At 68.3% G+C, this 226,617-nt stretch carries 209 protein-coding genes, 1 tRNA gene, 3 pseudogenes and 1 riboswitch (2 of these 214 only partly in view); of the genes and pseudogenes, 131 read left to right on the top strand and 82 right to left on the bottom strand.

What is annotated here, in order from left to right; all coding sequences use genetic code 11:
* On the bottom strand, positions 1-468 hold the 5' portion of the coding sequence (locus ACSU1G_RS06635; protein ID WP_439279127.1) for an SDR family oxidoreductase. It extends 354 nt beyond the left edge of the window; 468 of the gene's 822 nt are visible here — the first part of the coding sequence; it begins with the start codon at positions 466-468; the stop codon falls past the left edge of the window.
* Between the two features lie 92 nt (positions 469-560).
* Here ACSU1G_RS06635 and ACSU1G_RS06630 point away from each other — a divergent pair, with 92 nt between their 5' ends.
* A complete protein-coding gene (locus ACSU1G_RS06630) occupies positions 561-1,358 on the top strand; it encodes an IclR family transcriptional regulator (RefSeq protein WP_439279126.1) in 798 nt (265 codons plus the stop codon).
* A gap of 7 nt (positions 1,359-1,365) precedes the next feature.
* On the opposite strand, the gene ACSU1G_RS06625 is transcribed toward ACSU1G_RS06630, so the two are convergent.
* Positions 1,366-1,941 (bottom strand): sugar O-acetyltransferase, encoded by a 576-nt coding sequence (locus ACSU1G_RS06625; protein ID WP_439279125.1) that lies wholly within the window; start codon positions 1,939-1,941, stop codon positions 1,366-1,368.
* 225 nt (positions 1,942-2,166) lie between these two features.
* On the opposite strand from ACSU1G_RS06625, the pseudogene ACSU1G_RS06620 reads away from it, so the two are divergent.
* Positions 2,167-2,313 (top strand): annotated as a pseudogene (locus ACSU1G_RS06620) (transcriptional regulator); the annotation flags it as partial.
* Between the two features lie 34 nt (positions 2,314-2,347).
* On the top strand, positions 2,348-3,298 hold the full coding sequence (locus ACSU1G_RS06615) for an aldo/keto reductase (RefSeq protein ID WP_439279124.1): 951 nt from the start codon (positions 2,348-2,350) through the stop codon (positions 3,296-3,298).
* Between the two features lie 32 nt (positions 3,299-3,330).
* Here ACSU1G_RS06615 and ACSU1G_RS06610 read toward each other — a convergent pair whose 3' ends face one another.
* Together ACSU1G_RS06610 and ACSU1G_RS06605 are read right to left on the bottom strand one after the other, a co-directional pair.
* Entirely contained in the window at positions 3,331-4,377 is a 1,047-nt protein-coding gene (locus ACSU1G_RS06610) for an NAD(P)-dependent alcohol dehydrogenase (RefSeq protein WP_439279123.1), read from the bottom strand.
* Between the two features lie 147 nt (positions 4,378-4,524).
* Entirely contained in the window at positions 4,525-5,457 is a 933-nt protein-coding gene (locus tag ACSU1G_RS06605; RefSeq protein ID WP_439279122.1) for a LysR family transcriptional regulator, read from the bottom strand.
* Positions 5,458-5,626: 169 nt separating this feature from the next.
* Here ACSU1G_RS06605 and ACSU1G_RS06600 point away from each other — a divergent pair, with 169 nt between their 5' ends.
* From ACSU1G_RS06600 to fdhA, 4 genes are all read left to right on the top strand, one after another.
* Complete coding sequence (locus tag ACSU1G_RS06600) at positions 5,627-6,916, top strand: aromatic ring-hydroxylating oxygenase subunit alpha (RefSeq protein ID WP_439279410.1); 1,290 nt, start codon at positions 5,627-5,629, stop codon at positions 6,914-6,916.
* Positions 6,913-8,358, top strand: coding sequence for a flavin reductase family protein (locus ACSU1G_RS06595; protein ID WP_439279121.1), 1,446 nt, complete (start codon positions 6,913-6,915; stop codon positions 8,356-8,358). Before ACSU1G_RS06600 ends, ACSU1G_RS06595 begins: the two co-directional genes overlap by 4 nt.
* A 111-nt stretch (positions 8,359-8,469) precedes the next feature.
* Positions 8,470-10,968 carry a GcvT family protein gene (locus tag ACSU1G_RS06590; RefSeq protein ID WP_439279120.1) on the top strand — a complete coding sequence of 833 codons (2,499 nt, stop codon included), beginning with the start codon at positions 8,470-8,472 and terminating at the stop codon, positions 10,966-10,968.
* Positions 10,969-11,057: 89 nt separating this feature from the next.
* A complete protein-coding gene (fdhA, locus tag ACSU1G_RS06585) occupies positions 11,058-12,275 on the top strand; it encodes a formaldehyde dehydrogenase, glutathione-independent (protein ID WP_439279119.1) in 1,218 nt (405 codons plus the stop codon).
* A 107-nt stretch (positions 12,276-12,382) separates the two neighbouring features.
* Here the strand turns inward: fdhA and ACSU1G_RS06580 are convergent, their stop codons facing one another.
* The gene (locus tag ACSU1G_RS06580; protein WP_439279118.1) at positions 12,383-13,372 is read right to left on the bottom strand and encodes a LacI family DNA-binding transcriptional regulator; all 990 of its coding nucleotides are present in this window, start codon (positions 13,370-13,372) and stop codon (positions 12,383-12,385) included.
* Between the two features lie 111 nt (positions 13,373-13,483).
* Here ACSU1G_RS06580 and ACSU1G_RS06575 point away from each other — a divergent pair, with 111 nt between their 5' ends.
* From ACSU1G_RS06575 to ACSU1G_RS06550, 6 genes are all read left to right on the top strand, one after another.
* Positions 13,484-15,607 (top strand): cadherin-like beta sandwich domain-containing protein, encoded by a 2,124-nt coding sequence (locus ACSU1G_RS06575; RefSeq protein WP_439279117.1) that lies wholly within the window; start codon positions 13,484-13,486, stop codon positions 15,605-15,607.
* Between the two features lie 139 nt (positions 15,608-15,746).
* On the top strand, positions 15,747-17,480 hold the full coding sequence (locus ACSU1G_RS06570; RefSeq protein ID WP_439279116.1) for an FAD-dependent oxidoreductase: 1,734 nt from the start codon (positions 15,747-15,749) through the stop codon (positions 17,478-17,480).
* The gene (locus tag ACSU1G_RS06565; RefSeq protein WP_439279115.1) at positions 17,477-17,818 is read left to right on the top strand and encodes a Dabb family protein; all 342 of its coding nucleotides are present in this window, start codon (positions 17,477-17,479) and stop codon (positions 17,816-17,818) included. Before ACSU1G_RS06570 ends, ACSU1G_RS06565 begins: the two co-directional genes overlap by 4 nt.
* Positions 17,815-19,176: an MFS transporter gene (locus ACSU1G_RS06560; RefSeq protein WP_439279114.1), complete on the top strand. Its 1,362-nt coding sequence runs from the start codon at positions 17,815-17,817 to the stop codon at positions 19,174-19,176. Before ACSU1G_RS06565 ends, ACSU1G_RS06560 begins: the two co-directional genes overlap by 4 nt.
* Before the next feature lie 50 nt (positions 19,177-19,226).
* Positions 19,227-20,999, top strand: a complete 1,773-nt coding sequence (locus ACSU1G_RS06555; protein ID WP_439279113.1) for an FAD-dependent oxidoreductase — start codon at positions 19,227-19,229, stop codon at positions 20,997-20,999.
* Positions 20,996-21,802 (top strand): SDR family NAD(P)-dependent oxidoreductase, encoded by an 807-nt coding sequence (locus ACSU1G_RS06550; protein ID WP_439279112.1) that lies wholly within the window; start codon positions 20,996-20,998, stop codon positions 21,800-21,802. Before ACSU1G_RS06555 ends, ACSU1G_RS06550 begins: the two co-directional genes overlap by 4 nt.
* A gap of 90 nt (positions 21,803-21,892) precedes the next feature.
* Here the strand turns inward: ACSU1G_RS06550 and ACSU1G_RS06545 are convergent, their stop codons facing one another.
* Positions 21,893-23,269 carry an ATP-binding protein gene (locus ACSU1G_RS06545; protein ID WP_439279111.1) on the bottom strand — a complete coding sequence of 459 codons (1,377 nt, stop codon included), beginning with the start codon at positions 23,267-23,269 and terminating at the stop codon, positions 21,893-21,895.
* Between the two features lie 243 nt (positions 23,270-23,512).
* Between ACSU1G_RS06545 and ACSU1G_RS06540 the strand changes: the two genes are divergently transcribed.
* The 5 genes from ACSU1G_RS06540 to ACSU1G_RS06520 all read left to right on the top strand — a co-directional run bounded on the left by ACSU1G_RS06540 (position 23,513) and on the right by ACSU1G_RS06520 (position 29,248).
* Positions 23,513-24,445, top strand: a complete 933-nt coding sequence (locus ACSU1G_RS06540; RefSeq protein ID WP_439279110.1) for an HNH endonuclease — start codon at positions 23,513-23,515, stop codon at positions 24,443-24,445.
* 85 nt (positions 24,446-24,530) lie between these two features.
* Positions 24,531-24,624: riboswitch (TPP riboswitch) on the top strand.
* 136 nt (positions 24,625-24,760) lie between these two features.
* A complete protein-coding gene (locus ACSU1G_RS06535; RefSeq protein ID WP_439279109.1) occupies positions 24,761-26,314 on the top strand; it encodes a bifunctional hydroxymethylpyrimidine kinase/phosphomethylpyrimidine kinase in 1,554 nt (517 codons plus the stop codon).
* Entirely contained in the window at positions 26,311-27,789 is a 1,479-nt protein-coding gene (locus ACSU1G_RS06530) for an MFS transporter (protein WP_439279108.1), read from the top strand. Before ACSU1G_RS06535 ends, ACSU1G_RS06530 begins: the two co-directional genes overlap by 4 nt.
* Positions 27,786-28,583 carry a hydroxyethylthiazole kinase gene (gene thiM / locus ACSU1G_RS06525; protein ID WP_439279107.1) on the top strand — a complete coding sequence of 266 codons (798 nt, stop codon included), beginning with the start codon at positions 27,786-27,788 and terminating at the stop codon, positions 28,581-28,583. Before ACSU1G_RS06530 ends, thiM begins: the two co-directional genes overlap by 4 nt.
* Positions 28,580-29,248: a thiamine phosphate synthase gene (locus ACSU1G_RS06520; RefSeq protein WP_439279106.1), complete on the top strand. Its 669-nt coding sequence runs from the start codon at positions 28,580-28,582 to the stop codon at positions 29,246-29,248. Before thiM ends, ACSU1G_RS06520 begins: the two co-directional genes overlap by 4 nt.
* A gap of 101 nt (positions 29,249-29,349) precedes the next feature.
* Here ACSU1G_RS06520 and ACSU1G_RS06515 read toward each other — a convergent pair whose 3' ends face one another.
* Complete coding sequence (locus ACSU1G_RS06515) at positions 29,350-30,204, bottom strand: DUF5067 domain-containing protein (RefSeq protein ID WP_439279105.1); 855 nt, start codon at positions 30,202-30,204, stop codon at positions 29,350-29,352.
* A 247-nt stretch (positions 30,205-30,451) separates the two neighbouring features.
* Between ACSU1G_RS06515 and ACSU1G_RS06510 the strand changes: the two genes are divergently transcribed.
* Together ACSU1G_RS06510 and ACSU1G_RS06505 are read left to right on the top strand one after the other, a co-directional pair.
* Entirely contained in the window at positions 30,452-30,919 is a 468-nt protein-coding gene (locus tag ACSU1G_RS06510) for a hypothetical protein (RefSeq protein WP_439279104.1), read from the top strand.
* A gap of 29 nt (positions 30,920-30,948) precedes the next feature.
* Positions 30,949-31,407: a GNAT family N-acetyltransferase gene (locus ACSU1G_RS06505; protein WP_439279103.1), complete on the top strand. Its 459-nt coding sequence runs from the start codon at positions 30,949-30,951 to the stop codon at positions 31,405-31,407.
* A 34-nt stretch (positions 31,408-31,441) separates the two neighbouring features.
* Here the strand turns inward: ACSU1G_RS06505 and ACSU1G_RS06500 are convergent, their stop codons facing one another.
* Complete coding sequence (locus ACSU1G_RS06500) at positions 31,442-32,332, bottom strand: sulfite exporter TauE/SafE family protein (protein WP_439279102.1); 891 nt, start codon at positions 32,330-32,332, stop codon at positions 31,442-31,444.
* Complete coding sequence (locus ACSU1G_RS06495; RefSeq protein ID WP_439279101.1) at positions 32,329-32,910, bottom strand: rhodanese-like domain-containing protein; 582 nt, start codon at positions 32,908-32,910, stop codon at positions 32,329-32,331. The genes ACSU1G_RS06500 and ACSU1G_RS06495 overlap by 4 nt, the downstream gene beginning before the upstream one ends.
* Positions 32,911-33,039: 129 nt before the next feature.
* On the opposite strand from ACSU1G_RS06495, the gene ACSU1G_RS06490 reads away from it, so the two are divergent.
* Positions 33,040-33,297 (top strand): metal-sensitive transcriptional regulator, encoded by a 258-nt coding sequence (locus ACSU1G_RS06490; RefSeq protein ID WP_439279100.1) that lies wholly within the window; start codon positions 33,040-33,042, stop codon positions 33,295-33,297.
* A gap of 100 nt (positions 33,298-33,397) precedes the next feature.
* On the opposite strand, the gene ACSU1G_RS06485 is transcribed toward ACSU1G_RS06490, so the two are convergent.
* Both ACSU1G_RS06485 and ACSU1G_RS06480 read right to left on the bottom strand, forming a co-directional pair.
* Positions 33,398-34,837: an MBL fold metallo-hydrolase gene (locus tag ACSU1G_RS06485; protein ID WP_439279099.1), complete on the bottom strand. Its 1,440-nt coding sequence runs from the start codon at positions 34,835-34,837 to the stop codon at positions 33,398-33,400.
* Between the two features lie 406 nt (positions 34,838-35,243).
* Positions 35,244-35,384, bottom strand: a complete 141-nt coding sequence (locus ACSU1G_RS06480; protein ID WP_439279098.1) for a hypothetical protein — start codon at positions 35,382-35,384, stop codon at positions 35,244-35,246.
* Positions 35,385-35,809: 425 nt separating this feature from the next.
* Between ACSU1G_RS06480 and ACSU1G_RS06475 the strand changes: the two genes are divergently transcribed.
* Positions 35,810-37,174 (top strand): aminomethyl transferase family protein, encoded by a 1,365-nt coding sequence (locus ACSU1G_RS06475; RefSeq protein ID WP_439279097.1) that lies wholly within the window; start codon positions 35,810-35,812, stop codon positions 37,172-37,174.
* A gap of 164 nt (positions 37,175-37,338) precedes the next feature.
* A complete protein-coding gene (locus ACSU1G_RS06470; RefSeq protein WP_439279096.1) occupies positions 37,339-37,695 on the top strand; it encodes an iron chaperone in 357 nt (118 codons plus the stop codon).
* A gap of 63 nt (positions 37,696-37,758) precedes the next feature.
* Here ACSU1G_RS06470 and ACSU1G_RS06465 read toward each other — a convergent pair whose 3' ends face one another.
* Complete coding sequence (locus tag ACSU1G_RS06465) at positions 37,759-38,556, bottom strand: DNA alkylation repair protein (RefSeq protein WP_439279095.1); 798 nt, start codon at positions 38,554-38,556, stop codon at positions 37,759-37,761.
* A gap of 296 nt (positions 38,557-38,852) precedes the next feature.
* A complete protein-coding gene (locus ACSU1G_RS06460) occupies positions 38,853-39,143 on the bottom strand; it encodes a MerR family transcriptional regulator (protein ID WP_439279094.1) in 291 nt (96 codons plus the stop codon).
* A gap of 148 nt (positions 39,144-39,291) precedes the next feature.
* Between ACSU1G_RS06460 and ACSU1G_RS06455 the strand changes: the two genes are divergently transcribed.
* From ACSU1G_RS06455 to ACSU1G_RS06440, 4 genes are all read left to right on the top strand, one after another.
* Entirely contained in the window at positions 39,292-39,723 is a 432-nt protein-coding gene (locus ACSU1G_RS06455) for an Hsp20/alpha crystallin family protein (RefSeq protein WP_439279093.1), read from the top strand.
* A gap of 251 nt (positions 39,724-39,974) precedes the next feature.
* The gene (locus tag ACSU1G_RS06450) at positions 39,975-40,814 is read left to right on the top strand and encodes a mycofactocin-coupled SDR family oxidoreductase (protein WP_439279092.1); all 840 of its coding nucleotides are present in this window, start codon (positions 39,975-39,977) and stop codon (positions 40,812-40,814) included.
* 45 nt (positions 40,815-40,859) lie between these two features.
* Entirely contained in the window at positions 40,860-42,611 is a 1,752-nt protein-coding gene (locus ACSU1G_RS06445) for a flavin-containing monooxygenase (RefSeq protein ID WP_439279091.1), read from the top strand.
* A 52-nt stretch (positions 42,612-42,663) separates the two neighbouring features.
* A complete protein-coding gene (locus tag ACSU1G_RS06440) occupies positions 42,664-43,143 on the top strand; it encodes a hypothetical protein (RefSeq protein ID WP_439279090.1) in 480 nt (159 codons plus the stop codon).
* A gap of 46 nt (positions 43,144-43,189) precedes the next feature.
* Here ACSU1G_RS06440 and ACSU1G_RS06435 read toward each other — a convergent pair whose 3' ends face one another.
* Together ACSU1G_RS06435 and ACSU1G_RS06430 are read right to left on the bottom strand one after the other, a co-directional pair.
* On the bottom strand, positions 43,190-43,639 hold the full coding sequence (locus tag ACSU1G_RS06435) for a DUF421 domain-containing protein (protein WP_439279089.1): 450 nt from the start codon (positions 43,637-43,639) through the stop codon (positions 43,190-43,192).
* Positions 43,640-43,657: 18 nt separating this feature from the next.
* Complete coding sequence (locus tag ACSU1G_RS06430) at positions 43,658-44,182, bottom strand: hypothetical protein (protein WP_439279088.1); 525 nt, start codon at positions 44,180-44,182, stop codon at positions 43,658-43,660.
* Between the two features lie 113 nt (positions 44,183-44,295).
* Here ACSU1G_RS06430 and ACSU1G_RS06425 point away from each other — a divergent pair, with 113 nt between their 5' ends.
* The 6 genes and pseudogenes from ACSU1G_RS06425 to ACSU1G_RS06400 all read left to right on the top strand — a co-directional run.
* Positions 44,296-44,754, top strand: a complete 459-nt coding sequence (locus ACSU1G_RS06425; RefSeq protein WP_439279087.1) for a GNAT family N-acetyltransferase — start codon at positions 44,296-44,298, stop codon at positions 44,752-44,754.
* 157 nt (positions 44,755-44,911) lie between these two features.
* Entirely contained in the window at positions 44,912-45,316 is a 405-nt protein-coding gene (locus tag ACSU1G_RS06420; RefSeq protein ID WP_439279086.1) for a hypothetical protein, read from the top strand.
* Positions 45,313-45,648, top strand: coding sequence for a hypothetical protein (locus tag ACSU1G_RS06415; protein WP_439279085.1), 336 nt, complete (start codon positions 45,313-45,315; stop codon positions 45,646-45,648). The genes ACSU1G_RS06420 and ACSU1G_RS06415 overlap by 4 nt, the downstream gene beginning before the upstream one ends.
* A 50-nt stretch (positions 45,649-45,698) precedes the next feature.
* Positions 45,699-45,953, top strand: a complete 255-nt coding sequence (locus tag ACSU1G_RS06410; protein ID WP_439279084.1) for a hypothetical protein — start codon at positions 45,699-45,701, stop codon at positions 45,951-45,953.
* Positions 45,954-45,955: 2 nt separating this feature from the next.
* Entirely contained in the window at positions 45,956-46,297 is a 342-nt protein-coding gene (locus tag ACSU1G_RS06405) for a hypothetical protein (protein WP_439279083.1), read from the top strand.
* Positions 46,294-46,914 (top strand): annotated as a pseudogene (locus ACSU1G_RS06400) (PEP/pyruvate-binding domain-containing protein); the annotation flags it as partial. The gene ACSU1G_RS06405 and the pseudogene ACSU1G_RS06400, both read left to right, overlap by 4 nt.
* A 117-nt stretch (positions 46,915-47,031) precedes the next feature.
* On the opposite strand, the pseudogene ACSU1G_RS06395 reads toward ACSU1G_RS06400, so the two are convergent.
* Both ACSU1G_RS06395 and ACSU1G_RS06390 read right to left on the bottom strand, forming a co-directional pair.
* A pseudogene (locus tag ACSU1G_RS06395) lies at positions 47,032-47,682 on the bottom strand (YhgE/Pip domain-containing protein); the annotation flags it as partial.
* Positions 47,682-48,212 (bottom strand): hypothetical protein, encoded by a 531-nt coding sequence (locus ACSU1G_RS06390; protein ID WP_439279082.1) that lies wholly within the window; start codon positions 48,210-48,212, stop codon positions 47,682-47,684. The gene ACSU1G_RS06390 and the pseudogene ACSU1G_RS06395, both read right to left, overlap by 1 nt.
* A 268-nt stretch (positions 48,213-48,480) precedes the next feature.
* On the opposite strand from ACSU1G_RS06390, the gene ACSU1G_RS06385 reads away from it, so the two are divergent.
* Positions 48,481-50,328: an S-layer homology domain-containing protein gene (locus tag ACSU1G_RS06385; protein WP_439279081.1), complete on the top strand. Its 1,848-nt coding sequence runs from the start codon at positions 48,481-48,483 to the stop codon at positions 50,326-50,328.
* A 117-nt stretch (positions 50,329-50,445) separates the two neighbouring features.
* Here ACSU1G_RS06385 and ACSU1G_RS06380 read toward each other — a convergent pair whose 3' ends face one another.
* The 5 genes from ACSU1G_RS06380 to ACSU1G_RS06360 form a co-directional block, all read right to left on the bottom strand.
* A complete protein-coding gene (locus ACSU1G_RS06380; RefSeq protein ID WP_439279080.1) occupies positions 50,446-51,114 on the bottom strand; it encodes a methionine ABC transporter permease in 669 nt (222 codons plus the stop codon).
* Positions 51,111-52,142, bottom strand: coding sequence for a methionine ABC transporter ATP-binding protein (locus ACSU1G_RS06375; protein ID WP_439279079.1), 1,032 nt, complete (start codon positions 52,140-52,142; stop codon positions 51,111-51,113). Before ACSU1G_RS06375 ends, ACSU1G_RS06380 begins: the two co-directional genes overlap by 4 nt.
* Positions 52,143-52,157: 15 nt before the next feature.
* Positions 52,158-53,072 (bottom strand): MetQ/NlpA family ABC transporter substrate-binding protein, encoded by a 915-nt coding sequence (locus ACSU1G_RS06370; RefSeq protein ID WP_439279078.1) that lies wholly within the window; start codon positions 53,070-53,072, stop codon positions 52,158-52,160.
* Positions 53,073-53,265: 193 nt separating this feature from the next.
* Entirely contained in the window at positions 53,266-55,524 is a 2,259-nt protein-coding gene (locus ACSU1G_RS06365; RefSeq protein ID WP_439279077.1) for a tannase/feruloyl esterase family alpha/beta hydrolase, read from the bottom strand.
* A gap of 199 nt (positions 55,525-55,723) precedes the next feature.
* Positions 55,724-57,349 (bottom strand): MFS transporter, encoded by a 1,626-nt coding sequence (locus ACSU1G_RS06360; protein ID WP_439279076.1) that lies wholly within the window; start codon positions 57,347-57,349, stop codon positions 55,724-55,726.
* Between the two features lie 60 nt (positions 57,350-57,409).
* On the opposite strand from ACSU1G_RS06360, the gene ACSU1G_RS06355 reads away from it, so the two are divergent.
* On the top strand, positions 57,410-58,573 hold the full coding sequence (locus ACSU1G_RS06355; protein ID WP_439279075.1) for an epoxide hydrolase family protein: 1,164 nt from the start codon (positions 57,410-57,412) through the stop codon (positions 58,571-58,573).
* 64 nt (positions 58,574-58,637) lie between these two features.
* On the opposite strand, the gene ACSU1G_RS06350 is transcribed toward ACSU1G_RS06355, so the two are convergent.
* Together ACSU1G_RS06350 and ACSU1G_RS06345 are read right to left on the bottom strand one after the other, a co-directional pair.
* Positions 58,638-59,636: an MDR family oxidoreductase gene (locus tag ACSU1G_RS06350; protein WP_439279074.1), complete on the bottom strand. Its 999-nt coding sequence runs from the start codon at positions 59,634-59,636 to the stop codon at positions 58,638-58,640.
* A 58-nt stretch (positions 59,637-59,694) separates the two neighbouring features.
* Positions 59,695-60,636, bottom strand: coding sequence for a LysR substrate-binding domain-containing protein (locus tag ACSU1G_RS06345; RefSeq protein ID WP_439279073.1), 942 nt, complete (start codon positions 60,634-60,636; stop codon positions 59,695-59,697).
* A 71-nt stretch (positions 60,637-60,707) separates the two neighbouring features.
* On the opposite strand from ACSU1G_RS06345, the gene ACSU1G_RS06340 reads away from it, so the two are divergent.
* Positions 60,708-61,814 (top strand): YeiH family protein, encoded by a 1,107-nt coding sequence (locus ACSU1G_RS06340; protein ID WP_439279072.1) that lies wholly within the window; start codon positions 60,708-60,710, stop codon positions 61,812-61,814.
* A 20-nt stretch (positions 61,815-61,834) separates the two neighbouring features.
* On the opposite strand, the gene ACSU1G_RS06335 is transcribed toward ACSU1G_RS06340, so the two are convergent.
* The gene (locus ACSU1G_RS06335) at positions 61,835-62,038 is read right to left on the bottom strand and encodes a hypothetical protein (RefSeq protein ID WP_439279071.1); all 204 of its coding nucleotides are present in this window, start codon (positions 62,036-62,038) and stop codon (positions 61,835-61,837) included.
* Between the two features lie 191 nt (positions 62,039-62,229).
* On the bottom strand, positions 62,230-62,715 hold the full coding sequence (locus ACSU1G_RS06330; RefSeq protein ID WP_439279070.1) for an acyl-CoA thioesterase: 486 nt from the start codon (positions 62,713-62,715) through the stop codon (positions 62,230-62,232).
* 193 nt (positions 62,716-62,908) lie between these two features.
* Here ACSU1G_RS06330 and ligM point away from each other — a divergent pair, with 193 nt between their 5' ends.
* Positions 62,909-64,333: a vanillate/3-O-methylgallate O-demethylase gene (ligM, locus tag ACSU1G_RS06325; RefSeq protein ID WP_439279069.1), complete on the top strand. Its 1,425-nt coding sequence runs from the start codon at positions 62,909-62,911 to the stop codon at positions 64,331-64,333.
* A gap of 344 nt (positions 64,334-64,677) precedes the next feature.
* The gene (locus ACSU1G_RS06320) at positions 64,678-65,907 is read left to right on the top strand and encodes a hypothetical protein (RefSeq protein ID WP_439279068.1); all 1,230 of its coding nucleotides are present in this window, start codon (positions 64,678-64,680) and stop codon (positions 65,905-65,907) included.
* A gap of 167 nt (positions 65,908-66,074) precedes the next feature.
* On the opposite strand, the gene ACSU1G_RS06315 is transcribed toward ACSU1G_RS06320, so the two are convergent.
* The 3 genes from ACSU1G_RS06315 to ACSU1G_RS06305 are packed head-to-tail and all read right to left on the bottom strand — an operon-like array spanning position 66,075 to position 66,988.
* The gene (locus ACSU1G_RS06315) at positions 66,075-66,539 is read right to left on the bottom strand and encodes a DUF6318 family protein (protein ID WP_439279409.1); all 465 of its coding nucleotides are present in this window, start codon (positions 66,537-66,539) and stop codon (positions 66,075-66,077) included.
* A gap of 1 nt (position 66,540) precedes the next feature.
* The gene (locus ACSU1G_RS06310) at positions 66,541-66,714 is read right to left on the bottom strand and encodes a hypothetical protein (RefSeq protein ID WP_439279423.1); all 174 of its coding nucleotides are present in this window, start codon (positions 66,712-66,714) and stop codon (positions 66,541-66,543) included.
* A 46-nt stretch (positions 66,715-66,760) separates the two neighbouring features.
* Positions 66,761-66,988: a hypothetical protein gene (locus tag ACSU1G_RS06305; RefSeq protein WP_439279067.1), complete on the bottom strand. Its 228-nt coding sequence runs from the start codon at positions 66,986-66,988 to the stop codon at positions 66,761-66,763.
* A gap of 60 nt (positions 66,989-67,048) precedes the next feature.
* On the opposite strand from ACSU1G_RS06305, the gene ACSU1G_RS06300 reads away from it, so the two are divergent.
* Complete coding sequence (locus tag ACSU1G_RS06300) at positions 67,049-67,237, top strand: hypothetical protein (RefSeq protein ID WP_439279066.1); 189 nt, start codon at positions 67,049-67,051, stop codon at positions 67,235-67,237.
* A gap of 281 nt (positions 67,238-67,518) precedes the next feature.
* On the opposite strand, the gene ACSU1G_RS06295 is transcribed toward ACSU1G_RS06300, so the two are convergent.
* The 4 genes from ACSU1G_RS06295 to purB form a co-directional block, all read right to left on the bottom strand.
* Complete coding sequence (locus ACSU1G_RS06295) at positions 67,519-68,085, bottom strand: septum formation family protein (protein WP_439279065.1); 567 nt, start codon at positions 68,083-68,085, stop codon at positions 67,519-67,521.
* A gap of 134 nt (positions 68,086-68,219) precedes the next feature.
* Positions 68,220-69,083: a methylenetetrahydrofolate reductase gene (locus tag ACSU1G_RS06290; RefSeq protein ID WP_439279064.1), complete on the bottom strand. Its 864-nt coding sequence runs from the start codon at positions 69,081-69,083 to the stop codon at positions 68,220-68,222.
* Positions 69,084-69,368: 285 nt separating this feature from the next.
* Positions 69,369-70,022 (bottom strand): trimeric intracellular cation channel family protein, encoded by a 654-nt coding sequence (locus tag ACSU1G_RS06285; RefSeq protein ID WP_439279063.1) that lies wholly within the window; start codon positions 70,020-70,022, stop codon positions 69,369-69,371.
* A gap of 102 nt (positions 70,023-70,124) precedes the next feature.
* Positions 70,125-71,600: an adenylosuccinate lyase gene (gene purB, locus ACSU1G_RS06280; RefSeq protein WP_439279062.1), complete on the bottom strand. Its 1,476-nt coding sequence runs from the start codon at positions 71,598-71,600 to the stop codon at positions 70,125-70,127.
* Positions 71,601-71,764: 164 nt separating this feature from the next.
* Between purB and ACSU1G_RS06275 the strand changes: the two genes are divergently transcribed.
* Together ACSU1G_RS06275 and ACSU1G_RS06270 are read left to right on the top strand one after the other, a co-directional pair.
* On the top strand, positions 71,765-71,890 hold the full coding sequence (locus tag ACSU1G_RS06275) for a hypothetical protein (protein WP_439279061.1): 126 nt from the start codon (positions 71,765-71,767) through the stop codon (positions 71,888-71,890).
* 87 nt (positions 71,891-71,977) lie between these two features.
* A complete protein-coding gene (locus ACSU1G_RS06270; protein ID WP_439279060.1) occupies positions 71,978-73,414 on the top strand; it encodes an aldehyde dehydrogenase family protein in 1,437 nt (478 codons plus the stop codon).
* Between the two features lie 104 nt (positions 73,415-73,518).
* On the opposite strand, the gene ACSU1G_RS06265 is transcribed toward ACSU1G_RS06270, so the two are convergent.
* Together ACSU1G_RS06265 and ACSU1G_RS06260 are read right to left on the bottom strand one after the other, a co-directional pair.
* Entirely contained in the window at positions 73,519-75,087 is a 1,569-nt protein-coding gene (locus tag ACSU1G_RS06265) for a DUF1846 domain-containing protein (RefSeq protein WP_439279059.1), read from the bottom strand.
* 57 nt (positions 75,088-75,144) lie between these two features.
* A complete protein-coding gene (locus tag ACSU1G_RS06260; RefSeq protein WP_439279058.1) occupies positions 75,145-75,777 on the bottom strand; it encodes a flavin reductase family protein in 633 nt (210 codons plus the stop codon).
* 186 nt (positions 75,778-75,963) lie between these two features.
* On the opposite strand from ACSU1G_RS06260, the gene ACSU1G_RS06255 reads away from it, so the two are divergent.
* Positions 75,964-76,329, top strand: coding sequence for a hypothetical protein (locus tag ACSU1G_RS06255; protein WP_439279057.1), 366 nt, complete (start codon positions 75,964-75,966; stop codon positions 76,327-76,329).
* Position 76,330: 1 nt separating this feature from the next.
* A complete protein-coding gene (locus ACSU1G_RS06250) occupies positions 76,331-77,929 on the top strand; it encodes a hypothetical protein (protein WP_439279056.1) in 1,599 nt (532 codons plus the stop codon).
* Positions 77,930-77,961: 32 nt separating this feature from the next.
* Here the strand turns inward: ACSU1G_RS06250 and ACSU1G_RS06245 are convergent, their stop codons facing one another.
* Positions 77,962-78,378, bottom strand: a complete 417-nt coding sequence (locus ACSU1G_RS06245) for a phage holin family protein (protein WP_439279055.1) — start codon at positions 78,376-78,378, stop codon at positions 77,962-77,964.
* A gap of 80 nt (positions 78,379-78,458) precedes the next feature.
* On the opposite strand from ACSU1G_RS06245, the gene hisC reads away from it, so the two are divergent.
* The 4 genes from hisC to ACSU1G_RS06225 all read left to right on the top strand — a co-directional run bounded on the left by hisC (position 78,459) and on the right by ACSU1G_RS06225 (position 83,668).
* Positions 78,459-79,556 carry a histidinol-phosphate transaminase gene (gene hisC, locus ACSU1G_RS06240; RefSeq protein ID WP_439279054.1) on the top strand — a complete coding sequence of 366 codons (1,098 nt, stop codon included), beginning with the start codon at positions 78,459-78,461 and terminating at the stop codon, positions 79,554-79,556.
* A 137-nt stretch (positions 79,557-79,693) separates the two neighbouring features.
* Positions 79,694-80,914 carry a thiamine pyrophosphate-dependent enzyme gene (locus ACSU1G_RS06235; RefSeq protein WP_439279053.1) on the top strand — a complete coding sequence of 407 codons (1,221 nt, stop codon included), beginning with the start codon at positions 79,694-79,696 and terminating at the stop codon, positions 80,912-80,914.
* Complete coding sequence (locus tag ACSU1G_RS06230; RefSeq protein WP_439279052.1) at positions 80,911-81,900, top strand: alpha-ketoacid dehydrogenase subunit beta; 990 nt, start codon at positions 80,911-80,913, stop codon at positions 81,898-81,900. Before ACSU1G_RS06235 ends, ACSU1G_RS06230 begins: the two co-directional genes overlap by 4 nt.
* 73 nt (positions 81,901-81,973) lie before the next feature.
* Complete coding sequence (locus ACSU1G_RS06225; protein WP_439279051.1) at positions 81,974-83,668, top strand: dihydrolipoamide acetyltransferase family protein; 1,695 nt, start codon at positions 81,974-81,976, stop codon at positions 83,666-83,668.
* Between the two features lie 2 nt (positions 83,669-83,670).
* Here the strand turns inward: ACSU1G_RS06225 and ACSU1G_RS06220 are convergent, their stop codons facing one another.
* From ACSU1G_RS06220 to ACSU1G_RS06205, 4 genes are all read right to left on the bottom strand, one after another.
* Complete coding sequence (locus ACSU1G_RS06220) at positions 83,671-84,702, bottom strand: ABC transporter substrate-binding protein (RefSeq protein ID WP_439279050.1); 1,032 nt, start codon at positions 84,700-84,702, stop codon at positions 83,671-83,673.
* A 60-nt stretch (positions 84,703-84,762) separates the two neighbouring features.
* Positions 84,763-86,520 (bottom strand): thiamine pyrophosphate-binding protein, encoded by a 1,758-nt coding sequence (locus tag ACSU1G_RS06215; RefSeq protein ID WP_439279049.1) that lies wholly within the window; start codon positions 86,518-86,520, stop codon positions 84,763-84,765.
* The gene (locus ACSU1G_RS06210; RefSeq protein WP_439279048.1) at positions 86,517-87,572 is read right to left on the bottom strand and encodes an ABC transporter substrate-binding protein; all 1,056 of its coding nucleotides are present in this window, start codon (positions 87,570-87,572) and stop codon (positions 86,517-86,519) included. The genes ACSU1G_RS06215 and ACSU1G_RS06210 overlap by 4 nt, the downstream gene beginning before the upstream one ends.
* Positions 87,573-87,640: 68 nt before the next feature.
* Complete coding sequence (locus ACSU1G_RS06205) at positions 87,641-88,513, bottom strand: LysR family transcriptional regulator (protein ID WP_439279047.1); 873 nt, start codon at positions 88,511-88,513, stop codon at positions 87,641-87,643.
* A gap of 532 nt (positions 88,514-89,045) precedes the next feature.
* Between ACSU1G_RS06205 and ACSU1G_RS06200 the strand changes: the two genes are divergently transcribed.
* From ACSU1G_RS06200 to ACSU1G_RS06190, 3 genes are all read left to right on the top strand, one after another.
* Positions 89,046-89,798, top strand: a complete 753-nt coding sequence (locus ACSU1G_RS06200; protein WP_439279408.1) for an ABC transporter permease — start codon at positions 89,046-89,048, stop codon at positions 89,796-89,798.
* A gap of 65 nt (positions 89,799-89,863) precedes the next feature.
* Positions 89,864-90,631, top strand: coding sequence for an ABC transporter permease (locus ACSU1G_RS06195; RefSeq protein WP_439279407.1), 768 nt, complete (start codon positions 89,864-89,866; stop codon positions 90,629-90,631).
* A gap of 157 nt (positions 90,632-90,788) precedes the next feature.
* Entirely contained in the window at positions 90,789-91,601 is an 813-nt protein-coding gene (locus ACSU1G_RS06190; RefSeq protein WP_439279406.1) for an ABC transporter ATP-binding protein, read from the top strand.
* A gap of 60 nt (positions 91,602-91,661) precedes the next feature.
* On the opposite strand, the gene ACSU1G_RS06185 is transcribed toward ACSU1G_RS06190, so the two are convergent.
* The gene (locus tag ACSU1G_RS06185) at positions 91,662-92,420 is read right to left on the bottom strand and encodes a L,D-transpeptidase family protein (protein ID WP_439279046.1); all 759 of its coding nucleotides are present in this window, start codon (positions 92,418-92,420) and stop codon (positions 91,662-91,664) included.
* 761 nt (positions 92,421-93,181) lie between these two features.
* On the opposite strand from ACSU1G_RS06185, the gene ACSU1G_RS06180 reads away from it, so the two are divergent.
* The 15 genes from ACSU1G_RS06180 (at position 93,182) to ACSU1G_RS06110 (ending at position 111,426) form a co-directional block, all read left to right on the top strand.
* Complete coding sequence (locus tag ACSU1G_RS06180) at positions 93,182-97,150, top strand: Pls/PosA family non-ribosomal peptide synthetase (RefSeq protein ID WP_439279045.1); 3,969 nt, start codon at positions 93,182-93,184, stop codon at positions 97,148-97,150.
* Entirely contained in the window at positions 97,147-98,214 is a 1,068-nt protein-coding gene (gene dapA, locus ACSU1G_RS06175) for a 4-hydroxy-tetrahydrodipicolinate synthase (RefSeq protein ID WP_439279044.1), read from the top strand. Before ACSU1G_RS06180 ends, dapA begins: the two co-directional genes overlap by 4 nt.
* Before the next feature lie 26 nt (positions 98,215-98,240).
* Positions 98,241-99,446, top strand: a complete 1,206-nt coding sequence (locus ACSU1G_RS06170; RefSeq protein ID WP_439279043.1) for a heparan-alpha-glucosaminide N-acetyltransferase domain-containing protein — start codon at positions 98,241-98,243, stop codon at positions 99,444-99,446.
* Between the two features lie 94 nt (positions 99,447-99,540).
* Entirely contained in the window at positions 99,541-99,843 is a 303-nt protein-coding gene (locus ACSU1G_RS06165; RefSeq protein ID WP_439279042.1) for a hypothetical protein, read from the top strand.
* 22 nt (positions 99,844-99,865) lie between these two features.
* Positions 99,866-100,759: an IclR family transcriptional regulator gene (locus tag ACSU1G_RS06160; protein WP_439279041.1), complete on the top strand. Its 894-nt coding sequence runs from the start codon at positions 99,866-99,868 to the stop codon at positions 100,757-100,759.
* A gap of 215 nt (positions 100,760-100,974) precedes the next feature.
* The gene (locus ACSU1G_RS06155; protein ID WP_439279040.1) at positions 100,975-102,198 is read left to right on the top strand and encodes a 4-hydroxybenzoate 3-monooxygenase; all 1,224 of its coding nucleotides are present in this window, start codon (positions 100,975-100,977) and stop codon (positions 102,196-102,198) included.
* Positions 102,199-102,400: 202 nt separating this feature from the next.
* Entirely contained in the window at positions 102,401-103,114 is a 714-nt protein-coding gene (gene pcaH, locus ACSU1G_RS06150) for a protocatechuate 3,4-dioxygenase subunit beta (protein WP_439279405.1), read from the top strand.
* Positions 103,104-103,745 carry a protocatechuate 3,4-dioxygenase subunit alpha gene (pcaG, locus tag ACSU1G_RS06145; RefSeq protein ID WP_439279039.1) on the top strand — a complete coding sequence of 214 codons (642 nt, stop codon included), beginning with the start codon at positions 103,104-103,106 and terminating at the stop codon, positions 103,743-103,745. The genes pcaH and pcaG overlap by 11 nt, the downstream gene beginning before the upstream one ends.
* Before the next feature lie 139 nt (positions 103,746-103,884).
* The gene (locus tag ACSU1G_RS06140; RefSeq protein ID WP_439279038.1) at positions 103,885-105,468 is read left to right on the top strand and encodes a lyase family protein; all 1,584 of its coding nucleotides are present in this window, start codon (positions 103,885-103,887) and stop codon (positions 105,466-105,468) included.
* A 64-nt stretch (positions 105,469-105,532) separates the two neighbouring features.
* Entirely contained in the window at positions 105,533-106,339 is an 807-nt protein-coding gene (locus ACSU1G_RS06135; protein ID WP_439279037.1) for an alpha/beta fold hydrolase, read from the top strand.
* Positions 106,336-106,797, top strand: coding sequence for a 4-carboxymuconolactone decarboxylase (pcaC, locus tag ACSU1G_RS06130; protein ID WP_439279036.1), 462 nt, complete (start codon positions 106,336-106,338; stop codon positions 106,795-106,797). The genes ACSU1G_RS06135 and pcaC overlap by 4 nt, the downstream gene beginning before the upstream one ends.
* A gap of 86 nt (positions 106,798-106,883) precedes the next feature.
* Positions 106,884-108,101: a thiolase family protein gene (locus tag ACSU1G_RS06125; protein ID WP_439279035.1), complete on the top strand. Its 1,218-nt coding sequence runs from the start codon at positions 106,884-106,886 to the stop codon at positions 108,099-108,101.
* Positions 108,102-108,209: 108 nt separating this feature from the next.
* Positions 108,210-108,971, top strand: a complete 762-nt coding sequence (locus ACSU1G_RS06120; protein WP_439279034.1) for a 3-oxoacid CoA-transferase subunit A — start codon at positions 108,210-108,212, stop codon at positions 108,969-108,971.
* Between the two features lie 11 nt (positions 108,972-108,982).
* Positions 108,983-109,678 carry a 3-oxoacid CoA-transferase subunit B gene (locus ACSU1G_RS06115; protein ID WP_439279033.1) on the top strand — a complete coding sequence of 232 codons (696 nt, stop codon included), beginning with the start codon at positions 108,983-108,985 and terminating at the stop codon, positions 109,676-109,678.
* A 335-nt stretch (positions 109,679-110,013) separates the two neighbouring features.
* Complete coding sequence (locus ACSU1G_RS06110) at positions 110,014-111,426, top strand: flavin-containing monooxygenase (protein ID WP_439279032.1); 1,413 nt, start codon at positions 110,014-110,016, stop codon at positions 111,424-111,426.
* Between the two features lie 118 nt (positions 111,427-111,544).
* Here the strand turns inward: ACSU1G_RS06110 and ACSU1G_RS06105 are convergent, their stop codons facing one another.
* A complete protein-coding gene (locus ACSU1G_RS06105; RefSeq protein WP_439279031.1) occupies positions 111,545-112,939 on the bottom strand; it encodes an MFS transporter in 1,395 nt (464 codons plus the stop codon).
* Positions 112,940-113,212: 273 nt separating this feature from the next.
* Entirely contained in the window at positions 113,213-113,722 is a 510-nt protein-coding gene (locus tag ACSU1G_RS06100; RefSeq protein ID WP_439279030.1) for a MarR family winged helix-turn-helix transcriptional regulator, read from the bottom strand.
* Between the two features lie 217 nt (positions 113,723-113,939).
* Here ACSU1G_RS06100 and ACSU1G_RS06095 point away from each other — a divergent pair, with 217 nt between their 5' ends.
* The 5 genes from ACSU1G_RS06095 (at position 113,940) to ACSU1G_RS06075 (ending at position 118,667) form a co-directional block, all read left to right on the top strand.
* Positions 113,940-114,869 carry an SDR family NAD(P)-dependent oxidoreductase gene (locus tag ACSU1G_RS06095; protein WP_439279029.1) on the top strand — a complete coding sequence of 310 codons (930 nt, stop codon included), beginning with the start codon at positions 113,940-113,942 and terminating at the stop codon, positions 114,867-114,869.
* 86 nt (positions 114,870-114,955) lie between these two features.
* Positions 114,956-115,795, top strand: a complete 840-nt coding sequence (locus ACSU1G_RS06090; RefSeq protein WP_439279404.1) for an amidohydrolase family protein — start codon at positions 114,956-114,958, stop codon at positions 115,793-115,795.
* Positions 115,792-116,997 carry an acyl-CoA dehydrogenase family protein gene (locus ACSU1G_RS06085; RefSeq protein ID WP_439279028.1) on the top strand — a complete coding sequence of 402 codons (1,206 nt, stop codon included), beginning with the start codon at positions 115,792-115,794 and terminating at the stop codon, positions 116,995-116,997. Before ACSU1G_RS06090 ends, ACSU1G_RS06085 begins: the two co-directional genes overlap by 4 nt.
* 116 nt (positions 116,998-117,113) lie before the next feature.
* Entirely contained in the window at positions 117,114-117,584 is a 471-nt protein-coding gene (locus ACSU1G_RS06080) for a MaoC family dehydratase (protein ID WP_439279027.1), read from the top strand.
* 66 nt (positions 117,585-117,650) lie between these two features.
* Complete coding sequence (locus ACSU1G_RS06075) at positions 117,651-118,667, top strand: ABC transporter substrate-binding protein (protein ID WP_439279026.1); 1,017 nt, start codon at positions 117,651-117,653, stop codon at positions 118,665-118,667.
* Positions 118,668-118,701: 34 nt separating this feature from the next.
* Here the strand turns inward: ACSU1G_RS06075 and ACSU1G_RS06070 are convergent, their stop codons facing one another.
* Positions 118,702-119,178: a MarR family winged helix-turn-helix transcriptional regulator gene (locus ACSU1G_RS06070; RefSeq protein WP_439279025.1), complete on the bottom strand. Its 477-nt coding sequence runs from the start codon at positions 119,176-119,178 to the stop codon at positions 118,702-118,704.
* A gap of 166 nt (positions 119,179-119,344) precedes the next feature.
* Here ACSU1G_RS06070 and ACSU1G_RS06065 point away from each other — a divergent pair, with 166 nt between their 5' ends.
* From ACSU1G_RS06065 to ACSU1G_RS06055, 3 genes are all read left to right on the top strand, one after another.
* Complete coding sequence (locus tag ACSU1G_RS06065) at positions 119,345-120,349, top strand: ABC transporter substrate-binding protein (RefSeq protein WP_439279024.1); 1,005 nt, start codon at positions 119,345-119,347, stop codon at positions 120,347-120,349.
* Between the two features lie 116 nt (positions 120,350-120,465).
* Positions 120,466-121,473 (top strand): ABC transporter substrate-binding protein, encoded by a 1,008-nt coding sequence (locus ACSU1G_RS06060; RefSeq protein ID WP_439279023.1) that lies wholly within the window; start codon positions 120,466-120,468, stop codon positions 121,471-121,473.
* Positions 121,474-121,634: 161 nt separating this feature from the next.
* Positions 121,635-123,191 (top strand): acyl-CoA synthetase, encoded by a 1,557-nt coding sequence (locus tag ACSU1G_RS06055; protein WP_439279022.1) that lies wholly within the window; start codon positions 121,635-121,637, stop codon positions 123,189-123,191.
* 74 nt (positions 123,192-123,265) lie between these two features.
* Here ACSU1G_RS06055 and ACSU1G_RS06050 read toward each other — a convergent pair whose 3' ends face one another.
* Positions 123,266-124,303: an ABC transporter substrate-binding protein gene (locus ACSU1G_RS06050; protein ID WP_439279021.1), complete on the bottom strand. Its 1,038-nt coding sequence runs from the start codon at positions 124,301-124,303 to the stop codon at positions 123,266-123,268.
* Positions 124,304-124,535: 232 nt separating this feature from the next.
* On the opposite strand from ACSU1G_RS06050, the gene ACSU1G_RS06045 reads away from it, so the two are divergent.
* Positions 124,536-125,960 (top strand): aminomethyl transferase family protein, encoded by a 1,425-nt coding sequence (locus tag ACSU1G_RS06045; protein WP_439279020.1) that lies wholly within the window; start codon positions 124,536-124,538, stop codon positions 125,958-125,960.
* 4 nt (positions 125,961-125,964) lie between these two features.
* Here the strand turns inward: ACSU1G_RS06045 and ACSU1G_RS06040 are convergent, their stop codons facing one another.
* The 4 genes from ACSU1G_RS06040 to ACSU1G_RS06025 form a co-directional block, all read right to left on the bottom strand.
* Positions 125,965-126,618, bottom strand: a complete 654-nt coding sequence (locus tag ACSU1G_RS06040; RefSeq protein WP_439279019.1) for a PadR family transcriptional regulator — start codon at positions 126,616-126,618, stop codon at positions 125,965-125,967.
* 179 nt (positions 126,619-126,797) lie between these two features.
* Positions 126,798-128,009: a PLP-dependent aminotransferase family protein gene (locus tag ACSU1G_RS06035; protein WP_439279018.1), complete on the bottom strand. Its 1,212-nt coding sequence runs from the start codon at positions 128,007-128,009 to the stop codon at positions 126,798-126,800.
* Between the two features lie 124 nt (positions 128,010-128,133).
* On the bottom strand, positions 128,134-128,877 hold the full coding sequence (locus tag ACSU1G_RS06030) for a hypothetical protein (RefSeq protein WP_439279017.1): 744 nt from the start codon (positions 128,875-128,877) through the stop codon (positions 128,134-128,136).
* 43 nt (positions 128,878-128,920) lie between these two features.
* The gene (locus tag ACSU1G_RS06025; protein ID WP_439279016.1) at positions 128,921-129,433 is read right to left on the bottom strand and encodes a helix-turn-helix domain-containing protein; all 513 of its coding nucleotides are present in this window, start codon (positions 129,431-129,433) and stop codon (positions 128,921-128,923) included.
* Positions 129,434-129,490: 57 nt separating this feature from the next.
* Here ACSU1G_RS06025 and ACSU1G_RS06020 point away from each other — a divergent pair, with 57 nt between their 5' ends.
* The 3 genes from ACSU1G_RS06020 (at position 129,491) to pdxT (ending at position 132,142) form a co-directional block, all read left to right on the top strand.
* A complete protein-coding gene (locus ACSU1G_RS06020) occupies positions 129,491-130,336 on the top strand; it encodes an HpcH/HpaI aldolase/citrate lyase family protein (RefSeq protein ID WP_439279015.1) in 846 nt (281 codons plus the stop codon).
* Between the two features lie 100 nt (positions 130,337-130,436).
* Positions 130,437-131,417 carry a pyridoxal 5'-phosphate synthase lyase subunit PdxS gene (gene pdxS / locus ACSU1G_RS06015; protein ID WP_439279014.1) on the top strand — a complete coding sequence of 327 codons (981 nt, stop codon included), beginning with the start codon at positions 130,437-130,439 and terminating at the stop codon, positions 131,415-131,417.
* Positions 131,414-132,142: a pyridoxal 5'-phosphate synthase glutaminase subunit PdxT gene (gene pdxT / locus ACSU1G_RS06010; protein ID WP_439279013.1), complete on the top strand. Its 729-nt coding sequence runs from the start codon at positions 131,414-131,416 to the stop codon at positions 132,140-132,142. Before pdxS ends, pdxT begins: the two co-directional genes overlap by 4 nt.
* Positions 132,143-132,222: 80 nt before the next feature.
* On the opposite strand, the gene ACSU1G_RS06005 is transcribed toward pdxT, so the two are convergent.
* Positions 132,223-132,936, bottom strand: a complete 714-nt coding sequence (locus ACSU1G_RS06005) for a GerMN domain-containing protein (protein ID WP_439279012.1) — start codon at positions 132,934-132,936, stop codon at positions 132,223-132,225.
* Positions 132,937-133,019: 83 nt separating this feature from the next.
* Here ACSU1G_RS06005 and ACSU1G_RS06000 point away from each other — a divergent pair, with 83 nt between their 5' ends.
* Positions 133,020-133,628 carry a DedA family protein gene (locus ACSU1G_RS06000; protein ID WP_439279011.1) on the top strand — a complete coding sequence of 203 codons (609 nt, stop codon included), beginning with the start codon at positions 133,020-133,022 and terminating at the stop codon, positions 133,626-133,628.
* Here the strand turns inward: ACSU1G_RS06000 and ald are convergent.
* Positions 133,595-134,734: an alanine dehydrogenase gene (gene ald, locus ACSU1G_RS05995; protein ID WP_439279010.1), complete on the bottom strand. Its 1,140-nt coding sequence runs from the start codon at positions 134,732-134,734 to the stop codon at positions 133,595-133,597. The two genes, ACSU1G_RS06000 and ald, sit on opposite strands and share 34 nt — an antisense overlap.
* 111 nt (positions 134,735-134,845) lie before the next feature.
* On the opposite strand from ald, the gene ACSU1G_RS05990 reads away from it, so the two are divergent.
* Positions 134,846-135,346 carry a DUF456 domain-containing protein gene (locus ACSU1G_RS05990; protein ID WP_439279009.1) on the top strand — a complete coding sequence of 167 codons (501 nt, stop codon included), beginning with the start codon at positions 134,846-134,848 and terminating at the stop codon, positions 135,344-135,346.
* A 154-nt stretch (positions 135,347-135,500) separates the two neighbouring features.
* Here the strand turns inward: ACSU1G_RS05990 and ACSU1G_RS05985 are convergent, their stop codons facing one another.
* Positions 135,501-135,629, bottom strand: a complete 129-nt coding sequence (locus ACSU1G_RS05985) for a putative transporter small subunit (RefSeq protein ID WP_439279008.1) — start codon at positions 135,627-135,629, stop codon at positions 135,501-135,503.
* Between the two features lie 42 nt (positions 135,630-135,671).
* Entirely contained in the window at positions 135,672-137,381 is a 1,710-nt protein-coding gene (locus ACSU1G_RS05980) for a sodium:solute symporter family protein (RefSeq protein WP_439279007.1), read from the bottom strand.
* A gap of 408 nt (positions 137,382-137,789) precedes the next feature.
* Between ACSU1G_RS05980 and ACSU1G_RS05975 the strand changes: the two genes are divergently transcribed.
* Positions 137,790-137,862 (top strand) — tRNA-Ala (locus ACSU1G_RS05975).
* Positions 137,863-137,943: 81 nt separating this feature from the next.
* On the opposite strand, the gene ACSU1G_RS05970 is transcribed toward ACSU1G_RS05975, so the two are convergent.
* Positions 137,944-138,999, bottom strand: a complete 1,056-nt coding sequence (locus ACSU1G_RS05970; RefSeq protein ID WP_439279006.1) for an isopenicillin N synthase family dioxygenase — start codon at positions 138,997-138,999, stop codon at positions 137,944-137,946.
* Positions 139,000-139,073: 74 nt separating this feature from the next.
* Positions 139,074-140,003 carry a haloacid dehalogenase gene (locus ACSU1G_RS05965; protein ID WP_439279005.1) on the bottom strand — a complete coding sequence of 310 codons (930 nt, stop codon included), beginning with the start codon at positions 140,001-140,003 and terminating at the stop codon, positions 139,074-139,076.
* A 91-nt stretch (positions 140,004-140,094) separates the two neighbouring features.
* Between ACSU1G_RS05965 and ACSU1G_RS05960 the strand changes: the two genes are divergently transcribed.
* On the top strand, positions 140,095-140,742 hold the full coding sequence (locus ACSU1G_RS05960) for a LytR C-terminal domain-containing protein (RefSeq protein WP_439279004.1): 648 nt from the start codon (positions 140,095-140,097) through the stop codon (positions 140,740-140,742).
* A gap of 23 nt (positions 140,743-140,765) precedes the next feature.
* On the opposite strand, the gene ACSU1G_RS05955 is transcribed toward ACSU1G_RS05960, so the two are convergent.
* Complete coding sequence (locus ACSU1G_RS05955; protein ID WP_439279003.1) at positions 140,766-142,340, bottom strand: SLC13 family permease; 1,575 nt, start codon at positions 142,338-142,340, stop codon at positions 140,766-140,768.
* A 209-nt stretch (positions 142,341-142,549) separates the two neighbouring features.
* Here ACSU1G_RS05955 and ACSU1G_RS05950 point away from each other — a divergent pair, with 209 nt between their 5' ends.
* Positions 142,550-143,587, top strand: a complete 1,038-nt coding sequence (locus tag ACSU1G_RS05950; RefSeq protein ID WP_439279002.1) for a LysR family transcriptional regulator — start codon at positions 142,550-142,552, stop codon at positions 143,585-143,587.
* The gene (locus ACSU1G_RS05945) at positions 143,584-144,687 is read left to right on the top strand and encodes a mandelate racemase/muconate lactonizing enzyme family protein (RefSeq protein WP_439279001.1); all 1,104 of its coding nucleotides are present in this window, start codon (positions 143,584-143,586) and stop codon (positions 144,685-144,687) included. Before ACSU1G_RS05950 ends, ACSU1G_RS05945 begins: the two co-directional genes overlap by 4 nt.
* Before the next feature lie 126 nt (positions 144,688-144,813).
* Here ACSU1G_RS05945 and ACSU1G_RS05940 read toward each other — a convergent pair whose 3' ends face one another.
* The 3 genes from ACSU1G_RS05940 to ACSU1G_RS05930 form a co-directional block, all read right to left on the bottom strand.
* Positions 144,814-145,845: a hypothetical protein gene (locus ACSU1G_RS05940; RefSeq protein ID WP_439279000.1), complete on the bottom strand. Its 1,032-nt coding sequence runs from the start codon at positions 145,843-145,845 to the stop codon at positions 144,814-144,816.
* Positions 145,846-145,987: 142 nt separating this feature from the next.
* Positions 145,988-146,617, bottom strand: coding sequence for a uracil-DNA glycosylase (locus tag ACSU1G_RS05935; RefSeq protein ID WP_439278999.1), 630 nt, complete (start codon positions 146,615-146,617; stop codon positions 145,988-145,990).
* Between the two features lie 75 nt (positions 146,618-146,692).
* Positions 146,693-147,103, bottom strand: coding sequence for a DUF3052 family protein (locus tag ACSU1G_RS05930; protein WP_439278998.1), 411 nt, complete (start codon positions 147,101-147,103; stop codon positions 146,693-146,695).
* Between the two features lie 268 nt (positions 147,104-147,371).
* Between ACSU1G_RS05930 and ACSU1G_RS05925 the strand changes: the two genes are divergently transcribed.
* Positions 147,372-148,547, top strand: coding sequence for a thermonuclease family protein (locus ACSU1G_RS05925; RefSeq protein WP_439278997.1), 1,176 nt, complete (start codon positions 147,372-147,374; stop codon positions 148,545-148,547).
* Positions 148,548-148,735: 188 nt separating this feature from the next.
* Here ACSU1G_RS05925 and ACSU1G_RS05920 read toward each other — a convergent pair whose 3' ends face one another.
* Positions 148,736-149,515 (bottom strand): SDR family oxidoreductase, encoded by a 780-nt coding sequence (locus ACSU1G_RS05920; protein WP_439278996.1) that lies wholly within the window; start codon positions 149,513-149,515, stop codon positions 148,736-148,738.
* 141 nt (positions 149,516-149,656) lie between these two features.
* Positions 149,657-150,769 carry a YihY/virulence factor BrkB family protein gene (locus ACSU1G_RS05915; protein WP_439278995.1) on the bottom strand — a complete coding sequence of 371 codons (1,113 nt, stop codon included), beginning with the start codon at positions 150,767-150,769 and terminating at the stop codon, positions 149,657-149,659.
* A 235-nt stretch (positions 150,770-151,004) separates the two neighbouring features.
* On the opposite strand from ACSU1G_RS05915, the gene ACSU1G_RS05910 reads away from it, so the two are divergent.
* The 4 genes from ACSU1G_RS05910 (at position 151,005) to ACSU1G_RS05895 (ending at position 153,993) form a co-directional block, all read left to right on the top strand.
* Positions 151,005-151,694, top strand: coding sequence for a YoaK family protein (locus ACSU1G_RS05910; protein ID WP_439278994.1), 690 nt, complete (start codon positions 151,005-151,007; stop codon positions 151,692-151,694).
* Between the two features lie 47 nt (positions 151,695-151,741).
* Positions 151,742-152,839 (top strand): DNA adenine methylase, encoded by a 1,098-nt coding sequence (locus tag ACSU1G_RS05905; RefSeq protein ID WP_439278993.1) that lies wholly within the window; start codon positions 151,742-151,744, stop codon positions 152,837-152,839.
* Positions 152,823-153,224 (top strand): acyl-CoA thioesterase, encoded by a 402-nt coding sequence (locus ACSU1G_RS05900; RefSeq protein WP_439278992.1) that lies wholly within the window; start codon positions 152,823-152,825, stop codon positions 153,222-153,224. Before ACSU1G_RS05905 ends, ACSU1G_RS05900 begins: the two co-directional genes overlap by 17 nt.
* 142 nt (positions 153,225-153,366) lie before the next feature.
* Positions 153,367-153,993: a malonic semialdehyde reductase gene (locus ACSU1G_RS05895; RefSeq protein ID WP_439278991.1), complete on the top strand. Its 627-nt coding sequence runs from the start codon at positions 153,367-153,369 to the stop codon at positions 153,991-153,993.
* 3 nt (positions 153,994-153,996) lie between these two features.
* Here the strand turns inward: ACSU1G_RS05895 and ACSU1G_RS05890 are convergent, their stop codons facing one another.
* Together ACSU1G_RS05890 and ACSU1G_RS05885 are read right to left on the bottom strand one after the other, a co-directional pair.
* The gene (locus tag ACSU1G_RS05890) at positions 153,997-154,158 is read right to left on the bottom strand and encodes a hypothetical protein (RefSeq protein WP_439278990.1); all 162 of its coding nucleotides are present in this window, start codon (positions 154,156-154,158) and stop codon (positions 153,997-153,999) included.
* A 59-nt stretch (positions 154,159-154,217) separates the two neighbouring features.
* Positions 154,218-155,501 (bottom strand): benzoate/H(+) symporter BenE family transporter, encoded by a 1,284-nt coding sequence (locus ACSU1G_RS05885; RefSeq protein WP_439278989.1) that lies wholly within the window; start codon positions 155,499-155,501, stop codon positions 154,218-154,220.
* A 225-nt stretch (positions 155,502-155,726) separates the two neighbouring features.
* Here ACSU1G_RS05885 and benA point away from each other — a divergent pair, with 225 nt between their 5' ends.
* From benA to ACSU1G_RS05860, 5 genes are all read left to right on the top strand, one after another.
* On the top strand, positions 155,727-157,109 hold the full coding sequence (gene benA, locus ACSU1G_RS05880; RefSeq protein WP_439278988.1) for a benzoate 1,2-dioxygenase large subunit: 1,383 nt from the start codon (positions 155,727-155,729) through the stop codon (positions 157,107-157,109).
* Positions 157,110-157,145: 36 nt separating this feature from the next.
* A complete protein-coding gene (gene benB, locus ACSU1G_RS05875) occupies positions 157,146-157,682 on the top strand; it encodes a benzoate 1,2-dioxygenase small subunit (protein WP_439278987.1) in 537 nt (178 codons plus the stop codon).
* A gap of 79 nt (positions 157,683-157,761) precedes the next feature.
* A complete protein-coding gene (benC, locus tag ACSU1G_RS05870; RefSeq protein WP_439278986.1) occupies positions 157,762-159,420 on the top strand; it encodes a benzoate 1,2-dioxygenase electron transfer component BenC in 1,659 nt (552 codons plus the stop codon).
* Positions 159,420-160,247 (top strand): 1,6-dihydroxycyclohexa-2,4-diene-1-carboxylate dehydrogenase, encoded by an 828-nt coding sequence (locus ACSU1G_RS05865; RefSeq protein ID WP_439278985.1) that lies wholly within the window; start codon positions 159,420-159,422, stop codon positions 160,245-160,247. The genes benC and ACSU1G_RS05865 overlap by 1 nt, the downstream gene beginning before the upstream one ends.
* 81 nt (positions 160,248-160,328) lie before the next feature.
* Complete coding sequence (locus ACSU1G_RS05860) at positions 160,329-163,151, top strand: AAA family ATPase (protein ID WP_439278984.1); 2,823 nt, start codon at positions 160,329-160,331, stop codon at positions 163,149-163,151.
* Here the strand turns inward: ACSU1G_RS05860 and ACSU1G_RS05855 are convergent.
* Complete coding sequence (locus ACSU1G_RS05855) at positions 163,133-164,683, bottom strand: MFS transporter (protein ID WP_439278983.1); 1,551 nt, start codon at positions 164,681-164,683, stop codon at positions 163,133-163,135. The genes ACSU1G_RS05860 and ACSU1G_RS05855 overlap by 19 nt on opposite strands.
* Positions 164,684-164,920: 237 nt before the next feature.
* Between ACSU1G_RS05855 and ACSU1G_RS05850 the strand changes: the two genes are divergently transcribed.
* The 5 genes from ACSU1G_RS05850 (at position 164,921) to cofD (ending at position 169,695) form a co-directional block, all read left to right on the top strand.
* Positions 164,921-165,619: a maleylpyruvate isomerase family mycothiol-dependent enzyme gene (locus ACSU1G_RS05850; protein ID WP_439278982.1), complete on the top strand. Its 699-nt coding sequence runs from the start codon at positions 164,921-164,923 to the stop codon at positions 165,617-165,619.
* A gap of 314 nt (positions 165,620-165,933) precedes the next feature.
* On the top strand, positions 165,934-167,055 hold the full coding sequence (locus ACSU1G_RS05845; RefSeq protein ID WP_439278981.1) for an NDMA-dependent alcohol dehydrogenase: 1,122 nt from the start codon (positions 165,934-165,936) through the stop codon (positions 167,053-167,055).
* Positions 167,056-167,060: 5 nt separating this feature from the next.
* Positions 167,061-167,507, top strand: a complete 447-nt coding sequence (locus ACSU1G_RS05840; protein WP_439278980.1) for a nuclear transport factor 2 family protein — start codon at positions 167,061-167,063, stop codon at positions 167,505-167,507.
* 186 nt (positions 167,508-167,693) lie between these two features.
* Complete coding sequence (locus ACSU1G_RS05835; RefSeq protein ID WP_439278979.1) at positions 167,694-168,695, top strand: TIGR03557 family F420-dependent LLM class oxidoreductase; 1,002 nt, start codon at positions 167,694-167,696, stop codon at positions 168,693-168,695.
* Positions 168,696-168,753: 58 nt separating this feature from the next.
* A complete protein-coding gene (gene cofD / locus ACSU1G_RS05830; protein ID WP_439278978.1) occupies positions 168,754-169,695 on the top strand; it encodes a 2-phospho-L-lactate transferase in 942 nt (313 codons plus the stop codon).
* An 18-nt stretch (positions 169,696-169,713) separates the two neighbouring features.
* Here the strand turns inward: cofD and ACSU1G_RS05825 are convergent, their stop codons facing one another.
* The 8 genes from ACSU1G_RS05825 to ACSU1G_RS05790 all read right to left on the bottom strand — a co-directional run bounded on the left by ACSU1G_RS05825 (position 169,714) and on the right by ACSU1G_RS05790 (position 181,657).
* Positions 169,714-170,361: a 2-phospho-L-lactate guanylyltransferase gene (locus ACSU1G_RS05825; RefSeq protein WP_439278977.1), complete on the bottom strand. Its 648-nt coding sequence runs from the start codon at positions 170,359-170,361 to the stop codon at positions 169,714-169,716.
* Positions 170,354-171,847, bottom strand: coding sequence for a flavin-containing monooxygenase (locus tag ACSU1G_RS05820; RefSeq protein ID WP_439278976.1), 1,494 nt, complete (start codon positions 171,845-171,847; stop codon positions 170,354-170,356). The genes ACSU1G_RS05825 and ACSU1G_RS05820 overlap by 8 nt, the downstream gene beginning before the upstream one ends.
* The gene (gene cofG / locus ACSU1G_RS05815) at positions 171,844-174,129 is read right to left on the bottom strand and encodes a 7,8-didemethyl-8-hydroxy-5-deazariboflavin synthase CofG (protein WP_439278975.1); all 2,286 of its coding nucleotides are present in this window, start codon (positions 174,127-174,129) and stop codon (positions 171,844-171,846) included. Before cofG ends, ACSU1G_RS05820 begins: the two co-directional genes overlap by 4 nt.
* A 224-nt stretch (positions 174,130-174,353) precedes the next feature.
* Positions 174,354-175,538, bottom strand: coding sequence for a thiolase family protein (locus ACSU1G_RS05810; RefSeq protein ID WP_439278974.1), 1,185 nt, complete (start codon positions 175,536-175,538; stop codon positions 174,354-174,356).
* 39 nt (positions 175,539-175,577) lie between these two features.
* Positions 175,578-176,348 carry an SDR family NAD(P)-dependent oxidoreductase gene (locus ACSU1G_RS05805; protein WP_439278973.1) on the bottom strand — a complete coding sequence of 257 codons (771 nt, stop codon included), beginning with the start codon at positions 176,346-176,348 and terminating at the stop codon, positions 175,578-175,580.
* Positions 176,345-177,394: an LLM class flavin-dependent oxidoreductase gene (locus ACSU1G_RS05800; RefSeq protein ID WP_439278972.1), complete on the bottom strand. Its 1,050-nt coding sequence runs from the start codon at positions 177,392-177,394 to the stop codon at positions 176,345-176,347. The genes ACSU1G_RS05805 and ACSU1G_RS05800 overlap by 4 nt, the downstream gene beginning before the upstream one ends.
* A 4-nt stretch (positions 177,395-177,398) precedes the next feature.
* The gene (locus ACSU1G_RS05795; protein WP_439278971.1) at positions 177,399-179,612 is read right to left on the bottom strand and encodes an acetate--CoA ligase family protein; all 2,214 of its coding nucleotides are present in this window, start codon (positions 179,610-179,612) and stop codon (positions 177,399-177,401) included.
* A complete protein-coding gene (locus tag ACSU1G_RS05790) occupies positions 179,609-181,657 on the bottom strand; it encodes an FAD-dependent oxidoreductase (protein WP_439278970.1) in 2,049 nt (682 codons plus the stop codon). Before ACSU1G_RS05790 ends, ACSU1G_RS05795 begins: the two co-directional genes overlap by 4 nt.
* Positions 181,658-181,838: 181 nt before the next feature.
* Between ACSU1G_RS05790 and ACSU1G_RS05785 the strand changes: the two genes are divergently transcribed.
* The 22 genes from ACSU1G_RS05785 (at position 181,839) to ACSU1G_RS05680 (ending at position 205,351) form a co-directional block, all read left to right on the top strand.
* On the top strand, positions 181,839-182,642 hold the full coding sequence (locus ACSU1G_RS05785) for an enoyl-CoA hydratase/isomerase family protein (protein ID WP_439278969.1): 804 nt from the start codon (positions 181,839-181,841) through the stop codon (positions 182,640-182,642).
* A 202-nt stretch (positions 182,643-182,844) separates the two neighbouring features.
* The gene (locus tag ACSU1G_RS05780; RefSeq protein WP_439278968.1) at positions 182,845-184,005 is read left to right on the top strand and encodes an acyl-CoA dehydrogenase family protein; all 1,161 of its coding nucleotides are present in this window, start codon (positions 182,845-182,847) and stop codon (positions 184,003-184,005) included.
* Between the two features lie 114 nt (positions 184,006-184,119).
* On the top strand, positions 184,120-185,295 hold the full coding sequence (locus ACSU1G_RS05775) for an acyl-CoA dehydrogenase family protein (RefSeq protein WP_439278967.1): 1,176 nt from the start codon (positions 184,120-184,122) through the stop codon (positions 185,293-185,295).
* Positions 185,292-186,098, top strand: a complete 807-nt coding sequence (locus tag ACSU1G_RS05770; RefSeq protein ID WP_439278966.1) for an amidohydrolase family protein — start codon at positions 185,292-185,294, stop codon at positions 186,096-186,098. Before ACSU1G_RS05775 ends, ACSU1G_RS05770 begins: the two co-directional genes overlap by 4 nt.
* 11 nt (positions 186,099-186,109) lie before the next feature.
* Entirely contained in the window at positions 186,110-186,616 is a 507-nt protein-coding gene (locus ACSU1G_RS05765; RefSeq protein ID WP_439278965.1) for a pyridoxamine 5'-phosphate oxidase family protein, read from the top strand.
* A gap of 113 nt (positions 186,617-186,729) precedes the next feature.
* Positions 186,730-188,445 (top strand): FAD-dependent oxidoreductase, encoded by a 1,716-nt coding sequence (locus ACSU1G_RS05760; RefSeq protein WP_439278964.1) that lies wholly within the window; start codon positions 186,730-186,732, stop codon positions 188,443-188,445.
* A gap of 88 nt (positions 188,446-188,533) precedes the next feature.
* Complete coding sequence (locus tag ACSU1G_RS05755; RefSeq protein ID WP_439278963.1) at positions 188,534-189,718, top strand: ABC transporter substrate-binding protein; 1,185 nt, start codon at positions 188,534-188,536, stop codon at positions 189,716-189,718.
* Positions 189,719-189,800: 82 nt separating this feature from the next.
* Positions 189,801-190,688 carry a branched-chain amino acid ABC transporter permease gene (locus tag ACSU1G_RS05750; RefSeq protein WP_439278962.1) on the top strand — a complete coding sequence of 296 codons (888 nt, stop codon included), beginning with the start codon at positions 189,801-189,803 and terminating at the stop codon, positions 190,686-190,688.
* A gap of 11 nt (positions 190,689-190,699) precedes the next feature.
* Positions 190,700-191,641 (top strand): branched-chain amino acid ABC transporter permease, encoded by a 942-nt coding sequence (locus tag ACSU1G_RS05745; protein WP_439278961.1) that lies wholly within the window; start codon positions 190,700-190,702, stop codon positions 191,639-191,641.
* On the top strand, positions 191,638-192,459 hold the full coding sequence (locus ACSU1G_RS05740; RefSeq protein WP_439278960.1) for an ABC transporter ATP-binding protein: 822 nt from the start codon (positions 191,638-191,640) through the stop codon (positions 192,457-192,459). The genes ACSU1G_RS05745 and ACSU1G_RS05740 overlap by 4 nt, the downstream gene beginning before the upstream one ends.
* On the top strand, positions 192,452-193,168 hold the full coding sequence (locus ACSU1G_RS05735) for an ABC transporter ATP-binding protein (RefSeq protein WP_439278959.1): 717 nt from the start codon (positions 192,452-192,454) through the stop codon (positions 193,166-193,168). The genes ACSU1G_RS05740 and ACSU1G_RS05735 overlap by 8 nt, the downstream gene beginning before the upstream one ends.
* A 79-nt stretch (positions 193,169-193,247) precedes the next feature.
* The gene (locus ACSU1G_RS05730) at positions 193,248-194,423 is read left to right on the top strand and encodes an ABC transporter substrate-binding protein (protein ID WP_439278958.1); all 1,176 of its coding nucleotides are present in this window, start codon (positions 193,248-193,250) and stop codon (positions 194,421-194,423) included.
* 123 nt (positions 194,424-194,546) lie between these two features.
* Complete coding sequence (locus ACSU1G_RS05725) at positions 194,547-195,035, top strand: nuclear transport factor 2 family protein (protein ID WP_439278957.1); 489 nt, start codon at positions 194,547-194,549, stop codon at positions 195,033-195,035.
* Between the two features lies 1 nt (position 195,036).
* Positions 195,037-196,629, top strand: coding sequence for an AMP-binding protein (locus ACSU1G_RS05720; protein WP_439278956.1), 1,593 nt, complete (start codon positions 195,037-195,039; stop codon positions 196,627-196,629).
* Entirely contained in the window at positions 196,626-197,405 is a 780-nt protein-coding gene (locus tag ACSU1G_RS05715) for an enoyl-CoA hydratase/isomerase family protein (RefSeq protein WP_439278955.1), read from the top strand. The genes ACSU1G_RS05720 and ACSU1G_RS05715 overlap by 4 nt, the downstream gene beginning before the upstream one ends.
* A 153-nt stretch (positions 197,406-197,558) precedes the next feature.
* The gene (locus ACSU1G_RS05710) at positions 197,559-198,320 is read left to right on the top strand and encodes an SDR family NAD(P)-dependent oxidoreductase (RefSeq protein WP_439278954.1); all 762 of its coding nucleotides are present in this window, start codon (positions 197,559-197,561) and stop codon (positions 198,318-198,320) included.
* A 41-nt stretch (positions 198,321-198,361) separates the two neighbouring features.
* The gene (locus ACSU1G_RS05705) at positions 198,362-199,414 is read left to right on the top strand and encodes an LLM class flavin-dependent oxidoreductase (protein ID WP_439278953.1); all 1,053 of its coding nucleotides are present in this window, start codon (positions 198,362-198,364) and stop codon (positions 199,412-199,414) included.
* 220 nt (positions 199,415-199,634) lie between these two features.
* On the top strand, positions 199,635-201,290 hold the full coding sequence (locus ACSU1G_RS05700; RefSeq protein ID WP_439278952.1) for an AMP-binding protein: 1,656 nt from the start codon (positions 199,635-199,637) through the stop codon (positions 201,288-201,290).
* Between the two features lie 32 nt (positions 201,291-201,322).
* Complete coding sequence (locus tag ACSU1G_RS05695) at positions 201,323-202,507, top strand: acyl-CoA dehydrogenase family protein (RefSeq protein WP_439278951.1); 1,185 nt, start codon at positions 201,323-201,325, stop codon at positions 202,505-202,507.
* Positions 202,507-203,397: an HpcH/HpaI aldolase/citrate lyase family protein gene (locus tag ACSU1G_RS05690; protein WP_439278950.1), complete on the top strand. Its 891-nt coding sequence runs from the start codon at positions 202,507-202,509 to the stop codon at positions 203,395-203,397. Before ACSU1G_RS05695 ends, ACSU1G_RS05690 begins: the two co-directional genes overlap by 1 nt.
* Positions 203,394-203,867: a MaoC family dehydratase gene (locus ACSU1G_RS05685; protein ID WP_439278949.1), complete on the top strand. Its 474-nt coding sequence runs from the start codon at positions 203,394-203,396 to the stop codon at positions 203,865-203,867. Before ACSU1G_RS05690 ends, ACSU1G_RS05685 begins: the two co-directional genes overlap by 4 nt.
* Entirely contained in the window at positions 203,864-205,351 is a 1,488-nt protein-coding gene (locus ACSU1G_RS05680) for an aldehyde dehydrogenase family protein (protein WP_439278948.1), read from the top strand. The genes ACSU1G_RS05685 and ACSU1G_RS05680 overlap by 4 nt, the downstream gene beginning before the upstream one ends.
* Positions 205,352-205,490: 139 nt before the next feature.
* Here ACSU1G_RS05680 and ACSU1G_RS05675 read toward each other — a convergent pair whose 3' ends face one another.
* From ACSU1G_RS05675 to ACSU1G_RS05660, 4 genes are all read right to left on the bottom strand, one after another.
* A complete protein-coding gene (locus ACSU1G_RS05675) occupies positions 205,491-205,907 on the bottom strand; it encodes a hypothetical protein (protein ID WP_439279403.1) in 417 nt (138 codons plus the stop codon).
* On the bottom strand, positions 205,871-206,389 hold the full coding sequence (locus ACSU1G_RS05670; RefSeq protein ID WP_439278947.1) for an acyl-CoA thioesterase: 519 nt from the start codon (positions 206,387-206,389) through the stop codon (positions 205,871-205,873). Before ACSU1G_RS05670 ends, ACSU1G_RS05675 begins: the two co-directional genes overlap by 37 nt.
* A 415-nt stretch (positions 206,390-206,804) precedes the next feature.
* Complete coding sequence (locus tag ACSU1G_RS05665; RefSeq protein WP_439278946.1) at positions 206,805-208,412, bottom strand: flavin-containing monooxygenase; 1,608 nt, start codon at positions 208,410-208,412, stop codon at positions 206,805-206,807.
* Positions 208,413-209,366, bottom strand: a complete 954-nt coding sequence (locus ACSU1G_RS05660) for an alpha/beta hydrolase (protein ID WP_439278945.1) — start codon at positions 209,364-209,366, stop codon at positions 208,413-208,415.
* Between the two features lie 826 nt (positions 209,367-210,192).
* On the opposite strand from ACSU1G_RS05660, the gene ACSU1G_RS05655 reads away from it, so the two are divergent.
* From ACSU1G_RS05655 to ACSU1G_RS05640, 4 genes are all read left to right on the top strand, one after another.
* Entirely contained in the window at positions 210,193-210,627 is a 435-nt protein-coding gene (locus ACSU1G_RS05655; RefSeq protein WP_439278944.1) for a nuclear transport factor 2 family protein, read from the top strand.
* A 125-nt stretch (positions 210,628-210,752) separates the two neighbouring features.
* A complete protein-coding gene (locus ACSU1G_RS05650) occupies positions 210,753-212,336 on the top strand; it encodes a GMC family oxidoreductase (RefSeq protein WP_439278943.1) in 1,584 nt (527 codons plus the stop codon).
* A 9-nt stretch (positions 212,337-212,345) separates the two neighbouring features.
* On the top strand, positions 212,346-212,819 hold the full coding sequence (locus ACSU1G_RS05645; RefSeq protein WP_439278942.1) for a nuclear transport factor 2 family protein: 474 nt from the start codon (positions 212,346-212,348) through the stop codon (positions 212,817-212,819).
* Positions 212,820-212,898: 79 nt separating this feature from the next.
* Positions 212,899-214,374 (top strand): aldehyde dehydrogenase, encoded by a 1,476-nt coding sequence (locus ACSU1G_RS05640; RefSeq protein WP_439278941.1) that lies wholly within the window; start codon positions 212,899-212,901, stop codon positions 214,372-214,374.
* A gap of 245 nt (positions 214,375-214,619) precedes the next feature.
* On the opposite strand, the gene ACSU1G_RS05635 is transcribed toward ACSU1G_RS05640, so the two are convergent.
* Positions 214,620-214,820 (bottom strand): ferredoxin, encoded by a 201-nt coding sequence (locus ACSU1G_RS05635; protein WP_439278940.1) that lies wholly within the window; start codon positions 214,818-214,820, stop codon positions 214,620-214,622.
* Positions 214,821-215,035: 215 nt separating this feature from the next.
* On the opposite strand from ACSU1G_RS05635, the gene ACSU1G_RS05630 reads away from it, so the two are divergent.
* The 6 genes from ACSU1G_RS05630 to ACSU1G_RS05605 all read left to right on the top strand — a co-directional run bounded on the left by ACSU1G_RS05630 (position 215,036) and on the right by ACSU1G_RS05605 (position 221,291).
* The gene (locus ACSU1G_RS05630) at positions 215,036-216,301 is read left to right on the top strand and encodes a cytochrome P450 (RefSeq protein WP_439278939.1); all 1,266 of its coding nucleotides are present in this window, start codon (positions 215,036-215,038) and stop codon (positions 216,299-216,301) included.
* Between the two features lie 123 nt (positions 216,302-216,424).
* Positions 216,425-216,943 (top strand): HtaA domain-containing protein, encoded by a 519-nt coding sequence (locus tag ACSU1G_RS05625; RefSeq protein WP_439278938.1) that lies wholly within the window; start codon positions 216,425-216,427, stop codon positions 216,941-216,943.
* 113 nt (positions 216,944-217,056) lie between these two features.
* Complete coding sequence (locus ACSU1G_RS05620) at positions 217,057-217,377, top strand: 2Fe-2S iron-sulfur cluster-binding protein (RefSeq protein ID WP_439278937.1); 321 nt, start codon at positions 217,057-217,059, stop codon at positions 217,375-217,377.
* Between the two features lie 5 nt (positions 217,378-217,382).
* Positions 217,383-218,651 carry an NAD(P)/FAD-dependent oxidoreductase gene (locus ACSU1G_RS05615; protein ID WP_439278936.1) on the top strand — a complete coding sequence of 423 codons (1,269 nt, stop codon included), beginning with the start codon at positions 217,383-217,385 and terminating at the stop codon, positions 218,649-218,651.
* A 117-nt stretch (positions 218,652-218,768) separates the two neighbouring features.
* Positions 218,769-219,500 (top strand): FadR/GntR family transcriptional regulator, encoded by a 732-nt coding sequence (locus ACSU1G_RS05610; protein WP_439278935.1) that lies wholly within the window; start codon positions 218,769-218,771, stop codon positions 219,498-219,500.
* A gap of 147 nt (positions 219,501-219,647) precedes the next feature.
* A complete protein-coding gene (locus ACSU1G_RS05605; protein ID WP_439278934.1) occupies positions 219,648-221,291 on the top strand; it encodes an FAD-dependent oxidoreductase in 1,644 nt (547 codons plus the stop codon).
* A gap of 19 nt (positions 221,292-221,310) precedes the next feature.
* Here ACSU1G_RS05605 and ACSU1G_RS05600 read toward each other — a convergent pair whose 3' ends face one another.
* Genes ACSU1G_RS05600 through ACSU1G_RS05580 form a run of 5 tightly spaced genes read right to left on the bottom strand, consistent with a single transcriptional unit; the run spans position 221,311 to position 226,107 of the window.
* Positions 221,311-222,603 (bottom strand): MFS transporter, encoded by a 1,293-nt coding sequence (locus tag ACSU1G_RS05600; RefSeq protein ID WP_439278933.1) that lies wholly within the window; start codon positions 222,601-222,603, stop codon positions 221,311-221,313.
* A gap of 10 nt (positions 222,604-222,613) precedes the next feature.
* Entirely contained in the window at positions 222,614-223,387 is a 774-nt protein-coding gene (locus ACSU1G_RS05595; RefSeq protein WP_439278932.1) for a crotonase/enoyl-CoA hydratase family protein, read from the bottom strand.
* Positions 223,384-224,076 (bottom strand): NADPH-dependent F420 reductase, encoded by a 693-nt coding sequence (npdG, locus tag ACSU1G_RS05590; RefSeq protein WP_439278931.1) that lies wholly within the window; start codon positions 224,074-224,076, stop codon positions 223,384-223,386. The genes ACSU1G_RS05595 and npdG overlap by 4 nt, the downstream gene beginning before the upstream one ends.
* A 49-nt stretch (positions 224,077-224,125) precedes the next feature.
* Positions 224,126-224,884 (bottom strand): SDR family NAD(P)-dependent oxidoreductase, encoded by a 759-nt coding sequence (locus tag ACSU1G_RS05585; RefSeq protein ID WP_439278930.1) that lies wholly within the window; start codon positions 224,882-224,884, stop codon positions 224,126-224,128.
* 44 nt (positions 224,885-224,928) lie between these two features.
* Positions 224,929-226,107, bottom strand: a complete 1,179-nt coding sequence (locus ACSU1G_RS05580) for a thiolase family protein (protein WP_439278929.1) — start codon at positions 226,105-226,107, stop codon at positions 224,929-224,931.
* A gap of 226 nt (positions 226,108-226,333) precedes the next feature.
* On the opposite strand from ACSU1G_RS05580, the gene ACSU1G_RS05575 reads away from it, so the two are divergent.
* Positions 226,334-226,617 carry the 5' portion of a nuclear transport factor 2 family protein gene (locus ACSU1G_RS05575; protein ID WP_439278928.1) on the top strand. It continues 289 nt past the right edge of the window, so only the first 284 of its 573 coding nucleotides appear in the window; the start codon lies at positions 226,334-226,336; the stop codon falls past the right edge of the window.

The raw sequence follows: 226,617 nt of genomic DNA, 5'->3' as shown, positions 1-226,617 counted from the left end.
CGGCTGCTTCCGTAGCTCCGGCACGGCGGCCTTCATCCCCAGGAACGTGCCGGTCAGGTCGATGTCCAGGGTCCGCGCCCAGTCCGCCACGGACGCCTCCTCCACGGTGCCGGGCGTGTAGATCCCCGCGTTGTTGACCAGCACGTCGAGCTTTCCGAACTGGCGGACACACTGCCCGACGGCGGCCGTCCAGTCCTCCAGCCTCGTCACGTCCAGCGCGGTGAAGGCGGCGGCCGTGCGGCCTTCGGCGGCGTTGATCTCCTCGGCCAGGGCGGTGCCGGTGTCCTCCTGCAGGTCGCCGATCAGGACGGACGCCCCGGCGGCGGCCAGCATCCTGGCGTGGGAGGCGCCCATGCCCTGGGCGGCCCCGGAGATCAGGGCGACCTTGCCGGCGGCCCGGCCGGAGCCGGCGTCGTGGGTGGCGCCGTGGAGGGCGGGCGTGGCCGGGGTGGTGGGGGAAGTACTCATGGGCTCACCCTAGGAAGGCGAGCCCGGGGGATCGCGAGGGTGTTCCGTTGATCGGTATAATCGAGGCCACTTCTCCGACGAAAGGCACGTACGTGGCCAACTCGCCCTCCGGGGAATCCGTCATCCACCGGGTGGTGCGCATCCTGGCGGCCTTCACCGACGACTCGCCGGCGCTGCACCTGCGGGAGCTCGCGCGGACGGTCGGGCTGCCGGTCTCCACCGTCCACCGCCTCGTGGCCGAGCTGGAGGTGGAGGGGCTGCTGGTCCGGGACGACTCGGGCCGGCTGCGCCACGGGCACCGGATGTGGGAGATGGCCTCGCGCGGATCCCGGGCCTCCTCCCTGCGGGAAGCGGCCCTGCCGCCGATGGAGGACCTGCTCAACCACACCGGCAACCACGTCTCCCTCGGCGTCCTGGAGGGCACGGACGTGCTCTACCTGGAGCGGCTCGCCGCCGATGACGCCACCATCAACATCACCCGGATCGCCGGCCGGCTACCGGTCCACGGCTGTTCGGCCGGGCTGGTGTTCATGGCCTATGCGCCGGAGGAGGAACAGGAGCGCTTCCTGAACCGGCGGCTGGAGAAACTCACCCCGGACACCGTCACGGATCCGGAGCGCCTGCGGGGGATCCTCGCGGACATCCGCCGCAACGGCTATGTCTCGATGGCGGGGATCATCGTGGAGGAATCCAGTGGGATCTCCGTGCCGATCTTCGTGGAGGACCAGCGGGCCGTGGGGGCCATCACCGTGATCGTGCCCCGCGGCGAGGAACAGCTGGCGGTCACCATCCCGCAGCTGCAGTTCGCCGCCCGGGCCATCACCCGCCGCCTCGGCTACGAGCCCACCGCCCGCGGCATGCAGCGCCGCAGCGAACCTCGCCCCCGCTGACCCCGGGTCACAGGGTCCGCACCACGCGGGCCGGGGAGCCGACCGCCACGGTGTTCGCCGGGACGTCCTTCGTGACCACGGAGCCGGCACCCACCACGGAGTTCTCCCCGATGGTGACCCCCGGCAGCACGGTGACGTTCGCGCCGAGCCACACGTTCGATCCCAGCCGGATCGGCGCCGGGACCATGTCCGCGCGGTGCGCCGGATCGATGTCATGGTTCAGGGTGGCGAACACCGCGTTGTGCCCGATCAGGCAGTCGTCCCCGATGCTCACCCCGCCCTGGTCCTGGAAGCGGCAGCCGGAGTTGATGAACACGCGCTTGCCGATCCGCAAGTTCTTGCCGAAGTCCGAGGTCAACGGCGGGAACAGGGTCACCGTCTCGTCCACCTCCCGGCCGGTCAGCGCGCTCAGCAGCTCCCGGACCCGCGCGGGCTCGTGGTAGCCGCCGTTGAGCTCGCCGGTGATCCGCTGCGCCTCCTGGCTGGTGGCATGCATGACCGCGTGCAGGGGCGAATCGCCCGTGATCCTCTCGCCGGCGTCCATCGCCGCCAGCAGGTCGTTCAGTTCGCTGTCCAAGTCCATGGGGGCTCCTCTCGGGGGCTCTGCGTCCCTCGTTTTCAGTTGAGTTCGGGTGGGTGTTTGTGCCCAGCACCCACCCGAACTCGACTCAAAGCGGCAGGACGGGGCCGGCGTCGGGCATGACGTCTGGTTCCAGAGAACCATGTCAGGCGCCGGCCCGGGTAGCCCTGCTTGTGGGGGTACCGGTAGGGACTCCTCCGCCAGGACCGGCCTGACTAGGCTCGGGCCATGGACAACCAGGCGGAAGTGCGCGCGTTCCTGATGTCCCGCCGCGCCAAGATCACCCCGGAGCTGGCGGGCCTGCCGGTGGGGACGAACCGCCGGGTGCCCGGACTGCGTCGCAGTGAGGTGGCCACCCTGGCCGGGGTCAGCGTGGTCTGGCTGCGCTACACCGTGCGATCCTGAACCCATGAAAACCGTCCCGTTCGGCACCACCGAGACCACTGCACCCGCCGTCATCGCCGGCATGATGCGGATCGCGGAGAAGTCCGATGAGCAGATCCGCGACCTCTACACCGCCGCCCGCGAGGCGGGTATCAACTTCTTCGATCACGCCGACCTCTACGGCTTCAACCACCCCGGCGGCTATCACCACTGCGAGCGACGCTTCGCCGAGGCGCTCGGGCTCAGCGGTGCCGAACGCGGGCAGATCACCCTGCAGACGAAGACCGGGATCGTGGACGGGGAGACGTGGCACTACGACTCCTCCTACGAGCACATCGTGGCCTCGGTGGAGGAGTCACTGCGGGCACTGGGGACCGACTACCTCGATGTGCTGTTGCTCCACCGCCCCGATGCCCTGGTGGAGCCGGAGGAGGTGGCGCGCGCCTTCGACGAGTTGGAGTCCGCCGGGAAGGTCCGGGCCTTCGGCATCTCCAACCACACCCCGCGGCAGATCGAGTTGCTCCAGGCCTCCGTGCGCCAGCCGCTGGTGGCCCATCAGGTCCAGCTCTCGCTCACCCACTCGACGATCGTGGCCCAAGGGCTCGCCTCGAACATGGCCGGTCAGCCGGACTCCGTGGTGCGGGACGGGGGCGGGCTGGTGGACTACTGCCGCCTGCACGGCATCACGCTCCAGGCCTACTCGACGATCCAGTCCGGTGACGGTTCCGGGGTGTTCCTGGGCTCCCCGGACCACCCCGAGCTGAACGCGGCGCTGGACCGGTTGGCTGAGAAGTACGGGGTCACCCCCATCGCGATCGCCACCGCCTGGATCACCCGTCACCCGGCGAACCTGCAGGTGGTACTCGGCACCACGACCCCGCAGCGGGTCACGGACGCGGCCGCCGGCTCGGACCTCCGGCTGACCCGGGCCGAGTGGTACGGGCTGATCCAGGCCGCCGGACATCACGTGCCGTAGCCCGGATCCCAGCTCTTGCCGGACCCAGAGGGTCAGGCCGTGAACGTGGAGGCGTCGATCACGAAGCGGTAGCGCACGTCCGAGGCCAGGACCCGCTCCCAGGCCTCATTGATCTGGTCGGCGCTGATGACCTCGACCTCCGCGCCGATGCCGTGCTCGGCGCAGAAGTCGAGCATCTCCTGGGTCTCGGCGATCCCGCCGATCATGGACCCGGCGTAGGTGCGGCGCCCGCCCAGTAGCGAGCCGACGTTCAGGCTCATCGGCTCGGCTGGTGCGCCCACATTCACCAGGGCGCCGTTGACGGCCAGCAGGCTCAGGAAGGCGTCCACGTCCACCGGGGCGCTGACCGTGTTGATGATCAGGTCCAGGCTCTTGGCCAGGGTGGTGAAGGTCTCCGGGTCGCTCGTGGCGTAGTAGTGGTCCGCGCCCAGGCGCTCGCCGTCCTCCTGCTTGCGTAATGACTGTGAGAGCACGGTGACCTCGGCGCCCATGGCGTGGGCGATCTGCACGGCCATGTGCCCGAGTCCGCCGAAGCCCACCACCCCCACGCGCTTTCCCGGCCCGGCGCCCCAGTGCTTGAGCGGCGAGTACGTGGTGATCCCCGCGCACAGCAGCGGGGCCGAGGCCTCGAAGGGGATGGACTCGGGGATGCGCAGGACGAAGTCGGCGTCGACCACGATCTCGGTGGCGTAGCCGCCCTGGGTGATGGTGCCGTCCCGGTCCCTGGCGCCGTAGGTGCCCACGGAGCCGTTCAGGCAGTACTGCTCGTCCCCGTTGGCGCAGTTGGTGCAGTCGCCGCAGGCGTTCACCAGACAGCCGACGCCGGCCCGGTCGCCGACCTGATGTGAGGTCACCTCGGAGCCCACCTCCGCCACGATCCCGGCGATCTCATGCCCGACGGTCAGCGGGTACGGCTGGGGTCCCCACTCGCCCCGGACGGTGTGGATGTCCGAGTGACAGACACCGGACCAGTGGATGTCGATCCGGACGTCGTGGGGGCCGACCGGGCGCCGTTCGATGGTGCCGAGGGTCATCGGGTCGGTGGCGTTCGCGGCGATGTAGGCGGGAACAACAGTCATCAGAGTCCTTTGTGCGGTGTGTGCGGTCTACGCGGTGGCCGTGGCAGTTCTCCGGCGTCACGGCCACCGCCCACCTGACAGTCAATCACCCGGCACGCAACCGGCGGGAGTCCCCGGCAGTGCCCCTGGGGAAGAAGGGATTCGAGGTTAGACATTCTCCGTCAGGCGCTCCGTGAGCAGGCGCCGGGCGGCATCTTTCAGGTGGTCCAGGGAGGCGGCGATGGTGGGTGCGGTCGCTGTGCCCCGGCGCACGGCGGCGATGATCCGCCGTGTCGGCCGCGCTGGACCCGAGATGGGAACACGCCGCACATTCTCGGCTCCGGCCGGACTCGCCAGGCGCGGCACCAGGCCGAGGCCCAACCCGGCCCCGACGAGAGCAGTCGTCGTCTCCCATTCGGTGACCTCGTGCTGGACGTTCGGGGTCACCCCGGCGGCGGTGAACGCGGCGGAGAAGAGCGCGCGGTAGGCGGTGCCGGGCGCGTCCGTGATCCAGACCTCCCCCATGAGCTCATGCAGCGAGACGGATGAGCTGTCGGCCAACCGGTGATCCGCCGGCAGCATGACGTCCAGCGGATCGTCAAGAAGCCGTGTCTCCTCGACGCGGGAATCCGCACCGACGCCGGCCTCGGCCTCAGTGGCCACCACCACGGCGAGGTCGATCCGCTCGGCGAGGAGCAGGTCGAGACACCGCGTCGGGCTCGCCTCGACCACCCGCACGGTGACCTCTGGTCGCGAGGCACGCAGATGCGCCGCGAGCGGGACCAGCAGGTTGGACGCCGCAGTCGAGAATCCTCCCAGGCCGAACTCGAGGGGTGCGGCCCCGGCGACCGACGCCATGGAGGACTTGATGCGGTCGCACTCCTCGATCAGGCCGTCCGTCTGCGCGACGAGATAGCGCCCGGAGGCCGTGAGGTGTAGCCCGCGGCCCTCCTTCAGCAGCAGGCGGATGCCGAGTGACTGCTGGAGTTCCCGCAGCTGCGCCGAGACGGCAGACCGGGAGAAGCCGGTGAGCTCCGCGGTCGCCGTGATGCTGCCACAGGAGGCGAACGTCCGGAGGGTCAGGATGCGGCGATCGATCATGCACTTATTGTGCACGGTTCATGACGGATATCCGAGCTTTTTATTGCACCGTCCGCACCATTACGCTCTACGTGACGCCGATCACAGAGCTGCAACCTGCCCTGCCTCTTCTTGGCCCGTAGCCCCCACGCCCCCGCAGACTCGAGGACTCAGAACCGTGACTCTCGCCATGAACCCCACCTCCACCCACCGCGGTCGCCTCGCCTCCACCCCCACCGGGGAACAGGCGGCGCAGCTGCGCCTTCTGCTCGACGAGCGCCGCGTCGGCTACTCGTTGGAGGCACCGTTCTACACCGATCCCGAGATCTTCGCCGCGGACATGCGAGGAATCTTCGGCCGGCACTGGCTCTTCGCCGCGAGCCTCGCCGAGATCCCCGAGGCGGGTGACTACGTCACCGTCGACTACGGTCCGTATTCTCTGATCGTCCTCCGCACCGACGAAGGCGTGAATGTCCTGCACAACGTGTGCCGTCACCGCGGGGCCCGGGTCCTCCCGGAGAAGACGGGCACCACCGGCAACCTGGTGTGCGGGTACCACTCGTGGACCTACTCGGCGGCCGGCGACCTGATCCATGCCTCATCGCCCGGCGAGACGTCCTTCGACAAGGCGTGCTTCGCGTTGAAGAAGGCGCACGGACGGGTGGTCGCCGGGTTGGTGTTCGTCTGTCTGGCGGACGAGCCGCCCGCTGATTTCGATGAGGTCGCGGGGATCTTCGAGCCGTACCTGGCCCCGCATGACATCGCCAATACCCGGGTGGCCTACCAGCAGGAGATCCTCGAGGAGGGCAACTGGAAGCTCGTGGTGGAGAACAACCGCGAGTGCTACCACTGCGACGGCCACCCCGAGCTGGCCTGCTCGCTCTTCCCGACGTGGGGCCTCACCGAGGAGATCGTCCCGCCGCATCTGGAGGACGTCTGGAACCGCAACATCGAGGCTGAGGACGCCCTGCGGGGACGCTGCACCCGCTACGGGCTGCCCTTTGCGGTCGTCGAGGAACTCGACACCCGCCTCACCGGAATCCGCATCTCCCGTGAGCCGCTCGACGGTGCGGGCGAATCCTTCTCGGCCTCCGGCCGCCGGCTGTCCAAGAAGCTGTTGGGGGACCTCCGCGACTTCCGGCTGGGCCGCTGCTCCATGCACCTGCAGCCGAACTCCTGGTTCCACCTGATGTCCGACCACGTGATCACGTTCGCCGCGTTCCCGATCAACGAGCACCAGACGCTGGTGCGCACCACCTGGCTCGTGGCCGACGATGCCGTCGAGGGGGTGGACTACGACCTCGACACGCTCACCCACACGTGGAAGCAGACGAACCTGCAGGACAAGAACTTCGTGGAGATGTGCCAACAGGGCACCTACAGCCCGGCCTACGAGCCCGGACCGTATATGAAGAGCGAGTACCAGGTCGAGGCGTTCATCAACTGGTACACCCAGCGCATGCGTGAGCACGTGGTATGACCGTCAGCAGCACCCTCACGATGCTCCCGGAGGTCCGACGCGTCCGGGGCCTGGAGATGCCGTGGAACCGGGTGGTCCAGGCCTCCACCGACCTGCCCTTCGCGGCGGCGGCCAAGGCGCTCGACCCCTGGTACCCGCAGGAGTTCCTGGCCGAGTGCGTCCAGACCATCCCCGAAGCCGGGGGCATGCTCACCCTGGTCATGCGCCGGACCGACGGCGCCCCGCTCGCCTTCCGCTCCGGGCAGTACCTCAATATCGCCTTCCCGGTGAACGGCCCGGATGCAGAGCCGGTCAACCGCAGCTATTCGCTGTCGAGTGCTCCGACGGAGCCGTGGACCTTCGCCATCACGGTCAAGCGCGAGGAAGGCGGCTTGGTCTCGCCGTGGATCCACGAGCACATCCGGCCCGGTGCGGTGCTGGAGGTACTCGGCCCCGTGGGGGCGTTCCACCTGCCCGACTATGACCGCCGCGCCCGATACCTGTTCCTGGCGGCCGGCTCCGGGGTCACCCCGATGATGTCGATGATCCGGACGATCCACTCCCTCCCGGGCAACGCCGACGTCGTCATGCTGTATCACGGGGCTGCCCCCGGCACCTTCGCGTTCTCCCGCGAACTCGAGCATCTGGCCGCGGTCGACTCGCGGATCACCGTGTACTACTCGCTGGGGGACCGCAGTGTCCCCGGCCTCTGGGAGGGCATGGTCGGGCGGCTCACCGCCGAGATGATCGAGACCGTGGTCCCTGATGCCAACGGGCGCAAGGTGTTCGCCTGCGGTCCGGAGGGGTACATCGACGTCGCCGCCGACCTGCTGGCGAAGGTGGGCGTGGACGACACCTCGATCTTCATCGAGTCGTTCTCCGGCACCCACGAGACCGCGCTGGAGTACAAGGAGGAAGTGGCCCTCGCCGGCGAATTCGCCGAGGAGTACGCCGCGGCCCAGGACGCTGTCCGCGAGGCTGTCCGGGAGGCCCCGGCCGACGTCGTTGATCCGCCCACCGGCGCGCTGGATCTCTACCGGATCGCCGAACTCAACGACCCCGAGATTCGCGGTGACGCAGCGGCCGAGCCGAGCCCGGCCACATCGAACCCGGCCGAGTCGGGCCCGATCACGTCGAGTCCGGCCACATCGAGCGCGACCGGTCCGGTCGACCCGTCCACCTTCGAGGTGGTCGGCCAAGGAAGCCTGACGATGTCGTTCCTGCGCACCCGCCTCAACGTCCGCATCGACCCCCAGGCGAACGTCCTGGATGCCGCCCGGGGGGCTGGCGTACGCATCGGGGCGAACTGCCGGGAAGGCATGTGCGGCTCCTGCAAGGTCGTCAAGATCAGCGGCGAGGTGGACATGAATCATCAGGGCGGTATCCGTGCCCGCGAGATCGACGCCGGCAAGTTCCTGCCGTGCTGCTCGACGGCGCAGACGGACCTGGTCGTGGACGCCTAGACCAGAACCGGACGCCGGAGATCGGCGGGCGGGACATCCCCTCCACGGAACATCGCCGGCGGCGCACGTCGCCGGGAGCACCACAGACGTCAGCACAGTAAGGAGTGATCCATGAGGCCTACAACCTCTCCCCGGATCGTGATCATCGGGGCCGGCATCGTCGGCGCGAACCTCGCGGACGAGCTCGCGCAGCTCGGACACACGAACACCCTCGTCCTCGAACAGGGACCGCTGGGGATTCCCGGCGGCTCAACCTCGCATGCGCCGGGCCTCGTCTTCTCCTCCAACGGCTCGAAGTCGATGACGGCGTTCGCGCAATACACGATTGAGAAGCTGACGTCCCTGATCGGCGCCGACGGCCGCAGCTCGTTCCTTCCCGTGGGCGGTCTCGAGATCGCGACCACGGAAGAGCGCCTGCAGGACCTCCACCGCCGCGCGGGCTGGAACCGCTCTTACGGGGTTCAGGCGGACATCATCGATGCTGACGAGTGCCTCCGGCTCATCCCCATGCTCAACCCGGATATGCCGCTCGGCGGGCTCTTCACCCCGGGCGACGGGCTGGCGCTGGCCGCCCAGGGAACCCAGCTGGTCATGGAGCGGGCCCGGGCCGCCGGGGTCGAGTTCCGCGACCGGACCACCGTCACCGACATCGAGCAGTCCGGAGGCCGGGTCACGGCTGTGGTGGCGGGCGAGGAGCGGTTCCCGGCGGACATCGTCGTCTCGTGCGCCGGCTTCTGGGGCCCGAACCTCGGCAAGATGGTCGGCACCGAGATCCCGCTGCTGCCGCTGGCCCACCAGTTCGCCTGGACCACGCCGGTGCCATCCCTGGCTGGCGTCAACGAGCTGCCCAGCGGCGCGAGCCGCCCGATCCTGCGCTACCAGGACCGGGACCTGTACTACCGCGAGTGGGGCGACACCGTGGGCATCGGCTCCTACGCGCACCGCCCGATGCCGGTCGACCTCGACACCCTGCCGGCGTACCGGCCAGAGGACATCACGGGCGAACGCATGCCCTCGTCCCTGCCCTTCACCCCTGAGGACTTCGCCGCGGAGTGGGAGGCCAGCCAGGAGTTACTCCCGGACTTGGAGAACACCGAGATCAAACGCGGGTTCAACGGCATCTTCTCCTTCACGCCGGACGGTGGCTCCCTCGTGGGCGAATCCCGCCATGTCGACGGCTTCTTCGTGGCCGAGGCCGTGTGGGTCACCCATGGTCCGGGCATCGCCAGGGCCGTCGCCGAACTGATCGCGACCGGCAGCTCCCGGCTCGACCTGTCCGACTGCGACCTGAACCGGTTCGAGGAGGTACAGACCACGCCGGAGTACGTCTCGGAGACCTCGCAGCAGAACTTTGTCGAGATCTATGACGTACGCCATCCCCTGGAGCCGCGGCTGTCCCCGCGCAACGTGCGTGTCAGCCCCTTCCACGAGCAGCAGAAGGCACTTGGCGCGTTCTACCTGGAGGCTGCCGGTTGGGAGCGCCCACACTGGTTCGAGGCGAACGCCGCCCTGCTGGACGAGATGCCCTCCGAGTGGGCTGCTCCCGAACGCGACTCCTGGTCCGACAAGTTCCACTCCCCGATTGCCGCTGCAGAGGTCTGGAAGACCCGGACCGCCGTGGCCATGTTCGACATGACCCAGCTCAAACGCCTGGAGATCACAGGACCCGGTGCCGGTCCCCTGCTGCATGGCCTGACGACGTCGAGCATGATGCGAGCGCCCGGAGCCGTCAGCTACACACTTCTCCTGGACGAGGCCGGCGGCATCACCAGCGACATCACGGTCGCACGCCTGTCCGAGCAGTCGTACCAGGCCGGTGTGAACTCCAATGTGGACCTGGCCTACATCTCCCGCAAAGCGCGCCACCAGAGCGAGGAGAATCCGGCCCAATGGGTCCACGTCAAGGACATCACCGCCGGCACCTGCTGCATCGGCCTCTGGGGCCCGTTGGCCGCCGCTGTCATGGAGAAGATCAGCCGCGACGATCTGAGCAATGACGGGTTGAAGTACTTCCGCACCAAGGAGATCTCCATCGGTGGCATCCCGGTGACCGCCATGCGCCTGTCCTATGTGGGCGAGTTCGGCTGGGAGCTCTATGCCTCCGCCGACGTCGGGCACAGGCTGTGGGATGTGATCTGGGAGGCGGGCCAGGAGCACGGGATCATCGCCGGCGGCCGCGAGTCCTTCAACTCCATGCGTCTGGAGAAGGGTTTCCGTTCCTTCGGTACGGACATGACCAGCGACCACGAGCCGGAGCAAGCCGGACTCGGTTTCGCCGTCAAAGCCTCGAAGACGGACGATTTCGTCGGCAAGGGCGCGCTCGTCGAGCGGGCCGCTGCGGCCACCACGCGACTGCGCTGCTTGACGGTCGACGACGGGGTCTCGGTGGTCCTCGGCAAGGAACCGGTGTACGTGGGCGGCGAGGCCTCGGGCTACGTCACCAGTGCGGCTTACGGATACACCGTCCGTCGGCCGATCGCCTACGCGTGGCTGCCGAACCGGGTGGAGACCGGAGACGCGGTGGAGATCGAGTACCTCGGGCGCCGCATCGCGGCCACTGTGGTGGACGATCCGCTGTATGACCCGGAGATGACGAGACTGCGCGGATGAGCCCTCCGCAGGGCAGCACCAGAGATCCGCCGCGCCCACAGCCCACTAGTGACCTACCGCTGCACCCCGTTGAGAAGTGAGGAACCGCTATGACAGGAAATCGTGCCGTCGCCTACAAGGAACCGGGCGTCGTCGAGGTCATCGATACTGAATACCCCACCTTCGAGTTGAAGGACGGCCCGGGGGTCAACCCCGCCAACGTGGGGCGCAAGGTACCCCACGGGGTCATTCTCAGGACCGTTGCCACCAACATCTGCGGCTCGGACCAGCACATGGTGCGCGGCCGGACCACGGCCCCGGCGAATCTGGTCCTGGGACACGAGATCACCGGAGAGGTGGTGGAGGTCGGGTCCGACGTCGAGTTCATCAAGGTCGGTGACATCGTCTCCGTCCCGTTCAACATCTCCTGCGGCCGTTGCCGCAATTGCAAGGAGCGTAAGACCGGCATCTGCCTGAACGTGAACCCGGACCGTCCGGGTAGCGCCTACGGCTACGTGGACATGGGCGGCTGGGTCGGCGGACAGGCCGAGTTCGTCCTCGTCCCCTACGCCGACTGGAACCTGCTGAAGTTCCCGGACCGGGATCAGGCGCTGGAGAAGATCATGGACCTCACGATGCTCTCCGACATCTTCCCCACCGGCTTCCACGGTGCCGTCACGGCCGGGGTGGGCGTCGGCTCCACCGTCTACGTCGCCGGTGCGGGCCCCGTCGGCCTGGCAGCGGCCATGGGCGCGCAGCTGCTCGGGGCCGCCGTCGTGATCGTGGGCGACCTGAACGAGGACCGCCTGGCGCAGGCGCGGACCTTCGGCTGCGAGACCGTCAACGTCGGCGAAGGCCCGCTCCAGGACCAGATCGAGCAGATCCTCGGTGTCCCCTCAGTGGACAGCGGTATCGACGCCGTCGGTTTCGAGGCCCGCGGGCACGGCAAGGAGGCCAGTCAGGAGGCTCCGGCGACGGTCCTGAACTCCCTCATGGACATCACCGCCGCCGGCGGATCCCTGGGCATTCCGGGCCTGTACGTCATGGGTGATCCGGGGGCCGCGGATGAGGCTGCCCAGAAGGGCTCGCTGTCCCTCTCGCTGGGCACGGGGTGGGCCAAGTCCCTGTCCTTCACCACGGGACAGTGCCCGGTGATGAAGTACAACCACCAGTTGATGATGGCGATCCTGCATGACAAGGCGCCGATCGCGAAGGCTGTCAATGCGAAGGCGATCTCCCTTGAGGACGCCCCGCGCGGCTATGCCGAGTTCGATGCCGGAGCGGCGACGAAGTTCGTGCTCAACCCCAACGGGTACCTCACGGACTGAGCCTCGCTCAGGGCAACCGGGTGCGCCACCAGTGCTGGCGTGCCCGGTTGCCGCAGCCCCACCCCGGGACTCATCGACGTGACGAAGGCCAGCAGGGATAGGCGGCATCACCACCTCGGGGCGGGTGCCGGTCCGGTGGAGTCACGGATGGCCAGGCTGGATGGAAGGACCATGAGTTGGTTCCGCCGCCCCTCGACCAGCATCTCGACCCCGTGGTGGGCGGCGGCCTCGTACTGGCCTCCGAGGGTGGTCAATGGGGGAGTACAGAACCGGGAGACGAACATGTCGTCATACCCCACCACGCTGAGGTCTGCGGGGACGGCGAGATCGTTGCCCTGAAGGTGCTGGATGATCCCGATGGCGAGGAGGTCGTTGTGGGCGACCACGGCGGTGGCACCGGCGCGCAGGACCTCCTCGGCTGCGGTGGGCCCGTCCTCCATGGAGGGGCGGAAGGGGCCGAGCTGGCGGATCTCCACCCCGTTGGCCTGAGCGTGATCGGACAGGGCGGCCCACCGCTGGTGGCGGGCCCAGCTGCTGGAGGGGCCGCCCGCGTAGGCCACCCGGGTGTGGCCCAAGGCCGTCAGGTGCGCGATGATGTGCCGTGAACCCTGGTCCTGGTCCACCAGGGCGCAGGAGATCCCCGGGATATGACGGTTGAGCAGCACCACCCGGGTCCTGGTGGAGAGCGACCTGATCGCCTCATCCGGCAGGCGGCTCGAGGTCAGCACGAAACCGTCCACCCGTCCGATCAGGCGCTCGATGTTGGCCTGTTCCCTGACCGGATCCTCTTCGGTGTTGACGAGGAGCAGGCCGACGCCCGCCGACTGGGTCCGTTTCTCGGCCCCACGGATCGCCTCCGAGTAGTAGGGGTTGGCGATGTCCGGTACCACCATGGCAATCGTTCCGGAATGCCGCGCCCCGGCGGACCTGGCAGAGGCGCCCCGGCGGTATCCGAGCCGTTCGACGACCCCCAGGACGTGCTCCAGTGTCTGGGGGTGGACCTTGTCCGGCTGGCTCAGTGACCGGCTGACGGTGGCCGGGGACACCCGGCTGAGCCGGGCCACGTCATAGATGGTCACCCGGTGCGGGGTGGGCACTGCTGCCTCCTGATGAAACTGGATGAAACTGCTCGCCACCACAGGGCCGCAACCCTAGGGTTCATTTCATCATCACTGCAATTCCCTTTGACAGGGCCCCATAGAAGCGAGATGACCATGGACGAATCGTGCTCCTGCACACATGATTCCAAGCTGCCGACTCTAGACGAGCTCACGCGGTCCCGGGTCTCTCGCCGGCAGTTCGGCGTGCTCGCCGTCGCGGCAGCGGCAACGGTAGGGGTCTCCGCCACCTCGGCCGCACCGGCAGCGGCCCGTGGCGGCCCGAAGCACCTGACGCGCGGGGAGTTCGTGACCATGATCTCGAACCACTTCGACTGGGTGCACTCGTCCCTGTACATCGACCCGTACAAGCTGCCCCAGCCGACCTTCAAGGACGTCAAACTCGGCAAGACCCCGAACTCCTACCAGATCGAGACCGCCCTTGAAGAGGGGGTCATCTCCAACGCCCGGCAGACGTTCAACCCCAACAAACCGCTGACCCGCGAGGATGCCGCGGACATGCTGGTCAGGGCCTTCCACGTCCCCGCCTCGAAGAAGGACATCCTGGGCCTGCTCCCCAGCGCCAACGGGCCGGTCCCGGCCGGCGCGGCCCGGGAGGCCTTCGAGCAGCTGACGGAATCCCTCGTGTCACCGCCGCAGGTCATGTGCAAGCCCGGGACCACGGCCCCCCGCAGGTACATCGACATCACCACGCCCACGGAGGGCGCCTCCATCCACTACACCTACACCGATGACGGCAGCGAACCGGCGGATCCGACCACCGACTCCCCGACGTTCGACCTGCGTCAGAACGGCGTGCTGCAGTTCGTGAACCCCCTGTCCTCCACCACGGACTCCAAGGAATACCGGCTCAAGGCCATGGCCCATCGCCAGGGGATGCGGCAGAGCGCCGTCCGGGAGTTCTCCTGGACCATCGTCCGTCCGCAGCAGGGCGAGTTCGTGGCCCGCAAGATCAAGGACGCCGGCCGAGCCCAGCCTGCCATCTGGAAGATCAGCAACCCGGCCGAGTACTACCAGGCCAACCTCTACTACATCGAGGGCTCCCGGAGGGGCATCGTCTTCGACGCGGGCGAGTACAGCGCGGAGAAGGCCGACCTCAAGGCCTTCATCGACACCATCGCCTCCCGGCCCTACGACTTGGTGCTCGGGCACAACCATCCAGACCACGCCGAGCAGATCCACAACTTCACCTCGGCGGGCATCACGCTGTTCACCACCGTGCGGGAGAAGGCAGCCCTGAGCGCCGCCCGGCGGGAGGACCACCGCGCAGCCGGCCAGGCCGCCGTCGCCGTGGGGGACGGCTTCGAGATCGACTTGGGCAACGTCCAGGTGAGTCTGTTCCATGCCCCCGGCCACACCGACGGCCTCCTGACGGCCCTGATCAACCAGACCGGGTGGGTCTACTGTTCGGACCACTACGGCTGCAACCGCCCCTACACGGCGGACACCACGCAGTTCAACGGCATCAAGGCGGACCTGTTCCTGTCCCTGCAGCTGCAGCTGCTGGCCGACTACCGGCGGCGGAGCACCACGGGTCACGTGGTGGAAGTGACCAACGCCCACCAGGACGTGGCGGTCGGCATGGAATGCATCGAGAACTTCCTGGAGTGCTTCCAGAACATGATCGACGACGGCGATGAGGCCATCGAGCCCTCCATCCGGGGCGGCATCAGCGGCAATCCGACGGGGCCGGTGCGCAATTCCCGGATGTCCAAGGTGGGGGACATGTGGCGGGACAAGAACTGGATCGCCGTGGGCAACTCCATCGGCGCCGGCCTGGACCAGCCGCGGGACTACCTGAGCGCACCAACGAACGCGTACCCGTCCGGGGTGACGGTGGACTACAACGCCCCCGGCGGCCACCACCGCTACTCGGTGCTGGGCAACGTGGAGTTCAGCGGCGCCGAGCTCGTGGGGACGGATCTGCACTGGGCCGCCCCCTCGAACGGGGTGGAGAACAAGCTGACGGACAAGTTCAACCCGTGGGTCTTCGACTATGAGGTGACGGTCCCCCGGAGGGCCAGGGACCTGACGATCACCCCCACAGCACTGTCCAACAACGTCCGCAGGCTGACCGTCAACGGACGCCGGGTGGAACAGTCCTCCTCCGTCCGGATCCCGGCCAGGGACGGCTCCACCATCACGGTGGGCGTGGTGGCACCGGATGGACAGACTGCCAGTGAGTACACCTTCACGGTGCGGGCGGCGCGCTAGGAGTCCCCCGGCGCGGGCGCGCCCTGTCCCGTTGAACGGGTCGGATGGTTCGGTTCAATGGAACCCCCTCTCTCACCCGGAGTGTGACCCCTGACACGATCCTGGTCTAGACATTTGCTCTTGACCGAAGGATCCACTCATGCGCCTGCTCCACGCAGATCCCGCCGACGCCGGACGCCCGGCTTCCGATGACGGCCTCGCCTACGACGTCGCCGTGGTCGGCTCCGGCGTCGCCGCCCTGACCGCCGCCGCCACGGCCGCCCGCGCCGGGCAGCGGGTCATCGTGCTGGAGAAGTCCGAGTTGCTCGGGGGTACCTCCGCGGTCTCCGGCGGCATGCTCTGGGTGGTGGACAACCACTACGCCCGCGAGGCCGGGATCGCCGACTCCAAGGCCGCCGGCCGCGAGTACGTGGAGGCGGTGGCCCGGGGCCGCGGCCGCGCCGAGCTGCTGGACGCCGCCCTGGACCACGGGGACACCATGCTCCGCTTCGCCGAGGACGAGCTCGGGGTACGGTTCATCTTCCTGGACAACTTCCCGGACTACCGCCAGGATCTGCCCGGCGCGGTCAAGGGCGGCCGCACGGTGGAACCCGAGCTGTTCAACGCCCGCGAGGCCCTCGGCGAGCTGGCCGAGCACGTCCGCACGGATGGCCGCCACCCGTACACCATGCAGGAGTACGAGGACTGGGGTGCCTTCACCACCTTCCCGTGGGACGAGCTCAACGAGCGGCAGGCCCAGGGCTACGCGGCCAAGGGCCACGCCCTGGTCGCCATGCTGCTCAAGGCCTGCCTCGAGCACGGCGTCCACTTCGCGACCGACGCCCGAGCGGAACGGTTGGTCGAAAGCGGCGGGCGCGTGGCCGGCGTCGTGCTGGCGGACGGCACCGAGATCCAGGCGAACGCCGGCGTGATGCTGGCCGCGGGAGGGTTCGAGTGGGACCGGCAGCTCGCCGATTCCATGCTCGCCACCCGCCTGTACACCATGTGCTCCCCGCCCTCGAACACGGGGGACGCCCTGAAGATGGCCCAGCGGATCGGCGCCATGACGCGCGGCACCCGCGAGGCCTGGTGGGCCCCCATGTCCATCACGGGCACCCTGCGGGACGGCGAGCCGGTCGGCTCCCTGCTGCGCTTCGAGCGCCAGGGCCCCGGCTCCATCATGGTCAACCGCCACGGCGAGCGCTTCGCCAACGAGGCGCAGAACTACAACGACCTGGCCCGCGTGCTGCAGTCCTGGGACTCGGCCAACAACCAGACGCTGAACACCCCGGCGCACGTGGTCTTCGACCAGTCCTACCTCCAGCGCTACGGCATCCTGGACCACCGCGCGGGGGACCCCACCCCGGACTGGCTCATCGAGGCCCCCACCCTGGCTGAACTCGCCGCGAGGCTCGGTCTGCCGGCCGAGAACCTCGAGGCGACGGTTCAGCGTTTCAACGCCCACGCCGAGCAGGGCGAGGACCCGGACTTCGGCCGCGGCTCCTCCGAGTACGACCGCTACTGGGGGGACGCGGACAACGCCTGGCCCAACCCCTCCCTCGGGCCACTGCAGTACGGCCCGTACTACGCCCTTGAAGTGGTCAACGGCGCCTTCGGAACCTGCGGCGGCGTGGCCACGGACGGCAACGGCCAGGTGATGGACGTGGACGGCGCCCCGATCGCCGGCCTGTTCGCCGCGGGCAACACCACCGAGAGCCCCTACGCCGCCGGCTACCCGGGTGCCGGGGCCACCCTCGGCCCGCTGATGACCATGGCCTACCTGGCCGGCCGCCGCCTGGCGGGCCAGCCCGCCGAATACACCGGGAACGACGCCGGCCGCGCATCGGGCGCTGCCTGGTCCGGTTCCGCACAGCTCGAGGAGGTCTCAGCATGATCCGGCACATCGTGATGTTCCGCTGGAAGGACAGCTTCACCAAGGACATCCGCGCCCAGTGGATCACCGGCCTGGACGGGCTCCAGGGCACCATCCCCGGACTGCTGGCCCTGCAGCACGGACCGGATGTCCTGAAGACGGAGAAGTCCTGGGACCACGTCATCATCGCCGACTTCGAGGACCGCGAGGCCCTCGCCGTCTACAACACCCACCCCGCCCACGAGGCCATCAAGCCCTTCTCCCTGCCGAACGTGCAGGACCTGGCCTACGTGGACCTCGAGATCTCCTCTGATTCCACCACCCACGCCACTTCCCACACCTCCAAGGACCCCTCATGAGCATCACCACCCCGCACACCGTGCAACAGCACCCGGAGGACTCACTCACGGCCAAAGGGACGCCGAAGAAGGCCGCCCTGGCCTCCTTCCTGGGCTCCACCATGGAGTACTACGACTTCTTCATCTACGGCACCGCCGCGGCGCTGGTGTTCCCGCAGCTGTTCTTCCCGGGCGGCGACCCGGCCATCGCGGCCATCGCCTCCTTCGCCACCTTCGGCGTGGCGTACATCGCCCGTCCGCTGGGCGGCCTGGTGATGGGCCACTTCGGGGACCGGCTGGGGCGGAAGAACGTGCTGCTGGTGACGCTGCTGATCATGGGCCTGGCCTCGCTGGCAATCGGCCTGCTGCCGACCTTCGACTCGATCGGCATCTGGGCCACCGTGCTGCTGGTGGTGGCCCGCCTGGCGCAGGGCTTCTCCGCCGGCGCCGAGTCCGCGGGGGCCTCCTCGCTGACGATCGAGCACTCCCCGGAGGGCCGCCGCGGCTTCTTCACCTCCTTCGTGATGATGGGCTACGCGGCCGGCATGGTGCTCTCCACGATCGTGTTCATCCCCATCGCGGCCCTGCCGGAGGAGGACCTGATGAGCTGGGGCTGGCGGATCCCGTTCCTGCTCTCCATCTTCGTGCTGGCCATCGCCTTCTGGGTGCGGACCAAGCTGGATGAGACCCCCGTCTTCGAGGAGGAGGTGGCCCAGGCGGGCGAGAAGAAGAAGCTGCCCGCCGGCGAGGTGCTGAAGTACCAGGGCGGGGACGTGTTCCGCGTGTTGCTGATGTCCGCCTTCTCCCTGATGCAGACCATCTTCACCGTGTTCGGCCTGTCCTACGCCGTGGACCACGGCGGCTTCGAGCGCACGGACATCCTCACCGTCAATGCGGTGGCCATCGGCCTGTCCATGACCGTCATGCCGTTCGCCGGGAAGCTCTCGGACCGGATCGGCCGCAAGCCGCTGATGCTGACGGCCATGATCGGCTGCTCGGTGGCGATCTTCCTGTACTTCCTGGCCCTGGGCACCGGCAACATCTGGCTGGTGTTCGCGGCCTCCGTGCTGTTCATGACCGTGCTGTACTCCGGCTTCAACGGCGTGTGGACCTCCTTCTTCGGAGAGCTGTTCGCGGCCCCCGTCCGCTACACCGGCATGGCCATGGGCAACCAGCTGGGCCTGATGGTGGCCGGCTTCGGCCCGATGATCGGCGGCCTGCTGCTCGGTGCCGGCGCCTTCGGCTGGGTCCCGGTGGCGATCTTCGGCTGCGTGGTGGCCCTCATCGCCGCGGTGGCCTGCTTCACCGCCCGGGAGACCGCCCACACCCCCATCGCCGAGCTCGGCGAGCCCTACCTGCGCGGCACTGGCCGGATCTGACGATGACGACGCCCTCTGCCTCGAAGACTTCCCCGACCTCTGGAGAACACATGACTGAGAACACCCCCGCCGCAGACCGCACCGAAACCGTCCACCACTGCGACGTGCTGGTGGTCGGCTCCGGCGCCGCCGGGATGGCCACCGCCCTGCGGGCGGCCCATGACGGGCTGAGCGTGATCGTGACGGAGAAGTCTCCGCACTTCGGCGGCACCACGGCCCTGTCCGCGGGCTGGTCCTGGGTGCCGGGCAATCCGAAGGGGGCCGCGGCCACGGGGGATACCCGGGCCGAGGCGGAGGAGTACCTGCAGGCGCTGTCCGGCGAGTACTACAACGAGGAGGGTGTGGCCGGGTTCCTGGACACCGTCCCCGAAGCCATCGACTTCTTCGAGGACAACACCTCCGTGGTGTTCTCCTACCCGGAGAAGGCCCCCGACTACCAGATGGACCTGCCCGGGGCTCGGTTGGGCGGGCGTGCGATCCTGCCGTCCGACGCTGACATCCGGATGCTCGGGTCCCGCCGCAAGGAGCTGCAGCCCTACTTGAGCTCCTACACGGTGTTCGGGTACATGCCCCAGGTGGGCCCGGACATGGCGACCATCCTCAAGGCCAATCAGTCCGTGAAGGCCTTCACCTACACCGCGTCCAAGCTGCTGCGCACCTGGGTGGACACCGCCCTGTTCGGCCAGCCGCTCAAGCGCACCAACGGCTCGGCGCTGATGACCCGCATGGTGGCCTCCGCGCTGGATGCCGGGGTGCGGGTGTGGACGAGCACTCCCGTTCAGGAACTGGTGAAGAACGACGACGGCGCCGTCACCGGTGCGGTCCTGTCCGGTCCGCGGGCCGGCACCGTGCAGGCCCGGCTGGGCGTGGTGCTGGCCGGCGGCGGGTTCTCCGGGGACGCGGAGCTGCGGAAGCAGTACTTCCCGCACGATGCGAACGGCGGGGAGCACTTCACGCCCACCCAGGGTCATGACGGGTCCTCGGCCCGGATGGCGATGGCCGCCGGCGGGCGGATCAACGCCGACGTCTCCTCCCCGGGGTCCTGGGCGCCGGTGACGGTGTTCAAGGACCTGGTCACCCGCAAGCAGCGGCTCTTCCCGCACCTGCGCCAGATCGGGCTGCCCGGCATGATCACGGTGGACAAGCACGGCAAGCGCTTCGGCAATGAGGCCCTGAGCTACCACGACTTCGGCCGGCAGATGCTGGACCACATGAAGGATGAGGAGTCGGTCTACGCGTGGATCATCGGTGATGAGAAGCTGATGGACAAGTATGGGATCGGCTTCGCCAAGCCCACACCCATTCCCCGTCAGCTGTTCTACGCCGCGGACTACCTGGTCAAGGGGGAGACCGTGGCCGAGCTGGCCGGGAAGATCGGGGTGGACGCCGCCGGACTGGAGGCCACCCTGGAGCGGTTCAACCGGGACGCTGTGGCCGGGGAGGACACGGAGTTCGGCCGCGGCTCCACCGCCTACAACCACTTCCGCGGGGACATGGACCATAAGCCGAATCCGAACCTGGCCACGATCGACCAGGGCCCGTTCTACGCCGCGAAGGTGCAGATGGGGGACTTGGGGTCCTTCGCCGGGATCGACGTCGATGAGCGGCACGCGGTGATCCGTGAGGACGGTTCCCGGATCCCGGGGCTGTATTCCGTGGGTGCCGCGGCGGTCTCCGTGTTCGGTGGCGGGTACCCGGGTTACGGCTCGCACATCGGCCCGGCCCTGGTGTTCGGCTATCGCATGGGTCGGGACATCGCCGAGCTGGCCGCAGAGTCCGGTCAGCCCGAGGCGCTCAAGCGGGCCATGGAGGTCGGTGCGTGAGCCTGAGCGGTTCTCTGGGCGTCGACCCGATGCCGTTCGCCGGCCGCACCGCTGTCATCACCGGTGCGGCCGGCGGGATCGGGGCGGCGACCGCCCGGATGCTGGCCGCCCGCGGCGCCACCGTGGTGATCGGAGACGTGGATGAGCGGGCCGCTGACGTGGTGGCGGAGATCGAGGCTGCGGGTGGGCGTGCGCTGTTCGTGCGCTGCGATGTGACCGACGAGGACTCCGTGGCGGGGTTGATGGATGCTGCTGCGGGGCTCGGTGGTGATGCCGGTGGGTCTGGGAACGTGGACGTGCTGGTGGCCAACGCCGGGATCGCCGAGCGGAAGGGCCCGCTGCACGAGCTGGACCTGGATCACTGGCGCACCGTGCTGGACATCGACCTGACCGGGGTGGCGCTGTCCATGAAGCACGCGCTGCGGCACATGGCGGCTGCTGATGCTGGCCGGCGGAGCGGGGCGGTGGTCGCGCTCTCCTCGCTCTTGGGGCTGGTCGGTCAGGCCGGCTCTGCACCGTATTCGGCAGCCAAAGCAGGGGTGGCCAACCTGGTCCGCTCCGCCGGACTGGGCTACGCGCCGACGGGGATCCGCGTCAACGCGGTGGCTCCCGGCTACGTGGAGACCCCGCTGACCGCCGGCCTGGACGAGTCGGTGCGGTCTCAGATGACCGTCCGACAGCCGATCGGCCGTCTCGGCACCCCCGAAGAGGTCGCCGAGGTCATCTGCTTCCTGGCCTCAGACGCCGCATCGTTCGTGACGGGTGCCGTGTGGTCCGTGGATGGCGGGTACGTGGCGCAGTAGGTTGTCGACTCTTCCAACCTGGGTTGGACGTAGAAAAGAGATAATCAGGCCGCACAGGTAACCACTTGCAGCAGAGAAGCCTACGACCGATCAGCCCTGTACACGCCGGTACGCTGAAAGATTCCCCTTCTTCTCCGGAACTCTCTCAATCTGGCCACTTCTCATCAATCGATTGAATATATTCTTGACCTTATTCTCAGACCCAATCCCTGAGAGTTCACGAACGATACGATTGGTTATCTCGGCGTGTGTTTCCAGATACTCCATAATCATTTGCTCTGGTGACGCCAGCTTCTCATGCTTGATGTTCACTAGGACCGAATGATCTAATTCAGTGATCTCAGGGTTCTTTAACTGAAGTTTCTTCATGGCGTCAAAAGCAGTATTTAGGCCTTCTCCAACGTCTTTGTTTGGTGCGTCAGGAAACTTGTTTATGAGTCGAACAATATTTCCGTTTCGGGCAAATCGTTCGTCCAGAATATTCTGAGGCGAAACGTGTCCGGCTAGTCGACCAGGACTTTCGATTTCGATTCGATTATCGAACACGCGAATGTGAACGTCGTCAGCCAGGCCATAATCTCGATGTATGAGGGCGTTGGTTATGATCTCATGAAGTGTTTCTGGTGGGTAAGAGATCGGAGTGATCCCCGTGTCTCCGAGTTTTCCAACAGATTCGACAAGCTTCGTGGTCAAATACAGCGCATCCTTAATTTGGTTGTAAAGTGGGCCTTCAATTGTGAATGGTTGCCCGTCAAGCGTTTCTCGGCGCCCTTCGGCGTCGGCTGTCTTGTACCGGTACAGCTTTACTGACGACCTCTTGGGGAGATCGGCTTGAGGTAAGTCCGAGTAAAGTAGTAGCCCTGCCACGGTTGGCTTGTCTGAAACGATCACGCGTTGCATCCGCATCCACCGTTCGGGCTCGTTTAATGGGAATGCATCTAGCATAAAAGTAAGGCTGATTTCCGAATTCGTAATGGTATCTAGTGGGGAGTTGACGGTCTCACCTTCAAAAGTCGTAATTCCCTTGTCTCGCTCCAATCTGCGAATTTGATCTTCGGATCTCAGCGGCAAAGACTGCGCGCTTCGCCTGAGGTAGACAACGCCATCACTGGCCTTTCGGATCGATGCGGAACGCAGTACGATCACGTGAAGAACTAGCCCAGCATTTCGTTCGTTAGCCAGGAATTCGTACCTGAAGCCCTCTCCGAGAGGAAAGAGCTCTTCAAAAATCTGGAGGTGACCGTTCGCTGCTTCTTCATCGACGAAGCCGTTCCAAGTGAACTGGCCATCCTTCTCGTCGATGCCGACGTAAAGTTCACCGCCGTCTCCGTTTGCGAAGCCGCTGAGGGTTTTTGTTAATTTTCCAGGCGCTACTTCCCTGGCCTTCATGTCTTGGAAGTGTCCTTCGCGCACCGTGAGAATGCGTGCAACTTGGTCGTCGTCAACTTCGATGGTCTCGATCGGCATGAGCACATCTTTCCAGCGACTGGCGTTTATGTTGACGAGGCACACCGGCGTTCGTCGAGGCGATTGAACTGCGTGAGAAAAACTGGCGATCGATCACTTGGACGCCAAGTACGTGCTACGGACGAGCTACAGGATTCGCACGTTCCCAGATCGCCGAGTTTCTAGTAGCTTTCCCGTACTCTGAATATTGACGATGCAAATGCACACGTGTTTGCGTGATGGCTCTATGTAGGAGGCCGCGCTATGGCGGAGCCAGTGGGACTTCGCGGATCCGCTATCGAGTGGCTCAAAGAGCGAACAAGTGACGGCTTGGAACCTCTTACGCGCGATGACATCTTGGACTTCGCATTTCAAGGAGCCCCTTTCGCGCTCCAGTCTACGCAGCAAGGAATTCGCAAGCCACGCGGATTCGAGGCCGCGTTATCGTTCCAAACTGTTTACAGATCACCGGGACAGAAGCGACCCTACGAGGACGACATTGGTGCGGACGGGCTCATCCGGTATGCATGGCGTGGAGATGACCCGAACCAACCGGAGAACCTCGGACTCCGCCGGGCCATGGAGTTGCGGCTTCCTCTCATTTGGTTCGTGGGCGTTGCCATGAAGCCGGCGCGATTCCAGGTGATCGCGCCTGTGTACATTGTCCGTGAAGAGATCGAACACAAGCGCTTCGCCATGGCTCCGGTAGAAGAAATTGACATGCTTCCGGAAATGATGGCCGGATCTGTCATGGAAGAGTCTCTGCGACGCTACCTCCGGCGAGAGACAAAGGTGAGACTTCACCAGCCAGTTTTCAGATCAACGGTCTTGACCGCGTACGAGAACCGCTGTGCCGTCTGTAGTCTCGCTCATCCTCAGCTCCTGGACGCGGCCCACATCGTGCCTGACCGTGAAGAGCTGGGAATTGCCTCTGTGGTCAACGGCATGGCGCTGTGCAAAATTCATCACGCAGCCTTCGATAGCTACTTCCTAGGAATTCGTCCCGATCATGTTGTGCAGATTCGGAAGGATCTGCTCGACGAGGTCGATGGACCGATGCTCCGCTATGGACTTCAGGAACTCCACGGCAAGAAGCTCATGGCACTTCCGAAGCGTTACACAGAACGCCCTCGACCTGACCTTCTCGAGAGCGCCTTTGATCGTTTCAGGAGTGCGACTGTAAGCGACGTCGCATAGTTCCCTATTGCAGCCGCAGTTGCTCTGCGTCTGCAATAGGGAACTGGGTGCAGACCGCCAACAGTTCCTGGTCTGCTTATACTGGCTCGTGGACACGGGGTGCACCGTCCGGTGCTGAGATCAAACCCGTGGAACCTGATCTAGTTCGAACTAGCGAAGGGATGTCCGCGTGACTTCTTCTTGCCATACCCAATTCCCGCCCAGCTCCGCCCTGCCCGCAGTGCCCCGCGTGCTCTCCATCGCCGGGACCGATCCGACCGGGGGGCGGGGGCCGCCGCAGACCTCAAGTCGATCACCGCCGCCGGCGGCTACGGCATGAGCGTGGTGACCGCCCTGGTCGCTCAGAACACCCATGGCGTGCGGGATCTCCACGTCCCGCCCACTGATTTCCTCGCAGCCCAGCTGCGCGCCGTCAGCGACGACGTCACCCTCGACGCCGTCAAGACCGGCATGCTCGGCACCGCGGAGATCATCGCCACGGTCACCGCCTGGCTGGGCGACGTCCAACCCACGTTCCTCGTGGTCGACCCGGTCATGATCGCCACCAGCGGGGACCGCCTCCTGCAGCCTGAAGCCGAGCAGGCCATGGTCGCCTTCTGCCGCCGCGCCACCCTGGTCACCCCCAATATCGACGAGCTCGCCGTCCTCACGGGCCAGCCCCGTGCGACCACCGAGACCGAGGCCCTCGACCAGGCCGCGGCGTGGTCCGCGCAGTCGGGCGTGGCCGTCGTCGTGAAGACCGGGCACCTGGACGGCACCCGGGTCACCAACACCTGGGTCAGCCCGGACGGCACCCGCCACCCGGTGCCCTCCACCCGCGTGGACACCACCAGCACCCACGGCACCGGTTGCTCCCTCTCGGCCGCCCTGGCCACCCGCCTCGGCCGGGGGGACACCCCGCACGCCGCCCTGACCTGGGCCACCGGCTGGCTGCACGAGGCCATCCTCCACGGCGCCGCCCTGCAGGTCGGCTCCGGCCACGGCCCCGTGGACCACGGCCACCGGTCCCGACGGCTGCAGGCCGCCGGCGCGGCAAACCCCTGGTTGAGGCACGACGCCGTCCCCTGGGCTCTCGAGACACCGCGGGACCTGGGTGCCCCTGGGGTTTCTACCCTGGCTGCCGCCGTGCCGCCGGCCGGCCCCTGGACCGCCGCCCTCTGGGAGGCCGGAGCGGAGACCACCGCGGCCATCGGGGCCTCGGACTTCGTGCAGGCGCTGGTCGACGGCAGCCTGTCCGAGGCCGACTTCACGTTCTACCTGGCCCAGGACGCGCTCTACCTGAACCGCTACGCCCGTTCCCTGGCCGCCCTCGCCGCACGATCCTCCAGCACCGCGTCCCAGCAGTTCTGGTCCGAGGCCTCCACCGGCGCCATCACCGAGGAAGCCGACCTGCACCGCACCTGGATGGCCACCCGCCCCGAGGCCGCCCGCACCACCGCGAGCCCCGTCACCAGCGCCTACACGGACTTCCTGCTCGCCACCGCCCTCGGCGAGGACCGTGCCGTGGGGGCCGCCGCCGTGCTGCCCTGCTTCTGGCTCTACGCCCAGGTCGGCGCCGGGCTGCCGGAGGTGCCCGAGGACCACCCCTACGCCCTGTGGCTGGACACCTACCGGGACCTCGGCTTCGTCACTGCCGTGCAGGGTGCCCTGGACCAGGTGGAGCACGAACTCGCCGGCGCCTCCCCGGCCGTGCGCGCCGCCGCGGCCCGCGCCTACCTGACCGCCTGCCGGCATGAGCTCGAGTTCTTCGAGCAGGCCCTGCGGCTCGAACCGGAAGCCACTGGCCCCTCCACTCTCGCTGCACCCTCCACCCCCGCAGCCCCCTCTGTCCCCGCCACTCAGCATGAGCTGGCCGGAGCCGCCCGATGACGGCGGCCGCCCCCGGACACACACCCGCGCAGGCACCCGGCCTCACACCCAGAAACGCACCGACGCTCCCCGCGGCACCGGCCGGCGTCGCGGCCATGCCGCCCGAGGGGAGGGCCGCCCTGCGCGCCGGGGTGGTGGGCAACTGGATCGACAATATCCACGTCTTCCTGCCGGTGACCGCCCTGGCCCCGGCCATGCTCGTGCTCGCCGGCCCGTCGGCCACCGCCACGTCATCGATCGGGGCGCTCATCATCGTGGCGATGCTCTTTGGCCGCCCCGTCGGCGGGATCGTCTTCGGCCGGATCTCCGACCGGCTCGGGCGCACCCGCACCACCCGCATCGCGATCGCCGGGACCGCCGTGTGCGCGCTGGCCATCGCCGCCATGCCCACGCACGAGCTGCTCGGCGCCGGGACCGTGGCTCTGATCTTGGCGCTGCGGTTCCTCGGCGGGATCTTCGTGGCCGGGGAGTACTCCGCGGCCATCCCGCTGGCCATGGAATGGTCCACCGGGAAACGCCGCGGCCTCATGAGCGGGCTGATCCTCTCGATGGCACCCTGGGCGCAGGCCACCATCGCGTTCTCGGTGGCCGGGCTGCTCGCCCTGATCGGCCCGGAGCACTACGCCGCCTGGGGCTGGCGGCTGCTGTTCGTGCTCGGTGCCGCCCTCTCCCTCGGCATGTTCGTCTACTACCGCCGCCAGGTGGCCGACGCCCCCGTGTTCCACCGCTCCCGGGACGCCGCAGCCAACTCCTCCGCCGCCCCCAACGCGACCAGCACCTCCGGCGAGCCGGCAGCGGCAGGCGAGCGGCCGGCGTCGGGCCTGGGATCCCTGCTCGCCGGGCGCTGGGCGAAAGCCTTCTGGCAGGTCTTCCTGCTCATGACCGGGCTCTGGCTGCTGACCTACAGCACGGTGCTGCTGCTGACCGAACGCCTGACCACGGACTCCGCGCTGGACCCGGCGGCCGTGCCCGTGGTCATCGGGCTGGCCTCGGTGGCCCAGGCGGTCGTGATGGCCGTGGCCGGTCACCTCTCCACGTTCACCGGCCGGCGACGACTCTTCATACTGTGGGGTCTGGTGGCCGCCCTGGCCGGGCCGGTGGTGTGGTGGCTCGCCGTCACCACCTCCACCTTCCTGCTGGCCGCCGTGTTCGCCGCGGTGCTGCAGGTCATCACCGTCTCCGCCTACGGGCCGGTCTCCGCCTACCTCTCCGAGCGCTTCCCCACCCGGATCCGCTCCACCGGCTACGGCATGGGCTACAGCCTGTCCCTGGTGGTGCCGGCGCTCTACCCGTTCTACCTGCCCTTGATCGAACCGCTGCTGGGCCGCCACGGCTCGGTCATGGTGCTCGTCGGCCTCGGGGGACTGCTGCTCGCCCTCGGCGCCGCGCTCGGACCCCGGCTCGCCCCGAAGGACCTGGTGGACGACCTGGATGCGGTGGCCGCGGGGACTGTTCCGACGGGGGTGTCCCGTTGATCCGCGACCCGGACCTGGCCGCCGTCGCGCCAGTGATCCGTGCGGTGCGCGAGCGTGCGCCGTTGGTGCACTGCCTCACCGCCACCGTGTCCATGGGGATCGTGGCCGACGGGCTGCTGGCCGCCGGCGCCCGCCCCATGATGACCGAGACCCTGGCCGAGGCACCCGTGGTGACCACCGTGGCCGACGCGCTCGCGGTCAACCTCGGCACCCTGAGCACCGACGCGATGGACGGCATCCCCGCCACCGTCGCCGCGGCCGTGCGGGACGGCCGCCCCTGGGTGCTGGACCCCACCGCGATCGGGCTGGCCCCCGTGCGCACCCCGCTGGCCCGGCGGCTGCTGGATTCGCAGCCAGAGGTGGTGCGGGGCAATGCCTCGGAAGTGCTCGCGCTCGTGGGAGCCGGCGCGGGCGGGCGCGGGGCGGACTCGGTGGCGGCCCCGGAGGCCGCCGAGGACGCGGCCCGGGAGGTGGTGCGCAGGACCGGGGGCGCCGTCGCCGTCTCCGGTGCAACGGACCTGGTGCTCGACGCCGGCCGGCAGGCTTTGCTCACGCGCGGCACCTCGCTCTTGACCCGGGTCACCGGCACGGGGTGCCTGCTCGGGGCGCTGACCGCGGCGTGCTGCGCCGTGGAGGTGGACCCGTTCCGTGCGGCGCTGGCCGCGACCACGTGGCTGGACCTGGCCGGGGAGCTCGCCGCAGAGCGGGCCGCCGGGCCGGGGAGCTTCCGGGTGGAGCTCCTGGACGCGCTGGATGCCGTAGGACTGGTCGTGGAGAACGGGGTGGGGCAGTGAACGGTGCTTTGTCGCGGCGGGATCCCCTGGACCTGCGCTGCTATCTAGTGACCTCGGGGACCGGGCGGCGCACCGTGGAGGTGGCGGCCGCAGCGGCGGGTGCCGGGGCCGGCGTCGTACAGGTGCGGGCCAAGGACGCGACCGCGGCCGAGCTGCTCGAGCTGACGTGTGCCGTGGCCGAGGCCGTCCGCGCGGCGAACCCGGCCACCCGGGTGCTGGTGGACGACCGGGCCGACGTGGCATTCGCCGCCCGGGCCCGGGGCGCTGCGGTCCACGGCGTGCATCTCGGGCAGGACGACCTGCCGGTCCAGGCGGCGCGGGAGCTGCTGGGACCGGACGCGATCATCGGGCTGACCACCGGCACCCTGGAGTTGGTCCGCGCGGCGGAGGGACTGCGCGGGCTGCTCGACTACATCGGGGCCGGGCCGTTCCGGCTGACGCCGACCAAGGACTCCGGACGGGAGCCGTTGGGGGTGTCCGGTTACGGTCCGCTGGTGGCGGCGACGAGGCTGCCGATCGTGGCGATCGGGGACGTCACCGCCGCGGATGCCGCCGCGCTCGCGGGGACGGGCGTGGCCGGCGTCGCGCTGGTGCGGGCCCTGATGGAGGCGGCGGATCCGGGGGCTGTGGTGCGGGAGGTCCTGACGGGGTTCTCGGGTCCTTGAGTTCAGAGTCGCCATCATGATTCGACGGCCAGCATCCAACCCCGCGTTTTGAGGGCAGAAGTTGCTGGTAGTTCTGCTCCAGCGCAGGCTGACGCCCCGGATTACTGCGTGACGTCGAACTTCTGGGTGTCGAGGAGGCCGCCGTCCAGGCTGAACATCTCGCCGACCTCGACCGTCACGGGCGATTCGTCGCGGAGCGTGAACGGCACCTGGACGTCGATCGAGGCGCCGGGCTTGAGATCGGTCATGGAGTTGTTGGAGTCGAGACCCTCTACTCCGATGGAGTAGGCGTCCAGCTCGATGCCGCCCTGGAAGGCCTGTGTGGTGGTGGACATCATGAAGCTGGTGGTCTCCTCCGAGCCGTTGGTGAACTCGAAGTCCACGACGATGACCGGGGCGCCCTCATAGTCCTCGGAGAACGACGCGCCCCCGATGGTCACGCCGAGATCACTGGTGGACTTTTCCTCAGCAGCCGGTGCGACGGCCGGCGTCTCGCTGGTCTGCTGGAGATCCACGGTCCAGGTCTCGCCCAGGGCACTGACCTCATAGCTGAGGGTCTCGTCCTCGAATGTGAAGGTCTTCGTGTCGTCGCTGGAGGCGAGCAGCGCCGTGCCGGTCCGGTCGGTGTCGTTCTCTGAGTCGAAGGTGAACGAATCGCCTGCGTCCTCGGGGAAGCCTGCGGTGCCGGCCCAGTAGAGCGCCTTCTCGCCATCGTTGAGCCAATAGACGGAAATGGTGTCGTCGACGATCGTCGCGGATTGGATGCTGGCGTTGTCCTCATCGGCTTCGCCGGACTGTTCCCACTCGCCGGTCAGATCGATCGGCGCGGCCTCTTGCGAAGCGGCCACCTGCTCTGCGGCGGGGGACCCGGTGTCCTCGGTGCCGGCGGTGCAGCCGGTGATGCCGAGGGCGAGGAGTGATGTGAAGGCGATAGTGACGACTGAGCGGGTGCGCATGGGGAAATGCCTCTCCCTGGTGGGTGACGGTGGTACTGGTGCTATGCCCCGTCCGGGGACCCGGGGGGAAGGTTCCGTGGGCACCCAGGGGGCCGGGGCCGTCGTCGTGCGTCTTCTGAGAGGCGATCGCCTGAGCGACTGACTCGGCCACCGGTTATCACGTCCCCGGGCGGAGCTACCTTCGGGGGACCGCGTCCGGATCGGACCGACCGGACCGTCGCCGAGCCACACCGAAGGAAGGCCCTCCATGACCGTCCCACCAGAACTCCCGGACTTCGCCACCCTGATGGGGATGCGGCGGGACGGAAGAACACTGCGGGAGATCGCCGACGCCCTCGACGTGATCCCCTCCGAGGTCTGGCGCCAACTGACCGACGGTGCGCAGGGCGCGCAGCAGGACACGCAGGCCTCCGCCGGGAGCGCTGCCGGAGATCCTCGCTCCGTCGAGGAGATGACCGGGTGGGACATCGACGCCCGTCACCGGAACACCGGGGCCATGCGGAGGTTGATGACGTTCAACCGGATGCAGCAATGCCTTGAGGTGAAGGAGTCGCACCGCCGGGATCTGCTGGACTGGGTCCAGGAGATGAGCGGTGTCGGCGTGGTCCTCGACTACCACCCCGAGGCCTCGCCGAACGATGCCTGCCGGACCGGTGGGTTCTACTTCCGCAGGAGGGAGACGGCGGACGAGTACTTCTTCCGCCGGCATGGTTAGGCGCCTTGCGGTCTCGATACACTCCACCCATGTCTTCGCAGACCTTCATCCCTGCCGACTTCGATCCGCCGGTCCTGCTGGTCACCGACCGGTTCCGCCTGGAACCGCTGGGCCCGCAGCATAATGAGGCAGACCTGGCGGCGTGGATGTCCAGCGTGGAGCACATCCGGTCCACGCCCGGATACCCGGACGGCAACTGGCCGCCACCGGAGGGGTATCCGCTGGAGCGGAACCTCGAGGACCTGACCCGGCACGCCGCCGACTTCGAGGCCCGCAGGGGATTCACCTTCACGGTGCTGAGCCCCGGCGAAGGGGACGTGATCGGCTGCGTCTACCTCTACCCGCCCGAGAAGGAGGGGTACGACGTCACCGTCCAGTCCTGGGTGCGGGCCAGCCACGCAGGCCTGGACGGTCCCCTGGCCGACGCGCTCGTGGAGTGGATCGCCGAGGACTGGCCCTGGGAGCGGCTGGACCGCTGCGGGCGGTGAGGACGGCCGCAGCGGCCCTCCGCAACTGCTGGAGCTACGCCGGCTGGGATGCCTCCACGCTGGTCCGGCGGCGATACAGGGGGCAGGCCGGGATGGTGTAGCGGCACAGCAGCGCGCCGACCACGGCGGCGGAGCCCACCACGCCCACGATCGGCCCGGCCGGCGACGGCAGTTCCTGGACGAGCACGAAGACGCCCATCGCCAGGACGAAGAACCCGAAGCCCTCACGCAGCGCGTTCTCGGGGATGATCCCGGTGAGCTTCGCGCCGATCAGCGAACCGGCGATCGCGGCGGCGGTCACCCCGGCCACGAGGCCCCAGTCCAACTGGACGCTCGTCAGGTAGCCACCCAGCCCGGCGAAGGACTTCATGGAGATGACCACCAGGGAGGTCCCGACGGCGGCCGGCATGGACAGTCCGCCCAGCAGCACCAGCGCGGGCACCACCAGGAACCCACCGCCGGCACCGACGAGACCGGTCACCAGGCCCACGACGAGCCCCTCGATGACGACCTTGACGACGGGCAGCCGCGTGGCCTCATCCGCACCGGCGGCGACCGAGTTCTTGCGGCCGCGGATCATGGCTGCCGCGGTGGCGACCATCATCAGCGCGAAGGCGATCATCAGGAGGGTGCCCGGGATGTGCCCGCCGAGCAGGCCGCCGCCGAAGGCGCCGGCCATGCTGGCACCACCGAAGACCAGGCCGGTGCGCCACTTCACCCGGGCATTGCGGGCGTGGGAGACGACACTGACGATCGAGGTGGTGCCCACCACGAACAGCGAGGCGGCGATCGCCTCCCGGGCCGGCAGGCCTGCCACGTAGGTCAGGATCGGGACGGTGAGGATGGACCCCCCGCCGCCCAGTAGGCCGAGGGAGACCCCGATCAGCACCGAGAGCGCGAGGGTGACGATGAGCGTGGCGGTCACGGCAGCTGTTGGATCGCGGACCGGGAGGTGGGCTCGGAGGCGGCCTTGTTCCACGGCATCCTCGACAGGACATTGCCCATGGCACACGTGTTGGTGGCGGCGGAGAACGTCAGTCCGGCACCGATGGCGCCGGCCACCATGCTCACCTTGGGGGAGATGAGCCTGCCGCCCAGCATCCCCGCCAGTACGAGGGAACCGGCGGCCATGCGGACCTGGCGCTCCAGGGACCAGCGCCGGGCGCCGCGGACGACGTCACCGCCGGCCGCATCGAAGGCCGGAACGCCGCCGGTGAGGACCGTCGCGTTCTCCAGGCCGGCGGTGTTCAGCCGCGTGCGGGCCTGTCCTGCGCGGACACCGGACTGGCAGACCAGCACCACGTGGCGGTCCAGGCGCTCGGCCACCTCATCGGCGTGCTCGGACAGCAGCGGCAACGGGACGTTGTAGGAGCCTTTGATGTGCATGCCCTCGAACTCCGCGGCGGAGCGGACGTCCAGCACGATCAGATCCTCGTGGAGCTCCATCCGCTCGCGCAGGGTGTGGGGGTCGATGTCGGTCAGGGCGGGGTCTGTGAGGGTCAAGGGGATTCCCTTCCGTTCGGTGGATATGTCTCCACGAGTCTGACAGATACCCCCACGGGTATGCAACACACCCCTGGGGGTATAGGATGGCGGCTGACGCCCCGCTTCCCCGACCCCTAAGGAACGCCCATGGAACTCAATCCCACCGAACTCAAGCCAGCCATCAACCGACTCAAGCGCGCCCAGGGGCAGCTGGCCGCGGTGACGCGGATGCTGGAGGAGGGTCGGGACTGCAAGGACGTGGTCACCCAGCTCGCCGCCGTCTCCAAGGCGCTGGATCGGGCCGGCTTCGCCATCATTGCCACCGGCCTGGAGCAGTGCCTGGCCAAGGAGGACGGCTCTATGGACAAGGCTGACATGGAGAAGCTCTTCCTCTCCCTGGCCTGACCTTCCGAGTCCCCGGATCGACGCCAAGGGCGCCCCGCGACAGCGGGGCGCCCTTTCTCTGTCTTGTCACCGTCTGGTCATCGCGCTGACCCGCGAGGGGTCAGGCGGTCGCCGGCTCCTGAGTCTCCGCGGAGGTCTCCGGCTGGACGCCGTTGCGTCCGGCCCACGCCGACCAGACGTTGTAGCTGCCGTCGAGCTCCACGACGTCGTGCCCGGCCCGGCGTAGGGTGCTGGCGGCCACCGAGTTGCGCATCCCGGACTGGCAGTAGGTCACGATGGTTCCCTCGGCAGGCAGCTGGTCCTGGTGCCACAGGACGCGGCCGGCGCTCAACTGGCGCGAGCCGGGGATGTGGCCGTCGGTGTGCTCGGTCCTGTTGCGCACGTCCAGGATCAGTGCGGCGTCGAAGTCCTCGAGCTGCTCCGGCTGGATGAGCCGTGGTCTGCTGGTCGGCAGGCCCTCGAGGCCTGTGACGTAGCCCTTGACCTGGTCGATGCCCACGCGCACCAGGTGGTCCCAGAACTCCTGGGCCTGCTCCTGATCCTGCGCCAGCAGCACCAGCGGGCGGTCATCCGCCTCCGGATCGTAGGCCCAGCCGCCGTAGGTGGCCATCTTGTCCTGGTTGGGGATGCTGATCGACCCGGCCACGGTCCCGGCATGGACCTCGTCCACCGGGCGGGTATCCACGAAGGTGATCCGATCCTGCTCCAGGTCGCGGGCGACGTCCTCGAGGGACAGCTCCTGAAGTGGCGCGCGATCACCCATCACGGCCGGGCCATCGCGGTTCTCGCGCTTCATGCGGCCGAAATAGGCGTGGGCGTCCGGCTGGCCCTCCAGCAGTTCATCGATGAACCCCTGTTCGTCGTCCTCGGCGAGGTACTTGCCCCACCAGGAGGACAGGCGCTCGTAGCCGACGGTGGAGGACGGGATGGCACCCAGGGCCTTGCCGCAGGCCGAGCCCGCGCCGTGTGCCGGATGGACCTGGACGTAGTCCGGCAGGGTCAGGAACCTCTCCTTCAAGCTGCGGAACAGGTCCTTGGCACCGTCGAAGCGGGTGTCCACCCCGCCGGCGGCCTCGTCCAGCAGGTCCGGCCGGCCCAGATCTCCGGAGAAGACGAAGTCGCCGGTGAGCATGTACCCCGGCGCGTCGCTGAAGGCCCCGTCGGTGATCAGGAAGGACAGGTGCTCGGGCGTGTGGCCTGGGGTGTGCACCGCCTGGACGGTGATGTTGCCGACCGTGATGGACTCGCCGTCATGCAGGAGGTTGGCCTTGAACCCGTAGGACCAGTCCGGTCCGCCCTCGCCGGAGACGTAGATCTCGGCGCCGGTCTTCGCTGCCAGCTCGCGAGTGCCGGAGAGGTAGTCGGCGTGGATGTGGGTCTCGGTGACCGCCACGATGGTCATGCCGTGCTTGGCGGCCAGCTCCAGGTAGGGGGTCAGGTCCCGGCGGGCGTCCACCACGACAGCCGTCCCCTCGGCCTGGCAGCCAATGAAGTAGCTGGCCTGGGAGAGGTCCTCGTCATAGATCCGTTCAAGCAGCATAGGGTCTCCTTCATGCGGTTCCAGATACCCCCTTGGGTATCTATTGCTGGCTCGACCATAATACGGCGGGGGGTATCACGCAAGGTCTTGTACGATGGTCGGCGGATACCCCCATGGGTATGCAACAATTGAGTCGGAGGGCCGATGTCGGCCACGAGACCGAACCATCAAGGAGTGCAAAATGTGCCAGGCGGCAACGTGCAGGAAATGCGGCAAGACCACCTGGGCCGGCTGCGGCAACCATGTGGACCAGGTGATGCGGAACGTCCCGGTGGCCAATCGGTGCTCGTGCGATCAGAAGGCCTCTGCCGGAGTGGGTGGCGGCGCATCGTCGGACACCGGCTCCGGCTGGCTGGGCCGACTCTTCGGACGCTGAGTCTCCCGCACCGGACGCCAGACCTCCTGCCTATGCCTGTTCCCTGAGGCGCTCCACCTGCCGTTGCAACGTCCGGTTGCGGGCCTCGAGCTCCAGGACCAGGCGGATGCCGGCCAGGTTCAGACCCTCGGACAGCAGTTCGCCGATGCGGCGCATCCCGGTCGAGTCCACCGGCGACCAGAAGCAGCTCGTGGAGTCCGCCGCCTAGGGCCATCGAACCGGGCCCCGGAGACAGTTCCGGGGCCCACCCCGGGCCCCAGCCCCGAATGCCCCACGCGCAGTGGGTCAACGCCGATACCGGTGCTGCCGTGGCGGTGGTGCCGATGTGGGCGGACGACTCCGAGCACCGGTCCTTCGGGGTGTTCTACCTGCCCCCGGACGGGGACATCTGGATTCTGCATCCCGGGGTGACGCATCGATCGCGGCCGTGCGGGGGGCGACCGGGCCGGCGTCGTAGGGGTGGTGCACTGCGCAGATGCCCGACCATGGCCTCGACGCCAGGTGCCGGTGAACAATGGAACCGTGCCCGCGCAGGAGGGGCCGGGCCGAATGGCCGGGCAACAACGGGCCGTACATTCTGAGCCAAGGAACCTCCCATGTCACCGTCGCTGCAGGACTTTCTGGACACCTTCCCCACACCCCTCGAGGCCTTGAGTCAGCCTGTCCGTCCCGGGCCCGTGTTCCCCTATCCGCAGGAGCACACCAACTGGCGTGACGAACAACGTGCCTGGGCGCAGACCGCCACCCTGTTCAACCAGTCGTGGCATATGGATGACCTCTACCTCTCCGGTCCAGATGCCAAGAAGCTGCTCTCCGAGACCTCGGTCAACGGGTACGACACGTTCTCCGGCGGCCGAGCCAAGCAGTACCTCGCCGTCAACGAGGACGGCATGGTCATCGGGGACTCCATCCTCTTCGGGCTCTCGGACGAGCTCTACGCCGTGGTCGGGGCACCGGCCACCATGAACTGGCTGATGTTCCAGGCCGAGCAGAGGGGATACGACGCCCACCTGGAGCTCCAACCGGGGCGGCTCTTCGCCGGGGAGGGGCCCGTATCGAAGCGGCTCTTCCGCTACGAACTCGAGGGGCCCCATGCGCAGAAGATCCTGGAGAAAGCCGTGGGTCGTTCCTTCGACCCGATCAAGTTCTTCCGGATGGGAGAGTTCGAGATCGCAGGGGTCCCCGTCCAGGCCCTGAGCCACACGATGGCCGCCGCGCCCGGTGCGGAGAACACCGGGCTGGAGATGTTCGGACCGGAGGAGCACCGCGAGGAGTTCCTGCAGGCGATCCTGACCGCCGGCGGGGAGTTCGGGATGGTGCGGGGCGGCTCCATCGCCTACGGATCCACCCTGGCGGAGAGCGGCTGGATCCCCCTGCCCGTCCCGGCGATCTACTCCGGCGAGGCCATGCGCCCCTACCGCGAATGGCTGCCCGATCCGGGCTTCGAGAGCCGCGGCGTGGTGCTGACCGGCAGCTATCGACCCGAGACCGTCGGCGGTTACTACCGCACGCCGTGGGACCTGGGCTACGGACACATGGTGAAGTTCGACCACGACTTCATCGGCCGTGAGGCACTGGAGCGGATGAAGGACGAACCCCACGGCCGGAAGGCCTGGCTGGTGTGGGATCCGCAGGACGCGCAGCGGATCACGGCCGGATCAGAGCTGGGCCGTCCCGAGCAGTACCGGCCGCTGGACCCGTACAAGATGTCTGCGTTGCACCACGATGAGGTCCGTGTGGGGGATCGGTGGGTGGGCACCACCCACGTGCACGCCTTCACGGTCAACGTCGGTTGGGTGTCCCTGGCTGCCGTCAGTGAGGCGGAGGTCTCCGAAGGGGACGCCGTGGAGATCCGATGGGGCGACCACGACGGCGGGGCCTCCAATCCCTATCTCCCCGACCATGTGACGACCACCATCCGTGCTACCGTCCGCTGGACGTCTCCGGGGCCGCGGTCCTGACGGCCGTGGGGATCGAGGGGTCTCGCCCCGCGGTTACCGCAACGGGCGCTGGGACCAGGGCGGCCGGCGTCGTGATCGTCCAGATGCCCCAGACCATGGAAGGGTATGAGGGAACAGGGAACGAGAATCGTGACACTCAGGGGAATCAGAGGCGAACCACAGCCATGACGACAATCGCCGACCACGACGCCTACATCGCCGCGGCAGCCGAGCCTTTCCGGCCCGAACTGCACCGGTTGCGCTCGATTCTGGCCCGCACCCTGCCAGAGGCGGAGGAGATCGTGGCGTATGACATGCCCGGGTTCAGGATCGGTGGCTCAATCGTTGCGGGCTATGCGGCGTTCAGCAAGCAGTGCGGGCTGTATCTCCAGCCGGGTGCCATCTCCGAGCATGCCGAGGACATCGCGGCCGCCGGCCTCAAAGCGACCAAGACCGGCATCACCTTCTCCCCGCGCCATCCGATCCCGGAGGAGCTCGTCGAAAGGCTGGCTCGGGCGTCGCGTGAGGACGCGGCGGCCTGACGGCCCACGCTGTTCCAGTCCGGGTCTTGTCCGGGCGGGGTGGTGGGCCAGGTGCTGACCGGGTCAGGCGCCGGGCGCGGCGGCCGCGGGCAATAGCTCAAAGGGCGCCGGGGGTGTGGCGATCCCGTTGACCTGGAGCGCGATCGCATGGCCGCCGGGGTGGTAGCGGCGGGTGGTGATGGCCCGGAAGGAGTGTGCCCGGCTGATGACCATCTCGTCTCCGGCGCCGAGATCGGCGGTGGTGAGCTTGAAGACCTTGGTGCTGAGGGTGCCGTTCGACTTGCGGTGGTGGATGATGTAGTCGATGGCGAGGCGGGCGGGCTCTGGGCCGCTGTTGCGCAGCACCGCGCTGAAGCGGACCTCGCCGCCCCAGGGCACCTGCGTCTCGGTGAGGTGCGGGCCCTCCACGTCCACCGACGCGGGCGCGAACCCGAGCAGGGCGAGGGCCCCGGGGTGGCCGTTCTTGAGGAGGGTGCGCAGGCTGTGGCGAACGAGCGCGGGAGTCGTCGGCTCGGGCAGGTCCAGCCACCGTTGTGCGGTCTCGACCACCAGATCCGGGGCATCCCGGCTGAGGTCATTGAGGTGGTTGGCCACCGAGCGCCGTACGTAGTCGCTGGGATCCCGGTACAGCGCGTCAAGGAGGTGCACGGTCAGGCCGGGATGCGTGGTGATGCCCGGGACGCGCACCGCCCACGGCAGGTAGGGGCGGGTGCCCTCGCTGGCCAGGCGTCTGACGTGCGCGTCCGAGGAATCCGTCCAGCCGGCGATGATCTCCAGGCCCCGGGGGAGGTCGTGACGCAGGAGGATGCGCAGGGAGAACTCAGAGATGAGCCGGCCCGTGAGTTCGGCCAGGAGCGCCATGGCATCCGTGAACGCGGCATCGGTGTCCTCCCGGACGGCCCGGACGGCGACCGCGCCGGTGACCGGCCAGATGAGCCAACCGGAGAAGTCCGAGCTACCGTCCCGCGCCTGACATATGACGTGGGCGAGTGCCTGGTAGTCGCCAGGAGCTCGTCGGCGGAAGGCATGCCCTCAGTATCTCCGAGCCGGGATCCTGCCACATCCTCCACACCTCTCGCGTCCCTACCCGGCCTGACAGCGGGGCCGGAACCGGCCGACGTCGAGCCGGTGCTGGTGGAGGTGCTGTCTCGTCCGGGTCAGTCCTGGTCCTTGAGGCGGTCCAGCTCTCGTCTCAGCTGCCGGTTGCTGGCCTCGAGCTGAAGGACCATGCGGATGCCAGCCAGGTTCAGGCCCTCGGACAGCAGTTCCCCGATGCGGCGGAGCACGGCGACATCCCGGACGCTGTAGATGCGGGTGCCGCCGGCCGTCCGCTCCGGTTCCAGCAGTCCGCGGTTCTCATACTGGCGGAGGTTCTGCTGCCCCATGCCCACCATCTTGGCCGTCACCGAGATGCTGTAGACGCCTTCGCTGTCCTTCTGTGTTGCCACTCCGGCTCCCTTCCGTCGCTCCGAAAATCCACTGATTCCACTCTTGCACGATCTGAGTTCACGAGGTATAAAAATATGCGTCAGCCAGTTTAGATTTTCCTAACTGGCCAGCGTAGGGAAACCGAACATCTGTTGGGAGTGAGCAATCATGCTGATGCGTACCGATCCATTCCGCGACCTTGACCGACTCGCCGAGCAGGTGCTGGGCACCCGGTCCCGGCCGGCGGCCATGCCCCTGGAGGCCTGGCGGGAAGGAGACCAGTTCATCATCTCGTTCGACCTGCCCGGTGTCGAGGCGGACTCGATCGACCTCGGGATCGAGGGCAATGCCCTGACCGTCCGGGCCGAACGGAAGCAGCGGGCCCCCGAAGGGGCCGAGATGCTGGCGTCCGAGCAGCCGCGGGGACTCTTCAGTCGTCAGGTCATCCTGGGTGAACGGCTCGATACCAGTGCGATCAAGGCAGGTTACGAGGCGGGCGTCCTGACCGTGCGGATCCCCGTGGCGGAGCATGCCAAGCCGCGGCGCATCACGGTGGAGGCGACCGGCGACCAGAAGCAGCTCGTGGAGTCCGCCGTCTAGGGCCCACCGAGCAGGGGCCCCGGAGACCGTTCCGGGGCCCATTTCCTCGATCCCGAGGTGCTGGAGCCGCCGATGAAACCGGCCACTGACCACTGACTTCTCTCCATGATCCGTGATGTAATGTCGCTCACAATCATTCGCACGGATCAGTTGGCAGCAGTCCGGGGTCGGCTTCGCTCCCATGCCGTTGTACTGCCTTCCGTGCCCCATGAACCGGATGTTCGATCAAGGACGACGAAGGGAATCTCACGATGAGTGGACGCATGGAGGGCAAGGTCGCCTTCATCACCGGAGCGGCGCGGGGGCAGGGTCGCAACCACGCGGTCCGGCTGGCCAAGGAGGGCGCGGACATCATCGGTGTCGATATCTGTGCCGACATCGACACCGTCACGCCGTTCTATCCCCTGGCCACGCGGGAAGACCTGGACGAGACGGCCCGGCTGGTCGAGGCCACCGGCCGGCGGATGGTGGCGAAGGTCGCGGACGTCCGCGACCTCGAGGCTCTGCAGAAGGCCTTCGACGACGGTGTCGCGGAACTGGGCCGTATTGACACGGTCGTGGCGAACGCGGGAATTGCCACCTACGGCCGCGCCTGGGAGATCACCAGCCAGATGTGGCAGGACATGATCGATGTGAACCTGACCGGCGTCTTCCACGCCGCCAAGGTGGCGATTCCCCGCCTGATCGAGCAGGGCGACGGTGGCTCGATGGTGTTCACCAGCTCGATCGGTGGCCTCAAGGGAGTCCAGCACGTGGCGCACTACGTGTCCGCGAAACACGGCATCGTCGGGCTCATGCGGAACCTGTCCAACGAACTGGCTCAGTATCGCATCCGGGTCAATACGATCCATCCGACCAATGTGGACACCATGATGATCCAGAACCCGGGAACGTATTCGATGTTCGTCCCGGAGGACCCGAACCCGACGGCCGAGAAGGCCATGCCCGGGATGATGTCCTTGAACTCCCTGCCCGTGCCCTGGGTCGAGAGCGACGACATCTCCAATGCCCTGCTGTACCTGGCCAGCGACGAGGGTCGCTACGTCACGGGCATCACCCTGCCCGTCGACGCCGGCGCTTACGCGAAGTAACGGCACCATCCAATGGCGGTAATGGTCGAGCACTAAGGGGAACCCATGACATTGACAGCATCGGTTGATCGACAGGCGGCTGACGTCGCCGAGGACTGGCTCAAGGCCTTCGAGGGACTGGTAGCGGAGGGCGGGAGCACGTCCTTCGGCGAGGTCTTTACCGACGATGGCTGGTGGCGTGACGTCCTCACCTTCACCTGGGACTTCCGTTCATGCCACGCTGCCGAGGCAGTGGGCGAGCTCATCGCCGCGGCGAGAGAGCAGGGGGCGGGCGGCTTCGAGCTCGCGCCGAGTGCGGAGCCAGCCTATGGCGAAGACGGGTCCACGATGATGGTGCTGTTCGCCCTGCGAACCCGGCATGGCCGTGGCACCGGAGTGGCGCACCTGGCCTCGACACCTGCGGGTTGGCGGGCCGCGACCATCTTCACCCAGCTCGACGAGCTGACGGGATTAGAGGAGACGACCGGCCGGCGTCGTCCCCATGGTGGGGCCCACGGTGCCGGGCGGGCGGCCCGGAACTGGCTGGAGGAGCGCACCCGGACCCGGGACTTCACGGATACTGATCCCGAGGTCATGGTCATCGGCGGTGGGCACGCGGGTCTCTCGCTGGCCGCTCGTTTGGGCCGGCTTGACGTTCCCACCCTCGTCATCGAGCGTGCCGAACGCATCGGCGACAGCTGGCGTCATCGGTATCGCTCCCTGGTGCTCCACGACCCGGTGGGTTCGAACCACCTTCCCTATCTGCCCTTCCCCAGCAGCTGGCCGGTCTTCACCCCCAAGGACAAGATGGGGGACTGGCTGGAAACCTACGCCAGCGCCCTGGAGCTCAATGTCTGGACGAACGCGGAGGTTGGGGAGGCCAGCTACGACAAGGCCCAGGCGCGCTGGACGGTGACCGTGCGGCGCGACGACGGTTCGGAGCGAAGCCTTCACCCTCGGCACGTCGTGATGGCGACGGGACTGAGCGGCAACCTGCCGCATGTGCCAGAAATCTCAGGACAGGACACCTTCGGCGGGTCGGTCATCCACAGCCGGTTCTATGATTCGGGCGCGGAGTACGCCGACAAGCGGGTGCTCGTGGTGGGCGCGGGCAACAGTGCCCATGACATCTGCCAAGACCTCGCCGAGCACGGTGCCCAGGTGACCATGCTGCAGCGTTCGGAGACCTACGTCATCCGAGCCGAGACGGTCGTCGACCTCATGCTGGGCCTCTACTCCGAGGACGGGCCGCCCACTGAGATCGCGGACCTGATCGCGTGGTCCACCCCCAACCTGGCGGCCGGCGACGGTCTGCGAGCGGCGACGGCCGCGGCGGTCGAGCGGGACCGGGAGGTCCACGAGGGACTGAAGGCCGCCGGCTTCAAGCTCACCCTGGGGCCCGACGACACCGGAACCATGATGCTGTTCCTGGAACGCAACGGTGGCTACTACATCGACGTGGGTTGTTCCCAGCTGATCGTCGACGGCACGATCGCGGTCAAGCAGGGCGTCGAGATCGACAGGCTGGAGCCCGGTGCCGTGGTCTTCAACGATGGTGAGCGTCAGGACATGGATGCCGTGGTGCTGGCCACCGGGTACACGGGGATCCTCGATACCGCACGGGACATCCTCGGCGAGGAGGCCGTGCGTGACTGCGGTCCCGTCTGGGGACTGGACGAGGAGGGGGAGCTGCGCTCCGTCTGGCGCAGGTCCGGTCAGCCCGGCCTGTGGTTCATGGGTGGCAACCTGTCCTTCGTCAGGCCGGGATCCAAGTATCTGGCCCTCCAGCTCAAGGCCGACCTCGAAGGTCTGGTCTGACCGGTCCGCGAACAGCAAGCCATCCCGAGGAACAGAAGAACAGAGGGACACTGTGTACAAGAACATCTTCCAGCAGGCTTGGGTCACCACCGACCTCGATCGTGCGGTGGAGGTCTTCCGCGAAGAGCAGGGCATCGGCTCCATCGCGGTCTTCAAGGACTTCGGACTCCCCGTCGCCGATAGCGAACCGCTGGTCATCGACGTCGGCCTCTGCTACGTGGGCGACCTGCAGTTCGAGATCATCCAGCCGGTCTCCGGCCCGGCCGACCTCTATCGCCGCCATCTTCCGGACAGCGGCGATTTCGCGCTGAAGTACCACCACATGTGCAGCGTCCTGGACTCGGCCGAGGAATACGGCCGAGTGCTGGAGGACTACCGCAGACGCGGTGTCACCATCGAGGTGGAGGGTGGCTTCGGGGATGGGGGTCGGTTCTTCTACGCCGACACCCGTGACGCGGTGGACCACTATCAGGAGTATGTCCTGCTGGACGAGGCGACCAACGAGTTCATGGCGTCGCTGCCACGAAACTGACGGAGGGTCGAGCGCTGACGCCAGGTGAAGCGGCGGTCCCGGCACCTCAGGTGACGGGGCCGCCGCTCTTGGGGACGATGCTGATGGCGCCGGAGGGTTCCAGGACGGCCCACTTGATTTGGTCCATCCGTTCGAGCCCCTGGCTCTGGCGCGCCGCGCCCAGGATGTCGTCCTCGCTCAGATGCTCCTTGGCCAAGGCATTGTCCAGGGCGCGGCCATCATGGACGAGGACCAACGGCACGCTCTCCGTGACGCGGTTGAAGAACGGCAAGCGCCAGCCGAGGAAATCGGAGGCCCGGTCCAGGCCGAAGAGGGTGGCGATCACGAGGGCGGCGTTCACGATCGAGAAGTCCTCGCCCAGCAGGGCCTGCTGCGTCGCCTCGCCGACGAGCAACAGCAGGACGAAGTCGAACGTGGTCACCTGGGCCATCGACCGCTTGCCCGTCATACGGAAGAGCAGCATCAGGATCAGGTAGATGACGAGTGCGCGCAGCACGGCGTCCCTGGGGTCTCCTTAGGGCAGAACGAATTGGGTGAAGCCGACCGAATCCCCGCCTGCGGCCACCCGGCCATCGAGAGATCCGTACCCGGTGGCGCGGAACGAGATGGTCGCCGTGAGGTCGCCCGGCTCCAGCACGTCGAACTCGTACGCGACGCCACCGGGGATGGCGTACTCCGTACTGGGCTGGGGCGCGATCCCGGAGACGTCGATGTCCTCGACCCAGGAGCCGGTCACCCTGAGGGTGATCTGGTCGTCCTGGACGGTCTCCTCGGAGAGCCGCAGGACCAGGGTGTCGTCCGCCAGGTTGCGCGCGATCCTCTGATGATCGATGCTCACGTGGCCGGAGTCGCTGGTGGTCGAGTTGTCACTCAGGGGGCCGTTCCCGAAAAGCCCCAATAGGCCCGCGACGATGAAGAGCGCCAGGACAGCCCACCCGACGCGGACGAAACGCCACTCACGCCGTTGGAACCGGGCGTGATCCTTGCTCTCCAACTGTTTGCCATCGCCTGAACGGTCGGGCTCCCACTGGTCAGCCATGGCCTCAAGCTAGCACCGGGTTACTGTGCGGACCGATAGGTGGATCATCGTCATCGTGAGCAGTCCCTCGGTGGGCGTGGTGAGGCGCCGGGTGGTCCCGCTACACTGCGCCCATGGTCACTCAGGCGTTCATCCCTGCCGACTTCGATCCGCCAGTCCTGCTGGTCACTGACCGGTTCCGCCTCGAGCCGCTGGGCCCACAGCACAATGAGGCCGACCTTGCAGCGTGGGCGTCCAGCATGGAGCACATCCGGTCCACGCCCGGATACCCGGACGGCAGCTGGCCGCCGCCGGAGGGGTATCCGCTGGAGCGGAACCTCAGGGACCTGACCCGGCATGCCGCCGACTTCGAGGCCCGCCAGGGGTTCACCTTCACGGTGCTGAGCCCCGGTGAAGGTGACGTGATCGGCTGCGTCTACCTCTACCCGCCCGAGAAGGAGGGCTGCGACGTCACCGTCCAGTCCTGGGTTCGGGCCAGCCACGCCGGTCTGGACGGTCCCTTGGCAGACGCGCTCGTGGATTGGATCGCCGAGGACTGGCCGTGGGAGCGGCTGGACCGCTGCGGGAGGTGACGGCCGAGCGGTGGGGTCTACCCAGCCGGCTTTGACGGCGAGCCACGCTGATCCTGCCGAGCCCCAGTGATAATCACTGTGACTGAGCTGTGTGCTCCTGGTTGGAGTTATCAACAGAAGATTGACAACAAAGTGTTGATTCTGACAGGCTGACCGCATGACCCCAGCTGTCCCTGATGAGTCCCACGAACTCCATGAAGTCGCCGCCGCACGTGACCGACTGCTCGGCGCCGGTGCCGACGGCCTGCCGCGTTTCCCGTGGCAACGGGCCGGAAGCCCGCCCGATGACCTGACCCTGCTGCGGTTCACCCTGGATCGGGCCAACTCCGCCGTGGGGCACGCCGATCATGACGACCTACGCGCCGCTCTGCGGCTCGTGGAGTCGGCGCGGGAGGACATGGCCGCGCTCGAGGCCGGACTGCTGCTCGTGGCCCGAGCGGAGGGACTGACCTGGCCCGACATCGCCGGACAGCTCGGGGTGAAGTCACCCCAGGCCGCGCAACAGCGGTTCCAGCGGGTCTCCTACCGCACCCAGGCCGGCACCGCGGAGGACCAGCCGTGACCGAGCACCACGTCGCCACCGTCTGGCGATCCCACCCCGAACTGCTCGTGCTCAACGCCGTCCGCCTGGGCGGCTTCGCCGAGACCGCGGCTGCCGCGGAACGGGCCGATCTGGACGCCGACACCACGGAGGGCGTCCTCCTCGACCTCGGCCGAGTACGCCTCGTCGAGCGCACGGACTTCGCCGACGCCACGGGCTGGATCCTCACGGACGCCGGACGAGACCGCCTCACCGCCCTGCTCGCCGAGGAGCGTGGGGACTCCGGGGCCGAGCCCACCCTGACCGACGCGGCGGACCGATTCGAGGAGCTCAACGCTTCGTCACCCTGCTGACGCGCTGGCAGCTCGGGCCACCCGCCGAGCAGTCCGCCCGGCGCGCCGACGTGCTCCGCGAGTTGAACGAGCAGGGCGAGTCGCTCGGGCATCTCCTCGAAGACCTGACGCACCGCCTGCCCCGCTTCACCCGCTACCCGCGCCAGTTCGCTGCCGCCGTGCAGAAGGCGCGCGCGAGCGAGGACCGGTGGGTGGCCGGCGTCGGGATCCTGTCCTGCCACACCGTCTGGGCCGAACTCCACCAAGACCTGCTCGCCAGCCTGGGGCGCGCTCGCGGCGCGGAACCGGGACCGAGCGGGGCGTGACCGTGGCGGCCCGCACCCTCTACCTCGTACGCTACGGGGAGGCGGACGCGGGACGCCGCTCGGCGGACGCCCTGGTGAGGCGGTTCGGTCGGTCGAACGCGCCGGGCCAGCGCGCCACGCACGAGGTGCTCGTCACCCACGCCTACCCCATCGCATGGCTGATCCGTCAGGCCCTCGCCTTCCCGCCCGCATGCTGGATGTCCCTGGCCGGGATCGCCAACGACTCGCTGACGATGCTCGAGGTCCGCGAGGGCGAACCGCCGGGCATCGTGATGGTCAACGACCAATCCCACCTGCCCGAACCGCTGCGCTGGACCGGCTTCCCCGGCGGGACGCGGCCGTGACCGCGGCGACGAGGAGGGTGGCCCTCCGGGACGCCGGTGATCCGGCGGAGTGCGGTGGCAAGGCGGCGCCCCTGGCCCGGCTGCTCCGTGCCGGATTCGCCGTGCCGGACGGCTTCGCGATCCCGGTGGGCGTCTACCGAGAGGTGGCGAGCGCACTGGGCCTGGAGCGGCTGGCCGCCGGCCACCACCCTGAGGCACGACGCCGGCTCCTCGCCTCCAGTCTGCCCGCGGCGGTCGCGGACGGGGTGCGGGAGGGGCTGAGATCTCTGGGCGGCCCGGTGGGTGGGGCCGGTGCCGTGACCGCTCCCGTGGCCGTGGCGGTGCGGTCCTCCGCACTAGGAGAGGACGGGGCGCTGGCCTCGGGGGCCGGCCAGCATGAGAGCGTCCTGAACGTCCGAGGTGCGGAGGAAACCGGCCCGGCGGTCCTGCGGTGCTGGGCGTCGCTGTGGGGAGAGCGTGCGGTGGCGTACCGAGCGCGGCACCACGCCAGGCCGGTTGGAGCGGCGGGTACGGGGGACGAAGGGGGTGCGGGCGGGATGGCCGTGCTGGTCCAGCGGTACGTGGGCGCCGAGGTCTCCGGGGTGATGTTCACCGGAGCACAGGCCGATGCGCAGAGCGGGATCGAGGCCGCGGGGGGCGCGGGGGAGCCGGTGGTCTCCGGCCGGATCACCCCGGCCGTCCGTGGCCTCGACCATGCCGTCATGGACCTCCGTGAAACCCAGCAGCACGTTCTGCACGTACTCCTCGCCGATCCCCTCGGCCACCGTGGCCGCGGCCGTGGTGCCGATCGTGGAGGCGATGTTGCCCATGATGATGTTGGCGCCGTCATTGGACTGGACCTGCAGCCGCGAGGACTGCGCGTCCGCGGCCTCGCCCGTGGACAGCCCCGCCGCGTTGGACGAGAAGTGCTCCGGGATGGTCAGCACCGCCAGAACGTCCCCGGACTGCAGGGCGGACTGCGCGGCCTCCGCGTCCATCGGCCGCCAGTCCAGGTTGGAGCTGGCCTCGTCCGGGTGCTCGAGCTCCTCCGCCAGGTCATCGCCCAGGTGGATCGTCTCGCCCTGGGATTCGGCCGGCTCGTCCAGGTTCACGACGGCGGCCGGCACCGCATCGAGATGACCCGTCGGGTCCTTGACGGAGCTGGTGAGCAGGCCCGAGTAGATCGAGGGGATGATCGCCAGGGCCAGCAGGATCACTCCGAACCAGGCCAGCGGACCGTACTTCCTCAGGGCCGAGGTGTCGGGTGACGACTCGAGGGCGGCCGGTGGTGCGGGCGGGGTGCGGCCTACCGACCGGGCAGGGAAGGCGCGCCGGTGGGCGGAAACCGGCCGGCCGGCGTCGTGCCTCAGGTGGTAGGTGGGCTTGGCCTTGCGGTGCTGGGCCATCAGCCGGCCCCTTCCGGGTCGGTGGCTGCGCGGACGGCGGCGATCTCGGCGGCCGTGGCGCCGGAGCTGGCCAGCAGCAGGGCGGAGAGCCGGCCGACCATGTCCTCGATCTCGGTGAGCGGGTCGGGGGAGGCGGCGAGCCACTGCTGGACGAGCCAGACGGTGCCGGCGGCCAGCAACTCGGCGCGCTGGGTGGCGGTGTCCGGGCCGGGGCGGCGGTGGATGATGGGGCCGAGCGGGGAGTGGTCCAGGAGGCGGTGGGAGATGTAGCGGACGAAGTCGCCGGCCACCTCGGTGGGGTTGAGCGTGATCGCCGAGAGGTGGAAGCGGCGGCGCTCGGCGAGGTCCGTCAGCAGGGTCAGGAAGGTGTCCTGCGCGAAGACCGTCCAGGTGTCCCCGAGCTCCACCGGTGGCACCCGCTCGAACGTGGCCTCCAACCGCTGCAGCGCGGCGGCGTTGACCAGGGGCGCCAGGGAGCGGCCGGTCTGGGGGTGTGGCTGCTGGTTCTGGGGTGGCGACTGATCGCTCATGGGTCGTCCTGCTGATGCTGCTGGCAGGACGAGGTATTACACTTGTCAATTTTTGAGGGCCAATCGAGCGGATCGTTATAAGTCAGACCGATGACAGGGCGGCCACTGGATGCTCCGGATTCTTACGCGTGTCAGGGGATTTCAGGCGTGGCTGGCAATGCTGGTCTCCTGTGGCGGCACTTGCTACGCTCCTGCCCATCGCAGGTCGGTGCACGTCTCATGGAAGCCCGGGCCGGCGGTCATCCCTCCGCATCCCCCAGGAGAACAAGTGAATAGGCCAGAGGTCCCAGACCTTCCCCTGCCGCGCCCACATCGACCCCCGCAGACGTTCACCACTCGGTTCATAGCGCTCCTTGTCACTCTTCTTGCCGCCGTCCTGACGGCGCTGTTCCTCACCGGCCCCGTCCACGCGGCCGACCTGACAGAGACCGAGCCGAACAACACCCTGGCCACCGCCGACTCGCTCCCGCTGGGGGACACGATGACCGGCTCCATGGACTCGACGGTCTGGTATGAGTACGACTTCTTCGGTGTCACGCTCCCGCAAGCCGGGCTGACGAGGATCGACTTCCAGTTCCCTGCCGGGCTGACCAGCGCTCAGGTCTACGGGCTGACCGTCTATGACTCCGGAGGGGGAGTGATCCACAGCTATGACGTCGTCGCCTCGGATTCCAATGGAGCCCGGCTCAAGGCGCTGGACATGTACCTGCCCGCCGGCCGGTTCTCCATCCGGATCAGCGGGCAGAACACGTGGGACTCGTGGGGCAAGGACTACTCGCTCACCGTCACCCACACCCCCGGGGCCGTGGAGACGGAGTCCAACGACACGAGGGCTCTGGCCGACGCGCTGCCCTTGGGCGCCACGTACTCCGGGTCCATGCTCTCGAACTCCTGGTACGAGTACGACTTCTATGGCGTCAACCTGCCCAGCGACGGCCGGATGGTGGTGGATGTGGGGTTCCCGGCGGGGCTCTTCAGTGCCACGGCGTACGAGGCGCACCTCATGGACGCGAGCGGGCGGACGCTGCACGCCTTCACCCTGCGGTCCGCCGACGCCGACGGTTCGCGCCTGCGGTCCACGGCCCTGTACTTCCCCGCGGGCCAGTACTACCTCCGTCTGACCGGCCAGAACACCTGGGACTCGTGGGGCAAGACCTACACGGTCAGGGTGACGCACACCCCCGGCGTGGTGGAGACCGAGCCGAACGACACCCGGACGGCAGCCGACTCCCTGCCCCTGGGGGTGGCCTACACCGGGTCGAGCTCCGGAACCTCGTGGTACGACGACGACTACTACGCCGTGGACCTGGACGCAGCAGCCCGGGTGAGCCTGTCACTGACCTTCCCGGCGGGGCTGACCGGAGCCAGCTCCTACGTGGTGGGCGTGTATGACGCGGACGGTCGGCGGACCCACGAGTTCCCCCTGGGGCCGGCCGCGGCCAACGGGGTCGCGTTGGCCGCGCAGGCCGTCCAATTGCCGGCCGGCCGGTCCTACATCGCGATCCGGGGGCAGGACACCTGGGCCACCTGGGGCAAGCCCTACACCCTCAAGGTCTCCCCTTATGCGGCGCCACCGGTGCGGTTCTCAGATGTCGGTTCGGGCGACTGGTTCTATGCCCCCGTGAACTGGATGGTTGGGCGCGAGATCACCACCGGGTACAGCGATGGGACGTTCAGGCCGCACCGCCCCGTCAGCCGTGGCGAGGCCGTGGCCTTCCTCTACCGCTATGTGGATGAGGACTTCACGGTTCCGGGCAGTTCGGGTCTGAAGGATGTCCCGCCCGGTCACAACTTCTTCGAACCCATCAGCTGGGCCACGCAGAACGGTGTGGTCACCGGCTACTCCGACCACACCTTCCGGTCCGGGACCAACATGACCCGCGGTCAGGTGGCGGCCGTGCTCTACCGCCAGGCCGACCCGGACTACACCGCCCCGGCCACGTCACAGCTGAAGGACGTGGTCAAGGGCCAGACGAACTTCTACGAGGCGATCTCCTGGATGGTCCATGAGGAGATCACCACGGGCCGTGCCAACGGCACCTTCGACCCGGGGGCCAACGTCACCCGGGCCGAGTTCGCCACCTTCCTCCAGCGCTACGACGGCGTGGTGAACTGACGTTGAGGGCAGAACGAACCGGTTCGTTCTGCCCTCATAACGAGCGACGGCAGCCGGGCACCTGAGGTGCCCGGCCGCCGTCGTGATTCCCCGCCGTTGATGTTGCCTGCCGGCGGCCTACCGCCGCAGGATCTTGCGGGCCAGCAGGTTGCCCAAGGCCTGGATCACCTGGACCACGATCACGATGATCACCAGCGCACTCCAGGTGACGACCGGGTCGAACTGGCGGTAGCCGTAGGCCACGGCGTAGTTGCCCAGGCCCTCGCCGCCGATGATGCCGGCCACGGCGGACATGTCGATCAGGGCGATGACCGCGAAGGTGTAGCCCAGGATCAGCGGACCGAAGGCCTCCGGCAGGATGACCGTGCGGATGATGCGCCACGGTCCGGCACCCATGGCGCGGGCGGCCTCGATCACGCCGGGGTCCACGGCCATCAGGTTCTGCTCCACCAGCCGCGCGATGAAGAAGGTGGCGGCGATCGAGATGCCGAACACCACGGCGTCGGAGCCGATGCCGGTGCCCACCACCTGCCGCGCCAAGGGCTGGATGGCCGCGATGAAGATGATGAACGGGACGGGGCGGAACGTGTTGACGATGACGTTGAGGACCCAGAAGATGATGGGCTGCTGCATGATCCCGCCCTTGCGGGTCACATACAGCGCGGTGCCCACGATGGTCCCGGCGATCCCGCCGAAGACCAGCGAGAGCGCCACGATCCACATCATGATGCCGGTCTGCTCCAGCAGCGTCGGCATCAGGTCCACGACCTGCTCGCTGATGCTCATGCGGCCACCTCCTGCACGGTGACACCCTCGCCGATGGAGGCCAGCGCCGCCTGGACGGCCGCATCCTCACCGCGTACGGCGATGGTCAGCAGCCCGTAGACGCGGCCCTGGATCGAGTCCACGCCGCCGTACACCAGGTTGAAGTCGACGCCAGCCCGGGCCAGCGCGCCGAACACGCGCGCCTCGGACGCCCCGGCGTCCGTGAACGAGATCGTGAAGAAGCGCCCCTCGTGCTGGGCGCGCAGCTCCGTGAGCTCGTCCCCGGAGGGCAGGTTCCGCACCACGGTGCGCACGAAGCGCCTGGCGGTGGAGGTCTGCGGGGTGGTGAAGACGTCATAGGTGGCGCCGGACTCGACCACACGGCCGCGCTCCATCACGGCCACCTTGGTGGCGATCCGGGCGATCACCTCCATCTCGTGGGTGATGACCACGATCGTCACGCCGAGCTCCCGGTTGACCCGGGCCAGCAGGTCCAGGACCTCGTCCGTGGTCTCGGGGTCCAAGGCGGAGGTCGCCTCGTCCGCCAGCAGGATCTCCGGGTCCGCAGCCAGCGCGCGGGCGATCCCCACGCGCTGCTGCTGCCCGCCGGAGAGCTGCTCCGGGTAGTTCTCCGCCTTGTCCGTCAGCCCCACGAAGTCCAGCAGCTCCAGGGCGCGGGCCTTGCGCCTGGCCTTGTCCCAACCGGCCACCTCGAGCGGGTACTCCACGTTGCGGCGGACCGAGCGCGAGTTCAGCAGGTTGAACCGCTGGAAGATCATCCCGATGCCGGTGCGCATCTCACGCTGCTTGGCGGCGGAGAGCCGGGTGATATCCGTACCGTCGATCTCGATGGTCCCGGACGTGGCCGGCTCCAGGGCGTTCACGAGCCGCACCAGGGTGGACTTGCCGGCACCGGAGTACCCGATGATGCCGAACACGTCGCCCCGTTCGATCTCGAGGGAGACGCGATCGACGGCGACCACAGGGTCCCCGCCGCGCTGGGCGGGCGGGTACTGCTTGGTGACGTCTCGCAGGGCGATGTGGGGCATGCGGGGCGGCTGTCCTTACTGTCCGGCGCTGCGGATGGCTTCTTCGGTGTCCACCAGGGAGGTCTGCAGCTCCTCGACGGTGGTGTCCACGAACACGGCCGTGCCGCCGGCGGACTCCTGGACGCCGGCCTGGACGTCCTCGTTGCTCTGGTAGATCTCCACCATCTGCGCCAGCACCTCGTTGTCCGCGTTCTCCTCGGTGGTGGCGAAGATGTTGATGTAGGGGAAGGACGCCGGATCGGCCGGGTCGTCCTCGAACAGGACGTCCTCACCGGTCAGGCCGGCGTTGTTGAGGAAGTCGTTGTTGATGATCGCGCCGTCCACGTCCGGCAGGGAGTTCGGGATGGCCGCGGCGTCCAGGGCGGAGACGGTCACCTTTGACTCCTCCTCGATGACATCCTCGAGGTTCGAGGCAGCATTGCCGCCGTCCTGCAGGGTGATGAGGCCGGCCGCCTGCAGCACCAGCAGGCCGCGGGCCTGGTTCACGGTGTCGTTCGGGACGATGACCTGGCCGCCGTCCGGGATCTGCTCCAGGGAGTCGTGCTTCGTGGAGTACAGGCCCAGCGGGTAGATGACCGTGGCGCCGATGACCTGCAGGGTGTCATCGGAGGCCACGTTGTAGTCCGCGAGGTACTGGATGTGCTGGAACTGGTTGATGTCCAGCTCGCCCTCGGACAGGGCCGGGTTCGGCTGCGAGTATTCGGTGAAGTCCACGATGTCCAGGGAGATGCCCTCGGCCTCCACGGCGTCCTCGTAGGTGGTCCAGTACGCCTCGGAGGCGCCCACCACGCCGAGCTGGACCGGGTTCTCCTCGGTGCCCAGCTCGGCGGTGGCGTTGTCGCCACCGCCACCGCCGCACGCGGACAGGGCCAATGCGCCGGTGAGGGCCAGGGCGGAGAGGGACAGCACGCGGGTGCGGTTGCGAATCATGGGGGATGCTCCTGTTGTCAAGGGGGTGGTGACTGGTTAAGCGTAGTTTTACGCGCGCTCGCCCCGTCATACGCCGACATACAGGATAGTTCACGCGGCCGGGAATCCTGCGTCACAACGATCCTGCCCAGCCACAGTGATCATCGCTGTGGCTGGGTCGGATCACTGTGGCTGGGCGACTGGCCGGTGGGCGTCAACCCTGATCGACCACCAGCTCCTGGTAGCGGTAGAGCAGCGTGGCGGTCTCGGCCCGGGAGATGTGCTGTCCCGGCCGGTAGGAGCCGTCACGGTAGCCCTCGGAGATCCCCTCCGAGGCCAGCCAGGTGATGGCCTGGTAGTGGGAGTCGGTGGTCTCCACGTCCGAGAACTCGGTGTCCTCCGGCCCCTGGTGCTCCGGGTCCACGGCGCGGTAGAGGAAGGTGGCGAACTCCCCACGCGTCACGGGCCGGTACGGCTTGAAGTCGCCGTCGGTGTAGCCCTGGGCGACCCCGGCCCCGGCGGCCCAGCTGATGGGCTCGAAGAACGTGGACCCTTCGGCCACGTCCCGGAACGGGACCTCGCCGGGCTCCGCGTCCGGGTCCAGATAGCGGTAGAGGAAGGCCAGCGACTCCCCGCGGGAGATGTCCTTGACCTTGCCGAAGGAGCCGTCCGCGTAACCGCGGCTGATCTCCTGCAGCTGCAGCCAACGGACCGGCGCGTAGTACTGCGAGCCCGGGGCGTTGTCCGTGAAGTCCGCCGGCGGTTGCCCGGTCCGGCTCGTCACGCACTCGTAGGAGGCCGCGGCATCCTCGGAGCCGGTGCCCTGGTACTCGGGCCAGGCCGGGAACCGGCACATCGGCCGGGTCCGGTCGGTTCCCGCGTTGGCGTCGAAGGCCGTCAGGGTACCCGGGGCCTCGCCGCGCTCAGTCCAGTCGGTGAGCACCCCGAGCCCGTCCCAAGTGGCGTTGAACGGACCGAAACCGTGGCCCAGGCCGGGGACCTTGTAGTACCGGGCGTGCTCCGCCAGCGACTCGCCGAACTGTTCGGTCAGCTGTTCCCAGTAGGCATCCGAGTTGTGCGGGCTGATGAAGTCGTCCGCGGTGCCGTGCGTCATCAGCAGCTTGCCGCCACGGTCGAAGAAGGGCTCCAGGCTGACATCGGAGACGTCCGTGATGGCGGCCAGCTCCTGGATCCGGTCCTCCCACTCGGTGGGGTCGAACTCCATGGCGTCATAGGCCGGATCCTGCGTGATGAGGTACTTCACGTTGGTGGCGCCCACGCTGTAGAGCAGGCCCTCGGAACCGGAGAGGGGGTTGGAGGGCTGGGGCTCGGCCCCGAAGGTGGAGCGTTCCCAGAGGGCGCCCTCCAGGATCGGCCAGGGCCCGAACTCGCTCTGCCCGGCGATCTCGACGCCGGGGGAGTAGGAGGAGGCGATGGTGTCGATGGCGGTGAGCTGTTCCGGGCTCAGGCAGGCATCCTCCCCGGTGTTGCCGGCCTCGCAGCCCAGCAGCTCGGTGACCTTCTCGAGGGTCAGCACGTCGTTGCAGCCGGAGACATTGGAGATGACCCCGTCCACCACCCCGTCCAGTTCCACGGTGTCGCACATCTCGTAGACGGTGTTCGTCAGCAGCTTTGTGTCCGCCGGGCTGAGCCAGGCGGCGCCGTCCTCGGCGTACACGGCCTGGCCGGCGTTGAGGGAGGCCAGGTGCAGCATCATGACGTTGTAGGCCGGGTAGTTGGCCACGACACCCTCGTAGTCGTCCGGGTATCGGGCCGCGGCGTCCAGGGCCTCGTGCCCGCCCTGCGAGCCACCGATGAAGTAGGCGTGCTCCGGAACCTCGCCGTAGTAGGCCTCGGTGAGCACCTCGGAGACGTCATGGGCCTTCTTGATGGACCACAGGCCATAGTCCTTCAGCGATTCCTCGTTGAGGGCGAAGGTTGCGTCGAAACCGGCACTGGACTCGTGGCCGCCATCCGAGCCCAGGGTCACGTACCCCTGGGCCAGCGGCGTCTCGAGGTCGTGCGGCTGCAGGTTGTGGCGGCCGGTGCCGGTGATCAGGGTCCCGTTGAACGCGCCGCCGCCATACTGCAGCGAGTCGCCGTTCCACTCGGCCGGGAGGTTCACCTGGAACGTCACCCCCGGCGCCTCCGAGTCCACCGGCAGGGTCTTGCCGACCACCTTGCAGTAGGAGCCGTCCGTCTCGTCCGTGACCTGCTCGGCGGTGTTGACCACGGCACCCGAGGTCGGCACGTCGATCTCTCCGGCGCTGATCTGAAGCCCGGCCAGGTCGGTGCAGTCCATCTCCGCGGTGTCGCTGACCGCTGCCGTGAGGACGGAGGGCCCGACGCCGGCCGCACCGGTCGTCTGCCCCGGCCCGGCTGCCTGGGCCGGTCCCGTGAGCCCCGCGGCCAGCAGGGCTGCTGCCGCGAGGGTGCCGGCCCAGCGAAGGGCCGGCGTGGTGAATCCTGACATGGTGAATCCCCTTGGTGCGTGCTCCAGGGAATGCATCAGGCGGGGCTGACCATGACGTCAGTCGTCGGGTGCCAGGCCGCGGTAGAGCCGAGGAGCTGGTGGATGAGTGGAGTACGGGCCGGATGTGACGCCGGCCACATGAACTGTTATCCCACTCGCCCCGGGGAACTTCAAGACCCCTGCTGCCCGGTGGAAGGTGTCAGGTGGAGACCTGGTCCCGGCCCGCCACCCGATGTCCCGTCCGCCCCGTGGTCCGCACCGGGATCACCGCGGAGATCCCGGCCGCCACCAGCGCCGCTCCGGCCCCGCACAGCAGGGCGACCAGGAAGCCGGTGTGGGTGGGCACCAGCGCGCCGCCGACCTGGTGGGACATGGCTCCGAGTAGGGCACCGATGACTGCGGCGGAGGTGGTGGTGCCGAGGGAGCGCATCAGGGCGTTGAGTCCGTTCGCGGAGGCCTTCTCCGTCGCCGGGACGGCGCTCATGATCAGGGCGGGCATGGCGCCGTAGGCGAAGCCGATCCCGCAGCCGACCACCGCCCCGGCCAGGCACAGCAGCACGAGCGTCCACAGCAGGGTGGCGCCGTCCGCCGCCCCCGTGGTGCGGTTCCCGAGGGTGGCCAGGACCAGTGCGGTGGCCCCGTAGCCGGCGGCGATGACCACGCCGGCCAGTGTCAGGGTGGTCTTCGGGCCCCGGCGGTAGCTGATCCTGGCACCGAGTCCGGAGACGGCCATCATGCCCAGCCCCATGGGGGCCATCCACAGTCCCATCTGGATCATGGTCTGGCCGAGTCCGTAGCCCAGCTCGACCGGCAGCTGCATCATCTGCGGGATGATGAGGTTCATCGCATACATGGTGAAACCGAAGAGGATCGTGGCCACGTTCGTCAGCAGCACCACGGGGCGGATGCTGGTCCGCAGGTCCACCAGCGGACCCGGACGGCGCCACTCGTAGGCGCCCCAGACCACCAGCACTGCGGCTGCCGCCCCCAGGCAGCCCAGGGTCAGGACGCTGACCCAGCCCCATTCGGCGCCCTTGGAGATGCCCAGCAGCAGGGCCGTCAGTCCGACGGCCAGGCCGACGGTGCCGACCACGTCGAAGCGGACCGGCTTCCCGGACTTGCCGAGCACGGCGGGACGGGCCGCCGGGCGGATCGCGGGGATGACCACCACGATGGTGACGGCCGTGGCCAGGGCGATGGCCGCCGTCGCCCAGAAGAGCACGCGCCAACTGGCGAACTGGGCCACGGCCGCAGCCATCGGGATGCCCAGGGCGCCGCCGATGCCCATGGAGGAGCTCATCAGGGCGATGGCCGAGCCGGCCTTCTTCGGGGGCAGCACGTCATGGATCAGTGAGATGCCCAGGGGGATCATGCCGGTGCCCAGCCCTTGGAGGCCGCGGCCGAGGATCATGATGATCACGTCCGTGGCGAGCGCGGAGACCACGGAGCCGATGATGAAGGGGACCACCGCCACCAGCATCATGCGCTTCTTGCCGTACAGATCGGCCAGCTTGCCCATGACCGGCGTGCTGACGGCACCCACGAGCAGCGTCACCGTGATGACCCAGGAGGCGGTGGCCACATCCGTGTCGAAGATGGCGGGCAGCTCCCCGAGGATCGGGACCACCAACGTCTGCGCGAGGGACACCACGATTCCGGTGGCGGCGAGCACGGCCACGAGCAGTCGGGGGTTCGCGGCGGGCACGGCGGCGGCTGGGCCGGCGGGCTGCGGGTCGGCCGGCGCCGTCACCGTGGTGCCGGGCGTGCGGGTCTGGCGGGGCTGTTCTGCGGAGGGGTCTTCGGAGGGGTCTTCGGAGGAGGGCACTGCTGCAGGCTACAGCGGCGCTCGCCCACCCGCGCTGGCGGTTCACGTACCCTGTGGCCCATGACACCAGATGCCCGCTGGCCCGTGCCCTTCGAACTCCACGTCCCCGATGCCGAGCTGGAGGACCTGGGCCGTCGGCTCGCCCACGCCCGGCTGCCGGACCAGGCGCCGGGCAGGCCATGGGCGCACGGGACCGACGTCGGTTGGCTGGGCGAGCTGCTCGGGTACTGGCGGGAGGGGTTCGACTGGCGCGGCCAGGAGGCGGCGCTGAACGCCTTCCCCCAGTTCCGCAGCGAGATCCGGGGGATCCCCGTGCACTACCTGCACGTGCCCGGAAGAGGTCCCGACCCGATGCCGCTGCTGCTCAGCCACGGGTGGCCGGGCTCGGTGTTCGAGTTCCTGGACCTCATCCCGCGGCTGACCGACCCCGCGCGGTTCGGCGGGGATCCGGCGGACTCCTTCACCGTGGTGGCCCCATCGCTGCCCGGCTACGGGCTGTCCTTCCGCCCCGGCCAGGACCGGCTGGCCGTCCCGGAGATCGCGGACGTCTTCGCCGAGTTGATGACCGAGGTGCTGGGCTACGAGCGGTTCGCGGCACAGGGGGGAGACTGGGGTGCCCACATCAGCACGAGCCTCGGGGTGCGGCACCCGGAGAAGCTGGCCGGCGTGCACGTGAACTTCATGGCGATCTCCCCGGGGGCCGTTCCCGTGGAGGGCGCCACCGCCGAGGAGCTGGACTACCGGGAGAAGTCCATCGCCTGGCGCTCCCTCGAGGGTGCCTACGGTCAGATCCAGGGCACCAAGCCGCAGACCCTCGCGGCCGCGCTGATGGACAGCCCGTCGGGTCTCGCGGCGTGGATCGGGGAGAAGTTCCACGCCTGGACGGACCACGGCGGGGACGTCTTCGAGGCCGTGGACCGGGACCGGATGCTCGCGAACATCTGCCTGTACTGGTTCACGGGGGCCATCGCCTCCTCCTTCCGGCCCTACTACGACCAGGTGCACGGCAACGGGCCGCTGGACGGCGGGGCCACCGTGGACGTGCCCACCGGCTACGCCGCCTTCCCCCGTGAGATCCGCCTGCCACCGCGCTCGCTGGTGGAACGCTTCTACCCGGACATCCGCCGCTGGAGTCAGATGCCGCGAGGCGGGCACTTCGCGGCCCTCGAGCAGCCCGAGGCGTTGGCCCGGGAGATCGCCGAATTCCTCCGCGAGCTCCGCTGACAGGTCCCCCCTCCGTCACTTTCAGGGCAGAACGAACCGGTTCGTTCTGCCCTGAAAGTGAAGGTCAGGCGTTGACGTCGACGACGGTGCGCCCGCGGGTGCGCCCTGCCAGGATCTCGTGGGCGTAGGGGATGGTCTCCGCCAGGCCGATCGTGGTGGTCATGGCGTCGAGCTGCTCCAGGTTGAGCTCCTCCGCGAGTGCCGTCCAGGCCCGTTCGCGCAGGGACCGGGGGGCGTAGACCGAGTTCGCCCCGGTCAGGGTGACCCCGCGCAGGATGAACGGGGTCACGGTGGTGGGCAGGTCCATGCCCTGGGCCAGGCCGCAGGCGGAGACGGTGCCGCCGTACTGCGTCTGCGCCAGGACGTTGGCCAGGGTGGTGCTGCCGGCCACGTCGATGGCCCCGGCCCACCGCTGGTTCTGCAGTGGCCCGCCAAGCTCCTCGGAGAGTTCGTGGCGGTCGAGCAGCTCTGCGGCACCCAGCTCGCGCAGGTAGTCGCCCTCCTCCTCGACGCGACCGGTGGAGCCCACCACCCGGTAGCCGCGGCCGGCCAGCAGGGACACCGCCACGGAGCCCACTCCGCCGGCCGCACCGGTCACCAGCACGTCACCGGAGTCCGGGGTCACGCCGGCGTCGGCGAGGTGCAGCACGGAGATCATGGCCGTGAACCCCGCGGTGCCGATGGCGGCGGCCCGCTCCGGGCTCAGGGACTCGGGCAGCCTGACCAGGGCCGCGGGACTGACCTTCGCCCGGGTGGCGAAGCCGCCGTTCAGGGATTCGCCGATGCCGTCCCCGTTCAGCACCACCGTGTCCCCGGCAGCCCAGTCCGGGTCTTCGGAGGCGGTGACGGTGCCGACGATGTCGATGCCCGGGATGATGGGCCAGGATTGCAGGATGCCCCGACCTCCACCGGTGATGGCCATACCGTCCTTGTAGTTGTAGCTGGAGTACAGCACGTCCAGCTCCACGGTGCCGCTCTGGCCCACGCCCACCAGGATCTCATCCTCCGCCATCTCCTTGACCTGGGCCTCAGCACCCTGGGCCTCCACGATCACTGCGCGCATGCGTCCTCCTCTGTCGAATGAGTGGTGTCTCCACGGCCCACGTTACGGACGGGCTGGGTCAGTGGCCAGCGTCCGGAAGACTCCCCGCACCGCGGGCGACCTCCACGAACGCGGCCGCGGCGCCAGCGGGCGGCAGCCGGTCCCGCCAGACCGCCTGGAGGGTCCGGCCGAGTTGCCGCCCGCGCGTCGGGATCTCGGTCAACTGGCCGGAGCGCAGGTAGCCGGCCACCGCGAGCCGGGACAGTACCGCCGGTCCGATCCCCTCGATCACCGCCTGGCAGATGGCGGAATTGCTGTTGAGCTCGACCAGTGGCGCGGGGCGGTGGTCGTCCACGAGCCGGTCCAGGAACGCGCGCGTGCCGGAGCCCTCCTCCCGCTCCACCAGCGCCGTGACCGCGAGCTCGGCCGGCTCCAGCGGCCCGTCCAGCTGCGCCCACGGGTGCCCCGGCCTCGCCACCACCACCAGCTGGTCCGTGAACACCGTGAGATGCTGCAGCCCCGCGGGCAGGTCGGGCGTCTCCACGAAGCCCAGCGCCACGTCCCCGCCGGCCACCGCCTGGATCACCTGAGCCGAGTTCATCACCGTCAGCCGCGTGGCCACGCCGGGCCGTTGCGCACGGAACGCCCAGATCCATCCCGGCAGCAGGTGCTCGGCGATCGTCATGCTCGAGCCGATCGTCAGCTCCTCCTGCCCGCGGTGCGCCAACGCCTCCGCCCCGGCCGCCAGACGGTCCACCGCCTCCAGTACCTCGCGCGCCCACTCCACGGTCAGCACGCCTTCTGCTGTCAGGGTGGACCCGCGCGTGGAGCGGTGTAGCAGCGTGTAGCCGAGCCGCCGCTCGAGCGTGCGCAGGGACCGCGAGGCATTCGACTGCGCGATCCCCGCCGCCCGCGCCGAGGCACTCAGGCTCCCGTGGTCCGCGGTGCCGACGAGCAGCCGCAGCATGCTCAGGTTCAGCCAGGAGTCGATCGGGGGGTGGGGAGGGGCTGCAGCGGGCATATCAGCATCATATGACCGCGATGGTCGCCCGGGGGCTACTGCCGGCCGGCGGGGACTGGAATCGTCGAGGGATGACTTTTCCCCAGGCCACCGGCGGCGCCCGGCCTCACGCCCTCCCGCCCGGAGACGCGCCGGGTCACCGCACGCCGCGGGGTGGCTTCCGATTCCCGTCCTTCCCGACGGCGGCCCTGCCCGGTCTGGCGGTCTGCCTCGGCGCCGCGGTGCTCGCCTGGGGGTCGGGCCAGCTGCTGCCGGGTGTGAGCCCGTTGCTCGTGGCGATCCTCGGCGGTGTGGCCTGGAGGAACCTGGCCCCCGTGCCGGCGCGGCTGGACCCGGGGGTGGCGGTCTCCGGCAGGAGGCTGCTGCGCGCGGGGATCGTGCTGCTGGGCCTGCAGGTCTCCCTGGGTTCGGTCCTGGACCTCGGCGCCGGGGTGCTGGCCGTGGTGGTGCTCTCGGTGACGGTGACCTTTCTCGCGACCCTGTGGATCGGGCACCTGCTCAAGGTCTCGATGGCCCAGCGGATGCTGATCGCCGCCGGGTTCTCCATCTGCGGCGCGTCCGCGGTGGCCGGTGCTGACGGTGTGGTGAAGGCCAGACAGCAGGAGGTGGCCACGGCCATCACCCTGGTGGTGCTGTTCGGCACGCTGATGATCCCGCTGGTGCCCTTCCTCGGCGGGGTGTTGGGGCTGCCGGAGGAGACGTTGGGGATCTGGATCGGGGCCTCCACGCACGAGGTGGCCCAAGTGGTCGCCGCCGGTGGGACCGTGGGCGGCGGGGCGCTCGCGGTGGCCGTCACCGTCAAGCTGGCCCGGGTGCTCACGCTGGCGCCGATCATGGCCGGGCTCTCCATCTACGTACGCCGGAGCGAGGACCGGCGAGAGGACCGGCATGGGGGTGCTGCGACGCAGGGCAGGCGTCCGCCCCTGATCCCCCTGTTCGTGCTGGGGTTCATCGCGACGATGCTGCTGCGCACCACGGGCCTGCTGCCCGAGCCGGTGCTGGCGGGCACCCAGATCCTGCAGACACTGCTGCTCTCGGCCGCCATGTTCGCCCTCGGGCTCGGGGTGCACCTGAGGAGTCTGCTGCGGGTGGGTTTCCGCCCGGTGGTGCTCGGGGCCCTGTCCACCGCCGTCATCCTGGGGACCTCGCTGGGCGGGATCGCGGTGCTGCGCCTGTAGGGGCCGCTGGGGTGAGGCCCTCAGTAGTTCTGCGGGGGATCGGAGGCGGGGAAGGAGGCCTCACCCCAGTCGTCCGCTCGGGCGTCGTCCTGTTCGTGCTTGACCTGCGCCTGGGTGGCATCGGCGACCAGCCGTTCGGCTAGTTCGGCGTCGCTCGTGGTCACCGTCTTCGTGACCGTGATGGTCTCCGAGGTGGTTCCCGGGGTGTTCTTCTGTTCGCTCATGGCATCTCCTCTCGACTGCTTCCATACTGCTTCCATCATCGGCCTGCCGGCGCCGTCATGCACGGGTTGGTCCCCGCTTGGATGCCGAGCACCCGGTGCTGAGTGCCCGGTGCCGAGCACCCGGTCCTGAGTGCCCGGTGCGGGGCACCGCGGTGCCGGGGGCCGGGAACCCGGGCACCGGCGTCGGGAATCTAGTCCCGGTGCTGCACCGGAAGCCGGTCCCGGTGGTAGGTGATGTCCGTGTAGCCGTGCGGGGCGGGGTGGCCGTCCTCACCGAGGGAGACGAAGACGATCCGCTCGATGGTCAGGATGACCTGACGGGTGATCATGTTGCGGACCTCGGCGCGCATGGTCAGCGAGGTGCGCCCGAAGTGGGTGGCCTTCAGGCCCATCTCGATCATGTCCCCCTGACGGGCCGAGGAGACGAAGTTGATCTCGGAGATCAGCTTGGTCACGCTGCGGTGGTTGCCGAGCTGGATGATGGCGTAGATGGCGGCCTGCTCGTCGATCCAGCGCAGCAGCGAACCGCCGAACAGGGTGCCGTTGGCGTTGAGGTCCTCGGGCTTGACCCACTTGCGGGTGTGGAAGCTGACGCCGTCACCGGCCGGGTCGAGGGTCCCGTCCGGGCCCACGGTGGGCAGGGCGGCGGTGCGGTTCGAGGGCTGTTCGGTGGTCATGATCTGAAGACTAGTCCCGAGTATGACGACGGCGTCTCGACATACCTATGGACATAGGTATATGGTGGTGATCGAACCACTTGTGGTGCGGATCACCCTTCGGCCGTGGTGCCGGAGCGCCGTCCACCCCTCAACTCTCGGTCAGCTTCTCTTCAATATCCCGGCAGTACACCCCCAAGAAAGGACCGGTTCGATGTCTGAATCCGTTGCAAAGAAGTCCCTGCAGGACGTGCTGGATGCATCCGGCAACGTGGTCGACCACCTGCGTAACTCCCAGATCGGCGCCTACATCTACCCCGTTGTGGCCCCGGAGTTCTCCAACTGGCGCTCGGAGCAGCGCGCCTGGCGTGAGTCCGCCGTGCTGTTCGACCAGTCGCACCACATGGACAACCTGATCCTGCGCGGCCCGGATGCCATCAAGCTGATCTCGGACACCGCCATCAACTCCGTGGCCAAGTTCCCCGTGAACAAGGCCAAGCAGTACGTCCCGGTCACCCCGGCCGGCCACGTCATCGGCGACGGCATCCTGTTCCGCCAGGAAGAGGAGGAGTTCGTGTACGTGGGCCGCGCCCCCGTCACCAACTGGATGCTCTTCCAGGCCGAGCGCGGTGGCTACAAGAACCTCGAGATCGTCGAGGATCGCCGCTCCCCCTCACGCCCCATGGGCAAGCCGGTGCACCGCGAGTACTACCGCTTCCAGATCCAGGGCCCGCGCGCCTGGGAGATCATCGAGAAGCTGCACGGCGAGAAGCTGGAGCAGCTGGGCTTCTTCAACATGTCCTGGATGAACATCGACGGCACCCAGGTCCGCACCCTGCGCCACGGCATGTCCGGCGCTCCGGGCCTGGAGATCTGGGGCCCCTACGCCGACTACGACCGCATCCGCGAGGCCATCCTGGCCGCCGGTGCCGAGTTCGGCATGGTGCCCGTGGGCTCCCGCGCCTACCCGTCCAACACCCTGGAGTCCGGCTGGATCCCGTCCCCGCTGCCCGCCATCTACACCGGTGACGGCATGATGGCCGAGTACCGCGCGTGGCTGGGTGCTGATTCCTACGAGGCCAACAACGCCGTGGCCGGGTCCTTCGTCTCGGACAACATCGAGGACTACTACCTCAACCCGTGGGAGCTCGGCTACGGCAACTTCGTGAAGTTCGACCACGAGTTCATCGGCCGTGAGGCACTGGAGAAGCTCGATCCGGCTGCCCAGCGCAAGAAGGTCACCCTGGCCTGGGATCCGGAGGACATCAAGCGCATCCAGTCCTCGCTGTACGACACGGAGGGCACCCCCTTCAAGTACTTCGACCTGCCGCTGGCCAACTACGGCTCCTCCAACTACGACGCCGTGGTGGACGCCGACGGCAACGTGGTGGGCATGTCCATGTTCACCGGCTACTCCGCCAACGAGAAGCGCGCGCTGTCCCTGGCCACCATCAACGCCGACGTCCCCGAGGGCGCCGAGCTGAAGGTCGTCTGGGGCGAGCCGGACGGTGGCACGAAGAAGACCACCGTGGAGCCGCACGTCCAGACCGAGGTCTCGGCCACGGTCTCCCCGGTGCCGTTCTCCGCGGTCGCCCGCGAGTCCTACCAGGGCGGCTGGCGCACCGGCTACAAGGCCTGATCACCCGGTAGTCCCGTTCCGCGGCCACGGCCGGGGAACATCCTGAAGCACGACGTCGGCGCCCCACCTCCTCGAGGTGGGGCGCCGACGTCGTTGTGTTGGGTGAGGGTCTGTGGGCAGAGGGTGAGGGGCTGTGGGCAGAGGGTGAGGGGCGCAGGTGCATGCCTCTCAGGACTTTCACAGCCGTTTGGTCAATTCACAGCGGTGTTCCGGCATGAATAGACCGATCCGCGGTGAGAGTTGGTGGGCCCTCGGCCTTGGACTCGGTTCCGAGCCCGGGCGAGTTGTCCACAGTCGCGGCCAGCGTGGCTGATCGTCACCCGGGAGCCTGCTGAGATGTCCCCATGCCTCTTGACTCACATCCGACCCAGAGCCGTCCCACCACCTCGTCTCACGCTCGATCCGCCCTGCCCTTCACAGTGGACGAGCGGCAATCTGCTGCGGAGCTCTTGGCCTCGCCCGTGGGGGTGGGTGAGTTCCAGGGGCATCCGGTGGTCCGTGGGGCGGAGGGGACCTTGGAGGCCTGGTCCATCCACCTGATCCTGGCCGACCAGGAGGGTGGTCCGGGGACGTCGCCTCGGACCCTGGCCCGTGCGGCGAAACAGGGACGGCTCTTCCGCATTCGCGCGGGTGTCTATGCCGATCCGGCGAGTTGGAACGCGGCCTTCCCCCGGCAGCGACACCTGGCGTCGGCCTTCGCCTCAGCCGCAGCCCGCCGCGGGAATCCACCGGTATTCTGCCGTGAGACGGCGCTGCTGTTCCACGGGCTTGGGTTCTGGTCTGTGCCGAAGTCTCTCAGTTTCCGGGCCCGGAGTCTGGGTGACTCCGGCCACCGGGCGCCATTGAAGCCGAAGGGGATGAACTATGCGCCGTTCCAGGAAACCCGCCACCTCAAACCTCGGCCGTGGAACAGGCTGTCTCGACCGGTCGGCCCTGGCGCGCCGGCACTCCCGTGGGGCGCCGAGAAGCTCGTCCTCGCCGGGGTGTCCCTCTACGTGGAGCGCCTGGCTCTGGTCCTGGCCGATGTCATTCCCCGGATGGATCCGGTGGAGGCGGCGGTCATCCTGGACGCCGTCCTGAGCGGACGGCGCGCCGGGGCCGGTGTCCGCGAGAAGAATATGGCCGCGGCGTGGTCGAGGGAATCGATGGATGCTCTGCGGGGGCTGAGTGTCTCCGTCGCGTCGGCGGATCGTCTCCGAGTCAAGACGGGGTTCGCGAGACCCGAGACCGAGTCCGCCGGGGAATCGGCCAGCCGCGTGGTCATCCGGGATCTGGGCTTCGAGCTGCCAGAGCTCCAACACAGCGTCTACGACCAGCAGGGCCGGCGCATCGGGATCACAGACTTCTGGTGGAAGGAGCAACGTCTGACCGGGGAGTTCGACGGGCTGACGAAGTACCTGGGGCGGGCCAGCTACTCCGGCAAGTCAGCGGAGGAGGTCGTGACGGCCGAGAAGATCCGCGAGGACGCCATCCGAGCCCAGGGCAACGGCATGGTCCGGTGGCTGGCAAGCGATGTGCGCAATCCCGCGTCCCTGGAGGCCAAGCTGCGTCAGCATGGGGTGCCTTACGCATAGCGGACCTCCGGTGTCGGAGGCCCGGCCGACGTCAGCGGCCTCCGACTGACGCCTCTGGATCATCACAGCCGATTGGTCATTTCACCGTGGAACTTCACAGTGAAATGACCATTCCACTGTGAATCCTCCGGCGCAGGTCACGTGATGACCACGAGACCCTCCCTGGATCAGGTTTCCCCGTCCTCTTCTCCGTCTGCGTCCTCGCGGCCGTCGTAGTACATCCAGATGTCGTACACGATCCAGTGGCCGTCCTCCGTGTACCGGGCTCGGGCGCCCCATTGCTTCGTATCCGCGAAATGACGGTGCATGTCGTTGAGCACGAGACCGGCAGGCGTCCAGACGTGGTACTCCTCCTGGTCCACCGCAAAGGCGAACCGTGCGTCCGACTTCTGGCCGGACAGCGACACCTCAACCTCGGTGGGTTCACGGCCCGATCCACTGGACCAGTTTCCCTCCGTGTACACGTCTTGCCAGAACTCCGAGGTGTGGACGCACGAGCCGCAGCCGGAACCGGACATCTCCTCGAGCGGTGAGGCATCTCCTGTGAGCTCCAGGTAGCGGTGCGTCGTCCACCAGTGGTCCAGGGCTGCCCGAGCGCCCCTCTCGGACTTCTCCGTCACCGCCGCGGGGATCTCAGGCTCCGGGACGTTCCGCGCGGGTTCCTCCTGCGTGGCGGCGATGAATGTCGTTCCCGACGAGGAGGGGGAGGACGAAGCCGTCGGTGAGGACGTGACCGCTGACGTTGCCGGCGTGGATTCCGGAGACGAAGCAGAGCACGAGGCCGCTGCCAGGGTCAGAAGAAGACAAGTCAGGCCTTGCCCGAATGAACGGAAGGGTGCTCTGCGCGTCGCGTTCACTGCTTCTCCTTGACGGTGAACCCCTCGAGGGCGTGGACGTGGTCGCCGTACCAGTACTTGCCGTCGTAGACGACCCAGTGGCCGAGCTCCTCCTCGAAGTAGGTGAAGCCCAACTCGTAGCGGTCGATGCGCCAATCCGGCCCCTCTCCGGTGACATCCTCCACGACCTCTTCCAGTTCCTTGCGGGCCTCCTGCGTCCCGGGCGCATCCAGGTCGGCGCGCACTCCGTATTGCTCCTGGCCGACTCTCAGATCGACCCTGACAGCAGGGCTGTCCTCGAGGTGGTGGGTGCTGGGTTCCGACAGATCGAACGACGTGCCGAGGGTCCAGCCGCCGGCCTCATAGAGAGCGACCGTACCGGCCTCGAGGCCTCGGCAAGCGTCGCAGTCCGGGGCGATCTCCTGAGCCGGTCCATCATCTCCGGTGAGGGCGAGAGCTGTGATGAGACCAACAGCGGCTACGAGCGGGTGTGATCGGCCAGACGGCCAGACGGCCAGACGGCCTGATGCCCTGATCCATATCCCCTCCAGTCACCGGGGATCCCGGCGGTCCCCACTCTGACCCTAGAGAGGATCGGACAACGGCGACTTCGGTTATCCACAGGCAGTGTCCGAAGCCCCGTCCAAGCTCGGTCAGCGGTGCGCGGCCCCTTCTGCTGCCAGACGCCTCTGGATCTTCACAGCCGATCGGTCATTTCACCGCGGGATCCCACGGTGAAATGACCGATCGGCTGTGAACTCGTCAGGCCCCAGGCTCACCCCGTCGGGGCAGCACCCATCTGCGAGCCGATCATCCGGCCACCGCTGTTGAGCTGCAGGGCGCACTGCACCTGACGGTCGCCCTCGGACCAGGACCCCTCGGACGGCGTGTACATGGTGTAACCGAGCTCGGACTCCTCCGGCTCGGTTCCAGTGAAGGCGGCGAACTGCTCCCGGCACCCCGTATCCGCCAGTCCGTGGACCGCGTCCTCTCCCGGCCAGGACGGCTCGTCCAGCTGGAACAGCGCGTACATCTGGAGATCGTGGGCCACCTCGCACGGCACCACGGCCACCTCGTAGAGCCCGTCCTCGGCGGGACGGTCGAAGCACTGGCCGGGGGAGAGCTGGAAGATGCTCGTCGCGGAGGCACTCACCGCCGGGGTCGGCGAGGAGGTGCCCACCACTTCCTCATCCCCTCCCGGACCACCGCATCCGGTGAGGGCCAGGAGGAGGCCGAGGGCCGCCGTCGTGCCCCGGAGGACAGGGCCGGAGGGCGCGACGCCGACCGGCTGCGTGGTGCGCCGAGGCGGGCGGGGTGCGGGGCCGGGGTGGGGCAGGGGCATGCCCCTCACTCTAGGACTGGCCTGCACGTGCTTCTGCGCCGACGCTTCCGGTCCACCGGGATCCCAGACGCGCCACGCAGCAGTGAGGGCAGGACGCACCGCGGCGTCCTGCCCTCACTGAGATCAACCGGTGATCAGTGCTTGGCCTTGAACTGCTGGATCCACTCGGCCGTGGTCTTCATGCCACCGAAGGTGTAGAAGTGCAGCTTGACGTCGCCGTGGGCCTCGGTCAGGCCGGCGTCGAGGGCGTTGATCATCTTGTCCGGGCCGGCGGTGCCGAGCAGGTTGGTGATCGAGAAGCCGTACTTCTTGGCGATGCCGGCCGAGGTCGAGACGCCGAAGCGGGAGGCGAAGGTCAGCAGGCGCTTGATGCCGGCCGGGCCGGGGACACCGATGCGGATCGGCAGGTCGATGCCGCGGCGGCGGACCTCCTCGATCCAGGTGAAGACCGGGTCCACGTCGAAGCCGAACTGCGTCAGGATGGTGCCGTTCAGGCCCTGCTCCTTGAGCGAGGCGGCCTTGCCCTCGAGGGCCTCCCACAGCTGGGCCTCGGTGATGTCCGGGTGTCCCTCGGGGTAGCCGGCGATCGAGACGTCGGTGATGCCGTAGTCCTTGAGCAGGCCGGTGCGGATCATGTCCAGCGAGGAGCCGTAGGGGCCCATCGGCTCGGAGGGGTCGCCGCCCACGGCGAAGGCGTGCGTGGTGCCCACGGTGTCCCGCAGCGCGGTCAGGTACTCCTCGAGCTCGGCCTGCGAGGAGATGCGGCGGGCCGAGATGTGCGGCACCGGCGTGTATCCGAGTTCCTTGGCGGCGGTGGAGGCCTTGATGCGCATCCCGAGGTCCTCGTTGCCCAGGAACGTGACGTTGATGCGGGTGCCGGCCGGGATGAACGGGGCGGCCTCGCGCAGGTCGTTGATGTCCTTGTCCTTGCCGGTCATCTCCAGCGAGGGCTCGGTGATGACGGAGGGGCGTCCGGAAGCGGCGGGGGTCGTGTTCACAGTGGTCCTTCGGAAGGCGGGTGCCGGCGGGGTCCAGGGGCCCGACGCCGGCCGGGCTGGCTTGGCCGCTGCATGACCGGGCGCGGTGGTCCAGGTCACGCAGCGTTGAGCCGAGCCTAATATAACTATGGCCATAGGTATAGAGCCCCTGGGCGCAGAGTGACCGCGCCCCCACCGTTGTGACGTGGTTTCGTCATTCTGCGCCCGCCGGGATCGGGTGAGACGCGCGCGGAGCGCCGGGCGAGGCCGGTGCGGCGGGCCCCGGTCGGCGTCGTGCCCCTCGGTTCAGGAGCCGGGGCTGCGCGCGGCGTTGGGGGCCACCCACCCCATCCGGAACGAGATGAGCCGGAAGGCGAAGACGGCCAGCATCACCAGGGCCGCGGTCAACCAGTTGAAGGCGTCCAGTGTCCACAGCAGCGAGCTCAACCCCGCGCCGAACAGGGCGGGCACGGCGTAGAGGCCGTGTCGGTTGAAGATCTCCGGGACCTCGTTGGCCACCACATCCCGTAGTAGCCCGCCGACCACACCGGTGACCATGCCCAGCAGGATGGCCATGATGGGCTCGATCCCGGCCGCCAGCGCGGTGCGCGTGCCGGTGACGCAGAACAGGGCCAGCCCGGCGGCGTCGAAGACGAGCAGCGTGCGGCGCAGCCGGCCCTGCGTGACGAGCCGGAAGTACACCAGACCCGCGGCCAAGGCCGGCGGGATGAGGTACAGCGGGTTGGAAAAGGCGTAGGGGACGCCCTCGTCGATGATGAGGTCCCGCACCACGCCGCCGCCGAGCCCGGCCAGGAACGCCAGGAAGAGGGAGCCTATCAGGTCGAATTGCCGCCGGGCGGCCAGCAAAGACCCCGAGACCGCGAAGAAGAAGACGCCGAGCAGGTCCAGCACCAACAGCAGCGTCTCCAGGTACGCCGGTGTCTCACTGGCCTCGATCATCAGTGCTCCTTCTACGGTGGCTGCCGGGCCGCGGGGCACATAGTGACGCAGAGCCGTCACCACGGTGGGGGCGGCGTCACGGTGTGCCCGGTGGGTTGGGGGTCAGTACAGGCGCGCCAGCTCCTCGGCCAGGCCGATGTAGGAGGCGGGGGTGAGCGCCAGGAGGCGCGCCTCGGCGTCGGGCTCCAGGCCCAGGCCCAACACGAACTCGCGCATCCGCTCCCCGTCCACGCGGCGGCCGCGGGTGAGCTCCTTCAGACGCTCGTAGGGGTTGTCCATCCCCTCCACGCCGGCGATGGCCTGCTGGCGCATCACGGTCTGCACGGCCTCGCCCAGCACCTCCCAGTTGTGGTCCAGGTCCTCGGCCAGCATGGGCTCGGCGACCTTGAGCTGGGCCATGCCCTTCGTGACGTTGGACAGCGCGAGCACCGAGTGGCCCAGGGCGTTGCCGATATTCCGCTGGGAGGTGGAATCGGTGAGGTCGCGCTGCCAGCGGGACTCCACAAGGGTGGCTCCGAGCGAGTCCAACAGGGCGTTGGACAGTTCCAGGTTGGACTCGGCGTTCTCGAAGCGGATCGGGTTGACCTTGTGCGGCATGGTGGAGGAGCCGGTGGCGCCGGCCACCGGGATCTGCGCGAAGTAGCCGATCGAGATGTAGCTCCACACGTCCACGCAGAAACCGTGCAGGATGCGGTTGAACCGCGCGATATCCGCGTACAGCTCCGCCTGCCAGTCGTGGGACTCGATCTGGGTGGTCAGCGGATTCCAGCTCAGCCCCAGGTGCTCCACGAACGTGCGGGAGACATCCGGCCAGCTGGCGCTGGGGACGGCGGCCAGGTGCGCGGCGTAGGTGCCCGTGGCGCCGTTGATCTTGCCCAGGTACTCCTGCTGCTCCACGCGGCGTAGTTGGCGTTCGAGGCGGTACACGAACACCGCCATCTCCTTGCCCAGCGTGGTGGGGGTGGCCGGCTGGCCGTGGGTGCGGGAGAGCATGGGGGTGCCCGCCGCGGCGGTGGCCATCTCCCGGATGGTCCCGACGGCGGCCCGCCCGGCCGGCAGCCACACCTCAGCGATCGCGTCCCGCACGCCCACGGCGTAGCTCAGGTTGTTGATGTCCTCGGAGGTGCAGGCGAAGTGCACCAGCGGGGTGAGGTGTTCCAGGCCCAGCGCCGGCAGCCGGCGGCCGATGTAGTACTCCACGGCCTTGACATCGTGGACGGTCTCCTTCTCGATCGCACCCAGCTCGGCGACGCCCTCGGAGCCGAAGTCGGTGACGATGGCACGCAGCCCCGCCTCCTGCTCGGCCGTCAGCGGGGACAGTCCCGGCAGGACCTCGTGGTGGGCCAGGTGGATGAACCACTCGACCTCCACGTGCAGGCGGTTGCGGTTCAGCGCCGCCTCCGAGAGGTGATCCGTCAGCGGTGCCACCGCCGAGCGGTACCTGCCGTCGAGTGGGCCCAAGGGGATGCCGGCGTCGGCCAGGGACTGGCGGGCCGGCGTCGTGCCCCGGGTGGTGGGGGCACCGGATGGCTGGGAGCTGACGGGGGAGGCGGACTGCGGCGCGGAGGACTCAGGCATACCGCTCATTCTTCCACCACCGGGCTGTTCGCCGGGTTCTGTATCGGGAGCCGGTCATCAGTTGCGGGATCCGGTGGGGGTAGGGGTAGGGGTCCCACGTACCCCTACTGGATCCAGCGACTGATGGGGCGCGCCCTGCGTTTCGGGGCCGGGAGCCTCGGGTCGTGCAGGACCGACTGTTCGCCGCGGGCATCGGCGCCCGCCTGGTTGGCACCGCCTGGTCGTGGTGGCTGCAGAGCCGGCGGCCGCAGACCTACCGCGGCATCGGCGCCGGTGGTGAACTGGACTGAGATCCCGCGGCCGATCCGGCAGCTGGCCGCCTACGGCACCCGACAACACCCGAGACTCCCCGAAGACCTCCCGACGAAAGGAACACCATGACCACCGAGACCACCACCACCGACCTGACCACCGTGAAGGGCCTGATGGCCGCCATCGAGGCACCGGAGGGGCAGGGGGTGGAGATGATGGACCCGGCCACCGGCAAGCTCGTCGGTCGGGCCCCGCAGCGCGCGGAGGCGGACCTGGACGAGGCGGTGGCCACCGCGCGGGAGGCACAGCGCAGCTGGGCCGCACGGTCCCACGCCGAGCGCTCCGAGCTGTTGAACCGGGCCGCCGATGCGGTGGAGGACTCGGCGGAGGGGTTGGCCGCGGTGCTCTCCCGGGAGCAGGGCAAGCCGCTCAATGGCCCGAACGCGCGCTTCGAGGTCGGGGCCTGTGCGGGATGGCTGCGCGCCAACGCCGCGTTCGAGATCGAGCCGGAGGTCCTGGTGGACGATGAGTCCGGCAAGGCGGTCCTCGAGTACGTGCCCGTGGGCGTGGTCGGGGCGATCGGGCCGTGGAACTGGCCGATGATGATCTCGATCTGGCAGGTCGCCCCCTCCTTGCGGATGGGCAACACCGTGGTGCTCAAGCCCAGCGAGTACACCCCGTTGTCCGTGCTGGCCCTGGGCGCGGTGCTGAACCAGGTGCTCCCCGAGGGGGTGCTCCAGGTGCTGGCCGGCCCGGGTGAGCTCGGGGCGGCGCTGACCGCGCACCCGGGCGTGGACAAGCTGATGTTCACCGGCTCCACGAAGACCGGCCAGGCCATCATGCGCTCGGCGGCGGACACCCTGAAGCGCCTCACCCTGGAGCTCGGCGGCAACGACGCCGGGATCGTGCTGCCGGACGCGGATCCGGAGGCGATCGCCGAGGACCTGTTCTGGGGCGCGTTCATCAACACCGGCCAGACCTGTGCGGCGCTGAAGCGGCTCTATGTCCACGAGTCTCAGTACGAGGCGATGTGCCAGGCCCTGGTGAAGGTGGCGCAGCGGATGCCGATGGGCGTGGGACTGGAGGAGGAGAACGTGCTCGGCCCCCTGCAGAACCGGCAGCAGTATGACATCGTCGCCGGACTGGTGGAGGACGCCCGCAACGGCGGGGCGCGGATCCTGATGGGCGGGGATCCGGTGCAGGACCAGCCGGGCTACTTCTATCCCACGACCCTCGTGGCGGATATCGACAACGACAACCGGCTGGTGTCCCAGGAGCAGTTCGGGCCGGTGCTGCCGATCGTGAGGTACACCGACCTGGAGCAGGCCATCGCCTGGGCCAACGGCCTGGACGTCGGCTTGGGGTCCTCGGTATGGGGCACCGACCTGGAGGCGGCCCGCGCGGTGGCCGCGCGGCTGCAGGCCGGCACCACGTGGATCAACAAGCACGGTGCCGTGGACCCGCGGGTGCCGTTCGGCGGGGTGAAGAAGTCCGGCTACGGGCTGGAGTTCGGCGTCGAAGGCCTGAAGTCCGTGGCGTTGCCCAAGGTCACCAGCTGGTGAGGCGGCGGCCGGGCACCCGGCGTGCCCGGCCGCCGTCGGGCACAGGGTGACCTAAACCCGTCACCACGGTGGGGGCTGGGTCACTTTGCGCCTAGGAGGGGTGCCTACCGTTTGCGGTACAGGGCCTTGCGCTGGAAGCGGGGTTCCGAGGTGACCAGCGCGCCGAGGGACCGAAAGATGCCCTCGTCCACGGTGCCCAGGATCGTGGTGGTGTGCACGTCGCAGCCGTTCAGGTTCTGCAGCTCGTCCAGCGCCCGCCGTGCGTTCTCGTCCGAGGCCGCGGAGACCGAGAGGGCGATCAACACCTCGTCGGTGTGCAGCCGTGGGTTCTTCGAGCCCAGGTGCTGGGTCTTCAGGGTCTGGATCGGCTCGATCGCGGCGGGGGAGAGCAGGTGCGTCTCGTCCTCGATGCCGGCCAGGACCTTGAGCGCGTTGAGCAGCATCGCGGCGGAGCAACCCAGCAGATCGGAGGTCTTGCCGGTGACGATGCTTCCGTCCGCCAGCTCGATCGCAGAGCCCGGCTCCCCGGTGCGCTCCTCCACGGCCAGGGCGGGGGCGACGACGGCCCGGTCACCCGGGGTGCAGCCGGCTCGGGACATGATCATCGCCACGCGCTCGGAGACATCCGCCTCGGCGTCGTTGATCCGCTCGTCCACGAGGGCCTTGTAGTAGCGGCGCACGATCTCCTGGCGGGCGGCCTGACGGCAGATGCCGTCATCCACCATGCAGCTGCCGGCCAGGTTGACGCCCATGTCCGTGGGGGAGCGGTAGGGGGAGGACCCGGTGAGCTGCTCCAGCAGGGCCGTGAGCAGGGGGAAGACCTCCACGTCCCGGTTGTAGCTGGTGACCTGCTCGCCGTAGGCGGCCAGGTGGAACGGGTCGATCAGGTTGATGTCATCCAGGTCCGCGGTCGCCGCCTCGTAGGCGAGGTTCACGGGGTGGTCCAGGGGCAGGTTCCAGAGGGGGAACGTCTCGAACTTGGCGTAGCCGGACGCGATGCCGCGGGCGTGATCGTGGTACACCTGCGAGAGGCAGGTGGCCAGCTTGCCGGAGCCCGGCCCCGGGGCGGTGACGACCACGACGTCCCGGGTGGTCTCGGCATACTCGTTCAGCCCGAAACCCTCCTCCGAGACGATCCTGCGGGTGTCCTGCGGGTAACCGGGGATCACGCGGTGGCGGGCCACCGTCAGGCCCAGACGCTCCAGGCGCTCGGCGAAGGCCAGCGCCACCTGGTTGGAGTCCTCGAGTTGGGTCAGCACCACGTGCTGCACCAGGAAACCGCGCTCGCGGAACACATCCACGAGGCGCAGTACGTCCTCCTCGTAGGGGATGCCGAGGTCCGCGCGGACCTTCTGCCGTTCCAGGTCCTTGGCGTTGAGGCAGATCAGGATCTCAAGCTCGTCCTTGATCTGCTCGAGCATGGCGATCTTGTTGTCCGGCGTGAACCCCGGCAGCACGCGGGAGGCGTGGTGGTCGTCGAAGAGCTTGCCGCCCATCTCCAGGTACAGCTTGCCGCCGATCTGCTGGCGGCGCTCCTCGATGTGGCGTGACTGCAGCTCGACGTAGCGGTCGCGGTCGAATCCCACGGGACGGTGCGGGCCGTCCCGGTGACCGGCCGGCCCGGAAGCCGGTGAGGTGGGGGGCGGCGCAGGGCTGGAAGACGAGACGGTCACGCCGCCACGCTAGCACCGGCAGGCTCGGCCGCGCCGCCGTCCCGCGGTATCCGGTGGCTATCCCGCCCGCGGCCGGTCGATGGCCAGCACCTCACCCAGGGTGCCCCACTCGTTCCGCCCCAGACGGGTCAGAGGGTCCAGTTTCTCCGCCAGCGGCAGGGTCCGGCCACGGGCATCCGTGCTCAGCGTGTCCGTGTCCACCGCCACGTGGACCACCCGCCCGAGCACCATGAAGTTCCCGCCGACGGGCAGGATGCTCTCCAGCACGCATTCCATCACTGCGGGGGAGCCGGCCACCCGGGGAGGGGCGACGGCGGCCGAGGGCTCGCCCTCGATCCCGGCGGCTCCGAACTCGCTCACCTCGGAGTCATAGGGCGCCGAGGTCTGGTTGGCCGCCTCGAACTGTGGCCGCGAGACCAGCGAGACCGTGAACTGGCCGGTGGCCTCGACGTTGCGGAGGGTGTCCTTGCGCGTGGTCGAGGAGAACATCACGATCGGTGGCTCCTCGGAGACCATCGTGAAGAACGAGTGCGGAGCCAGGTTCGCGGTGCCGTCGGCGTCCACCGTCCCGACCCAGGCGATCGGCCGTGGGATGAGGATCGACTTCACGAGCAGGGTGGTCTCCCGGTCGCCGAGGGCGGCGGGATCGAACTCGGTGCGCTGAGGGCTCGGGGTGCTCGGGGTGCTCATGGGCACAGTCTTCCAGCGCCGCGGCCGTTCCTCCACAGCGAACCGAATGCTCTGGGCTTATCCCCACTAGCCCCTGACGTCCGCCCACGGGGGACACGGCGTTCCCTAGCGTGGTTTCGGACGGAGCGTGGCTGCACGGGGAGGACGGGAATGACGATACCGATCAGTGGGTTGCAGGTGTGTGCGGTGGCTGAGACCGCTGCGCACCTGATGGCCGGGGATGAACAGCTGCTCCGCGTGCTGGAGGCGGCCGTGGTGCAACTCCACCAGGTGGTCGAGGAACTGCGGCTGGTGGGTTCCGGGACCCGGGGCGTGGCCGAGTCGGTCCATTCACTGACGGCCATGGACTGGCGCTCGCCGGCGGGTGAGGCCTTGGTGGAGCGGAGCCAACGCCTGCGGGTGCGGGCGGCAGACCTGGCGGAGGTGGCCGAGGAGTCCGCCGCCCTGGCCCGGGTCTCGATCGGCGAGTTGCACCAGCAGATCGCCCGTCTCCGGGAGACGCTCCAGGCGGTCAAGGCGGTGGCCACCGCCGCCACGCTGGGGGTGTGCTGAGATGGCCGGAACCGTACCCGTGCCTGCCGGCGTGGGGCGTCCCGGGCTGCTGGACGGCCTCGAGGTCCCGGGCCGGTACGCATCGCCCGGGGAGCCGCCGTCGTTCTCGGTCCGCGGCGGGCCGGGGTCCATCCATGCCAACCTGGACGAGCTTGAGCGGGGCAGCCTGCTCCTGGTGGGTGCCACGGACGAGGCCTCGGCCCTGTCCCTCCGCGCCGCCGGCTGGGGATCCCTGATGTCTGTCGCTGCGGCCCACACCGGCCCGGGGCGGGTTCTCACCGGCCGGACTGCCGAGCTGTCCGCCGGATTGATGGCCATCAGCGCCGAGGCCGCCATGCTCGCCGTGGCGGTGCGGACCGCGGCCCGAACGTACCGAGAGGCGGAGGCAGCGGCCCAGCGGCGCATGGAAGAGCTGCTGGGCGGCGTGGCTTTCGTCGGCGCCCTGGGGCTGGGTCTGAGCGGCCAGCCGCTGCCACTCCCCCTCACGGAGCTGGCCATCCAGGCCGCCCCGGAGGTGCTGGCCGGGGTCCTCGGGATGATGGTCCCAGGCCTCGGACGGGGGTTCCTGATTGCCTCGGAGGTGACCGGCCGGGTTGCCCGGGACGAGGGTGCCACGGGCGCCCTGTCCGGACCGGAACAGCTCTATCCCCTGGTCACGGTGCTGGGCAGGGCTGCCGGCTTGGTGCAGATCGGTCCAGTGCGTCTCAAGGGGACGCTGCCGCCTGCCGACCAGTGGGAGGAGACGTGGACGCCCGAGGGCGAGGGGAGTATCTCCAACGTCATGTCCCACCTGGACCTGGCCCGTGGAGCCGCCCCCGGGTCCATCCAGATCACGAAGTTCACTCCGGACGGTCCGGGGACACCCGAGACGGTGTGGCTCGTCTCCCTCCCGGGGACCCAGACCGGGGACTACCGTGACGCGAGCGGCTGGTCGACCAACCCCTGGGACGTAGGAGGCAACGCTGAGGCGATGGCACTGGACTCCCAGCACGTGTCCGCCGCCGTGGGTGCGGCCCTCCGGGCGGCGGGGGCGGGACAGGACGATGCCCTGGTGCTGACCGGATACAGCCAGGGGGGCCTCCACGCCGCGCGGATCGCCGCCGATGAACGGATCGCCGCGACCTACGACGTGCAAGGCCTGTTCACCATCGGCTCACCGACCGGTGGGATCAGGGTGCCGGCCAGCGTCGAGGCGGCACATCTGGAGCATGACGAGGACTTTCCCGCCGCCCTGGACGGACGGGCCAATCCGCAGGCTGCGAACCGGGCCACCATCACCGTGAGCGGCTACGACGAATCCCTGTACCCCGAGGGGAAGGACCTGATGTCCGGTCATGCCTTCGAGAACTACGGGTTCCACGCGGCCCTGCTGGACCAGGACCCGGACGTGGCACGGCAGGCCCCGGCCCTCGAGCACATCGCGGCGCTGACGGCCGGCGGCGGGGTGACCCGGAGTGTGCAGTTCGAGCGGATCCGCCCCGGCAACCCCCGTCACCCGCTCGGTGCTGGATCGAGTAGTTCCTTTCTCACGCACCCGAACGGACGTCGTACCGAGACCGGGGTGCGGCCCGGGGTGATGCACGGTGCCAAGACCCCATGAGGTCCGCCGTGCATCCGGCGACCTCCTGGGGCTCAGTCCCTGCTGGCGCGGTTCAGGCCGAACACGCCGTTGGCGAGCATCGAGACCACCGAGACGATGACGGCCGCGAAGACCGCCGTCCACCAGAAGGCATTCACGGTCAGCTGCATCGGCAGGTAGGAGGTCAGCCACACGGTCAGCATGAGCATGCCGGCGTTGATGATGACGGTGAACAGGCCCAGCGTCAGGCAGGTCAGCGGCAGGGCCAGCAGCGAGATGATCGGCTTGACCACCGCGTTGACCGCGCCGAACACGAGCCCGATGACCAGGAAGGCGATCACGGCGTTCAGCGTGGGGTCGCCCGTGTCCGCGACCGTGCCGGAGGGGATGACGTCCATGCCGGGCAGGATCAGGGTGGCCACCCAGAGGGCCAGCCCGTTGACGATGACGCGGAGCAGGAATTTGACCATGGTCCATGCTCCCACGCTGGCCCCGTTCCGGCTGCCGGGCCTGACCCGAGCAGGGACCAGCGGGGTTAGGCTGGTGAGTCATGAACGAGCCGCACCCCATCCGTCCCCGTCCGGTCCTCGCCCAGCTCCCGGCCTACGCCGCGGGCCAGCCTGCGGCGGCGGTGGAAGGCCTCGTCTCCTACAAGCTCTCCTCCAACGAGAACCCCTACGGGCCGGTCCCCGCGGTGCGTGCAGCCCTCGCCGAGTTCACGGACTTCTGCCGCTACCCGGACCCGCTGTCCACCGCCCTACGGGAACGGCTCGGACAGCATCTGGACGTCTCGCCGCAGGACATCGTCACCGGGGCCGGCTCGCTCGGGGCGCTGACCCAGATCATCACCACCTTCGCCGGCACCGGCCCGGACGGCACTGCCGACGAGGTCATCTACGCGTGGCGCTCCTTCGAGGCCTACCCGATCATCGTGCGCGCGTCCGGGGCCCGGGACATCCAGGTCCCCCTCACCGCGGACTTCCGCCACGACCTGGACGCCATGGCCGCGGCCATCACCGAACGCACCCGCGTGATCATCCTCTGCACGCCCAACAACCCGACCGGCCCGGCCCTGACCGGGGCGCAGGTGGAGGCCTTCCTGACCCGGGTCCCGCAGGACGTCCTGGTGGTCCTGGACGAGGCCTACACGGAGTTCATCACCCAGCCGGACGCCGTCGACGCCCTGACGGTGTACCGCCGGCATGACAACGTGGTGGTGCTACGCACCTTCTCCAAGGCCCACGGCCTGGCCAACCTGCGCGTGGGCTACTCCGTCTCGCATCCTCACATCACCCAGTACCTGCGCGTGCTGGCCACCCCGTTCGCCGTGTCCTCCGTGGCCGAGCAGGCCGCAATCGCCTCCCTGGACCACCTGGACGAGGTCACCGAGCGGGTGGGGCGGATCGTGGCCGAGCGCGAACGGGTCATGGCCGGACTGCGGCAACTGGGCTGGGACGTGCCGGACTCGCAGGGCAACCTCGTCTGGCTGCCCCTCGGGGAGCGCACGCCCGAGTTCGTGGAAGCCGCCTCCCGTCAGGCACTCGCCGTGCGCGGCTTCGGCACGGAGGGCGTCCGCGTGACCATCGGCGAGGTGGAGGCCAACACCCGCTTCCTGCAGCTCTGCGCCGACTTCCCGCCGAGCCCCTGACCGTCCGGTGTCCACAAGAGTCCGTCGGCGATCGGCCGGGTGACCGGGCCGACGTCGTGAAACGCCCGAGGAGGGGCCGTCGCGACTAGTCTGGATCCGGACCGTCGCCAGATGCGCCGGGAGAGAAGGAGTTCCACGTGAGTGAACCGCAGCCGCCGAGCCAGGCGACCATGCTGCCGGCCGGAGCCGTCCAACTGCTGGATGCCGAGGGCACCCTGCACCAGGACGCACGGTTCACGCCCTATCTGGCTGGCCTCGACCAGGCCGCCCTGCAGCGGATGTACCGGCTGATGGCCACCGAGCGCCGCCTCGACGCCGAGGGCACCTCCCTCCAGCGCCAGGGACAGCTCGCGCTGTGGGTCCCCGCGATCGGGCAGGAGGCCGCTCAGGCCGGTGCCCTGGCCGCCCTGCGGGAGGACGACTGGATCTTCCCGACCTACCGCGAACACCTCTTCGCCCTCGGCCGCGGTGTCAGCCCCCGCCAGCTGTTCGAGCTGTTCCGCGGTGTCTCCCACGCCGGTTGGACCGCTGAGGACCACCGCGTCCAGCCCTACACGCTCGTGCTCGCTGCCCAGACCCTGCACGCCACCGGTTATGCCTGGGGCATCCAGCGGGACCAGGCCGGCTGGGACGCGGAGCGCGTGCGCCGCGAGGGCCAGATCGCGCTGGCCTGCTACGGGGACGGCGCCTCCTCTGAGGGCGACGTCCACGAGTCCATGGTGTTCGCGGCCAGCTACGACCTGCCCGTGGTGTTCTTCTGCCAGAACAACCAGTGGGCCATCTCGGTGCCCGCCACCACCCAGACACGCGTCCCCCTCGCCCAGCGCGCCGCGGGCTACGGCTTCCAGGGCGTCACCGCGGATGGCAACGATCCCCTGGCCATGTACGCCGTGACCGCCTGGGCCGCCGAACAGGCGCGCACCGGGGCCGGGCCGGTCCTGGTGGAGGCCCACACCTTCCGGGTGGGGGCGCACACCACCGCCGATGATCCCACCAAGTACCGGACGCGGGAGGTGGAGACGGACTGGGCCCGGGTGGACCCCCTGGTGCGTCTGGAGGCGTACCTGCGTTCCAGCGGCGCCGCCGGTGAGGACCCGGACGCATTCTTCGCGGCGGTGGCCGCCGAGGGCGAGGAACTGGCCGCCGCCTCCCGTGAGGACGTCCTGTCCATGACGGCGGAGAACGGCATGAGCCTGGACGAGGTCTTCGACACCGTCTACGCCGAGCCGCACCCGCTGGTGGCCGAGGAGAAGGCCTGGCATCACGCCTGGCAGGCCGGCTTCGCCGATGTCCCCGACGCCGGCCCGGCCGGTACCGCAGACCGGTCCGGTTCCGCTGACCAGGGAGGCCGCGCGTGAGCACCGAGACCCTGACCATCGCCAAGGCCGTCAACCGGGCCCTGGCGGACGAGCTCGCGCAGGACGAGAAGGTCCTGCTGATGGGTGAGGACATCGGCTCGCTCGGTGGTGTCTACCGCGTGACCGAGGGACTCAAGGCCACCTACGGCGCCGGCCGCGTGGTGGACTCCCCGCTGGCCGAGTCCGGCATCATCGGCACCTCGATCGGCCTGGCGCTGCGCGGCTACCGCCCCGTGGCCGAGATCCAGTTCGACGGCTTCGTCTTCCCCGGCTTCAACCAGATCACCACGCAGCTGGCCAAGCTGCGCGCCCGTACCCGCGGAACCGCCACCGTCCCCGTGACCATCCGCATCCCCTACGGCGGCGGCATCGGCTCGATCGAGCACCACTCGGAGTCCCCCGAGGCACTGTTCGCGCACACCCCGGGGCTGCGGATCATCACGCCGTCCAACGCCCAGGACGCGTACTGGATGACGCGTCAGGGCATCCAGTCGGCGGATCCGGTCATCATCTTCGAGCCCAAACGCCGCTATTGGCTCAAGGGTGAGGTGCAGACGGGCGAGGGCGGCCACGGCGGGCTCGGCGCCTTCCAGGCCCAGGTGGTGCGCGCCGGCACGGACGCCACCGTGGTGGCCTACGGCCCGCTCGTCCCGGTGGCACTGGCCGCCGCGAACGCCGCCGCCGAGGACGGCCGCTCGATCGAGGTCGTGGACCTGCGCTCGCTCTCGCCCATCGACTTCGACACCCTGCAGGGATCGCTGGAGAAGACCGGGCGCATGGTCATCGCCCATGAGGCACCGACCTTCGGCGGGCTCGGCGGGGAGGTCGCGGCCCGACTATCGGAGCGGTCCTTCCTGCATCTCGAGGCCCCCATCATCCGGGTGGGCGGCTTCCACCTGCCCTATCCTCCGTCCCAGGTGGAGGAGCAGTACCTGCCGGACCTGGACCGGATCCTGGACGCCGTGGACCGCACTTTCGCGTACTGACGGCCTACTGAACCGCGTATCAACCGCCTACTGAACGCCTACTGAACGCCTACTGACTGCCGGGAGGCACGCCATGGAGATCTTCACCCTGCCGGACGTCGGCGAGGGCCTGACCGAGGCCGAAATCACCGAATGGAAGGTGGCGGTCGGGGACACGGTGGCCGTCAACGATGTCCTCTGCGAGATCGAGACCGCCAAGTCCCTCGTCGAGCTGCCCAGCCCCTACGCCGGCACCGTCGCCGAGCTGATGGCCCCCACCGGGGAGACCATCGAGGTGGGTGCCCCCATCATCGGCATCGCCACGGCCGCCTCACCGGGATCCTCAAGCGTCCCGCACCACAGCGATCCTGCCGAACCATCCTCATTATCGGCAGGACGCGGCACGATGGGTGTGGCGGGAGCTGCCGTGGACGCCGGATACACCCTGCCGGAGGCGGCCGGGGACACCGCCGAGCACGGAGTCGGCGAGGAAGCACCCGTCCCGGCGGACGGAGGGGACCCCGCTGGCGGCTCCGCTGAGGCGGCAGGCTCCGACAACTCCGGTGCCGCACTGACCGGTTCCGGGCCGAAGGCCGATGCGGCCACGCGCCGCCCCCGCAAGCCCTCGTCCGCACCAGCTGGCCAGGCTGGACCGGCGGCCTCGAAGCCGCCGGCGCCCTCCGGCCAGGCCGCAGTGGCGCCCTCGTGGAGCCCGCGACTGCGGGAAGAGTCTGCCGCTCTGCCCGCCGCCACCCTCCCCGCCGCCAGCCTGCCCGCCTCCGCTCAGCCCCCCGCCCCGGCCGCAGCCCAGCCCACCGCCGCGGCGACGCGCGGGCTGAAGCTGCCGGCCGCCGTCGGGCAGCTGATGGCCGCCGGACGCGAACGCCAGACCGAGGTGGCGGGACTGTTCGAGCGCGTCCTGGCCAAACCGCCGGTGCGGCGGATCGCCAAGGAGCTCGGCGTGGACCTGACCCAGGTGCGCGCCACCGGCCAGTTCGGCGAGGTGACGCGGACGGACGTGGAGAACTACCTGGCCGAACGCGAGACGAACATCGACACCTCGGCCTCGTTCTGGATGCCGGACGGCGGGGACAACGAGTCGCGGACCGAACGGATCCGGGTCAAGGGCGTGCGCAAGGCGACGGCCGCCGCGGTCTCCGATTCCTACCGGGACGCCCCGCACGTCTCGATCTTCGTGGACGTGGATGCCAGCCGGACCATGGAGTTCGTGAAGCGGCTGAAGACCTCACGCGAGTTCGAGGGCGTCAAGGTCACACCGTTGCTCATCCTGGCCAAGGCCGTCATCTGGGCGGCGGCGCGCAACCCGCATGTCAACGCCACCTGGACGGACGATGAGATCCTGGTCAAGCACTACATGAACCTCGGGATCGCGGCCGCCACCCCGCGCGGGCTGCTGGTGCCGAACGTCAAGAACGCCAACGAGCTCTCCCTGCGGCAGCTGGCCGAAGCCCTCGGCACCCTGGCGAGGCGGGCGAAGGACGGCAAGACGCAGCCGTCGGAGATGGCGGACGGCACCATCTCCATCACGAACATCGGGGCCCTCGGGATCGACACGGGCACGCCGATCATCAACCGAGGGGAGGTGGCGATCGTGGCCTTCGGGACCATCCGGCAGAAGCCGTGGGTGGTCTCCGGGGAGGTCATCCCGCGCTGGATCACCACCCTGGGCGGCTCCTTCGACCACCGCGTGGTGGACGGGGACCTCTCCGCCCGCTTCATGGCGGACGTCGCGGCGATCATGGAGGAGCCGGCGCTGCTGCTCGAGTAGCGTCAGAGCTCGGCGAACATGTCCGGCACGGACAGCTCCCCGGTGATGGTGCCGTACTTCCGGGCGCTGGCGGCCAGCTCCTCCTGGGCCTCCAGGTTGAAGTCCGCACGGAACCGCGGCAACTTGATCTGCTCCAGGACCTCCGGCGGGGTCTGGGTGTAGGTTCCGGTGATCCGCCGGACCTCGTCCGGGTTCTGCTGGGCGTACTCCAGACCGCGGACGAGCGCCTCGCGGAAGGACCGGACCAGGTCGGGATCCTTCGCGAGGGTGTCCTCGCTGGCGAAGTAGCCGCCCGTGTCCAGCTCCGGATTGGCCTCGGCGTACGGCCACGCCACGGCCACCATCCCGGAGGCGAGGGCGGGGGTGACGAAAGGTTCCACCACCACGCCGGCGTCCAGCTGCCCGTTCTCCAGGGCCGCCTGGACGTCCGGGAAGCCCATCTCCATGAACTCCAGGGTGCTCCCGTCGCCGCCGGCCTTGTCCAGGGCCTGTCGGCAGGCGGTGTCGCCGATGTTGGCCAGCTGGTTCGAGGAGAGCAGCTTGCCCTCCAGGTCCGTGATGGTCTTGAATCCTGAACCGGGGGCGGCGATCAACGCGACGTTGTCATGGCCCGGTTCACCGGTGGTGGTGGAGCCGGAGCAGAAGAACTTCAGTCCGATGCCCTGGGACCGCGCGACCATCATCGAGACCACGTTGCCGAAGGCAAAGTCGAACTGGCCCGAGGAGACGCCGGGGAAGGAGATCGCCCCGCCCGAGGTGTTCTCGATGGTGACGTCCAGGCCAGCCTCCTCGAAGAACCCCTGCTCCTTCGCCAGATGCAGGGGAGCGACGTCGACGATCGGGATCGCACCGACCGTCACCGCCCGCAGGTCTCCGGACCCGCCGGCTGAGTCGCCCGTCCCGGGGGATGCCCCGGCCCCCCCGCCGCCGGAGGGGTCACCCGATCCGCAGGCGGCGGCGGTGGTGGCCACCAGGGCGGCCGTGCCGACGGTCAACAGCCGCCGGCGGGACAGAGAGGTGTTTCGCGTGTTCATGGGTGTCCCTCGCTACTCGCTACTCGCTACTCGCTACTCGATGGCCGGTGACCCGGCTCGTTACTCGCCGTCCGCGAAGCTGTGCGCCAACACCCAGGAGGGGAAGTCGGCGATCTTCGCATCGATGAGGATGGGGCGGTCCCGCGGGCCGTCCAGCCACTGCTGCACGGGGGACAGGTCCGACTCCTGCCGCACGGTCACGGCGGCGCAGCCGAAGCCGGCGGCGATCGCCGCGATGTCCGTGGGCGGGAACTGCACGGTGCCCAGCCGGTCCGTCTCGTGGACGAAGTGGTGCACCTCGGCCCCGTAGGCGGCGTCGTTGTAGACCACCACCATCAGCGGCATCTTCAGCCGCACGGCGGTCTCCAACTCGACGAGGGACATCAGCAGCCCGCCGTCGCCCACTCCGGCGATGGCGATCCTCTCCGGAGAGGCCAGCTGGGAGCCGATCGCACTGGACAGTCCCAGCCCGATCGACTGGAATGCCAGCGGCACGCAGTACCCGGTGTTGTCCGGCACCCGGAAGTGCATGGCCGGGTAGGCGTTGAAGTTGCCGCCGTCCGGCACCACCACGCGCTCCATCGGTACCATCTCGTCCAGCCGGTTGGTCAGCAGCCGGGGGTCGATCCGTCCGCTGTCCGGTTCGCCGGCCACCACAGGCTCCGAGACATCCTCGTAGGGCTGGTCGCGCCAGTTCAGCGACTCGGCCACCCGAGCGCGGGTCTCATCGGTCCGGTAACCGGTGCGCGAGGTCTCGGAGCCCAGCCGCGAGGCCAGGGCGAGGTCCACCGCGGCGGCGGTCAGGCCGGCGTCGCCCAGGATGGTCAGGTCCACCGGGTAGTGGAGGCCGAACGCACGCGGGGTGTCATCCACCTGGATGACGGTCTTGCCGCGCAGCAGCGTGCCGTCCCGGGTGGTCCACCGGTTCAGGGCGGCGCCGAAGACCAGCAGGACATCGGCCTGGGCCACCAGCTCGGCGGCACCGTCCGTGGAGAAGCCACCCATCACATCGAGGTGCCACGGGTCCTGGTGGAACAGGCCGCGGCCCACCGCCGAGGTGGTCAGCAGCGCGCCGGCCCGTTCGGCCAGGGCACGGAGGGGCCCGACGCCGGCCGCGGCGCCTCGGCCGCCCACGATCACCGGGCGCTCGGCGCCGGCCAACAGCCCGGCGATGCGCTCCACGGCCTCCGGGGAGGCACCGGCCGGGGTGGGTGCCACGGGCGGGGCCACCTGCTCCACGAGGGCCAGCTGGTCCTCGGGGATGGTCCCCTCCTGCACGTCCAGCGGCATGGACAGCACCACGGTGCGCCGGTCGTTGACGGCGCGGGTCACGGCGCGGATGGTGTCCTGGACCGCGGAGGCGGGGGAGTGCAGCCGCTCGGCCACCGCCCCCATGCCCTCCACGACCTGGTCCTGGTCGATGTAGAAGTTGGAGCCGTACTGCCCGCCCGGGGTGTCTCCGGAGATCACGAGCACGGGGGTGCGGGACTTGGCGGCCTCCCCGATCCCGGTCAGGGCGTTGGAGAGCCCGCAGCCCTGATGGACGGTGACCACGGAGAGCCGGCCGGTGGAGCGGGAGTAGGCGTCCGCCATGCAGGCGGCGCCCATCTCATGCCGGGACGCGGTGAAGGGGATCCCGTCCGGCCGCTCTGCGCTGGGGGCGATCAGCGCATTCGTGGCCCGGAAGTTCCCGGAACCGACCACGCCGAACACGTGGGCGGCGCCCATGCGGGCGATGATGCGGCCGACGGCCTCGCTGACCTTCAGGGGTGCGGCGGTTGCGGTGTCGGCGGTCTGGGTGCTGGTCACAGCGGTCACGGGGTCTCCTCCGGCAGCAGGGCGTCCAGGTCTGGGGCGTCGTCGATCACGCCGTACTTCACGGCGGCCTCGCCCAGGGCCGCCATGGCCTCCCGGGAGAAGTCGGCGTTGAAGCGCGGCAGGGTGATGCGGTCGAGGATCTCGGGGTCCATCTCGGTGTACTCACCGATGACCTCGCGGACCACCTCCGGGTTCTCCTGGCTGAACTCCATGGACTTGCGCATGGCGCGGGTGAAGGCCGCCACGTCCTCCGGACGCTGTTCGATGGTCTCCTCCGAGGTGAAGTAGCCGCCGATGTCCAGGTCCGGGTGCGCCTCGGCGTACGGCCAGGAGACCGCCTTGAGGCCGGCATCGAGGGACTGGGTCAGGTAGGGCTCGAGGACCAGGGCGGCCTCGACCTGACCGTTCTGCACGGCTGCTGCGGCGTCACCGAAGGCCAGCTCGATGAAGTCCACCTCCGAGCCGTCCGCCCCGGCGTTGTCCACGGCCAGGCGGATGGCGGTGTCGCCGATGTTGAGCAGGTTGTTCGAGGAGGCGGTGTGCCCCTGCAGGTCGGCCGAGGTCTCGAGATCGGAGTCCTCGAGCGCGACCACGGCGGCGAAGTCCTTGCCCTCCTCGCCGGTGGTGGTGGTCCCGTTGGCCACGTACTGCAGAGGAAGTCCCTTGTCACGGGCCACCATGAGGGAGACGGTGTTGCCGAAGGCGAAGTCGTAGTCGCCGGCCACCACGCCCGGCACCGCGATGGCGCCGCCCGAGGTGTTGACGATCTCGACGTCCAGGCCCTCGTCCTCGAAGAAGCCCTCCTTCACGCCCACGTGGATGGGGGCCACGTCCCCGATGGGGATGGCGCCGACGGTGATGGGGGTCAGCTCACCGGAGGCCGCTTCGGAACCGGTGCCGGCCGATGCGGTGTCCCCTGCGCCGCCCGAGGGCGAACCGGAGCCGCAGGCTGCCAGGCCCAGGACGAGGGTGAGGATGCCGGCTCCCGCAGTGAGACGGCGGACCGGGCCGAGGCGGATGGGGGGTGCGGTGTTCCATGAGGGGATGATCATGATGGCACCGTATGAGGAAAATCACGGTTGGTCCAATGATCATTCCGTCCATCACCCATAGGCCTTGTCTATAGGTCGCGGAGCAGGTCCACCACCCACGGGACGAACCACGCCGTAGCGGCGGTGAGCGCGTAGGGGGCGGTGTAGGCATGGACGGTGACATCCGTGTCCTCGAAGGGCAGGGGCCATTCGCTGAGGTCCCACGTGCGGAGCCATTCGGGCAGCAGGATCTGCGGGACGAAGGCCAGCAGGTCGGTTCCCGCCACCAGCGCCGGGATGGTGGAGAACGTGGAGACCGCCACGGAGCCCGCGGCCGGGGTCGGCATCCGGGATTCGACGAGGGTGTGGCCCGTGGAGCCGCGGATCACCACCCGGGCGGCGCCGGAGAGCTCAGCGGCGGTCGGCGCCTCGGGCCCCAACCGGCCGGTCCGTGCCACGCAGACGTACCGGTCGCGCCTCAGGGGCAGGGCTCGAACGTTGCCAGCCGGTGGGGTGGAAGCGATGGCGAGGTCGAGGGCGCCGGAGACCAGGTCCTCGGCCGCGGAGTTGGTGTCCAGGGGCACGACGTCCAGGCTGCACCGTGGCGCGGTGGCCGCCAGGGCGGGGACGAGGCGCGGCAGGAAGACCAGCTGGCCGAGGTCGGTGAGGGCGATCCTGAAGGTGGTGGTGGCCCGGGCCGGTGTGAAGTCGGTGAGCCCGGCCACGGCGGCGTCGGCCGCCGCCGGCAGGGAGGCCACCTCGGCGTAGAGCTGCCGGGCGGCGCGGGTGGGGCGGACGCCGCGGCCGGAGCGGGCGAAGAGTTCGTCCCCCGTGGCCCGGCGCAGGCGGTTCACCGCGTGAGTGATGGACGGCTGGGTGAGGCTGAGTTTCTCGGCGGCTGCCGTGAGCGTGCCCTCTTCCATCACGGCCACGAACACCCGGATGAGGTTCAGGTCCAGCATGACGCCTCCTTCCGGCCATCGTCCGTCCATCGTCCGGCCATCGATGACGTGCATGGGACCCATCAATCAATTGAGGGATATAATCGTTGATGTCTTGAACTAAACCGAATCCCTGACTAGGCTGGCCATAGCCTGTGGGTCGGGTCACAATATTGTTGACGAAACTGTCAGCATAGCCGTCCCTTACCGACCATCCCCTGTCGCGAGCGGAGCACCTCGATCGATGACTGAATCTGTACCGTCCACCGGCGCGCCGGGCCCTAGTGGCCCGGGCGGGTCCGGAGACCCCCACCGCGAGACGGAGATCGAGCGCCTGCACCGGCTCGAGGCCTCCAGCGGTTCCGATCGTCGCCGCGGAGATGTCCGGCGCCATACCGATGCCTCGACGGTGGCGGGTCTGGATATCGGCACCCGTCCGGATCCAGCGGCACCACCGACCTCGTATGCGCAGACCGGGGTGACCGGGCGACCGACGTCGTCCGGTCCGTCCCGGGCCAAGCGCAAGCCGCGCCGGAACTGGGGCACCAAGTCCCTGGGCCTGATCGGCCTGCTGGGATTCCTGGTGATCTGGGAGTTGTTGCCGCGCACCGGGATCGTGAACGGGACGTTCCTGCCGCCGGCCTCGGCCGCGATCGCGGACCTGTTCCGCAACTTCGGGCTGACCGCGTTCTGGCAGGCGGTCGGTGACACCATGTGGCAGTGGCTGCTGGGCATGCTGATCGCCTGCATCGCCGCCGCCGTGCTGGGGTTCATCATCGGTTCCTCCACGTTCCTGCGCCGGTTCACGAACTCGACCATCGAGTTCATGCGCCCGGTGCCCTCCGTGGCGTTGATCCCGCTGGCGGTGCTGCTGTTCGGCGTGGAGATCGAGTCGGCCCTGCTGCTGATCGTCTACGCGTCCTTCTGGCAGGTGCTGATCCAGGTGCTGTACGGGGTGGCGGATGTGGACAACGTGGCCATGAACACGGCCCGGTCCTACGGTCTGGGCCCGATGGCGCGGTTGCGTTACGTCATCTTCCCCACGGCGCTGCCGTACCTGATGACCGGTGTGCGCCTGGCCTCGGCCGTGGCGCTGATCCTGGCCATCACCGCCCAGCTGATCATCGGCAACCCGGGTCTGGGTGCTGAGATCGCCAAGGCCCAGTCCGGTGGTTCCTATGTGGCCATGTACGCCCTGATCCTGGCCACCGGCCTGCTGGGCGTCATCATCAACCTGGTCATGCGCATGATCGAGCGCCGGGTGCTGTCCTGGCATTCCTCGGTCCGAACGGAGGTCGCCAAGTGAGCGCCACAGCTACTGTTTCCGCCCCGAAGCGTCCGAGCCCGGGTGCCAAGCGCGCCACCGGGGCGTTGAAGGGATTGTTCTTCATCGCCGCGTTGCCGGTGATCCTGGTGCTGATCTGGTATTTCTCCACCGCGTTCGGTGAGAAGAACTTCTTCGTGCCCACCCCGGCACTGCTGTTCGAGACCTTCTTCGAGACCTGGACCGAGGACCGGATCACCACGGACATGATCCCGTCCCTGATCCGGCTGCTCTGGGGCGTGGCCGGCTCGATCATCATCGGGATCGTGGGGGGCCTGCTGATCGGCTCCGTGCGCTGGCTGCGGGCGTTGACCGAGCCCACGCTGGAGTTCTTCCGGGCGATCCCGCCGACCGTGTTGATCCCCGTGCTGATGCTGCTGATCGGCATCGGCGACGACATGAAGATCGCGGTGATCATCTCCGGTGCGGTCTGGCCGATCCTGCTGAACACCATCGAGGGGGTGCGGTCCATGGACGAGGTCCTGGCCGACACCACGCACACCTACGGGATCAAGGGCTTCAACCGGGTCCGTTACCTGATCCTGCCCTCGGCGATGCCGCAGATCATGGCGGGCATCCGCCAGTCCCTGTCGATTGCGCTGATCCTGATGGTGATCTCCGAGATGTTCGCGGCCTCCTCGGGGCTGGGCTTCACGATCGTGCAGTTCCAGCGGTCCTTCGCGATCCCGGAGATGTGGTCCGGCATCGTGTTGCTGGGCATCATCGGCGTGATCATGTCCTTCATCTTCCAGCTGATCGAGCGCAGCGTGCTGCGTTGGTACCACGGCCTGAGGGAGATCGAGAATGCAGCCTGAGCCCGTGCACCCCGAGACCCCCCACGCAACCCCCACTGAAAAGGGAGCCACCATGACTTCTGAGCAGAACTCCATCAACGCGGCGCCCGAAGGCCTGGTCGTCTCCCAGGGCGGCGTGGCCGATACCCCGGACGGGCGTATCACCGTGGGCAAGACCATGCCGGACGGTGAGGCCATGCTGGCCGTGCGGAACATGAAGAAGGTGTACCACACCGACGGCGGTGACATCGAGGCCGTCCGCAACCTCACCTTCGACCTGCCCCAGGGCCAGCTGGCCTGCCTGGTCGGGCCCTCCGGCTCGGGCAAGACCACCCTGCTCAAGTGCATCGCCGGCCTGCTGGACCCGACCTCCGGTGAGGTCACCCTGCATGGCAAGAAGGTCACCGGCCCGCCGAAGTCCATGGCCGTGGTCTTCCAGGAGTACGGCCGGTCCCTGTTCCCGTGGATGCGGGTGCGGGACAACGTGGAGCTGCCGTTGAAGAACGCCGGCATGGACAAGGCCAAGCGGGACGAGCTCGTGGACAACGCGCTGGAGGCCGTGGGCCTGGCCCACGTGCCCAAGTCCTACCCCTGGCAACTCTCCGGCGGCATGCAGCAGCGCGTGGCCATCGCCCGCGCCGTGGCCTACCAGCCGCAGGTGCTGCTCATGGATGAGCCCTTCGCCGCGGTGGACGCCCAGACCCGCGCCGACCTCGAGGACCTCGTCCGGGATGTCTGGAAGAAGCTCGGGGTCTCCATCCTGTTCGTCACCCACGACATCGACGAGTCGGTCTACCTGGGCGAGCGCGTCATCATCCTGTCTTCCTCACCCACCGTGATCCAGGAGGACCTGCTGATCGACCTGCCCGCCGAACGCGACCAGCTCGAGACCCGCTCCTCCAAGCGGTTCGCCGAACTGCGCCACCACGTCTACGAACAGATCCAGCTCGCCAAGAAGGGCTTCCGCCCCGAAGACTCCATCGCCAAATAGCGGACCGGTTACCCCATGATCTGCGGGCAGAAGGGACTGGTCCCTTCTGCCCGCAGGGCGTTAAGGGGTATCCGGATCGCCGAAGACGTCGTCTTCCGCTCCCATCACGATCCGATCCCCGGGCGTGGCATTCTGGAGGACCCGGGTGACCGTGTCGAGGTCGGTGGACACGCATCCCCAGGACTCGGTGAGTCCGGCATGCAGGAAGATCGCGAAGGACCGCCCGGGTTGGGCCACCGCATCCGGCGGCCGGTTGAAGTTGATGACGACGGCCTGCTCGTAGAGACCGGACTGCATGAGCCGCCAGAGGTCCTCATCGGGCCATTCGCCCGGCCCCTCGAAATACTGGTTGAAGTGGTTCGAGTCCTCCCGCCCACCCCATCGGCTCTCCGGGGTCAGCGTGTGGTACTCCAGCTCCGTCCCGGGATCGCTGCGGCCGAATCCCTCGGTCATGGTGTAGGAACCGGTCGGGGTCTGCAGCGTGTTGACCTCGGTGGCGTCCTCAGGCCCGAACCCGCCTGAGCCGACGTAGCCGGCTGTGGCCCATTCCTCGACATAGCTTCCATTCGTGCTCAGGCAGCTGGTGAGGACCACCTCGGTGTCGTCACGCTCGTGGGCCACTGCGAACAACACGCGCACGGCGTCGTCGGTCACGAACTGCACCCGGCCCTCGTTGAGTTCGTGACAGGGCCCCTCGGTGGTGGCCGCGGATCCCCCGGTGCGTGCTTCGGGGTCTCCTGCACTCCAGGAGGAGGGCGAGGTCGCTAGAGACGCCGAGGCCTCCGGTTCGATGATGGTGCAGCCAGCCAACAGGACCATCAGCACGGCGCCCACAACCGCCGACGTACCCTGGGCCGCCGAACGGGCAGGGGGCTGTCGGGACAACGGGGGGTCGCTCGGTGCGGGGCGCGGAGAGCGCCCTCGAAACCCGGTGGGTGCCATATTCACACCTTCTATTGTGTCCCAATTGTCCGGGCAATCAGGGGGTGGTGCCGATGCCAATTTCTGATGCAGTATTCCGGTGCTGCTCCGTGGCGTATGGGGACGTGTCGCTGAGTGAACTCGCCGAGGCCCTACTGATTCGTCATGATTCGTAAACCAACAATTCTTCGCATTGCACAGTGTTCCGGATCTGTCAATACTCTATTTCGAGTTATACCTTCGTGACATGGGCGGGGATCGAAATAGGGGTATCGAACCGGCCCGGATTTGGCACGGCCGAGTAGGGGTACGGGCCAGCATCCACGTGTATCCGGGCAATTAACGAGTATGCCGATGGCTATGGCTGCGTAGGTCCGGGTCTTAGGCTCGAATGTCGAGGCATGGTCGCGAAGCGAGCCGAATCCCAGAATCTCCGGCGCTGCGTTGACGATGTCCACACCGAACTGCCCGCCATTTCGCCTTCACCCGAACGCGAGATGTCCGGACAGCTGCCGTCTTCACTGAACCAACGGGGTAGGAATTTGACACTGCAGGATCAATCGAAGCCGGCTGAGCGCTTTTCCGGAGACGCCGGGAACAGCCTCGCGGACACAGTCCCCAAGGCCAGTCATCGGAATCCGACGCCGGGACCTGGCGGCTTGGCCCTGTATTCCGGCGGCCAGGCCGCCGAGAAGCGCACCCTGGTGGACATCCTCCGCTCCACCATCGCCGCCTACCCGGGCGCCTCCGCCATCGACGACGGGTCCACCTGCCTGAGCTACGCGGAACTCGGCGAACGCATCGACGAGATGGCCCGTCGTTTCTGGTCCATGGACATCGGTGCCGGCGACCGCGTCGGCGTCCGGGTCCCCTCCGGCTCGGTGGACCTGTACATCGCCATCCTCGGGACCCTCTTCGCCGGAGCGGCTTACGTCCCGGTGGATGCGGACGAACCCGACGAGCGCGCGGCCACCGTGTGGGCCGAGGCGTCCGTGTGCGCCGTCATCACAGAGGGCCTGACGATTACGGCCCGGACTGGTGTGCCCACCACCGGAGGCAGCCCGGAACCACACCCCAGCGATGACGCCTGGATCATCTTCACCTCCGGCTCGACCGGTAAGCCCAAAGGCGTCGCCATCAGCCACCGGTCTGCCGCCGCATGGGCCGACGCCGAGGCCGAGATGTTCCTTCCGGAGGCCCCCCTGACGCGGGGTGACCGCGTGCTGGCCGGACTGTCCGTGGCCTTCGATGCCTCCTGCGAGGAAATGTGGCTGGCCTGGCGCAGTGGTGCCTGCCTGGTTCCCGCCCCGCGGTCGCTCGTCCGGTCCGGCGCCGACTTGGGCGACTGGCTCGCCGAACGCGACGTCACGGCCGTTTCCACGGTGCCCACACTGGCCGCCATGTGGCCGCAGGAGGCCTTGGACAACATCCGCCTGCTGATCTTCGGCGGGGAGGCCCTCCCCGCCGAGTTGATCACCCGGTTGGCCAGCCCTACCCGTGAGGTCTGGAACACCTACGGCCCGACCGAGGCCACCGTCATTGCCTGCGGCGCCGCCCTGGACGGCACCGGCCCCGTGAGCATCGGCCTGCCGCTGCGCGGCTGGGACCTCGCCGTCGTGAACGCCGACGGCGAACCCGTCGCCTGGGGCGAGACTGGCGAACTGATCATCGGCGGAGTCGGCCTCGGACGGTACCTGGATGCCGAGAAGGATGCCGAGAAGTACGCCCCGATGCCCACCCTCGGCTGGGACCGGGCCTATCGGTCCGGTGACCTCGTCGTGGCCGACCCGGAAGGCCTGCTCTTCGTGGGCCGGTCCGACGAGCAGGTCAAGCTCGGTGGACGCCGCGTTGAACTCGGCGAGATCGACGAGGCCCTCGGCGGCCTCGACGGGGTGGCCGCCGGTGCCGTCGCCGTACAGCACACCCCCAGCGGCAACAAGGTCCTGGCCGGTTATCTCCTGCCCAAGCCGGGCATCACCCTGGACATCGGCGAACTGCGGAAACGGCTCGCGGAGCAGTTGCCGGCACAACTCGTACCGGCCCTGGTCATCATGGACGAGCTGCCCAAGAAGACCTCCGGAAAAGTCGACCGCAAGGCCCTGCCGTGGCCCGTGGCAACGGGTGATGGTTCCGGACACCAGCTGACCGGCACCGAGGGCTGGATCGCCGAGCTGTGGACCGAGCTGCTCGGACCCGTCCCGTTGGACGGTGAGAGTGACTTCTTCCAGTTGGGCGGCGCCAGCCTGGCCGCTGCGCAACTCGTCGGCAAGTTGCGGACGCAGTACTCCGATGTCTCGATTGCCGACATCTACGACCACCCCACCTTGGGTAACCTTGCGGCGCGTCTTGAAAGACTGGAGTCCGAGGACACGGAAGTCCAAGACACCCGCCCCACGCCATGGTGGACGGGGCTGTTCCAGGCACCCGTCATCATCGGCCTCTACGCCATCACCGGCCTGCGCTATGTCACCGGCATGGCCATCGTCAGCTGGATGCTGTCCAACCTCACAACCGTGGCGACCTGGATGCCCGATCCGCCACTCATCCCGCTCCTGCTGGCGTGGTTGGTCTTGTTCAGCCTGCCCTCGCGGATCCTCTTCGCCGCCGGCGCCGCGCGGACCCTGACCCTGGGCATCGGCCCCGGAACGTATGGGCGAGGGGGGTGGGTCCACCTCCGGCTGTGGGCGGCCGAGCGGATCGTGACCTTCGGGAAGCTCGAACCGATCATGGGGACACCGCTGGGCACCTGGTACGCGCGACTGCTGGGATGCAGGATCGGCTACGGCGTGCACCTGGACTCCCTGCCCCCGGTGACGGGCCTGCTGACGGTCGGTGACGTGGCCTCGATCGAATACGAAGTGGACCTGGCCGGCCATTGGCTCGATGGTGACAGCGTGCACGTCGGTGAGCTCCACGTCGGCGAAGCCGCCCGCGTGGGCACCCGTTCGTTCCTCATGGACGGAGCCCGAATCGGTGACTCCGCCGAGGTGGAACCGGGCACCGTGGTGTCCGGGACCGTCCCCGACGGCGAACGCTGGGCCGGTTCCCAGATGGAATACGTCGGCGAGGCCGGCGAGGAATGGTCCGAGACCCTGCGCAGCCGCAATGCCAAGCCTGCGGTCGCCATGCTCTATCCCCTCTCCCTGTTCGGCATGGCCCTGATGCCGATGGTCTCCGCGGTGCCCGGCGCCCTGGTGGTGATCCCCGTGGTGCAGGACATCACTGCGATGTCCGAGATGCTCCTGGCCCTGGCGGCCTGGGTGCCGGTGTTCCTGGTCCTGACCGTCCTCACCTTCCTGTCCATGACGGCCGGCACCGTCCGGCTTCTGGCCCGCCTGCTCGTCCCGGGGATGCACCAGCTGCATTCGGTGACTGGATGGGCCGCCTGGCTGAGCAACCAGCTCCTGGCCAAGACCCTCGTCTCCGTCTATCCCCTCTACGCCAGCGTCCTCACCCCGCTGTGGATGCGGATCCTTGGCGCCACGGTCGGCAGGCATGTCGAGATCTCCACCATGGAGACCATTCCGCACCTGACCACCCTGCAGGACCGCTCCTTCATGGCCGACCACTCCATGGCCACATCCGTACGGGTCCGGGGCGGCTGGCTGCACCTGGGGCCAGCCTCAGTCGGCCGGAAATCCTTCGCGGGCAACTCCAGCATCATCGGTGCGGACCGGTACATTCCGGACAACTCGCTGGTCGCCGTCCTGTCCTCCGCCCCGCAGGACATGCCGGAGAGCTCCAACTTCTTCGGCCGCCCGGCCAAGGAGCTGCCCCGCCCGGTGGACAATGCTGCATCCGACCTGACCTATGACCCGCCCCGGAACCTGGTGGCGGCCCGCGCCGCCGTCGAGGTCTTCCGGTTCCTGCCCCTGGTCATCACGGCTTGGATGGCACTGGCCTGCGTGGGGGTGCTGGCACAGGTCTACATCTCCAGCGGCATGGGGGCCATGCTCCTGGTGGCCGGACCGGTGATGATGGCCAGCGCCACGGTGGCGTGCGGCATCGCACTGGTGGCCAAGTGGGCCCTGGTCGGCCGGTTCAAGGCTGAACAGCACCCGCTGTGGACGTCCTTCATCTGGCGCAACGAGCTGGCCGATGTCTTCTCCGAATCCCTGGCCGTCCCCGGACTCGTGCGGATGAGCCTGGGCACACCGATGCTCAACATCTGGCTGCGGCTCATGGGTGCCCACGTCGGCCGGCGGGTGTGGTGCGAGACCTGGTGGCTTCCGGAGTTCGACCTGATCCACATTGGCGACGGCGTCAGCATCAACCGCGGCACCGTGCTACAGACGCACCTGTTCCATGACCGGATCATGCGCTTGGACCACGTGCGGATGGAGGACTACTCCACCCTCGGCCCCAACAGCATCCTGCTGCCTGGCAGCGCCGTGGAGGACCACGCCACCGTTGGCCCCGGCTCCCTGGTCATGGCCCAGGAGTCCGTTCCGGCGAACGGCCGTTGGGCGGGCAACCCGATCAGCCGCTGGGACCGCAAGTGGACACCCGGCTCGGGACCCTCCGTGGCCGGCCCGGTCCCGGAACCCGCCATCAGCCAACCCAGCCCACGCAGTACCACCGAAGATTCCGCCGTTGAGGCCCGGATCGAACAGGGGACCCAGTCATGATGAATCACCACGCCAGCCACCGAGAGATTCCATCAACAGCTGGGCCCGACGCCGGCTCGGCCTTTCCGCTGGACGCCGAGAATTCCTTCGGCCGGGTCATCACCGCCATGGTGACCCCTTTCGAAGCCGCCGGAGGCGTGGACGACGTCGCGGCCGAGCGGTTGGCCACGTTGCTGACCCGGCCGGGCTGGAACGATGCGGTGGCCGTCAACGGGACCACGGGCGAGTCGATCTCCACGGATGATGCCGAGAAATCTCGGATGATCGCCGCGGCGAAGCGGGCCACGGCGGGCACCGGCCGCAAGGTGATCGCCGGGGTCGGCTCGGGCAGCACGCGGCACAGCGTCGAGCTTGCCGAGAAGGCAGTCGAGGCCGGTGCGGATGGACTGCTGGTGGTGGCTCCCTACTACTCACGGCCGACCCAGGCCGGACTGCTCGAACACTTCCGCGCCATCGCCCAGGCCACGCCGCTACCGGTGATGCTCTACGACATCCCGAAGCGCACCGGGGTCGCGATCGAACCGCACACGCTCCGGGCCGCGGCCGAACACCCCCGGATCATTGCCGTCAAGGACGCGAAGGGTGACTTCGAAGCGGCCACGGAAGTCATGTCCACCACGGGACTGGCCTTCTACTCCGGTGACGACTCCCTGAACCTGCCCTGGCTGTCGGTGGGAGCCACGGGCTTCGTCTCCGTGGTGGGCCATGTGGTGGGTGATCGCCTGTCCACCCTGGTGCGCCTGTTCGACGAGGGCCGGAACGCCGAGGCGCTGGCCCTCCACCGGGACCTCCTGCCGATCTGCATGGGGATGTTCCGCGCCCCCGGAGCCGCGTCCGCCAAGGCGGCACTGGAAATGCTCGGCGTTCAGGCAGGCTCCGTCCGGCTACCGCTGGTGGGACTCACCGTAGACCAGCAGCGCGCCATCCATGCCGACCTGGCCGCCACCGTCACCGCCGGGTTCTTCGCCCCGATGGACGAGCCGGGTGCCCCTTCCGAGCTCGGGCTCGTCCCCGAACGTGGACTCCTCCCCGCCCTGGCCGCCGCGAAGGTGCCAGCGGAGTGAGCCCATCCCAGAGAATGGAACCCGCTGTGCCCGAGAAAGTCACACCGGCCACGAAAGACCGCACGCGTACCCGGAAGGTGCGCATCGTCGGCGTGGACGCCGCCCGGGGGCTGGCCCTCGTCGGCATGATGGCCGTCCATGTCCTGCCCGCGGTCAGCGACGACGGGGACCCGACCCTGGTGTGGCTCCTGGGCTCGGGCGTTGCGGCGGCACTGTTCGCCTTCCTGGCCGGTGTCTCGCTGTCCCTGTCCACCGGCGGCAGCACGCCGCACCGGGGAAGGGTGCTGAACGGTTCGAGGATCGCCACGGCCGTGCGAGCCGGGATCCTGATCGCGCTCGGCCTGCTGCTGGCGGTCGCGGACCCGCCGGCCGGGATCATCCTGGCCTACTACGGGGCGATGTTCCTGATGGCCTTGCCGCTGCTGGGTGCCGCGACGGGGACGCTGATCGGACTGGCCGGGGTGTTTGCCGTCATCGGCTCGATCTTCGTCCTCGCCACATCCGGGAGGATGCCGTCCCTCGGCGGATTCGACCCCTCGCTGACCACGCTGCTGACGGAACCGGACGCCACCTTCAGCGCCGTGTTCGTCACCGGGACCTACCCGGCCCTGGCTTGGATGACGTTCATCTGCGCCGGGATGGCCGTCGGACGGCTCAACCTGAGCGTGCGGGACACCCAGCTCCGGCTCGTCGTGGGCGGGCTGGTCACGGCGCTGGTCAGCTGGGCCGTCTCGACCGTCGCACTGGAGACGATGGGTGGCTTCCGCCGCATCCTGGAGACCACGCCGGGACTGTCCGAGGGGACGCTGACCCAGATCATGATCTGGGGCTCGGACTACGAATCCACACCAACCTCCTCTGGCTGGTGGCTGTTCGCCCTGTCCCCGTATTCCGAGACCCCGCTGGAAATGCTCAACGTGCTGGGCTGGGCCGTCGCCGCCTTTGGCGCCATGCTGCTCGTGGGCTCCAGGGCGGCCTGGCTGGTGAGGCCTCTGGCCCTGCTGGGCACGATGACGCTGACGCTGTATTCACTGCACCTGCTCTTCATCTCCACCCACCTGCTGGAGTCCCTCCCGTACCTGTCCTTCTGGCTGCAGGTGGCGGCAGGCCTACTCTTCGTGGTCCTGTGGCGGAACATCTCAGAGTGGTCCCAGGGGCCGCTGGAATGGGTCCTGGCCACATGCTCCACCCGGGCCCGCGATCGGTTCCTGAGGCCCGCACCCCTGAAGTGATCCGCACCGCGCGGTGGGGCCAGTGTCCTACGTTACGGTGTCCAGGAGTGTGCCATGCTTCCCGGGGAGGCCAGCCTTCATCCATACTTAAGGTGTGACAAATGATTCTGAGGCCCGGGACCGTGCAGGGCGAGCCCTCTATGAGCAGGGCCAGGCCATGCTGCCCGGATTGGGCCAGCCCCCGGCCCCGGGGTGGGAGGAGCTGGACGAGTCCGTCCGGGAGCGCTGGCGGCGCAATGCCGCCGGCCAGGCCGTCGTCACCGGGCCGACAGCCCCCCAGGCCATCCCCAGCCCCACTCATGGGGCCGAACATGGCACACCCCCTGACTCCGTCCCCGCCCAGCAGGAGTCCGACGCCGATCCCCTGTCCGCCCAGTCGCCACGCACCCGGCACTGACTGAGACACCGCTGACCCCCAGATGGAGCCGAGACCGGCGAGCCCCGGCGCTCCGGGGGACACCACCCTGGACCGTTTGATCCGGATCCTGGGTGCCTTTGACGCGGACCGGCAGACGCTCTCGGTCTCCGCCCTGGCCCGCCGTGCGGCCATCCCCCTGCCCTCCGCCTACCGCTGGGTGGACCGGCTTGCGGCAGCCGGGCTGCTGGAGCGGACGGAGGGCGGTGCCGTCGGTCTGGGGATGAAGCTCTGGGAGCTGGCCTCCCGCTCCAGCCCCGGCACCTCCCTGCGCCGGGCCGCCATGCCCTACATGGATGATGTGCAGGCCGTGCTGCGCCAGCACACCCAGATCGCCGTGCTGGATGATGCCGGGGTGCTCGTCCTCGAGCGGCTCTCCGCCCGCGGGGCGGTGCCCAACCAGGCGACCATCGCCGGCCGGATGCCCACCTTCACCACCTCACTCGGCCTCGTGCTGCTGGCCTTCGCGCACCGCCACGTCACGGAGTCGTTCCTGGCCGCGCACGCCGCGGAGCTCGGCGCCCCGATCCCCTCTCCGGGGCACGAGGGCAGCGCCCGCGGCGTGGTGAACCCGACGGAGGCGGAACTGCGGCAGCAGTTGGCGGAGATCCGCCGCCAGGGCTGGTCCGCCGTGGACGGCCAGGTGGACTCTGAGGCCACCGGAGTGGCCGTTCCGGTGTTCTCGCCGGACGGCCAGGCGATCGCGGCCCTCGGCGTCGTGGTGCCGAGATCCTCGGAATTCCGGCCCGGGCTGGCGCCGATGCTCCTCGCCGCAGCCCGTGGCATCAGCCGTGTCCTGAGCCCGCGGGATGCCATGCCGGCTGCCGACGCGGTCTTCCCTCAGCACCCGCCGATCACCCTGCCGGGATCTCGGAGGTTGCCCGAGGCCCGGGCATGACCCGAGCTCCGGGCTGGTCCCGATCGTGACCTGAGTCGCGGCCATGATTCTCACTGAGTGAGAATGACCTCCGTGTTCGGCTGTACGCTCCATCACACTGGTGGTGAGACGGAACCCCGCGCGGCGCGGACCGCAGTGCTGGCGACTGCCAGCCCGAGTGCCGGCCCTGACGCAGGTGTTCCCGGAATGCACCCCGGCGCAACGAAGGAGTTGGAATGGCAGATCGCGTAGACACGCCACTGGTCACCCGCACGAAGGTCGGCATCGTCGGAGGCGGCCCCGCCGGGCTGTTGCTCTCCCACCTGCTGTCCCAGCAGGGCATCGAGAACGTGGTGGTGGAACTCCGCGATTACGAGACCATCAAGCACACCCACCGTGCCGGCATCCTCGAGCAGCAGGCCGTGAAGATGCTGACCGAGTCCGGGGTGGACGGCCGCGTCCTCACCACCGGTGATGAGCACGAGGGCATCGACCTGCGGTTCAAGGGCGAATCGCACCCGCTGAACTTCCCCGACCTCGTGGACGCCACCGTCACCCTGTATGCCCAGAACGAGGTCTTCGTGGACCTCGCCGCGGCCCGGAAACGGGACGGTGGCGATGTCCGCTACGAGTCCGAGGTCATCGGGGTGGCAGACCTGAAGTCGGACCTGCCGGTCATCCGCTACAAGGACGTCTCCGCCGGCGCCGACCCGGACACCGTGTACGAGATCCAGTGCGACTACCTCATCGGCACCGACGGATCCCGGTCCTTCTGCCGCCGGGCCGTCGGCACGGAGGAGGGCCACCAGGACTTCAAGATCGAGTACCCCTTCGCCTGGTTCGGCATCCTGACCGAGGCCCCCAAGTCCTCCCCGGAGCTGATCTACGCGAACTCCCCGCATGGCTTCGCGCTGATCTCCCAGCGCTCCGAGACGGTCCAGCGCATGTACTTCCAGTGCGATCCGGCCGAGAAGGTCGAGGACTGGTCGGATGACCGCATCTGGTCCGAGCTGCAGAAGCGCGTGGACGGCCCGGACGGCTTCCAGCTCAAGACCGGCCCGATCTTCGACCGGACCGTGTTGGGCTTCCGCTCCTTCGTGCGGGAGCCCATGAGCCACGGCAACATGTTCCTGGCCGGAGACGCCGCCCACACCGTCCCACCGACCGGGGCCAAGGGGCTGAACCTGGCCTTCTCGGACGTCAAGGTGCTCTTCGAGGCCCTCGACTCCTTCTACTCCACCGGCTCCCGCGAGCTGTTGGACGGCTATGCCGAGACCGCCCTGAAGCGCGTCTGGAAGGCCCAGAACTTCTCCTACTGGATGACGTCCATGCTGCACACCCGTGCGGACGCCAACCCGTTCGAGACCAAGCGCGCCCTCGGCGAGCTCGAGACCGTCACCTCTTCCCGGTTCGGCCAGCAGTACCTGGCCGAGTCCTACACCGGCTGGCCGCACGCCTGATCCGGTTCCACCCCACGCTGTACCGCACGCTGTACCGCAACACCGCCGTCCCACCCACCACCCACTGCAACACCGTAGAAAGGAGTAGCCCGTGAGCAACCAGAACACCGGTCCCGTCGTCGAGGACGACGAGACGTTCGACAACAGCCACGTGCTCGACCCCGCCGCGACGCAGGACTCCCAGGAGACCATCAGCGCGGAGATGAAGGCGATCCACGATTCGGCCTCCGGGGAGACCCAGCCGCGCGTGAACTTCCCCCCGTACCGCAGCTCACTGCTGCGCCACCCCACCAAGGACATGCACCACGCCGACCCGGAGACCATCGAACTGTGGTCCCCGGCCTTCGGTCACCGTGACGTGCACACCTTGGAGTCCGACCTGACCATCCAGGGCAACGCCGAGCCGATCGGTGAGCGCATCAAGGTGCGCGGCCGCGTGCTGGACGGCGAGGGCCGTGCGGTCCGCAACCAGCTCGTGGAGGTCTGGCAGGCCAACGCCGCCGGCCGCTACGTGCACAAGCGCGATCAGCACCCGGCTCCGCTGGACCCGAACTTCACCGGGGTCGGCCGCACGATCACCGATGACCAGGGATTCTACGAGTTCACCACCATCAAGCCGGCGCCGTACCCGTGGAAGAACCACCACAACGCCTGGCGCCCGGCCCACATCCACTTCTCGCTGTTCGGGACGGACTTCACGCAGCGCATGATCACCCAGATGTACTTCCCGGGCGATCCGCTGTTCAGCCTGGACCCGATCTACCAGTCGATCACGGACCAGAAGGCCCGCGACCTGCTGGTGGCGACGTACGACCACAGCGTGTCAGAGCACGAGTGGAACACGGGTTATTACTGGGACATCGTCCTGACCGGCAGCAACCGTACCTGGATGGAGGACGAGCACGATGCGCATTGAGAAGACCCAGCTTGAATCGGCACGGACGGGCGGCGAGAAGCTCGCGCCCACCCCGGGCCAGACCATCGGCCCGTTCTTCGGCTATGCCTCCGGGTACGAGAACGTGCACATCCCCTTCCGGGACGGCCAGCACCTGGTGAGCCCCGCCAGCCCGAGGGCTGTGCGCCTGACCGGCACCGTCTACGACGGCTCCGGGGCCCCGATCCCGGACGCCATGGTGGAGATCTGGCAGGCGGACGAGAACGGAAAGATCGTCCAGGAGACCGGTTCGCTGGTCCGTGACGGGTGGACGTTCACCGGATGGGGCCGCGCCTGTGCGGACAACGTGGGCACCTACACGTTCTCCACCGTGAACCCCGGTCCCACGGAGGAGGGCAAGGCGCCGTTCATCCACGTGGTGGTCTTCGCCCGTGGCCTGATGAACAAGCTCCACACGCGGGCCTACCTGCCGGAGGACACCGCCGCCCTCGAGAAGGACACCCTGCTGTCCTCCCTGGACGCGGACCGCCGTCAGACCCTGATCGGCGAGCGGGAGGCGGACGGCACCCTGCGGTTCGACATCCGTCTGCAGGGCGAGGGCGAGACCGTGTTCCTCGAGTTCCCCGGCATCGAGTACCCGCAGCACGGCTGAGTCCCGGCTCTGAGAAGCACCCCAGGTGGCCCGGTCAGCCCCCCGCTCCGTGACGGAATACGGACGCACGGGGGCTGCCGGGCCATCGGTGCGGATAGCCTAGATGCCAACCACCTCAACCCCAGGAGCGCGCCCCCCGATGCCCACGTCCGAGCCAGAGTCCGAGTCGACCTCTCAGAGTTCCGCGGCCGGGCCGGCCGCGCAGGCATCGCTGGCCGAGGAGTCCGACGTCGGCCTGTTGGATCCCCTGCCCGCCGGCACCCGGGCGGCCCTGCAGTGCTCGGACGGCGCCTACCTGCGCCACCTGCTGAGGATCGAGGCGCAGTGGACCTCCGTGCTGGCGGACCACGGCATCACCACCCGGGAGCACGCCGAGGCAGCCGCCGCGGCGGCCGATCCGCACGCCTACGACCTGCTGTCCCTGGCCCACGCCGGCCAGGACGGCGGCAACCCCCTCATCCCGGTCCTCAAGGCGATGCGCGCCCGCGTCACCGCGCTCGTGGGGGCTGAGCAGCCCGGCACCCCCGGCACGGGCGGGTCCGCATCGGCCGCGCTGCACGTGGGCGCCACGAGCCAGGACATCATGGACACCGCCATGATGATGATGGCCGCCCGGGTCTCGGCGACCGTCCTGGCCGACCTGCGCGCCGCCGTCGGGTCCCTGGCCCAGCTGTCCACCGAGCACCGCGAGACGCCCATGGTGGCCCGGTCCCTCGCCCAACACTCCCTGCCCTCCACGTTCGGGCTGCGCGCCGCCGGATGGATGTCCGGGCTGGCCCAGGCCGGACGCCGGCTCGAGGCGGCCACCACGGCGCTGCCCCTCCAGTGGGGCGGTGCCGCCGGCACCATGGCCGCGCTGGCCGGCCGGCTGGAGCGCGAGCGGCGCCGGGGCACGCTGGCCCCCGGCGTGGACGCCTTCACCCTCGTGCAGGACCTGGCCGCCCAGCTCGGCCTGGCCGCCCCCGCCGGCCCCTGGCACACCAACCGGATGCCGATCACCGGGGTGGCCGCGGCCCTGGCGGACGTGGTGGCGGCCTGCGGCAAGATCGCCAATGACGTCCTGATCTCCGCCCGCATCGAGAACGGCGAGCTCGGGGAGCCCCTGGCCGCCGGCCGGGGCGGATCCTCGGCCATGCCCCACAAGCAGAACCCCGTACTCTCCGTGATGATCCACGCCGGAGCCCTCTCCACCCCCAGCTCCCTCGCCCAGGTGCTGACGGCCGCCGGGGCCGCCAACGAGGAACGGCCGGACGGCGCCTGGCACGCCGAGTGGCCCGCCCTGCGCCAGCTGATGCGCACCGCCGGGGGCGCCGCCGCCCGGACCGCCGAACTGGTGGGCGGGCTGCGGGTCAACACGGACCGGATGGCGGAGAACCTCAACCTGGTGGGGCCGCTGCTGGTCTCCGAGCGGTTGATGGCCGAGCTGGCACCCCTCCTCGAGGAGCAGGCCGGCGGTGAACCCGGCTCCGGCAAGGCCCGGCTGCAGGACATCGTGGACCGGTCGCTCGCGGCCGGCCGTCAGTCGGGCGGCCAGGGCGGCGGCAATGCCGGCGGCGAGGACAGCGGCGCACCCGATGTCCGCACCCTGCTCCGAGCCGAGCTGCCCGCCTCCGTCACGGACGACGAGCTGGACGGACTGCTCGATCCGGCGAACTACACCGGGGAGGCCACCACATTGGTGGACCGCCTGGTGGCCGAGTACCGCGGGTTCGCCGACTCCTGACCTCCCCACAGACCACGCAGACCACGCAGACCACGCAGATCGACCACGCAGAATGGAGCACCACGTGAGCACACCCGAGATCACCGCGATCCGGCTCTCCGGCCAAGGCGAGGCCGGCCCGGACAAGGACATCCTGTTCGTCGGCGCCGGCCTCGGCACGGGCGTCCAGGCCTTGTGGGCGGACGCCGCCGACGAGCTGGCCGACCGCTTCCACGTCATCGGCTGGGACCTTCCCGGTCACGGCCAGTCCCCGGCCCACAACGAGCCGACGTCCATCGCGGACCTGGCCAACGCCGTCGCGGATCTGGTCCGGGCCCAGCACGCCGCCGGGACCATCCCGGCCGGTGCCAAGGTCTACTACGCCGGGGTCTCCGTCAACGGTGAGGTCGCCCTGCAGCTCGGCCTGGACCACGGGGAGCTGTTCGACGGCATCGCCGTGATCTGCTCCGCCGCCACCATCGGCGACCCCACCGCCTGGCACGAGCGGGCGGCCTACGTGGAGCAGGCGGGGACCCCCACCATGGTGGCCGGCTCCGCCGAGAAATGGTTCGCGAAGGGCTTCATCGAGAAGTACCCCGAGCGCTCCACCCGCGTGCTGCACACCCTGCAGGAGGCCGACCGCTTCTCCTACGCCCGGCTGTGCGAGGCCCTCGCCGGCTTCGACGTGCGTGAGCGTCTGGGGGAGATCACCACCCCGATCCTCGCCCTGCACGGTGCGGAGGACGCCGTCTGCCCGCCCGCCGACGGCGAGGCCATCGCGGCCGGCGTGGTCAACGGCACGGCCCGGGTGCTGCAGGGCGTGGCCCACCAGGCCCCCCTCGAGAAGCCGGAAGAGACAGCCACGATCCTCAAGGAGGCCTTCAGCGCATGAGCGAGCAGCAGAACGACCAGCAGGACCAGCAGCCGGTGGGTCACCAGATGGACCGCACCTCCCAGGAGGTCTACGACGCCGGCATGGCCGTGCGCCGCGAGGTCCTCGGCGCCGCCCACGTGGACCGCGCCGAATCGAACAAGGACGAGACCACCGAGGACTTCCAGAACCTCATCACCCGCTACGCCTGGGGCACCATCTGGACCCGCCCGGGCCTGGACCGCCGGATGCGTTCGGCCGTCACGATCTCCGCGATGGTGGCCGGGGGATACTGGGAGGAGGCCGCCATGCACATCCGCGCGGCCCTGCGCAACGGCCTGAGCCGGGATGAGATCAAGGAGATCCTGCTCCAGACCGCCATCTATGCCTCCGTCCCCGCCGCCAACATCGCCTTCAAGCTGGCCCAGGACGTCTTCGCCCAGGTGGACGAGGACCTGGCCGCCGGCAAGGACCTCTAGACACCGCCCCGCCCACACCAGCTCAGCAGAGCAGTCCACCAGAACACCACATCACCAGATCCCCGTTCCCCCAAAGGAGACCGGCCATGACCGCCCAGAACGTTCAGGACGCCTACATCTACGACGCCGTCCGCACCCCCTTCGGCAAGGTCGGCGGCGCCCTCGCCAAGACCCGCCCGGATGACCTCGCCGCCCTGGTGGTGAAGGAGTCCGTGAACCGGGCACCGGGGCTGGCGAAGGCCGGCGCCGAGAGGATCGACGAGGTCGTCTTCGGCAACGCCAACGGCGCCGGTGAGGAGAACCGCAACGTGGCCCGCATGGCCACCCTGCTGGCCGGGCTGCCGACCTCCATCCCCGGCACCACCGTGAACCGCCTGTGCGGCTCCTCCCTGGACGCCGCGCTCATCGCCTCCCGCCAGATCAACGTCGGCGAGGCCGATGTCATGCTGATCGGCGGCGCCGAGTCCATGTCCCGCGCCCCCTGGGTCCTGCCCAAGACCGAGCGCGCCTTCCCCATGCACAACCTCGAGCTGGCCAACTCCACCCTCGGCTGGCGCCTGATCAACCGCAACATGCCGAAGGAGTGGACCGTCTCCCTGGGCGAGGCCACCGAGCAGCTGCGGGAGAAGTACGGCATCAACCGGGAGCGTATGGACGAGTTCGCCGCGAACTCCCACCAGCTCGCCGCCAAGGCCTGGGACGAGGGCAAGTATGACAACCTGACGGTCCAGGTCCCGGACGTGGACCTGAGCCGGGACGAGACCATCCGCCCGGACTCCACCGCTGAGTCCCTGGGCGGGCTGCGCACCGTGTTCCGCAAGGAGAACGGCATGGTCACCGCCGGCAACTCCTCGCCCATGAACGACGGAGCCTCCGCAGCCTGGCTCGGCTCCGAGAAGGCCTCGGACATCCTGGGCCTGCAGCCGCTGGCCCGCATCGCCGGCCGCGCCACGGCCGCCAACGAACCGCAGTACTTCGGCTATGCCCCGGTCGAGGCCGTCAACCGCGCCATCGAGCGCGCCGGCATCACCTGGGATGACATCTCCGCCGTGGAACTCAACGAGGCCTTCGCCGCCCAGTCGCTGGCCTGCACCGACGCCTGGGGCGTGGACCTGTCCATCGTCAACACCTGGGGCGGGGCCATCTCCATCGGCCACCCGCTCGGCGCCTCCGGCACCCGGGTGCTCGGCACCCTGGCCCGCCGCCTCGAGGAGTCCGGCGACCGCTGGGGTGTGGCCGCGCTCTGCATCGGCGTGGGCCAGGGCATCGCCGTGGTCCTCGAGAACGTCAACGCCCGCGCCTGACCCCCCACTTTCAGTCGACTTGGGGTGGGTCTGGGAGTCCAGCACCCACCCCAAGTCGACTGAAAACCACCCGAACGACCCTTCACACCCCGTACACGAGGAGGAACGATGCTTGAGTTCGTGGACTCGGCCGCCCAGGCCGTCTCCCGGATCACCGACGGCGCCACGGTGCTGATCGGTGGATTCGGCAACGCCGGCCAACCGATGGAACTGATCGACGCCCTGATGGATTCCGGTGCCACCGGCCTGACCGTGGTGAACAACAACGCCGGGCAGGCCGACGCCGGCCTGGCCCTGCTGATCAAGGAACGGCGGGTGGCCAAGATCATCTGCTCGTTCCCGCGCCAGTCCGACTCCTGGCACTTCGACGAGGCCTACCGCGCCGGCGAGCTCGAGCTGGAGCTCGTCCCGCAGGGCAACCTGGCCGAGCGCATGCGCGCGGCCGGGGCCGGCATCGGCGGCTTCTTCAGCCCCACCGGCTACGGCACCGAACTGGCCGAGGGCAAGGAGGTCCGCGAGATCGACGGCAAGCACTACGTGCTCGAATCCCCGATCCGCGGCGACTTCGCCCTGATCAAGGCCTACGCCGCGGACCCCTACGGCAACCTGGTGTTCCGCAAGACCGCCCGCAACTTCGGTCCCGTGATGGCCACCGCCGCCGCGCACACCATCGTGCAGGTGGACGAGGTCCTGGACGAGCCGCTGAACCCGGAGCACGTGGTGACACCGGGCATCTACGTGGACACCGTCGTCGGCATCCCCACAGGCTCCGGGGTCAAGGAGCGCGCCGAGCGCGAGGCCCTGGCCGCCGGGAAGCCCAAGCCCTGCCTGGCCACCAAGACCGCGGCCGAGCTGGCCGCCGAGAAGTGAGGAGCGAACCGATGACACAGAGCAATCAGAGTACTCAGAGCACCCAGAGCTTCCGCAGCAGCGACGCCCCGCTGACCCAGGACGAGCTCGCCCAGGTGATCGCGGCGGACATCGCGCCGGGGTCCTTCGTGAACCTGGGCATCGGCCAGCCGACCACCGTGTCCAACTACCTCTCCCCGGAGAAGAAGGTCACGCTGCACACCGAGAACGGCATGCTCGGCTTCGGCCCGCAGGCCACCGGCGAGCAGATCGACGAGGACCTCATCAACGCGGGCAAGATCCCGGTGACGGAACTTCCGGGATCGAGCTACTTCCACCACGCCGACTCCTTCGCCATGATGCGCGGCGGCCACCTGGACGTCTGCGTGCTGGGGGCCTACCAGGTCTCCGCGAAGGGCGACCTGGCGAACTGGTCCACCGGCAAGCCGGGCGCCATCCCCGCGGTGGGCGGCGCCATGGACCTGGCCATCGGGGCCAAGGACACCTACGTGATGATGGACCTCTTCACCAAGAAGGGCGACGTCAAGCTGCTGGCCGAATGCACCTTCCCGCTGACCGGTGTGGGCTGCGTCTCCCGCATCTACTCGGACAAGGCCGTCCTGCTGCTGGATGACTCCGGCGTGGTCAAGGTCCGCGAGCTGCACGGGATCACCTTCGAGGAGCTGCAGGAGGCCCACGAGGGCGTGACCTTCGAGACGGTCTCCTGACCATCGGTCCTCGGGAACCTTTGAACTTTGAGGGCAGAAGGAACCGGTTCGTTCTGCCCTCAAAGTGAAGACAGCACGACGTCGGCCGCGCACCTGGGGTGCGCGGCCGACGTCGTCCTCGGGAGGCCTTCGAGAGGCCTTCGAGAGGCTCCGGCCACTGATGTTTGCTAAAGTAATCATGTTGAGCGCGTCCAGTCCGGGCGCGGTGCCCTGAGTGGCAGGTCAACAGGTGCCGGCGTAGAGGCCGTGACGCGTTGGAACGGCGTCCGTGTTCAAGTGCTTCCGCCGGTTTTCGACGAGAACTGGAATCGGCCGAGGTGGCCGGAAGGGAAGTCATGTCTAGACAGCGCATCGCCATCATCGGAGCTGGACCCAGCGGCATCGCCGCCTTGCGGGCCTTTGAGTCGGCGCAGCGGGCGGGGGCGAAGATTCCCGAGATCGTCGCCTACGAGAAGCAGGATGACTGGGGCGGCCAGTGGAACTACAACTGGCGCTCGGGCATCGACAAGTACGGGGAGCCCGTCCACTCGTCGATGTACCGCAACCTCTGGTCCAACGGCCCGAAGGAGGCCCTCGAGTTCGCGGAGTACACCTTCGACGAGCACTTCGGCCGGCCGATCTCCTCCTACCCGCCGCGCGAGGCCTTGTGGGACTACATCGACGGACGGGTCCGGAAGTCGAACGTCAAGGAGAAGGTCCAGTTCTCGACGGCGGTCCGCTGGGTCGACTACGACCGGGACCAGGACACGTTCACTGTGACGGTGGAGAACCTGAGGTCCAACAAGACCACCACGTCTGAGTTCGACCGGGTCATCGTGGCGACCGGCCACTTCTCCTACCCGAACGTCCCGGACTTCAAGGGAATCGAGACCTTCCCCGGCACCCTGCACCACGCCCACGACTTCAGAGGTGCCGAGAAGCTCGCCGATAAGCGGGTGCTGCTGATCGGCGCCTCCTACTCCGCCGAGGACATCGGCGTGCAGGCCTTCAAGATGGGGGCCCGTTCGGTGACCATGTCCTACCGCACCGGCCCGATGGGCTACGACTGGCCCGAAGGCATGGAGGAATTGCCGCTCGTCGACCACTTCGAGGGGGAGACGGTGCGCTTCACCAACGGCGAGACCCGCGAGTTCGACGCCGTGATCCTGTGCACCGGGTACCTGCACAAGTACCCCTTCCTGTCCTCGGACCTGGCCCTGCACTCCCGCAACAACATCTACCCCTCCGGCCTGTACCGGGGCGTGGTGTGGCAGAAGAACCCGAAGGTCTACTACCTCGGCGCCCAGGACCAGTGGTTCACGTTCAACATGTTCGACGCTCAGGCCTGGTACGTGCGTGACCTCATCATGGGGCGGGCCGGCCTGCCGTCCGCCGAGCAGCGGGCCGCCCACATGAAGTCCTGGCGCAACCGCTTCCAGGAGCTCGACGGCGATGCCGACGATGTGCGCTTCCAGGCGGATTACATCAGGGATCTCATCGACGCCACCGACTACCCGATGTTCGACCTCGATGAAGTGGTGCGGATCTTCCTGGCCTGGAAGTCGGACAAGCAGAAGAACATCCTGACCTACCGGGACAAGCCCTACCGGTCCGTCCTGACCGGCACCATGGCCGCCGAGCACCACACCACGTGGCTGAATGAGTTGGACGATTCACTGGAGCGCTACCTCTCGACCCCGGAGAAGTCCGTGCTCAATGGAGCCATGGACGGCCCGGAGCCCGTGGCGGAAGCAGCCCCCACTTCCTGAGTCGGCACGCTGAACGGCGGCCCGCCCGGACATCAGGGGCACGCCTATGCCTACGACGACGGCCGGTCGCGTCCCGCGGGAGGCGACCGGCCGTCGTCGTACTCTTCGGTACCCCGCGTCAGTGCTCGTGGGTGGCCAGGTCGTGGTCCTTGGACTCGCGGGTCAGCACGAGCGCGACGATGGACACCACTGCCATCCCGCCCAGGAACACCGCCACCGGGACGATCGAGGTGCCGCCGCCGGGGCCTGCGTAAAGGGTGGCGAGGATGGTCGGGGTGAAGCCGGCGCCGAGCAGGGTGGCGAGCTGGTAGCCCAGGGAGGCTCCGGTGTAGCGGGAGCCGGTGCCGAACTGCTCGGCGATGAAGGCGGCCAACGGGCCGTAGATCATCCCGTGCAGGCCGAGGGCGACGGTGAAGGCCAGCAGCAGCACGAACCAGTTGGTGGAGGTCAGCATCCCGAACAGCGGGAACAGGAAGCCGGCGAACAGTATCAACCCGGCGATCATGACCGGCCGGCGGCCGAAGCGGTCGGAGAGGTGGCCGAACCAGACCACGAAGAAGATGGAGAAGATCGAGGCCAGGGCGAAGGCGTAGAGCACGGAGGAACGCTCCGAGCCGGCCTCGGTGGAGTACTGCACCGCGAAGGTGGCCAGCAGCACCTGCAGGCCGAACCCGGAGGCGCCGGCGAACATGGTCAGCAGCAGGGCCTTCGGGCGGCGCAGCACCTCGATGATCGGCAGCTTCTTCCGGGTGGTCTCGCCAGCGGCCTTCTGGGCCTCCTCCTGGGCGAGTGCGGCTTCGAAGATCGGGGACTCGCTGATCTTGGCGCGGATGACCATGCCGACGATCAGCAGTGCGAAGGACAGCAGGAACGGGACGCGCCAGCCCCAGGCCAGGAATTCCTCCTGCGGCAGGACGGCGGCGAAGGTCCCCAGGATGAACGTGCCCAGGGCGGCGCCGGTCGGTGCGCCCGCGTTGGTGAAGGAGGCGGCGAAGCCGCGCTTGCCGTTCTCGGAGTGCTCCAGGGCCATCAGGGCGGCCCCGCCCCACTCGCCGCCGACGGCGATGCCCTGGCAGACGCGCAGGAAGATGAGGATGACCGCGCCCCAGCTGCCGATGGTGGCGGCGCCCGGGACCAGGCCGATCAGGGTGGAGGCCACGCCCATGATGAGCATCGAGAGCACGAGCATCTTCTTGCGGCCCAGCCGGTCTCCGAAGTGGCCGAAGACCGCACCGCCGAGGGGACGCGCGAGGTAGCCCGCAGCGAAGGTGCCGTAGGAGGCGATCGCCCCGGCCAACGGGTCCAGGCCGGTGAAGAACACGGTGGGGAAGACCAGGGCGGAGGCCGAGGCGTAGAGCAGGAAGTCGTAGAACTCGATGGTCGAGCCGAGATAGCTCGAGAGGATGACCCGGCGGGACTCGCGGCGCCTGACGGCGGGGTCCAGGTGCGCCAGATCCGGGGCGGGGGCCGAAGCTGCGGCCGGAGAGCCGGCCGAGGCGGTGTCAAGGGACATGGTGTCCTCCAGTCAGGGACGGGGAAGGTCGCTTCCGGTGGGCCACGCGGCTGTGACCTGAAGCACGCTACGTATATGTAACGCTTTTTGTTTGAGAAAGTCAATCATTGAGCACTTCACGGCTTTCAGTCCAGAAAGTGAAGGAGGCACAGCGCGACGACGGCCGCGCACCTGGGGTGCGCGGCCGCCGTCGGGAAGATGGTTGGGAAGGAGGTGGTGAAGGTGGTGAAGGTGGTGGCGGGGGCCGCGGGGGCCGCGGGGACCGCGGGGGTGTCAGAACGCGATCTTGAGCAGGAGTGAGCGCAGCTGCTTGCGCTCCTTGGGGGAGAGGGTGGAGAGGGTGTGGTCCTCGGAGTCCTCGAGGATCTGCAGGGCCTGTACGTGGAGCTGCTGGCCGGCCTCGGTGGCCACGATGATCTTGGAGCGGCGGTCCCGTGGGTCGGTCTCGCGGCGGACGGCGCCGCGCTTCTCGAGGTGGTCCACGAGGGCGACGATCTGGCTCGGGTCCAGGGAGAGGAACTCGCCCAGCTCGCGCTGGGAGGGGTTCAGTCCGCTGGCGGCCAGGGAGAGGACCGAGAACTGGCGGACCTTCAGGTCGAGGCCTTCCAGTTGGCTGTTGGCGTGGCTGATGCCGCGCCCTCGCGCCCTGGCGGTGAGGAAGTGGATCTGGCGAGCCAGATCGGATTCGAGGAAACGTCCGGCGCCCTCGGTGGGGCTGTCAGCGGCGGCGGCCGACTCGGAGTGGTCCTGCTCGGGAGTGGCCTGCTCAGTGGGGGAGGACATGCGTTTCTCGCAACCGTTCGTCACTTAGTTGATTTGTTCAAGTGTAGCCGTCCGGGTTGATTCCGCGGATCGACGTTCTCGGGAGAATCTACATCATTGACTTTATCAACAGTATGGGTTGTCATGGTCTATAGGAGCACCGGCAGGTGCTGTGCCCGTCAGAATCGTCCCCGCTCTGCTCCGCAGGACCAGAGCCACCGCTACGCAAGGAGTTCCCATGTCCCTCAAGGGAAAAATCGCCATCGTCACCGGTTCCGGAGCAGGCCTCGGCCTCGCCTATGCGCAGGAGCTGGCCCGCCAGGGCGCGTCCGTCGTCATCAACGACGTGAGCCAGGAGGCCGCGGATTCGGCCGTGGCGTCCATCACTGAGGCCGGTGGCCAGGCCACTGCCGTGGTGGCCCCGGTCGGCTCCTCCGAGACCGCTGACCTGCTGGTCAAGACCGCGGTCGACGCCTTCGGTGGCCTGGACATCCTCGTCACCAACGCCGGCATCCTGCGGGACAAGTCCCTGCTGAAGATGACGGACGAGGACTTCGACCTGGTCATCAACGTGCACCTCAAGGGCACCTTCACCTGCGTCCGCTCCGCCTTCGCCTACTTCAAGGAGAACGGCGTGGCCGGCCGCATCGTCACCATCGGCTCCCCGACCGGTCAGCGCGGCAACTTCGGCCAGACCAACTACGCCGCCGCCAAGGCCGGGATCGTGGGCATGGTCCGCACCTGGGCGATGGAGATGAAGAAGGCCGGCGTCTCCGTCAACGCCGTCATCCCGGTGGCCGCCACCGCCATGACCAAGACCATCCCGTTCTTCCAGGCCGCCGTGGAGGCCGATGAGCGCGGCGAGGCCATGCCGGAGTTCTTCCGCAAGGACCTCGGCTTCGGGCCTGCCCAGGATGTGGCCGGCCTGATCGCGTTCCTGTCCTCGGAGGAGGCCGCCGGTGTCACCGGCCAGGCCATCGGCGTGGGCGGGGACCGCCTGCAGGTCTGGTCCCACCCGGAGGCCGTGGTCACCGAGTTCCATGACGGCGGCTGGGACTACGCGACCATGCTCGCCGAGGGCAAGGCCCTGCTCGAGGCCAACCTGCAGACCGTGGGCGAGAAGATGCCCGAGCTGCCGGCCGAGCTGCAGCCCGAGAACGCCAAGTGAGCGCGGGCATGAACGCGGCCGGCGAGAACGGCGGCGCCGTGCGCTACACCTGCGCCGTGGACGTTGAGGCCATCACCGCGCTGGACATGCACGTGCACCTGGAGGTGGATGGCCACGGCCACGTGGCCATGCCGGATGACATCATGGAGGCCTCCTCGAAGTACTTCAAGTCCGAGGAGCGGACCCCGTCGATCGACCGGATCGCCGAGATCTACCGGGGCCAGCAGATGGCCGCGGTGGTCTTCACCGTGGACGCCAGCACCCAGATGGGGCGTGCACCCAACTCGATCGACGACCTCGTGGCCGGCTGCGCCCGGAACAACGATGTGTTGATCCCCTTCGGCTCCGTGGATCCCCGCAAGGGCCAGGCGGCACTGGTGGAGGCCCGTCGACAGGTGGACGAGCTGGGCGTGCGCGGCTTCAAGTTCCATCCCTCGGTCCAGGGCTTCGACCCCTCGGACGAACAGTTCCGCCCCCTGTGGGACGAGCTGGAGCGGATCGGGCTGCCGTGCATCTTCCACACCGGCCAGAACGGGATGGGCGCCGGGATGCCCGGCGGCCGTGGCATCAAGTTGAAGTACTCCAACCCGCTGCTGCTGGACGAGGTCGCCGCGGACCACCCGAACCTGCCGATCATCATGGCCCACCCCTCGGTGCCGTGGCAGGACGAGGCCAACTCGATCGCCACCCACAAGGCGAACGTGTACATCGACCTCTCCGGCTGGTCCCCGAAGTACTTCCCGGAGTCCCTGGTCCGCCAGTCCAACAACGTGCTGGCCCGCAAGGTCCTCTTCGGCACGGACTTCCCGCTGATCACGGCGGAGAAGTGGATGAAGGCCTTCGCCGAGCTGCCGCTCAAGGATGAGGTGCGCCCCGGCATCCTCAAGGACAACGCGGTGCGGCTGCTCGGACTGGACAGGGTATGAGCGCGGATCACCCGGCCGTGACCGGGGCGGTGATCCCCTCCGACCTCTTCGGTTTCGCGGAGCGGCTGACCGACGCCGAACGCCGGGTGATCCGGGATCTGCGGGAGGACCTGCAGCAGTCGGTCTACCCCCAACTGAACGAGGCGTGGGACCGGGCCGAACTGCCGGACCAGCTGCTGCAGGCAGTCCGCAGGCTCGAGCTGATGGACCCGCCGGCGCTGCGTGCGGCGGGGGAGCCGGTGCGGGACCTGCTCACCGGCTTCCGCAACTTCGAGCTGGCCCGTTGTGACATCAACGTCGGCACGCTCTACAACGCCCAGGCCGGGTTGTTCCGCACGGTCTGCACCCTCGGCGGCTCCCCGGAGCAGGCGCGGGAGCTGGACGCGAGGATCCAGTCCTACGAGCTGACCGGCGTGTTCGCGCTGACCGAGCCGGACCACGGCTCGGATGTGGCCGGCGGGCTGGCCACCTCGGCCACCCGGGACGAGGCCACCGGGCAGTGGACCATCAACGGTGCCAAGCGCTGGATCGGTGGGGCCTCCGTCTCGGATGTGATGGCCACCTTCGCGCGGGACACCGCTGATGGCCAGGTCAAGTGCTTCCTGGTGCCGCGCGAGGCGGCAGGGGTGTCCATGACGATCATCCCGAACAAGGCCTCGTTGCGGATCATGCAGAACGCGCACCTCGAGTACCGGGACGTCCGGGTACCCGAGGAGGCGCGCCTGCAGGGCATCAACTCGTTCAAGGACGTGGCCCGCTGCCTGCGCACCATGCGCTCCGATGTGTCCTGGATGGCCGCGGGGGCCCAGGCCGGCGCCTACGAGGCCGCGCTGCGGTATGTCAGGCAGCGGGAACAGTTCGGTCGCCCCCTGGCCGGGTTCCAACTGATCCAGGAGAAGCTCGCCCGCATGCTCGGCAACCTCACCGCCTCCCTCGGGATGGTGGTACAGCTGACCGAGCAGCAGGCGGCCGGGGTGTTCAAGGACGAGAACTCGGCCCTGGCCAAGATGCAGACCTCATTGATGCTGCGGGAGACCGTGGCGCTGGCCCGGGAGGTCTGCGGGGGCAACGGCATCACCCTGGACACAGATGTGGCCCGGTTCCATGCCGACGCTGAGGCGATCTACTCCTATGAGGGCACCCACGAGATCAATGCGCTGATCGTGGGCCGGGCCGTCACCGGGGTCGGTGCCTTCGTCTGAGCACCGTCCGCACCGCGCAGGTCAGGACCACCAGGGTCACGACTTGATCACCACAGGGCCATGTCCATTGCACTTTCAAACTATTGTGATGTAGAACATACTAAGAGGAGAACACCATGACTGAAACCACCGCCAAGACCGTTGTCGCCTTCGAGGACGTCAAGGATCTCGCCGGCACCGATCTGGGTCACTCGGAATGGCGCGAGATCACCCAGGAGCAGATCAACACCTTCGCCGATGCCACGGATGACCAGCAGTGGATCCACGTGGACCCCGAGCGCGCCAAGGACGGCCCCTTCGGCACCCCGATCGCCCACGGCTTCCTGACCCTGGCCCTGCTCATCCCGATGTGGTCCGAGCTGTTCGACGTGACCGGTGTGTCGACGAAGGTCAACTACGGTCTGGACAAGGTCCGTTTCACCTCGCCCGTGAAGGTGGGCGCCCGGATCCGCATGAACGTGGTCGTCCGGGAGGTCTCCGAGGTCAAGGGCAACGGTCTGCACCTGGTCACCGACGCCACCATCGAGATCGAGGGCTCGGAGCGCCCGGCCGTGGTGGCCACGTTCCTCTCCCGCTTCTATGCCTGAGGCATCCGCTCTCAGGTTCCCCCCGATGCCCGGCACCCCCGCCGGGTGCGACCCTCAGGAGTAGAAATGAAGAAGAAGCTCACATCCCTCATGGGTGTCGTTGCCGTGGCGGGCCTGGCCCTCACCGGCTGCGGCTCCGGATCGCCTACGGACAACGCCGAAAGCACCGCGCCGGCCGGCGCCTCGGAGTCCGCCGGTGCCTCCGGTGAGCTCACCGAGGTGACGGTCGGCGTCCTGCCGATCGCCCCGTCCGTGGGCGTCTACTACGGCATCGAGAACGGCATCTTCGAGGAGCACGGCCTGGACGTGGAGCTGTCCACCTCGAACGCGGGGGCCGCCATGCTCCCGGCGGTGGCCAATGAGCAGATCACCTTCGGCGTCGGCAACCCGCAGTCCGTGATGAACGCCAACGACCGCGGCCTGGAGATGCAGATCGTGGCCGGGTACTCGAACTCGCTGGCCGAGGGCGATGACATCGCCGGAGTGGTGACCACCAAGGCCGCCGGGATCGACGGCTTCGGGGACCTGGGCGGCATGACCGTCTCGGTGAACGCGCTCCAGACCCAGGGCGACCTGACCATCATGGAGTCCGTGGAGAAGGCGGGTGGTGATCCTTCGGCGGTCAATTTCTCCGAGATGCCGTTCCAGGACATGCCGGCCCAGCTGGAGCGCGGGAACACGGACGCGATCTGGGTCCCGGAGCCGTTCCTGAGCAACGCGCTGGCCGATGAGAAGAACGAGCTCGTCGGCTACTCCTTCCAGGAGGCCGTGCCCGGCATGCCGACCATGGTGACCTTCTCCTCGGCGTCGTTCACCAAGGAGAACCCCGAGGTCACCCAGCAGTTCGTGGACGCCATGACCGAGTCGCTGGCGGCTGCCACCGAGGATGAGGAGGGCGTCCGCGCCGCGCTCGTCGACTTCATCAGCCTGCCGGAGGAGGTGGCCCAGAGCCTCAAGATGGAGGAGCTGTCCGGGGAGATCCGCAAGCAGCAGATCGAGGAGTCCGGCCAGCTCATGGTGAAGTTCGGCTTCATCGACAACGAGCCGGACGTCGAGCGGCTCTACTGGGAGGGCGGCGAGTAGCCCGCCCGGCACCCGGCACCCGGCGCCTTCTCGCTCAGGAGGTTTCGGGTGCCTCGGCGGGGCCGTAGGCCAGGACCCGTTCCAGCAGTCCCATGAGCTGGTCCGCCTCAGCCTCGGACAGCGGGGCGAAGAGGCGGCGGTTCACGTCCAGGGCACGTCCGTGCAGGGCCGTGAGCAGCTCCTGGCCGGATTCCGTCAGGGTGGCCACCCGGCGGCGGCCGTCCCGGGCGTCCCGGTGCACCGCGACGAGTCCACGCGAGGCCATGCGGCCCACGAGTTCGGTCAGGGAGGCCTTGTCCACCGCGAGCTCGGAGGCGATCTCCGTCTGGCTCAACCCGGACTCGGAGCGGGCCAGGCACAGCAGCAGGCCGAACTGGATGCTCGTGTGCTCCGCGGAGACGTGCTCGCTCCACAGGTGGCCGTGGCGGCTGAGGAGCCGGCGGACGGCGAGGCTGCGGAACACCCGGGGTGGAGCCCATCCATCGTAGTGGGGGGAACCGTTCTCGCTCACCGTCGAGCCTCCTGACGTGCCGACTCACGGCTGGAAAACAATATTATTGACATACTCATGGAAAACGCTGGTCCGGCGGTTAGCCGCTGATAAGCTGTGATTCACCTTACAGGCCCAGCCACCCCCGGCTGGACGCCTCTCGCACTTCATGTCCAGGAGCACCATCATGATGAGGAATCTTCGCGTTGCCGCCGTGGGGGCAGCCGCACTGCTGGCCCTGACCGCTTGCGGTTCAGGCTCACCGACCGGGGAGGGCGCCACTGACGCACCCGCCGCCGGATCCGAATCCGCCGCGGCCGGCGGCGAACTGACCCCGATCGAGGTCGGGGTCATCCCGATCGTCGACGTCGCCCCGATCTACCTCGGTGTGGAGCAGGGTATCTTCGAGGACCACGGCCTGGACGTGACCTTGACCCTCGCCCAGGGCGGTGCCGCCATCGTGCCGGCCGTCCAGTCCGGTCAGATGGAGTTCGGCTTCTCCAACGTCACCTCCCTGATCATCGGGCGCGACGCCGGCCTGCCGCTGAAGATCGTGGCCACCGGACCGCAGACCACGGGTGAGGCCGAGGACGACTTCGCCCACGTGATGGTCTCGGAGGACTCCGACGTCACGTCGTTGGCCGATCTCGAGGGCAAGCGGATCGCCGTCAACACCTTGAACAACATCAACGACTCCGTGATCTCCGAGGGCATGAAGCAGGAGGGCGGCGATCCTGAGTCCATCGAGTACGTGGAGATGGCCTTCCCGGACATGGTGGCCCAGCTGGAGGCCGGCAACGTGGACGCCATCGGCGCCGTGGAGCCGTTCGTGACGCTCTCCGAGGCGGGCGGGGCGAAGCGCGTGTACGCCCAGTACGCCGAGCCGGTGCCGGACCTGTCCATCGCCGCCTACTTCACCACGGATCAGATGATCGAGCAGGATCCGGAGCTCGTGGAGGCGTTCACCGCCGCCATGAAGGAGTCCCAGCAGTACGCCACGGACCACCCGGAGGAAGCCAAGGCCGTGCTGCCGGAATACACCTCCCTGGAGGCGGACGTGATCGAGGAGCTGACCATGCCGCGCTTCCCGCAGGACCATGACGTCGCCTCCCTGGAGCGGATCGCCGAGCTCTCCCTCGAGACCGGGCTGATCGATGAGATCCCGCTGACCGAGGACCTGATCGTCCAGTAGCAACGCATCGCACCCGGCGAGCAGCCCAGCGTGGCCAGGTTCCTCCAGGGGAGTCTGGCCACGCTGTGCTGTTCGCCCCCCATCATCCGTACCCCCTTCTTGAGAGAGCTCCCACCATGCCCAGAACACTGCGCACCCTCGCCGTCACCGCGGCCGCCCTGTTTGCCCTGACCGCCTGCGGGTCGGGATCCACCTCCGGGGGTGGAGGGTCCTCGGCTGAGGCCGCTGACGCCACCACCTCGGGTGAGCTCACGCCCATCGAGGTGGGGGTCATCCCCATCGTGGACGTGGCCTCCATCTACCTCGGCGTCCAGGAGGGCATCTTCGAGGACCACGGCCTGGACGTCACGCTCACCCTGGCCCAGGGTGGGGCCGCGATCGTGCCGGCCGTCCAGTCCGGCCAGATGGACTTCGGCTTCTCCAACGTCGCCTCCATCATCATCGGCCGTGATGCCGGGCTGCCCCTGAAGATCGTGGCCACCGGCCCACAGTCCACCGGTGACGGTCAGGACGACGCGGCCGCCGTCATGGTCCCGGGGGATTCCGAGATCCAGTCCATGGCGGATCTCGAGGGCCGGCGGGTGGCCGTGAACACGCTCAACAACATCAACCACGCCACGGCGTACGAGGGGGTGAAGCAGGCCGGCGGCACCGTGGAGGGCGTCGACTTCGTGGAGGTCGGATTCCCGGACATGGTCGGCCAGCTTCAAGCCGGCAACGTGGACGCCATCACCGCCGTGGAGCCCTTCGTGACGATGGCGGAACAGGGCGGGGCGCGGAACATCTATGGCTTCTTCGCCGAGCCCGTCCAGGACCTCTCGGTCTCCGGCTACTTCACCACGGATCAGCTGATCGAGCAGGACCCGGAGCTCGTGGAGGCCTTCACCGCCGCCATGAAGGAGTCCCAGCAGTACGCCACGGACCACCCCGAGGACGCGAAGGCCATCCTGTCCAGCTACACCTCCATCGACGCGGAGACCGTGGATGAGCTGACCATGCCGGCCTTTCCGCAGCTGCACAACGTCGCCTCCCTCGAGCGGATGGCCGAGATCCTGAGGGAGATGGACCTGATCGAGGAGATCCCGGCCACCAGCGACCTGCTGGTGGACGGCGCCGGCCAGTAGTCCTTTCCGTCCCGATCCATGCATGCCTTCGGCAATCATTGAATTAGTCAACGGAATGGCCCACAATGGAGTCAGGTGTGGTCCGCCACACAACCACACAGCCACACAGCCGCACAGCCACGCAGTCGAACTGCATCAGCCGCCACGAGGAGTAGGAACGCATGATCAACCGTGGAATCGGAGACTGGATCCATCGCCGCCGCATCAAGTCCGCCGGGAACGTCGCCGTCATCAGCGCCGCCGGTGAGCTGACGTACGACGACTGGGCCGTCCGCATCGATCGGCTGGCAGACGCCCTGGCGCAGCGCGGGGTGCAGCAGGGCGACCGGGTGGCCTACCTGGGGGAGAACTACCCCTCGTTCCTCGAGACACTCTTCGCCGTCGGCTCCCTCGGGGCCGTCTTCGTGCCCCTCAACACCCGCCTGGCACCGCCGGAGATCACCTTCGCCCTGACGGACTCTGGGTCCACCGTGTTGATTGCCTCGGCCACCATGGAACCGCTGGCTCTCTCGGGAAGTCGCGGGACCGACGTCGGGCTCCTCGCCCTGGTCCAGGACGGCACACCCGTGCCGGCCGAGCGGCAGGAGGGCGATCTCGAGTCGGTCGACTACGAGCAGTTGCTGGCTAGCGGAGAGCTCGTGCACCCGGACACCGCGGTCAGCCTCGATGATCTGGCGATCATCCTCTACACCTCCGGCACCACGGGCAAGCCCAAGGGGGCCATGCTCACCCACGGCAACCTGACGTGGAACGCCTTCAACGTCATCACGGACATGGACATCATGTCCGACGGGGTGTCCCTGATGATCGCGCCGATGTTCCACGTGGCCTCCCTGGGCATGGGCGCGCTGCCGACCCTGCTCAAGGGCGGCACCCTGGTCCTGGAGCCGCGCTTCGAGCCCGGCCGTGTGCTGGAACTGGTGGAGAAGCACCGGGCCACCTTCCTCTCCGGCGTGCCGACCACGTTCCAGCTGCTGGCCGAACACCCGGACTGGGAGTCGGCGGACATCTCCTCGCTGCGCCAGCTCACCTGCGGCGGCTCCGCCGTGCCATTGCGCGTGCTGGAGGCCTATGAGAAGAAGGGCCTGTCCTTCACCAACGGCTACGGCATGACCGAGACGTCCCCGGGCGCCACCACCCTGCCGGCACGCTACTCCCGGTCCAAGCAGGGCTCCTCCGGGCTGCAGCAGTTCCACACCTTCGTGCGGATCGTGGACCCACTCGGCGTGGTCTGCGCCCCCGGGGACGTCGGGGAGATCCAGGTCCAGGGCCCCAACGTCATCAAGGCCTACTGGAACCGTGAGGACGCCACCCGGGACTCCTTCGTGGAGGCCGAGGACGGCACCTGGCTGAAGACCGGTGACATGGGCTACCGGGACGAGGAGGGCTTCGTGTTCATCTCCGACCGCCTCAAGGACATGATCATCTCGGGCGGCGAGAACGTCTACCCCGCCCAGGTGGAGCAGGAGATCTCCCAGCTCGATGCGGTGGCGGCAGTGGCCGTGATCGGCGTGCCGAGCGAGAAGTGGGGCGAGGTGCCCAAGGCCGTGATCGTGGTCCGCGAAGGGCACGAGCTGACCGAGACGGAGGTCCTGGAACACCTCCAGGGCAAGCTGGCGCGCTACAAGATCCCCAAGTCCGTGGTGTTCACCGAGGAGATGCCGCGCACGGCCTCCGGCAAGATCCGCAAGCCGGACCTGCGTAAGCAGTTCGGCTGACCGGAGGAAAGACCACCACAGCACGACGGCGGCCGCGCACCCGGGGTGCGCGGCCGTCGTCGTTCATCTCGGTGTCAGTCCAGGATCATCTGATCCAGGTCCGGCTCCGAGTCCAGGAATCCGAACTTGTGGGCGGTGGCGCTGAGTTCCTCCAGCACGGCCCGGTCCAGGTCCGCGGAGAGGTACTCGAGGTTCAGGGCATCCACCACCTCGGCGTCCATGCCGGTGTAGTCCACAATCGCGGCGCGGAAGGCGTCCTCGTCAGCCATGGCCAGGTCGGTGGACTCGGCGATGGCGTCGCGGAAGGCCTCCACCACCTCCGGGTTCGCCTCGGCGTAGTCGCCGTTCGTGAAGGTCACCATGGAGTACAGGTTGTCGATGGCCCGCAGTGAGTCGCCGATGAACCGGATATCGTCCTGGGACCGGGCCTGGTTGAGGAACGGCTCGGGGAACCACGCGGCGTCGATGTTCCCCTGTTCCAGTTGGGCCAGCTGGTCCGGGAACCCGATCTCGGTGAACTCCACCGCCTGCGGATCGCCGCCATCGGCCTCCACGGATTGCATGATCGTCAGGTGGCCCTGGGTGTTGAGGGTGTTGACGGCCACACGCTGGCCCTCCAGGTCCTTCCAGGAGGAGATGCCGGAATCCTTCAGCGTGACCACGCCGCTGGGAGCCTGGTCCTCGGGGTCGTCCACGTTCTCGTAGCTCGTCGAATAGCCTGCCAGGATCCTGATGTCCAGGCCCTGACTGTTGGCCAACAGGATGGACTGCGGGTTGCCGACGGCGAACTCGATGTTGCCGCTGGAGACCGCCGGCAGCAGGGCGGCGCCGCCCTGGCCCTGCTGGATGGTCACCTCGAGGCCGTGCTTCTCGAAGATCCCCTCCTCGATGCCCAGTGGGACGGCGGAGGAGGTGGCAATGGGCAGCAGGCCCACGGAGACGGGCGTGAGTTCTCCCGAGGCGGCGGCCGGCTCGGCCTCGGGGGCGGAGGACTCCGATCCACTCGGGCTTCCGGCCGAACAGCCGGTCAGGAACAGGCTGACGGCGGCGACGGCGGACAGGGTGGTGAGGGTGGCGCGGGTGGCGCGGGTGGACGGGCGGGGCCGGGTCATGGCGGACTCCTGGACGGTGGATGGGCGGGGATGACAGGCCACGACCACCGTGGATGGTGTGACCTGAACCACGGTGACATGCCCGGGCGCACCTCCGGCCGGTCATCCCTTTCAAAGGGACCCGGGTCGGCACCGTCCCGGCATCGTGCCTAGGCTGGAGGCACCGGCTCCGTACGCCCCCTCACGGGATCCCGTGGGCTCGGACGCGGACCACTTCGGGAGGAGTACCGCCATGCCACAAACCGCATCGCAGACCGCATCACGGCCCGAGGCCACTGAGACCACCGAGTCCTTGGCCCAGGCCATCGATCGCGTGGGCAGCCCTGTCGAGTTCCTGCGCAACCAGAACTGGCCGTCCATCACCTTTCCCATCACCCCCGAGTTCACGAACTGGCGGGACGAGCAGCGCGCGTGGCGCACCACGGTGGGGTTGATGGACCAGTCGCACCACATGACCCAGCTGTTCCTCGGCGGTGCCGACCTCATCCCGCTGCTCGAGTCCCTCTCCCCGAACACCTTCGCCACGTTCCGCCCGGGGGTGGCCAAACAGCTGATCACCGTGAACCAGGACGGCTACCTGATCGGTGACGGCATCCTGTTCTACAACGCGGAGGGGCCGGAGGGCCTGGTGCTGGTGGGCCACCACATCCAGATCGACTGGATCCGATTCAACGTGGAGAAGGCCCAGGCGGCCGGGAAGGACGTCCACCAGCGGCTCGACCCGAACTCGACCATGCGCTCGGGTCCGCCCACCTTCTACCGGTACGAGTTGCAGGGGCCGGAGGCCGACCGGGTCATGGAGAAGGTCTTCGGCGGTCCGGTGCCGGACGTGAAGTTCTTCCACATCGCCGACGTGAGGATCGCCGGTAAGGACGTCAAGGCCTTGCGCCACGGCATGGCGGGCCAGCCCGGCTTCGAGTTCTACGGCCCGTGGGTGGACCATGAGGCCGTTCACGGCGCTCTGCTGGAAGCGGGGGCGGAGCACGGGATCCGGCAGGTCGGGGCCAAGGCCTATTCCAGTTCGCCGCTGGAATCGGGCTGGGTCCCCACGCCGCTGCCGGCCATCTTCGGCGAGGACTTCGCCGAGTACCGTGCCTGGTTGCCGGCGGCTCGCGCGGGATCGATCGGTGGCTCCCTGTACTCGGAGAACATCGAGGACTACTACGTCACGCCCTACGACCTCGGACTCGGTCGCTCGGTGAGGTTCAACCATGACTTCCACGGGCGAGCGGCCCTGGAGCGGCATGCCGAGAACCAGTCCCGGCGCAAGGTGACCCTGATCTGGGACGCGGAGGACGTGGCGGCGATCGTGCGCTCCCAGGTGGAGGAGGGCGTCCCGGCCAAGTACCTGGACTTCCCGAAGGCCCGCTACGGCTTCTACCAGATGGACGAGGTCCTCCGGGACGGCCGACGGGTGGGTATCTCCACGGATGCCGGCTATGTGGCCTTCCCGCAGATGTACCTGTCCCTGGCCACCGTGGATGCGGCCCTGCAGGACGGAGATCTGGTCGAGGTGGTGTGGGGTGAGGACCCCGTCTCCGCCAAGCCCCAGGTGGACCAGGACCACCGGCAGGTGAGGATCCGTGCCACGGTGGCACCGGCGCCCTATCAGGAGTACGCGCGGACCACGTACCGCGCGAATACGTCCGAGACCTAGACGACTAGCTAGACGACGAGGAGGAGGCGGTGGCCTGGTCCGCGCTCTCTGGGGTGTCTGCGGCGTCTGCTGCATCCAAGGCATCCAGCTCGTCGAGGAGTACCAGTCCCCGGTCAGCCCACGAGATCTCCGCGTCGGCCCGGGCCACCAGGCCCTCGTAGGTGAACTTCTTGAACGCCGTCGAGCGGCGGTGTTCCGATGCGGGGACGGACTGCAGGCGCCGGTTCAGGGTCTCCGAGGTGCCTGCCTCGACCTCGTCGATCTGGTGCTGCCACTGGCCGCGGATCTGGCGGATGTGCTCCCGGTAGGCCATCAACTGCGCGCGGGCGCGGTCCGGGGTGGCGTACTCGAAGTACGCGGCCCGTAGGTGCATGGGGTCCCGGTCCCGGGTCCACTGCAGGTCAGAATCCATCCAGTCGCCGAAGGCCGTTCGGCCCTGCTCGGTGATGGTGTACTCGATCTTCCGTCCCTTGCGGCCCCACGCGACCTCTTCGGATTCGAGCAGACCGTCCTGCAGCATCCGTCGCAGTTCCGGGTAGATCTGGGAGTCCGGCGCATGCCAGACGTTGCCCACGGAGGAACCGAAGCGCTTGGCCAGGTCGTATCCGGTCATGGGCTCCACAGTGAGTAGAGCCAGCAGCGCGTTACGCAGGGACATTCGGTCCATCCTTCCTGCCGGACGCCTCGGGCACACGGTGCGGCACCGGCCGATTCGGCGATTCGCACCACTGTAGCGTCACAGAGTCCAAACCCTATGCCCATAGGGATCTGAACGGGCAGAAAGTGACCCCGCCACGTCACACCGGTGGGGGCCAGGTCACTTTGCGCCTGGTGGGGTCAGGCGGCCGGGAGGGCGGCGTTGAGCACCGGGGCCAGCCGCCGCACGCCCTCACGCAGCGTCTCGGGGTCCACGAAGGAGAAGGCGAGCCGGAAGTGCGGGTGTGGTCCGTCTCCCGGGGTGAAGGCGCCGCCGGGGACGAACACCACGCCGGCCTCCGCCGCGGTGTGCATCAGCGGCAGGGTGTCCAACTCGTCGGGCATGCGCGCCCAGACGAAGAAGCCGCCGGCGGGCCGTGTCCAGCGCACGCGTGGGTCCAGGGTCTGTTCCATCTCGTCCACGAGGGCGTCGCAGCGGCGGGCGTACTCGTCGGTGCAGCGGGCCACATGCCCCTGCCAGTCGAAGCGGGTGAGGAACGCCGTGGAGAGCATCTGGCTGAGCACGGATGGACACACGAAGGCCGACTCCGCCGAGAGGTAGAACTCCCGCAGCAGCGCCGGCGGCACGAGCGCCCAGCCGATGCGCACCCCGGGGGAGAAGATCTTGGAGACGGTGCCGAGGTAGATCACCTGGTCCCGGTGGGCTGCGGCGATCGGGGCCACGGGCGGATCGGAGAAGCCGAGCTGGCCGTAGGCGTTGTCCTCCACGATCAGCACCCGCTCCTCGTGGCAGACCGCCGCGACCTCATCCCGCCGCTCGGCGGGCATCAGGGCGCCGGAGGGGTTGGCGTAGGACGGGATCGTGTACAGGAACGCCACCCGCCGCCCCTCCGCCCGCAGTCGTTGCAGGGTGTTGCGCAGCAGCGCGGGGATCAACCCCTCGTCATCCGTGGGGGTGGTCACGGCCTCCAGCTCCCATGTGTTGAAGGTGTTCAGGGCACCCACGAACGTGGGATCCTCCACCACCACCACGTCCCCGGGGTTGCCGAGCATGCGGGCCGCGGTGTCGATGGCAGCCTGCGAGCCCGGCGTGATGACCACTTGCTCCGGATCCGCGCCGCTGATCCCGTCCGCGACCATCACCGAGCAGACGGCGTCCCGCAGCTCCGGGGTCCCCTGGCCGGCGCCGTACTGCAGGCTGAGGTGTCCCTGCCGCGCCACGAGTTCATCCGCGATCCCGCCGAGGCGGTCCAGGGGCAGGTCGTCCAGCCAGGGGTTGCCTCCGGCCAGGGAGACGATCCCCGGGGCCATGGCCAGGTCGAAGACGTCACGGACAGCGGACTGCTTCACGCTGCGCGCGCGGTGTGAAAGAAACGCTGAAGGATCGCCCATGGGCCGATGCTAGCAACGCGGCGTGCGGGTCAGGAAGGGCCGACGGGGCCGAGGATCAGGGCTGGCCGCCTGGCCGTCGGCCGCTTCGCACCCTCACCGCCTCGTTGCCGGCCGCCCCGCTGCCTCAGCCGTCGTTGAGCTGGTCCGGGTCCCCGATCTCATCCAGGGGCATCTCAGAGGAGGTGTCCCCGGTGCCCTCGGTGTCCCCGGTGCCTTCGGTGCCGGGGGTGTCTGCCGGTGGGGTGACGATCTGCTCCCCGAGCTCCAGCTCGTCCAGCCCCAGGATCTCCTCGATCCGCAAGCCGTCCACGAGGATCTCCGCCTTCGGCACACCGGCTGCGTCCGCGGCGGTCCGGTTGAGCTGCGCGCGGATCCGGAAGGACTCACACTGGCTGCGCGTCACGACCTCCCCGGTCAGCTCGACCACCACGGTGTCCGCCTCGATCCGGTGCGATGTGTAGCTCAGCCCGCCCTCGGAGGGATCCAAGGAGTTGGTCAGGGCCGGATCGCCGTGGCTGTACTGCTCGTCCTCCAGCAGGAAGCCGACCGCAGTGCCCACCAGATCCTCTGACTTCACCGGGGTGGTCTCGGCCCGCACCAGCAGGTCCTGGCAGGCGATGTCCCGGCCCGTGGTGTCCGGAGGGAACGCGCCGTTCAGGGCCACGAAATACAGCGGCGCGGCCGTATACCCCGAGGCGTCCGCCGCCGGCAGGGCGCGGCCGTCCTCATCGGTGGGTGTCTCGCCGGGGGCGGGGAAGATGGAGCAGCCGGCCAGGACGACGGCGGCCAGGGCGCCGACCAGCCCGGCGGCGACCCGGCGCGGGGCCGGGCGACCGGACGGACGTTCCGAGCGGGGGCGCGGGGGCATGGGGCTCCTGGAGGGCACGTCGACGGCGGGAATCCTGACCATCCTACGTCGGTGTGCCGGGCGTCCCGTCGCGCTCCAGCACGTTTTCCTGAGCCCGTTCCCGTTCCCGTTCCCGTTCCCGCTCACCCTCCCGCGCTTGCTCGCGACGGCGCACCCACGCCGTGACGTCGTCGGGATGGATGCGCCGGTGCGTACCGCGGTAGGTCACGGGGATCTCGCCCCGATCCGCCAGCTGGCGCAGATAGGTGTTGGAGACCCCCGCCAATCGGGCCGCCTGTGAGGTGTTCAGCCAGCGGTCCTGCTCGGACACCGTGACCGTGGCCCCCGAGGCGAGACGGTCAAGTAACCCGAGTACCGCCTCCGTGGCCGCCGGGCCGAGCCGCACGGTGGTGCCGTCCAGCACCACGGTCGCGTCCGTCGTCGTGCCCTGGTCCTGTCCCTGGCCGCCCTCCGCGGGACGGGGGAGCCCCGGGAGGCGGGCGAGGATGTCCCGCTCGGTCTGGTCCAGCGGGCCGAGGGTCAGGCTGCGGGTGAGGACGGGGATCTCATCGGCCATGGCCTCAGGCTACCTGCCTGCCTGCGGGGCGTCCTGGGCGCGGGTAGGCTGGGAACCATGCCCCTGCGTAACAGTCGTGCCGCCTCACTGCCCGCCAAATTGAGCCGATCCTGGCTCCTGGTGAATGCGGCGAAGCCGGAGGATTTCGCCCCGGGGCTGGCCTCCGAGGCGGACTCGGTGCTCTTCGACATGGAGGCCGCCGTCCCGGCCGATCAGAAGGACGCCGCGCGCGCCAACGTGGTGGAGGCACTCAACGGCGGCATGTCCGCCTGGGTCAGGATCAACGGCATCGACACCGATGACTGGCAGCAGGACCTCGAGGCGCTCTCCCAGACCCAGGGGTTGCGCGGCGTGATGCTGGCCTTGGCCGAGCAGCCCGAGCAGGTCACGCTGACCGCCATGAGGCTGCGCGCCGGCACCCCCGTGATCGCCCTGATCGAGACCGCGGTGGGGCTGGACAACGCCACCGCGGTGGCCAAAGCCCCGGGCACCTTCCGCCTGGCCTTCGGCACCAACGACTTCCGCAAGGACACCGGCATCTCGGATGACCCGATGGCCATGGCCTATGCGCGCTCGCGGCTCGTGATCGCCTCCCGCGTGGGCAAACTCCCCGGCGCGATCGACGGCCCTCCCGGGGTCACCGACGAGACCCCGGCCGTGGTCGAGTCCTCCCGCGTCACCCAGTCAATGGGCATGACCGGACGGCTGTGCCTGAACCGCGGGCAGGCGGAGTCCATCAACCTGGCCCTGTCACCGTCCGAGGACGAGCTCTCCTGGGCCGTGGACATGCTGGAGGCCCACCAGTCCGGGGCCTCCGTGGGGGACGGCTCCTACCTGCCCCGCCTGGCCCGCGCCCAGAAGATCGCCGACCTGGCCGACTCCTACGGCCTCTGGAACGCCTGACGTACCGGTAGTTCGCCGGTACGGGGTAAATTCGAACCCACCTGCACCCACGTGATCTCCTTCACTCCGGGCAGCGACACCACGAAGGACCCAGATACACATGACACATTCCCCCGAGACCTCCTCGGCCTCGTACACCTCCGACGCCGACGCCAACGCCGCCACCCCCGGGTCCATCGAAGACTCCGGCCAAGGCTCCCCCCGCACCGGCACCGCCCGGGTGAAGCGCGGCCTGGCGGGCATGCTCAAGGGCGGCGTGATCATGGATGTGGTCACCGCTGATCAGGCGAAGATCGCCGAGGACGCCGGTGCCGTGGCCGTGATGGCCCTGGAACGCGTCCCCGCGGACATCCGCGCCCAGGGCGGCGTGGCCCGCATGTCCGATCCGGACCTGATCGACGGCATCATCGAGGCCGTGTCCATCCCCGTCATGGCCAAGGCCCGGATCGGTCACTTCGTGGAGGCCCAGGTCCTCGAGGCCTTGAAGGTGGACTACATCGACGAGTCCGAGGTGCTCTCCCCGGCCGACTACGTCAACCACATCGACAAGTGGGACTTCACCGTCCCCTTCGTCTGCGGGGCCACCAACCTCGGTGAGGCCCTGCGCCGGATCACCGAGGGCGCGGCCATGATCCGCTCCAAAGGCGAGGCCGGCACCGGGGACGTCTCCGAGGCCGTCAAGCACATCCGCACCATCCGCGGTGAGATCGCCAAGCTCTCCGCCCTGTCCAAGGACGAGCTGTACGTGGCCGCCAAGGAGCTGCAGGCCCCCTACGAGCTGGTCGCCGAGGTGGCCCGCGAGGGCAGGCTGCCGGTGGTGCTCTTCACCGCCGGCGGTGTGGCCACCCCCGCGGACGCGGCCCTGATGATGCAGCTCGGCGCCGATGGCGTCTTCGTGGGCTCCGGCATCTTCAAGTCCGGCAACCCGGCGGCGCGTGCCGCCGCGATCGTGCGGGCCACGGCCCAGTACAACGACGCCGGCGCTCTCGCTTCAGCCTCCCGCGGCCTGGGTGAGGCGATGGTCGGCATCAACGTGGGTGACCTGCCCGCGCCGCACCGCCTCTCCGAACGCGGCTGGTGACCTCCCGCCCCGCCGGTCCGCTGGTCGGGGTGTTCGCCCTCCAGGGGGACGTGGCCGAGCACGAGCTGGTGCTCACCGCCTTGGGGGCGCGGGTGCGGATGGTGCGGTCTGCCGCCGATCTGGCGGGGCTTGACGGGCTGGTCCTCCCCGGCGGGGAGTCCTCCGTCATGGACAAACTCTCCCGGTTGCTCGGGGTGGCCCCGGCCATCCGGCAGGCGATCGCCGCCGGGCTGCCGGTCTACGGCACCTGTGCCGGGATGATCATGCTGGCCGATCAGATCGCCAACCCCATCGGCGGCCAGCACGGCTTCGGCGGGCTGGACATCACCGTGCAGCGCAACGCCTTCGGCGCGCAGGTGGACTCCTTCGAGACATGGCTCGAGGTGCCGGAGGTGAGCGGCGAGCCGGTGCACGCCGTCTTCATCCGTGCCCCCGCCGTACTCCGCGCGGGAGGTGACGTACACGTGTTGGCGAGCGTGCCGGCGTCGTGCTTGGAGAGCCCTGACTTGGAGAGCCCCGAGCTCCGTGCGGCCCTGACGGGACCGGATGCTGGACCGGAGGCGGCGTTGGACGTGGGGCCGGACGTGGGACCGGAGGCGGCGCCGGACGGCGGCGGGCTCCCCGTGGCCGTGCGGCAGGGCCACCTGCTGGCCACGAGCTTCCATCCGGAGGTGACGGGGGACTGGTCCTTCCACCGTTACTTCCTGGAGAGCCTCATCCACTGACCCCCACCATCGAAGTCCCACGAAGTGGTGCTGCACCCGGGTTCCAGCACCACTTCGTGGGACCTCGATGTTCGGAGGGGTCAGCCCTTCTGGCTCATGAACTCCTCGATCGGCTCGCCGTCCACGAGGATCTCCGCGGTGTAGGTGCCGGCGTTGGCGATGGCCGTGTTCTGCAGCTGCGCGATGATCTGCGGGTCGGCGCAGGTGCCGCCGGACATCGGCTGGCCATTCAGGTCCACCGTGACCGTGTCACCCTCGATGGTGACGTCCTGGACGGTGAGCTCGGACTGGTAGAGCGCATTCATCAGCCCGTCGCTGCCCACGTCGAAGTTCCGCTCCGCGAACAGGGCCTGGAGCCCGGCCTCCACGAGGGCCGGATCGCCCACGGAGCCGGCGCCGGAGACGGGGACCGAGTCCTCGATCAGCACCTCGCCGCAACCGGGGAACTCGATGCCGCCGGCCTGGCCGGCGGGGCCCACCCAGTACACGGTGGCCTCGGTGGCAGCCGCGGCCGGTTCGGAGCCGGACTCAGAGGCTGAGGGGCTCGCGCTGGTCGAGGGCGAGGTGCTCGCGGACTGGCTCGGTGCGGAGGCGGAGGGAGACACGGACTCGGAGGCCGACGGCGAGGCGGGCGCGCTCTCGGAGGCGGACGAGCTCGGAGGGGTCGGAGACGTCGAGGGGCTCTCGGTGGCGTCTCCGCCGCCCAACCCGCAGCCGGACAGACCGAGGACCAAGACGGCAGTCAGGGCTCCGGTGGTGAGGAGGGGGCGCGGTGCGATGCGGGGGCGGCTCATACCCTTGAGTTTAGACGAGACTGGCACCGGGGCGACGCCCCACCGGGACCTGGAGGCGCCTCACCGGGATCTAGACTGGTCACATGATGGACTGGATCGCCTCACTCCCGCTGGGCTGGGCCATCCTGTTCTTCTGGGGCCTCGGCACCGCCCGGGCCACCGTCACCTACTCGTTGGGCCGCGGGATCGCCGCCGGCGCCGAGCACACCGTCCTGCGCCGCTACATGTCCGGCCCGGTCTACCTGCGCGCCATGCAGTTCATCGATCGGTGGGGGCCTTGGGCCATCCCGTTCTGCTTCCTGACGGTCGGCATCCAGACGGCGGTCATCGGCACGGCCGGGATGACCCGCATGCGGTGGCGCCGTTTCATCCCGGTCATGCTGCTGGGCACCCTGATCTGGGGGATCATCTACGGCACGGTCGGCATGGCCGTGGTCTGGGCGGTCATCACCACGGCCCTGGCCAGTCCCGTGGCGCTGATCGCGCTGGTCCTGGCGCTGGCCGGCGTCGTCATCCTCATCCTGTGGCGCACCGGTGGGCTGGCCCGGCTGAGGGCCTCGCGGGCGCAGCGCCGAGCCGCCCACACTGCATCACGAGCGCAGCACACGTCGAAACACGCCGGTGGGATCGACGGCTACCGCGGCCGTGATGGTGGGGGTCAGGAAGACACCACCTCCGACGCCGGCCGGTAGTCCAGCTGCGGGTCCAGCCCCAGCGGTCCGGCCACAGCGTCGGTGACCCCCTGATGGGTGAGCACGCCGTCGTGCGCGTTGAGCCCGGAGAGCAGGCCCTCGTCCTGTGCCATGGCCTCACGCCAGCCGCGGTCCGCGATCTTCAGCACGAACGGCAGGGTGGCGTTCGTCAGGGCCGCCGTGGATGTCTGTGGGACCGCCCCGGGGATGTTCGCCACGCAGTAGTAGATCTGCTCACCCACCCGGTACGTCGGGTCCTGGTGGGTGGTGGGGCGTGAGTTCTCGAAGCAGCCGCCCTGGTCGATCGCGATGTCCACGAGCACGGAACCCGGGTGCATGGCCGCCACCATGTCCGCGGTGACGAGCTTGGGGGCCGCGGCACCGGGGATCAGCACCGAGCCGATCACCAGGTCGGCCGCCTCCACCGTCTCGGCGATGTTCAGCTTCGAGGAGGCCAGCGTGCGCAGCCGGCCCTGGTGCACGGTGTCCAGCTGGGTCAGCCGCTCGAGGTTGATGTCCACCACCGTCACCTCGGCGCCCATGCCGGCGGCCATCACGGCGGCGGCCTCCCCGGCGACTCCGGCTCCGATCACCGCAACCCGGGCGCGGCGGGTCCCGGGGACCCCGCCCATCAGGATGCCGGAACCGCCCTGGGCCTCGGTCAGGTGATAGGCGCCCAGCACCGGGGCCAGACGGCCCGCGACCTGGCTCATCGGGGCCAGCAACGGCAGGGTGCGTCCGCGGGTGACGGTCTCGTAGGCGATGGCCGTGGTGCCTGAGTCAAGGACCGCGTGGGTGAGTTGCGGGTCCGCGGCCAGGTGCAGGTAGGCGAACAGGACCTGCCCGCGGCGCATCAGCGGCCGTTCAGTGCCGGTGGGTTCCTTCACCTTGAGGATCAGCTCGGCCTCGCCCCAGACCTCCTCGGCCGTGGGCACCATCCGGGCCCCGGCCCGGCGGTAGTCCTCGTCCGGCAGGCCGGAACCGACGCCGGCGCCCTCCTGGACGAGGACCTCGTGCCGGTGGTGGACGAGTTCGGCGACCCCGGCGGGGGTGATACCGACGCGGAACTCGTTGTTCTTGATCTCTGTGGGGACGCCAATCAGCATGTCTCGACGCTAGCCGCTCCGCGGCGTTTCGGGGAATGTCGGGGGAATATCGGGGGAGCGCCAGGGGACAGACTTCGAAGGGGGCCGCCTCACCGGAGGCATACTGGGCAGGTGGACTACCAGATCATCACCACCGTCATCGCCGGCCTGCTCCTGGCGGTGGCCGTGCTCGGCACCATCATCCCCATCCTGCCCGGCTCCATCCTCACCGTCATCACGCTGATCGCCTGGGCCTGGATCCTCGGCTCTCCCGCTGCCTGGACGGCGGCGATCATCGGGGCCGGCCTGGCGATCGCGGGGATGAGCGCCTCGGCGGTGCTGACCGGCCGGACCATGCGGCGGGAGAAGATCCCGAACGGGCCCGTCATCGTGGGCGTGGTGTGTGCGATCGTCGGGATGTTCGTCATCCCGGTCATCGGCCTGTTCGTGGGCTTCGCCGCGGGGCTGCTCGGTGCCGAGTACGTGCGGCGCCGAGACCTCAAGGCGGCCGCGCGGTCGTCCTGGGAGGCGTTGAAGTCCATGGGGCTGGGGATCCTGGTCGAGTTCGGCTGCGCCGCGCTGGCCGCCTCCTCCTTCGCCATCGGCACCCTGGTGCACTTCCTCAACCGTTGACCGGTCCCGCCTTCAGAACGCAGGACGGCAGGACAGACGGAACCAACGACGGCGGCGCGTCACCTTGGGAAGGTCCCCCCCCGCCGTCGTTGCTCTCACTTTCCGGGCAGAGATCACTGGTGATCTCTGCCCGCAAAGCGTGGGGGTGGGCCGGTCAGATGATCGGCAGGCCCGCCCTCTTGGATTCCCGCACGTCACGGAAGAATCCGCGAGCGATGAAGAACAGGACGGCGGCCACGATCACGGGCCACATCAGCACGTAGATGGTCAATGCGATGGTCATGATGCTTCCTTTCTGGTCGGTGGTGCTCTGAAGCGGTCTCGGTCAGGCGCGGTCGGCCTTGGCCGCGATGACCACCTGTTCGGCGGTCATCGGGGTCTCCGTGTCGAAGTCGCCGGTGATGTCCTTGATCCGATCGAAGTCGTAGTCCATCTTCGAGCGGAAGGACATCAGGTAGGTGACCAGGAAGGAGACCGCGTAGGCGACCAGCGAGGCGGAGAGCACGGTGTACTCCCGCAGCCCGCCGGTGACGATGCCGCCGATGGTGAACGGTGCGGCGGCCAGCACCGCGATCGAGCCGATCCAGAGGGCCGGCTTCAGGCCGAAGAACCCGAAGGACATGATCCCGAGCACCACGCCGATACCGATGGTGGCCAGCACCTCGACGCTCAGGCCGAGGAAGCCGGTGAACGCGAACCATTCGAAGCGCACGGGCAGGAACGTCACGAGGGCGGCGAGCACGCCGAACGAGAAGGCCGCGTTGGTGACCTTGGGCCAGTAGAACGAGGCGATGACCGGGAACACCAGACAGCCCCAGAGGGCGCCGACGAACACGAGCAGGTCCAGGATGTTGAATTGCGCCGTGGCGAAGTACAACGCCGCGCCCGTGGCCACGATCATGGAGATGCGGCCGACCAGCAGCATGGTCTTCGGCTTGGCGTTCTTCTTGCCCACGGACTGTCCGTAGACGTCCGCCATCATGATGGAGGACAGGGCGGCCAGGTCGGAGTCCGCCGTGGAGGACAGGGCGCCGATGATCATGATGAAGGCCAGACCCAGCAGGATCGGGCCGAGGTAGGTGCCGGCCATCTGCGGCAGGAGGTTGTTGATGTCTCCGCCCATGGGTTCGATGCCCAGGTACAGGGCCATCACGCCGAGCATGCCGATGCCGATCACGGAACCGCCGTAGCCGATGGTGGCCGTCACGAAGGTCGGCTTGATCAGGTCCTCACGCACTGCGAACAGGCGCTGCGCGATGGTCTGGTTGCCGATCGCGTAGGCCAACACGGCGGCGATGTAGGGGGCGCCCTGGTTCATGAACGCCTCGGAGGAGAAGAAGTTCTGCTGCTCGGGCGTGACGTTCCCGGCGGCCACGCCGGCCTCGAACATGTCCGGACCGCCGGCCACGAAGAAGATCACCGGGATGATCACGACGGCGGCGCCCAGCATGAACATCACCTGGGCGAAGTCGGTGAGCACCGAGGCGCGGAAGCCGGACCACAGGGTGTACATCAGCACACCGCCGGCGATGATGAGGATGCCCGTGCCGAAGCTCATCGGGGAGAGCATGGAGATCAGCGCGCCACCGGCGATGAAGTTGGAGGTCAGCGAGATCAGCGAGCCCAGGACGTTGGAGCCGGCCAGCATGAGCTGGGAGGAGCGTCCGTGGCGGGCGTACATGACCTCAGCGAGGGTGTGGGCGCGTGGCGCGACCTTACGGATGCGCTTGCCGAAGGGGTAGATGAAGAGGATCATCAGGGCGCCCCAGAGCCCGTAGTGGATGGGGCCGGAGATGCCGTACGTGTAGCCCGCGGTGACGGAGGCGTACATGGAGGAGGCCCAGATCCAGGTGGCGGTCATCGAGGCCGCCGAGATACCGAAACCGATGTTGTTGCCGGCGGTCATGTAGCCGTCGGCGTTCTCCTTCTTCCGGCTGATGCCCACGGACATCCACATCGTTCCGCCGTAGAAGAGGATCAGCAGCAGCACCACTGCCATAATTCCTAGTTGATTGAACTCCTGAGCGGGTGGCATCCCGGTCCTTCCATCTCGGCGACAATGACAGCGGCCCGCGCTTCATGCTCCGCGGACCGCGAGGTGGCAGCCGACTCCGGCTGCCGGCGGTCCCCTCGGACCACCTGTGATGGCCACTGGGGCCATCTCTGACGACCTTTCAGGCCGCTCCCGGCAGGAGTCATCCGCGGGTCTGCATGACTGGTGCATGCACCCTTCTGGGCTCACTGGTACCGGCATCGGCATTGAAGCCAACCGCTGAAGTCTCTCATGTTTGCAACCGCAACACCAGTTGGATTGTCGACAATCAGGCGAAAAAGCGAGGCCGCCGGGCGGATCGACGCGGTCTTGCCGACCTGGATTCGGAGTGCGGGCGGTGGCGGGAGTATGCTGGCGAAGCGCCTCCCGGCAGTGACTCCGGAGGCCTGAGGGGCCTTAGCTCAGTTGGTAGAGCGTTTCGTTCGCAATGAAAAGGTCAGGGGTTCGATTCCCCTAGGCTCCACAAAAGTCAGACCCCCTGCATCCCTTGTAAACAAAGGGAAGCAGGGGGTCTGTTGTCTGCCGGGAGGTTTTGGGGAGTCGGCTACTTGCCCGCCAGCTCCGGGTGGAACTTCGCGGTGACCTGCGGGTGCGCGCGGACGAAACCCTTGAGCATGTTGGAGCCGAAGGACGCGAGCATCGGGTTGGTGGGATCGTCGGAGACGCCCCGGGCCTCGGCGGCCAGCTCGGCCGGCAGCTCGACCGGCTCGATCACGGCGTCCAGGCGGGGGGAGTAGAAGAACGGCACGGAATAGCGGTCCACGCCCTCGTCGGGGGCGACCGCCCGGTGGATGGTGGCCATCAGGTAGCCGCCGGTGGCCACCTCCAGCATCTCGCCGAGGTTCACCACGAGCGCCCCGTGGATCGGTTCGACCGGCAGCCACTCGTCCTGGCCGTAGGGGCGCACCTCGAGCCCGCCCACCAGGTCCTGCAGCAGCAGGGTGATGAATCCGTAGTCGGCGTGCAGGCCCACGCCCTGGGCGCCGGCCTCCTTCACGCCGCCCACATAATGGGCCAGCTTGCCCATCCAGGCGCGGTCGCCGCTGAACGGCTCCGCGAAGTGGTCCTCGTCCAGACCGATGGAGACGCACAGCGCCTTGAGCAGGTCCTCACCCACCCGGTCCATCAGGGCGGTCCACGCCATGGCGGTGGACTCAAGCTCCGGCATGTCCGCCGGCCACTGGTTGGGGCCCTGCAGGTGCCAGTACTCCTCGCCCGGGGCGATCCGTTCGGCCGGGACCGGTGCGCGCTCGGGGGAGAAATCGATCTGCTCGCGGGAATCCGGGCGGCCCTGGGTGCGTTCGGCACCCACCGAGGAGTAACCGCGGTAATGCGGGGAGTTCTGGTTGTGCAGCACCAGCTTCTCCTCCTCGGGGCGGGCGAAGAACTCGGCGGTCACCCGGAACAGTTCGTCCACCTGGCCCGCGGCGGCGCCGTAGTTCACGATCTGGAAGAAGCCCACGTGATGGGCCGCATGGCGCAACCGGTCCAGGAAGTCCGGGTCGAAGGAACCGTCCGGTGCACGCATGGTGGACAGGTCCAGCACCGGGATGTCCAGCTCTGCCGGGACGGCCGCGGAGTCAGGGAACGCAGAAGTCATGGGACCAGTGAACGACGTCGGCGCCCGCCTCAGCGCGCACGTTGCCTTGCGCTACCCCGGGTGACGGGAAAACGTCACATCGTGGCGTCGGGGAGTCCGTTGGTGTTTAATGCCCACTCCAGCAGTGCCTGTCCCGCCTCCTCGTGGCGGGCCTCGGGCCTCCCGTAGCCGCGGATCGCCAGGTCCTCACCGGTCAGGACCGGATACGCCGTCTCGGGGATGCCGTCCTCGTGGCGGACGTCCACGTGGGTCACCGGAACCCCGCGGGCGTGCAGCCAGTCGGCCATGGCGTAATCCGTCCGGGAATCCCCGCACGTGAACCACTGCACCGGCAGCTCCCCGTCCGCGGCGACCCGGTCCCAGCCCCGGGCCGCACCGAGGTCCTTGCCGCTCGAGACGTGCTCCACGTCCGAGGAGATGATGGTCGAATCCAGCTGGAAGCCCCCGCCGTGCGCCGACTCGGAACCCTGTGCGGCGAGCAGCTCAGTCACCTCGGTCTCAAAACGGGATTGGGCCTCGCGGTAGCGCTCCAGTGACTCCCCGACGTTCATCTCGGCGGAGAACATGGCCAGCTTCGTGTCGTCGTAGAACATGGTGTCCGTGTAGTCGCCCAGCAGCCGGACCAGGCGTGACTCGAGGTCGGCCGGAAGCCGCATGGCGGCGTCGACCTCGACCCAGCCGGGCACCGAGGTGCCGCGCGTGGCCGAGGGCAGGCCGGCGTCGTGCCCTTGGTCGGCGAGGGAGGCGAAGGAGAACCGCACCGCGCCCTTCTCGCAGACCGCATGGAATCGGGCGTCGGCGGGCAGGCCGGCGGCCAGCAGCGGGGTGGCGAGCTGCTGGAGGATGAAGTCGGCGGAACGCCCGGTGTTGAACACCACCGGGATGCCCCGGCCGGCCAGCTGGACCAGGGCCGTCAGGATGCCCTCGGGGACCCGTCGGGTCTCGGGGGAGGCGATGGGGCCGTCCACGTCCAGGAGCAGTCCGACGGGGGGAAGTGTGCGCATGGACCCAGCCTAGGTCTCCCAGTGCCGGTGCCCGCGGTGTTCGCCTAGTGTGGTGCGCACAACAGTCCGCTCGCGCCGAAGGGGGTCCTCAGTGCCCAGCCCGCAGGAAGATCCGCGCCGCGAGGCGGACGGGCGGCGCATCTTCACGGAGCGGGACCTCGGCCGGTACTTCGGTGCGGTGGACCCGCGGGTGTTGGCCCGGGACCGCCGCCGTCGCCACCGGCGGCACGCGATCGCCCTGGTGCTGGTGGCACTGGTGGTGGCGGGGACGGCGTTCACGGCGCTGCAGGTGCTGCGGGGGGAGTGGGCCATCCCCGGATGGGAGGCGGCCCCACCGCCCGAGCCGGTCCTCTGCCCGGCGGGGGACGTGGCGTACTCGAAGGAGTCCACCGTCACTGTCTACAACGGCACCACCATCGGCGGGCTGGCCGGGGACGTGGCCAACGCCCTCGAGGCGCGGGACTTCGTGATCGGCGGGGTCGGCAACAAGGGGTTCACCACGGCCAACATGGTGGCGGTCATCGTCTCCGGGGCCGGTGGCCGGGAGACCTCGCTGGCCGTCCAGCGGAACATCGAGGGCTCGGTCTACCTGCCGGACGAGCGGGAGGAGGACACGGTGCACGTCATCATGGGCACCCAGTACCAGGGCCTGGTGCCGGAGGAGTCCGTGTCCACCGAGGCCGGGCCGCTGGACTGCCAGCGGTTGGAGACCGAGGCCCCGACAGCGGCGCTCGGCTGAGTGGTCGCCCCCGGGGCCCGATCTCACATCCCGCCGGGGAACACCGCCGGCACCAGCGTGTACATCACGAGCATGACCAGGCCGAGCGAGATCAGGTTGAGCCACACGCCGGCCCGCACCATCTGCTTGATGGAGACCTCGCCCGAGCTGAAGGCCACGGCATTGGATGGGGTGGCCACGGGCAGCATGTAGGCGGAGCAGACGGCCAGGGTCACGGCGATCGTCATGAACAGCGGATCCATGCCCAGGCCGACGGCCACTGCGCCGAAGATCGGGAAGAACGCGGCGGCGGTGGCGGTGTTGGAGGTCAGCTCGGTCAGGGCCAGGCCCACGACGATCACGATCAGGATGACCACCCAGGCGGGCACCCCCTGCAGGGCGCCGACCTGGTTGCCGAGCCACTCGGAGAAGCCGGTGGCGGTGAACATGGCGGACAGGGACAGGCCGCCGCCGAAGAGCAGCAGCAGGCCCCAGGGGATCTCCTTGGCGGCGGACCAGCGCAGCAGCGGGGTGCCGTTGGAGTCCGCGGAGCGCTTCTGGGCCGGGACCAGGAAGCAGGCGATGGCGGCACCCATGGCCACCTGGGTGTCCGAGATGGCGCTGAGGAACGGCAGGGCTGAGGCCACAGCCGGGATGTCCGCGATGAAGGGGACGGCGACCCAGAAGAAGATCGCGATCAGGAAGATGATGCCGACCCGGCGTTCCGGGGTGGTGAATCGGCCAAGCTTGGCCAGCTCGTCCTTGATCATCTGCTTGCCGCCCGGGATCTCGGAGACCTCGGCACGGAAGACGAGTTTGGTCAGCACCAGCCAGGCGATGAGCACCATGACCACGGCCCACGGGACACCGATGAGCATCCACTGGCCGAACTGCAGGTCATATCCGTGGGACTCGAGCAGGTAGGCCTTCATCAGGGCCATCGGCGGCTGGCCGATCAGGGTGGCGGTGGAACCGATGGTCACGCCGTAGGCCACACCGAGCAGCAGGGAGGCGGCGAACTTCTTGCCGGCTGCTGCCGGATCCACGGAACGGACCAGCTGCAGGATGGAGACCGCGATCGGCACCATGATGACCGCCGTGGCGGTGTTGGAGACCCAGGCGGAGATGAAGGCCGAGGCCACCATCAGGCCGAGCACGATCTGCGCCGGCCTGGTGCCGATCATGCGGATGGTCAGTAGTGCCACGCGCAGGTGCAGGTTCGATTTCTCGGTGGCCAGGCCCAGGATGACGCCGCCCATCACGAGGAAGACCACCGAGTTGGCGTAGGGCGCGGCCACCTCGGCCATGCTGCCCATCCCGAACAGCGGGAAGAACACCAGCGGCAGCAGGGAGGTGACGGGGATGGGTGCGGCCTCGGTCATCCACCAGATCGCCATCCAGAGGGCGCAGCCGGCCACGGCGCGTCCCTCGAAGGACAACGACGCCGGCAACACCAGTGCCAGCACCAGGCCGGCGACCGGCCCCAGGGCCAGTAGCCACCAGTTGCGCTTGCCGCCAGCATCCATGGCGTCGCCTTGCGGTTCGGTCTGCGGTTCGGTCTGCAGGTCTGGCTCGAGGCCCGGCGTCGGCTCGACGGCCTCGGGGGTGGACTGTGTCATCGCATTGATCCTTGAACGGGTCTGAAAGTGTGAGTCAACACACCGTACGTGAATCAATACAGGGACAGAAGTACACATTCAAGTCTCATTGATATGATGAAAGTTCTAATACGACCCGAACTGGTCTTTCACTTGTGAGTCAGATCATCCCTACGCTGGACCGAAATACGGCAGGCGCCGGGGATGACTTCAGAGAGGGGGTGGCGCCGGTGGATCTGCGCCAGATGCGCTACTTCGTGGCGGTGGCAGAGGAGCGGCACTTCGGGCGGGCCGCCGAGCGGCTCCACATGGCCCAGCCGCCCCTGTCCCAACAGATCAAGCAGCTGGAGGCCACCCTCGGCACCAAGCTGTTCGAGCGGACCACCCGCCGCGTGGACCTCACGGACGCCGGGCAGCTCATGCTCGAGCGGGCCCGCCAGATCCTGGCCGATGTCGATGCCCTCACCCAGGACGTGAAGGAGGTCGGTGACGGCGCGGCCGGGGTGCTGCGCGTGGGCTTCGTGGGCTCGGCCACCTACCGGGTCATGCCGTCCCTGGTACAGCTGGCCCGGCGGGAACTGCCCGGCGTCCGGCTGCACGTGATGGGGGAGATGCTCACCCCGCAGATCGAGCAGGGCCTGTTGGAGAACCGTCTGGACGCCGCCGTGCTGCGCCCTCCCGTGCAGTCCTCGGACCTGGTGCTGGACACGCTGGAGGGGGACAGCCTGGTCGTGGCGTTGCCCGCACACCACCGCCTGGCCACCGGCGGTGGTCCGATCCCTCTGTCAGAGCTGGCGGGGGAGGAATTCGTCGGTTACCCGCAGGGCTCCGCCGTCGCCACCATCACCTCGGAGGCCTGCCGCGCGGCCGGCTTCCGGCCCCGCGTGGTGCAGGCGGCCACGGAGACCTCGACCCTGCTGGCCTTCGTGGGTGCCGGGATGGGTCTGGCCCTGGTGCCCGATGGTGCCCGCCGTGCCGCCGCCTCCCCGGTCGCCTACCGCGAACTCATCGGGGCACCCGAGGTGGGCCTGGCCGTGGCCTGGAAGCGGGACAGCCGCTCCGCGCTCATCCCGCACTTCCGGTCCCTCGTCCACCGTGTCGTGGGCGAGGTGCGCCACCTGCCCGCCGCCCCGTCCCCACGCCGTCCCCACCCCACCCCCGAGGCGCAAAGTGACCCCACCCCCGCCGAAGTGACGCATCCCGGTCACTCTGTGCCCACCCCGACCGTCCCGACCAGAACGAACCCAGCCCCCCAGGAGCGCCCATGAAGATCACCGGAATCGAAGCCATCCCCTACGCCATCCCGTACCACCACCCGCTGAAGTTCGCCTCCGGCTCCGTGGAGACCGCCGACCACGTGCTGGTGAAGATCCACACGGATGAGGGGGTCACCGGGCTGGCCGACGCCCCGCCGCGTCCCTACACCTACGGGGAGACGCAGGTGTCCATCAAGAACGTGGTGGAGGAGATCTTCGCCCCGCAGGTCGTCGGCCTTGACCCCTTCGACCGCGAAAAGGTCCACGCCGTGATGCGCCGGACCATCAACAACCAGGTCGCCAAGGGCACCGTGGACATCGCCCTCTGGGACCTCGCTGGAAAGGCCGTCGGCCGGCCGGTGCACCAGTTGCTCGGCGGGTGGACCGACTCGATGCGGGTCTCCCACATGCTCGGGTTCAAGCCGGCCCAGGAACTGCTGGACGAGGCACTGCGGTTCGGCGAGGAATACGGCATCACCACCTTCAAGCTCAAGGTCGGACGCCGCCCGCTGTCCCTGGACATCGAGGCCTGCCGCGTGCTGCGGGAGGGGCTCGGCGAGGACGTGGAGCTCTACCTGGACGCCAACCGCGGCTGGACCGCCAACGAGGCCATGCAGGTGCTGCAGCAGACCGAGGGGCTGGGCCTGACGTTGCTGGAGGAACCCTGCGATGCCAAGGAGGCGATGAGCCGCCGCCGTCTGGTGGAGAAGTCGCCCATCCCCGTGGTGGGGGACGAATCCGTGCCCACGGCCGGAGATGCCTCGCGCGAGCTGCTCTCGGGCGGCTGCAACGCGATCTGCATCAAGACGGCCCGTTCCGGGTTCACCGAGGCCACCGAGATCCTGGGGCTGTGCACGGGGCTCGGCGTGGACGTGACCATGGGCAACCAGATCGACACCCAGATCGGCTCGCTGGCCACCGTGACCTTCGGTGCGGCGCACGAGGCCACCTCCCGCCGGGCCGGGGAGCTGTCCAACTTCCTGGACATGTCCGATGACCTGCTCGCCGACCCGATCTCCATCGTGGACGGCCGGATCTCCGTGCGGGATCTGCCGGGTGTCGGTGCGGAGGTCAATGAGGACAAGCTGGCCCGGTACCGCACCGACCGCTGAACCCTACGGGCGCAAAGTGACGCCGCCCCCACCATCGTGACTGGGCGGCGTCACTTTGTGCCCAAGTCGCGGGGCGGTCCGGCCGGCGGACCCGGTGGATCCGGTGTTTCAGGTGTTTCAGGTGGGTCAGGCGGACCACCGGATCGAGGCCCGACGCCGGCGCGGCACCCGGTTGCGCACCATCAGTTCCGCGAACCGCTGGGGATCCGAGGCATCGGTCCAGTCCCAGCGGATGAACCGGTAGCCGCGCTCGCGGAGAGCGTCCTCCCGTCGCTTCTCCCGGCGGAGCGACTCTGCCGGATCGGCACCGCCGGTTGAGTACTTGCCCCACCCGTCGGATTCCCCGATCAGGCCCAGCTCCTCCCACCAGAAGTCGACGCGGTACTCTACGCCGTCGGCCCCGGTCAGGTAGGTCTGGAGCTGCGGGATCTCGAATCCCAACTCGATCATCCGGGCTCGGCTCAGGGACTCCGCGGGTGACTCGCTGAGATGGCTTGCGTGACGGAACACGCGGCCCAGGGGTGAGGTGGCGGTGCCCGAGGTCTCCCGGCTGAGCAGTTCTTCCAGTTCGTTCCGACCGAACCGGACCCCTTCCCGGTTGCGGCCGGACAGCAGGCTGTCGGTGACCATCAGTGCGCCGCTGAAGTCCAGGCCTGTCAAGGTGTCCACCAGGTGCTCGCCCAGGTCCACGCACCGCAGTGATGTGTGGAGGCCGGGCCACAGCGGCTCGTTCAAGTTGAAGGGTGGTTCCCGGAAGACATTTCGGGTCCGGTGGATGTAGGGAACGCCGTCCGCATCGCGCAGATGGGCCTCATGATACCCGGGCATAGTGGTCTGCAGCCCCGCCCGAGACGGCGTCGAGGTGACGACGTCCACCGTGGCCGGTGTCTCCGCGAGGGGGATCCCCTGCAACGTCAGGGCGGTGGCACCGGTGAAGACCGGCTGGTGCAGGCGACCCGCGACGGCTTTGACGGTGGTCATGAAGCGCTGGGATGAGCTCGCCCCGAGCCAGATCGGAGTGTCCACGTAGAAGCCGTGGCGCACCCGGACCAAGTCTCCTGCCGCGAAGGCGCGACTCAGCGATTTCCGGGACCGGCCGCCGTCGTTCCCCGGGGTCAGCACGGGCAGGGGAGTGAACCGCTCATCCATGTCATCCATGCGCTCCAGCATCCCAGCGGAGGCTGGCCGTCCCCACGGTTATCCACACGCTGTGGATGATGATGACGAAGGGCTGGGCGGGGCGCAAAGTGACGGACTCACGTCACAACGGTGGGGGCGGCGTCACTTTGCGCCCGGACGGTCAGGCCTCGTTGACGAGCGGCCGGATGCCGCACAGGCGCATGGCCTGGCCGTAGACCTCGACCATCTGGTCCTCGATCTCCTCCGGCGTGAGCTTCTTGTTGGAGGTCTGGGTCTGCAGGGCCGGCGCGTGGAAGACCTTGATGGCCTTGTCGGTCAGCACCGTGCCGCCGATGGTGGCCTGGAAGGCCTTGAGTAGCTTCTGGGCCTCGCCGCCGTGGGCCATGATCGCCACCACGCGGGGGACCTTCTTGAGGAAGCGGTTGAAGGGCTTGATGCCGCTGGTGATCCGGTCCTTCGTGAGGTTCAGGGCGTAGTCGTCCTGGGTCCACGGGTGGACCGTCCACGGGATGGTGTGCTTCGGGTCCAGGCCCGCCGCGGCGAAGACGCGGAGCAGGCGCTCGGAGGAGTCGTCGTCGTTCTCGTGCGAGAGGAAGCCGGACGCGGTGCCGGGTCCGGGTGCCGGGGTGAGCACGAGGATCCGGGCCCCATCCACGTCGTAGAAGGGGTCGACGTAGGGCACGGTGCCCTTGTCCGCGGTCTTCAGGGAGTCGCAGAGCTGGGTGATCGGGGCGATGTTCTCGTCGTGGATGCGGTCTTGGCAGTCAGCGACGTAGGCAGGGTCGGACATGTGGCGCATGGATGCTGTCCCTCAGTGTTGATGTGTGGTGCACCGGCCGGATGGGACCGGCGCGCTGCCTCCAGTCTACGAGGCCGTGCGCACCCGGACCGAGGACCACTCCTCGGAGAGCGGGATATTCGCGTTCAGGCGGTGCCCGCGGGCCTCGAGGTCCTTCCAGATGGTGTCCCGGTTGATGTCGGAACGCCCGCCCTTGGGGTAGCCGATCCACAGCAGGCGGGCGCCGAGGGCGGGTTCCAGCCAGTCATCCAGCATCCCGTCCAGCGACTTCTGGTCCTGGGCGAACAGCATGATGGCCGTGGCCCGGGTGATCTCCTGGGTCAGGGTCACGCCTTCTGGCAGGGGGTCCAGCAGGGCGTGCAGTCCTTGGTGGCCCCCGCCGAGGTAGAGGGTGTCGGTCGGCTTGATGAACAGCTTCTCGGCGGTGGTCTTGGAGGACTTCGCGGGCTGGGCGGGCTGTTCCGGGGTGGTGGCCATGTCCCCATTCTGCCCCCCATCCACTGCTTTCCGGGCAGAGATGACCAGTGATCTGTGCCCGGAAAGAGCTGGGGGACGACGCCGGCCGGGCGCCTCCCGGGGGCTCCTCCGCGAGGTGCCTGGCCGTCGCCCGGATCCGTGGAACCCGTCATGTTCAGTGACCGGTCCGGGGGCTCCCTGCGGGTCGCCTATCCTGCAGTGGTCATCACGCGGAGGGGTTCGCACAGGGGACACGACGTACATGGCTGGTTCAGGGGCAAGGACATCGGTGAGGGTCAAGGTCATCGCCGGAGTCGCGGCGGTTGCCGTGGTCGGCAGCGTTGCCGGCATCGCGGTGGCGCAATCGGGCGGACCGGACGACCGCGACCGGGCCACCGTGGTCCGGGTGATCGATGGTGACACCATCGACGCCGAGGTCAACGGCGATGTCGAACGCGTGCGGCTGCTGAACGTGGACACCCCGGAGAACAAGCACCCTGAGAAGGCGGTGCAGTGTCTCGGACCGGAGGCCACGGATTTCCTCGAGGACCTCTTGGCCCCGGGGGACCGGATCGAGCTGGTGTACGACGTGGAGCGGACCGACCGTTACGACCGGACGCTGGCCGGCGTCTACAAGGACGAGTCGCTGGTCAACGCCGACATCGCCGAGGCAGGTCTCGGTGTCGCGGTGCTCTACGAGCCGAACGACCGGTTCTACCAAGAGGTCTTGGACGCCCAGGCGCGGGCCGTGGAGGCCGGCGAGGGACTCCATGACCCGCAGGTCGAGTGCACGTTGCCGGCGCTGGCGGACGCACTGCCGCCGTTGGAGGAGCTCCCCGCCGAGATCCCGGCGGATGCCGCGGGGGTGGCCGCCGCCTTGGCCGCGGCCGCACCGGTGATCGCCGCCGGTGAGGCGCTGGGCTCCGCGTTGGATCTGGTGGCGTCCGGCTCCCACGTGGTGCTGGCGAAGGCCTATTCAGCCTCGGCGCCCGAGTGGCGGAAGCGGGTTGATGCGGCGCTGCCGGCGGCTGTTGCCTACCAGCAGGACCTGACCGATCGTGGCGCGGAGCTGAAGCGGGCAGCCGAGAAGAAGGCCGCTGAGGAGAAGGCCGCGGCGGAGAAGAAGGCAGCCGAGGAGAAGGCCGCGGCGGAGAAGAAGGCCGCTGAGGAGAAGGCCGCGGCGGAGCGCAAGGCGGAGGCTGAACAACGGGCAGAGGCCAAGGCCGAGGCAGACCGGAAGGCTGACGAGGCCCGCAGGGAAGCCGCGCGCAAGGCCGAGGCGGAGGTCGAGCGTAAGGCTCCGCCGGAGCGGAGCCGTCAGCGTCAGCAGGCACCCGCGCAGCCCTCCTCGCCGCCCCGGCGTCAGCAGGCACCCTCGAGTGGATACGGGACCGACGCGGACTTCCCCGGATACACCGGACCTCGCTGCTATGCGCCGGGCGGCCGGTCTTGGCGGCCCTGCTGACCACCAAGACTTTGCGGGCAGAGATCACTGGTGATCTCTGCCCGCAGAACGCTGGGAACGAGCCTGGCCCGGCACCTTCCACGAGATTTCTCGGGAAGGTGCCGGGCCGGCGTCGTGCCATGCCATCTCCGGAGGGCGCTGTGACCGGAGAGTGAACCGGGACAATGTCCTCTGGACGGGCGGGAGCGTCAGTACTTGATGTGCTGGCCGCCGTCGATCGGGATGACGGTGCCGTTGATGAACCCGGCGGTGTTGGAGAGCAGGAAGGCGACGAGTGCGCCGACCTCCTCCGGCTTGCCGAAGCGCTTCATGGGGTTCGGCTGGACGAACTCCTTGCCGACCTCTTCCCAGTTCTCGCCGCCGATCTGCTTGAGGGAGCCCTCGACCATCGGGGTCAGGATGGCGCCCGGGGCGATCGCGTTGACGACGATCCCCTTCTCGCCGTACTCGATGGCGGAGTTCCGAGTCAGGCCCACCACGCCGTGCTTGGCGGCTGCGTAGCCGGACTGGTTGCCGACGCCGCGGATGCCGCCCACGGAGGCGGTGTTGACCACGGCACCGTGGCCCTGTCCGGCCATGACCTTCAGGACCTTCTCCAGGCCGAGGAACACGCCGGTCAGGTTGACGGCGAGGACCTTCTGGAACTCGGCGTTGGTGAAGTCCTCGGTGAGGTTCTGCTTGCCCTCGATGCCGGCGTTGTTGAAGAAGCCGTCGATCGCGCCGAAGGTCGCCACGTGCTGATCCACGTACTTCTGGACCTGCTCCTCATCGGTGACGTTGGCGGTGACCAGGAGGATCTCGGCCTCCGGCACGGTCTCGAGGATCTGCTCCCGGGTGGCCTTCAACCCGTCCTCGTTGAGGTCCACCAGGGTCTGGCGGCCGCCCTGCCGGGCGATCTCGAGGGCGGCTGCGGCGCCGAGGCCGGATCCGGCGCCGGTGATGATGACTGATTTTCCCTGGAGTGACATAGAGCTTCTCGCTTTCGTTGGAGATCTGCCGATGCGGTGCCGGGTGATCGTCGGCCCGTGGTGGGAGGGTTCCCATCACTCAGCACAACCTTACGAATTTGAAAAGTATTCCCGCGAGCTATTCAAAATGCGCCTCGGAGATCAGTCGTCGCGGGTTGTGGTGCCATACGTCAGGCGGAGGATGCGTCCCTCGGCCTCCAGCTTGTCTCGTCCGTCCCTCAATTTCTCCACCTTGGAGATGTCCCGAGGGGGAAGCTGGATCATCTCCTCCGCCGGGATGCCCGCCTGCAGCTGCCGGGCGCGTTCGACCTCCGCGTCGACCTCCGCACCGAGCAGCAGGACGATGTTGAAGATCCACAGGACGAACAGCAGCGCCATCACGGTGCCGATCGCACCGTAGGAGCTGTATCCGGCGAACTGTGCCAGATAGATGGACAGGGCCACTCCCGCGATGGCGATGCCGATGATCGCCACCACCGAGCCGATGCCGACCCAGGCGAACTTGGGCTGCTTCACGTTGGGCGTGAAGTAGTACAGCACGGCGATCATGGTGATGATGAGGGCCAGGATGACCGGCCACTTGACCCAGGCCCAGATCGGCAGGAACGTCTCCGTCAGGAAGGTCAGGGTGGCGCCCATCCCGAGGGGTTCGGCGATCGGCCCCAGGACGCCTTCGACCAGGGACTGGTTCAGGGCCAGCGAGACCAGGATGAGCACCACGCCGACGAGCAGGGACAGGGTCACCAGCAACATGGTCCCGAGCTGCTTCACGAGCCCGCGACCCTCCTCCACCCCGTAGATGGAGTTCATGGAGCGCGAGAAGGCCTTGACGTAGGCAGAGGCCGACCACAGGGCGGTGGCGATACCGATGATCAAGGCGATGATGCCCCCGGTGGAGGAACTGATCATCGTGTCCACGAGATCGACCACGAGGCTCTGGTAGTCCGCCGGCACGTACTGCTTGACCAGGTCGTCCACGAGGGTGGTGACCGTGTCGGCGTTGTTGGCGAGCACGAGCGTGATGATCGAGAAGATGGCCAGCAGGGCCGGCGCCAGGGACAGCACCATGAAGTAGGTCAGCCGGGCGGCGAGGTCGGTGCCGCTGTCGGTGCTGAACTCCTTGAGGGCACGCTTGAAGGCGTACTTCCAGCTCGCGCCCTTGAGCTTGGGCGGATCATCGGGTTTCTCGTCGTGATCCGGGGATGGGGCATCCGCCGCGTCGAGCGTGGCGTCAATGGGGTCTTTGATGGGCACGTGCTGTCCTCTCTCGTTCCCTCGCTCAATGTCCTGGTGACCGTCCTGGTGACCGGACTCTGGGCCGCTGTCTGTTGACGGGGCCGGGAAGGGACCGTCAATTCTTCGTGTTCCCTGTCATCCTGTCCTGTTGTGGCGGCGATGGGAACCACTTTAGGACTTCGTCTGGTCAAAGCGTGCCCGAGTACAGTCGAGAGGGTGTCCCCGGCCGGAACGGGGCGGAAAGGAAGGCCACGTGGCCGGGTCACTCACAGCGGGTCAAGGGGTCCTGGCGGGCCTGCTGACGGCAACGGCCGGGTTCGTGGACGGGCTCGCCTTCATCCACCTCGGCGGTTACTTCGTCTCCTTCATGTCCGGCAACTCCACCCGGGCCGGGGCGGACCTGGCCACGGGGGACCTGCTGGGCTGGGTTAAGGCCATGGGGCTGGTGCTCTTCTTCGTGGTCGGCGTCGTGGCGTCCTCCCTGGCCGTGCATGTGCGGGCCTCCCGGTCCGGGTACATCCCGACCTACGGCCCGCGCTCCACCGCGGTGTGGGTGTCCCTCATCCTCCTGCTGTCCGCCGCCGTCTGCGCCTCGGTCCCGGCCCTGCAGCTCGCCGTCGCGCCCGCCATCGCGGCCAGCATGGGGGCAGTCAACGGCACGTTCACCCGTGGTGGGGAGGTCACCGTGGGGCTGACCTACATGACGGGGACTCTGGTCAAGATGGGACAGCACCTGGCCCACGCGGTCACCGGAGGAAACCGCACCATCTGGTTGCGGTACCTGGTGTTGTGGTGCGCCATCGCCGTGGGAGCCATCGCGGGGGCTGTGGCCTACCAGGTGCTGGGGCTGGGCGCGTTGTGGATCGCCGTCCTCCTACTGCTCATCCCGGCGGTGGTCTTGAGCCTCCGGGGGCCGCGCGCCGCCTGGCCCTCCCAGACCTGAGGCCGCGCCTTCCCCTCCGCACGTCTGGCGTCGGTTAGGTTCGATGCATGATCAAGTACCTGGGCTCCAAGCGTCTGCTGGTGCCCGTGCTGGGAGTCCTGGCGGACGCGGTGGGTGCCCGCACCGCCGTCGACCTCTTCTCCGGGACCACCCGCGTGGCCCAGGAGTTCAAGCGCCGGGGCGTCCACACCACGGCCTCGGACCGGGCCACCTACACCGGCGTGCTGGCCGGGTGCTACATCGCCACCGACGCGCGGGACATCGACCGCGCGTGCCTCGCCGCCCTCCTGGCGGACCTGCAGGACACTGCGCCGGTCCGCGGGTACGTGACGGCGACGTTCTGCGAGCAGGCCCGCTACTTCCAACCCAAGAACGGCATGCGGATCGATGCGATCCGCCAGCGGATCGAGGACGAGTACGCCGACACCGACTGGTATCCGATCCTGTTGACCTCCCTGATGGAGGCGGCCGACCGCGTGGACTCCACCACCGGCATCCAGATGGCCTACCTGAAGTCCTGGGCCCGGCGCTCCGGACGGGACCTCGAGCTGCGGGTCCCGGCACTCCTGGAGGGCCCGGGCGACGTGGTGGTGGGTGATGTCATGCAGACGCTGGACACCCTCCCCGCCGCAGACCTCTACTACGTGGACCCGCCGTACAACCAGCACCGGTACTACGCCAACTACCATGTCTGGGAGACCCTGGTCCGGTGGGATAAACCAGAGCACTACGGGGTGGCCTGCAAGCGGGTGGACGTCCGGGACGAGGGCACCCGCAGTGTCTTCAACTCCAAGCGCACCATGCCCGCCGCGCTCGCCGAGGTGTTCGCCCGGATCCGCTCCGAAGTGGTGATCGTGTCCTACAACGACGAATCGTGGATCACGGCGGAGGACATGGAGGCGTCCCTGCGTGAGGCGGGGCACGAGGCGGTCGCCGTGCTGGGCTTCGACTCCAAGCGGTACGTCGGGGCCAGCATCGGCATCCACTCGCCCACGGGCCAGAAGGTGGGCACGGTCTCCCACCTGCGCAACACGGAACTGGTGTTCATCGCCGGTCCGCGGGAGAAGGTCGAGGCCGCCCAGGCGGCGGCCAGTGCCACACCAACCACCGGAGATATCAGGAGAAACCGTGTCCACACCGCATGAGATCGAGATGGACCTGCGCTGGTCGGACCAGGACGCGCAAGGCCACGTCAACAACGCGAAGATCGTGACGCTGGCCGAAGAGGCGCGGATCAGGTTCCTCGCGTTCCTGGAGTCCCGGCGCCAGGGCAGCGGCGGGGGCGGCAGCGTGGTCGTGGCGCGCCAGGAGATCGACTACCACGCCCAGACCCGGTACGCCCCGTCCATCACCCTGCAGGTGTCTGTGCTGCGGATCGGCACCAAGTCCTACACCCTGCGCCAGCAGGGGATCCAGGATGGCCGGCCGGTCTTCACGGTGGATTCCATCCTGGTGTGGTTGGACGCATCCGGGGCCTCCCGGGCGCTGACCGAGGGCGAGCGTGCGGAGCTGGAAGTCTGGTCCAGCTGAGTCCGGCTGAGCCCGGCTGAGTCGGGATGAGAGGAACGCGACAGCGCCGGACGGGAATAGCTGCCCGGTCCCGGGTCGTTGTACCTCCTTGGTGCCCCTCCTGAAGAAGCTGTGGCGCCGCCGTCGACCCGAAGGAGAATCCGTGACCGAGACCATTCTGAACACCGAGACCACCGCGATGGAGCCCGTGGACCCGAAGGCGCTGGACCAGCTGTTCCACGACGCCCGGACCGCCAACACGTTCTCCGATGAGCCGGTCTCCGCGGACACCCTCCAGGCGATCTACGAGCTCACCAAGATGGGCCCGACCATGATGAACCTGCAGTCGCTGCGCATCACATGGGTCCAGTCCGAGGGTCAGCGGGCCCGGCTGGTGGCGCATGCCGGCGGCAACAACCCCGGCAAGACGGCCACCGCCCCGGCCGTGGCCGTGCTGTCCTGGGACTCCGACTGGCACGAGAACTTCCCGGTGTTCTTCCCGCACGCACCGGAGCGCAAGGAGATGTTCGAGTCGGACGCCGACTCCCGCGCGCTGATCGCCCGCCAGAACGCATGGTTGGCCGCCGGATACTTCATGCTGGCCGTCCGGGCGCAGGGTCTGGCCGCCGGCCCCATGACCGGCTGGGACTTCGACGGAGTGGACGCCGACTTCAACGCCGGGACCACCTGGAACGCCTTCATGGTGGTCAACGTCGGCAAGCCCGGCGCCGACGCCTGGTTCCCGCGCCTGCCCCGCCTGGACGAGGAACTCGCGGTCCAGACCGTCTGAGGTTCAGTAGTTCGAGGGCGGGTCCGAGGCGGGGAAGGACTCCTCCTCCCACTCATCCACCCGCTCGTCGTCGTGCTGGTGGGCGGCCGTCGCCGCGGAGTCCTCGGCGACCGCCGTCTCCTCCAGGCGGTCCTCGTCGGGGACTTCGGGATTCACGTGCTCCATGACGACTCCTTCGAGGGCGGGGTTCCAGTGTGCCGACCGCCGCCGGCCGGGGCAAGGACTCAGGCACCCTTCCGGCGGGCCGTGAGCGTCAGGATCAGGTAGACCAGTGCGCCGGCGAGGAACCCCCAGAACGGTGCGGCGATGTCTGCCACCGTCAGTCCGGAGGCCGTCACGGCCAAGGTCACGACGCCGGCCTCGAGACCTGCGAGGCGGGCTCGCCCGCCGTTGGCGGGCGCCTTGACCCCGCCTGGCGTGGCCCCAACCGCCGGGGCCGGATCCACCCTCACCGTATCCGCCAGGGCCCCCTGCAGCGCACCGATCAGGGCGACCCCCGCGGCGGCGGTCACGAGCTGTTCGGGAACCGCCCCCAGCAGCTCCACGATGTTCTGCCCCGCGAAGCCGAAGAGTACGAAGAACACGCCACAGGAGATCCCGGCCACGTAGCGCCGGGTCGGGTCCTCGTGGGCCTCCCGTCCGCAGCAGATCCCGGCGGTGATGGCGGCCAGGTTGATGGAGTGGGCCCCGAAGGGCGCGAAGAGCACGGAGCCGACCCCGGCGGTGCCGAGGAGCAGCCGGTCGTTCGCGGCATAGCCGTTCGAGTGCATCATGGCCAGGCCGGGGCCGTTCTGCCCGGCCATCGTGACGATCAACAGGGGGATGGAGATCCCCATGATCGCCTGGAGGTCGAAGCTCGGGGTGGTCCACAGCGGCATGGTGACCCCGGCACTGAGGTTCGCGGCCGACGTCGTGCCCGTGGCGAAGGCCAGGACGACCCCCACCGCCAGTGCCACCAGCACGGCATATCGGGGCAGGAAGCGGCGGCCGAGGAAGTAGGCCAGCACCAGGCCGCCGGCCACGATCGGTGCCTCGGCGGAGGCTCCGGCGGTATCCAGGACGAAGGGCAGCAGCACCCCTGCCAGCACGCCGGCCATGATGGGCCGGGGGAGGGCTCGCATCAGCCGGCCGAACCATCCGGTGATCCCCAGGATGACGGTCAGCGCGCCGGTGACGATGAAGGCCCCGATGGCGTCGGAGTAGTCGTATCCGCCGAGCGTGGTGATCAGCAGCGCCGCGCCCGGTACGGACCAGGCCACCACCACGGGTTGGCGGGTCACCAGGCTCATGGCCACGCAGATGACGCCGCTGCCCACGGAGATGGCCCAGACCCAGGACGCCGTCTGGGCGGGATCGAGTCCGGCCCGCTGGGCGGCCTCCAGGACCACGAGCAGCGGTCCGGCGTAGGAGATGGCCACCGCCACCAGTCCCGCGACCACGGCGGACACGGAGACGTGCCGCCAGGCCGGGCGGCGGGCGGCGGGAGGGGTATCGGTGAGCTGGATCACGGACGCCACGGTACGGCTCCGGAGGCCCGCCGCGCCAAGAGGCAGGCGAGGCCGATTGAGACGTCAGCCCTGCCCAATCGGACCCCCTTGGTCAGCCCTAGGGCAATACCTGATGTGACTGCGATCACGAGTCTCCAGACTGGCTGGGTACGCATCTGGGGAAGCTTCCCGGCCGCCGGATCATCGGTGCCGGTGCCGTCCCTCCCCGTCCAGAAGGAGAACGACATGACCGAGAACCTGACCCACGTCCGGGACATCCTCACCGACGCCGTGATGGACGACCCCGAGAAGGGCATCATCCGGGCCAAGCGGGAGATCTTCACCGACGAGGAGATCTTCGAACTCGAGATGAAGCACCTCTTCGAGGGCAACTGGGTGTACCTGGCGCACGATTCGCAGATCCCCAACGTCGGCGACTACTTCACCACCTACATCGGCCGCACGCCCGTGGTCATCACCCGGGACAAGGATGAGAACCTCAACTGCATCGTCAACGCGTGTTCACACCGCGGGGCCATGCTGTGCCGTCGCAAGACGGACAACCGCACCACCTTCACCTGCCCGTTCCACGGCTGGACCTTCAAGAACTCCGGTGAACTGCTCAAGGTCAAGGACGGACGCAAGGGCGGCTACCCGGAGGACTTCAACACGAACGGCTCACACGACCTGACCAAGGTCGCCCGCTTCGACTCCTACCGCGGCTTCCTCTTCGGCTCGCTGAAGGAGGACGTCCTCCCGCTCGAGGAGCACCTGGGCGACGCCACGAAGGTGATCGACTCCATCGTGGACCAGTCCCCGGACGGCCTCGAGGTGCTGCGCGGCGCCTCGACCTACACCTATGACGGCAACTGGAAGGTCCAGGCGGAGAACGGTGCCGACGGCTACCACGTGACCTCGGTCCACTGGAACTACGCGGCGACCACCGCCCGCCGCACCGCCGGTGACTCCGCCAACACCACCAAGGCCATGGACGCCGGCAAGTGGGGCAAGGTCAAGGGCGGCTTCTACTCCTTCGAGCAGGGACACCTGCTGCTGTGGCAGGAGTGGACCAACCCGGAGGACCGTCCGCTGTGGGACCGCAGGGACGAGCTCGTCGAGAAGTACGGCGAGGAGATGGCGAACTTCATGATCAACATCTCCCGCAACCTGTGCCTCTACCCGAACGTCTACATCATGGACCAGTTCTCCTCGCAGATCCGGCACTTCCGGCCGATCTCCGCGGACCAGACCGAGGTCACGATCTACTGCATCGCCCCGAAGGGCGAGTCCGCCGAGAACCGCACCAAGCGCATCCGCCAGTACGAGGACTTCTTCAACGCCACCGGCATGGCCACCCCGGACGACCTCGAGGAGTTCCGCTCCTGCAACAAGACCTACTGGGCCACCAGCGCCCCGTGGAACGACATGTCCCGCGGTGCGACGCATCAGGTCACCGGCCCGGACGAGCAGGCCACGGCACTGGGCATGACCAACGTCATCGCCTCCGGTGCCCGCACCGAGGACGAGGGCCTCTTCCCGATCCAGCACGGTTACTGGCACGAGGTCATGGAGGATGCGCTGGCGGAGAAGGAGCGCGCGGCGGCACAGCCCGCCCCCGCCACTGCCTGATCGCGACCACCCCGGACCCACCCAAGGAGCTTCACCATGACCACCCAGACGACCGAGGCCACGCCCACCCAGACGGTGGAGGACCTCATCACCCTCGAGACCGTGCGCGCGTTCCTCTACCGGGAGGCACGCCTGCTGGACGACCGCGCGTTCGACGAGTGGCTCGAGTGCTACCACCCGGACTCCGAATTCTGGATGCCGGCGTGGGACGACAACGATGAACTGACGGAAGACCCGCAGTCGGAGATCTCGCTGATCTACTACGACAACCGCGGCGGCATCGAGGACCGCGTGTTCCGGATCAAGACGGACCGCTCCTCGGCCACCTCCATGCCGGCTCCGCGGACCGGGCACAACCTCACGGACATCGAGGTCCTGGGGCGGGACGGCGACCAGGTGCAGGTGCGGTTCAACTGGTTCACGCTGTACTACCGCTACCAGAGCACGGACACGTACTTCGGGACCAGCTACTACACGATCGACCTCTCCGCAGACGGGCCGGTCATCCGCAGCAAGAAGGTCGTGCTGAAGAACGACTACATCCACCACGTGGTGGACATCTACATGATCTGAGTGCTCCGGTCGCACCCGGACTCAGACACCCCACCACCAGATCCACGCAGACCCACCCAGATTCATCCAGGAGGACACCATGGGCCATCAAGTAGCCCTCAGCTTCGAGGACGGCGTGACCAAAGTCGTCAAGGTCGGCGACTTCGAGACCATCATGGACGCCGCCTACAAGGCGCGCATCAACATCCCCTCGGACTGCCGTGACGGGGCCTGCGGGACCTGCAAGTCCTTCTGCGACTCCGGGACCTTCGACCCGGGAGACTTCATCGACGATGCCCTGACCGAGGACGAGCTCGAGAAGGGGTACCTGCTGACCTGCCAGGCCGTCCCGGAGTCGGACATGATGATCCAGGTCCCGGCCACGGCGGAGTCCGCCAAGACCTCGGCCGCGGCGTTCACCTCCACCCTGAGCCAGCTGCAAAAGCACTCCGAGTCCACGATCTCCTTCACCCTGGACGTGCAGGAGCGGGACGAGCTGGCGTTCCTGCCGGGCCAATACGTGAACATCAAGGTCCCCGGCACGGACGCCGAGCGCTCCTACTCCTTCAGCACCGGCCCGGATGATGACCACTCCGCCTTCATGGTGCGCATCACGCCCCAGGGCGCCATGTCCGAGTACCTGCGGGACCGCGCCGCGGTGGGGGACACCGTGGAGTTCAGCGGGCCGTACGGCTCGTTCTTCCTGCGTGAGCCGAAGCGTCCGCTGCTGCTCCTGGCCGGGGGCACCGGGCTGGCTCCGCTGATGTCCATCCTTCAGAAGCTCAGCGCCAACCCGCCCGAGGATCCCATCCACCTGATCTACGGGGTGAGCCGCGAGGCGGACATCGTCGGCCTGGAGTGGTTGCGGGCCTACGAGGAGAAGCTGCCGAACTTCACCTGGGACCTCATCGCCTCGGAGGAGGGCACCTCGGCGCCCCACACCGGGTACGTCACCCAGATCATCGAGCCGCAGCACCTGAACGACGGTGAGGTGGATATCTACCTCTGCGGCCCGCCGCCCATGGTCAACGCCGTGGCTAAGTGGCTGGAGACCGAAGGCGTGGAACCGGCCAACTTCTACTTCGAGCGGTTCGCGCCCAAGGAGGCCACCGGCGGGGACGCCGAGACGGGGGCCCCGGCCTCCGCCGAACAGGTCCAGGCCGAGGGGGACACCCTGACCCGGTCCGAGGCGGTCTCCTCCCTGACCACCGGCCGCCTGTCCTTCCGCAAGGAGGACAGCTACGCGCAGCTGGATGCCCGGATGGGCCTCGAGCTGGCGATCACCGGACTGATGGTCGGGCGGCTCACGGACGAGCAGTTCCAACAGTTCCGCCGTCTGGCGGAGGCCACGGCGGCCTGCGTCGCGGACGGCGCGGTCACGGACCCGGAGGAGTACGTGAAGACCAACGAGGCCTTCCACGAGTACCTCTTCACCATCTCGGACAACCCGGTCCTGCTGGAGTCCTACCGCCGGCTGGACCTCAGCGAGCAGATGTTCGCGACCTTCGAGCAGGGCACGGAGATCTTCAGCCGGGTGGCCCAGGACCACCTGGACGTGGTCCAGGCCTTCGAGGACGAGGACGGCGAGCGGATCCGCGAGATCGTGATGGCCCACGCCCGGGACGCCAAGGACACCATGGCCACGGCCATCGACGCCGTCGAGACCGGTTCCGGTCCCGCACCCGGTGGTTCCGGGCAGGGGCACGACGACGGCCCGGCGGGTTCCGCGGCCGGCACGACTGGCACGGCGGTCGCCTGATGGCGGCCCCCTACGCGGGCCAGTTCATCACCCCGGGGCGCTTCGCCGGCAAGGTCGCGGTGATCACCGGGGCGGCCCAGGGGATCGGGCGGAAGGTGGCCGAGCGGATCGGTGCCGAGGGTGGCACGCTGGTGCTCGTGGACCGCGCCGAGCTGGTCCACGAGACGGCCGCCGCCCTCACGGAGCGCGAGGCCTCGACCGGCTCGGGGGGATCGGCCACGGCCGTCACCGCCGACCTGGAGACGTTCGCCGGGGCCGAGGCAGCCGTGGCGGCGGCGGTGGCCGCGCACGGCCGGGTGGACGTGCTGGTGAACAACGTGGGCGGGGCCATCTGGATGCGTCCCTTCGAGACCTTCAGCGCCGAGCAGATCGAGCGGGAGGTCACCCGGTCCCTGTTCCCCACCCTGTGGATGTGCCGGGCCGTGCTGCCCGCCATGCTCGCCGCCGGTCAGGGCACCATCGTCAACGTGTCCTCCAACGCGACCCGTGGTATCCACCGGGTGCCGTACTCCGCCTCCAAGGGCGGGGTGAACGGCATCACGCAGGCACTGGCCATGGAGACCGCGGAACGCGGGATCCGGGTGGTGGCCACCGCCCCCGGCGGCACCCAGGCGCCGCCCCGCACCGTCCCGCGCGGCCCCGGCCCGGAGGGCGCCCGTGAGGAGCAGTGGATCCAGGACGTGGTGGACCAGGTGACGGAGTCCTCCTTCATGAAGCGTTACGGCACCCTGGACGAGCAGGCCGCGCCGATCGTCTTCCTGGCATCTGACGAGGCCTCCTACGCCACCGGGAGCATCTTCCCGGTGGCCGGTGGCGACCTCGGCTGAGCCCGGTCAGGAACCGGCCGGTCCGCCGTGGCACTGCCCCACCACGTCGTAGGAGGAGGAGGGCTCGGTAGACTTCCGCCCATGACGCTTGACCACCACGCAGGTGCCGAGATGCCGCTCGTCGGCCGGGACCGGGTCCTCGACGGGTTGCTCCAGGCACTGTCCCGAGCCCGTCGCGGGGCCGTGCAGACGGTGGTGCTCAACGGGCCTTCCGGTGCCGGGAAGTCCGCCCTGCTGGACCACTTCCTGGCGCAGTGCGAGGCCGTGGGGTCCGAGGTCCGGATCCTGACCGCGGCCGGGGATGAGTGGGAGCGCGGGCTGGCCCTGTCCGGGTATTCGCAGTTGATGCACCGTGAACCCCTGCACTCGTCCAAAGGCATCGAGGGGGCGGTGCTGCCGCGCCCGGAGGTCGAGATGGACCTCACCCCGGCGCGCGCCGCCCACTTCGCGGACACCCTGGCGGCGCACATCATGGCACTGCAGGCCCGGTCCTGCGTGGTGGTGGCCATCGACGACGTGCACCTGCTGGACGAGCCGAGCCTGCGGGTGCTGCTGTTCGCACTGCGGCGCATCCACCGGCAGAAGGTTCTCTTCGTCCTCACCCTGGACCACGCCCGGGCCCACCATGTTCCTCCCGGCCTGCTCGACCTGCTGAACAGCCACCGGGTGGAACACCTCCGGCTGGGTCCATTGGAGGCCGAGGACGTGCGGGAGCTCGCGCGGCGCCGGTTCTCCCTCGATCTCGGCTCCACCGCCGCCCACGGGTTGGTCCGTCACACCCGGGGGATGCCCCAACCGATCGTGGAGCTGCTGGGGGAGCTGCCGCCGGAGACCTGGCAGTCCTGGTTCCCCAGCCTGCCGGCCAGCTCGCGGACGCTGGCCCAGGTCCGCCGAGTCCTCGAGGACTCCTCGGAGGGGCTGGTCCGCGTGGCGGAGGCCGTGGCGGTCCTGGGCGGCGCCGCGACCACGGATGCGGTCGGGTATGTCAGCGGGGTGGAGACCCTGTTGGACGCCCTCGATGAGGGGCACCGGGCGCGGCTGCTGCGCCTGGCCGTCGACCCCACCCAGGCCCTGGTCGAGTTCGTGGTGCCGGGAGCCGCTGAAGCGGTCTATGCCCAGCTGCCGCCCAGCCGCGGCCAGCAGCTGCACTGCCGCGCGGCCGACGTCGTCCCCCAGGAGGGCGACCGCCTCGGTCACCGGGCGGCCGCCACCCTGGGGGTGGATGAGGACCTGGCGGTGGAGCTCGAGGACTTCGTGCGCCGTCGGGCCCAGGTGGGAGCCTGGAGTGATGTCGCCACCGCGCTCTTCGCCGCATCCCGGCTCTCTCCCAACCCGCCGGCCCGCAGCCAGCGGCTGCTGCGGGGCGTGGATGCGCTCGTGGCCTCCGGGAACATCTCCCAGGCGCAGATGTGGGCCGCGGCCGTGGAGGACATGCCCTCCTCCTCCCTGCGCTCCTCCGTGCTGGGCTATCTGTCCACCGCCTCCGGGCACAACAACACCGCCCGGACCCAACTGGAACAGGCCTGGGCGGACAGTGACCCCGAACGGGATCCCGCCGCCGCAGCCGCGGTGGCCCAGCGGATGGTGCTGCACGGGGTGGCCTCCTGGGACGGGCCCACCATGACCCTCTGGGCCGAACGGGCCATGGCCCTGACCGCTCCGGGCACCCCGGCCCACGTCGAGTCCGAGGCGATCTACGGGCTGGGTCTCTACGCCCAGGGGCGCACGGTGGAGGCCGGACGCAGCTACGTCCGGGCCTTCGAACATGTCGCGGAGAACGCCCAGAAACAGCGGATCCAGATGGGTTCGGCCTGGCTCGCGCTGCGGACGGACCAGGTGGAGACGGCGCTGGTGAACTTCGAGGCCGCCGTCCCCACCGAGCAGCGGGGCGGGTCCCTACGGATCTCCCTGTGGGCCGAGGCCTGGCTGGCCCGGACCCAGCTCACCCTGGGCGACTGGGACACCGCGGCCGCCACCGTCTCCCGCGCCGCCGTGCGGCTGGAGACCTCGCGGATGCCGCTGATCCGCCCCCTCCTCTACTGGACCGCCGCCGAGCTGTGGTCCATGCGGGGCGACTGGGAGCGCGCCCGGCGCTACGTCTCCCTGGCCGCCGTCCAGCCGGGGACCTACCGCGCCATGCAGGTGCCCTCCATCCTGGCGAGGGTGCGGTTCCACGAGGCCCGCTCGGACTATGCCAGCGCACTGGAAGCCCTGGAGCCGCTCGTGGAGATCGATCCATGGACCCAGGACCGCGTGTCCTTCTGGCCCTGGCAGGACACCTACGTCAACGCCCTGGTCATGACCAACCGGATCGAGGAAGCGGACCGGTTCCTCACCGGCTTCGAGGCCATCCGCCGGGAGAAGCCGGTGCCGTCCGACCTGGCTCGGATGGCCTGGGCCCGGGGCCGGATCACAGCCGCCCAGGGCGACCCGGACGCGGCGCGGGAGCAGTTCGAGGCCGCGCTGGAGCATCTTCGCGGACTGCAGCGGCCGTATCTGCGGGCCCGCATCAGCTTCGCCTTCGGTCAGAGCATGCGCCGGGCCGGCAAACGCGGCGTGGCCTCCTCCGTACTGCACTCCGCCCGGGACCTGTATGACAGCCTGGGGGCGGCCACCTACGTGGAACGGTGCGATAGGGAGTTGCAGGCCAGCGGCGTGGACGTCGGCCTGCTGGGGGAGGTGGTTGATTCCCCGGCCGGCGGATCGGACCGCACCGTTGCTGAGCTCACGGCGCAGGAACGGGCCGTCGCCGAACTCGTCGCCTCCGGGGCCACCAACCGGGAGGCGGCCCAGACGCTCTTCCTGGCTGAGAAGACCGTCCAGTACCACCTGACCCGGATCTACCGGAAGCTCGGCATCCGTTCCCGCAGCGCGCTCGCGGCGCGTTACCGGCCCAGCGGCTGAGCCGGCTGTGTCGGTTGAGTCGGCTGGGCTGGTTGAGCCGGTTGAGTTGGTTGGACCGGTTGCACCGGTTGCACCGGTTGCACCGACTGGGCCGGCCGGGCCAGCTGACTTGACCGGCCGTCGTCGGACGTTCCTGCCGGTCCGAAGGCGACCGCCGGGCCTGCTGCGGCCACCGGTGCATCCGCCGGCGCGTCCGCCGCGCGGGCGGCCTGCTCCAGCGCGCGCTGCCGGGGGACCCCCAAGGTGACGAGGGCGCCGAACAGGGCCACGGCCCCGAAGATGTAGAACGCGGAGCCGCCGCCGATCCCGAGTGCCACCAGCCAGCCGCCCACCAGAGGGCCGAGGACGCCGCCGATCCGGCCGAATCCGGCCACCCAGGACACCCCTGCGGCGCGGGCGTTGGTGGTGTAGTAGTTCGAGCTGAAGCCGTAGATCAGGACCTGGGTCCCCAAGGTGCCGACCCCGGCCACGGCGATGAACAGGAACAGTACCGGGGCGGGAAAGGAGAAGGTCATCAGCGCCAGGGTGATTGCGGCCAGCACGAACGTGGTGGCCACGATCCGCTGGGCGCCGAGTCGGTCCGCGGCCTTCGAGGCGATGACGCCACCCAGGACGGCGCCGCTGTTGAGGATCAGCAGGAACGCCAGCGAGTAGTTGGTGCCGAAGCCGTAGCCCTCCATGATGCGCGGCAGCCACGTGTTCAGTCCGTAGGTCAGCAGCAGGCCGGAGAAGGACATGAATCCGAGCAGGATGGTGGCCACGAGGAACTGACGCGAGAAGACGGCGGCGAAGCCGCGGCGGGCGGGGGCCGCGCCCTTCTCCTGCACGATCTCCTCCTCCAGCAGCGGGATGCCGGTCTTCGCGGAGGCGGCATGAGCCTGCTCGGTCCGGCCGCGGGAGAGCAGCCAGCGCGGGGACTCGGGCAGCTTGAACCAGGCCAAGGGGAGCAGGAACAGGATGGGGGTGGCACCGAGCATGAAGAGCCCGCGCCAGCCGAGGGGTTCCAGCAGCAGGATCCCGAGCAGCGCCGCGATCACGCCGCCCGCCGGGATGCCGGAGTAGACCACGGCGTTGTAGAAGTTGCGGCGGCCGGCGGGGGCGAACTCGGCCATGGTGGCCCCCGCCGTGGCGAGGATGACGCCGAGTCCGAGCCCGGTGAGCAGGCGCATCGCGCCGAACGCGGGCACCGTGGTGGTCAGCGCGGTGATGAACATGCCGAGGGAGAACCAGGCGATGCCGCCCAGGATCAGCCGGCGGCGGCCGAAGTAGTCGCCGAGGAAGCCGCACGTGAGCGAACCGATGAGCACCCCGATCAGCGCGAGGGACCCGAGGGTGCCGGCCGCGGCCTCGTCGACGGCCCCGAGGTGGCTGGGATCGTCCAGGAGGGTGGAGAGCACGGTGCCGTAGATGGTCAGGTCGAAGCCGTCGAACACGAGGGCCATGCAGACGATGGCGGCCACCCAGTTGGCGGTGCGTCTCTCCTTCCGCTGGTCGTGTGTGATGCCGCCGGCGGCGGGGGAGTGCAAGGTCATGACCGGGGTCCTCTCGGGTCAAGGGTGGCGCGGGTACTGACGGCCGGGATCCAGCGTGACATTGCGGTGACGCCCGTCACATCAGGGGTTTGCCCGGGGACTCGTCAGGGGGCGCTCCGGGGGTGGTGTGGAATGCGGGGCATCAGGTCGGGAAGCGTCTGGATCGCCGGTGGATGCGTCTTGCCCGGGGGTGCTGTGAGGTGGTGGGCGTCACAGGCGGATCGCTAGGGTGGAGGCATGATCAATCCCGCACGCCTGCACTCCGACCAGTCGCGGCTGGACCGCGAGACCGCCATGCTCCTGGCCACCGTCGAGTCCCTCTCGGAGGACGAGCTGGCCGCTCCCTCCCAGTGTGAGGGCTGGAGCCGGGCGGACGTCGTGGCGCATCTGGCCTCCAACGCCCGCGCCCTGATCCGGATGGTGGACTGGGCCGTCACCGGTGAGGAGCAGCCTGTGTACGCCTCCCCGGAGGCCCGTGCTGAGGACATCGCCCGGATCGCGGCACTGCCCCGGAAGGAACTCATCGCCGATCTGAGCGAGGCCTCCCGGGCCTTCGCCGAGCAGTCCGAGCGGCTGGCCGGCGAGATCCGGGCCGAGGAGGTGCGGATCGGCGCCACGCCCATCCCGGCCACCTCGCTGGTAGCCCTGCGGATCTCCGAGGTGGTGGTCCACCACGCTGACCTGGACACCGCGTGGACCATCGAGGAGGCGGACCCGGACTCCCTGCTCAACGCCGTGGAGGCCGCCGTCCGGGCCATGCGCGTTCGGCAGGCTCCTGGCATGACGCTGGTGACCGAGGAACGTGACGAATGGGTAATCGGTGACGGTGCCCTGAAGGTCGAGTCTGACCGGGAGGGCCTGCTGGCCTGGCTGGCCCGGGGCGAGACCGAAGGCGTCGAGGCCGACGACCCGCTGCCGGAGCTGCCGGCCTGGTAACCCACCCCGTTTCAGGCGCAAAGTGACCCCACCCTCGTCGATGTGACGGGGTGGGGTCACTGTGCGTCCGGGTGTCAGGCGGGCGCCGGCGGGCACCTGCAAGATCCAGCCGCTGATCGGCCACCGCATCAACCTGAGCCGGGCTGCCGAGTAGCCCGGCAGTACCACCGAGCAGCCCTGCGGTATGGGTGACAGCCGGAGGCCCCGATGAGACGACATCGAATAGTGACCCTTGTCACCATGCTGTAAATGGTGCAATATCAGACATATCAATCGCATCAATTTTGCGAATAAGCCGAACGTGAGGACAAGGTATGAAGACCGTTGGCGCGCTGCTGTGGGAACCTGGCACTAATTCCGGTTGGTCCGTGGAAGAGATCGAGTTGGACGGACCCAAGACAGGCGAGGCGACCGTCAAGTTGGCTGCCTCGGGCATCTGCCACAGCGACGACCACCTGGACACCGGTGATATCCCCTTGCCGTGGGCTCCGGTCCTGGGCGGGCATGAAGGTGCCGGCGTCGTGACAGAGATCGGCGAGGGCGTGGTGGACCTCGAGGTGGGAGACCATGTGGTGCTCTCGTTCCTGCCGAGCTGCGGTAAGTGCCGCATGTGCGTGAGCGGCCAGTCCAACATGTGTGACCTCGGCTCCGGAGTCCTCGGTGGCACGTCCCCCGACGGCACCCATCGGATCCACGCCCAGGGCAAGGGCGTGGGGGCCATGTCGTACCTCGGTACGTTCGCCCCCTACGTGACGGTGCCCGTCACGGCTCTGGTCCGCATCGACAAGGACATCCCGTTGAAGGCAGCGGCTCTGATCGGCTGCGGCGTGCCCACTGGATGGGGTTCGGCGGTGTACTCGGCCGACATGCAGCTGGGCGACACGGTCGTCATCATCGGCACCGGAGGTGTGGGCATGAACGCGGTGCAGGGATCACGCCAGAAGGGCGCCAAGCACATCATCGCGGTCGATCCGGTCGCCTCCAAACGCGAAGCTGCACCACAGTTCGGCGCAACCCACACCGCCAAGGACCTTGCCGAGGCAGCGGAGCTCGTCGCCGGCTTCACCAACGGCCAGGGCGCGGACCGCGTCATCGTGACGGTCGGCGTGCTCACCCCGGAGATCCTGCAGCCGGCCCAGGAGATGACCCGTCGCGGCGGAACCATCGTGCTCACCTCGGCCGCACCGGTGATGCAGCGGGACATCCAGCTCGACCTCTTCACGCTGGCGATGTCGGGTAAGCGACTGCAGGGCACCCTCTACGGCTCGACGAACGCCCGCAACGACATCCCGCTGATCGCGGACCTGTATCGCCGAGGGGAGCACAAGCTCGACGAACTCATCACCAAGGAGTACAAACTGGAGGACATCAACACGGCCTTCCAGGACATGCGTGGGGGCAAGAACATCCGCGGCGTCATCGTGTACGAGGACTGATCGCCATGGCGACCGACACAGCCCAGGACAAGAAGGTCGTCGAGGCATACCTCGACGCAGTCGGCACCCTCGACGTCGCCAGTGTGGCGCCGCTCTTCCACGAGGATGGCCGGTTGCTCCTGCCTTACGCGCCGCTGGGGATACCCCACGAGGTGGCGGGGCGGTCCGCCATCAACGACTACTACGGGGCGCTCCCGCAGATGATCACCGCGCTGAACTTCTCCGACTACAAGGTGTTGGCGGTGGAGAACGAGGGGGAGTACGTGGCGGAATACACCTCCAATGCCTCGATGCGGGTCACCGGGTCGACCTACCGCAACACCTACATCACCAAGGTGACGGTGAAGGACGGGCTGATCTCCGAGCTCACGGAGTTCTTCGACCCGATCCTCTTGGTCGAGGCCATGGGTGGCAAGGTCGTATCCCCGGATGCGGCCAGTCCCTCGGCCTGAGGACATGAGGGCCTGAGGGCCTGAGGGCTCCGGACCAGACCCGGTCCGGAGCCTTCGCCGTGTCCGTGGCGCCGGCCGGGTAACGGCTAGCATCGAACCATCAGGCCACCCTCCGGTGGTCAGACACCAAGCGACGGACAGCGGCCGCCGGGCGGCACGCGCCACGGAGTTCGCCACGAAGATGGGGTGACACGACTCGTGATCGGTTATGCCGCGATGCTCGAGCAGTTCGCGCCTCGAGAGGCTCTGGAACTCTCCGAATACGCGGAACGCCACGGGTTCTCCGGCACCATGGCCAGCGACCATTTCCAGCCGTGGTTGCCCCAGCAGGGTGAGGCCTCGTTCGTGTGGAACGTCCTGGCCGCGTTGGGCGAACGCACCTCGGGGGATATCGGACCCGGCGTGACCACGCCGTCCTTCCGCTGGCATCCGGCCATGGTGGCCCAGGCCAGTGCGACACTGGCTGCCATGTACCCCGGCCGCCACTGGCTCGGTCTCGGCTCTGGAGACGCGATCAGCGAACACGTCACGGGCGAATACTGGCCCGAGGCACCGGGTCGCATCAACCGGATGTTCGAGGCGATCGACATCATCAAGAAGCTCTTCACGGCCTCGGCGGCCGGCCGGGACGTGCGGCACGAGGGGAAGTACTTCAACCTGGAGACCACCCGTCTGTGGACCATGCCGGATGAGGCCCCGCCCATCTACGTGGCCACCTCCGGACCGGTGACGGCCCGGCGCGCGGGCAAGAGTGTCGACGGCATCATCACCACCGGGCTGTCCTACGAACGACTGGCACAACTGCTGGAACGCTTCGCGCAGGGGGCCCGGGAGTCCGGACGCGATCCGGACGGACTGCGCAAAGTCCTGAGACTCCACCTCAGCTGGGCCGAGACGGACGAAGAGGCGATGGCCAACGCGCTCCACGAATGGCCGAACGGCGCCCTGCGCGGCAACCTCGGTGACATCAGGTCCCCCTTCGATGTCAAGGCGATGGCGAACGTCGTCCGACCCGAGCACTTCGCGGGGCAACTGCCGGTCTCGGCGGACCCGGACGTCCACCGGGTCGCGATCCAACGCTGCCTCGACCTCGGATTCGACCAGATCTACCTTCACAATGTGGGGCGCAACCAGCGCGAATGGATCCAGGTCTTCGGACGGGACGTCCTCCCGGGACTCACCCGATGAACAGGAGACCATCAAGCCGAGGGCCCCGCGAGGCGCACGACCAGAAAGGGGACGCGACATGAGGATCACCGTGTTGGCCGGAGGTGTCGGCGGGGCGAAATTCGTCCGTGGGCTGCGGGCGGCGGCGCCGGATGCGGACATCACCGTGGTGGTCAATACGGGGGATGATCTGTGGCTCAGCGGGGTACGACTTCAACCCGACCTGGATTCGATCCTGTATGCCTTGGCCGGCGTCAACGACGAGGAACGTGGCTGGGGACGCGTTGGGGAATCAGAACGCGTGTCGGCCGAGATGCAGGCATGGGGTGCGGGATGGCCGTGGTTCACCCTCGGAGACCTCGATTTGGGCACGCATCTGGCGCGGACCGGGTGGTTGCGTGAGGGCCTGACACCGGCGGAGGTGGCCGAACGCCTGTCGCGTCGCTGGCCGCTCGGCGTCCGGCTGATCCCCATGACCAACGACGAGGTCGACACCCACGTCGAGGTCGAGACGGGAACGCTGCACTTTCAGGAGTGGTGGACCCGGCATCGTGCCCGGTTGAGGCCTCTGGGGTTCTCCAACCCCGGCATGGACCAGGCCGGACCCGCCCCGGGGGTGCTGGAATCGATCGGCGAGGCCGACGCCGTGCTTCTCGCCCCCTCCAACCCTGTGGTCTCGGTCGGCCCCATTCTGGCCGTGCCGGGCATCGCCGATGCAGTCCGGGGCACGCGGGCCGGTACTGCCGGGGTTTCGCCGATCATCGCAGGATCGGTGGTGCGCGGGATGGCCGATGTCTGCCTCGAGGCGATCGGTGTCGATTCAACCGCGGTGGCGGTGGGCCGGCACTTCGGCCGTCGCGCGGACGGAGGCCTGTTGGATGCCTGGCTGGTCGGGGAGGAGGACCGGGACGCACCGGGAACCGCACCGGAGTGGATGCACGTCCGTCCGTTGTGGATGTCCGAACCGGGCCTGGCCTCGGCCTTGGCCTTGGATGCCCTGGAGCTGGCCCTAGGCCGCTGAGGGCTGAGGGCGCGTCCGTCAGCGGCCGGCGGTCACCTGCAGCAGGGGCAGCCCCGCAGCCCGGACGAACATAGTCGTCCGCGGACCGATCCGCCAGGACAGATGGTCCACCGTGTCCACGTCGCGGCGCAGGGTTGAGGCGGTGCGGATCGGCAGGTCCGCATGGCCCAGGTGCTGGTGGTGCAGGGCTGAGTCGGTGCCGAAGGCTGTGGTGAGCCGGACACCGGACCGGGACGTCAGCAGGGTGGTGCCGGTGCCCTCGACGTCGCGCACGAGGCCGCGGTCGAGGCCTCCGGCGGCGTCGAGGGCTTCGCTGAGGTCGGCGGGGTCCAGTCCGGAGAGGTCTCCCAGGAGGACGGCCCGGGGGGCGTGCTCGGACACGGTGGCCAATCCCAGGGCGATGGCGGCATCGATGGTCGTTGTTCGGGGTTCCAGGACCAGCCGTGCCCCGCGGGGCAGGTCCCAGGAAGGATCGGAGGAGATGACGATGACCTCCTCGACGCGGGGGCAGGCGCAGGCCGCCGCCAGGGTGTCCAGCGCGATGGCCTGTGCCAGCGGGGGGCGGTCCCGGTCGGGTACCGCGAGGCGGGACTTGCCGGTGGCCGGGGGTTTGAGCGGGATGAGGACGGTCCAGCCGGTGGGCGGGGCACTTCTTCGATCAGGCATCGCCGCCCCCTGAGTAGGCGAGCGTGGCGCCGACCGGTGGGGATACCACGTAGTGTTCCGGGTCGAACCGGGACAGTCGGTCGGCGAACTCCTGGGCGGTGCCGGGCCACAGCAGTACCTGGCGGTGTGCGTCGGGGTCGATGTACCAGCTGGTGCATCCGGAGAGCCACACGGTCGTGGCGCTGCGGTGGTCGATCTCCTGGATGTAGGCGGCCTCGGATTCGGGGGTGACGTCGAGAGCGGTGCCCGGGCTCAGGGTGGCCAACGCGCCGAGGAGGTATTCGACTTGGGCCTCGATCATCAGCAGTGAGGAGTTGTGGCCGAGCGTGGCGTGGGGGCCGTTGAGCACGAACATGTTGGGGAAGCCGCTGACCGAGGTGGAGGCGAAGGCCCTCATGCCGTGGCGCCAGTGTTCTGCCAGCCGTCGTCCCCCGCGGCCGGTGATGAGGCAGGCGTAGGGCTGGTGGACCGATTCGAAGCCGGTGGCGGCCACGACGACGTCGACCTCGTGGCGGGAGCCGTCCTCGGCGACCACGGTGGAGCCCTCGAACGCGGACAGGGCCGAGGGCACGAGCGTGACGTGGGGACGTCCCAGGGCCGGGTAGTACTCGTCGGAGAAGAGTGCACGCTTGCAGCCGAACTCGTCACCGGGCGTGAGTGCTTCCCGGAGGCCGGCGTCCTGGACCTGGTCCGCCAGATGTCCCAGGGCGCGCCGGGTGAGGCGTTGGCGGGCCGGGCCCTCGCGTAGGCGCGCCTCGTGGCCTTGTTCGGCTTCTGCGAAGAGGCCGTCGCGTAGCGCGCGGAGTCGGCCGGGTTCTGTGGCCAGCGATCGTTGTTCCGTGGTGGTGTACTCGTGGTCGTCGCGGGGCAGGATGTAGGTGGCGCTACGCTGCAGCACCACGACCTCGCGCGCCCGCCGGGCGATGTGCGGGAGCAGCTGGACGGCGGAGGCCCCGGTGCCGACGAGGGCCACGCGGGCCCCGTCCAGTGGAACCTCGGGGTCCCAGCGGGCGGAGTGGATCACGGGGCCGGCAAAAGTCCCCGTCACGTCGGGGAGCCGGGGCTCGTTCAGGCGACCACAGGCCATCACGAGCGCCTGAGCGTGGACGGTGCCGGCCGTCGTCGTGATGATCCAGTGCCGGGCCGTCTCGTCCCATGCGGCTGCGAGCATGCGGACCGAGAGGCGGATCCGGTCGGCCACCGGGGCGGCCGATTCCTCCAGGTAGGTCTGGATCTCCGCTCCCGGGGCGAAGCGTCGGGTGAACCACGGGTGGGGTCTGAAGGAGTAGCAGTAGAGGTGTGAGGGGATGTCGCAGGCGACGCCGGGGTACCTGTTGTCGTGCCAGGTCCCGCCGACCGTCGGGGATTGCTCCAGGACCAGGAAGGATGATTCGCCGGCCGCTTCGAGTCTCAGTGCGGCGCCGAGTCCGGCGAACCCGGCGCCGATGATGGCGACCCGCACGCTGCTGGGCATGCTGCTGGTCATGGTGTCTTCGCCGGGGCGACCCCGTAGGTCGTGGTGCGCAGTCGTAGCTGCCGGCCCAGGGACTTGGCCATCCGGGTCGCGGCCTGAACGGTCAGTTCCTGGCCGTACTCCACGCCGGCCTCGGGGACGACGCGGCCGTCCAGGAGCACGCCGCCGAAGTCGTCGGCACCGCTGCGCAGGGCCAGTAGCGCCCCTTCTGGGCCCAGGCGTGTCCAGGCGGCCTGGAGGTGGGGGATGGCCCCGTACAGGCCGATGCGGCTGACGGCATGGACCACCCGGTGGTCGCGGTCCGTGGCGCCGGGCATCGGCATCGGCACGAACTCGGTGAAGCCTCCGGTCTTCTCCTGCAGGGCCCGCAGGCTCGTGAGGTGTCCGGCCCGGTCCGCCGCCGTCTCACCGTGGCCGTAGAACATGACGCTGGTCGAGCGCAGTCCCAGGGTGTGGGCGGCCGTGATCGACCGGATCCAGTCTTCGACGGGGAGGTCTTCGGGGAAGGAGCGCTGCCGGATCCGTTCGTCGAGGATCTTCACGCCCGTTCCGGGAACGGTGTCGACCCCCGCCGCCTGGAGGGCCTCCAGATGGTCGGTCAGGCTCCGGCCGGTGCGTCGGGCGCCGTCGAGCACATCGGCCGGGCGGAAGGCATGCAGGTGGATCTGGGGTGCGGCCGCTTTGACGGCTCGGGCCAGCTGTTCGTAGACCGTGGCCGGGGCGTGGGCCGGGGCCGTGCCCTGGATGCACAGCTCGGTGGCGCCCAGGTTCCAGGCATCGGCGGCGACGGCGGCGGCCACCTCGGGGTCCGTGACCTGGCTGCTGTCCAGGTTGCGGTTGACGACGAGGGTCGCGGTCGGACCGACGACGCTGCGGCGTAGGCCGTCGGCGAGCTCCGTCAGCCGGTCCAGATCAGTGCCATCCATCTGGAGCAGCCCGGTCAGCTCGTCCTGGTCCAGGTCCGCGGGGCTGTTCTCGGCCCGGTCGAGCAGGCTGGATGACCGGCCCGAGACGCCCCGGCGGCCCGGGGTGCCTGAGCTTTCTGCCGTCTGGTCGGGTCGGGGGCCGATGGTCACGGCCACCGACCGCGACGGCACCGGTGCCTGCTGTCCGGAGGCTGGGGCTGGTCGTGCGGTGGCGTCGGCGAGGTGGTCCTCGTCGGCCAGCCGGAGTACGGCGTCGTGCAGGGCCGGGTCGATCCAGGACTCCCGGTCGGTGATGTAGTGCGGGTGGGCGGTGAGTCGTTCCCGCAGGGTGTATCCGTTGGACGTGGTCAGGGACTGAAGCTCAGTGACCTGTGGCCACGGGCGTTCCGGGTTCACGTGGTCTGCGGTCAGCGGGCTGACACCGCCCCAGTCGTCGATCCCGGCCTGGATCAACAGGGAGAGCTCGGCCGGGTCGCTGAGGTTGGGTGGCGCCTGGATGCGGGCATCGGGGCCCATCACCAGCCGGGCGGTGGCGATCGCGGCCAGGTAGGACTCCAGGTCTGCGTCCGGTGCGCCCTGCATCGCGGTGGCGGGCTTGGCCCGGAAGTTCTGGATGATGATCTCCTGGACGTGGCCGTGACGGTCGGAGAGGTCCTTCAGGGCCTGGATGCTCTCGGCCAGTTCCTGGGTGGTCTCTCCGATGCCGATCAGCACGCCGGTGGTGAAGGGGATGCGCAGGGTGCCGGCGTCCTGGAGCGTCTGCAGGCGCACTGCGGGGTCTTTGTCCGGGGAGCCGTAGTGGGCCTGGCCGGGTTCCTCGAAGAGCCGGCGGGAGGTGGTCTCGAGCATCATGCCCATCGAGGGGGCGGTGGGCCGCAGTCGCTGTAGCTCGGCGTGGGTCATCACCCCGGGGTTCAGGTGGGCCAACAATCCCGTTTCGGCCGTGATGCGGCGGGCCAGGTGTCCGATGTAGTCGATGGTGGAGGAGAAACCGTGTTCGTCCAGCCACTGCCGCGCGATCGGCCAGCGGTCCTCCGGGCGGTCACCCAGGGTCAGCAGGGCTTCCTTGCAGCCGGCGGCGGCGCCCTGGTGGGCGATCGCCAGGACCTGGTCCTCACTCAGATAGGGCGGAAGGCCCTTGGTGGCGAGCTTGCCCGGGGTGTCCACGAAGGTGCAGTAGTGGCACCGGTCCCGGCACAGGGTGGTCACCGGGACGAAGACCTTGCGGGACCAGGTGATGGTGCGGGGCCGGCCTGCTCGCTCGAGGCCGGCGTCGCGCACCTCGGACGCCTGGCCCATCAGCGCACGCAGCTCGCTGCCGCGGGCGCGCAGGCCCGTCTCAGGGTGGAACGTCAGGGTTGATGTCATGGGTCGACTCCGGAGAAGGTGATTGAGCCTCGAATAGGGACCAGCCAGAGGACCGTCGACCCATGACGGGGTCGATGTTGCCCGCTAAGCGCAGCAGGCGGTGAACTGTAGTCTAGGCCACATTCTCTCATCTGGAGAATGGTTATCATGGATTTTCTCGGACGGTGACCCCCTCCTCTGGAGCTTCGACGCCCCGATGCGGCGCACCCGTGCGGGGCGACCGGTCAGGACTCCCAGCGCCGGAACAGTGCGGCGATGGCCTGGCCGCCGCCGATGCACAGGGTGGCGATGCCGTACTCCAATCCCCGCCGCTGCAGGTCCTTCGCAACCCGGAGGGCCAGGATGGCACCGGTGGCTCCGATCGGGTGACCCAGCGCGATGGCCCCGCCATAGGGGTTGGTGGTCTCCGGGTCCAGGCCGGTGTCGCGGATGACAGCAATGGCCTGGGACGCGAAGGCCTCATTGAGCTCGACCATCCCGATGTCCCGGGGTGTCAGGCCGGTCTCAGCGAAGAGCTTCCTCAGGGCCAGAGTGGGGGCATAGCCCATGATGGTCGGATCGATCCCCGCCACGGTGACGTGCTCGAGGGTGACCAGGGCGGAGAGTCCACGCTCCTTCAGCGTGCTCTCCCGCATCATGACCAGGGCCGCGGCGCCGTCATTGATCCCCGAGGCATTTCCGGCGGTGACGGAGCCGTCCTTGCGGAAGGCCGGACGTAGGCTCGACAGGCTTTCCAAGGTGGTGTCGGCGCGTGGGAACTCGTCGTCGGTAACCGTGACGGGCTTCCGGCCGGTGGTGGTGACCGGGACGATCTCCTCGGCGAAGGCCTGCCTGGCGGCGGACTGTGCGGCCCGCTGCTGGCTCTGCAAGGCGAACTCGTCCTGCTCGGCGCGGCTCACGCTGAACTTCTGGGCCACGTTCTCCGCGGTGACGCCCATGTGTTCGGTGCTGAACGGGTCGGTGAGCATACCGAGGGTCCCGTCGATCAGGGTCCGGTTGCCGAGGCGGCCGTTGTTCCGGGCCTCGTAGTCGAGGAAGGGCATGCGGGACATCGATTCGTTGCCCCCCGCGAGGACCACATCTGCACTGCCCCAGCGGAGCGTCTGCGCCGCAGACCACACGGCCTGCAGGCCACTGCCGCACAGGCGGTTCACGCTCAGGGCGGTGGTGGACGGGTCCAGCCCCGCGGCCAGGGCGACCCGTCTCGCGTTGTAGGCGTCCGGTCCCACCTGGCCGACGCAGCCCATGATGACCTCATCCACCGCATCGGCGCCGATCCCGCTGCGTTCCAGCGCAGCCGTGGCGACCGCTGCTCCCAATTCGTGGGCCGGCATGTCCTTGAACGCCCCGGCGAAACGGCCGACGGGGGTCCGGGCGCCGTCAACGATCACGATCTTGTCTGCTGTCATTTCATTTCTCTTCCGTTGGGGCCTGTTGCGGCTCTGGAACTATCGACTGGTGTAGCCGGCATCGACGTGGACGGTCGTGCCGGTGACGTAGGAGGACTGATCGGAAGCCAGCCACAGCGTCGCCTGGGCGACTTCCTCTGCGGTTCCGAGGCGGTTGAGCAGGCCCATCTGCGGGGCCAGGTCCTCCACCGTGGTGCCGTGGCGTGCCATGGATGAACGCAGCATGGGCGTGTCAATGGCGCCCGGCGCCACACCATTCACTCGGATGTTGCGTGGGCCGTTCTCCAGGGCTGCCACCTTGGTCAGCCCCACCACGCCGTGCTTGGCGGCCACGTAGGCGGCGGCGTTGGCCTTCGGCCGGAAGCCGCGCACGGAGGACACGTTGACGATCGAACCACCGGTGCCCTGTCGGATCAGATGGCGGATCTCGTACTTCAGGCAGAGGGCCACACCCCGCAGGTTGACGGACATGAGGCGGTCCCAGTAGTCCTCATCGAGCTCGTCCAAGGGGGCGTCATCGGGCGTGATGGCCGCATTGTTCACTGCCACGTCCAGCCGACCGTAGGTGTCGACGACGGAGTCGACCATGGCCTCCACCTCCTTCGAGGTGGATACGTCGACCTTCACGAAGCACGCGATATGGCCTTCGGCCGTCAGCCCGTCGACGGTCCGTCGCCCGGCCTCGGCGTCCAGGTCCGCCACGACCACCCGGGCCCCGGACCGGGCGAAGAGCTCGGCGGTAGCGGCGCCCATGCCCATGCCGGCGCCGGTCACCAGGGCCACCTTGCCGTGGAGCGTCGGTGCGATCATCGGGCGCTGCCGACCTCCTGCCCGGTGACCGGGGGACGGAAGGCCGGGAGCACCTCGTTCTTGAACAGCTCGAGGCTGCGCAGCACCTGTTCCTGGGCCAGCTCGAACCACTGCATGCGCAGCACGATGTAGGTCAGGCCCTGGGCCTCGAGGTCTTTGAGGGAGGAGATGACCGAGGCTGGATCGGCGAAGAGATACGACGAGTCGGCCGTCTGCGTGGCCGCCTGGGCGGACGCCAGGTGGGCGTAGTTGCCGGTCTGGTCCGGGGCGTTGTACCGCGCATATTCTCTGCTCAGGGCATTGCGGGCCCCGAGCCCGATCTCCCGTGCGCGGTCTGCATCGGGGTCCAGGACCAGTTCGCGGCGCACCACGAGTTCCGAGGCTCGGCCCAGACCCAGCCTCTCGCGCTCGGCCCGGTAATGGCCGAGGACGGTCTCCAGCTTCTCGGGGGAGGTGTGCGGTGGCACGATCCAGGCGTCGCCGAGCCGTGCGGCCCGTTCAGCGCCCTTACGGTGGGCGCCGGCGCCGATCCAGATGGGCGGACCGCCCGGCTGAACCGGGGCCAGGCTGATCCGCTCGTCGTCGATCTTGAAATGCTGGCCTTCGAAGCTGGTGCGTTCGCCACTCCAGAGCCGGCGGACGATCTCGATGCTCTCCTCATAGCGTGCGATGCGTTCGTCCATGGGCACGCCGAAGGCCTTGAACTCGTTCTCCCGGTAGCCCATGCCAAAGCCGGCGATGGTGTTGCCGTTGGTGAGGTGGTCCAGGGTGGAGAACTCCTCGGCCACGCCGACCGGGTGCCTCAGCGGCAGGATGTACATGTTGGTGCCCAGCTTCATCTCGCCGGCGTCCTGGGCGAGGGCCGAGAGCAGGTGGACCGGCTGCAGCGTGGGCATCGCGCCGAGGTAGTGCTGCAGCACCCACAGTGAGTCGATGCCGGCGTCGCGAGCTGCGCGAACCTGCTCGCGCAGCATCGAGATCCGGCTGGCCGGGACCACATGCTCCGGGAAGTCGTTCATCAGGGCGAGGCCGAATTTCAGCGCCATCGGGTTACTCCTTCGAAGGTGGGGTGAGGACCAGGGCGGCATCGACGATGACGGCGCCCTGGTGTGGCGACTCTGCGACCAGAACGGGATTCAGATCCGCCTGGTCCAGCCAGTCCGCGCCGGCGAACAGCTCCGAGAATCGGACGATGAGGTCCACGAGGGCGGGCCGATCGTATTCGACGGCCCGGTAGCCGCGGAGCAATCGGCCCACGGAGAGTTCGTCGAGGGCTGCCTCGGCGTCTGAGGCGCCGAGGGGACAGCTGCGGAACACCGTGTCGTCGAGCAGCTCGGCAAGGATCCCGCCGGCACCGATCATCACCATCGGGCCGAACTGCGGATCCCTGACACCACCGAGGATGACCTCCAAGCCCCGGTGGAGCTCGGAGAGCAGCAACCCCTCCGGGACCAAACCGTTCTCGGTGACGATTCCGTCGAACTCGTCCAGGGCCCGGTCGAGGTCGGTCTGGTCTCGCACGCCGACGCGGACGAGCCCGAGATCAGACTTGTGGACGACTCCCTCGCAGAGTTGCTTGGCCACCAGAGGCCAGCCGATGCCGGCCGCCGCATCCGCAGTGGTGTCCCGATCGCTGACCAGGACCTCCCGGGGGGTGTCCAGACCGTGTTCCCTGAGGAAGGACTTGGCCTGGTGTTCCGTGGGCAGTTCGGGCAGTCCTGTGGGGCGGGGGGCCGGGGCAGAGCGGTCAGTGCGCGCCTCGAGATCAGCCTCGGGGTCCGCCTCGGGGTCAGCCCCGCCGAAGCCGAGCGTGCGGTGCATCTCCGCCCAGCGTGCCAGATGGGCCAGAGCCGAGAGCGCGGCATCGACCGAGCCGAAGTGAGCGGCCGAGCCGGCGGCGAGGACCTGTTCGGATCGCTCGGTCAGGTCGGTGGCGGTCCACGCCGAGATCACCGTCGGCTTCGTGCTGGCCTCCGCCGCGGCGATGAAACCCGGCAGCAGGCGTTCAGCATCGTGGGCGCTCCAGGTGGGGATGGCATACAGCACGAGGTCGAACTCGTCGGCGCGTTCGAGCTCGCCCAGGACATCACGCAGAAACTCGGCGTTGCCGATGACCTGGCCGGTGAGGTCGAAGGGGTTGCTGGGGGCTCCGAAGCGCATGCCCTGGGACAGAGCCTCGACGGTGGTCTCGGACAGCGCCGGCACCCTGAGGCCGAGTTCGCTGGCGCGGTCTGCCGCATAGCTGCATTCGCCGCCCGAGGGGGAGACGATCAGGAGGCGGTTCGAGGCGGGGGGATCCACCCGGGCGAGCAGGTCGGCCGTGTCGATCAGGGTGTCCACGGAGTCGACCTCCAAGACGCCCAGCTGGGTCATGACGCTGCTGAAGAGGGCGTGGGAACCGGCCAGGGCACCGGTGTGGCTGAGCGAGCTGCGCGCACCGGCCTCCGAGCGTCCCGCCTTCAGCACCAGGACGGGCTTGCCCTGGCGGTGGGCCTTGGACACGGCGGCGCGGAAGGCCGGGACGTCACGGAGCTCCTCGATGAACAGGGCGATCACCCGGGTCTGCTCGTCGTCGGCCAAGGCCTCGACGAGTTGGGCCACATCAAGGTCGGCCTCATTGCCGACACTGACGAAGCCGCGGATCCCGACGCCGCGCCCCTGGGCCCGGTTGAACAGGTTGACCGCCATGCCGCCGCTCTGACTGACGATGCTGATGGATCCTGGCGTGAACGTCTCGGTGATGTTCAGGGTGGCACACGCCACGACGCGGTCCACCACGCTGGCGGCGCCGATGCAGTTGGGCCCGACCAGCCGGCTGCCCCCAGCGCGGGCCAGCTCGACCAACTCGCGCTGACGGTCGTGCCCGGCGGCTCCCTCCTCGGCGAAACCGGCGGAGCACACGGTGATCACCTTGACGCCGGCGGCCACGCAGTCCCGGACGGCGTCGTGGACCAGCTCGCTGCGCACCAGGATCATGGCGGCGTCGACCGCCTGGCCGATCTGTCCCACGGTGGGGTAGCAGGGCAGGCCATCGATCTCGGTGTAGCGCGGATTGACCGGGAAGATCGATCCGGAATAGCCGGTCCGCCGGAGGTTGGTGAGGCTGCGTGAGGAGTAGCTGCCGGCGGTGGCAGAGGCACCGATGAGGGCGATGGAGCGCGGTGCGAACAGCGGTCCCAGGTCCAGAGCGGGCCGGCCAGGCCCCGGAGCGTCAGCACGGTCCGTCACCAGCCCGACGTCGGCGGGCCCGGTGTCCGTCTTCACGCCCGGTTCCCGCTGCCGGCCGGGCCAGCCCCTACCGGAGCCCCAGCGGACGGGGTGTCGTTGAGGATCTTGGCGAGCGCATAGGCCTGGCGGGTGGCGAAGACCAGTCGGCGTGGTGCGAAGGCGTCGCCCAACAGGTGGACATCGTCTCGCCGGGCCTGCAGATCCTCGAACAGTGTGGGGTCGGCCTCCCCGCCGCAGGCCAGGACGACCGAGTCGAAGTCCACCAGCTGGCGTTCGACCCCCGAGTACACGTTCCTGGTGGTCACTGCCGATTCCGAGATCGCAGTGACCTCCTCCATGAAGCGCAGCCGCACGTCCTGGGCATCCAGTCGGCCGAGGATCCCGCCGACGATGTACCGGCCGAGCAACTGCGCCGGGCCGTTCGTGGCGTAGATGACGCTGACCTGATGGCCCCGGGTGCTGAGGTGATCGGCCAGGGCGAGGGGAGGCATGTGGTCGTCCTGAGCCACGATGACCACGCGGTGGCCCGGCGTGGCGGTTCCGCTCAGGACGTCGCGGATCTCCAGGACGTCCTCACGGTCCGCGCCGGGAATGGACGGGCGCCTGGCGGTGGCGCCGGTGGCCAGGGCCACGACGTCGGCTCCATCGGCGAGCACATTCTCCGGCGTGGCCGTGTGGTCGAGTCGCACCCTCACGCCGAGGGTGGACAGGCGGTTCTCCTGCCAGTCGAGGTACAGGTCGAAGCGATCGTGCTTCGGAGCCTTTGCGGCGATCCGCAGCTGTCCGCCGAGTTCCTTGCCCGACTCCCAGATCTCCACCTGGTGGCCACTCTCCGCCGCAAGACCGGCCAGTTCCAGCCCGGCCGGGCCGCCGCCCACCACCAGCAGCCGCCGCGGGCGCCGGGTCAGCGGCCACAGCCCGTCGACCTCGTTGCTGGTGTGGGGGTTCACGGCGCAGCCGAACGGCAGCCCGTCGACGTAACGGCGGTTGATGCACTCGTTGCCGCCGACACAGGGACGGATCTCTGATGTGCGTCCTTCTCTGGCCTTGACCAACAGCTCACCGTCGGCGATATGCGCACGGGCCATGCCGACGACGTCGGCGTCACCGGCCGCGAGGATCCTCTCGGCGACCTCGGGGGAGTTGATCAGGCCGGTGTGGACGACGGGGAGGTCGATGGAGCGCTTGAGCTCTCCAGCCATCCCGGCCCACTGGCCGGCGTCGAATAAATGGGGCTGGATGTAGCTGGGGTTGCCCCAGGGCGTGCCGACCACGGAGTGCACGAAGTCGATCAGGCCGGTGGACTCGAAGTACTGGGCGATCTCGATGCCCTCCGCGGCTCCGTAGCCACCGGGCATCTCCTCCCGGAGGTTGAGTCGGATGCCGACGGCCATTGAATCGCCGACGGCCTCACGGATGGCGGTCAAAGCCTCCACGACGAAGCGCGCCCGGTTCTCCAGCGAACCGCCGTAGGCGTCCTGCCGGTGGTTGGTCAGGGGGGACAGGAACCATTCCAGCAAGTCATCATGGTTGACGTGCATCTCGATGCCGTCGAGGCCGCCCTGGAGGGCCTGCCCTGCGGAATAGCCGTACTCCTTGACGAACCACGCGATCTCCTGGGTCGATAGCGCGTGGGGCTGCTGATTGGTGACGGGGGCGCTGAGCCGCGGCGACGGTGCATGCGGAAAGCCGCCGATCATCGTCATCTGGCAGGTGACCACCGCGCCGGCCGCATGCAGTGTCTCGGTGGCACGCTGCACACGGTCCACGAAGTACGGCAGCCGGAAGTAACCACGGGTCTCAGCACTGATGCCCGAAGGCTCGAAGCCGGGGATGAACTGGTTCTGGATACGGCCGGTGATCCCCCCGATCCAGGCCACACCGGCCTGGGCACGCGACTCCAGATAGGCGATGGCCCGAGTGGCCTCGGCCTCGTCGGTTCCCCAGAAGTTGCCGATCGCCGAGTTGTGCGGGGGCATCATGACCCGATTGCGCAACTGCATCGGCCCCAACTGCACGGGCGAGAACAGATGCTCGAAGGAGGGCTGCTGCCCTCCTTCCAATTCGTAGTCATGATCCATATAGTTAACTTAGATCCGCGTTCGGGGTGAGTCAAGAACGCGACCGCTGTCCGTCCGCGGCTCGGCGACGTCTCGAGAGGGCAACAGCTCCCGACCGAGAAATCTATGCGCATAGACTCGCCGTGGTTGCCCTGAACCGGGCGGCCGCAGGGTCCGAAGATCAACGAGTTGGGAGATATGCATGTCAGGCGTCGGAGTCACGGTAGAAGAAAAGGCGGGCGTGGTCCGCATCCGGCTGGAGCGTCCGGAGCGACGGAACGCGTATGACATTGACATGGCCCGCGCCATGATCGACGGTCTGCAGTCCGCGGCCCGCGCGGAAGCCGTGGTGATCACGGGAAGCGGTGGCTCGTTCTGCGCCGGCGGCGCCTTGGGCCAGCTCAGCGACCCCGACCCGGAGGAACTGCGCGACCTGTTCACGACCTCCCTGCGGCTGGTCGACGCCATCCGCGCCTGCCCGCGTCCTGTCATCGCCGCCGTCGACGGGCCGGCTGCGGGCGGGGGCAACGAACTGGTCATCGCCTGTGATTTCGCCATCGCGACCGAGCGTTCGACCTTCGGACAGACCGGGCCCAAGGTGGGATCCGCGCCGGTGCTGGGCGCCACCAACCTGGCGGCCGTGCAGATCGGCGAGAAGCGGGCCAAGGAGATGTCCTTCATGTGCCGGCGGTATTCCGCCGAGCAGGCTTACACCATGGGACTGATCAATGAGGTGGTTCCAGACGACGGCCTGGACGCAGGGGTCGACCGTTGGCTGGCCGAGATCCATGAGTTGAGCCCGCGGTACCTCGAGATCTCCAAGGTGAGTTCGAACCTCTGGTGGAACGCCGCGAAGGACAACATGCAGTCGGGTCTGGAGACCCTGATCCAGGCCATCGGCAGCGATGACATGCGTGAGGGCAGTCAGGCCTTCCTGGAGAAGCGCAAGCCGCGCTTCCGTGACGCGGCGGCCAGCGTCGACGGTGGTACCCCGGGCGGCCGGTAGAGCCACCGACTGGCCTCGTCGGGGGCCAGTCGGGCTCGGGCCTTCTCGTTTGCTCCGAAATCTAGTATAATCAATACGACAGACGTGAGGATTCGCAGCCCGGAGTTGCCGCGGTCCACCATCCTGAACGTCGACAGCTCTCCGGGCGTCGTACACACAGACACACACATAGATCAGTTCAATGCAATTGGAGGTGGGGGCCGTGGCGGTTTCCGTTGTTGATGAGCATGCCGAGATCCGTAGCCTGGCTGCCCAGGTGGCCCAGGAGGTCTACGCGCCGATGGCCGAGGAGCTGGACGTGACACGCACGCCCATCTCCCTGGCCGAACGGAAGCGGATGGGTGATCTGGGATTCCTGGGCATCGCCCATCCCGAGCGTTTCGGCGGGGCCGAGGCCCCCTTGGCCCAGGCGCTCGCGGTCATCGAGGAGTTCGCGAAGGTCTGCCGACCTGCCGCATTCCAGATCTTCGAGTCGAACACCGGGCCGGCCCAGGTCATCAACCACCTGGGCACCGAGGAGCAGCGCGAGCGCCTGCTCCCGAAGATCATCACCGGTGACAAGACCATGGCCGTGGCCATCTCGGAGCCGGATGCCGGATCTGCCGCAACGGACGCCAAGACCACGGCACGCCTGGTGGGCGACGGCTACGTCCTCAACGGTTCCAAGCGCTGGATCTCCAACGGGGGCGAAGCCGACCACTACCTGGTCTATGCCCGCCTGTCCGACGCCCCGGGGGCCAAGGGGATCGGCGCCATCATCGTGGACAAGGAGATGCCGGGCGTGAGCTTCGGTGCTCCTGAGCGCCTGATGGGTTTCCGCGGGATCCCCTCGGCCGATGTGATCTTCGACGATGTCATGGTCCCGAAGGAGAACGTCGTGGTCCCTGCCGGTGAGTTCAGCTCCCTCTTCGGCGCCTTCTCCATCGAGCGGATGGGCAATGCGACGATGTCGCTGGCCATCGGCCAGGCGGCTCTGGACAAGACCCTCGACTACATCCAGCAGCGCCAGCAGTTCGGCAAGGACCTGGTGGAATTCCAGTCCATCCAGATGATGGTGGCCGACATGATCCTCCAGGTCGACGCTGCACGGCTTCTGGTGGACCGGGCGGCCAACAGCGTGCAGAACGGCATCCCCGATCCCCTGCAGGTCTCGCTGGCCAAGTGCACCGCCAACGAGATGGCCAAGAAGGTCTCCGACCTGGCGATCCAGGTGCACGGCGGCAACGGATACACCGAGGAGTATGGTCTGGAGCGACTCCACCGTGACTCGCACGGGTGGGCCATCGCCGGTGGCACTCCCTCGATGCAGCGGATCAGGATCGTCTCCGAGACCCTCGGTCGGCGCTTCGACCAGCGCCGCTGATCGACCCCTCCGGCCGGGGCGCCCGCCCCGGCCGGAGGGTGGCCCCCGGCGGGTCGGCTGTTCTGTACCCAAGACGTAGACAAGAATCGATTTTCGGTGAAAGCGGGATGTGCTGTGAGCGTTGACCTTAATGCGGAGACCGGTGTGGAGTCGGCCGGCAGGCTGTTCCAGTTGAGCGAGGGCCACCGGCAGATTCAGCAGCGCGCGCAGACGCTCGCTGCCGAGATGGAGACGGTGGCTCAGGAAGCGGATGAGTACACCGAGATCTACGAGCCGATGCGGGAGGCCCTGGCCGCATCAGGTCTGGCCGGGCATGTGGTTCCCGCGGCATACGGCGGGCACGCGGAGACGCTTGATCCACTGGCCATCTCCCTGATCCGGGAGGCGCTGATGTACACCTCGGCGCACCTGGACTCCCTCTTCGGCATGCAGGGCATCGGTTCCTACACGCTCACCGTCGGTGGTGCCGAGGAGCTCAAGCGGCACTGGTTGCCGAAGGTCGTCGCGATGGAGGCCATCGCCGCGATCGCGCTCACCGAGCCGGAGGTCGGTTCGGATCTGCGGGCCATCACCACCACCATTGAGGAAGTCGATGGCGGTCTGCGGATCCGTGGCCGCAAGTCCTTCATCACCAACGCCGGGGCCGCCTCCTTCTACTGCGTCCTGGGACGCGAGGGCGATGGCTACTCGATGGCCCTGGTCCCCGCCGACGCGGCCGGTTTGACCGCCCGCCCCGGTGATGACCTGATCGCCCCGCACATCCTCGGCGAGCTCGAGTTCGACGACGTGGTGGTGCCCGCAAACCACCGTCTCGGGGACACCGGCAAGGCCTTCAAGCTGATGCTCCAGGCGCTCGCGGTGTTCCGCGCCTCCGTGGCGGGATCCGCCGTGGGCCTGGCCCAGGCGGCCCTGGATGAGGCCGTGGCCCACGCCAAGACCCGGGAGCAGTTCGGCGCCCCGTTGTTCGAACTGGGCGCCGTCTCGCAGAACCTGGCACTGTCCTGGGTCGAGGTGGAGACCATCCGTTCGATGGCCTACCGTGCCGCCTCGCTGGCGACCACCGACCCCCTGGCCAATATGCACTTCTCGTCGATGGCCAAGGTGTCCGCGACCGAGACGGCCGGCCGTATCGTCGACCGGTCCGTGCAGACCATGGGACGCTTCGGCCTGGTCCGCGGCTCGAAGATCGAGCGGCTCTACCGCAACGCACGCCCGGGGCGGATCTACGAAGGGTCCACCGAGGTCCTGCTGGATTCCATCGCGCGTCGGCTGAAGAAGGAGACCCCGTGAAACCCGAGCTCGTCCTCGATGCCCACACCCACGTCTGGCCGGACAAGATTGCGGGGCTGGCGCTGAACGCCAATCCGGTGCCGGGTCTGGAACCCCGCGGCGACGGCACCGTCTCCGGGCTCGACGCGGCCATGGATGCACACGGCGTCACGGCCAGCTGCTGCCTCGGGATCGCGAACGAGGCACGACATGTGGATTCGGTGAACCGCTTCGTCGCCGACCTGGCCAGCGCGCGTCGGTATCCGGTCGGGACGATCCACGTCGACCTGTCCGTGGAGGAGAACATGGCCAGCCTGCGCCGGCACGGTCTCAAGACGGTCAAGATCCACCCGCTGTTCCAGAACTTCGCCCTCGACGATCCGCGGCTCTGGAACATCCTGGAGGCCTTCGGCTCAGAGATCTCGGTGATCACCCACGTGGGCGAGGGGGGGGATGCACGCACCAACGCGCTGTCCAGCCCGAAGATGATCTACGACATCTCGCGCCAGTTCCCCGATCTGACGCTGATGGCGTGCCACTTCGGGGGATACAAGATCCTGGATGATGCCGAGGAGATGCTCTCCGGTGCCGATGTCATCCTGGAGACCTCCTGGCCGCCGACGTTGACCACCCTGGCCCCGGATCGGGTCAAGAGGCTCATCCGCAACCACGGCTCCGAACGGATCGTCTTCGGCTCAGACTGGCCGATGACCAACCCCGGTGAGGAGATCGCCGCCATCCACCGGCTCGGGCTCACCGACGACGAGACCCGGCAGGTACTGGGCGGCAACCTCGCCCGCTTCCTCGACCTCTCCGTGTCCTGAGCGGCCGGTCGATGGGGAGGACGGGGCAAGACGATCTCGAGGATCTGCGTGGGCTCCGCCTGGGCAGGGACGCCCAGGCGGAACTCCTGGACGCGCAGACCGAGTGCACGTTCGTCTTCACCAATCAGGAGGGCTGGGCCAGCGGGGTGGTGATGACCTACCTCCAGCACGAGGGCTCCTTCTGGGTCACGGCCGTCGATGGCAGGATCCACGTCCGCGGCGTGGAGAAGGACCCGCGGGTCAGCCTGGTGATCTCCAATGCCGGCACGTCACTGGAGGGGCGCCGCATGGTCTCCCTGCGTGGTACGGCGATCATCCACCGTGATGCCGAGGTGAAGGCCAGGATCATCGATCGCTTCGCCCACCGGCACCAGCCAGGGGACCCCGAGGCCTTCATCCGCCTGTTGAGCAGCCCGAACCGGGTCGTCATCCAGTTCCACCCCACCGCAGTGGCGGTGAGCCACGACTCCACCAGGATGCCCGGAGACGGGCGTGGTGGAAGCACCTCAGGGTCCTGAATCCACTTCATGACGGAAGTCGGTACGAGGCTCTTGACTAATCGCTGATAATCATATTATCTATACAGTGATACGAATCACAGGGATGATGCCCGCGAAGAAGGAGTCACGTCATGGTTGATGCAGGTGCAACACGTCCCGCTGGTGAGGGCGAATCGGTGGTCGTCGTCGGAGCGGGCCTGTCCGGGCTGGCGACGGCGCTCGGGGTTGCACTGCGTGGCGGCCGGGCCATCGTGCTGGAGGCCTCGGAGCTCGTGGGCGGGGCCGCCGCCTACTCCGGGGGCCAGGTGTGGTCGGGTGCCAACCACGTCGCCGAGCGGATGGGGATCGAGGACAGCCTGGAGCTGACCGAGACCTATATCCGGGATATCGCCCACGACAGCCCTGAGGTGCTGGACGAGGTGGCGATGAAGCGCTGGATCGAGGCATCACCGGAGGCCTTGAAGTACTGGGAGGACGTCGGTGCCATCACCTGGGCCCTCATCCCGGGCCTGGCCGACTACCACAATGAGGCCAACGGCGCCCTGCCGGAGGGCCGCTACCTCACCAACGCCCTGATCGACGGAAGTGTGCTGGGGGAGTGGCGCGAGAAGTTGCGCTACAGCCCGTACTTCCCGGTCGGACAGACCTATGAGGAGATGCTCGGCAAAGGCCGGCGCGCCAGCTACGTCGAAGAGGACGGTCCCGCCAAGCACTCCCATGTCGGCCTGCCCGCGTTCGGCATCGCTGACGGCAGCCATGCGGAGGCCGAGGTCAGGGACGAGGACCCGTTGACCTTCGGTACGGGTGTCGTCGCTTCCTTCCTGAACCGGGTGATCGCCGAGCCGGGGATCGAGATCCGGCTCGAGCACCGTGTCTCCGAGCTGCTCACCGACGCCTCTGGCGCCGTGGTGGGAGTGAAGGCCGACTCTCCGGCCGGCGTCGTCCAGTTGGACGGCCCGGTGGTCCTGGCCACCAGCACCTACGACTGGGATCCGGAGCTGGTCGGCGAGATGCTCGGCCTCGGCCCAGAGGATTTCGGCAGCGTGGCCCCCGAGTCGCTGCGTGGTGACGCCATCCGGCTGGCCCGCGCCGTGGGTGGGGACATCGCCAAGATTCCGCCGACCGCGGTGCCGATCCTTCCCGGATGGCGTTCACAGGTCGGCACCGGATTCGGCTACGGCCCCGAATACGCGATGCCGCACTCGATGATCGTCGATGAGACGGGCAACCGGTACTGCAACGATTCCTACTGGGTGGACATCGTCGCCAAGACCTTGGACCCGAAGGATCGCCACCTGCCCTTCTTCCTGGTGTGGGATGACCAGCACCGGCAGAAGTACGGACTGGCCGGCACCCCTCCCGGCGGCGAATACCCCGAGGGCTGGGTCGAGTCCGCCCCGACCCTGCGGGAGCTCGGCGAGAAGCTCGGTATCGAGGGTGAGCAGCTGGAGCGCACCGCTGAGCGTTTCAGTGAGAACGCCCGCAAGGGCGAGGATCCGGACTTCGGCCGCGGAACGGTCACCTATGTGAACAAGTTCGCCGGGGATCCTTCGAACAAGCCCAGCCCCGTGCTGGGGGAGATCGCGCAGGGACCGTTCCACGGTCTCCGCCTGAAGTTCGTGGGCACCGGGATCGGCTCCAGCGGCGTGCGCATCGACGGCGAGGGGCGCGCCCTGGACGAGGGCCTGAACCCGATCGAAGGCCTTTACGTCGTCGGATCGGCGGCCGGCATGACCACCACGGGAACCGGCTACAACAGCGGCATCGCGTTGGGCCGCGGCCTGACACACGCGTACCTCGTGGCGCAGCGGCTGGGCGCAGAGCTCAGCGAACCCGCCGCGCTCTGACCGGGCTGTCCGCTCAGCAGCGGACAACCCTTCACGAAAATTCTATCCCCATCATCATCAGCATCATCTCAACAGGAAGGTTAGGGCCATGGCTCCTACACCACGACGTCGACTGCTCCAGGCCACCGCGGCACTGGCCAGCGTATCCCTGCTGGCCGCCTGTGGCGGCGGCGGCGGGGGAACCGAGGCCGGTGCCGAGAACGGCAGTGATGGCGGTGGCGGCATCGCCAGCGAGATCAAGCTCTCCGGGATCTACGACACCACCGGTCCGATCGCCTATGCGGGCGTCGGAGCCTCCAAGGGCATCAACCTGGCCATCGAGGAGATCGAGGAGCAGGGCTTCCTCGGCGAGGGGGTCGACCTCACCTTCGAGGAGACCGACTCCGCGAACGAGATCGAGCGGGCCTCCTCCGAGGTGTCGCGGGCCGTTGCCGACCAGGAAGTGATGGCGCTCTTCGGGCCGGTGGCCGGGCAGCAGGCCGCCACCATCGCCCCGATGGTGGAGCAGGCCGGCCTGCCGACCATCTTCAACCAGGCCGGTTCGGAAGGCGTGGTCATCGGCGACTACACCTTCCGCGCCACCGCGCCGATGTGGAGCTACTACGACATCGTGGCGGAACACCTCGCCGAGCAGGGACTCACCGACGTCGCCGTGATCTACAACGGCACCTTCCCGACCTTCGCCGAGATCGGCCAGACGGAGTTCCCGAAGCTGGCCGAGGAGAACGGCCTGACGATCACCGACTCCTACGCGGTCCAGAGCAACACCCAGGACTTCACCCCGCAGGCCCAGGAGATCGCCTCCAAGAAGCCGGACGCAGTCGTCATGCTCCTGATCGCACCGCAGTCGGTGACCGCCCTGACCCAGCTGGACCAGGCCGGTTATGACGGTCAGGTCATGGCCACCTCCGTCCAGGCATCCGGGAATGTCGCACCGGCCGGTGATCACGCCGCAGGCCTGATCTACCCGGTGGACTTCTCCGCCGTGCAGGAGGACGAACTCGCCGTCAACTTCGTCGAAGCCTTTGAGGAGAAGTACGACGAGACCCCTGACCAGTACGCCGCCGAAGGCTACGACTCGATGTGGTGGCTGGCCCGCGGCATCAAGGCCAGTGGCGACTCGAGCCGAGAGGGCATCCAGAAGGGCATGGCCCAGGTCGCCTCGGAAGGCTTCGACGGCGTCATGGGCGCGCTGACCTTCGAAGGCAACGACATCCGCGTCCCGGGGCTCCTCGTGGAGTGGGATGGATCCGAAGAGCACCTCGTCGAGTAGCCACTGAACGACGGGCCGGGGCGCCAGGCGCCCCGGCCCGTCCCCACATCGACTCCATTGTCGAGCTGAAAGGACTGGCGGCGTGCAAGAGCTGCTCAATACCCTGACCCTCGGGTCCATCTATCTGCTGTTCGCCCTGGGCATGGCCCTCGCGTGGAGCACCATCGGTATCCTCAACTTCGCGCACGGCGCCATCTTCGTCTTCTCCGCCTTCAGCGCGCACGTCATCTCGACCTACGTGCCGCTGTCCATGCCTCTGGTCATCCTGATCTCCATGGTCGTCGGCGCGCTGCTGTCCGCGCTCACGCAATGGCTGGCCTTCGAGCAGATCCTCAAGAGGTCGTCGAACCACCGGGCGGCGGAACTGAGAGTCCTCATCGGTGGCATCGGTGTGGCCGCCATCCCGATCGCGATCGTGGACCGGGCCACGGCGTCCGCCCCCTTCGGCTTCCAGGGCTCCACCTACCAGACCCAGGTCTTCGAGTTCTTGGGGCTGCGCATGACGAACACCTCGATGATCGTCATCATCGCGGGCGTGGGCATCGCCGTCGGACTGACCCTCTGGCTCAGATCCTCACGGCACGGGCTGGGCCTGCGCGCCATCGGCGTCGACTCCGAGACGGCCTCGCTCATGGGCGTCAACCGGACCGCGATGGCCATCGGCACGATGGCCATCGCCGGTGCACTGGCCGGCCTGGCCGGCTCCCTGCAGGTCTTCCAGCTGCAGGCGATGAGCGTGGAGACCGGTGACCAACTGCTGATCAAGGCCTTCGCCATGATCGTCCTGGGCGGCCTCGGCTCGATGGGCGGCGTGATCCTGGGCGCCTTCGTCCTGGCCGGGGCTGAGACCCTGATCTTCGCCGCCAACCTGGGGACCTGGGTGGACGCGGTCTCCTTCGGACTCATCTTCATCGTCCTGCTGGTCCGTCCGCAGGGCATCTTCGGACGCCAGGAGGTGCGTCGCACATGATGGATTGGTACATGTCGAACTCGGTGGTCGTCCAGGCCACCATGACCACCTTGCTCCTGGCGCTGAGTATCCAGCTCCCGCTTCGCATGGGAGTCTTCTCCTTCGCCGGAGTCGGCTGCTTCGGAATCGGCGGCTACACCGCGGCCATCCTGCTCTCCAAGTTCCAGATGGGCACCTGGACGGCGATCCTCATCGGGACGCTGCTGGCCGGCCTCCTCTGCTACCTGCTGGGTCTGGTCGTCCACAAGCTCACGGGGCTCTACCTCGGTATGGCCACGATCGCCTTCACGCTCATCGTCGCCGTGGTGGCCACCAACGGTGGCACGCTGACCGGCGGCGCCTCGGGCATCTTCGGCGCCCTGGGCGGCCTCACGAACCTGCACGTGTTCCTCCTCCTGGCCGTGGTCATCATCGGCCTGGCCATCTCCGAATACGGCCGCTTCGGCCGGAAGATCGATACCGTCCGTGAGGATCCGGAGCTGGCCGCCTCGCTCGGCATCAATGTGACCCGGTACCGGCAGATGGCCTTCCTGGCCAGCGGCCTCATCGGTGGCCTGGCCGGCGCCGTGACCACCCTGTTGCGCTCGACGATCACGCCGGCCGAGGTCAACTTCCACATGGTCGTGATGGTGCTGACCGTCATCATCATCGGTGGTTCCGCCTCCTGGCTCGGTGCGTTGATCGGAGCCGTCATCATCACGTGGCTGCCGACCATGTTGAGCTTCGTGGCCGATTGGGAACCGATCATCTACGGCGTCCTCGTCGCCCTGGCCGCCATCTTCCTCCCGAACGGCATCCTCGGAGTGGCGAAGGACCTGATCCGCCGCCGGAAGTCGCGGGACGGCATCCCTCCGGCGCCGTCACGCACGCCGGGCACGTCGCAGGAGCCTGACGACTCCCCGAGTGCGGCGGAACCCGAGCCCACCCTGTCCAGCCCAGGAGGAGCATCGTGAGCATCTCTCAACCAGACACCAACGCCCCCGACACCAACCAGCCGGAGGCCACCGGACCCGTCGCCGGACCGGCCGGGAAGCTGATCTTCGAGGCAGAGGACGTCGCCGTGCACTTCGGCGGCATCAAGGCCGTGGACGGGATCAGCTTCGGTCTGCCGGAGGGCAAGATCGTCGGCATCCTGGGACCCAACGGGTCCGGCAAGAGCACCCTGGTCGGCGCCATCACACGCCATGTCCCCCTGACCCGGGGGACCCTGCGGTTCCTCGGTGAGGACTACGGCGCCGATCAACCGCACAATGTGCCCCACCGTGGCATCGCGCGCACCTTCCAGACCGTCCGTCTCCTGGAGGAGCGCACCGTGGTGGAGAATGTCCTCCTCGGTACCGACTCCCTGGCCACGGGTAGCCGGGCTGCGCGCAAACTGGCCCACGAACGAGCCGAAGAGGCCATGACCCGCACGGGTTGTGAGCATCTGGCCAAGGTGCGTCCGGATGAGCTCTCCTACGGCAACCGCCGCCGGGTGGAGATCGCGCGGGCCATCGCCATGGACCCCAAGCTGCTGCTGGTGGACGAGCCGACGGCGGGGATGGGGCGGCTGGAGAAGGACGAGATCTCCGAGCTGATGGCGTCCCTGAGAGCCGAAGGCCTGACCCAGCTCATCGTCGAACACGACGTGCAGATGATGGTCGACACGTGCGACATCCTGATCGCCATGGACTTCGGGAAGATGCTCGTGGAGGGGGACCCCCGCGACGTCGTTCGGCACCCGGCGGTCCAGGAAGCCTATCTAGGAAAGGCGGCGAGCAAGAATGCTTGAGGTCACCGATCTACATGTGAGCTACGGCTCCGTCAACGCTGTACGCGGGGTCTCGATGTCTGCCCAGGCAGGCAGGATCACCCTGGTGCTCGGCTCCAACGGCGCCGGCAAGACCACCTCCTTGCGGGCCATCCACGGCCTGCTGAAGGCCAAGAGTGGTTCGGTGAAGCTGAAGGGCAAGGAGATCCTCGGCCAGCCCTCCCACCGGCAGGTCCGGCATGGACTGGTGATGGTGCCCGAGGGCCGCCGGATCTTCCCATCCCTCACCGTGGAGGAGAACCTCCGCATGGGTGCCTACACCGCCACGCGGGCGGCCACGCAGAAGACCATGGCCGAGGTCTACGAGAAGTTCCCCATCCTCCTGGAACGCAAGGGCATGCCCGGCGGACTGCTGAGCGGTGGCGAGCAGCAGATGCTCGCCTTCGGCCGCGCCATGATGTCCCAGCCGGAGGTGGTCCTGTTGGACGAGCCGTCCATGGGTCTGGCGCCGGCCATGGTGGACCGGGTGATGAACCGGGTCCGCGAGATCGCCGACACCGGGATCGCGGTCCTCATGGTCGAGCAGAACGCCGATGCGGCTCTGGCGATCGCGGACGACGTGGTCCTGGTCCAGCGCGGCGAGGTGGTGTGGACCGGCACGGCGGAGCAGGCGCAGGCGGATACCGCCTTGGTGCACACCTTCCTGGGGGAGGCCGCGCTGGGCGCCTGAGCCCGGCACCACCAGAACCGACGGCGCGGACCATGCCCGCGGCGCCACCCTCCACCCCTGCTGTGTGAAAGGCCATCTGATGATCCCGACCCGGTCATACCGCAAAGCAGTCGCCCTGGTGCTGGTGCCCATGCTTCTGGTGGTGGCCGGCTGCGGCGGTGCCACCACCGAGGGCGGTGCGGACGGGACCGCCGGCGGTGGGATCGCATCGGAGATCACCATGGTCGGTGTCCGTGACCTGACCGGCCCAGTGGCCTACGCGGGGGTCGGGGCGGCCCGCGGGGCCGAGCTGGCCGTGGCGGAGATCAACGAGCAGGGGTTCCTGGGTGAGGGGGTGACCCTGAACCTGGAGGAGATCGACAGTGCGGGCGAGATCGAACGAGCCTCCGCGGAGGTGACGCGGGCCATCGCGGACCAGGACGTCAGCGTGATCCTGGGGCCGATCCAGGGGCAGCAGTCCGCGGCGGTGGCCCCGGTGGTCGAAGCGCGCCAGGTGCCCGTGGTCTTCACCCAGTCGGCATCCGATGGCGTGGTCATCGGGGACTACACCTTCCGGGCCACGGCACCCATGCACACCTTCTACGACCATGCCGCCGAGTACCTGGGCGAGGAGGGCCTCACGGACGTCGCGGTGCTCTACAACTCGACCTACCCCACCCTCGCCGAGCTGGCCGAGACGCATTTCCCAGCCATGGCCGAAGCCTCAGGACTGGACATCGTGGAGAACATCCCGGTCCAGACGACCACGCAGGACTTCACGGCGCAGGCTCAGGCCATCGCCCAGGAGGACCCGGACGCGGTCGTCGTCCTCCTGCTCTCCGCCCAGTCGGTCACGGCGATGGCGCAACTGCGGCAGGCCGGCTACGAAGGCCAGTTCGTGGGCAACACCAACAACGCCGGCGGCAATGCGGCCGCCGCGGGCCAGGACGCGGTGGACATGGTGTATCCCGTGGATTTCTCGGCGGCCCAGGAGGACCCCCAGGCGGTGGACTTCGTGGGGTCCTACCAGGCTGAGTTTTACGAACTGCCCCAGGCCTACGCGGCCGAGGGATACGACGCCGTGTGGTGGGTGGCCCGGGCCATCCAGGCCAGCGGGGACTCCTCCCGGCAGGGAATCCGGGACGGCCTGGCGCAGGTCGCCCAGGAGGGCTTCACCGGAGCGATGGGCAAGGTGACCTTCGAAGGCAACGACATGCGGGTGCCCGGAGTCCTCGTCCGGTGGGACGGCGAGCAGGAGCTCATCGTCTCGGACTAGCACCCGGCCCGTCCTCATCCACGCCACACAGAACGAACCCACCGGGACCAGACCCAGAACGAACCCACCGGGACCAGACCCAGAACGAACCCACCGGGACCAGACCCAGAGAAGGGACCATCCATGCCGGACGTCACAGAATCGATGCAACAGCACTTCCGGGGACAGAAGGTCCTCGACGCCTACACCCGCCTGGTCGACGCGAAAGACCTTGAGGGTCTGGCGCAGATCGCACATCCGGACATCGTGCTGGTGCGCACCGCCGATGGCGGCCGGGAGCGGCAGGGGCGCGAATCCTTCCTGGACCTCTACCGTGATTTCTCCTCATCAGACGTCCAGGCCAGCCAGCACATGACCAACAACGTCGAGGTGGAGCCCCGCTCCGACGGGTCGTTGTCCGTGCGGGCGCGTTTCGTGGCGATCACCACCCATCCGGACGGGGCTCGGATGACCTGGGGCCGGTATGACGACGAGATCGCCGAGCTCGACGGCACCTGGGTGCTCACCGCCAAGCGGATCGCCGTGACCCGGACGGCCATGCTCGGCGAGCACATGCTCGCGCCGGTGGCGGCCAGCTCCTTCCACCCGATCACGCTGCCCTCGGATCGCTGAGATGACCCTCGATACCCGGCAGCGCCGGGATCTGGCGATCGGCGACTGGTTGACCGACGCCGCCGAGCGGAATCCCGCGGCCAGTCTCGAGATCGATGGGACGGCTGTCTCGGTCGCGGAGCTCGAGGCCTCGTCCTCCAGGGTCGCGTCCGGCCTCCGTGCCCTGGGGCTGCAACCCGGTGACCGGGTGTGCACGGTGATGTCCGCGTCCGTGGCCTCGCTGCAGACCTGGTTCGGCCTGGCCAAGGCCGGAGGCGTGGAAGTCCCGCTCAACCCCTCCGGCGGATCGGGACTCCTGCGCTACTGCATCGAGCAGTCCGGCGCCACCACGGTGGTGTGCGGCGCGGAGCACGAGGACCTGGTCCGCGGACTCGTGGCAGACCTGGACCGGGTCCGGCACCTGGTGGTGGCGGGGGAGGCGAGCGGGCCGGCATCGGGCCCGAGCGCATCACGTGCGGTCCGGAATGACTTCGAGGAGCTGCTGGCCCACCCCGCGGGCGCCATGGACCCCGTGGACCCGGATGCGGCCGCCGTCATCCTCTACACCTCCGGCACCACGGGACCACCCAAGGGCGTGGTGCTCAGCCATGCCGCCAACATCAACCTGGCCCGGCACACCACCCGGTTACTGGGATACACGGTGGAGGACCGCCTGTACTCCGTCTTCCCGCTCTACCACAGCAACGCCCGATTCTGCAGCGTGATGGCCGCGATCGAGGCCGGCGCTGACCTGGTCATGCACCGCAAGTTCTCCGCCAGCCGATTCTGGGACATCTGCCGCGAGAAGGGGATCACGGCCTTCAACTACCAGGGCGCCATGATGAGCATCCTGCACCAACAGCCGCCCCGGGAGGACGACATCGGGAACCCGGTGCGGATCGGTTTCGGTGCCCCGTGCCCACCGGAGATCTTCGCCGACTTCGAGAGCCGCTTCGGGGTGCAGCTCACCGAGATCTACGGCAGCACCGAGGTCTCGATCGTCACCGACATGCCCCCCTGGAACCGCCGGATCGGGACCGGCGGCACTGAGTCGGACCACTACCAGGTGGCGGTCGTGGACGCCCGGGACGAACCGGTGCCGACCGGGACGGCGGGCGAGATCGTGGTCCGGCCGAAGAAGCCCGGCTGGATGTTCACCGGCTACCACGGGAATGCGGAGGCCACTGCCGCCAGCTGGCACAACCTGTGGTTCCACACCGGGGACCGGGGCCATCTGGACGACGACGGCTTCCTCACCTTCGTCGACCGCCTCAAGGACTCGATCCGTCGCCGCGGCGAGAATATCTCCTCCTGGGAGATCGAGCGGGTCGTGGGCCAGCACCCGGACGTGGGCCAGGTGGCCGCCTACGGCGTGCCCTCCGAGCTCAGTGAGGAGGAGGTGATGGTCGCGGTCGTGCCCCAGGAGGGGCGCAGCGTGGACCCTGCCGAACTGCTCGCGCGCTGCCAGGGCAGCCTCACCTCGTTCGCCCTGCCCCGCTACATCAGGACCGTCGAGGCGTTGCCTCTGACGCCCAGCCAGCGGGTGGAGAAGTACAAGCTGCGCGCTGAGGGCGTCACGCAGGACACCTGGGACAGTCAGGCGCCGGCATCATGACGGCCGGTGGGCTCGGTCGGTTCACCCTCGTGGAGCACTCCGCGCACGTCATCGAGCTGCGCATGTCACGCCCGGACAAGCTCAACGCGATGGACCGGGAGTGGTTCCGGGAGCTGACGGCCCTGATGGGGCGCTTCGGGGTGGACGACGAGGTCCGCGCCGTGGTGCTCTCAGGGGAGGGGCGGGCCTTCTCCGCCGGCGGGGACATCGAGATGTTCCACGACCTCGCCGGTGATGTCGGGAGGGTGCGTCCGCATCTTCGGCGCGTCTACGATGCCTTCCACGCGGTGGAGCGCTGTGCCGTCCCCGTGATCGCGGCGGTCAACGGCCTGGCCTACGGGGGCGGCACCGAATTGGCGCTGGCCTGCGACCTCGTGCTGGCCGGCGATTCGGCGCGGTTCTCCTTCAAGGAGGTCACCGTCGGCCTCCAGCCCGGTTTCGGCATCGTGCGCGGGCCTCAGGTGATCGGTCGTCAGTGGACCAACTACCTCGCCCTGACGGGCCGGGACCTGGACTCGACCCGGGCCCTGGCCTGCGGGCTGGTTCAGGAGGTCCACCCCCAGGCGGAGCTGATCGACCGTGCGCTCGAGCTGGCCGGGGAGATCGCTGCCCATCCGCCCCTCGCGGTACAGGTGGGCAAGGCCTTCATCAACCGGGGCACCACCGAGGGCTTCAGTGAGTCCGTGGAGGCGACCGCCCTGCTGTTCGGAACGGACGAGCACGCGGCGGCCGTCGCCGCCTTCCGGGAGCGGTCTCAGGCCAAGCGCAGGACCTGAGTAGGGGCCGCTGGAAAACCAGCTCTTGAACGCGGCCGCACTATCCGTAATAATGATGATTACAAATGGTTCGAGGGACGGGTGCGGCGGTGTTCTGCCGTGAGTACGACACCGGTCATCGTCGTTCACCCCGAGTGTTGAAAAGGGACAGACATGTTGCTGCAGAACAAGGTCGCATTGATCACCGCAGGCGCCTCCGGCATGGGCAGGGCGGGCGCCGAGCGCTTCGCCGAGCAGGGTGCCTTCGTCTACGTCGTCGACCGGGACGAGGCGGCCACCCAGACCGTGGTGGACGGCATCAAGGAGCGGGGCGGCCAGGCTGAGGGCATCGTCGTCGACGTCCGGGACCTCGAGGCGTTGCGCGGCGTGGCGGACCGGGTGGAGAAGCAGCACGGCGTGCTGCACGTCCTCTACAACAACGTCGGCATCCCCGGTGCCGCCGGCATGGACCTCAGCATCGAGGACTGGGACGCCCTGATCGAGATCAACGCCCGCGCCAGCTTCTACCTCACCAACTACCTCACCGAGGCCCTGAAGAAGGCCGATGGCGCCTCCATCATCTTCAAGAGCTCCAGCTCGGGCCTCGTCGGCTCGCCGTGGAGCCCCCTGTACTCCTTCACCAAGGGCGGCCTGATCGCCCTGGTGCGCTCCCTCGCCCTGGCCCTCGCCCCGGACAAGGTCCGCGTCAACGCCATCGCCCCGGGATCCGTCGAGACCCCCGGCCTGCCCGGCTTCTTCCGGGCCTCCGCCGAGGAGGTCGAGGAGCGCAAGCAGGCGTTCTTCGCGCAGATTCCGCTGGGGCGCGCCTCCCAGCCGGAGGAGATCGCCAATGTGGCGCTCTTCCTGGCCAGCGACATGTCCAGCTACATCACGGGGATCACCATTCCCGTCGACGGTGGCCTGACCGCCAAGTAGCAGTCCGCCCTCACGGGACCAATCATCTGAAGGAGATCACCATGGAATTCGGCATACTGATGGGCGACCAACCGGTCGAATCGTCGCCGATCGAACACCTCGACTTGATGCTTCGCAAGGTCGAGGCGGCGCAGGAGGCCGGGTTCAAGTACCTGACCATCGGGCAGCACTTCATGTACGACGGCTTCCGGTGGTTGCAGCCGATTCCGCTGCTGGGACGTCTGGCCGCCGAGCTCGACGATGATGTCCGCATCGGCACGACCGTGTTGGTCGGTCCGGTGCACCACCCGGTCATCCTGGCTGAGGAGCTCGCGACGCTGGACATCGTGACGCGGGGCAAGCTCGTGGTCGGGATCGGCACCGGATACCTGCCCCAGGAGTACGGGACCATGGGGGTGAACTTCAAGCAGCGTTACGGCCGGATGGAAGAGCTCATCGAGGTCATGACCAAGATGTGGACCCAGGACCGGGTGACGCACCACGGCAAGTTCTGGGACATCGAGGACGCGCCCACGCACATCCGCCCGGTCCAGGACCCGCGTCCGCCGATCTGGCTGGGGGCCATGAAGGAGACCGGAGTGCGCCGTGCGGCCCGCCTCGGTGACGTCTGGACCATCACCCCGCAGCAGACCATCGACCAGGTGGAGGACCTCATCCGCATCTACGTGGATGAACGTCAGGACGCCGGCCTGCCGCTGAACAAGCTGCCGCTGCGCCGTGAGCTGATGATCGGCGCCGACTTCGATGACGCCGTGAACAACTTCGCCTCCGTGGCCCGTGTGAAGTACGAGGCCTATGCAGATCGTGGCATGGACCTGTTGTCCGACGACGCGGTGCGCAACGGATTCGTGGACACGATCCGCGACCATGTGCTCCTGGGCTCGGCCGATGAGGTCCGAGGCCAGATCACGGAGATCGCCGATCGTCTGCCGATCGGCCCGCTGCTGATCCGGCCGCATTGGCCGGGCATGGATGCGGACCAGACGGCGGCCTACCTCAAGAAAGTCGGTGAAGAGGTGGTCAAGCCGCTGTCCGGGCTCGAGAGCACGTCCTTTGAGAAGGCAGCCATGGGCACGACGGCGGAACTCGCCTGAGCGAGTCCGCGCGGCTCCTCCGGTGGTTCCGCGGCGCGGATTGCTGCGTCGCGGAACCACCGCGGATTAAGAATGCATTGTTGTCGTCATAATCTAGGCGCATCATTGTCAGGGACGACGTTTCGGTGTTACGGTTCGGATGTTAGGTAGCTAACATCTGGGCGGGCCGCGCAGAGCGGTGAGCGGTTTTCTAGGAGATTTTGATGCGTGGAGGCAATCGATGAGCCAGCAGCAGGTCTATACCGACCTTGTCCCGACGTTTCCGGATCCGGAGACCTGGACCCTGGACCAGGTGCTGCGGCACCATGCGTCCGTCCGTCCGGACGCCGTGTGCCTCGACGCCCCGGTGGAGGAGGCGCGGTGGACGTACGCCGAGGCGCTGTCCAGCGCCGAGCAAATCGCCGGCGCGTGGTTGACGGCAGGAGGCACGCCGGGGGACCGGGTGGCCATCATGGCCGTCAACTCCTCCGAGCTGGTCCGTTCGTGGTGGGCAGCGGCCGTCGGCAACTTCGTCGAGGTTCCGATCAACACGAACTACGAAGGGGAATTCCTCCGTCACCAGTTCAACGTCGTGAACGCCCGCTATGCGGTGATCGACGACACCTTCGCCTCGCGCTTCGTGGCCATCGCGGAGCATCTGAGCGGCATCGAGCAGTTCTGGGTCATCGACACCGGGACGGGCCAGCGTGACGCGGCCATCGAGCTGCTGGCCGCCCACGGGTGGAAGGCCTCCCCGTGGGAGGAGCTGGAGCAGGGCCCGGTGGTGGAGATGGTGCCGCCGAAGCCACAGGAACTCGGCGCGATCTTCTTCACTTCCGGCACCACCGGTCCCTCCAAGGGCGTCTCGATGCCGCACTCCCAGCTCTACTTCTTCGCCCAGGAGGTCGTCTGCCTGACCAGGCTGACGAGCGAGGACACCTACCTGACCACCACGCCCCTGTTCCACGGGAACGCCCAGTTCATGGCGGTCTACCCCGTCATCATCGCCGGCGGCCGTGCGGTCATCCGGCCCAAGTTCAGCGCGAGCCGCTGGATCGACCATGTCCGGGACTCCCGGGTGACCGTCACGAACTTCGTCGGCGTGATGATGGACTTCGCCTGGAAGCAGCCGCCGCGCGAGAATGACCGGGACAACGTCCTGCGGGCCGTCTACGCCGCACCCACCGCCAGCACGATCGTGGAGCAGTTCAAGGACCGCTACGGCATCGAGGCCTTCGTCGATGCCTTCGGCCTGACGGAGACCTGCGCGCCGATCCTCTCGCCGTACGGCGTCCCGCGCCCCGCGGGAGCAGCCGGCCTGGCCGCCTCGGAATGGTTCGACATCCGGCTGGTCGATCCGGAGACGGATCGCGAGGTGCCGGTGGGCGAGGTCGGCGAGCTGGTGGTCCGCCCCGTCCATCCCTGGACCTGCAGCAACGGCTACTACGGCATGCCGGAGAAGACCGTCGAGGCCTGGCGGAACCTCTGGTTCCACACCGGAGACGCCCTCCGGATGGACGAGAACGGCTGGTTCTACTTCGTGGACCGGTACAAGGACGCCCTGCGCCGCCGTGGTGAGAACATCTCCTCCTACGAGATCGAGGCCGCGGTCATGGGACACCCGGCCGTCGTCGAGGCCGCCGTGGTGGGGGTCCCCGCCGACCAGGAGGCCGGCGAGGACGAGGTCCTGGCCGTCGTCGTGCTCAACGAGCCGGTGGAACCGGCCGACATCCTCGCCTGGTGCCAGGGGAAGATTCCGGCGTTCGCGATCCCGCGCTACCTGCGCGTGGTGGACGAGTTGCCCAAGACACCGTCACAGAAGATCCGCAAAGCCGTACTGCGCGCCGACGCCCTCGACGAGAGCACTTTCGACAGCCAGGCCGCATCGGTCCGCTGACCGCCGGCCGACCCACGAGAAAAGAGAGACGTATGGGCCTCAACACCGAAACCCAGTTTGAAACGAATGCGCTGCACGAAGACATCCGATCGTCCGTCCGGACGCTCTGCCAGGGCTTCCCGGATGAGTATTGGATGGAGCACGACGAGTCCAAGGAATTCCCCTGGGAGTTCTACAACGCCGTGGCTGAGGCCGGTTGGTTGGGGCTGACCATCCCCGAGGAATACGGTGGCGGCGGACTCGGGGTGACCGAGGCGGCCATCGTCGAGCAGGAGATCGCCGCCTCCGGTGCGGGTATGGGCGGCTGCAGCGCCGTGCACATCGGCATCTTCGGCTTCGAGCCGATCATCAACCACGGCAGCCAGTCACTGAAGGACCGGTTCCTGCCCCGGGTGGTCACCGGCGAGCTGCACACCTCCTTCGCCGTGACGGAGCCGGACGCGGGCACGGACACGACCAACATCTCGACCTTCGCCAAGAAGGTCGACGGTGGCTACTCGATCTCGGGCCAGAAGGTCTGGATCACCAAGGCGCAGGAGGCTGAGCGCATGCTCATCCTCGCGCGGACCAGCCCGCGTGACCCCAACGGCAAGCGCACGGCCGGCATGACGCTCTTCTTCGCCGAGATGGACCGGGAGAAGGTCTCGATCCGGCCGATCCCGAAGATGGGACGCAACGCGGTCGACACCAACGAGCTGTTCATCGACGACCTCTTCGTGGCCGATGAGGACGTGGTGGGTGAGGTCGGCCACGGTTTCCGTGCCATCCTCGGAGGGCTCAACGCCGAGCGGGTGATCTCCGCGAATGCTGCCCTGGGCATCGGCAAGGCAGCCCTGCGCCGCGGGGTGCGCTACGCCAACGAGCGCGTGGTCTTCGGCCGCCCGATCGGCAAGAACCAGGGCATCGCCTTCCAGCTGGCCGAGGCCCAGGTCAGGCTCGATGCCGCCGAGGCCGTCGTCCAGAAGGCCGCGTGGATGGTGGACAACGGTCTGCCCTGCGGCCGCGAGGCCAATGCCGCGAAGTATCTGTGCGCGGATGCGGGCTTCTTCGCTGCAGACGTGGCCCTGCAGGTCCATGGCGGTTTCGGCTACGGCAAGGAGTTCCACGTGGAGCGGTACTTCCGTGAATCCCGGCTGATGCGCATCGCGCCGATCAGCCAGGAGATGGTGCTGAACTACTTCTCCGAGCACGTCCTCGGATTGCCGAGGAGCTACTGATGCAGGCGTACCGTTCGATCCTGTTCGTCCCCGGTCACCGCCCCACCTGGGTGGAGAAGGCGATCGACGCCGGGGCCGACTGTGTGGTCCTGGACCTGGAGGACTCGGTCCCGGATGCGGAGAAAGTGGGCGCACGGGCCCTGGTGGCGGAGTCGATCCGCCGTGTCCGGGCCACCTATGAGGGCGTGGGCCTGTTCGTGCGGGTGAACCCCCTGGCCACGCGACTCACCGGCGGTGACCTCGAGCAGGTGGTGGTCCCGGGACTGAATGGGATCTTCGCCCCGAAGATCGAGCAGGCCGTAGACGTCCTGCAGTACGACGCGCTGCTGGATCACTTCGAGGCGCGCAACGGTGTGAGCGGTTTGGAGTACATCGTTCCGGTCGAGACTGTGCAGGCGATCCAGAACTGCCGCGAGGTGGCACTGGCCTCGCCGCGTGTCGGCGCCATGATCGGTCCCAGCGCGGAGCATGCAGACATCGCCCGCGCCGTGGGATACGAATGGACCCCCGAAGGGCTGGAGACGTTGTACCTGCGCAGCCGGGTGCTGCTAGCCTGCCGCGAGGCGGGCATCCATGCCCTGACCGGCCTGTGGGAGGACCTGGAGAACCTGGACGGACTGCGCGAGTTCGCTGTACGCGGGCGCCAGCTGGGGTTCCGAGGCATGATCGCGATCCACCCCAAGCACGTGGATACGGTCAACGACGTCTTCTCACCCTCGGCGGAGGACATCTCCTTCTACCGGGGCATGGTCGAGGCCTATGAAGCCGCCGCCGCGGAGGGAACCGGGGCACTGCGCTACCGCGGTTTGCATATCGACAAGGCGCACTATGACAAGGCCGTTGAGTGGCTCGACCGCTCCGCACTGATCACCACAGGAGGAACCCGATGACCATGCGTGGACTTTGGTTCGAGGAATTCGAGGAGGGTGCGCACTACAAGCACGCCCTGAGACGCACCATCACCGAGATGGACAACGTGATGTTCACGTCCCTGACGATGAACCTGGCGCCGCTGCACCTGGATGAGGAGTACGCCAAGACGACGATCCATGGCCAGCGGGTGCTCAACAGCCTGTTCACGGTGGCCCTCATCGGGGCCTTCCACGTGCCGGAGCTCACCATGGGCACCACCTTGGGGAACCTCGGCTACGACTCCGTCAAGTTCCCCAACCCGGTCTTCCACGGAGACACCCTCCGGGCCGAGACCACGATCATCAAGAAGCGCGAGTCTAAGACGCGCGACGATTCCGGCATCGTCTGGTTCAAGCACCTCGGTCTGAACCAGCGTGACGAGATCGTGTGCGACATGGTCCGAGTGGGCCTGATGGCCACGAAGCCCAAGGAAGAGGTGGCCTCATGACGGCCAGTACCGACATCGAACGCAACCCGCTCCAGGACTGGGTCCCGGAGACCCGGACCCTCCTGCTCGGCGGCCAGCAGGTCCAACCCGAGGGTGAGACCTGGGACGTCTTCAACCCGGCGACCGAGAACGTCATCGCCACCGTCCAGGGCGCCTCCGACGGCCAGGTGGACCGTGCCGTAGCCGCGGCCCGCGAGGCCTTCCCGGCCTGGGCCGCACTCAGCGGCGAGGAGCGCTCCCGCCACATCCACCGGCTGGCCGACGCGCTGGAGGCGGCGGCTGACCGGCTGCTTCCCTCGATCGTCAACGAGGTCGGCACGCCCGTCGCCCTGGCGGAGTACCTCCAGGTCAAGATGGCCGTCGACGAGCACCTCCGCTGGGCCGCGGAAGCCGCCAAGGTGGATCGGACCCAGCATCTGGGAGGCTATGACAAGCCGCATCCGACCATGAGCGATGTCGTCCATGACCCGGTGGGCGTCGTCGCGGCCATCACCGGGTACAACTACCCGCTGAACCTCGCCGTCTTCAAGTTCGGAGCGGCCTTGGCTGCAGGGTGCACGGTCGTGCTCCTGCCCTCCCCCCGGACGCCGCTGACCACACTGTTCCTGGGGGACCTGATACGCGAGGCAGGCCTGCCGGACGGTGTCATGAACGTCGTCATCGGCGGGGCCGACGTCGGCCAGCAGCTGACCTCGCACCCGGGCGTGGACCGGGTCTCCTTCACCGGTTCCGACGGGGTCGGCGCCAAGATCATGGCGCAGGCGGCAACCAACCTCACGGGCGTCACCCTGGAGCTGGGCGGTAAGTCCCCGACGATCGTCCTGCCCGGCGTCAACGTCCAGGACATCGCAGTCGAGATGCACCTGCGGTGGGCCCGCAACGGCGGCCAGGGGTGTGCGGCGCTGGCACGCATCCTGGTCCACGAGGAGCTCTACGACGAGTTCCTCGAGGCTGGCGCGTCCGCTTTCGACCAGATGGTCGTGGGTGACCCCTGGGATCGGGCCACGAATGTCGGCCCGATGATCCGCCCGGATCACCAGGCACGGGTGCAGGGCTTCATCGACGGCTCCGTGGCCGAGGGTGGCCAGAAGCTGCTCGAGGTGACGAAGCCCCTCCCGGACAAGGGGTGGTATGTCAACCCGGTGCTGCTGGGTGGACTGTCGCATGATGCCCGTGCCGTCCAGGAGGAGATCTTCGGACCGGTGGCCGTGATCGTTCCCTTCAAGGACACCGATGAGGCGATCCGCCTGGCCAATGACACCCCGTACGGACTCGCGGCCAACGTCTGGTCCGGTGACGACCTTACCGAGGGCCGCCGGGTGGCAGAGCAGATCCGGGCCGGCACGGTCTGGATCAACGGCGGCGGGGCCATGCGCCCGGACGCCCCCTTCGGCGGTTATGGCAAGTCGGGCGTCGGCCGTGAACTGGGGGAGTGGGGCATGCAGGAGTACCTGGAGCCCAAGCACATCCAGTGGCGGGTGTGACGTAGCGAAGTGCGAGGGCACGGCCGGAGCATCTGCGGCCGTGCCCTCGGGATGCCCCTTGGGATTGATCAAGGGGCGTGGGCCTGATCCTCGAAACACGGTCTGGTCGCGCACCTGCTCAACAGAGCATGGCGCCGACCTAGCGTGTCACCCGCATGGACCCCTGCTGTGCAATCGTGCACAGCAACTCGCCGCCACGGGTGAACATGTCCGCAATGGCGAGGCCCCGACTGTCACGCAAGGCCGGTGAGAGCTGATCTACAAGAATCCACTCGTCGACCCGTGACGGTGCATGGAACCACATCGAGTGGTCCATGGAGAACCCTGTGGCGCTGCCGTCGCCCCACCACAGACCGTGCGGCTTGAGGACCGGATCCAGCGCGCACATGTCGCTGGCGTAGGCCAGCAGCGCGGCACTGAGGGCGCGGTCTGTCGGGGCCTCGCCCGCGGCGCGGACCCATATGGAAGACCTCGGTTGCTGTCCGGCCTCACACGCGGCGGCCAGCCGCGGTGGGTTGTTCACATATCGCAGTCGAACGCCGAATCCTCGTTCCAGTAGGCGTGGGCATCGTTGAACCCAGCCAGGGCCGGGCCGACATTGGACAGTTCTTCGGGCGGTAGGACTTCCGGCATCGGCGACTGGTGAGAGGGGCTGCTGACGTCCTTGGCGAACGTGAGCTCAGCTGTCAGCAACAGACGGCCCGCTTGGAGTACGCGGACGGAGCGCCAGCTGGTGGAACGGCCAACCCGGAGGGGTACGACGTCGATCTCAACGCCTTCGCTTGCAACCCCGGCGTCGACGAAATAGGCATGCAGGCTGCGCACCCACAATCCTGCCGGGACGGATGCCGCGGCGGCGGCCAGCGCTTGAGCAACCAGCAGGCCTCCATAGGGAACGCCCCAGGTCACGGATGCGGCGCCGGCAAGAAATCGGCCGCCGTCCAGGGGGTGTGGCCGAAGCAGCGAACACACTTCCTCGAAGGACCCGGCAGCCGTCTGACTGCCATGCACGCAGGGGGTCTCGGACTCGTGCGCCATGCGGATACCTCCTGGGTGCGGCTCGGATGCGTTGCATCCCACCGGTGGTGAACTCGTCGCTCCGGTCGTGGTCAACCCACGCTTCTTCTGTGGTGAGCCAGCCGATTGACCGCGCCGGACGTTGACCCGGGCCTCGGGGACTCAATCGGCCGGTACAACACCGCATTGTTCGAGCAACTGCAGTTGTTCGGTCAACGGATCGGACGCGGTCTCCGACGGAGCACTGCCCCGAGCAATGAACCTCACGGGGCGCCACGTCGCCGGTGTTCGCCAAGTCATGACGCCAGACATCTAGACGGCCGCGAGTGGACGTGTCAACCGACGGCCTGGACGGATGATGACACCCACGCACGACGACGGCGCCGCACCTTCCCGGAAGAAGGTGCGGAACCGTCGTGGGTGGGCAGGGCGGGAATCAGGCCATCTGGAAGCCTTCGTAGTCTCCCGCTGCCACCGTGTCGCATTGCTGCCGGTAGGCTCCGAGGCCACCGGCATAGGCCATGAATACCCTTGGCTTGCCGGGGATGTTGGCGCCGAGATACCAGGAATTCGCCTTCTTGAAGAGGGTCATGTCGGCAACTTCATTGACATGCTTGATCCAGTCCTCCTCGGCGTCGGGCAGGGCTTCAGAGGTCTGGAGGCCGTTCCTTTGGAGGTAGGCGATGTGGTCATCCACCCATTCCACGTGTTGTTCGATGGCGGACACCATGTTGGTCAAGACGCTGGGGCTACCGGGTCCGGCGAGGGAGAACAGGTTGGGGAATCCTGCGACAGAAAGGCCGAGGTAAGTCCGGGGACCCGCGTTCCAGTGTTCTCGCAGCTCGGCACCGTCGCGTCCGCGGATGTCGATCTTCATGATCGCGCCGGTCATGGCGTCATAGCCGGTGGCCAGGACCAAGGCATCAAGTTCGTAGTCCGCGACTTGGGTCTTGACGCCGCTTTCGGTGATTCGTGTGATGGGGGAGGTCCGGACGTCCACGAGTTCGACGTGAGGTCGGTTGAATGTTTCGTAGTAGTCGGTATCGACGCAGATCCGCTTGGTGGTGATCGGGTGGTCTCGTGGCTTGAGTTTCTCCGCGACCTCCTGGTCTGTGACGATCTCGTCGATCTTGTCGTGTACGTATCCGGAAAGCTTGTCGTTGGCTTCCTGGGAGACACCGATATCGGAGAAGGACTGCCCGATGCGGAAGCTGCCCAGCGTCCAGTGCTCGTCAAAGACTTCCTTCGCCCTGGCTTCATCTGCTTCCGCGCCCGATTCACTGCTGGGGAAGAAAGGAAGTCCGGTCGGGGTAAGTCGTGCTGTTTCTCGAATCTCCGGGTAGTTGGCTTTGACCTCTGCCACAAACTGGGCATCGAGGGGCCCGTTCTTTGCGGGCACGCAGAAGTTCGGGGAGCGTTGGAACACCTTGAGGTCCTTGGCCTGCTTCGCGATCTCGGGAATCGCTTGGACGCCGGATGATCCGGTGCCGATGACTCCGACGCGCATGCCGGTGAAATCGACGCCCTCGTGCGGCCAATTGCCAGTGTGGTAGACGGCACCGTTGAAGTCGTCCAGACCTTCGAGGTCTGGAACGTTTGGAACAGAGAGACATCCGGTGGCCATGATGCAGTAGCGGGCCTTGGTCAGCTGCCCACCCTCTGGGCCGACCGAGGTGATCTGCCACAGATTGTCCGATTCGTCATAGACCGCTGAAGCAACAGTGGTCTCGAAGCGGATGTCCTTTCGCAGGTCATAACGGTCGGTCACGTGGTTCATATACGCCATCAACTCGTGCTGGGCCGGATAGCGTTCAGTCCATTCCCATTCCTGATCCAACTCCGGGTCGAAGGAGAATGAGTAGTACGGGCTTTCCACATCGCACTTCGCACCGGGGTATCGGTTCCAATACCAGGTGCCGCCCACCCCGTCACCGCGTTCCAGCACCACGGCGCTGAGACCTTGGTCCCGCAGGCGTTTCAGCATGTACAAGCCAGAGAATCCGGCTCCGATGATCACTGCATCTACATGGTTGGGTGCGCGCATTTACGCCTCCTGAGCTTGGGTTGCGGGTGTGCGGACAGCTTCGGCGATCAGTTTCATGACCTCGGCACTGGCTGGCAAGACGTTGACCATGCTGAAGAAGCCGTGCATCTGACCTGGCCATCGGTGGGATTCCACATCAACTCCGGCCTCACGCAAGCGGTCAGCGTAGGCCTCTCCCTCGTCACGGAGCACGTCATGTGCTGCCGTCACCAGGAACGCCGGGGCTACGCCGGAAAGGTCCTCAGCCTGTAGCGGAGAGGCCTCGGGGTTGCTTCGCTGGTCATGATCTGGGACATAGTGGTCCCAGAACCAGGCCATGAACTCCTTGGGGAGCAGGGTCTGGTTTTCAGCTTCAAGGTAGCTGGGGCGGGTGAAGTCCGCGTCAGCCACCGGGTAGATCAAGAACTGACGGGCAATTTTCGGTTTGCCCTGGTCCTTGCTGCGGAGAGCCACCACCGCCGCCAGATTGCCTCCGGCGCTGTCACCTCCGACATACAGGGGGGCTTTCCCGTGAGCCAGCTCACCTAAACGATCTGCGGTCCAGTTCAATGCTGTCCAGGCGTCCTCAAGGGCCGCAGGGAAAGGATTCTCGGGGGCCTTGCGGTAGTTGACCAGAACAACGGTCGCCCCAGATTGGTGGGCGAGCATTCGACCCAACGTGTCAAAGCTGTCGATGTCGCTCACGACCCAGCCGCCACCGTGCAGGTAGACGAAAACAGCCTCCGGTTCGGCAACGGGTCGGTGGATCCGGATCTCGAAACGCCCCCCGTCCCAGCCGGTCAACTCGATGTTCTCGGTGCTGTGCATGGCAGGACCCTCACCAAACATGGGGGTCATCGCAGAAGCGCCTTCACGAGCCTGCTGAGGCGTCTGCTCCCAGGCTGGAGGGGCATCCGGTCCGGCGGCTGCAGCAGCCATTTCGAGAAAGCTAACGCTTGCGTTGTCAAGTGCCATGACGACTCTCCTCAAGTGAATGCGTCTAAACTCTGGTCATCATATGGAGTCATTGATGTGACGCGCACCACACTAATGATGATCGATGCATCGTGCAATCATTCGATGCATCTTGCATAGATAAGCCGCTCGAATGTTCTGGCCTGTCTGCGGTCTGACATGAACCGTGCCACCGTGGGCGATATTGCTGTCGGGCTCAGATGTTGAGCAACTCCGCAGTCGGAGATTGATGAGTTCGCGCCATCTCAAGGGGCCGCCGAGATCCACGCGACCCTGCTCGACGTGAGCAACTTCTTGACGGCAGCGTGCACCACGGGTCAAAGGCGGATTCGGCGCCGCAGGAGATCGAGCCGGTTCCCGACCATGCCTGGAGCGGAGTCACCTTGCATGTATTGACGACCAGGTCGGTCGGGGTCGGGGTGTCGGGCTCGGGGCTGGAAGTGACTTCCAACCCCATCGGCTTCAGCCGCTGATGGTCCACACCCGCTGTAGGCCCTTGTGGATGTCGAAGGAGTACTTGCGCGCTTTCTGGCCAGGCCGGTCCTTCATGGTCCCGGTTCCAGTCCGACACGTCCCTGTCAGCCATGCCCCATCGTCGCCTTGCCGTCGGGGCCACGGAGGATTTCGCGGGGATCAATAGGTGGGGCACGGCCTCGACGACGCGGAGATTGCATCTGAGTCCCCTCGAGACATTGACTCTCCCCGATGTTGCGCATATGGTCCTAATCATCTGCAGGAATTGTGACCTGGATTACAGATCCGTGGATTGACGTGACCCATCGAGGGCACCTAACATATTCCGCCACATCGAGGAGCAGTCACGCGCATGACCAACCCAACGATTGAAGCCATCGACGTGGATCTCGAGCAGATCCGCCGTCTCACCCATGACTATGCCTGGGCCATCGACACCTCCCATCTGGAGGACCTGGTCGGCCTCTTCACGGAGGACGGCGTCTTCGATATGCGTTCCCTCGGTGCGCCGGCCGCCTTCGACGGGGCCAGCGGGGTCCGCGAGGGGTTCCGGTCCATGATCGAGGGTTTGGGCGGTTGCGTGCACCTGATGATGAACCACCTGGTGGACGTGGCGGGGGACACCGCAACCGGGAAGGTCTACTGCCAAGCCTTCGTCCTCAACCCGGACGGCAGTCGCGCCGAGAACCTGTTGCTGTATGAGGATGCCTACGCGCGAACGGGCGCAGGTTGGAAGTTCCAGAGCAGGGTGATCTCCCCTCTTCTGGCTGCCCCCACCTCACTGTGACCAGTCGGGCAGCGCCGCAGGGGTTTCTCGCGGACGCGTTAACCCACCCCTGACAATGCATTGAATAACCTGCACTCAACGGCCCGGCTTGGCCGGAGGGTCAGCCTCAACCCAAGGAGATAGCCATGTCATTGACCACCGTGATCATCGGGGCCGGCAGCGGCGGCGCCGCCATGGCGGCCCGCTTGACCGAAGACCCGGAGCAGCAGGTCCTCCTCGTCGAGGCCGGCCCGGACTACGCGGACTCAGAAAGCCTGCCGGCGGATGTCCGCGATGCCAGGGAAATGAGTGTCGATGCGCACGACTGGGGCCTGAAGGCGTACTTCTTGGAGCCCCAGGACGCCCGTGAGGCCATGCCGTACCCGCGCGGCCGCGTGGTCGGGGGCTCCTCATCCGTCAATGCCGCGATTGCCCAGCGGGCCACCAAGGAGGACCTCGATACCTGGGTCGCCGCGGGCAATGACGAGTGGTCCTACGAGAAGACCCTGCCCTTCTTCGCCAAGCTCGAGAACGATGTGGACTTCCCGCATGCCCCGGGACACGGCAACAGCGGACCCATCCCCATCAAGCGCCACTTCGAGGACAACTGGCCGCGGATCACCCAGGCCTTCGCCACGTCCTGTGCCGACCAGGGCTTCCCGAGGGTGGACGATTTCAACGCGGAGTCCTCGTCCGGTTACGGCGCCGTGCCGCGCAACCTCATGGGCGAGGATGAGGTCCGCGCCGGCGCCCTGGTGACCTACCTCGCCGAGGCCCGTGATCGCCCGAACCTGGAGATCCGCGCCGACACCCTGGCGCGCCGGATCCTGTTCCAGGGGCAGACCGCCGTCGGCGTCGAGGTCGAGAAGGACGGCGTGATCGAGACCATCACGGCGGACCGCGTGGTGCTGGCCGGCGGCGCCTTCCATACCCCGCACCTGCTGATGCTCTCCGGCATCGGGCCGCGCGCGGTCCTGGAGCGGCACGGGATCGAGCCCGTCGTGGTCAACGAGGCCGTCGGTCAGAACCTCCAGGACCATCCGTTCTCCCCGATGGTGGCCCTGTTGAAGGAGAAGACCGAGAAGGGCGGGGTGCGTGCGCAGGTCAAGTACAGCACTGGTACCGAGAACCTGATCGACGACATGATGATCTTCGCCGCGGTGCTCGACCCGGCGACGATGAACATCCCGGCCGAGACCAAGGGCAAGAAGGCCCTGATGATGAACAACCTTCTGGCCAAGCCCCATTCCGTGGGCTGGGTCACGCTGTCCTCGGCCGACCCTGCCGTCCAGCCGGAGATCCATGTGAACTTCCTGTCTCACCCGCTGGACATCAAGCGCCTGATGGAGTCCATGCGTAGGTCCTGGGCCATGGTCAACTCCTCGCCGATGAGGGAGGAGATCGACGAGATCTGCTTCCTGGACGAGGAGACCATGAGGGACGACGAGAAGCTCGAGGCCTACATCCGCTCCTTCGCCTCCACCTCCCTGCACTGCGCCGGAACCGCCCGCATGGGTGCGGCAGGCGATCCGCAGGCTGTCGTGGACCAGTACCTGCGCGTACACGGGGCACGGAACCTCTGGGTGGCCGACGCCTCCGTGATGGTCAACGTCACGACCGGTCTGACCAACCTGACGGCGTTCATGATCGGCGAGCGCCTCGCCGACTGGTTCCACCACGGCACCGGGGCGGTCGAGCCTCAGGCCGACTTCGTCTCCGCGGCCTCCTGAGGACCGGCGATGACAGACCACGAGGAGAAGACCATGAACGCGGCACCATCCCTGACGCCGGAGCGCCTGGCCGATGTCGAGTCCATCCGACAGCTGACGCACGCGTATTCCTGGGCCGTGGACAACTCCGACCTGGGCGCCCTGATGGACGTCTTCACCGACGACGCCGAGTGGGACACCTCGGCATTCGGCATGGGGGTCGTGCGCGGGCAGGCGGACATCCGCGCGTTCTTCGCCACGCTCATCCAGAACACGACGTCACGGTGCCACCTGGCGCTCAACCACCGGATCGACGTGGAGGGGGATGACGCCACGGCGACGGTCTACCTGCACGCGTTCGTGCTCAACCCTGATGGCCGCCGCGATGAGTCCGTGGGCTACTACGCCGACACCTATGTCCGCGGTCAACACGGGTGGAAGATCAGCCGCCGCGCGGCCCACGCGTTGCTGGAACCTCCGCCCGCACCGGTGCAGTCTTCATGATCACCCCAGCTGCACACCTATGCCCGTGCCCCGCCACCCTTCCATCGACAGCACGATCCGCCACCCCCAAGGAGCAGTCATGACCACCACCTCATCTCCCGCTGATACCACGACCGACGCCACTGTGCCGAGCTACCACCAGCTCTTCATCGGCGGTCGCTGGGTCGAACCATCCTCCGATGCCAGGATCGAGGTCGTCTCGCCCATCACCGGTCAGGTGATCGCCTCCGTGCCGGAGGCGATGAACGCGGACATGGACGCCGCCGTCGCCGCCGCCCGCAAAGCCTTCGACGAGGGGCCCTGGCCCCGGATGTCCCCGGCCGAGCGCGCTGAGATCCTGGGCCGGGTGGGCCAGGAGGTCAAGAACCGCGTCGAAGCCATGGCCGCCTCGTTCACGGCAGAGATCGGCGCCCCGGCCGCATCCGCCGATGCCTTCCACGCCAATGCCGTGAAGGTGTGGGATGACGTCACCAGCCTGCACGAGCGCTTCAGCTTCGAGGAGGACCGCACCTGGGACGGCGGCACGGGCACGATTGTGCGCGAGCCGGTCGGCGTCGTGGCCACCATCCTGCCGTGGAACGGCCCCGTGGCCACGGCCTCGCTGAAGTTCGGTCCGGCGCTGGCCGCCGGTTGCACCGTCGTGGTCAAGCCGGCCCCGGAGGGTCCGGTCAGCATGATGATGTTGGCCGAGGCCATCGAGGCGGCCGGGCTTCCCGAAGGTGTCGTCAGCATGCTTCCGGCCGGTCGGGAGGCTGGCGAGCACCTGGTACGACACAGGGACGTGGACATGATCACCTTCACCGGCAGCACTGCCGCCGGCCGGAAGATCATGGGCATCGCCGCCGAGCGCATCGCCCCGGTCACCCTCGAGCTGGGCGGTAAGTCGGCCGCGATCATCACGGATGACGTCGATCTGGACACCGTGTTCCCGAACCTGGTGTTCTTCGGCATCGGTCACAGTGGCCAGGTCTGCGCCGCACTGACCCGCATCCTCGTCCCTCGCCAGCGTCAGGACGAGGTCGTCGAACGCATCAAGTCGGTCATGGAAAGCCTCAAGATCGGTGATCCTCGGGAAAGCGACACCGTCCTCGGGCCCCTCGCCGCGGAGCGCCAGCGCGACCGGGTCGAAAGCTACATCGAGATCGGCAAGAACGAAGGCGCCAGGCTGGTCACCGGCGGCGGCCGCCCCCCGGGGCTGGATCAGGGCTGGTTCGTGGAGCCGACCCTCTTCGCCGACGTCACGCCGGACATGCGGATCGCCCAGGAGGAGATCTTCGGCCCCGTGCTGACCGTGATCCCCTATGACACGATCGAGGACGCCATCGAGATCGCCAACGGCACCGACTACGGCCTGTCCGGGGCCGTCTTCGCCAAGGACAATGCGGCTGCCGAGAAGATCGCACGTCGGGTGAAGACCGGGCAGATCGGGATCAACTCCTGGACCATGAACGTGATCCAGCCCTTCGGTGGATACAAGCAGTCCGGTCTGGGCCGCGAGGGCGGTGTCGAGGGCATGGAGGAGTTCCTCGAGACCAAGCTCATCATGAACCCGTAGTCCGCTGAGATCCCCAGGGTCCGCGTGGAGTGAGGGGGTCGGCCGATCGGCCGACCCCCTCTTCTGCTCTCCCCGGATGGAGCAGTCCCCAGCGAGTAGCTCCAGTAGACCGCCTCCGGATGGTTCCGGGGGAGGGGTGCGGCCGACACCCCGTGAAACGACGAAGGCCCCGCCAGAGCGCCGGCGGGGCCTTCGTGGGGAAACCTCCCGCCGGGAACTGCTCCGGCAGGACAGGCGTTGACCTGTCAGTCCTCTTCGATGAGGGAGAGGGCGAACTCGGGGCAGCTGGCCACCGCCAGGCGTCCCTCCTCCTCGTACTCCTGCGGAATCGGATTGCTCGGCTGGATGGCAAGGCCGTCCTCTTCGGAGAGCGTGAACAGGTGTGGAGCGTTCATCTGACAGAGGCCGTGTCCCTGACAGACATTCCGGTCGAGATTAATGCGCATCAGTACTCCTTCTGATTGTGGTGCCACTGCAGTGGCGAGCCGGTCTCTGGTCCATTCCGGACGATTCGACGAATCTCTGGTGGGCTCTGGACTGTGCCTATAGGACAGTCTATTATAATAATTAGTAGATACAAGGACGTGTTTCGCGGCAGCTCGGTCTATTTCTCAGGCCACCACACGGGACGCGAGGCGGAAGGTTTAGGGAAGGGAATTCCATGACAGAGCAGCAGACCGTCGAGAACTCGGCTCACGGAAGGCGTCCGGTTGTCGACTTCGACCACAACGCCGATTCGCATGGCAGGGATCCGGTGGGCAGCTATCGCAAGTTGCGCGAGTCCACGCCAGTGGCCTGGACGGAGAAGTGGGGTGGCTACTGGGTCCTGAGTGGATATCAGGCCATCTTCGATGCCGCCCGTGATGACGAGATGTTCTCCTCGGCCCGTAGCCATCACGGCGGCGAGGGGCAGGCCATCCTCATCCCGAAGCGTCCGATCACCGACCACTATCCCATCGACCTGGACCCGCCGGAGTCGTTGCCGTACCGCCGCATCATGAACCAGCTCTTGACGCCGCAGCGGGTCGAGAAGATCCGTCCGATGGTGGAGCGCTACACCGACATGTTCATCGACGACCTGATCGAGAAGGGTGAAGCAGATTTCGCGACCCTGACCGGCATCCCGTCGATCATCACCATCGCCTGGCTGGAGTTGCCGCTGGAGGACTGGCGCCGCTACTCCTTCGCCCACCGCAAGATCCTCTCGGCTCCCCTGGACAGCGCAGAGTACAAGATGGTCAGCGAGGAGGAACTCCCCGCCCTGACCGAGAGCGTGAAGAAGGTCATCGCGGAGCGCAAGCTCAACCCCGGGGATGATCCGATCAGCTTCATCCTCGGCCACGAGATCAACGGTCGGCCGATTACGGAGGAGGAGACGCTGAACATGGTCGACCTGATCATCTCCGGCGGTGTCGGCACGGTGGCCTCGCTCAGTGGACAGTCCCTCGAATGGCTGTCGGCCAATCCCGAAGTCAAGCAGCGGCTCATCGACGATCCCAGCCTGATGCAGAACGCCGTCGAGGAGTTCCTGCGGGTCTTTTCCCCGACCCAGGCGCTCGCCCGCACTGTCGGCAAGGATGCGGAGTTCCACGGCGTCGAGATCAAGGAAGGGGACCGGGCCCTGCTCGCCTGGTCCTCGGGTAGCCGTGATGCCGCGGGTGGCTTCGAGAATCCGGACGTGGTGGACATCGAGCGCTTCCCGAACCGTCACCTGGCGTTCGGCGTGGGCAGTCACCGCTGTGCCGGCTCGCACCTGGGCCGCCTGATGGCACGCACCATCCTGTCGAAGGTCCTCGAGCGGATGCCTGACTTCAAGGTGGATCCGGCCGGAGTGGTCCGCTATCCGCGTCAGGGTGTCAACACCGGCTTCGACCAGCTGCCGACCACCTTCACGCCCGGCCCGCGCGTCCTTGACGAGCGTCTCTGACCCAGCGGCGACGGTCCGCCCGGAGCGGATCCTCGATGACCCGGACTGCCCCAGGGCAGTCCGGGTCTGGTTAAGGCACCGGCCGGAGCAGGCCGGGTATGAGTAGGGGCGAGGCGTATGAGCATGAGTGGTGTTCCGGATGATGCTGCCGGGCAGGTCGAATCCGAGGTGCGGCCGGGGATGTCCTGGGGGGTGAAGGGCACCTTCACCCGCTATGTGGACGCCGTCCCCGATGGTCGTTACGGTGCGGGTGGTGGTGCCACCGCGGTGGTCGACGGGACGTTCTTCTTCGAGCTGGAGGATGCTTCCGGCTATGACCCCGTCCAGCGGGACGGTGTCGCCAAGTACCGTGGGGACGTCAGGTACAAGGCCCATGGGGGCGTGCTGTTCGTCATGCTGGTGGACCCCTGGCTGGAGTTGCGCGAGGGCGTCGGTGAGCTCACGGTCGTCGACGCCAAGCACTGGCCCAGCCGCGAGCAGCGTCTGGCCCTGGCGACCCTTCGACTCGACGAGGGCGGGGGTCTGCCGCTGGGTTGGGAGCAGCTGGAGGCTCGGCTGACGCCGGCTGGTGTGGCGATCTTCAACGACGTCTACGCCGTGGGGGAGATGCTGGAGCCGGTCCGGTTCAACGCGGGCGGGTAGCACCTCGAGAGGTTCCGGTGGTGGAAGTGGTCGGGACCCCTTCTGCTACATTGCAATGACAGTTACAATCATGATCATAGATGTAGTGAAGTCTTGGAAAGAAAGGATGGACCATGCCCCAGGTGACCTATACCTCGGCAACCGGCGACGTCGACGTGCTGGAGGGTAATGACGGGGACTCGATCATGGAGATCGCGGTCCGCAACGGCCTCCGGGGGATCGTGGCCGAGTGCGGTGGCTCGCTGGCCTGTTCCACCTGTCATGTCTACGTCAGCGAAGAGGACCTCCCGTCCTTGCCGCCGATGGAGGAACTCGAAGACGAGATGCTGGACGGCACGACCTCCGAGCGTCGGGAGAACTCACGGCTCTCCTGCCAGCTGACACTCTCCGCCGATGACAAAGTCCACGTAGAAACGCCCGAAAGCCAGGTTTGATTGCCATGACAGCCCTCCAAGGAATGTTGATCGTCGGAGCCTCCCAGGCGGGGGTGCAGCTGGCCAGCTCGCTGCGCGAGATCGGTTATGCCGATCCGATCACGATCGTCGGAGCCGAGCCGCATGCTCCCTATCAGCGTCCTCCTCTGTCGAAGGCCTTTCTGCGGGGCGCTGTCACCGCGGAGACCCTGGCGTTCCGCACCCAGGACTTCTACGACAAGCAGGACATCACCCTGGTCCTGAACGAGCGGATCACGAAGATCAGCAAGAACGACGACGGCTCGGGCGTTGCGGTGTCAGCCTCGGGCCGCGAGTTCCCCTTCGCCCGGCTGGGACTGACGGTCGGTGCCCGGCCTCGCCGGCTCGATATCGACGGCGGGAAGCTGGACGGTGTCCTCTACCTGCGGGATGCCAACGATGCAGAGGACCTGAAGAGCCGTATGGAGCACGCCGAGAGCGTCGTGGTCGTCGGCGGCGGATTCATCGGTCTGGAGGCTGCGGCCAGCTCGCAGAAGTTGGGTAAGAAGGTCTCCGTGCTGGAGGCGGCGCCGAGGCTGGTCGGCCGCGCGGTCGGTGAGGAGACCTCCGAGTTCTTCCTCCAGGCGCACCGCGCCCGCGGGTTGGACATCACCCTGAACGCCAGGATCGTGCGCTTCACGGGTCATGAGGACGGACGCGTGTCCGGTGTGGAGCTGGATGACGGCCGGGTGATCCCCGCGGACATCGTCCTGGTGGGCATCGGGGTGGTCCCCCGGACTGAGCTGGCGGAGGAATCCGGGCTGGAGACGGCCAACGGCATCGTCGTGGACGAGTTCTCCCTGGCCTCCGACGGAACCACTGTGGTCGCCGGTGACTGTGCCGAGCTGCCGAACCCGATGCCGCGCGAGGGTGCTCCGGAGCGGCTGCGCCTGGAGAGCGTCAACAATGCCGTGGAGCAGGCGCGCAATGCGGCCCTGTCCGTCACGGGGGCCGGAGTCCCCTACCGGATGATCCCGTGGTTCTGGTCCGATCAGGGCGACGTGAAGCTGCAGATGGCCGGGCTCTCGGCAGGGCACGACCAGGTGGTCACGCGCGGATCGATCGAGAACGACAAGTTCTCGTTCATCTACTACCAGGACGGCCAGGTCATCGCCGCGGACTGCATCAACAACCCCGCGGACTTCATGTCGGTGAAGTCACTGCTGGCCAAGGGCCTGAACGTCCCAGCCGAGGTGATCGTCGACGCCAGCGTGCCGCTGAAGAAGTTGATGTCTGCACAGGAGTCCGCTCTCTGACCTTCCGGTCCGTTGGGCTGACGTGAGCTGGAATGGCCGATCATGGCCATGGGACTATACTCATGATTCGATTAGATATGCGGCAGTGCTGTCGTTCTAACCCATCGGAGGTAGACCATGCAGGGTTCGTTGCGGCCGCAGAAGACGGCCGTTCTTGTCGCGCAACGGATCGTCGCTGACATCCAACGCCGGGGCAACACGGTGGGTGACCATCTGCCCCCCGAACGCGTGATGCTGGAGGACTACGGCATCGGCCGCGGCACGCTCCGTGAATCCCTGCGCTTCCTCGAACTGCAGGGCATCATCGTGCTCAAGCCGGGTCCGGGGGGCGGGCCCATCGTCCAGCAGCCGGATGGCAGTGGCCTGGCCACGGCCCTGACCCTGTTGCTGCAGTTCGAGAACGCGCCGTTCCGTACCATCACCGAGGCCCGTAGCGCCTTGGAACCGATGATGGCGCGGCTGGCGGCGGAGCGGATCGATGACGAGCAGTTGGTGGAACTCAAGGACAGCGTCGACCAGATGAGGGAGAACCTGGACGATGAGGAGGTCTTCCTGGAGATGAACCAGCGCTTCCACGACCTCATTGCGCACCATTCCGGCAACGCCATCTTCGGCCATCTCATCGACGCTCTGCTGGGCATCCTGGACGGCAGCTCGATCGGTGTCGATTACCCGCGCCACCGCCGCAAGAGGGTCGCGGAGGCTCATGCGGCGATCTATGACGCCCTCGCCGCCCATGATCCCGACGAGGCCGGCCGCACCATGCTCGAGCACATCACGGAGTATGCGAACTACGTGGAACGGAAATTCCCCGCGGTCCTCGACGCCCCCGTGTCGTGGACGCTCTAGACCAATTCCGTATAATCATTGTGTCCATCGTCACATCCGACTAGATTCGTGGTGACGCGCACTCACCTGGGGTGAGTCCTCAGTCTGTGGTGTTCGTCGAGCATCCAATCCGTCGGGTTGGAGTTCCCGGATCAGAGGAGCAGGCGCATGAACACCAGGACCTCCGAAGGCGCAACCCAGGCCTATGATGTGGTCGTGCTCGGCAGTGGAGCTGCCGGACTGATCGCCGCGTTGGCCGCAGCCGACGGCGGGGCCAGGGTCGGCCTCTTCGAGAAGGCGCCGGTGCTGGGCGGGACCACCTGCCTCGCCAGTGCGGTGGCCTGGCTGCCGAACAACCGCTATGCGCACGAGGCCGGACTGCAGGACTCGCGGGAAGATGCCTTGGCCTACCTCGAGTCCCTGTCCAACGGGATGATCGTCCCCGAGCTGGCCGAGGCGTTCGTGGACACGATCCCCGAGATGCTGGACTGGCTGGACACCACACCGCTAAAGATGTCACTGGTGGCGGGGTACCCCGACTACCACCCAGAGCACCCCGGCGGGAAGCCGGACGGCGGCAGATCACTGGAACCGCGGCTGTTCTCGCTGAAGGGACTCGGCGAATGGGCCGAGCGGCTGGAGGGATCACCGCGCCGCATGGTCGTGGCGGAATCGCCGACCGGCGGCGGTACCGGGATCATCGCCCCGGAGGTCGCGGCTGAACGCGAGGACGGACAGGTCGAAGGCCTCGGCCGCGCGATGGTCGCGGCCCTGCTGGACGGCTGCCTGGCCCGAGGGGTGGAGGTCCACGTGGGCCACCGCGCCGTCGGGCTCCGAGTCGAAGACGGGGAGGTCCGCGGTGTGGACCTGGAGGGGCCGGGGGGCCGCCACCACGTCAGCGCACGCCAGGGAGTCGTCTTAGCCACGGGTGGCTTCGAATGGGACACCTCCCTCAACCGCGACTTCCTGCGTGGGCCTCTGGACCATCCGGCGTCGGTGCCGAGCAACACCGGCGACGGACTGCGGATGGCCATGCGCATCGGGGCGGGCCTGGGCAACATGCGCGAGGCCTGGTGGGCCCCGGTCTGTACTCTGCCCCTGGAGGAGGGCGAGCAGTGGCAGCGGGTTCACCTGGTCCAGCGCGAGCGGACCGTCCCGCACACGATCATGGTTAACCGCCAAGGCCGGCGGTTCACCAACGAGGCGACCAACTACAACGCCCTGGGTGGTGCCTTCCACGAGTTGGACGTCTCGACCTTCGACTACCGCAACCTGCCGTGCTGGGTGGTCTTCGACCAGAACATGGTGGATCGCTTCGGCGGCTTCATGACACCACCGGGCGGACCGATGCCGGACTGGGTGCCCCGCGAGGACACCCTGGCCGGCCTGGCCTCGCGGCTGGACCTTCCCACGGGGTCGCTGGAGGACACCGTGGCGCGCTGGAATGAGAACGTCGGGCGGGGTGTGGATCCCGACTTCGGCCGTGGTCAGAGCGCCTACGACGGCTTCGTCGGGCACCGGGCCAGCTATCCGGACCCGTCCTCCACCCTCGGTCCGATTGAGCGCAGCCCCTACTATGCGGTGCAGGTCCACAGCAGCACCCTGGGGACCAAGGGCGGGCCGCGGACCACGGCCCGGTCGGAGGTGCTGGACGTAGACGGCGGCGTGATCCCCGGGCTGTATGCCGCCGGGAACGTGATGGCCGCGCCGACCGGCATGGTCTACGGCGGTGCCGGCGGAACCCTCGGCCCGGCCCTGGTGTTCGGATATCTGGCCGGCCGCACGGCGGCCCAACGGACCCGCCGACCCTAGCCGGGCCCATCGGCCCCAGCTAGGCCGATGCGGTGCGGTCGGGGCCCAGCACCTCGTCGTCGACCATGCGGGGGTTGCGCATCAGGACGCCGGACACGGCGATGCCGATGGCGGTGGCGATCAGGAACAGGAACGGGGCGGTCCAGCCCCCGGTGACATCGCGCAGGATGCCCACGACCAAGGGACCCAGGACGGAGACCAGGGCACCGCACCCCTGGACGAACCCACTGAGTGAGGCGGTCATGGCCGGGGTGCGTGTCCTGGTGTTGATCAGGGCCAGCATGACCGGGAAGAGGCCCGTGCCCAGCGCCGCGGTGAAGACCCAGACCGGGGTCAGGAATCCGGGCACGAACAGCAGGCCCAGATACCCGGCCACAAAGGTCGTGGCACCGACATAGCTGAGGACCCCGGGGTTCCGCATCCGGATGGCGATCGTCGGGACCACCAGGGCCAGGGGGCCGGCGGTCACAGCGTAGCAGGACAGCAGCACCCCGGCCTCGACCGGGGTGACGGAGGCGGTGTCGATCAGGATCTCCGGCAGCCAGGCCAGCATGGCGTAGCCGTTGAGGGACGCCAGGCCGTACATCAGCAACAGCCCCCAGGCGACCTTCGACCGCCAGATCGGCGCCCGCGGCGGCCGCACCGGACCCGGGGAGGCGGCCGGGCCGGCGTCGGGCCCCTTGAGCCTCGTGGCCTGACGGCTGACCCCGCTCCGGGCCAGCAGCACCAGCCACGGGGGGAGGGCGATGATGGCCACCACACCCCAGAGCAGCAGCGCCGTCCGCCATCCGGCGGCATCGGCCACCATGGGGGAGACGGTGCCCGGGATGGCGGTGCTCACCGAGAACAGCATCGCGTAGATGCTGGTCATCATCGCGATCCGGTCCGCGAAATAGGTCTTCACCAGGGCCGGGAGCAAGACGTTGCCGGCCCCCATGCCGAACATCGCCACGATGCTGCTGACGAGCAGCTCCGGGAAGGTGGTGGCCTGCGCGCGCAACAGGTGCCCGGCCACCATCACCACGATGGACGCCACCAGATTCGCCTCGAGGCTGATCCATCGTGAGAGGACCGGCCCCAGCAGCCCGCCGGCCGCCAGCATGAGCGGGGGCAGCATGCCGATGAGGCCGAGGGCTGCATCGCTCAGGACGATGTCCCCGGACACCTCGGTGACGATGGCGGACATGGCGGTGACGGCCGTGCGCAGGTTGATGGCCACGGCCACGATGCCGATCAGGGCGAGGGTCCGGCCTGCCCACAACGGTCGCCGTCCCGAGGGGGAACTGACCCGGGAGGCCGCCTCACGGCTCACGGGGCGTTCCCTAGCTGCCGGTCCAGACCGGGGTGCGCTTCTCCGCGAAGGCACGGGCCCCTTCTGCGGCGTCGTTCGAGGTGCGGATGGGGTTCACGTAGTCGTGCTGGCGTTCGAACTGCTCCGCCAGAGGCCAGTCCACGGACTCGACCATGACCTGCTTCGAGGTGGCCAGCGCCAGGGGTGCGTTCACGGCGACCTGTTCGGCCAGCTCGAGGGCGTCGTCCAGGGCGGCACCTGGAGCGGAGAGCCGGTTGAGCAGCTGGAGCTCTCCGGCTTCCTCGGCCGGCAGCATGCGCCCGGTCAGGATGAGTTCCATCGCCCGGTGGTACGGGATGCGATGGGTGAGGCGTAACAGGCCGCCGGCGTTGGCCGTGAGCCCCCGCTTCACCTCGGGCAGGCCGAAGGTCGCGTCGGAGGCGGCGACGATCAGGTCGCACGCCAGGGCGATCTCGAAGCCGCCGCCGAGGGCATAGCCCTCCACTGCGGCAATCAGCGGCTTGCGCGGCGGACGTTGCACCAGGCCGGCGAAACCGCGGTCCGGCACGATGGGGATCTCGCCGCGGGCGAAGCCCTTGAGGTCCATGCCGGCGCAGAACGTGCCGCCGGCACCGGTGATGACACCGAGACTCAGGTCCGGGCGGCTGTCGAGCATCTCGAAGGCCTCCGCCAACTCCTCGGAGAGCTGCAGGGACATCGCGTTGCGCGCCTGGGGCCGGTTGAGCGTCAGGATCAGGATCCGTCCGCGTTCCTCGATGATCAGCGGTTGTTCCTCGCGGCTCATACAGTCTCCCCGATCCCGCTGGGCGCCAGTTCTTTGACTCCGGTGATGGCCAGGCCCGAGCGGGTCTTGTACTTCTTGTTGATGTTGATCAGCACGGCGGTCAGGGGCTCCAGCTGGCGGGCAAGCCGCAGCGCGCCGGCATCGATGCCGCGCTTGCCGGTCACCGCGGTGGCGAGGTCCATGACCAGCGCCTTCGCCTCGGCATCATCCCCGCACACCAGCACGTCGTCGTGGTCGACCGGACCCTGGGTCTTCCACAGGGTGAGCGCGGCCACGTGGTGGAACGAGCCGACGACGGTGGCCTCGGGCACGAGGCGCTGAGCCTCCTCGGCCGCGCTCTCCTCGAGGGTGAGCCCGTAGGGGCCGTGCTCGTCGAAACCGAGGGGGTTGACACAGCTGATGACGGTCTTCCCGCGCAGCGCGGGAGCCAGGGCGGTGACGAGTTCGGCGTGGCCCTCCCACGGAACGGCCAGGAGCACGACGTCGGCCCCGGCGGCCGCCGCGGCGTTCTCATCTCCGGTGATGGTCGCCGGCCCGTCGATCTTCGCCCGGATCTCCTCGGCTTTGTCTGCCGCCCGGGCGGCGTCACGCGATCCGATGATGACGGTGTGGCCCGCCATGGCGAGGCGGTATCCCAGGCCCCGGCCCTGCGGCCCGGTGCCTCCGATGACGGCGATGGTGTAAGACATGTCGTGTCCGTTCTGTGGGGTGACGATGAGGCTCAGGTCAGGGGCCGGCTCAGCGCGGGGCCATGCGGATGGCACCGTCGAGGCGGATGGTCTCACCGTTGAGCATCTGGTTTTCGATGATGTGGTGGGCCAGGGAGGCGTACTCCCCGGCCTGGCCCAGACGGCTCGGGTGGGGGACGCTCGCCGACAGCGAGTCGCGCACCTTCTCGGGCAGGCGGGCCAGGATCGGGGTGTCGAAGAGACCGGGGGCGATGGTGGTGACGCGGATGTGCTTGCTGGCGAGGTCGCGGGCGGCCACCAGCGTCATGCCGACGATGCCGGCCTTGGCCGAGGCATAGGGGATCTGGCCGATCTGGCCCTCCCAGGCGGCCACGGACGCCGTCAGTACGCACACGCCGCGCTCGCCGTCGAGGTCCTCATTCTTGGCCATCCGGGCGGCCGCCAGCCGCAGCACGTTGAAGGTGCCAATCAGGTTGGTCCGCACCACACCCTCATAGTCCTCGAGGGAGCCCGGATTGCCGTCGCGGTCGACCAGGCGCACGGCCCCGCCGCGACCGGCGCAGTGCACGAGGGCGCGCAACGGGGCGATGGCCTCGGCGGCGTCGAGGGCAGCATTGACGCTGTCCGGATCCGTGACGTCGGCGGGGGCGAAGGTGGTCCCCATCTCGGCGGCGACTGCCTCGCCGTCGGAGGAGGGCAGGTCCAGGATGACGACCTGGGCGCCCTCCTCCTTCAGGCGGCGGGCCGTGGCGGCACCGAGGCCGGATGCTCCACCGGTGACGAGGACGGATGCTCCCTTGATGTTCATGCGTGTTCTCCTGTTGGTCTGTCGGGCAGTCAGGCTGTGGGCTGTTACAGACGTTCGATGACGGTGGCGTTGGCCATGCCGCCGGCCTCGCACATCACCTGGAGGCCGTAGCGCTGGCCGTGGTCCTCCAGAGCGTGGAGCATGGTGGTCATCAGCCGGGTGCCGGAGGCACCGAGGGGATGGCCGAGGGCAATGGCGCCGCCTCGGGGGTTGAGACGATCGAGATCGAGGTTGAAGTGCTGCTGCCAGGCCAGCGGAACCGGGGCGAAGGCCTCATTGACTTCGAAGTGGTCCACCTGATCCAGGGTGAGGCCTGAGCGCGCGAGGACCTTCTCGGTCGCCGGGATGGGGGCGGTGAGCATCAGCAGTGGATCGTCGCCCACTGCCGTCATGGCGTGCACCCGGGCGCGCGGGTCCAATCCGAGTTCCCGGGCCTTGCGCTCGCTGACCAGCAGGACCAGGCTGGCGGCGTCCGAGATCTGTGAGGAGTTCCCCGCGGTGACGGACCAGTCGATCTGGGGGAACCGTTCGCTGAGTTCCGGCGTCTCGAAGACCGCTTTGAGGCCGGCCAGCTTCGCGGTGGAGGTGCCGGGCCGGGGCGTCTCATCCTGCGTGACGATGGTGCCGTCCGGTGCCGTGACCGGGACGATCTCACGCTGGAAGGCGGCGGTCGCGGCGTCGGCGAGGCGGTGTGACCGGGTGGAGTACTCGTCCTGGTCAGCACGGCTGATGTTGAACTTGGCCGCGACGAGTTCTGCGGCGACGCCCTGGGACACGAGGCCGGGGGAGTAGCGGGCGGCGACCTGCTGGCCGTAGGGGTCCGCGCCGGCGCGGGCGGAGCCCATGGGCACCCGGCTCATGGATTCGATCCCGCCGGCGATGACCATGTCATAGGCGCCGGACTGGATGCCCTGCGCGGCGAAGTGTACGGCCTGTTGGGACGAGCCGCATTTGCGGTCAATCGTGGTCGCCGGCACGTGGACCGGGAACCCTGCCGCCAACCAGGCCATGCGCCCCGGGGTGGCCGACTGCTCGCCGATCTGCGAGACACAGCCGATGAGGACATCGTCCACGTCGCCGGGGTCGATTCCGGTGCGCTGGACCAAGGCCTGCAGGGCCTGGCCGAGCAGGTCGACGGGATGGATCTCGGCGAGTGCACCACCGGATCGCCCCCGTCCGGTGGGTGTGCGTAGTGCATCGATGATCAGGGCGTCTTGAGTCATGGTGGACCTCCTCCCTATTGCTTATCATGATTGTCATCTTGTTGGCAATGAAAATCGGCAGGTCGTCGGCTTCATGACGCCCCGCGGGGGTGGGTCGGCGCAGGGTCTCCCGAGCCGTGGCTCGGGGTGCCTCACCCCTTGACGGATCGAAAATCTATGGGGATTGTTATATTGAAAAATCTATCGGCACCTCGGGTGCCGGTGAACTCACCCTAAGGAGTGGCACATGGCCGTTGAAACCGTTGAACTGTCCCTGGAGGACCGGATCCGCCGGCTCGAGGATCGGGCCGCCATCCAGGAGCTGGCGGTCCTGTATGGATTCGTCATGGACGAGCGGGACGAGCCGGGCATCCGCAAGATCTTCACCGAGGACGGCACCCTCCGGTCGGCGGACGGCGTGTTCGCCGCCGACGGCATCGAGGACATCGTGACGACCTATCTGGGCCGGTTCTCCGCCCTGGGTCCCACCAACCACTTCAGCCACGGTCACGTCGTGCAGTTCAACGACGA

The sequence above is a fragment of the Microbacterium sp. A93 genome (assembly GCF_051842835.1).
The sequence above is the reverse complement of the archived record's forward strand: the minus strand, read 5'-3'. Positions and strand labels throughout refer to the sequence as shown.

Bases quoted from the DNA above. Each gene is read 5' to 3' on its own strand.
- ACSU1G_RS06355 (WP_439279075.1), top strand. From the start codon at position 57,410: ATGACACCAGATGCCCGCTGGCCCGTGCCCTTCGAACTCCACGTCCCC.
- benC (WP_439278986.1), top strand. From the start codon at position 157,762: ATGGGCCATCAAGTAGCCCTCAGCTTCGAGGACGGCGTGACCAAAGTC.
- ACSU1G_RS06115 (WP_439279033.1), top strand. From the start codon at position 108,983: ATGACACAGAGCAATCAGAGTACTCAGAGCACCCAGAGCTTCCGCAGC.
- npdG (WP_439278931.1), bottom strand. From the start codon at position 224,076: ATGTCTTACACCATCGCCGTCATCGGAGGCACCGGGCCGCAGGGCCGG.
- ACSU1G_RS05930 (WP_439278998.1), bottom strand. From the start codon at position 147,103: ATGGCCACCACCCCGGAACAGCCCGCCCAGCCCGCGAAGTCCTCCAAG.
- pcaH (WP_439279405.1), top strand. From the start codon at position 102,401: ATGAAGGCGATCCACGATTCGGCCTCCGGGGAGACCCAGCCGCGCGTG.
- benB (WP_439278987.1), top strand. From the start codon at position 157,146: ATGACCACCCAGACGACCGAGGCCACGCCCACCCAGACGGTGGAGGAC.
- ACSU1G_RS05700 (WP_439278952.1), top strand. From the start codon at position 199,635: ATGAGCCAGCAGCAGGTCTATACCGACCTTGTCCCGACGTTTCCGGAT.
- ACSU1G_RS05585 (WP_439278930.1), bottom strand. From the start codon at position 224,884: ATGAACATCAAGGGAGCATCCGTCCTCGTCACCGGTGGAGCATCCGGC.
- ACSU1G_RS06260 (WP_439279058.1), bottom strand. From the start codon at position 75,777: ATGAGCACCCCGAGCACCCCGAGCCCTCAGCGCACCGAGTTCGATCCC.
- ACSU1G_RS06560 (WP_439279114.1), top strand. From the start codon at position 17,815: ATGAGCATCACCACCCCGCACACCGTGCAACAGCACCCGGAGGACTCA.
- ACSU1G_RS05855 (WP_439278983.1), bottom strand. From the start codon at position 164,683: ATGACCTTGCACTCCCCCGCCGCCGGCGGCATCACACACGACCAGCGG.
- ACSU1G_RS06470 (WP_439279096.1), top strand. From the start codon at position 37,339: ATGACGACAATCGCCGACCACGACGCCTACATCGCCGCGGCAGCCGAG.
- ACSU1G_RS06250 (WP_439279056.1), top strand. From the start codon at position 76,331: ATGGCCGGAACCGTACCCGTGCCTGCCGGCGTGGGGCGTCCCGGGCTG.
- ACSU1G_RS06000 (WP_439279011.1), top strand. From the start codon at position 133,020: ATGATGGACTGGATCGCCTCACTCCCGCTGGGCTGGGCCATCCTGTTC.
- ACSU1G_RS06245 (WP_439279055.1), bottom strand. From the start codon at position 78,378: ATGGTCAAATTCCTGCTCCGCGTCATCGTCAACGGGCTGGCCCTCTGG.
- ACSU1G_RS05610 (WP_439278935.1), top strand. From the start codon at position 218,769: ATGCAGGGTTCGTTGCGGCCGCAGAAGACGGCCGTTCTTGTCGCGCAA.
- ACSU1G_RS06270 (WP_439279060.1), top strand. From the start codon at position 71,978: ATGACCACCGAGACCACCACCACCGACCTGACCACCGTGAAGGGCCTG.
- ACSU1G_RS06160 (WP_439279041.1), top strand. From the start codon at position 99,866: ATGGAGCCGAGACCGGCGAGCCCCGGCGCTCCGGGGGACACCACCCTG.
- ACSU1G_RS05945 (WP_439279001.1), top strand. From the start codon at position 143,584: ATGAAGATCACCGGAATCGAAGCCATCCCCTACGCCATCCCGTACCAC.
- ACSU1G_RS06035 (WP_439279018.1), bottom strand. From the start codon at position 128,009: ATGGGCGATCCTTCAGCGTTTCTTTCACACCGCGCGCGCAGCGTGAAG.
- ACSU1G_RS05615 (WP_439278936.1), top strand. From the start codon at position 217,383: ATGACAGCCCTCCAAGGAATGTTGATCGTCGGAGCCTCCCAGGCGGGG.
- ACSU1G_RS05690 (WP_439278950.1), top strand. From the start codon at position 202,507: ATGCAGGCGTACCGTTCGATCCTGTTCGTCCCCGGTCACCGCCCCACC.
- ACSU1G_RS05705 (WP_439278953.1), top strand. From the start codon at position 198,362: ATGGAATTCGGCATACTGATGGGCGACCAACCGGTCGAATCGTCGCCG.
- ACSU1G_RS06120 (WP_439279034.1), top strand. From the start codon at position 108,210: ATGCTTGAGTTCGTGGACTCGGCCGCCCAGGCCGTCTCCCGGATCACC.
- ACSU1G_RS06380 (WP_439279080.1), bottom strand. From the start codon at position 51,114: ATGAGCATCAGCGAGCAGGTCGTGGACCTGATGCCGACGCTGCTGGAG.
- ACSU1G_RS06285 (WP_439279063.1), bottom strand. From the start codon at position 70,022: ATGATCGAGGCCAGTGAGACACCGGCGTACCTGGAGACGCTGCTGTTG.
- ACSU1G_RS05970 (WP_439279006.1), bottom strand. From the start codon at position 138,999: ATGACTTCTGCGTTCCCTGACTCCGCGGCCGTCCCGGCAGAGCTGGAC.
- ACSU1G_RS06100 (WP_439279030.1), bottom strand. From the start codon at position 113,722: ATGTCCTCCCCCACTGAGCAGGCCACTCCCGAGCAGGACCACTCCGAG.
- ACSU1G_RS06210 (WP_439279048.1), bottom strand. From the start codon at position 87,572: ATGATCATCCCCTCATGGAACACCGCACCCCCCATCCGCCTCGGCCCG.
- pcaC (WP_439279036.1), top strand. From the start codon at position 106,336: ATGAGCGAGCAGCAGAACGACCAGCAGGACCAGCAGCCGGTGGGTCAC.
- ACSU1G_RS06365 (WP_439279077.1), bottom strand. From the start codon at position 55,524: ATGTCAGGATTCACCACGCCGGCCCTTCGCTGGGCCGGCACCCTCGCG.
- ACSU1G_RS06425 (WP_439279087.1), top strand. From the start codon at position 44,296: ATGGTCACTCAGGCGTTCATCCCTGCCGACTTCGATCCGCCAGTCCTG.
- ACSU1G_RS05980 (WP_439279007.1), bottom strand. From the start codon at position 137,381: ATGCCACCCGCTCAGGAGTTCAATCAACTAGGAATTATGGCAGTGGTG.
- ACSU1G_RS06485 (WP_439279099.1), bottom strand. From the start codon at position 34,837: ATGCTGCTTGAACGGATCTATGACGAGGACCTCTCCCAGGCCAGCTAC.
- ACSU1G_RS05655 (WP_439278944.1), top strand. From the start codon at position 210,193: ATGACCAACCCAACGATTGAAGCCATCGACGTGGATCTCGAGCAGATC.
- ACSU1G_RS06220 (WP_439279050.1), bottom strand. From the start codon at position 84,702: ATGAACACGCGAAACACCTCTCTGTCCCGCCGGCGGCTGTTGACCGTC.
- ACSU1G_RS06595 (WP_439279121.1), top strand. From the start codon at position 6,913: ATGACCGTCAGCAGCACCCTCACGATGCTCCCGGAGGTCCGACGCGTC.
- ACSU1G_RS05695 (WP_439278951.1), top strand. From the start codon at position 201,323: ATGGGCCTCAACACCGAAACCCAGTTTGAAACGAATGCGCTGCACGAA.
- ACSU1G_RS06615 (WP_439279124.1), top strand. From the start codon at position 2,348: ATGAAAACCGTCCCGTTCGGCACCACCGAGACCACTGCACCCGCCGTC.
- ACSU1G_RS06025 (WP_439279016.1), bottom strand. From the start codon at position 129,433: ATGGCCGATGAGATCCCCGTCCTCACCCGCAGCCTGACCCTCGGCCCG.
- ACSU1G_RS05730 (WP_439278958.1), top strand. From the start codon at position 193,248: ATGATCCCGACCCGGTCATACCGCAAAGCAGTCGCCCTGGTGCTGGTG.
- ACSU1G_RS05645 (WP_439278942.1), top strand. From the start codon at position 212,346: ATGACAGACCACGAGGAGAAGACCATGAACGCGGCACCATCCCTGACG.
- ACSU1G_RS06350 (WP_439279074.1), bottom strand. From the start codon at position 59,636: ATGCGCGCAGTGATCGTGGAGGCCCAGGGTGCTGAGGCCCAGGTCAAG.
- ACSU1G_RS05745 (WP_439278961.1), top strand. From the start codon at position 190,700: ATGTCGAACTCGGTGGTCGTCCAGGCCACCATGACCACCTTGCTCCTG.
- cofG (WP_439278975.1), bottom strand. From the start codon at position 174,129: ATGACATCAACCCTGACGTTCCACCCTGAGACGGGCCTGCGCGCCCGC.
- ACSU1G_RS06430 (WP_439279088.1), bottom strand. From the start codon at position 44,182: ATGGCTGACCAGTGGGAGCCCGACCGTTCAGGCGATGGCAAACAGTTG.
- ACSU1G_RS05965 (WP_439279005.1), bottom strand. From the start codon at position 140,003: ATGCGCACACTTCCCCCCGTCGGACTGCTCCTGGACGTGGACGGCCCC.
- ACSU1G_RS06205 (WP_439279047.1), bottom strand. From the start codon at position 88,513: ATGCTGGACCTGAACCTCATCCGGGTGTTCGTGGCCGTGATGGAAGAG.
- ACSU1G_RS06610 (WP_439279123.1), bottom strand. From the start codon at position 4,377: ATGACTGTTGTTCCCGCCTACATCGCCGCGAACGCCACCGACCCGATG.
- ACSU1G_RS06605 (WP_439279122.1), bottom strand. From the start codon at position 5,457: ATGATCGATCGCCGCATCCTGACCCTCCGGACGTTCGCCTCCTGTGGC.
- ACSU1G_RS05670 (WP_439278947.1), bottom strand. From the start codon at position 206,389: ATGGCGCACGAGTCCGAGACCCCCTGCGTGCATGGCAGTCAGACGGCT.
- ACSU1G_RS06510 (WP_439279104.1), top strand. From the start codon at position 30,452: ATGACCGTCCCACCAGAACTCCCGGACTTCGCCACCCTGATGGGGATG.
- ACSU1G_RS06105 (WP_439279031.1), bottom strand. From the start codon at position 112,939: ATGTCCCTTGACACCGCCTCGGCCGGCTCTCCGGCCGCAGCTTCGGCC.
- ACSU1G_RS06455 (WP_439279093.1), top strand. From the start codon at position 39,292: ATGCTGATGCGTACCGATCCATTCCGCGACCTTGACCGACTCGCCGAG.
- ACSU1G_RS05605 (WP_439278934.1), top strand. From the start codon at position 219,648: ATGAACACCAGGACCTCCGAAGGCGCAACCCAGGCCTATGATGTGGTC.
- ACSU1G_RS05735 (WP_439278959.1), top strand. From the start codon at position 192,452: ATGCTTGAGGTCACCGATCTACATGTGAGCTACGGCTCCGTCAACGCT.
- ACSU1G_RS06295 (WP_439279065.1), bottom strand. From the start codon at position 68,085: ATGCCCCTGCCCCACCCCGGCCCCGCACCCCGCCCGCCTCGGCGCACC.
- ACSU1G_RS05650 (WP_439278943.1), top strand. From the start codon at position 210,753: ATGTCATTGACCACCGTGATCATCGGGGCCGGCAGCGGCGGCGCCGCC.
- ACSU1G_RS06055 (WP_439279022.1), top strand. From the start codon at position 121,635: ATGATCAACCGTGGAATCGGAGACTGGATCCATCGCCGCCGCATCAAG.
- ACSU1G_RS06515 (WP_439279105.1), bottom strand. From the start codon at position 30,204: ATGCGCACCCGCTCAGTCGTCACTATCGCCTTCACATCACTCCTCGCC.
- ACSU1G_RS06535 (WP_439279109.1), top strand. From the start codon at position 24,761: ATGAGCGTGGTGACCGCCCTGGTCGCTCAGAACACCCATGGCGTGCGG.
- ACSU1G_RS06390 (WP_439279082.1), bottom strand. From the start codon at position 48,212: ATGAGCGATCAGTCGCCACCCCAGAACCAGCAGCCACACCCCCAGACC.
- ACSU1G_RS06225 (WP_439279051.1), top strand. From the start codon at position 81,974: ATGGAGATCTTCACCCTGCCGGACGTCGGCGAGGGCCTGACCGAGGCC.
- ACSU1G_RS05715 (WP_439278955.1), top strand. From the start codon at position 196,626: ATGACGGCCGGTGGGCTCGGTCGGTTCACCCTCGTGGAGCACTCCGCG.
- ACSU1G_RS05620 (WP_439278937.1), top strand. From the start codon at position 217,057: ATGCCCCAGGTGACCTATACCTCGGCAACCGGCGACGTCGACGTGCTG.
- ACSU1G_RS05760 (WP_439278964.1), top strand. From the start codon at position 186,730: ATGGTTGATGCAGGTGCAACACGTCCCGCTGGTGAGGGCGAATCGGTG.
- ACSU1G_RS05850 (WP_439278982.1), top strand. From the start codon at position 164,921: ATGATCAATCCCGCACGCCTGCACTCCGACCAGTCGCGGCTGGACCGC.
- ACSU1G_RS06095 (WP_439279029.1), top strand. From the start codon at position 113,940: ATGTCCCTCAAGGGAAAAATCGCCATCGTCACCGGTTCCGGAGCAGGC.
- ACSU1G_RS06375 (WP_439279079.1), bottom strand. From the start codon at position 52,142: ATGCCCCACATCGCCCTGCGAGACGTCACCAAGCAGTACCCGCCCGCC.
- fdhA (WP_439279119.1), top strand. From the start codon at position 11,058: ATGACAGGAAATCGTGCCGTCGCCTACAAGGAACCGGGCGTCGTCGAG.
- ACSU1G_RS06465 (WP_439279095.1), bottom strand. From the start codon at position 38,556: ATGGCGCTCCTGGCCGAACTCACGGGCCGGCTCATCTCTGAGTTCTCC.
- ACSU1G_RS05765 (WP_439278965.1), top strand. From the start codon at position 186,110: ATGGGGAGGACGGGGCAAGACGATCTCGAGGATCTGCGTGGGCTCCGC.
- ACSU1G_RS06340 (WP_439279072.1), top strand. From the start codon at position 60,708: ATGACTTTTCCCCAGGCCACCGGCGGCGCCCGGCCTCACGCCCTCCCG.
- ACSU1G_RS05635 (WP_439278940.1), bottom strand. From the start codon at position 214,820: ATGCGCATTAATCTCGACCGGAATGTCTGTCAGGGACACGGCCTCTGT.
- ACSU1G_RS05840 (WP_439278980.1), top strand. From the start codon at position 167,061: ATGGCGACCGACACAGCCCAGGACAAGAAGGTCGTCGAGGCATACCTC.
- ACSU1G_RS05630 (WP_439278939.1), top strand. From the start codon at position 215,036: ATGACAGAGCAGCAGACCGTCGAGAACTCGGCTCACGGAAGGCGTCCG.
- pdxS (WP_439279014.1), top strand. From the start codon at position 130,437: ATGACACATTCCCCCGAGACCTCCTCGGCCTCGTACACCTCCGACGCC.
- ACSU1G_RS06335 (WP_439279071.1), bottom strand. From the start codon at position 62,038: ATGAGCGAACAGAAGAACACCCCGGGAACCACCTCGGAGACCATCACG.
- ACSU1G_RS05800 (WP_439278972.1), bottom strand. From the start codon at position 177,394: ATGGCGCTGAAATTCGGCCTCGCCCTGATGAACGACTTCCCGGAGCAT.
- ACSU1G_RS06320 (WP_439279068.1), top strand. From the start codon at position 64,678: ATGCCTCTTGACTCACATCCGACCCAGAGCCGTCCCACCACCTCGTCT.
- pcaG (WP_439279039.1), top strand. From the start codon at position 103,104: ATGCGCATTGAGAAGACCCAGCTTGAATCGGCACGGACGGGCGGCGAG.
- ACSU1G_RS06065 (WP_439279024.1), top strand. From the start codon at position 119,345: ATGATGAGGAATCTTCGCGTTGCCGCCGTGGGGGCAGCCGCACTGCTG.
- ACSU1G_RS05710 (WP_439278954.1), top strand. From the start codon at position 197,559: ATGTTGCTGCAGAACAAGGTCGCATTGATCACCGCAGGCGCCTCCGGC.
- ACSU1G_RS06020 (WP_439279015.1), top strand. From the start codon at position 129,491: ATGCCCCTGCGTAACAGTCGTGCCGCCTCACTGCCCGCCAAATTGAGC.
- benA (WP_439278988.1), top strand. From the start codon at position 155,727: ATGACCGAGAACCTGACCCACGTCCGGGACATCCTCACCGACGCCGTG.
- ACSU1G_RS06345 (WP_439279073.1), bottom strand. From the start codon at position 60,636: ATGCCCGCTGCAGCCCCTCCCCACCCCCCGATCGACTCCTGGCTGAAC.
- ACSU1G_RS05640 (WP_439278941.1), top strand. From the start codon at position 212,899: ATGACCACCACCTCATCTCCCGCTGATACCACGACCGACGCCACTGTG.
- ACSU1G_RS06545 (WP_439279111.1), bottom strand. From the start codon at position 23,269: ATGCCGATCGAGACCATCGAAGTTGACGACGACCAAGTTGCACGCATT.
- ACSU1G_RS06040 (WP_439279019.1), bottom strand. From the start codon at position 126,618: ATGTCCCTGCGTAACGCGCTGCTGGCTCTACTCACTGTGGAGCCCATG.
- ACSU1G_RS06575 (WP_439279117.1), top strand. From the start codon at position 13,484: ATGACCATGGACGAATCGTGCTCCTGCACACATGATTCCAAGCTGCCG.
- ACSU1G_RS05860 (WP_439278984.1), top strand. From the start codon at position 160,329: ATGACGCTTGACCACCACGCAGGTGCCGAGATGCCGCTCGTCGGCCGG.
- ACSU1G_RS05935 (WP_439278999.1), bottom strand. From the start codon at position 146,617: ATGTCCGACCCTGCCTACGTCGCTGACTGCCAAGACCGCATCCACGAC.
- ACSU1G_RS06490 (WP_439279100.1), top strand. From the start codon at position 33,040: ATGGAACTCAATCCCACCGAACTCAAGCCAGCCATCAACCGACTCAAG.
- ACSU1G_RS05890 (WP_439278990.1), bottom strand. From the start codon at position 154,158: ATGGAGCACGTGAATCCCGAAGTCCCCGACGAGGACCGCCTGGAGGAG.
- ACSU1G_RS05785 (WP_439278969.1), top strand. From the start codon at position 181,839: ATGTCAGGCGTCGGAGTCACGGTAGAAGAAAAGGCGGGCGTGGTCCGC.
- ACSU1G_RS06030 (WP_439279017.1), bottom strand. From the start codon at position 128,877: ATGCCCCCGCGCCCCCGCTCGGAACGTCCGTCCGGTCGCCCGGCCCCG.
- ACSU1G_RS06155 (WP_439279040.1), top strand. From the start codon at position 100,975: ATGGCAGATCGCGTAGACACGCCACTGGTCACCCGCACGAAGGTCGGC.
- ACSU1G_RS05805 (WP_439278973.1), bottom strand. From the start codon at position 176,348: ATGATCGCACCGACGCTCCACGGCAAGGTGGCCCTGGTGACCGGCGCC.
- ACSU1G_RS05810 (WP_439278974.1), bottom strand. From the start codon at position 175,538: ATGACAGCAGACAAGATCGTGATCGTTGACGGCGCCCGGACCCCCGTC.
- ACSU1G_RS05580 (WP_439278929.1), bottom strand. From the start codon at position 226,107: ATGACTCAAGACGCCCTGATCATCGATGCACTACGCACACCCACCGGA.
- hisC (WP_439279054.1), top strand. From the start codon at position 78,459: ATGAACGAGCCGCACCCCATCCGTCCCCGTCCGGTCCTCGCCCAGCTC.
- ACSU1G_RS06505 (WP_439279103.1), top strand. From the start codon at position 30,949: ATGTCTTCGCAGACCTTCATCCCTGCCGACTTCGATCCGCCGGTCCTG.
- ACSU1G_RS06085 (WP_439279028.1), top strand. From the start codon at position 115,792: ATGAGCGCGGATCACCCGGCCGTGACCGGGGCGGTGATCCCCTCCGAC.
- ACSU1G_RS06050 (WP_439279021.1), bottom strand. From the start codon at position 124,303: ATGACCCGGCCCCGCCCGTCCACCCGCGCCACCCGCGCCACCCTCACC.
- ACSU1G_RS06045 (WP_439279020.1), top strand. From the start codon at position 124,536: ATGCCACAAACCGCATCGCAGACCGCATCACGGCCCGAGGCCACTGAG.
- ACSU1G_RS05865 (WP_439278985.1), top strand. From the start codon at position 159,420: ATGGCGGCCCCCTACGCGGGCCAGTTCATCACCCCGGGGCGCTTCGCC.
- ACSU1G_RS06420 (WP_439279086.1), top strand. From the start codon at position 44,912: ATGACCCCAGCTGTCCCTGATGAGTCCCACGAACTCCATGAAGTCGCC.
- ACSU1G_RS06090 (WP_439279404.1), top strand. From the start codon at position 114,956: ATGCACGTGCACCTGGAGGTGGATGGCCACGGCCACGTGGCCATGCCG.
- ACSU1G_RS06140 (WP_439279038.1), top strand. From the start codon at position 103,885: ATGCCCACGTCCGAGCCAGAGTCCGAGTCGACCTCTCAGAGTTCCGCG.
- cofD (WP_439278978.1), top strand. From the start codon at position 168,754: ATGAGGATCACCGTGTTGGCCGGAGGTGTCGGCGGGGCGAAATTCGTC.
- ACSU1G_RS05920 (WP_439278996.1), bottom strand. From the start codon at position 149,515: ATGTCACTCCAGGGAAAATCAGTCATCATCACCGGCGCCGGATCCGGC.
- ACSU1G_RS06445 (WP_439279091.1), top strand. From the start codon at position 40,860: ATGACATTGACAGCATCGGTTGATCGACAGGCGGCTGACGTCGCCGAG.
- ACSU1G_RS06190 (WP_439279406.1), top strand. From the start codon at position 90,789: ATGCCGGACGGTGAGGCCATGCTGGCCGTGCGGAACATGAAGAAGGTG.
- ACSU1G_RS06475 (WP_439279097.1), top strand. From the start codon at position 35,810: ATGTCACCGTCGCTGCAGGACTTTCTGGACACCTTCCCCACACCCCTC.
- ACSU1G_RS05825 (WP_439278977.1), bottom strand. From the start codon at position 170,361: ATGCCTGATCGAAGAAGTGCCCCGCCCACCGGCTGGACCGTCCTCATC.
- ACSU1G_RS06600 (WP_439279410.1), top strand. From the start codon at position 5,627: ATGAACCCCACCTCCACCCACCGCGGTCGCCTCGCCTCCACCCCCACC.
- ACSU1G_RS05685 (WP_439278949.1), top strand. From the start codon at position 203,394: ATGACCATGCGTGGACTTTGGTTCGAGGAATTCGAGGAGGGTGCGCAC.
- ACSU1G_RS05720 (WP_439278956.1), top strand. From the start codon at position 195,037: ATGACCCTCGATACCCGGCAGCGCCGGGATCTGGCGATCGGCGACTGG.
- ACSU1G_RS06005 (WP_439279012.1), bottom strand. From the start codon at position 132,936: ATGAGCCGCCCCCGCATCGCACCGCGCCCCCTCCTCACCACCGGAGCC.
- ACSU1G_RS05660 (WP_439278945.1), bottom strand. From the start codon at position 209,366: ATGGCACTTGACAACGCAAGCGTTAGCTTTCTCGAAATGGCTGCTGCA.
- ACSU1G_RS05680 (WP_439278948.1), top strand. From the start codon at position 203,864: ATGACGGCCAGTACCGACATCGAACGCAACCCGCTCCAGGACTGGGTC.
- ACSU1G_RS05595 (WP_439278932.1), bottom strand. From the start codon at position 223,387: ATGAGCCGCGAGGAACAACCGCTGATCATCGAGGAACGCGGACGGATC.
- ACSU1G_RS06530 (WP_439279108.1), top strand. From the start codon at position 26,311: ATGACGGCGGCCGCCCCCGGACACACACCCGCGCAGGCACCCGGCCTC.
- ACSU1G_RS05725 (WP_439278957.1), top strand. From the start codon at position 194,547: ATGCCGGACGTCACAGAATCGATGCAACAGCACTTCCGGGGACAGAAG.
- ACSU1G_RS06080 (WP_439279027.1), top strand. From the start codon at position 117,114: ATGACTGAAACCACCGCCAAGACCGTTGTCGCCTTCGAGGACGTCAAG.
- ACSU1G_RS06450 (WP_439279092.1), top strand. From the start codon at position 39,975: ATGAGTGGACGCATGGAGGGCAAGGTCGCCTTCATCACCGGAGCGGCG.
- ACSU1G_RS06370 (WP_439279078.1), bottom strand. From the start codon at position 53,072: ATGATTCGCAACCGCACCCGCGTGCTGTCCCTCTCCGCCCTGGCCCTC.
- ald (WP_439279010.1), bottom strand. From the start codon at position 134,734: ATGCTGATTGGCGTCCCCACAGAGATCAAGAACAACGAGTTCCGCGTC.
- ACSU1G_RS05665 (WP_439278946.1), bottom strand. From the start codon at position 208,412: ATGCGCGCACCCAACCATGTAGATGCAGTGATCATCGGAGCCGGATTC.
- purB (WP_439279062.1), bottom strand. From the start codon at position 71,600: ATGCCTGAGTCCTCCGCGCCGCAGTCCGCCTCCCCCGTCAGCTCCCAG.
- ACSU1G_RS05905 (WP_439278993.1), top strand. From the start codon at position 151,742: ATGATCAAGTACCTGGGCTCCAAGCGTCTGCTGGTGCCCGTGCTGGGA.
- dapA (WP_439279044.1), top strand. From the start codon at position 97,147: ATGATGAATCACCACGCCAGCCACCGAGAGATTCCATCAACAGCTGGG.
- ACSU1G_RS06570 (WP_439279116.1), top strand. From the start codon at position 15,747: ATGCGCCTGCTCCACGCAGATCCCGCCGACGCCGGACGCCCGGCTTCC.
- ACSU1G_RS06555 (WP_439279113.1), top strand. From the start codon at position 19,227: ATGACTGAGAACACCCCCGCCGCAGACCGCACCGAAACCGTCCACCAC.
- ACSU1G_RS06625 (WP_439279125.1), bottom strand. From the start codon at position 1,941: ATGGACTTGGACAGCGAACTGAACGACCTGCTGGCGGCGATGGACGCC.
- ACSU1G_RS05845 (WP_439278981.1), top strand. From the start codon at position 165,934: ATGAAGACCGTTGGCGCGCTGCTGTGGGAACCTGGCACTAATTCCGGT.
- ACSU1G_RS06125 (WP_439279035.1), top strand. From the start codon at position 106,884: ATGACCGCCCAGAACGTTCAGGACGCCTACATCTACGACGCCGTCCGC.
- ACSU1G_RS05985 (WP_439279008.1), bottom strand. From the start codon at position 135,629: ATGACCATCGCATTGACCATCTACGTGCTGATGTGGCCCGTGATCGTG.
- ACSU1G_RS06590 (WP_439279120.1), top strand. From the start codon at position 8,470: ATGAGGCCTACAACCTCTCCCCGGATCGTGATCATCGGGGCCGGCATC.
- ACSU1G_RS05790 (WP_439278970.1), bottom strand. From the start codon at position 181,657: ATGGATCATGACTACGAATTGGAAGGAGGGCAGCAGCCCTCCTTCGAG.
- ACSU1G_RS06185 (WP_439279046.1), bottom strand. From the start codon at position 92,420: ATGGTCCTGTTGGCTGGCTGCACCATCATCGAACCGGAGGCCTCGGCG.
- ACSU1G_RS05755 (WP_439278963.1), top strand. From the start codon at position 188,534: ATGGCTCCTACACCACGACGTCGACTGCTCCAGGCCACCGCGGCACTG.
- ACSU1G_RS05820 (WP_439278976.1), bottom strand. From the start codon at position 171,847: ATGACCAGCAGCATGCCCAGCAGCGTGCGGGTCGCCATCATCGGCGCC.
- ACSU1G_RS06540 (WP_439279110.1), top strand. From the start codon at position 23,513: ATGGCGGAGCCAGTGGGACTTCGCGGATCCGCTATCGAGTGGCTCAAA.
- ACSU1G_RS06330 (WP_439279070.1), bottom strand. From the start codon at position 62,715: ATGACCACCGAACAGCCCTCGAACCGCACCGCCGCCCTGCCCACCGTG.
- ACSU1G_RS06565 (WP_439279115.1), top strand. From the start codon at position 17,477: ATGATCCGGCACATCGTGATGTTCCGCTGGAAGGACAGCTTCACCAAG.
- ACSU1G_RS06060 (WP_439279023.1), top strand. From the start codon at position 120,466: ATGCCCAGAACACTGCGCACCCTCGCCGTCACCGCGGCCGCCCTGTTT.
- ACSU1G_RS05940 (WP_439279000.1), bottom strand. From the start codon at position 145,845: ATGGATGACATGGATGAGCGGTTCACTCCCCTGCCCGTGCTGACCCCG.
- ACSU1G_RS06110 (WP_439279032.1), top strand. From the start codon at position 110,014: ATGTCTAGACAGCGCATCGCCATCATCGGAGCTGGACCCAGCGGCATC.
- ACSU1G_RS06075 (WP_439279026.1), top strand. From the start codon at position 117,651: ATGAAGAAGAAGCTCACATCCCTCATGGGTGTCGTTGCCGTGGCGGGC.
- ACSU1G_RS05955 (WP_439279003.1), bottom strand. From the start codon at position 142,340: ATGACACAGTCCACCCCCGAGGCCGTCGAGCCGACGCCGGGCCTCGAG.
- ligM (WP_439279069.1), top strand. From the start codon at position 62,909: ATGTCTGAATCCGTTGCAAAGAAGTCCCTGCAGGACGTGCTGGATGCA.
- ACSU1G_RS05625 (WP_439278938.1), top strand. From the start codon at position 216,425: ATGAGTGGTGTTCCGGATGATGCTGCCGGGCAGGTCGAATCCGAGGTG.